This is a genomic window from Longimicrobium sp. (assembly GCF_036388275.1).
Taxonomy (GTDB): Bacteria; Gemmatimonadota; Gemmatimonadetes; order Longimicrobiales; family Longimicrobiaceae; genus Longimicrobium.
Window position 1 is genome coordinate 57,672 of the sequence record NZ_DASVSF010000011.1, and the last position, 174,028, is coordinate 231,699.

Annotated in this window: 127 protein-coding genes, 1 tRNA gene, 1 rRNA gene and 1 other RNA gene; 47 read left to right on the top strand and 83 right to left on the bottom strand. The window is 69.8% G+C overall.

Annotated elements, in window-relative coordinates; all coding sequences use genetic code 11:
* Positions 1-68 precede the first annotated feature (68 nt).
* The 3 genes from VF632_RS04125 to VF632_RS04135 all read right to left on the bottom strand — a co-directional run bounded on the left by VF632_RS04125 (position 69) and on the right by VF632_RS04135 (position 1,699).
* Positions 69-890 (bottom strand): hypothetical protein, encoded by an 822-nt coding sequence (locus tag VF632_RS04125; RefSeq protein ID WP_331021585.1) that lies wholly within the window; start codon positions 888-890, stop codon positions 69-71.
* 135 nt (positions 891-1,025) lie between these two features.
* Positions 1,026-1,466: a type II toxin-antitoxin system VapC family toxin gene (locus VF632_RS04130; RefSeq protein WP_331021586.1), complete on the bottom strand. Its 441-nt coding sequence runs from the start codon at positions 1,464-1,466 to the stop codon at positions 1,026-1,028.
* Positions 1,463-1,699 (bottom strand): AbrB/MazE/SpoVT family DNA-binding domain-containing protein, encoded by a 237-nt coding sequence (locus tag VF632_RS04135; protein ID WP_331021587.1) that lies wholly within the window; start codon positions 1,697-1,699, stop codon positions 1,463-1,465. Before VF632_RS04135 ends, VF632_RS04130 begins: the two co-directional genes overlap by 4 nt.
* A 149-nt stretch (positions 1,700-1,848) precedes the next feature.
* Here VF632_RS04135 and VF632_RS04140 point away from each other — a divergent pair, with 149 nt between their 5' ends.
* The 3 genes from VF632_RS04140 (at position 1,849) to VF632_RS04150 (ending at position 3,770) form a co-directional block, all read left to right on the top strand.
* Positions 1,849-3,075: a serine hydrolase domain-containing protein gene (locus VF632_RS04140; protein ID WP_414682883.1), complete on the top strand. Its 1,227-nt coding sequence runs from the start codon at positions 1,849-1,851 to the stop codon at positions 3,073-3,075.
* Between the two features lie 16 nt (positions 3,076-3,091).
* Positions 3,092-3,499 carry a thioesterase family protein gene (locus VF632_RS04145; RefSeq protein ID WP_331021589.1) on the top strand — a complete coding sequence of 136 codons (408 nt, stop codon included), beginning with the start codon at positions 3,092-3,094 and terminating at the stop codon, positions 3,497-3,499.
* A 124-nt stretch (positions 3,500-3,623) separates the two neighbouring features.
* On the top strand, positions 3,624-3,770 hold the full coding sequence (locus VF632_RS04150) for a hypothetical protein (protein ID WP_331021590.1): 147 nt from the start codon (positions 3,624-3,626) through the stop codon (positions 3,768-3,770).
* Here VF632_RS04150 and VF632_RS04155 read toward each other — a convergent pair.
* The 5 genes from VF632_RS04155 to VF632_RS04175 all read right to left on the bottom strand — a co-directional run bounded on the left by VF632_RS04155 (position 3,761) and on the right by VF632_RS04175 (position 8,830).
* Entirely contained in the window at positions 3,761-4,162 is a 402-nt protein-coding gene (locus VF632_RS04155; protein ID WP_331021591.1) for a DUF433 domain-containing protein, read from the bottom strand. The two genes, VF632_RS04150 and VF632_RS04155, sit on opposite strands and share 10 nt — an antisense overlap.
* A 108-nt stretch (positions 4,163-4,270) precedes the next feature.
* Complete coding sequence (locus tag VF632_RS04160; RefSeq protein ID WP_331021592.1) at positions 4,271-4,606, bottom strand: hypothetical protein; 336 nt, start codon at positions 4,604-4,606, stop codon at positions 4,271-4,273.
* 134 nt (positions 4,607-4,740) lie between these two features.
* Positions 4,741-6,291, bottom strand: coding sequence for an acyl-CoA carboxylase subunit beta (locus VF632_RS04165; RefSeq protein WP_331021593.1), 1,551 nt, complete (start codon positions 6,289-6,291; stop codon positions 4,741-4,743).
* A gap of 260 nt (positions 6,292-6,551) precedes the next feature.
* Positions 6,552-7,592, bottom strand: a complete 1,041-nt coding sequence (locus tag VF632_RS04170) for a S8 family peptidase (protein ID WP_331021594.1) — start codon at positions 7,590-7,592, stop codon at positions 6,552-6,554.
* Positions 7,593-8,236: 644 nt separating this feature from the next.
* Positions 8,237-8,830: a hypothetical protein gene (locus tag VF632_RS04175; protein ID WP_331021595.1), complete on the bottom strand. Its 594-nt coding sequence runs from the start codon at positions 8,828-8,830 to the stop codon at positions 8,237-8,239.
* Between the two features lie 178 nt (positions 8,831-9,008).
* Between VF632_RS04175 and VF632_RS04180 the strand changes: the two genes are divergently transcribed.
* The 4 genes from VF632_RS04180 (at position 9,009) to VF632_RS04195 (ending at position 13,238) form a co-directional block, all read left to right on the top strand.
* Positions 9,009-10,079 (top strand): carboxypeptidase-like regulatory domain-containing protein, encoded by a 1,071-nt coding sequence (locus VF632_RS04180; RefSeq protein ID WP_331021596.1) that lies wholly within the window; start codon positions 9,009-9,011, stop codon positions 10,077-10,079.
* Between the two features lie 100 nt (positions 10,080-10,179).
* The gene (locus tag VF632_RS04185) at positions 10,180-11,370 is read left to right on the top strand and encodes a P1 family peptidase (protein WP_349263965.1); all 1,191 of its coding nucleotides are present in this window, start codon (positions 10,180-10,182) and stop codon (positions 11,368-11,370) included.
* A 394-nt stretch (positions 11,371-11,764) separates the two neighbouring features.
* Entirely contained in the window at positions 11,765-12,400 is a 636-nt protein-coding gene (locus VF632_RS04190; RefSeq protein WP_331021598.1) for a DUF4337 domain-containing protein, read from the top strand.
* Between the two features lie 100 nt (positions 12,401-12,500).
* A complete protein-coding gene (locus VF632_RS04195) occupies positions 12,501-13,238 on the top strand; it encodes a hypothetical protein (RefSeq protein WP_331021599.1) in 738 nt (245 codons plus the stop codon).
* An 87-nt stretch (positions 13,239-13,325) separates the two neighbouring features.
* Here VF632_RS04195 and VF632_RS04200 read toward each other — a convergent pair whose 3' ends face one another.
* From VF632_RS04200 to VF632_RS04210, 3 genes are all read right to left on the bottom strand, one after another.
* On the bottom strand, positions 13,326-14,273 hold the full coding sequence (locus VF632_RS04200) for a phosphodiester glycosidase family protein (protein ID WP_331021600.1): 948 nt from the start codon (positions 14,271-14,273) through the stop codon (positions 13,326-13,328).
* On the bottom strand, positions 14,251-15,006 hold the full coding sequence (locus VF632_RS04205; RefSeq protein ID WP_331021601.1) for a hypothetical protein: 756 nt from the start codon (positions 15,004-15,006) through the stop codon (positions 14,251-14,253). The genes VF632_RS04200 and VF632_RS04205 overlap by 23 nt, the downstream gene beginning before the upstream one ends.
* 1,013 nt (positions 15,007-16,019) lie before the next feature.
* Positions 16,020-16,613, bottom strand: coding sequence for a fasciclin domain-containing protein (locus VF632_RS04210; RefSeq protein ID WP_331021602.1), 594 nt, complete (start codon positions 16,611-16,613; stop codon positions 16,020-16,022).
* 218 nt (positions 16,614-16,831) lie between these two features.
* Between VF632_RS04210 and VF632_RS04215 the strand changes: the two genes are divergently transcribed.
* From VF632_RS04215 to VF632_RS04235, 5 genes are all read left to right on the top strand, one after another.
* Positions 16,832-22,012 carry a PAS domain S-box protein gene (locus VF632_RS04215; protein WP_331021603.1) on the top strand — a complete coding sequence of 1,727 codons (5,181 nt, stop codon included), beginning with the start codon at positions 16,832-16,834 and terminating at the stop codon, positions 22,010-22,012.
* A complete protein-coding gene (locus VF632_RS04220; protein ID WP_331021604.1) occupies positions 22,009-23,172 on the top strand; it encodes a sensor histidine kinase in 1,164 nt (387 codons plus the stop codon). The genes VF632_RS04215 and VF632_RS04220 overlap by 4 nt, the downstream gene beginning before the upstream one ends.
* 8 nt (positions 23,173-23,180) lie before the next feature.
* Entirely contained in the window at positions 23,181-23,336 is a 156-nt protein-coding gene (locus VF632_RS04225; RefSeq protein ID WP_331021605.1) for a hypothetical protein, read from the top strand.
* Positions 23,337-23,992: 656 nt separating this feature from the next.
* A complete protein-coding gene (locus tag VF632_RS04230) occupies positions 23,993-24,625 on the top strand; it encodes a response regulator (RefSeq protein WP_331021606.1) in 633 nt (210 codons plus the stop codon).
* 2 nt (positions 24,626-24,627) lie between these two features.
* Positions 24,628-25,572 carry a HAMP domain-containing sensor histidine kinase gene (locus tag VF632_RS04235; protein ID WP_331021607.1) on the top strand — a complete coding sequence of 315 codons (945 nt, stop codon included), beginning with the start codon at positions 24,628-24,630 and terminating at the stop codon, positions 25,570-25,572.
* Positions 25,573-26,168: 596 nt separating this feature from the next.
* Here VF632_RS04235 and VF632_RS04240 read toward each other — a convergent pair.
* The gene (locus VF632_RS04240) at positions 26,169-26,561 is read right to left on the bottom strand and encodes a DUF3037 domain-containing protein (RefSeq protein ID WP_331021608.1); all 393 of its coding nucleotides are present in this window, start codon (positions 26,559-26,561) and stop codon (positions 26,169-26,171) included.
* Positions 26,558-27,394: a HipA family kinase gene (locus VF632_RS04245; protein ID WP_331021609.1), complete on the bottom strand. Its 837-nt coding sequence runs from the start codon at positions 27,392-27,394 to the stop codon at positions 26,558-26,560. The genes VF632_RS04240 and VF632_RS04245 overlap by 4 nt, the downstream gene beginning before the upstream one ends.
* A gap of 160 nt (positions 27,395-27,554) precedes the next feature.
* Here VF632_RS04245 and VF632_RS04250 point away from each other — a divergent pair, with 160 nt between their 5' ends.
* The gene (locus VF632_RS04250; protein WP_331021610.1) at positions 27,555-28,010 is read left to right on the top strand and encodes a hypothetical protein; all 456 of its coding nucleotides are present in this window, start codon (positions 27,555-27,557) and stop codon (positions 28,008-28,010) included.
* Positions 28,011-28,117: 107 nt separating this feature from the next.
* Here VF632_RS04250 and VF632_RS04255 read toward each other — a convergent pair whose 3' ends face one another.
* The 6 genes from VF632_RS04255 to VF632_RS04280 form a co-directional block, all read right to left on the bottom strand.
* Positions 28,118-28,939, bottom strand: a complete 822-nt coding sequence (locus tag VF632_RS04255) for a helix-turn-helix domain-containing protein (protein ID WP_331021611.1) — start codon at positions 28,937-28,939, stop codon at positions 28,118-28,120.
* Positions 28,940-29,034: 95 nt separating this feature from the next.
* Entirely contained in the window at positions 29,035-29,337 is a 303-nt protein-coding gene (locus VF632_RS04260) for a DUF3817 domain-containing protein (RefSeq protein WP_331021612.1), read from the bottom strand.
* A 204-nt stretch (positions 29,338-29,541) separates the two neighbouring features.
* Entirely contained in the window at positions 29,542-30,312 is a 771-nt protein-coding gene (locus VF632_RS04265; RefSeq protein ID WP_331021613.1) for an energy transducer TonB, read from the bottom strand.
* A 92-nt stretch (positions 30,313-30,404) separates the two neighbouring features.
* Complete coding sequence (locus VF632_RS04270) at positions 30,405-30,794, bottom strand: DUF2809 domain-containing protein (RefSeq protein ID WP_331021614.1); 390 nt, start codon at positions 30,792-30,794, stop codon at positions 30,405-30,407.
* A gap of 397 nt (positions 30,795-31,191) precedes the next feature.
* Positions 31,192-31,809 carry a hypothetical protein gene (locus tag VF632_RS04275; protein ID WP_331021615.1) on the bottom strand — a complete coding sequence of 206 codons (618 nt, stop codon included), beginning with the start codon at positions 31,807-31,809 and terminating at the stop codon, positions 31,192-31,194.
* 343 nt (positions 31,810-32,152) lie between these two features.
* Positions 32,153-34,441 (bottom strand): Tex family protein, encoded by a 2,289-nt coding sequence (locus VF632_RS04280; RefSeq protein WP_331021616.1) that lies wholly within the window; start codon positions 34,439-34,441, stop codon positions 32,153-32,155.
* A gap of 192 nt (positions 34,442-34,633) precedes the next feature.
* Between VF632_RS04280 and VF632_RS04285 the strand changes: the two genes are divergently transcribed.
* A complete protein-coding gene (locus VF632_RS04285; protein ID WP_331021617.1) occupies positions 34,634-35,617 on the top strand; it encodes a hypothetical protein in 984 nt (327 codons plus the stop codon).
* Positions 35,618-36,024: 407 nt separating this feature from the next.
* Here VF632_RS04285 and VF632_RS04290 read toward each other — a convergent pair whose 3' ends face one another.
* Genes VF632_RS04290 through VF632_RS04300 form a run of 3 tightly spaced genes read right to left on the bottom strand, consistent with a single transcriptional unit; the run spans position 36,025 to position 37,965 of the window.
* A complete protein-coding gene (locus tag VF632_RS04290) occupies positions 36,025-36,660 on the bottom strand; it encodes a hypothetical protein (RefSeq protein ID WP_331021618.1) in 636 nt (211 codons plus the stop codon).
* 13 nt (positions 36,661-36,673) lie between these two features.
* Entirely contained in the window at positions 36,674-37,096 is a 423-nt protein-coding gene (locus VF632_RS04295) for a hypothetical protein (RefSeq protein WP_331021619.1), read from the bottom strand.
* Entirely contained in the window at positions 37,096-37,965 is an 870-nt protein-coding gene (locus tag VF632_RS04300; protein WP_331021620.1) for a ribonuclease HII, read from the bottom strand. The genes VF632_RS04295 and VF632_RS04300 overlap by 1 nt, the downstream gene beginning before the upstream one ends.
* Positions 37,966-37,970: 5 nt before the next feature.
* Here VF632_RS04300 and VF632_RS04305 point away from each other — a divergent pair, with 5 nt between their 5' ends.
* Positions 37,971-38,465: a cation:proton antiporter regulatory subunit gene (locus VF632_RS04305; RefSeq protein WP_331021621.1), complete on the top strand. Its 495-nt coding sequence runs from the start codon at positions 37,971-37,973 to the stop codon at positions 38,463-38,465.
* A 3-nt stretch (positions 38,466-38,468) separates the two neighbouring features.
* Positions 38,469-39,692: a cation:proton antiporter gene (locus tag VF632_RS04310; protein ID WP_331021622.1), complete on the top strand. Its 1,224-nt coding sequence runs from the start codon at positions 38,469-38,471 to the stop codon at positions 39,690-39,692.
* Between the two features lie 87 nt (positions 39,693-39,779).
* On the opposite strand, the gene VF632_RS04315 is transcribed toward VF632_RS04310, so the two are convergent.
* From VF632_RS04315 to ffh, 6 genes are all read right to left on the bottom strand, one after another.
* On the bottom strand, positions 39,780-41,837 hold the full coding sequence (locus VF632_RS04315; protein WP_331021623.1) for a PKD domain-containing protein: 2,058 nt from the start codon (positions 41,835-41,837) through the stop codon (positions 39,780-39,782).
* Positions 41,838-42,050: 213 nt separating this feature from the next.
* Positions 42,051-42,401 (bottom strand): 50S ribosomal protein L19, encoded by a 351-nt coding sequence (gene rplS, locus VF632_RS04320; RefSeq protein WP_331021624.1) that lies wholly within the window; start codon positions 42,399-42,401, stop codon positions 42,051-42,053.
* A 73-nt stretch (positions 42,402-42,474) separates the two neighbouring features.
* The gene (gene trmD / locus VF632_RS04325) at positions 42,475-43,173 is read right to left on the bottom strand and encodes a tRNA (guanosine(37)-N1)-methyltransferase TrmD (protein WP_331021625.1); all 699 of its coding nucleotides are present in this window, start codon (positions 43,171-43,173) and stop codon (positions 42,475-42,477) included.
* Positions 43,173-43,712: a ribosome maturation factor RimM gene (rimM, locus tag VF632_RS04330; RefSeq protein WP_331021626.1), complete on the bottom strand. Its 540-nt coding sequence runs from the start codon at positions 43,710-43,712 to the stop codon at positions 43,173-43,175. The genes trmD and rimM overlap by 1 nt, the downstream gene beginning before the upstream one ends.
* Before the next feature lie 14 nt (positions 43,713-43,726).
* The gene (gene rpsP / locus VF632_RS04335; protein WP_331021627.1) at positions 43,727-44,416 is read right to left on the bottom strand and encodes a 30S ribosomal protein S16; all 690 of its coding nucleotides are present in this window, start codon (positions 44,414-44,416) and stop codon (positions 43,727-43,729) included.
* A gap of 142 nt (positions 44,417-44,558) precedes the next feature.
* Complete coding sequence (gene ffh, locus VF632_RS04340; protein ID WP_331021628.1) at positions 44,559-45,917, bottom strand: signal recognition particle protein; 1,359 nt, start codon at positions 45,915-45,917, stop codon at positions 44,559-44,561.
* 306 nt (positions 45,918-46,223) lie between these two features.
* Here ffh and VF632_RS04345 point away from each other — a divergent pair, with 306 nt between their 5' ends.
* The 3 genes from VF632_RS04345 to VF632_RS04355 all read left to right on the top strand — a co-directional run bounded on the left by VF632_RS04345 (position 46,224) and on the right by VF632_RS04355 (position 48,143).
* A complete protein-coding gene (locus VF632_RS04345) occupies positions 46,224-46,589 on the top strand; it encodes a type II toxin-antitoxin system RelE/ParE family toxin (RefSeq protein WP_331021629.1) in 366 nt (121 codons plus the stop codon).
* A complete protein-coding gene (locus VF632_RS04350; protein ID WP_331021630.1) occupies positions 46,586-46,990 on the top strand; it encodes a helix-turn-helix transcriptional regulator in 405 nt (134 codons plus the stop codon). The genes VF632_RS04345 and VF632_RS04350 overlap by 4 nt, the downstream gene beginning before the upstream one ends.
* A gap of 217 nt (positions 46,991-47,207) precedes the next feature.
* Complete coding sequence (locus VF632_RS04355; RefSeq protein ID WP_331021631.1) at positions 47,208-48,143, top strand: protein kinase domain-containing protein; 936 nt, start codon at positions 47,208-47,210, stop codon at positions 48,141-48,143.
* 136 nt (positions 48,144-48,279) lie between these two features.
* On the opposite strand, the gene ssrA is transcribed toward VF632_RS04355, so the two are convergent.
* Positions 48,280-48,653: a transfer-messenger RNA gene (gene ssrA / locus VF632_RS04360) on the bottom strand.
* A gap of 301 nt (positions 48,654-48,954) precedes the next feature.
* Between ssrA and VF632_RS04365 the strand changes: the two genes are divergently transcribed.
* Positions 48,955-49,530 carry an outer membrane beta-barrel protein gene (locus tag VF632_RS04365; RefSeq protein WP_331021632.1) on the top strand — a complete coding sequence of 192 codons (576 nt, stop codon included), beginning with the start codon at positions 48,955-48,957 and terminating at the stop codon, positions 49,528-49,530.
* Positions 49,531-49,588: 58 nt separating this feature from the next.
* On the opposite strand, the gene VF632_RS04370 is transcribed toward VF632_RS04365, so the two are convergent.
* Positions 49,589-53,482, bottom strand: a complete 3,894-nt coding sequence (locus VF632_RS04370) for a bifunctional RecB family nuclease/DEAD/DEAH box helicase (RefSeq protein ID WP_331021633.1) — start codon at positions 53,480-53,482, stop codon at positions 49,589-49,591.
* A 459-nt stretch (positions 53,483-53,941) separates the two neighbouring features.
* On the opposite strand from VF632_RS04370, the gene VF632_RS04375 reads away from it, so the two are divergent.
* From VF632_RS04375 to VF632_RS04390, 4 genes are read left to right on the top strand one after another with little or no spacing between them, the layout of a single operon-like run.
* Positions 53,942-54,256: a FeoA family protein gene (locus tag VF632_RS04375; protein WP_331021634.1), complete on the top strand. Its 315-nt coding sequence runs from the start codon at positions 53,942-53,944 to the stop codon at positions 54,254-54,256.
* Positions 54,257-54,260: 4 nt separating this feature from the next.
* Positions 54,261-54,482, top strand: a complete 222-nt coding sequence (locus tag VF632_RS04380) for a FeoA family protein (protein WP_331021635.1) — start codon at positions 54,261-54,263, stop codon at positions 54,480-54,482.
* 1 nt (position 54,483) lies between these two features.
* Entirely contained in the window at positions 54,484-56,664 is a 2,181-nt protein-coding gene (gene feoB / locus VF632_RS04385; protein WP_331021636.1) for a ferrous iron transport protein B, read from the top strand.
* Positions 56,665-56,679: 15 nt separating this feature from the next.
* Positions 56,680-56,826 (top strand): hypothetical protein, encoded by a 147-nt coding sequence (locus VF632_RS04390; RefSeq protein ID WP_331021637.1) that lies wholly within the window; start codon positions 56,680-56,682, stop codon positions 56,824-56,826.
* A gap of 105 nt (positions 56,827-56,931) precedes the next feature.
* Here the strand turns inward: VF632_RS04390 and VF632_RS04395 are convergent, their stop codons facing one another.
* Positions 56,932-58,047 carry an ABC transporter substrate-binding protein gene (locus VF632_RS04395; RefSeq protein WP_331021638.1) on the bottom strand — a complete coding sequence of 372 codons (1,116 nt, stop codon included), beginning with the start codon at positions 58,045-58,047 and terminating at the stop codon, positions 56,932-56,934.
* Positions 58,048-58,509: 462 nt separating this feature from the next.
* Here VF632_RS04395 and VF632_RS04400 point away from each other — a divergent pair, with 462 nt between their 5' ends.
* Together VF632_RS04400 and VF632_RS04405 are read left to right on the top strand one after the other, a co-directional pair.
* Positions 58,510-59,724, top strand: a complete 1,215-nt coding sequence (locus VF632_RS04400) for a hypothetical protein (protein WP_331021639.1) — start codon at positions 58,510-58,512, stop codon at positions 59,722-59,724.
* 98 nt (positions 59,725-59,822) lie between these two features.
* Complete coding sequence (locus VF632_RS04405; protein WP_331021640.1) at positions 59,823-60,236, top strand: hypothetical protein; 414 nt, start codon at positions 59,823-59,825, stop codon at positions 60,234-60,236.
* 77 nt (positions 60,237-60,313) lie between these two features.
* Here the strand turns inward: VF632_RS04405 and VF632_RS04410 are convergent, their stop codons facing one another.
* Positions 60,314-60,841: a hypothetical protein gene (locus VF632_RS04410; RefSeq protein ID WP_331021641.1), complete on the bottom strand. Its 528-nt coding sequence runs from the start codon at positions 60,839-60,841 to the stop codon at positions 60,314-60,316.
* Between the two features lie 153 nt (positions 60,842-60,994).
* Here VF632_RS04410 and VF632_RS04415 point away from each other — a divergent pair, with 153 nt between their 5' ends.
* The gene (locus VF632_RS04415; protein WP_331021642.1) at positions 60,995-61,276 is read left to right on the top strand and encodes a hypothetical protein; all 282 of its coding nucleotides are present in this window, start codon (positions 60,995-60,997) and stop codon (positions 61,274-61,276) included.
* A gap of 3 nt (positions 61,277-61,279) precedes the next feature.
* Here VF632_RS04415 and VF632_RS04420 read toward each other — a convergent pair whose 3' ends face one another.
* The 14 genes from VF632_RS04420 to VF632_RS04485 all read right to left on the bottom strand — a co-directional run bounded on the left by VF632_RS04420 (position 61,280) and on the right by VF632_RS04485 (position 73,034).
* On the bottom strand, positions 61,280-61,510 hold the full coding sequence (locus VF632_RS04420; RefSeq protein WP_331021643.1) for a hypothetical protein: 231 nt from the start codon (positions 61,508-61,510) through the stop codon (positions 61,280-61,282).
* Positions 61,511-61,706: 196 nt separating this feature from the next.
* Positions 61,707-62,027 carry a DUF2188 domain-containing protein gene (locus tag VF632_RS04425; protein ID WP_331021644.1) on the bottom strand — a complete coding sequence of 107 codons (321 nt, stop codon included), beginning with the start codon at positions 62,025-62,027 and terminating at the stop codon, positions 61,707-61,709.
* Positions 62,028-62,242: 215 nt separating this feature from the next.
* Positions 62,243-63,298: a Glu/Leu/Phe/Val dehydrogenase gene (locus VF632_RS04430; RefSeq protein WP_331021645.1), complete on the bottom strand. Its 1,056-nt coding sequence runs from the start codon at positions 63,296-63,298 to the stop codon at positions 62,243-62,245.
* 109 nt (positions 63,299-63,407) lie between these two features.
* Entirely contained in the window at positions 63,408-64,544 is a 1,137-nt protein-coding gene (locus VF632_RS04435; RefSeq protein ID WP_331021646.1) for an acyl-CoA dehydrogenase family protein, read from the bottom strand.
* A 77-nt stretch (positions 64,545-64,621) separates the two neighbouring features.
* Positions 64,622-64,867 (bottom strand): hypothetical protein, encoded by a 246-nt coding sequence (locus VF632_RS04440; protein WP_331021647.1) that lies wholly within the window; start codon positions 64,865-64,867, stop codon positions 64,622-64,624.
* A 76-nt stretch (positions 64,868-64,943) separates the two neighbouring features.
* On the bottom strand, positions 64,944-65,801 hold the full coding sequence (locus tag VF632_RS04445; RefSeq protein ID WP_331021648.1) for a 3-hydroxybutyryl-CoA dehydrogenase: 858 nt from the start codon (positions 65,799-65,801) through the stop codon (positions 64,944-64,946).
* Between the two features lie 64 nt (positions 65,802-65,865).
* A complete protein-coding gene (locus tag VF632_RS04450; RefSeq protein ID WP_331021649.1) occupies positions 65,866-66,240 on the bottom strand; it encodes a hypothetical protein in 375 nt (124 codons plus the stop codon).
* The gene (locus tag VF632_RS04455; RefSeq protein WP_331021650.1) at positions 66,237-67,166 is read right to left on the bottom strand and encodes a type II CAAX endopeptidase family protein; all 930 of its coding nucleotides are present in this window, start codon (positions 67,164-67,166) and stop codon (positions 66,237-66,239) included. The genes VF632_RS04450 and VF632_RS04455 overlap by 4 nt, the downstream gene beginning before the upstream one ends.
* 4 nt (positions 67,167-67,170) lie before the next feature.
* Positions 67,171-67,743, bottom strand: a complete 573-nt coding sequence (locus tag VF632_RS04460; RefSeq protein WP_331021651.1) for a biotin transporter BioY — start codon at positions 67,741-67,743, stop codon at positions 67,171-67,173.
* A gap of 201 nt (positions 67,744-67,944) precedes the next feature.
* The gene (locus tag VF632_RS04465; RefSeq protein ID WP_331021652.1) at positions 67,945-69,168 is read right to left on the bottom strand and encodes an acetyl-CoA C-acetyltransferase; all 1,224 of its coding nucleotides are present in this window, start codon (positions 69,166-69,168) and stop codon (positions 67,945-67,947) included.
* 67 nt (positions 69,169-69,235) lie between these two features.
* On the bottom strand, positions 69,236-70,132 hold the full coding sequence (locus VF632_RS04470; protein ID WP_331021653.1) for an MBL fold metallo-hydrolase: 897 nt from the start codon (positions 70,130-70,132) through the stop codon (positions 69,236-69,238).
* On the bottom strand, positions 70,129-71,010 hold the full coding sequence (locus VF632_RS04475; RefSeq protein ID WP_331021654.1) for a 3'-5' exonuclease: 882 nt from the start codon (positions 71,008-71,010) through the stop codon (positions 70,129-70,131). The genes VF632_RS04470 and VF632_RS04475 overlap by 4 nt, the downstream gene beginning before the upstream one ends.
* Positions 71,007-72,200 (bottom strand): arginine deiminase family protein, encoded by a 1,194-nt coding sequence (locus tag VF632_RS04480; protein ID WP_331021655.1) that lies wholly within the window; start codon positions 72,198-72,200, stop codon positions 71,007-71,009. The genes VF632_RS04475 and VF632_RS04480 overlap by 4 nt, the downstream gene beginning before the upstream one ends.
* A gap of 153 nt (positions 72,201-72,353) precedes the next feature.
* Positions 72,354-73,034 (bottom strand): redox-sensing transcriptional repressor Rex, encoded by a 681-nt coding sequence (locus tag VF632_RS04485; protein WP_331021711.1) that lies wholly within the window; start codon positions 73,032-73,034, stop codon positions 72,354-72,356.
* Positions 73,035-73,185: 151 nt separating this feature from the next.
* Here VF632_RS04485 and VF632_RS04490 point away from each other — a divergent pair, with 151 nt between their 5' ends.
* Positions 73,186-73,632 (top strand): type II toxin-antitoxin system VapC family toxin, encoded by a 447-nt coding sequence (locus tag VF632_RS04490; protein WP_331021656.1) that lies wholly within the window; start codon positions 73,186-73,188, stop codon positions 73,630-73,632.
* Positions 73,633-73,965: 333 nt separating this feature from the next.
* Here VF632_RS04490 and rsmA read toward each other — a convergent pair whose 3' ends face one another.
* The 9 genes from rsmA to VF632_RS04535 form a co-directional block, all read right to left on the bottom strand.
* Entirely contained in the window at positions 73,966-74,823 is an 858-nt protein-coding gene (rsmA, locus tag VF632_RS04495) for a 16S rRNA (adenine(1518)-N(6)/adenine(1519)-N(6))-dimethyltransferase RsmA (protein WP_331021657.1), read from the bottom strand.
* A gap of 5 nt (positions 74,824-74,828) precedes the next feature.
* Positions 74,829-76,388 (bottom strand): GAF domain-containing SpoIIE family protein phosphatase, encoded by a 1,560-nt coding sequence (locus tag VF632_RS04500; protein WP_331021658.1) that lies wholly within the window; start codon positions 76,386-76,388, stop codon positions 74,829-74,831.
* Positions 76,389-76,402: 14 nt separating this feature from the next.
* Positions 76,403-76,870, bottom strand: a complete 468-nt coding sequence (locus tag VF632_RS04505; RefSeq protein WP_331021659.1) for an ATP-binding protein — start codon at positions 76,868-76,870, stop codon at positions 76,403-76,405.
* A gap of 78 nt (positions 76,871-76,948) precedes the next feature.
* Entirely contained in the window at positions 76,949-77,281 is a 333-nt protein-coding gene (locus VF632_RS04510; RefSeq protein ID WP_331021660.1) for an STAS domain-containing protein, read from the bottom strand.
* Between the two features lie 151 nt (positions 77,282-77,432).
* On the bottom strand, positions 77,433-78,416 hold the full coding sequence (gene pta, locus VF632_RS04515) for a phosphate acetyltransferase (protein WP_331021661.1): 984 nt from the start codon (positions 78,414-78,416) through the stop codon (positions 77,433-77,435).
* Entirely contained in the window at positions 78,413-78,910 is a 498-nt protein-coding gene (gene coaD / locus VF632_RS04520) for a pantetheine-phosphate adenylyltransferase (protein WP_331021662.1), read from the bottom strand. The genes pta and coaD overlap by 4 nt, the downstream gene beginning before the upstream one ends.
* The gene (rsmD, locus tag VF632_RS04525; protein WP_414682881.1) at positions 78,907-79,434 is read right to left on the bottom strand and encodes a 16S rRNA (guanine(966)-N(2))-methyltransferase RsmD; all 528 of its coding nucleotides are present in this window, start codon (positions 79,432-79,434) and stop codon (positions 78,907-78,909) included. The genes coaD and rsmD overlap by 4 nt, the downstream gene beginning before the upstream one ends.
* Before the next feature lie 166 nt (positions 79,435-79,600).
* Positions 79,601-81,325 carry a single-stranded-DNA-specific exonuclease RecJ gene (gene recJ, locus VF632_RS04530; protein WP_331021664.1) on the bottom strand — a complete coding sequence of 575 codons (1,725 nt, stop codon included), beginning with the start codon at positions 81,323-81,325 and terminating at the stop codon, positions 79,601-79,603.
* A 68-nt stretch (positions 81,326-81,393) separates the two neighbouring features.
* Positions 81,394-81,597 (bottom strand): hypothetical protein, encoded by a 204-nt coding sequence (locus VF632_RS04535; protein ID WP_331021665.1) that lies wholly within the window; start codon positions 81,595-81,597, stop codon positions 81,394-81,396.
* 161 nt (positions 81,598-81,758) lie between these two features.
* On the opposite strand from VF632_RS04535, the gene VF632_RS04540 reads away from it, so the two are divergent.
* The gene (locus VF632_RS04540) at positions 81,759-82,328 is read left to right on the top strand and encodes a GNAT family N-acetyltransferase (RefSeq protein WP_331021666.1); all 570 of its coding nucleotides are present in this window, start codon (positions 81,759-81,761) and stop codon (positions 82,326-82,328) included.
* Between the two features lie 97 nt (positions 82,329-82,425).
* On the opposite strand, the gene VF632_RS04545 is transcribed toward VF632_RS04540, so the two are convergent.
* The gene (locus tag VF632_RS04545) at positions 82,426-83,385 is read right to left on the bottom strand and encodes a hypothetical protein (protein WP_331021667.1); all 960 of its coding nucleotides are present in this window, start codon (positions 83,383-83,385) and stop codon (positions 82,426-82,428) included.
* Between the two features lie 199 nt (positions 83,386-83,584).
* On the opposite strand from VF632_RS04545, the gene VF632_RS04550 reads away from it, so the two are divergent.
* On the top strand, positions 83,585-84,025 hold the full coding sequence (locus VF632_RS04550; RefSeq protein ID WP_331021668.1) for a transcriptional repressor: 441 nt from the start codon (positions 83,585-83,587) through the stop codon (positions 84,023-84,025).
* 148 nt (positions 84,026-84,173) lie between these two features.
* Here VF632_RS04550 and VF632_RS04555 read toward each other — a convergent pair whose 3' ends face one another.
* Positions 84,174-84,317 carry a hypothetical protein gene (locus VF632_RS04555; protein ID WP_331021669.1) on the bottom strand — a complete coding sequence of 48 codons (144 nt, stop codon included), beginning with the start codon at positions 84,315-84,317 and terminating at the stop codon, positions 84,174-84,176.
* A gap of 12 nt (positions 84,318-84,329) precedes the next feature.
* On the opposite strand from VF632_RS04555, the gene VF632_RS04560 reads away from it, so the two are divergent.
* Together VF632_RS04560 and VF632_RS04565 are read left to right on the top strand one after the other, a co-directional pair.
* A complete protein-coding gene (locus tag VF632_RS04560; protein ID WP_331021670.1) occupies positions 84,330-84,599 on the top strand; it encodes a CPCC family cysteine-rich protein in 270 nt (89 codons plus the stop codon).
* Positions 84,592-86,172: an FAD-binding oxidoreductase gene (locus VF632_RS04565; RefSeq protein ID WP_331021671.1), complete on the top strand. Its 1,581-nt coding sequence runs from the start codon at positions 84,592-84,594 to the stop codon at positions 86,170-86,172. Before VF632_RS04560 ends, VF632_RS04565 begins: the two co-directional genes overlap by 8 nt.
* Before the next feature lie 321 nt (positions 86,173-86,493).
* Here the strand turns inward: VF632_RS04565 and VF632_RS04570 are convergent, their stop codons facing one another.
* Entirely contained in the window at positions 86,494-87,009 is a 516-nt protein-coding gene (locus VF632_RS04570; protein ID WP_331021672.1) for a DinB family protein, read from the bottom strand.
* Between the two features lie 29 nt (positions 87,010-87,038).
* Positions 87,039-88,394 carry a CCA tRNA nucleotidyltransferase gene (locus VF632_RS04575; protein WP_331021673.1) on the bottom strand — a complete coding sequence of 452 codons (1,356 nt, stop codon included), beginning with the start codon at positions 88,392-88,394 and terminating at the stop codon, positions 87,039-87,041.
* A gap of 128 nt (positions 88,395-88,522) precedes the next feature.
* Between VF632_RS04575 and VF632_RS04580 the strand changes: the two genes are divergently transcribed.
* The 8 genes from VF632_RS04580 to VF632_RS04615 all read left to right on the top strand — a co-directional run bounded on the left by VF632_RS04580 (position 88,523) and on the right by VF632_RS04615 (position 96,087).
* Positions 88,523-88,996, top strand: a complete 474-nt coding sequence (locus tag VF632_RS04580; RefSeq protein WP_331021674.1) for a hypothetical protein — start codon at positions 88,523-88,525, stop codon at positions 88,994-88,996.
* A 516-nt stretch (positions 88,997-89,512) separates the two neighbouring features.
* Positions 89,513-90,628, top strand: a complete 1,116-nt coding sequence (locus VF632_RS04585; protein ID WP_331021675.1) for a 3-oxoacyl-ACP synthase III family protein — start codon at positions 89,513-89,515, stop codon at positions 90,626-90,628.
* Positions 90,629-90,666: 38 nt separating this feature from the next.
* Entirely contained in the window at positions 90,667-91,296 is a 630-nt protein-coding gene (locus VF632_RS04590; protein WP_331021676.1) for a hypothetical protein, read from the top strand.
* Positions 91,297-91,551: 255 nt separating this feature from the next.
* The gene (locus VF632_RS04595; RefSeq protein WP_331021677.1) at positions 91,552-91,941 is read left to right on the top strand and encodes a DUF2281 domain-containing protein; all 390 of its coding nucleotides are present in this window, start codon (positions 91,552-91,554) and stop codon (positions 91,939-91,941) included.
* Positions 91,938-92,324: a type II toxin-antitoxin system VapC family toxin gene (locus tag VF632_RS04600; protein ID WP_331021678.1), complete on the top strand. Its 387-nt coding sequence runs from the start codon at positions 91,938-91,940 to the stop codon at positions 92,322-92,324. Before VF632_RS04595 ends, VF632_RS04600 begins: the two co-directional genes overlap by 4 nt.
* Before the next feature lie 97 nt (positions 92,325-92,421).
* A complete protein-coding gene (locus VF632_RS04605; protein WP_331021679.1) occupies positions 92,422-93,246 on the top strand; it encodes a hypothetical protein in 825 nt (274 codons plus the stop codon).
* A 25-nt stretch (positions 93,247-93,271) separates the two neighbouring features.
* Positions 93,272-93,796 (top strand): hypothetical protein, encoded by a 525-nt coding sequence (locus VF632_RS04610; RefSeq protein ID WP_331021680.1) that lies wholly within the window; start codon positions 93,272-93,274, stop codon positions 93,794-93,796.
* 173 nt (positions 93,797-93,969) lie between these two features.
* Positions 93,970-96,087, top strand: coding sequence for a DegT/DnrJ/EryC1/StrS family aminotransferase (locus VF632_RS04615; RefSeq protein ID WP_331021681.1), 2,118 nt, complete (start codon positions 93,970-93,972; stop codon positions 96,085-96,087).
* 86 nt (positions 96,088-96,173) lie between these two features.
* Here the strand turns inward: VF632_RS04615 and VF632_RS04620 are convergent, their stop codons facing one another.
* The 7 genes from VF632_RS04620 to VF632_RS04650 all read right to left on the bottom strand — a co-directional run bounded on the left by VF632_RS04620 (position 96,174) and on the right by VF632_RS04650 (position 103,618).
* Positions 96,174-98,363 (bottom strand): glutamine synthetase III, encoded by a 2,190-nt coding sequence (locus tag VF632_RS04620; RefSeq protein WP_331021682.1) that lies wholly within the window; start codon positions 98,361-98,363, stop codon positions 96,174-96,176.
* Positions 98,364-98,433: 70 nt separating this feature from the next.
* Positions 98,434-98,922 carry an Lrp/AsnC family transcriptional regulator gene (locus tag VF632_RS04625; RefSeq protein ID WP_331021683.1) on the bottom strand — a complete coding sequence of 163 codons (489 nt, stop codon included), beginning with the start codon at positions 98,920-98,922 and terminating at the stop codon, positions 98,434-98,436.
* A gap of 497 nt (positions 98,923-99,419) precedes the next feature.
* Complete coding sequence (locus VF632_RS04630) at positions 99,420-100,424, bottom strand: alpha/beta hydrolase (protein WP_331021684.1); 1,005 nt, start codon at positions 100,422-100,424, stop codon at positions 99,420-99,422.
* A gap of 355 nt (positions 100,425-100,779) precedes the next feature.
* Complete coding sequence (locus tag VF632_RS04635; RefSeq protein WP_331021685.1) at positions 100,780-101,343, bottom strand: hypothetical protein; 564 nt, start codon at positions 101,341-101,343, stop codon at positions 100,780-100,782.
* A 133-nt stretch (positions 101,344-101,476) separates the two neighbouring features.
* Positions 101,477-102,472, bottom strand: a complete 996-nt coding sequence (locus VF632_RS04640) for an asparaginase (protein ID WP_331021686.1) — start codon at positions 102,470-102,472, stop codon at positions 101,477-101,479.
* Entirely contained in the window at positions 102,465-103,217 is a 753-nt protein-coding gene (locus tag VF632_RS04645; protein ID WP_331021687.1) for an SDR family NAD(P)-dependent oxidoreductase, read from the bottom strand. Before VF632_RS04645 ends, VF632_RS04640 begins: the two co-directional genes overlap by 8 nt.
* Positions 103,217-103,618, bottom strand: a complete 402-nt coding sequence (locus VF632_RS04650) for a ferritin-like domain-containing protein (RefSeq protein ID WP_331021688.1) — start codon at positions 103,616-103,618, stop codon at positions 103,217-103,219. The genes VF632_RS04645 and VF632_RS04650 overlap by 1 nt, the downstream gene beginning before the upstream one ends.
* A gap of 367 nt (positions 103,619-103,985) precedes the next feature.
* Here VF632_RS04650 and VF632_RS04655 point away from each other — a divergent pair, with 367 nt between their 5' ends.
* Positions 103,986-104,219, top strand: coding sequence for a hypothetical protein (locus VF632_RS04655; RefSeq protein ID WP_331021689.1), 234 nt, complete (start codon positions 103,986-103,988; stop codon positions 104,217-104,219).
* Positions 104,220-104,275: 56 nt separating this feature from the next.
* The gene (locus VF632_RS04660; protein ID WP_331021690.1) at positions 104,276-104,515 is read left to right on the top strand and encodes a hypothetical protein; all 240 of its coding nucleotides are present in this window, start codon (positions 104,276-104,278) and stop codon (positions 104,513-104,515) included.
* A 31-nt stretch (positions 104,516-104,546) separates the two neighbouring features.
* On the opposite strand, the gene VF632_RS04665 is transcribed toward VF632_RS04660, so the two are convergent.
* Positions 104,547-105,149: a hypothetical protein gene (locus VF632_RS04665; protein WP_331021691.1), complete on the bottom strand. Its 603-nt coding sequence runs from the start codon at positions 105,147-105,149 to the stop codon at positions 104,547-104,549.
* A gap of 213 nt (positions 105,150-105,362) precedes the next feature.
* On the opposite strand from VF632_RS04665, the gene VF632_RS04670 reads away from it, so the two are divergent.
* Positions 105,363-107,363, top strand: a complete 2,001-nt coding sequence (locus tag VF632_RS04670; RefSeq protein ID WP_331021692.1) for a hypothetical protein — start codon at positions 105,363-105,365, stop codon at positions 107,361-107,363.
* 199 nt (positions 107,364-107,562) lie between these two features.
* Here VF632_RS04670 and VF632_RS04675 read toward each other — a convergent pair whose 3' ends face one another.
* On the bottom strand, positions 107,563-107,871 hold the full coding sequence (locus VF632_RS04675; protein ID WP_331021693.1) for a hypothetical protein: 309 nt from the start codon (positions 107,869-107,871) through the stop codon (positions 107,563-107,565).
* On the bottom strand, positions 107,868-110,507 hold the full coding sequence (alaS, locus tag VF632_RS04680) for an alanine--tRNA ligase (RefSeq protein WP_331021694.1): 2,640 nt from the start codon (positions 110,505-110,507) through the stop codon (positions 107,868-107,870). The genes VF632_RS04675 and alaS overlap by 4 nt, the downstream gene beginning before the upstream one ends.
* A 194-nt stretch (positions 110,508-110,701) precedes the next feature.
* Here alaS and VF632_RS04685 point away from each other — a divergent pair, with 194 nt between their 5' ends.
* The 3 genes from VF632_RS04685 to VF632_RS04695 all read left to right on the top strand — a co-directional run bounded on the left by VF632_RS04685 (position 110,702) and on the right by VF632_RS04695 (position 116,408).
* On the top strand, positions 110,702-112,390 hold the full coding sequence (locus tag VF632_RS04685) for an amino acid carrier protein (protein ID WP_331021695.1): 1,689 nt from the start codon (positions 110,702-110,704) through the stop codon (positions 112,388-112,390).
* 100 nt (positions 112,391-112,490) lie between these two features.
* Positions 112,491-113,903 (top strand): dicarboxylate/amino acid:cation symporter, encoded by a 1,413-nt coding sequence (locus tag VF632_RS04690; protein ID WP_331021696.1) that lies wholly within the window; start codon positions 112,491-112,493, stop codon positions 113,901-113,903.
* 123 nt (positions 113,904-114,026) lie between these two features.
* A complete protein-coding gene (locus VF632_RS04695) occupies positions 114,027-116,408 on the top strand; it encodes a penicillin acylase family protein (protein ID WP_331021697.1) in 2,382 nt (793 codons plus the stop codon).
* A 512-nt stretch (positions 116,409-116,920) separates the two neighbouring features.
* Here VF632_RS04695 and VF632_RS04700 read toward each other — a convergent pair.
* From VF632_RS04700 to VF632_RS28210, 8 genes are all read right to left on the bottom strand, one after another.
* A complete protein-coding gene (locus VF632_RS04700; protein WP_331021698.1) occupies positions 116,921-119,704 on the bottom strand; it encodes a hypothetical protein in 2,784 nt (927 codons plus the stop codon).
* A complete protein-coding gene (locus tag VF632_RS04705; RefSeq protein ID WP_331021699.1) occupies positions 119,701-120,837 on the bottom strand; it encodes a hypothetical protein in 1,137 nt (378 codons plus the stop codon). The genes VF632_RS04700 and VF632_RS04705 overlap by 4 nt, the downstream gene beginning before the upstream one ends.
* 113 nt (positions 120,838-120,950) lie before the next feature.
* Positions 120,951-122,378, bottom strand: coding sequence for a hypothetical protein (locus tag VF632_RS04710; protein WP_331021700.1), 1,428 nt, complete (start codon positions 122,376-122,378; stop codon positions 120,951-120,953).
* A 207-nt stretch (positions 122,379-122,585) separates the two neighbouring features.
* On the bottom strand, positions 122,586-123,467 hold the full coding sequence (locus tag VF632_RS04715) for an ABC transporter permease (RefSeq protein WP_331021701.1): 882 nt from the start codon (positions 123,465-123,467) through the stop codon (positions 122,586-122,588).
* 32 nt (positions 123,468-123,499) lie between these two features.
* Positions 123,500-124,813, bottom strand: a complete 1,314-nt coding sequence (locus VF632_RS04720; protein ID WP_331021702.1) for an ABC transporter substrate-binding protein — start codon at positions 124,811-124,813, stop codon at positions 123,500-123,502.
* A gap of 11 nt (positions 124,814-124,824) precedes the next feature.
* Positions 124,825-125,607: an ABC transporter permease gene (locus VF632_RS04725; RefSeq protein WP_331021703.1), complete on the bottom strand. Its 783-nt coding sequence runs from the start codon at positions 125,605-125,607 to the stop codon at positions 124,825-124,827.
* Between the two features lie 17 nt (positions 125,608-125,624).
* Positions 125,625-126,392 (bottom strand): ABC transporter ATP-binding protein, encoded by a 768-nt coding sequence (locus tag VF632_RS04730; RefSeq protein ID WP_331021704.1) that lies wholly within the window; start codon positions 126,390-126,392, stop codon positions 125,625-125,627.
* Between the two features lie 92 nt (positions 126,393-126,484).
* On the bottom strand, positions 126,485-127,102 hold the full coding sequence (locus tag VF632_RS28210) for a TylF/MycF/NovP-related O-methyltransferase (RefSeq protein WP_414682882.1): 618 nt from the start codon (positions 127,100-127,102) through the stop codon (positions 126,485-126,487).
* A 398-nt stretch (positions 127,103-127,500) separates the two neighbouring features.
* On the opposite strand from VF632_RS28210, the gene VF632_RS04735 reads away from it, so the two are divergent.
* The gene (locus tag VF632_RS04735) at positions 127,501-127,833 is read left to right on the top strand and encodes a plasmid mobilization protein (RefSeq protein ID WP_331021705.1); all 333 of its coding nucleotides are present in this window, start codon (positions 127,501-127,503) and stop codon (positions 127,831-127,833) included.
* Between the two features lie 543 nt (positions 127,834-128,376).
* Here VF632_RS04735 and VF632_RS04740 read toward each other — a convergent pair.
* The 6 genes from VF632_RS04740 to VF632_RS04765 form a co-directional block, all read right to left on the bottom strand.
* Entirely contained in the window at positions 128,377-149,625 is a 21,249-nt protein-coding gene (locus VF632_RS04740) for a non-ribosomal peptide synthase/polyketide synthase (protein WP_331021706.1), read from the bottom strand.
* Between the two features lie 205 nt (positions 149,626-149,830).
* Positions 149,831-155,689, bottom strand: coding sequence for an amino acid adenylation domain-containing protein (locus tag VF632_RS04745; protein WP_331021707.1), 5,859 nt, complete (start codon positions 155,687-155,689; stop codon positions 149,831-149,833).
* Positions 155,690-155,881: 192 nt separating this feature from the next.
* Entirely contained in the window at positions 155,882-170,782 is a 14,901-nt protein-coding gene (locus VF632_RS04750) for a non-ribosomal peptide synthase/polyketide synthase (protein ID WP_331021708.1), read from the bottom strand.
* Positions 170,783-172,351: 1,569 nt separating this feature from the next.
* Entirely contained in the window at positions 172,352-173,371 is a 1,020-nt protein-coding gene (locus VF632_RS04755) for a hypothetical protein (RefSeq protein ID WP_331021709.1), read from the bottom strand.
* Positions 173,372-173,716: 345 nt separating this feature from the next.
* Positions 173,717-173,790: transfer RNA gene (locus VF632_RS04760), tRNA-Ile, on the bottom strand.
* Positions 173,791-173,886: 96 nt separating this feature from the next.
* Positions 173,887-174,028 (bottom strand): 16S ribosomal RNA (locus VF632_RS04765); the annotation flags it as partial.

Consider the following 174,028-nt stretch of genomic DNA (forward strand, 5'->3'; position numbering starts at 1 on the left):
GGCCACCAAACTACAACCGGCCCGCCAAGTTGGCGAGCCGGAGTGTCGGAGGAGATCTCCGTGTCGGATCACATCGGAAGATTTAGGAACTCATCTAGCAGTGAGTCGACCTTGCGCTTCTCGACCCGCTGTTTGACAGCCGCAAACAAATCATCGATGCTTGGCATCTTCGGAAAACTATACAGGGTACGTTCACCCGTATCGACAATCTCAAGACGTGTGTTGCCCGATCCTCCCGGTTTCACAAACGCCACAATCAGTGGCTCCGGACCGATGAGCACAAAGCTTTTGTCAGTGTACGTTGTCTTGAACCGCTCCTGTACACCCCCAAGAGCGGTTAGAGGCTCTATTCGCCTCCAGTCTAGACGCCCGTCTTGTGTCAGCTTGTTCAGCTTCAAGACGACTTCGTTAACCTTGGGATCAACGATTGGCATATCAGGCCTCCCAGCTTCTATCAGCCAAGATGTTACGGATCTCCACGCCGAGTGCGGAGAGGCGAGTATAGACGAGCCACACCCCTTCCCGCTCCATGGCGTTCGTTCCAAAGTTGCCCCTATGAGTACGCTTACCTCGTCCACTGAGGCCTGTTGCGACACAGGAAGCTTATCGCGCAAGCTCTTGAGGTTCGCTTGGCATTGTGTCAACTCGTTGGCGATCTCATCCCCTGACGTCGGCAAGTCTCCAAGCAACGCGCTGATCCGGGATGCGTGCGCGGCTACGGTTTTGAGTAGTTCGGGAACCCGGCCGAGGAAGATGTAGTGAGATTGAAGGCGTCGCGCATCCCTCAGTACTTTCAACGTGAGGATCAGGCCGACAACAGTGGCCAAAGTACCACCAAGATTAATCCAATCGAGCAAATCAAGGCGTTCGGCTGTCTGGAACATAAGCACCACTGACTCGATTCATTTGATTTCTTACGCTGCCTTGCTCCGCTCAATTCTATGTATCGCGGGTCGGGCGCGAAAGCTGAAGCTCCGAAGCATCCATCGCATGCTGGCCGAGCGGTGAGCGACCACCCTTATCTATTAGTCATCGAACAGCCGGATCTGTATCCCCTCCGCTGCCACGCGCCGAAGCTTCCGGTCATTCGTAACAAGCCAGCCGGCGCGCGCGTGCAAGGCGGTGGCAGCGTGCACCGCATCGGGAGTGTGCAATCCGTACAGCCCCCGCAAGCGGGCCGCTCGTTCCGCGATACGAGGTGAGACCGGCACGAACTCAAGGTCCCGCTGGCTCTGGAGCGTTGCCGAAATCACATTCGCCTTTGCTGTGTCCCCGCTCTTGTAGTACGGCACGAGGAGTTCCGCGAGCACCAGCGTTGACGCGATGGGCGTGATCTCGCCCGTTTTAGCCCGATCGAAGAGACTCCGGGCCGCGGGGAAGTACGCCGGATCTTTGTCGATCAGGTAGATGAAGGCCGGTGAGTCGATCAGGACGACCGCGCCGGTGGGGATATCCTCCAGCTTCAACGATCCCCCTCCTCCCGATCACGCAGGAGTTGCTCCGCATAGCCACGCAGCTCATTGCCACCGACCGCCACGAGCTGGTCGACCCACGAGGTATCCTGGGCTTTACGAAGAAGGTACGACCCGTCGAGATGCGGCTCGAACCGCACTCGGTCGCCGGGTTCGAGGCCCATATCCTTCCGCACGGATGCCGGGACGACGATCTGCGATTTGCTGCTCAGCTTGGACTCGCGCATGTTCCCTCCACGAAGACGCTTTACCTGAAAGTAAAACCCTCCTGTCCGAACGTAAAGCACCTCGCGGCTACTTGCCCTTGCCGGGGACGCGCGTGTATAGGAAGAAGCGAAACGTGTTGCAGCTAAATCCCGAGCAGGAACCAGCCGTGCTGCGTACGAAGATCAACTGCATCGCCATCGCGCTCCTCATCGCGTCCTCCGCGCAGGCGCAGCGCGGCGCCGTGTACTACCCCGGCCCGGGCGACGACTGGCAGCGGCGCACGCCTCAGCAGGTGGGGATGGACGCGGCGCTCCTCGACTCGGCCGTGGCGTTCGCGCGGGCCAACGAGAGCACCGCGCCGCGCGATCTGGAACTGGCGCACCACCAGACGTTCGGGCGCGAGCCGTTCGGTGAGCCCGTGGGCCCGTTCGCCGACCGCGGCGACCCGACGGGCATCATCATCAAGAACGGCTACATCGTCGCCGAGTGGGGCGATCCCCGGCGCGTGGACATGACGTTCAGCGTCACCAAGAGCTTCGTCTCCACCGTCGTCGGCCTAGCGGTGGACCGCGGGATGATCCGCTCGGTGAACGATCCCGTGGACCCGTACATGGCGCCCGTGTTCGTCATCCCGCCCGAGGGCGGCAACCGCCACGCCGGCGGCCTGGGCGAGGGCCGGGCGATGCGGCTGTTCGACACCGAGCGCGAGCGGCGCATCACCTGGGACCACCTGCTGCGCCAGGTGAGCGACTGGGAGGGCACGCTGTGGGGCAAGCCCGATTGGGCCGACCGCCCGCTGCAGAACCCGCAGGAGTGGCTGACCCGGCCCCGGAACGAGCCCGGCGCGGCGTACGAGTACAACGACGTGCGCGTGAACCTGCTGGCGCTCGCCGCCCTCAACGTGTGGCGCCGCCCGTTGCCGCAGGTGCTGCGCGAGCAGGTGATGGACCCCATCGGCGCGTCCAGCACCTGGCGGTGGACGGGCTACGACAACTCGTGGGTGCTGATGGACGGGCAGGCCGTGCAGTCCGTCAGCGGGGGCGGGCACTGGGGAGGCGGGATGTTCATCGACGCCCGCGACATGGCCCGCTTCGGCTACCTGACGCTGCGCCGCGGCCGGTGGGGCGACCGGCGGATCCTGTCGGAAGAGTGGGTGAGGATGGCGACGACGCCCACGCCCGCACAGCCCACGTACGGCTTCATGAACTGGTTCGTGAACACCGACCGCAAGTATCTTCCCAGCGCGCCCGCCACCGCGTTCGCGCACGTGGGCAACGGAACGAACGTCATCTACGTCGATCCCGACAACGACCTGGTCGTGGTCGCCCGGTGGATCGCCAACAACGCCGTGGACGGCTTGGTGCAGCGGGTGATCGCCGCCACCAGCCGCCGCTGAACGAGAGGGAAGACCCGTGATTTCGACGCTGGAGATCGAGGTGCGCTCCACCGAGCTGGACGCGCTGGGGCACGTGAACAACGCCAAGTACCTGGAATACCTGGAGTGGGGCCGCTTCGAGTGGGTGAAGGAGAACGGGATTCCCCTGGATTTCTTCGGGTCGTCGCGGCTGAGCACCGTGCTGGTGAACACCAACGTCAACTATCGGCGCGAGGCCCGGCTGGGCGACAAGCTGCGCATCCGAAGCTGGCTGGCGGAGATGGGCCGCAGCAGCTTTCGCGTGGGCCAGGAGATCGTCAACCACCGCGACGAGCGCGTGGCGGACGCCATGATCACGTCGGTGATGTACGACACCCACACGCGCACTAGCGTCTACATCCCCGACGACCTGCGGGCGAAGCTGGAGCCGCTGGTGCGGCCCTGAACAGAACCGGCGTGCTCACGGGTGAGCACGCCGGTTGCGGATGGGGTGCGGACACGAACGGAATTTTCCTCGTCACAGACTCAGGACCATGGCCGGATCCGCCCGTCCCTCGCCCAGAGACCCGATGTCGCCCACGAAGCGCTTCTGGGGGGCAATCTTCATCCTGCTGATCCTCGTGGGGTTCGGCGCCCTGGTCCTGACGCACCTCAAGAAGCGCGAGCCCGGCTCGGGCATGTTCGGCACGGTCAGCGTAGAGACGCGCTACGGCTGAGGCGGGTACCCACCCGCGCGATCGAACTCCAGGGCCGCGGCTATACCCGCACGGGTGAGCCGCGGGTGCCCTTCAATCAGTTCTTCGATTGTGCTGCCCGCCCGGAGTTCCTCCAGGATGTGCTCAACCGTGATGCGCGTGCCCGCGATGACCGGTTTTCCGAACATCACATCGGGATTTGAGACGATCATCGCGGTGTCCGCGATATCCGCCCGTCCTCCATACTGCTGCAGAAGTTCGCCAAAGACGTCCTCGTGGAGCCGGCCCAAGCCCGTATCCAACTCGGCTTCCGCCGCGAGCAAACCATCGATCAGTTCGGTTCGATGGCGGCCCTCATCGTAATCGGCCCAGTCGACGCGGCCTAGGCACTCACCGAACACGATCGATTCCATGCCGTCATCCGCGGGCGCGTCCGTGCCAGCAACGACTGCCCGGCCAGTCTTCCCATCCCGAGATACGCTCCGCTCGTTCATCTCCGCCTTTCGTCCACAGCGTCCGAGTCAAGCTACTGGCCGCTGCTCACAGTGTTCCCAGCACCCGTGCTGACACTTCCGCCGGTCCGTACCGAGCAGCGACAATTCGCTCGTACTCGATCCGGTACTCGGCGAGTTCAGTTCCTCCCCGGCAAGATCGCTGGCGAGGTAGAACGGTTCCTCGTGGAAGATCAGGTCAGCGTCGTATCCTGCCGGAGGCAACTGCTCCAGCGGCGGGTTCTCGATGCTCTCGCGGTATCCCGCAACCCTGAGCACGGCCTCATCCCGCTCAAAATCATGGAATGCCTGCAAGCAGTCCGTAACGATCGCCCAAAACGCGTGCTTCAGGGGCTCTGTTTGCATCCGGTTACGTAGAACGAGACGGCGGCGTCCCCTGTGTGGGAGCGCCGCCGTCGTGCATGCTCAGCCGTCCACAGCGTGCGAGTACAAGCTACCGCGCGCCGCTCCCACCGTCAAGGTTTACAGTGTAGCCATCGTCAGAGCGGGATGTTCGCGTGCTTCTTGGGCGGGTTGCTGTCGCGCTTGTTCTGCAGCATGTCGAGCGCGCTGATCACCCGCGCTCGCGTTTCGCGCGGATCGATCACGTCGTCCACGTAGCCGCGGGCGGCGGCGGCGAACGGGTTGGCGAAGCGCTCGGCGTAGTCCGCCTGCTTGGCCTCGGCCGCCTGCGCCGGGTCGTCGGCCGAGGCGATCTCGCGGCGGTACAGGATCTCCACCGCGCCCTTGGCCCCCATCACCGCGATCTCGGCCGTGGGCCAGGCGTAGTTGATGTCGCCGCGGATGTGCTTGCTGCTCATCACGTCGTACGCCCCGCCGTACGCCTTGCGCGTGATGATGGTGACCTTGGGAACCGTGGCCTCGCAGAACGCGAACAGCAGCTTGGCCCCGTGCCGGATGATGCCGCCGTGCTCCTGCGTGACGCCAGGCAGGAACCCGGGCACGTCCTCAAAAGTCAGCAGGGGGATGTTGAAGCAGTCGCAGAAGCGGACGAAGCGCGCCGCCTTCACCGACGCGTCGATGTCCAGCACTCCGGCCAGCACCGCGGGCTGATTAGCCACGATGCCCACCGAGTGGCCGCCCACGTGCGCGAAGCCCACCAGGATGTTGCCCGCGTAGTCGGCGTGCACCTCGTAGAACTCGCCGTCGTCCACCACGCGGCGGATGACGTCGTGCATGTCGTACGGCTTGTTGGGATGGTCGGGAACGATGTCCAGCAGCTCCTCGTCGGCCCGGTCGAACGGGTCGTCCGTGGCCCGCCGCGGCGCGTCCTCGGCGTTGTTGCGCGGGATGAACTCGAAAAGGTGGCGAATCTTGTGGAGGCATTCCACTTCGCTCTTCACGGCGAAGTGCGCCACGCCCGACTTGGCCGCGTGCGTGGCCGCGCCACCCAGCTCCTCCATCGTCACGTCTTCGTGCGTCACCGTCTTCACCACGTTGGGCCCGGTGACGAACATGTAGCTGGAGCCCTGCACCATGTAGATGAAGTCGGTGATCGCCGGGCTGTACACCGCGCCGCCGGCGCAGGGGCCCAGGATGGCCGAAATCTGCGGGATGACGCCCGACGCCAGGGTGTTGCGCAGGAAGATGTCGGCGTAGCCGCCCAGCGACACGACGCCTTCCTGGATTCGCGCGCCGCCGGAGTCGTTCAAGCCGATGACCGGCGCGCCATTCTTGAGCGCCAGGTCCATGATCTTGACGATCTTTTCCGCGTGGGCCTCGCTCAGCGAGCCGCCGAAGATCGTGAAGTCCTGCGAGAACACGTAGACCAGGCGGCCGTGCACCGTGCCGTAGCCGGTGACCACGCCGTCGCCCAGGTAGCGCTCGTTCTCCAGCCCGAAGCCGGTGGCGCGGTGCACCACGAAGCGGTCCAGCTCCACGAAGCTGCCCTCGTCCAGCAGCACGTCCAGCCGCTCGCGCGCGGTGAGCTTGCCGCGCTCGTGCTGCGCCTTGATCCGCTTTTCCCCGCCGCCCAGCTCCGCCTGCCTGCGCAGCTCATCGAGGTGCTCCAGCTTTTCCCGCATCGACATCGCGTGCCGCCCGTGCTCTCTCGTGGTAAGGATCCCGGAAAGGGCGGCAATCTACCACCTGCACGCGCCGCTCGCACGGGTGAGCGCAGAAACCAGGCGGGCGGGGCCGGCAGATCCCGGCCCCACCCGTTTTGTCCGCGTCGGTCGACGATGGGCTCTCAACGATTGCCGGAGCGAGCCTGGTTAGGCCGTGGCGCCCACGTTCCGCCCGCCATCTCACCTCCGGCGCTCGCAAGCCGCCGGTACACTCGCCGGGCTGATCAGCCCCAGCCGGAGTTGCACTGGACCGCTTCCCACTTGGTCGTCCCCGAGCCGCCGCTGTCCAGCACGGTGACGTACACATCGACCCAGGCGCCGCCGCCCCAGGGGGAGTAGGGGCATTGCACCATGGCGTAATCCCCCCATCCAGACCCGTTGATCCAGGTGAACTCGTACCCGCTGCCCGTTCCGCCTCCCGGATACGCGTAGCAATCCATGTAGCCCCAGAAGCCCGAGGGGTAGCAGTCGATGTCAGCGCTGACTGGCGTGGACGGCGGCGGGGGCCACGACTGCGGCGAGTACCCCGTCAGGGTCGAATTCACCAGGCGGTTGTTGGGCGCGCCCAAACCGGCGCCCGTCAGCCCGCTGGTGGACGCGGAGTTCACGATCGTCGCCACCACTGTGGCGGGCGCGGCGGTGGGATTGGTCTCCAGGTACAGCGCGGCCACGCCCGCCACGTGCGGCGACGCCATGGAGGTACCGTTGAGGGTGTTCGTCGCCGTGCTGCCGGTGTGCCAGGCCGAAAGGATGTTCGACCCCGGTGCGTACAGGTCTACGCAACGTCCGTAGTTGGAAAACCACGACCGCTCGTCCAACTGCGTGGAGGCGGCGACCGTCAGCGCCGCGGCAACGCGCGCGGGCGAGTAGTAGCAGGCATCTCCCCAATCGTTCGCCGCCGCGACGGCATACGTCACCCCCGCGTTGATGGAGTTGTCCATGGCGGCGTCGAGCGCGGTGTTGCCGCCCCCGCCCAGCGACATGTTGGCCACTGCCGGCTTCACGTGGTTCGCCGTCACCCAGTCCACCCCCGCGATGACGCCGCTCCACGTGCCGGAGCCGTTGCAGTCCAGCACGCGCACGGAGACTACGCTGGCGCTCTTGGCCACGCCGTAGGTGCTTCCGGCCGCGGTGCCGGCGACGTGCGTGCCGTGTCCGTGGCAGTCCGCCGCGCTGCCCCCGAACGCATCGTACCCGCCCGACGCACGGCCGCCGAAGTCCACGTGGTCGAAGCGGATCCCGGTGTCCAGCACGTAGATGCGCACGCCGGAACCGCGAAGCCGCGGAGGGCGCTCGTGTAGGTGTAGTGCAGCGCACCACCGTGAGCGGCCACCAGCTGCCGGGCCAGCTCCGGCGCGTCGGGCGTCCCGTCGCGGAACACGACGATGTAGCGGTCGCGGATACCCTGGCCGGGAGCCGCCGCCAGCAGTGGCGCAGCGGCTCCGCTGTTCGCCTGCGGAGTGGTGGGCGCATCGCTGCACCCGGCGGCCAGCACGCCCGCCAGGAGCACGGCGGGGAGAGAATGGATCGGGGGCCTCATGCCTGCCTTCCTTGTGTGTGATGGAAGAGAGAAGAGACGGTATCTTTATCTTTAGTGTCTGATATTAAATTTCGCAAGAGGGTTCAATGTGCGTTTCTGGGTGGGGAGAGGAGGTGCCGCGGAGCCCGGGAATGCGGCGACGCTGCTTCGAAATACCGGAACGGCGTGACAGATGGTGCACGGACAGAGGCATGGACCTGAATGCCGTTTCCTCGCTCGGCACGCTGCAAACGCGACGATGCAAGGGCTCAATGTGCTCTTTGGGGCCGGGATGGGCGCACACGAGAGAGGCGCAGCCCGTGATCCGGCTGCGCCCCTCCGACACCCCGGTTGAAATCGATGTCGTCCCGCCCGTTCGATCGCGGCGAATCAGCGGCGCGACTGGGCCAGGTCCGAGGCGGCGGGCTGGCACCACGGCCAGGGAGGGGTCGTCCGCGCGCGGGCGGCGGATGCGGTCCATCCGCGCATGCCGCCGTCTGTGCGCAGGCCCAGCGCGCGCGTCAGCCGCGCGGCCTTGCCACCCTCCCGTTCCAGCACGATCGTACGGGGGGCCGACGAGAGCGCACAGACGGACTGGCGCTGCTCGGGGGTCAGCACCTGCCGAACCGCTTCGGCGGCGCGACGGTTGTTCTCGGCGATGGCCGACAGCGCGGGCTTGGCCCCGGGGCGCAGCGCCAGCGCGAACGCCGGGGGGCGGTTTCCCCTGGCGACGCCCGCGCGCCGGTGCAGCTTGTCGTTCATCACGTCCCAGTCGCGGGCGATGGAATCCAGCGCAGCCACCTGCGCGGCCGAAAGCGACAGGCGCTCGCGCTCGCTCAACAGCGCCAGCACGGGCGGCACGTCGGCACGCGCGGGCGCGGCGCGGGGCGCGGGCTCGGGGGCGGGCGCCACCGCGGGAGCGGACGGCGCGCAGGCCGCGGCGGAGGCAGCGAGCAGAATCATCGACAACACAAGCGATTTCACGGGCTCCTCCTGTAGTCGAAGGGGTTCGGTGGACGTCGGCCGGGCTCCCCCGGCCCGCCGCGCGCGACTGCATCCGGCGGACCAGCAGTGTCGGCCAATTCGGCAGACTGGACGGGCACAGTTCTGCCGTGCCGGGTCCGGCGGCACGTCAACATCTACCTCCTCGCTCGTTACACCGATGCCGCGATTCCACGGCGTTCTGCTGCTCGCCCTGGCCCTGGCGGGGGCGCCGGCCTCGTCAGCCGCCCAGGCCGTCGCAGGCACCGTCGTGGACCGCTGGACGGGCGCGGCCGTCCCCGGGGCCGTCGTGGTGCTGCTGGACACGGCTGGCGGGCGCCACGACGCCACGGTCAGCGACGCGCAGGGGCGGTACACGGTTCGCGCATCGTCGGCGGGCGCGTTCCGGGTGCGGGCGGAGCGGGTGGGATACTCCACCGCGTCGTCGCCCGTGCTCGCGCTGAGCGCGGGGGAGCAGGCGACGCAGCCGCTCTCCATCGTGCCGTCGGTCGTCACACTGGACGCGGTCGTGGCGCGCGGCGTCCGTCGCCGGTGCACGGTGCGCCCGTCGAACGGAGTCCAGGCAGCCATCGTGTGGGACGAGGCGCGCAAGGCGCTGGAGGCCGCCGAGGTCGCGGCGCGGCGGCAGGCGTACCAATACCGCCTGCGCCGGTTCCGCCGCGTATTCAGCGCTCGGCGGCTCACGGTGCAGGACTCCTCGTCGGCCGTGGGAACGGACTTCAGCGGGCAGTCCTTCCGCTCGCCGCCGCAGGATCGTCTCGTTGCGTACGGCTACGTGGAGCCGGAGGGTGACTCCCTCGCCTTCCACGCGCCCGACGCGCCGACCCTGCTTTCGGATGCGTTTCTGGACCATCACTGCTTCAGCTTTCGCGAGGGCCGGCGAGAGAACGCGGGCCTGGTGGGGCTGGACTTCGCCCCCCTGCGAACCCGCCGCCTCCCGGAAGTGCGCGGGACGCTCTGGCTCGATGGGAAGACGGGGCACCTGCGCTTCGTGGAGTACACCTATGTCAACCTGCCGTACGAACGCACGGGGGCCCCGCTGGGCGGGCGCATCGAGTTCGCCCAGGTGGCCGGCGGGGGGTGGATCGTGAGCCGCTGGACGATGCGCATGCCTGGGATGGTGGTCCGGCCTCGTGGCCTGAAGCCGGTGGTGATCGGTCTGGTGGAAACGGGCGGCGAGGTGGTGGACGTCCGCACGGCCACCGGCGAACCGGTCAGCATCCAACCGTAGCAGACTTGATCGCGGCCATGCTTGCAGCGACGGCCGGGGCGGATGATCTTCCGCTCCGGCCGCCGTTCGCCCGTTTCCGCCCTGCCCCATCTCGCAGATGATGCTTCTCGCGCTCCGCCTCGCCGTTCCGCTGCTCGCGGCCGTCGTCACCGCCGCGGACGCCGTGGGCCAGTCCCCCGCCCCGCGGCCCCGGGCGCGCGACGCGGGCGTGGCCATCGGCATCCTGCCGCCGGGCCCGCTGAACGCCATCACCGACGTGGCCGGCGTGCGCGTGGGCCAAGTGACGGTGGTGGAAGGCGACTCCGTCCGCACCGGCGTTACCGCCATCCTGCCGCACGGGGGCAACCTGTTCCGCGAGCGGGTGCCCGCCGCCATCCACGTAGGCAACGGTTTCGGCAAGCTGCTGGGCGTGACGCAGGTGCGCGAGTTGGGGGAGATGGAAACGCCCATCCTGCTCACCTGCACCCTGTGCGTGTGGAACGCCGCGGACGCGATGGCGGGGTGGATGCTGCGGCAGCCGGGGATGGCGGAGGTGCGCTCCATCAACCCCGTCGTGGGCGAGACGAACGACGGGATGCTGAACGACATCCGCAGCCGTCCCGTCCACGCGGAGCACGTGGTCCGCGCGCTGGAGACGGCCTCGGACGGCCGGGTGCGCGAGGGGGCGGTAGGCGCGGGGACGGGAACGGTGGCGTTCGGGTGGAAGGGCGGCATCGGCACCAGCTCTCGCGCGCTGCCGTCGACCCTCGGTGGATACACCGTGGGCGTGCTGGTGCAGAGCAACTTCGGCGGCGTGCTGTCGATCAATGGCGCGCCGGTGGGACGCGAGCTGGGGCGATACGCCTTTCAGCGAGAGCTGGGCGCCGACGCGCGGGGGCCGCAGGACCGCGGGGACGGAAGCATCATGATCGTGGTGGCGACGGACGCGCCGCTGAGCGCGCGCAGCCTGGAGCGGCTGGCGTCGCGCGCCATCGTGGGGCTGGGGCGGACCGGCGCGTCGATGACCAACGGCTCGGGCGACTACGGGATCGCGTTCTCCACCGCGGCCGAGGTGCGCCGGCAGTTCGGGGCGCGCGCGCCGGCACCGATGGCGGATCTGCCGAACGACGCGATGTCACCGCTCTTCCAGGCCGTCGCCGAAGCCACGGAAGAGGCCATCATCAACTCCCTCTTCGCCGCCGAGACCACGACCGGGAGCGGAGCCACCGTGGAGGCGCTGCCGCTGGACCGGGTGATGGAGATCCTGCGGCGGTACAACGCGCTGGGTTGGGATCGGAGGCTGGGGCACTGAGGGGGAGTGCGGGTTCCCCGCTGCGGGCGCATGCCTTGGATGGGCCTGGGGGGTTGGGTGCGTTTCAATTTGGGCCGGCGCATGCCTCGGCTGCCCTCTCCCCCGGCCCCTCTCCCGCAAGCGGGAGAGGGGAGAATTCGCTCGCGCTTCGACGGGTGCGGCGTGCACGGCGGACCGGGCGCGCCACACCGCCCCAGGAATTCACAAAAGCCGCCAGTCCACGAAGGTGGACTTCGTGTGGTTGTTGCAGCGAATTCATTCGCCCTCGCAGCCTCGGGCCTTGGAAATGTCCCGGAGCGCACGAGAGACTTGCGGACCCGTATCCATCCGTTTCAATATCGGGAAGTCTGCTCCTGCTGCCGCCCAGCCCCCCCACTCCCGCACCAGCCGCCCGATGGACGCAAAGGACGCCTCCGAGCTGATCAGCGAACTCCGCGAAGACCGCGAGGAAGCCGAGCACGACGAGAAGTTCCGCTCCCGCGCCGCGCTCGTCATCGCCTTCATGGCCATGCTGCTGGCCATCGGCAGCCTGGGGGGCGGGAACGTGGCAGAAGACATGATCCACAGCAACATCAAGGCGAGCGACACCTGGGCCTTCTTTCAGGCCAAGAACGTCCGCCAGACGCAGTACAGGCTCACCGCCGATCAGCTCACCGCCCGCCTGGCAGACCCGTCCCTGGACGCCGCCGAACGGAGCGCGCTGGAATCGCAGGTGACGAAGTACAAGGAGACGATCGCGCGCTACGACGACGAGCCCGATCCCGCGGCACCTCAGGACACGCTTCGCGGCGAGGGAAAGAAGCAGCTTTCCGCGCAGGCCCGCAGCTACGAGCGGCTGCGCGAGCGGGCGAGCGCGCAGGACGCCAACTTCGACTTCTCCGAGGTCGCGTTCCAGCTGGCGCTGGTGCTGGGATCGGTCGCCATCCTGGCCGTCTCGCGCCCCGTCCTGGGCATCGCCATCGGCTTGGGCGTGCTGGGCACCCTCCTGATGATCAACGGCTTCATGCTGCTCTTTCCGCTGCCGCTCTAACCGCGTGCTAACTTCGGCACTCTCGCTCTTTCACGCATCTGCGTATATCATTCGGTTCCTGCCGGACCCCTCTCCTCGCGATTCAGACCCGGAGAAGCGCATGCGCACAATTCTCGTAAGCTTTGCCCTGCTGGCGGCCGTGCCCGCCTGCGCCCAGCACCAGCACGGCGGCGCCCAGCCTGCCCAGCCCGCCCAGCCTGCGCAGCCCGCAGCGGGCCAAGCGCAGGGGCACGGTGCCGGACACGCCCATGGCGCCGGGCATGCCCACGGCGGCGGGCACTCGCACGCGATACCGCAGGGCTGGACGGTGCGCCTGGACCGCGCCAACGCCGACGCGGCGCAGGTGATGTTCATGGAGATGGACGGTGGGCTGCACGCGGAGCTCGGGCCGGCGGGCATCTTCTACAACCCCGCGAACTCGCCCAGCGGCGCGTACCGCATGGCGGCCAGCTTCACGCAGAACAAGCTGTCGGCGCATCCCGAGGGCTACGGGCTGATGATCGGCGGGCGCAACCTGGCGGCCGACAACCTGGACTACGCCTACTTCCTGGTGCGCCAGGACGGCAAGTTCACCATCAAGCACCGCGCCGGCACCGAGGTGCACACCCTGACCGACTGGACGGAGCACGCCGCGGTCGCCCGCCCCGACGCACAGGGCCGCGCCACCAACGCGCTGGCTGTGGAGACGGGGAGCTTCGGGACGCGGTTCCTGATCAACGGCCAGGTGGTCGGCACCCTCGGCCCGCAGCTGAACACCGCCGGCGTCGCCGGCCTGCGGCTGAACCACAACATCGACGTGATGGTGCGCGGCTTCGGCGTGACGCCAGCCGCTCAGTAAGCACCCTCGGCAGCATGACGATCGGCCGCCCGGCACTCCGCCGGGCGGCCGATTCTCGTTTTTCGATGGAGCGCGACGTGCCGCCGTCTACCGCGCTGGCGGCGCGGTCCGAGGCGCCACCAGGATGCCGAGCGGAACGCGCCGCCAGCCAGGGTACCGCAACGCCCGCCCCCGCGCCGGCCGAACCAGCAGCTGGGCGCTGATGCCGCCGTCCAGCAGCACCGCGCGGCGGCATCCCAGCGCGCCCATCAATCCCGCCATCTCGGGGACGGTAAATCCCAGCGGCGCGGTAGACAGGGCGCCGCCCAGGCCGTCGAAGCGCGTCAGCGCCACCAGCACCCGCCCGTCGCGCAGCTCGCCGATGGCAAGCCGTCCGTCGCGGTGCCCCAGGTCGATATCCCGCGCGCCGGGGCGAAGCGCGGAGGGCACCTGGCCCTCGTTCACCAGGAGCGCGGGATACGACTGGATGGCCCACGCCACCCCGCCCGCGCGCCGCGCCGCGCCGATGCTGTCGGCGCCGACGAAGCGGATTCGCCCCGCCGCGTCGGCCACCACGGCCATGGAAAGCGGGCCGGTGCCGGGGGCGCGCACCTCGCGGCCGTCGCGCACCGTCCATCCCCACGGCGTTCCGCCACTGAACTGTCCAGCGTTGAAGGCCACCACCGCGCCGGACCCGGCGCTGTCCACCGTCCACGCGCCCGCCATCCCGTCCGCCACCCGCGCCTCGTCCAGCGCCAGCCGATGAAGCCGCGGGTCGATGCGAACCAGCACCACGCGCACCCGCCACGCTTCGCCGCTGCCCGCCACGCGGATCTCCCCGGTCTCCACCCCGGGCCGCACCGTGCGCCAGCGGACCTCGCGAGTGACGGAGGGGAGCGGGCCGGTCCAGCGCGCCGGGGCCGTGTCGCCGCGCCAGAAACCCCGCCATCCCGCCTCAGTGCCAATGGAGAGGCCCTGCGCCCCCGCGGGCGCGGCGGCGGCCGCCATGGCCACCGCCGCGCCCGCAATCAGGCTACGATTGAAGCTGTTCCGCATACCGGCGCAGCTCGTCCGCCCGGCGTGCCAGCACCTCGCCTTCGGAGGTGGTGAAGTTGCCCTGGCGCCCGCCGGAGAGCACCCAGGGGGCAATGCGCTCGCGCAGCACGGCGAGCTGGCGGATGGTAAAGCTGCCCGCGTCGGCGGCGATGCCCGCGATATGGTCCGAGTTGTCCAGGCGGCGCAGCGTTTCGTAGGCCTGCGCCGGCCGCTCGCCGCATTGCGACGGGCCGCCGCGCTGCACGGTCATCACCGAGTCCATCAGCCGGTAGTAGGTAACCGTGTCGCCGCGCATCATGGCCTGCGAGAGGCGCATGGCCAGCTCGGGGCCGGCGTTGGCGGCCAGGTCGGCGCCCCGGGCGTCGCGTGCTTCGTTCTCGCGCTGCTGGCAGCGCTCGTAGCGTTCCACCTGGGCGCGCAGCTCGCCGGCCCGGGAGCGCTCGCCGGCTACGCGGGTGCGCTCCGTGGATTCGGCGTTCAGGGAGGCGATGAAGCGCTCCAGCACGGGCGCGGTCACTTCCAGGGTATGCTCGTCGAACGTGGGCGCCCGGGTGGCCGGCGCCGGGGTTGCGGCCGGCGTGGCGGCCTGGGTGGCGGCACCGGCCGCCGCGGAGCCCACTACGCGGCCGGCTCCCCGGCGGATCATGCCGCCGAGCTGCGCCTGGGCGGGCACGTCGGCCAGCGCGCCGATGGCGGCCAGGGTCAATGCGGCGGCGCGAAGATATGAACGCATGGCTGTTTCGCCTCGTGTCGTGACGTGGATGGATCTCCCGGCCTTTCGCCGGACACGCACAAGTTGCGGTGGAACGCGAAACGGCGCGTGGGTCGATTGCCCTAGGCCTCACCCACCCGCACGCCGCACCAGCCGAAGCACGCCTGTCATCCCCTATGGAGCGACCCCAAACAACCTGCCCATCGACCCACTCCGCAGCCCTGGATGACGGCCGTGGCCCCGGCACGGGCGAATGAATTTGAATTCGCTGCAACAAATACACGAAGTCCGCCTTCGCGGACTGGCCTGTTCTCGTGTGGCGCAGAGTGTTTGGCGCGCCCTCAATGTGTGGCGGATCCCACCGTCGCTTGAGCCGGGCCGAGGTCCGGGCTTTCGTGTCGCTGCCGCGCCCAGGCGAGTTCGTGGTTCAGGCTGGATCCGTCAGTCGCGCCTGGCTGCGCTGACCGGGCCGGTGCGGCGGGTTGCTCCTTCAGGATGACAAACCAGGACGCGCCGAGGCTTGGAGGCGTGAGGCTTCCACATGCCCTGAGGGCCGGTTTCCTCATGGCGTCCCGGAGCGCGCCTGTCATCCCGATGGAGCGACCCCATAGAACCTGCCCATCAACCGTACTCCGCAGCGACTGAGGGATCCGCCGCACATTCCGGGGCGCGCCACACACCCTGCCCCACACGAGAACAGGCCAGTCCGCGAAGGCGGACTTCGTGTGGTCGTTGCAGCGAATTCATTCGCCCGAAGCAGCTGGAGCCTGATGGGGGGCGCGCCCCGAGAACCCGCGGCTTGAAAAGCGAAAAGCCCCGACACGGGCCGCTGACGCGTCCCGTTCGGGGCTTCACCTGCACGCACATCAAACCTGCCGGAGTGCGTTCGAATTCTCCCCTCTCCCGCTTGCGGGAGAGGGGCCGGGGGAGAGGGCAGCCGAGGCATGCGCCGGCGCACGTCGATACGCACCCAACCCCGCAAGGGCCGCGGAGCCCGCCGGCATCACCGGAGAGCTCCCCGCCAATACCCAGCCTTAGCGCGGCAGGAGCACCCGGTCCACCACGTGGATCACGCCGTTGGACTGCATCACGTTGGCGATGGTGACGGTCGCCGCGTTTCCGCCCGCGTCGCGGACGACCACGTTGCTTCCGCTCATCGACGCCGTCAGCGTTCCGCCGGCGGCGGTGTTCAGGGTGGCGCGACCGCCGCCCGCCTGGATCATGCGCATCAGGTCGGCGGCGGTGTGGCGGCCCGGAACCACGTGATAGGTCAGCACGCCCGTGAGCGCGGCCTTGTTCTCGGGGCGCAGCAGGGTGGCGACCGTGCCCGCGGGCAGGGCGTCGAACGCGGCGTTCACCGGCGCGAACACGGTGAAGGGGCCCGCGGACGCGAGGGTTTCCACCAGCCCAGCGGCCTTCACCGCCGCCACGAGCGTGGTGTGATCGGCGGAGTTCACCGCGTTCTCCACGATGTTGCGCGTCGGCAGCATCGCCGCGCCGCCCACCATCACCGACGCCTGGCTCCCCATGGCGCCGCCCTGCGCGTTCATCCCTATCTCGCCCGTACCTCCCGAGGCACACCCCTGGAGAACTGCCGCCGCGAGCACCACTGTGATCGTCTTGTTCATGTCCGTATCCCTGGTCATTTGGTCGCTGGATGACTGCTTGTGACACAGGGTACGGGCCGGGCACGCGAGCCGGATTCATTCACGACCCGGCGCGGTTTTACCGAAGTACAATCCGCCCTTGTAGATCCGGCGGTTTGTGCCTACTTTTCTCCCCTGGCGCCACGTCCGCGCCCACCTCCCCATTCGGTCCGCGTTTCCCAGCGTTCTCCCCGCGCACGATGCAGGTCACCTCGTCCGCCGCGCCCACGGGCGCCGCGCCGCCGCTCGACGCCGTTCTGCTCGGCCTCGCGCGCGCGCCCGTCACCCGCTTCGCCGACACGGCCCGCGACGCGCTCGCCGCGGCTGCCCGCGCGCTCGGCGCCCGCGAAGCCGCGCTGTGGATGCTCTCGCCCGACGGCCAGGCGCTCGTCTGCCACGGCCGGGCGCCCTCCGCCGGAGATGAGTCGGCGATCGGTGGAACCGTGGATGCCGCCGCCGTGTGGCCCGGCCCCGGCGCACTCGCCGCCGCACGCTGGTCGGTGGCCGTGCTCCCCGGCACGGAAGGCGGCGAGCTGGCGCTGGACGCGGGCGTGTGGAGCCAGGGCGCGCTGGCAGGCTTCATCCGCGTGCGCCGCGACGGCGCGCGGTCGTGGACGGAAGCGGAGGGCGCCTTCGCCGCGGCCCTCGCCGACCGGCTGGCCGCCGCGTGGGAGTGCGAGGCACGCGCGAGGGCCGAGGACGACCTGGCCAGCCGCAACCGGCACGTGGACGACCTCGAGGCCATCGCCCAGCTGGGAAGCTGGGACCAGGACCTGGCGACGGACGAGATCGTCTGGTCGGCCCAGCAGTGCCGCCTCCACGGGCTTGATCCCGCGGATGGGCCGCGGACCCTGGACGGGTTCATGAGCTTCGTCCACCCGGACGACCGCCAGCGCTTGTCCGACGCCTGCGCGACCGTCATCCGGGAGGCGACCCCCCTCGGCATCCGCTACCGCATCGTCAGGCCCGACGGCCAGACGCGCTGGCTCCATGCGCTCGGCAGGATGGTGCCCGGGGCGGACGGAACGCCCGCGCGGCTCGTCGGCACGTCGATGGACGTCACCGAGCGCGTAGAGGCCGAGGAGGCCATCCGTGCGTCCGAGGCGCGCTTCCGCGACCTCTTCGAGCAGTACCCCGATTTGGTGCAGACGCTGACGCCCGACGGCGCCACGCTGCAGGTGAACGCCGCCTACACCCGGCTGTGGGGCTACGGCACCGACGACCTGCGCGGCACCAGCCCGCTGGAGGTGCCGCAGCTCGCGTCGGTGCGCCCGCTGCTGGAGCGCGGGCTGGCCGGGGAGCGGGTGAGCATCCCCCCCGTGCTGTTCGACGACGCGGGGCGCGGCCCCCGCGCCTCGGCCGACGTGCAGTGGCCGCGGTGGATCCGCGCCTCGATGTACCCCGTGCGCGGCCCCGGCGGCGAGCTGCGCGAGGTGGTGCTCGTGCAGGAAGACGTCACCGAAGAGCAGCAGGCGCTGCAGGCGCTCAGCGTCTCCGAAGAGAACTACCGCACCATCTTCGAGAACTCCAACGACGCCATCATGGTGCTGGAGCCGGAGACGGGCCGGATGGTGGACGCCAACGCCATGGCGTGCACGCTGTGCGGAACCACGCTCGAGGAGCTGAAGGCCGACGCGGCGTCCATCATCTGGAACGGCCCGCCGCCGTTCACGCCCGAACTGGCGATGGAGCAGTCCAGGCTGGCACTGGAAGGGGTGGCCCAGACCTTCGAATGGCTCAGCATCAATCCCCGCACCGGCCAGGAGATCTGGGGCGAGGTGAGCCTCCAGCGGATGGACGTGCGCGGGACGCCCCACGTGCTGGCGCTGATCCGCGACATCGGCGAGCGCAAGGTGGCCGAACGGGCACTCCGCGACTCCGAGGAAAGCTACCGGACGATCTTCGAGCACTCGTCCGATGCCATCTTCGTCCACGAGCTGGACAGCGGCGAGTTCATCGACGTCAACCGCGCCGCGTGCGAGCTGTACGGCTACGATGAGGACGAGATGCGCGCGCTGGGCGTACAGGGGATCTCCTGGGGCGAGCACCCCTTCACCATCGACGTGGCGCGCGGCTACATCGAGCGCGCCATCGCCGGCGAGCCGCAGCGCTTCGAATGGCTGGGCCGCCACAAGGACGGCGGCGAGGTGTGGGCCGAGGTGCAGCTGCGCCGCGTGGCCATCGGCGGGATGGACCGGCTGCTGGCCACCTCGCGCGACATCCGCGACCGCCGCGCCGCCGAAGCGCAGCTCCGCCATGCCAACGAAGAGCTGGAGCTGGGCATCGCCGAGCGCACGGCGGAGCTGGCGCAGGCGAACGAGGCGCTGGAGGAAGAGGTGGCCGAGCACGAGGCCGCCCGCGAGGCGCTGATGGAGCGCACGCACGAGCTGGAGGGGATCTTCCGCGCCCTCCCCGACCTCTTCTTCCGGCTGGGCGCCGACGGCACCATCCTGGACTACCGCGCCGGGGCGCGCTCGGGGCTGGCCGTGCCTCCCGAGGTGTTCCTGTGGAAGCGCATCCGCGACGTGCTGCCGCCCATCGCCGAGCAGACCGAGGCGGCGATGGCCAGCGCGCAGGAAAGCGGCGAGATCGCCCACTTCGAGTACCAGCTTCCGGTCGAGTCGGGGATGGGCGACTTCGAGGCGCGCGTGGTGCCCATGGAGGATGGCACCTTCATGGCCGTCATCCGCGACGTCACCGAGCGCAAGTCGGCCGAACGCAAGCTGCGGCGGCGCGAGCTGCAGTTCCGCCGGCTGATCGAGAACGCCAGCGACATGGTGCAGCTGATCCACCGGGACGGCCGCATCGCGTACACCGGCCCCAGCGTGCAGCACCTGCTGGGGTACGATCCCGAGGAGCTGGCCGGCACCGACCCTCTCTCGTACCTGCACCCCGACGATCGCGAGCCGACGGCCGGGCGCCTGGGCGAGATGCTGGCGAACCCCGGCGTCGTGTACTCCATCCAGTACCGCGTGCGGCACAAGGACGGCGGCTACCGCACCTTCGAGGCGCACGCCAGCACCGACGTTTCCAGCGGGCAGGTGGTGGTGAACGCCCGCGACATCACCGACCGGCTGGCGGCCGAGCGGGCGCTGCGCGAGCAGGAGGCCCAGTTCCGCCGGATGGTGGCCAACACCTACGACATCATCACCATCCTGGGGCCCGACGGGCAGGTGGCGTACGAAAGCGACGCCATGCCGCGCCTGCTGGGGTGGACCCCCGAAGAGCGCGTGGGCCGCAGCGCGTGGGAAAACATCCACCCGGAAGACATCGACCGGGTGCGCGACACCTTCCGCCGCATCCTGGCCCAGCCCGGCACCGCGCATACGGTAGAGTACCGCTACCGCGCCAAGGACGGCGTCTGGCACTTCCTGGAATCGGTCGCCCGCACCCTGGCGGAGGACACGGCCGCGGATGGCGTCGTCGTCAACTCACGCGACATCACCGACCGCAACGCCGCCGAGCGCGCGCTTCGCGAGAGCGAGGAGCACTTCCGCGCGTTGATCGAAAACTCGTCGGACGTGGCCACCATCAACGACGCCGTCACCGGCGCCGTGCTGTACGCCAGCCCCGCCGCGGAGCGGATGCTGGGCTACACGCCGGACGAGATGCTGGGCAGCGTGGCCGCCGACTACGTGCATCCCGACGACCGCCGTGCCGTCGCCGAAGAGATGCAGATGCTGCTGCTGGAGCCGGAGAACCCCCGCATCATGCGCTACCGCTTCCACCGCAAGGACGGGCGGTGGATGGTGCTGGAGGCGACCACGCGGATGATGCCCGGCTCGCACGAGCCGCGCATCGTGGCCAACGCCCGCGACGTCACCGACCGCGTGACCGCCGAGGAAGCGGTGCGGAAGAGCGAGGAGCACTTCCGCGCGCTGACGGAAAACGCATCGGACCTGATCACCGTGCTGGACCAGACGGGCGTGTACCTGTACCAGAGCCCGTCCATCATGCGCGTGCTGGGCTACACCCCGGCGGAGCTGCTGGGCGAGACGCCCTTCCCGTACATGCACCCCCACGACGTGGAGGATGCGCGCACGGCGCTGACGCAGATGGTGGTGAACCCGGGAACCAGCCACACCGTGCAGTTCCGCTTCCGCCACGCCGACGGGCAGTGGAAGGTCCTGGAGAGCATCGGCCGCACGCTGCTCCCCGACTCGGCCGACGAGGGGATCGTCGTCATCTCGCGCGACGTCACCGAGCGGCGGCGGACCGAAGAGGCGCTACGGGCGGCGACGGAGGCTGCGGAGCGAGCCAACCGCGCCAAGAGCGAGTTCCTGTCGCGGATGAGCCACGAGCTGCGCACGCCCATGAACAGCATCCTGGGCTTCGCGCAGCTGCTGGCCCGTGCCAGCCTGGCCCAGGGCGAACAGAAGTCGGTGCAGCACATCCTGAAGGCCGGGCGGCACCTGCTGAACCTGATCAACGAGGTCCTGGAGATCGCCCGCATCGAGGCCGGACGGCACAACCTGTCGCTGGAGCCGGTGCGCGTCGCCCCGCTGCTGGACGAGGCGCTGGGACTTGTACGGCCGATGGCGGCGCAGTGGGGCGTCACCCTGCGCCCCGCGCTCTGCCCCCCCGACGCATTCGTCCGGGCCGACCGGCAGCGGCTCGCGCAGGTGATGCTGAACCTGCTGAGCAACGCCATCAAGTACAACCGCCCCGGCGGCTTCGTGCAGATCACCTGCACGCCCTCCGACGACGGGTACACGCTGCGGGTGCAGGACACCGGCAAGGGAATCCCGGAGGAGAAGGCAGACCAGCTCTTCACGCCGTTCGCCCGCCTGGGCGCCGAGGCGTCGGGGGTGGAAGGCACGGGGCTGGGGCTGGCCCTTTCGCAACGGCTGACGGAGGCCATGGGCGGCGTGCTGACGCTGGAAAGCACCGGGTCGGAGGGCAGCGTATTCCGCGCCGACCTGGCGGGCGCGGCCGACCCCGTGGACGCGCTGGAAGACGCGGGCGCGGCCCTGGCGCGCACGGCCGAGGGCGGCGCACGCGAGGCCACGCTGCTGTACGTGGAAGACAACCTGGCCAACCTGAGCCTGGTAGAAACCATCCTGCTCAGCCGCCCCGGCTGGCGGCTGCTTCCCGCGCTGCAGGGCGGCATTGGGGTGGAGCTGGCGCGCGAGCACCGGCCGGACCTGGTGCTGCTGGACCTGCACCTTCCCGACATCCAGGGCGACGAGGTGCTCCGCCGCCTGCGCGCCGACCCGCGCACGGCCGGAATTCCCGTCGTCGTCGTCAGCGCCGACGCCACGCGCGCCAGCAACGACCGCCTGCGCGCGCTGGGCGCCGACGCCTACCTGAGCAAGCCCATCGACGTCGAGGAATTCCTGGAGACGGTGGAGCGGTTCCTTTCCGAACGAGGTGACGCGTGAACGCGCCAGACCTTTCGTGCAGCACGCTGCTGCTGGTGGACGACGAAGAAGCCAACCTCGACCTGCTGGAAGGCATCCTGGCCGGGTCCGGACTCGGCAACCTGCTGCGGACGCAGAACCCGTTTCAGGCGGTGGAGCTGGCCCGCCAGCACCGGCCGGACCTGGTGCTGCTGGACCTGCACATGCCGGGGATGACGGGCTTCGACGTGCTGCGCGCCCTGCGCGAGATGGACGAGCCCGGCGACTACCGCCCCGTGCTGGTGCTGACGGCCGACGTGACGCCCGAGGCGCGCGACACGGCACTGGGCGAGGGCGCGCGCGACTTCCTGACCAAGCCGTTCGACATCGTCGAGGTGCTGCTGCGCGTGCGCAACCTGCTGGAAACGCGGCAGCTGTACCTGCAGGCCCGCCGCGCCACCGAGGCGCGCGAGCGCATCCTGGGCGTGGTCGCGCACGACCTGCGCAACCCGCTGGCGTCCATCACCATGCAGTCCGAGATGGTGCTGCAGACGCTTTCCCCCCGCTCGTCCCCGTACGTGCGCGACGCGCTGTCCAACATCCAGCAGACCTCCGGGCAGATGTACCGCCTCGTGGAGGACCTGCTGGACGTGGCGCAGCTGGAGGGAGCGGGCGGCCGGGCTTCCGTGGACCTGGCCGAAGTGGACGTGCACGAGCTGCTCTGCACGGCGCGGGGGATGCTGCAGCCCATCGCCGCCGGGCGCAAGCTGACACTGGACGTCGATGCCCCCGCCGGCCTGCGCGCCCTGGCGGACGGCGCGCGGGTGGTGCAGGTGCTCAGCAACCTGGTGGGCAACGCCATCAAGTTCACGCCAACGGGCGGACGGATCACCATCGGCGCGGCACCGGACGACGCGTGTGTCCGCATCTCCGTGGCCGACACGGGGCACGGCATTCCCGCGGAGCACCTGCCCCACGTCTTCGGCGCGTTCTGGCAGGGCGACACGGCCGACCGGCGCGGCGCGGGGCTGGGGCTTTCCATCGCCAGCGCGCTGGTGGCCGCGCACGGCGGGCGGATGTGGGTGGAGAGCGAGGTGGGCCGGGGGACGACGGTGCACTTCACCGTTCCCGCGGCCGACGTGCTGGTGGCCGTGCCCGCCGGACGCGGCGGGCAGATGGTAGAAGTGCTCACCTCCGCCTGAGGACTGCGATGGAAACGATCATGGGTGTGGTGGCGGCGGGGTGGTGTTTGGCGGCGGTCGTCGTCTCGTACCGCAACATCCGCGGGCTGCTGGACGAGCGCCGGGCCAGGCGCGACATGGCGGCGCACGATCCGTACGGCGAAGAGGACCGCGGGCGAGGCTGAGGAGGGCTGTCTCGAGGTTCGACTGGCTGCCTCGTATGCTGCGGCAGCCCCCTCCCCCCGGCCCCCTTCCCCCGCTGCGCAGGGGAGGGGGAGACCTGAATCGCACTTCGGCTGGCCTGGCGCACTCGATTGTGCGTGCAGTCCGCGCAGGCGGACTTCGTGATGTTCCAGCCGCGGTTTCAACCGCCCGGACGGGGTCGTGGGCGTGCGCTCGACCCGACAACGCACCACGCCTGAAGTGTACCCCCTCTCCCACGCTGTTTGTGGGAGAGGGTGGACGAGCCTAAGCGAGGACGGGTGAGGGCCCCACGGCAGCCGATGCCTCGGCTCCCTGACCGCTGCCGCGCCCGGGCTGAGAGGCATCCGCGGCCGATCCTTCGGCGCGCGGAGAGTGAGGACCGGGTTGGTGCGGTGCGCCTGCGCCTCAGGATGACAGACTGCGCCTGTGCTGGCTTGGTGCTCTCAATCAGCCGGTGCAGTCCGCGAAGGCGGACTTCGGGCCGTCGTTGCCGCGACTTCAGTCGCCCCAGCGGAACCGGGGCCGTAGGTCACCCGACCCATGCCCTGCGCCATAGCGCACCCGTACCTTCCCATCCGATTCGACCGCGCGTGCATCAGGCCCGCGCATCCAATCAACCGTACTGATCCCGGAACGAATGTCCCGCATCCTGCTCGTTGAGGACAGCCCCGACCTGGCCGAGGGGCTGCAGCGAAACCTGGAGATGGACGGCTACGAGGTGTCGCTGGCCATGAAGGGCGCCCATGCCCTGGCCCTGGCCACCAGCGACAAGCCCGACCTGATCGTTCTGGACCTGGGCCTCCCCGACCGCGACGGCTATAGCGTGCTCGAGGAGCTGCGCACCCGCGGCGCCACCTGCCCCGTCCTCATTCTTTCCGCCCGTAGCCTGGAAGCCGACAAGCTGCAGGGCTTTCGCCTGGGCGCCGACGACTACGTCACCAAGCCGTTCAGCGTGATGGAGCTGCTGGCGCGCATCTCGGCCCTGCTGCGCCGCGCACGCGCCGCCGCCGCCCCGGCCCCGGCGCCCGGCGCCGCCGAGGTGCCCAAGCCCGCCCCGCTCGCCGACGAGGCCCTGCGCGAGCGCTTCGGCCTGACGGCACGGCAGATCGCCGTCACCCGGCTTCTGGGCGAAGGCTACAGCAACGCCGAGATCGCCAAGCAGCTTTCGGTGAGCTACTTCACCGCGCGAAATCACGTGGAGCAGGTGCTGTCCAAGCTCGGCGTGTCCACGCGCGCCGCGGTGGGCTCCATCCTGTACGGGCAGGGCTGACGGTGGACCTGGGGCGGATGCGGCTGGCGCGGCGCCGGACGCTGGCGGGCGGACGGCTCGCCTCCGGCGCCCTGGCCGCGGCCTCGGCTCTGACCGCCGTCGCCGCGCTGGCGCTGGTGATGGGTGGCGGGGGGCTCCCCGGTTGGGTGGCTCCGTTCACGCTCGCGGCCGCGGCGATCGGTCTCGGAGGGGGCGCCTGGCTGCAGCGCCGCGCCGAGCGCGAGGAGCGCCGCGTGCGCCGCGCCGTCGCCGATGGGCTGGCCCACTCGGTCCGCACCCCGCTAGCCCAGGTGCAGATGCAGGCCGAGATGCTTCTCGCGGGCCGCACGCCCTCGCCCGAGGAGCAGGAGCGCGCGTTCATGAACATCGACGGCGCCGCCCGCCGCCTGTCGCGCGCGGTGGAAAACGCCGTCGCCTTCGCCAGCCTGTCCAACCCCGGCCTGCTCCTCGTTCCGACAACGGTGGATCTCGGCGCCCTGATCGAGGACGCCGCCGCTGATGCCGCCGGCGCCTTCCGCGCACGCGGCATCACGCTCGACGCCGATCCGCCCGCCGGCCTCATCGTCCACGCCGATCCCCAAGCGCTGCGGCTCGCGCTCGATAACCTTCTCGACAACGCGCTCCAGCACGGCTCTGCGGGCCAGCGCGTGGTGTTGGCCGTCGCAGTGGATCGCGGCGGGCGCGCCGTGATCAGCATCACCGACGAGGGTGCGGGCGTGTCCCGGCGCGACCGGCTGCGCATCTGGCACCCGTTCGCCCGCCTTTCCGCGCCGGGGCAGCCGGAGCGGAACGGAGGTTTGGGCCTGGCGATCGTTCGCGCGGTGGCGGAAGGCCATGGCGGGGACGCGTGGGTAGAAGCCGCGCCACGCGGCGGCGCCCGCTTCTGCATCAGCCTCCCCGCGAGCACCACACCCGCTACTTCCCTGCCCCTCGCCGCGGCGCTGTAGGATCGACTCCGCTGGAAAGATTCGGCGCATCAGGACAGAGGCGCCCCGCCGACCCTATCCCGGCGGTTGAAACCGCAGCTGGAACATCACGAAGTCCGCCTGCGCGGACTGCATCCGCCGGTCGCGTGCACCGGCCCAGCGGACGCGCAATCCGCCATCCTCATCCCCAACCCGCACCCCCACGCCTGACCCGCCTGACCCGCCTGACCCGCCTGACCCGCCTGACCTGCCTGACCTGCCTGACCTGCCTGACCCGCCTGACCTGCCTGACCCGCCTGACCCGACAGACCGGTCACACCCAAGGCACGCCCACACACCCGCCGTGCGCGCCCAACCCTGTCATCCTGAGCCCCAAGCGCACCGCACTCGCCCGCACTCCAAACCACGCGGGGCGAAGGATCTAGCCTGAGGCACGTACAAACCAGGGCGCGGCAGCGGTCACAAGACCGTGGGCCTCGGTGCGGGGCCCTGGAATGTGCACCATCCAGGACCCGCCCCGGCGGTTGAAACCGCGTCTGGAACGTCACGAAGTCCGCCTCCGCGGACTGCGCGGGCCGGTTGCCTGCGGACCCGAAGAGCCGAGCCACCCCTGGTCACTAGACCACGTGCGCGGCAAACAAGTCGGCGAGCGCGACCGCGGGGTCGCGGCAGAGGCCGCCGTGCACGGCGCCGCACTGCAGCACGTCCGATCGGGGCGCGGTGAGCCAGTGGAAGCGTTCCGACGGCGGAAGGAGGGCGACGGGCCCGCCGGCGCTTTCCCCGTTGCAGATGGCGGATAGGGTGTGCAGGTAGCGCGAGAGGAGTTCCACGTCCACGTCCCCCACACGTTCCGCCAACTCCGACGCATCCGTCACCACGCGGATGCCCAGGAACCCGGCCGTGCGCGCGTGAAGCAGCACGCCCACCGGCACGCAGGTGCCCAGGTGCGGGTGCGGAACCGCGCGCAGCACCGCGAAGCTGTACGCAATCCAGGGAGTCTGCTCGCTCATCGGCGGCTCTGGACGCGGCGGGGCGGCTCGCGCCTGAGCGTCTCGCGCGCCTCGATGGCCTGCGCCACGAACGCGCGCGGCGCCTGGATCCGCGTGCACAGATAATCGGCGTAGCGGGCGCGCGCCGCATCGGGATCCGCGAACTCCGATGCGATGGCGGGATCCTGAAGAAGCGCATCCGGCAGGCACGCGACGGCGGCGCGGATCACATGCTCCTCCAGCGCCGCCGCGATCTCCGCGTCCGCCGCCTCCAGGTCGCCGCTGATGGAGAGAAGTACGTGGTCCTTGATCAGCGGAAACGCCGTGCGGGTGCGCGCCTCGTCCACGCCGGGCCAGTTGTGCTGGGCGTACAGTGCGGCGCCGTGGTCGATCAGCCAGGGCTTGCGATCCCAGATCAGCAGGTTGGGATTGCGCGCGGTGCGGTCGGGGTTGGTGGTGAACGCGTCCAGCCACACGATGCGCGCCGCCAGCTCCGGAGTGATGAACTGCCCCGCGGCCGCCGCCTGGAAGTTGAACGCGCCATCCAGGTAGCGCAGGCCCATGTTGATGCCCACGCTGGCCTTCAGCAGGTCCTGGATCTCGGGATCGGGCTCGCTGCGGCCGAAATCCGGCAGCACCTCGATCAGCGCGATCTCGGGAACGGGCAGCTCCACCGCGCGGGCGATCAGCCCTACCAGCAGCTCGGCTACCAGCGCCTTGGCGCCTTGCCCCGCGCCCCGGAACTTGGCCACGAACATCCCGCCGCCGTCCGTGTCGACCACGGCGGGAAGGGTGCCCCCCTCGCGCAGCGGCTGCACGTATCGGGTGGCGGTGTACACCGGAAGCTCGGACATGCGTCGGGCGTGTGAAGGCGAACGATCGGGAGAGCCGGGGCCAAACTATGCGCATCCGCCGCAGGCGCCAGCCCAACCCAGCGACCGTGTCACGGTTTCATGAATCGCGCGTTGTCTTCGCGGCAGACAACCACCGCATCCCTTCGATAGGAAGCCCGCAATGACGCTCCGTCCTTCCTTCAGCACTATCACGATCACCCTCATGCTCGCCGCCGCCGCGGGATGCGCCGCGGACCCAGGCGTCGGCCCGACGCTCTCCGGCGACGAGAACCCGTTGGCGGTCACCTTCGTCGCGCAGGTGGATCAGACCACGTCGATGGAGGCGCTGTACCACGGCGTCGTCAGCCGCGACGCCAGCGGATGCCTGCGGGCCGAGGGCTTCGGACAGCGCACGGTGATCTGGCCCGAGGGGTGGAAGCTGGAGGCGCGCGGCGAAGCGCTGTTCGTGAGGGACGCCACCGGCAGCGAGGTGGGGCGCATCGGCGGGCAGTTCCGGCTGGGCGGCGGCGAGATCCCAGGCGTGGAGTACGCGTCTCTCTCCGCGTCCGATGCTCAACTCCTGCAGACCCGCTGCCCCGGCAGCTACTGGCTGGCGGGGAGCCGCGCAGACCGCTGACGTAAAGGCCCGTTACGCCCCGGGCACACGCCACGCCCCATCGAGAGCCGAAAGCCCCGTCCAGCAAACGCTGGACGGGGCTTCTTCGCGTCGGCCAGCGGCAGGATTCACTCTTTCAGGATATGACCCACCACCGGCCCACCGGCCTGCGCGCGGTACTCCTGCGGCGTAATTCCGGCGAACGAACGGAAGTCGCGGCAGAAGTGAGCCTGGTCGTAGTACCCGGCCGACAGCGCAACCTCGGCCAGAGTCCGTTGGGGCGATGCCATCCGGTGCAGCGAATCGATGAAGCGCGACAGCCGCACGTACTCCGCCGGGCCCACACCCACGTGCTGGTCCATCAGCCGCCGAAGGTGCCGCGGCGACACGGCCATCGCCTTGGCGGTCGCTCGCACGGCATCGTCCGCGCGCGAGCGACGGAGCAGCGAGCAGGCGTGCCGCACCAGGTCGGCGCCGCGGACGGGACGCAGCCGCCCCATCAGCCACCGCATGAGGAACGCGCACTGGTCGCCGAACGAATCGATGTCGTACAGCTGCTCGCTGATGGTGGCTAGCCCTGCGCCCGGCGAAAGGCCGTGCACCTCCAGGTTGAGGATCTCCCCTGGCGACAGCGGCAGCAGCCCCGCGCACGCATCGGCTCGCAGGCTGATGCCCACCAGGTCCATGGCGGCTTGTGGATGAACGCTGTACGGCCGCGTCTTCAATCCGCCGATCCAGGCGGAGCCTTGTGTGGCGATGTAGGGCTCGGCCTGCAGCCCCACGCCGTGGACGGGCTCACCCAGGTTGAAGAGGAGGTCTACGTTGCCCTTCGGCAGGATGGTCTCGTGCCGATACGGGGTTTGGGCACGACAGCGGAAGATGGAGAGCACCGACCCTGCAAGGGGATGCCCCGCGGGCGGCTGGTAGACGTCGATCTGGACAGGCTGCATCGGTACACCGGGGGGGCGACGCAGAACGCGGGGGACGCTCGCCGCGCGATTGGCGCGGCGAGGTGGGGATCAACCTACACGATGGCGCGCGGAGCTCAACCCTCCGCGGCGCGCTCCCGGCGGAGGTGCGCGTCGAACACGAAAGGCCCGAACGGGAGCACTGAAGCCGCCAGCGCCGCGACGATCCGCCGCAGCGGCCAGCGCAGTTCCACGCTCGCCTGGAACACGGCCGCGACGTACAGCATGAACAGGATGCCGTGCAGCATCCCCACTACGCGTACCATCTGGGGCATTCCGGCCAGGTACTTCAGCGGCATCGCAACGCCGAGCAGCAGCAGAAACGAAGCGCCTTCCATCATCCCGACGATGCGAAGGCGCTCCAGCGAAGTCTTCAGCACAGCGTACATCCTGAAACGGGAACGGGTCGATTCACAGCCGCAAAACTATGCAGTTCCGTGGATTACGCCAACCCGCCGAGGGCCCATGGATTTACGATGCGGAATCGCGTAGATCCGCACGGGCGATCCGACCACCGATCGGGCGGCGCATGGATCGAGGTGGCCTTACGTACCACGGGCGCACCTCGCTGGCGCCCGGCTCGATCACCGCGCGGTCCTCCACTGGATGGGCAGGCACAACCATACCGCCACCGGCTCTCCCTTTAGACGCGCCGGCGCGAAGCGGAGTCCACGGAGCACGTTCATCGATACCGCGTTGAATTGGGGATCCGAAGAACGCCTGATCGAAAAATCGCTGGCCTCGCCGCTCGGGCTCACCCTGAACCGCACCTCCACCTCGCCCCCTAGCCCCGCGTCGCGCAAGACGGCCGGATACTCCTGCTCCAGCCGCATCGTGAGCAGGCGCCGATTCAGCAGGCGGGGCGGTTCATCGACGTCCTCGACCTCGTACGTATGCCCCGGCGCCAGCGTCGGCGCCGACTCGGCAGTCGCGGCCGGCTCGGCAGTCGGCGGCGGAGGGGCGGGCGCCTCCCAGCTGACGGGAATCGCCGCCCACGTGGCCACGGGGCGCCCCTCCACTTCCGCCGGGGAGAAGCGCAGGGCCATCACGGCGGCGAGCGCGGGTGCCTGGAGCAGGCTATCGGTGCTGGCAAGGACGGCGGCATCGCGCGGAATGCCGTTGGCCCCGACAACGAACCTGACGTCGACCCTTCCGGATGCGCCAGCGTCCCGAAGCTGGGCCGGATACAGGCGGCCCAGCAGTTCGCCGAACTCGGCGACGTTCAGTGCCCGCGGCGGCACCGTCAGGGCCTCCGGCGCGTAGACGGTGTCACTCGGGGAGGCCATTTGGGCCCGCGCCGGCACGGCCGCGAGCGCAACGAGGAGGGCTGGTATGCAGTAGCGATGAATGGACATGGCGGGGCTACAAAGCGTCGAAGGGGACCGGCGCCGGGAAACAGGTGAAACCGCACGATTATACCGACTGGCGGATTGCGGTGGAAGGGGTTTCAGGACTGCGTGGGATGAACGGGGCGGAGGTACGCGTTGCCAGCCCGCCGACGGGTGATCCGCCAGTCGAGCACGACGGCCAGCGCGATCCCGACGGTATAGCACGCCAAGTCGCTCCACAGGAACCCGAACCCGAGCACCAGCCCACCGAGGCGGGTGCCGCGCACCGCATCGATCCACGGTGCGTGGTACAGCTGCCCTAACTCGATGGCGAGCGCGAACGCCGCCGTGCTGACCCCAAGCCGCCGAATGGATGCACGCGGCCAGATCACGGCGGCTAGCAGGTACACCATCGTCGCCCACAGCACGTCGCCCGCGTACAACCCGACCGCCGCTGGGAGCGCCCGTCGAAAACCCCGCGTCGCGAGCCCCAACACAATGGTGGCCATCGCCAGCAACAGGAACGCAAGCCGACTCCGAGTCGGCCGGCCCGACACTACTTCCCAATTGCCCATCAGATCGCCGGTCTATTCGGGGCGTTCACCTGAGTCATCTCCGTCCGGAAATTGGCCTATCTTCATGGCACCCTGATAGTTGGTAGACAGGGCCACGCAGAAGTGATAGCGTTAATTCTGGCCGCTTTGCTAACCATTCGGGGAGGACTCCACGATCAAACTCGCCCGCTTCGCACCAGCGGACGAACTCTCGATGAACCCAGTCGTGGCTGAAGCGATCTTGGAGTTCGGAACGGATCTGCGAAGTGCCTCAGTGACAGCGGCTAATCATGACGCTCCACTCTGATACGAAAAGGCGCTAGCCGCTAAGCGTCGACGACCGCCGTCGATTTCACCAGTCGTTCACTTTCAACCACTCAGCGACCACTGTTGTGTAGTCGTTGAAGATCAGGTCGTCGCGATCGAGCCGGAGCGTTTCGCACAGAAGAGGGAGGTCACGCTGGAACAGCTCATAGCGCGCGACCATCCGGGAACCACTGGGGATGACCACGTCAGAGTCCCGGGATGCATTCCGCAGCCAGTTGCGAACAACCTTTACGGTCGCCCCCGGATCCCGGTCATGCGTGCGGATGTCCTGTCCGGCGATGTCTGAGCAGAATTGCTGGTACCTGTACGGCAGCCGGTCGAGGATGAGGCAGAGCTTCTGGCCTTGGCGGCCACCGCCGAAGCGTTTCGCACCCAGGAACATTCCGAGTTCAAGGGGCATGTTGAAGCGGGGAAGGTCTGAACCTACATCGAGTTCAGTCCGAGAGATGTCGTGGATGCCAAGCCGGCACTCAGCGATGATGTCACCGATTTTGTCGATGCGGACCTGGCTGGCGTCGTCGGCCTCGAGCGCGCACCGTGCGACGAAACCACAATCATGAACAGCGAATACCAGTGCCTCGAACAGAGGCCGGTACTCGCTGTCGAATGGGCAGTTCACGAACACGTTGTCGTTGTACGCCACACCGCACCTCCCCCGGACCGACCCCCGACGCCAAAACGATCACGCGCGCTTGCTGCTGACCGCCTTCACCGCAGAGCGTGCGGCAGAACGTGATACGGTACCCGTCTTCACGGAATTCTTGATCGTACGGCTGTTCGAAGGTGCTTTCCGCGAGGAAGCACCTGCTGCTGCCGACTTCGATCCGTTCAATGCCTTCTCGCCTGCCGGTTTCAAATTCGCCATGGCTAGCCTCCCGGAAGAATCGTGTTGCTGCAATCTACCGACGTCCCCGCTCGACAGACAAGGCATAGCTGCGGACAGAAACCAACGCTGTAGACGACCGCCCGCGTATCCCAGAACCGCCTCAGCGTTTGGTAACGATCCGCATCCCGTTCGCCGCGATGCCGTTCTTTGGCGGCTCGGGTTTGGGAGGCGCGGGCTTGGCGGCGGGCTTCGCCTCCGGCTTGCGCGGTTCCGGCTTCCCTGCCCCGGCGGGACGCTGGCCGGCTCCCGGCTTCGCGGCGCCGGGCGACTTCATCGACAGGGCGATGCGGTTGCGGGGCACATCAACCGACATCACGCGCACGTTCACGCGGTCGCCCACGCGGACGATGTCGGCCGGGTCCTTCACGAAGCGGTCGGACAGCTCGGACACGTGCACGAGGCCGTCCTGGTGCACGCCCACGTCCACGAACGCGCCGAACGCCACGACGTTGGTCACCGTGCCCTGCAGCGTCATCCCCTCCTTGAGGTCCGCCACCGTCTGCACGTCGTCGCGGAACGAGGGCGCCTCGAACTGCTCGCGCGGGTCGCGCCCCGGCTTCTTGAGTTCAGCAACGATGTCCTCCAGCGTCGGCAGGCCCACGCCATCGCCCACGTACTTGGACAGGTCCACGCGCGAAACCGCGGCCTCGTTGCCCACCAGCGTCGTCATGTCCACCGACAGATCGCGCGCCATCCGCTCCACCAGCTTGTAGCGCTCGGGGTGCACGGCGGAGGCATCCAGCGGGTGCGCGCCGCCGCGGACGCGCAGGAAACCGGCGGCCTGCTCGAATGTCTTGGGCCCCAGCCCCGCCACCTTCTTCAGCTCGGCGCGGGAGCGGAACGGGCCCTCCTGCTCGCGCTGTGCAACGATCCGCTGCGCCACGGTGGGCCCGATTCCCGCCACGTACGACAGCAGCGCGGGCGAGGCCGTGTTCAGCTCCACGCCCACGCGGTTCACGGCCGATTCCACCGTCTCGTCCAGGCGCCGCTTCAGCCGCGTCTGCGAGACGTCGTGCTGGTACTGGCCGACGCCGATGGACTTGGGATCGATCTTCACCAGCTCCGCCAGCGGGTCCTGCAGCCGCCGCGCGATGGACACCGCCGACCGCAGCGTAAGGTCCAGCTCCGGAAGCTCCTCGCGCGCCAGGTCCGACGCGGAGTAGATGGATGCGCCCGCCTCGTTCACCATCACCACGGCCGGGCGCGGGTCCACCGACACCTCGCGGACGGCGTCCTTGCACAGCTTGTCACTCTCGCGGCTCGCGGTACCGTTCCCGACAGCGACGAGCTCTACGGAATGCTTGTCGATCAGCCGCGCCAGCTCGCGCCGCGCGCGGTCTTCCTGGTGCAGGTACACCACGCCGGTCTCCAGCAGCGCCCCCGTGCGGCTGACGACGGCCAGCTTGCACCCGGTGCGATAGCCGGGATCCACGCCCAGCACGGTGCGTCCACCCGCTGGCGGCTGAAGGAGCAGAGCCTCCAGGTTCTTGCCGAAGATGGCGATAGCCTCCTCGTCGGCCCGCGTCTTCAGCTCCATGCGGATTTCCACCTCCACCGAGGTCGAGATCAGCCGCCGGTACGCATCCTCCACGGCCAGCCCCATCTGCTCGGGCGCGCGGTGCCCATCCAGCCACTTCCGCCGCAGCGTGCCCACGATCGCCTCGTCCGGCGCCACGATGCGCGCCGTGAGGAACCCCTCCGTTTCCCCACGACGGACGGCGAGGATGCGGTGGCTGGGCAGGTCCTTCACCGGCCCGCTGAAGTCGTAGTAGTCCTGGAACTTGCTGACCTCCTTCTCCTTGCCGCGCGCCGCCTTACTCTCCAGCACGCCCTTGGCGCGCACCTGGTCGCGCACGTGCTGGCGGGTGGGGGCGTCCTCGGCGATGCGCTCCGCGACCACGTCGCGCGCGCCGGCCAGGGCGTCGTCCGCCGCGGCGACGCTCTTCTCCGCATCCACGAAGGACACTGCGCGAGCCGCCAGCTCGCGGTCGCTCGTCTGCCCTGCCCACAGCAGCTCCGCCAGCGGCCCCAACCCGCGCTCCAGGGCGATGGTGGCGCGCGTCCGCCGCTTGGGCTTGTACGGCAGATAGAGGTCTTCCAGCACCGACTTGGTTTCCGCGCGGTCGATGGCGGCTTTCAGCTGCGGCGTGAGCTTTCCCTGCTCGTCGATGGACTTGAGGATGGCGGCGCGGCGCTCGTTCATCTCGGCCAGGTACTCGTGGCGGTCGCGGATGTCGCGAAGCTGCACCTCGTCCAGCTCGCCCGTGGCTTCCTTGCGGTAGCGGGCGACGAACGGGATGGTGTTGCCGGCGAGCAGAAGCTCCAGCGCGGCGGAAACCTGCGGTGCGCGGAGCCCCAGCTCGGCGGCGATCTTTTCGGCGTACGGCACGGGAGTGCGAAAGTGCAAAGTGCGAGAGTGCGAACGTGGAGAGAAAGGTAAGGTCCGGGCGGTGAGCGGTCCACGATTGACAAACGCGGCGATGCCGTTGCCGGCGGGCGGCGCGAACCTCGCATGCGCATGCGGGTGGGCAGTGTGCACAAGCGCGCCGCCCGGCGAGATTTACGTGATTGGGAGCAACGGATGGCGGACGATACGGGGATCTACAAATTCGGCGCGCTGGTCTGCGGCACGTTCGTGCTCGTGGCGGCGGCGACCTTTTCGTTCGAGGCAGACAAGGGCGGGCCAAGCCGGCCCAAGCGGGCTGCGCCGGTGCAGGTGGAATCGGCGCTCACCTCGGTAAAGGCGGCGCGCACACCCCGCGGAACGCTGGTGTGCACCGTCCAGGGCAGCACGCGGCCGCTGGGCGACGAAGTGCACGAGAGCAGCGGCGTCGCAGTCAGCGGGGCGCACGCGGGAATCTTCTGGACGCACAACGACTCCGGCGACCCGCTGCTGTACGCCATCGACGCGCAGGGCCGTACGGCGGGCACCGTTCGCGTCACCGGCGCGCAGGTGCAGGACTGGGAAGACGTCTCGCGCGCCCCCTGCCCCGGCGGCAACTGCCTGTTCGTGGCCGACATCGGCGACAACCAGGCCGCGCGCCCGTTCGTCACCGTGTACCGCGTCCGCGAGCCCGCGCCGGGCGACACCGCGTCGGCCCCGGCGGAGGCCATCCGCCTGCGCTACCCCGACGGCGCGCAGGATGCCGAGGCAATGTTCGTCCTGAACGGCGCCGTCCACATCGTCACCAAGGGCGAAACGGGCCCCATCGCCCTCTACCGCGCCCCCGTCGGCGCGGGCCCGGGCGCGCCATCCACGCTGGAGCGCATCCGCAACGTGACGCCCGACAAGGTGAAGCGCTCCGAGCGCATCACCGGCGCCGACGCCAGCGCCGATGGCCGCTGGGTGGCCATGCGCACCCTGGACGACGTGGTGATCTACTCGGCCGCGGAGCTCACCGGATCGGCCCCGCTTTCACCCCGCCGCGTGAGCGTGAAGGGCCTCGGTGAGAAACAAGGCGAGGGGATCGGCTTCACGCCGGATGGATCGATGGTGCTCACCAGTGAGGGCGGCAAGAAGGAGGATCCCGCCACCTTCGCCCGCCTGGGCTGCACCCAGTCCTGACCCAACGCGCGAGCCCCGGAAAGCAGATCGGTGCGCATCCGCAGCCATGGATGCACACCGAGATCTTGAAGTGTATCCCCTCTCCCACGCTGTTTGTGGGAGAGGGTGGACGAGCATAAGCGAGAACGGGTGAGGGCCCCACGGCAGCCGAGGCCTTGGTTACGGAACCGCTGCCGCGCCCCAGCTACGATGCTTCCGCGGCTAGATCCCACGGCGCGCTAAGCTGTGGCGTACGGGCTGGCGCGGCGCGCTCGCGCCTCTGGATGACAGCTTGCCAGTTGGCTGGCCCCAAGCACCACACTGGCTCCCTTCCCCCGCGCAGTTTGCGGGGGAAGGGTTGGGGATGGGGGGCGCCGGCCCGAGCACCGGACCGGGTGTCGATGCGCCAAAGCTTTGAAGCCGTATACTTACCGCGGAATCCCCAGCGCCTGGAGCATTTCGTCGCGAGTCTGGTAGATGCGGTACTCGTGGCGCGGCGGGAAGGTGCAGCTGGCGGGATCGACAGGCTCGTAGTCCATATCCTCCAGCGAGTACTCCCGCGCCAGAAGCCCGCCGCCCGCGTCGAAGTACGAGATCGTACGTTCCCTTACGCGGCTGGGACATCCGTTGGAAAAGGTGGACAGTCGATCGAACGCCACGAGCCGCCCATCCCCGTCGAAGTAGTGGATGTACCGGTCGTCCGGCTCGTTCTTTTCGCGATGTGGGAACTCCGTAATCCCCACGATCCGGCCCGCGGAATCGGAAATCACGCTGTAGCTGACGGCTGTCTCTCCGGGCCACCCGCCGGACTCGGGCCAAACGGCGGTATCCGGAACGCTCACGACCCGCTGCGTTCCCGGCGCGCGGGCGTAGATGCGCAGTCCCCGGCCTGGGTGGGCGTACAGAGCGCGGGCGTAGGTATAGGCGCGGATCTCGTCTACACGGGCGCGGGCGGCGGAATCCGCTGGCGGCACCGCCGACTCGCGATCCTGTGCGCCCGCCGGATCGCCCGCCCAGACGACGACCGCGCACGCGAGGAGCAGTATCCGCACGATGGTTCTCATCAATGGCCTGCGCTCAGGATCTGCGCGGAAGCGCGGCCCGCCGCCCCCGCGAGCCGATGCGCGCGCCCACGGCCGCCGCGATCATCTGCACGAGTAGCCCGCCGGCGAACACGGCGGGCGGCACCTCGCTCCACGCCGCCGCGTCCAGCGCCTCGCCCACCAGGTTGGCCACCAGCCACACCACGATGGAAAACAGCCCCATCGCCACGCCGTGAAGGATGGGGGCCGCGCCCACCCGCGCGCCGGTAAAGAACCCGCCCAGCGTAAAGCCCACCAGCAGCGCGGCCACCGTCCACGGCCCGGTGGAGCGCGAACCCTCCACGATCAGCCCCAGCGCGTTCAGCGCCACCAGGACCAGCGAGGCCACGGCCACGCTCACGAACCATCCAAAGCCCACCCACGAGGGGCGAACGTTCTCCAGGTGCTCGGTGTGCATCAGGCGGTCACAAGCTCGTCGGCGAAGTCGAACTGGCAGGGCTGAAAGCTCCTGCGGTGATGCGGCGTGGGGCCCAGCCGGTCCAGCGCGTCCAGGTGCTCGGGCGTGCCGTACCCCATGTTCCGCTCCCACCCGTACTGCGGATACCGGGCCGCCAGCCGGGCCATCAGCCGGTCGCGCGTAACCTTGGCCACGATGGACGCCGCGCTGATGCAGTGCACGCACCCGTCGCCGCCCACGAACGCGGTATGCGTCTCCGTCCCCAGCTCCGGCACCGCCAGCCCGTCCACGAGAAGGTGGTCTGCCCCGCCCAGCCGCGCGATGGCCCGCTGCATGGCCAGCGCGGTCGCCCGGCGGATGTTGATGCGGTCGATCTCGCGGCACGACGCCGCGCCCACGCCGTAGACCAGCGCCGTCTGGATGATCTTCTGATACAGGTCCAGCCGCCGGTCGGCGTTCAGCTTCTTGCTGTCGGCCACGCCCTCGATCCAGCAGTCGCGCGGCAGGATGACAGCCGCGGCCACGACCGGGCCCGCCAGCGGCCCCCGCCCCACCTCGTCGATGCCGGCGACGCGGATCATCCCGCGGTCCCAGAAGCCCCATTCGGTCGCCAGCAGCTTGCGCAGCCGCTGCGGTGTCGGCTTGCGCTTGCGGGTGGTCTTGGCGGATTTCCGCGTGGCGGCTGGCATGCGGGAAAGTGCGTGAGTGCGGTAGTGCGTGAGTGCGGAACGACTTGCGCGGACGATAAAACAATTGGCGGATGTGCACAACGGCCGCGGCCGGGGTCTGGCCCGGAAGCTGAACCCGGGGCAGATTGGAAGCGACGGGCGCGCGCAAGCGAAGCCGCCCCATTCACCCCGGACCCGCACGAGCGATGGACGTCCGCGAGCACGATCTGCCCGGCGTGGGAAAGAAGTTCGCCGTCACCACCAACGACGGCGACCGGCTCACCATCATCATCCACAACTCGGGGCACCGCGAGATCTACTTCTTCGAGCGGGGCGAGGACTACCCGGCCTACGCCGTGCGCATGGAAGACTCCGAGGCCCGCAAGCTGGGGGCAATCCTGGGCGGCGCGTTCTTCCAGCCGGTGATGGCCGAGTCGATGGATGTCGTCTTCTCGCAGCTGTCCGTCGAGTGGATGAAGACGGGCTCCAACTCGCAGCTGATCGGCAAGAGCCTGCTGGAAGCCAGGGTCCGCGAGCGCACGGGAGCCAGCGTCATCGCCATCCTCCGCAACGGCCAGGCGATTCCCAACCCGCAGCCCGAAGAACGCATCGCCGCGGACGACACGCTGATGGTGGTGGGGGACCGCGAGCAGGTCGGGCGCTTCGGCGACCTGCTGCGCGAGCCCGGCCGCGACGGATAGTCGATGCACGGGGAGTTTCTCCTGGGCGCCGGGGCCGTCCTGGCGGCCCTAGCGCTGGCGGGCCTGCTTTTCGGCCGGCTGCGGCAGTCCGTCATCCCCGCGTTCATCCTGCTGGGAATGGCCATCCGCCCGCTGGACGTCGACGCGCACCTGGTGGAGGTGCTGGCGACGCTGGGCGTGGTGCTGCTGCTGTTCTTCATGGGGCTGGAGTTCTCCGTCGGCGCGCTGCTGCGCGACCGGCGGCGGATCGTCCGCAACGGCGGCATCGACCTGCTGGTGAGCTTTCCCGTGGGCTTCGCGGGCGGTTTGTGGATCGGCGGGGGATGGACGGGCGCGCTGCTGATGGGCGGCGCCTTCTACGTGTCGTCCAGCGCCATCATCGCCAAGAGCACCATCGAGATGCGCCGCTCGGCCAACCCCGAGACGGAGGTGGCGCTGGGCGTTCTCGTGTTCGAAGACCTGTTCATGGCGCTGTTCCTGGCCCTGCTCTCCGGCGCCGTGCTCTCCGCCGAGCCCAGCGCGCAGGCGGCGCTGTGGGGGATGGGCAAGGCCGTGGCCTTCTTCGCGGCCGTCGTGGGGCTGGCGCTCTACGGGCGGCGGCTCCTGGACCGCCTGTTCGATTTGGACAACGACGACCTGTTCCTGCTGTTCACGGGCGGCGTGGTGCTCCTCCTGTCCTGGGGCGCGCTGGCGGCGGGGCTGTCCGAGGCCATCGGGGCGTTCCTGGCGGGGCTGCTGCTGGCCGAGACCGAGCACAAGGAGCGAGCGGAGCGGTTGTTCGGCCCGCTGCAGGGGCTGTTCGCGGCGGTGTTCTTCCTGGGCTTCGGCCTGTCGCTGGATCCCGCTTCGTTCGCGGGCGTCTGGCCGTACGCGCTCGTCCTGGCCGTGGCGGGAACCGCGCTGAAGATCGCTTCGGGGATGTGGATCGGCCGCCGCGACGGCCTGCCGAAGCGCAACGCCCTCGCCCTGGGGCTGACGCTGGTGCCCCGCGGCGAGTTCTCCATCCTGCTGGCCGGCATCGCGGTCACCGCGAACCGGGAGGCGGTCGGCGCCACCATCGCGCTGCTCGTCCTGGCGCTGTCGCTGGTGGGCACGGTGGGGCTGCGGTTCGCGCCGGAGATCGCCCGCTGGGTGTATCCGCGCAAACCCGGGCGCTCGCTGGAGGAGCGGGGCTTCTCGCCCTCACTGGCCGGCTTCGACGAGCCGGGCGGCGGAAAGCCGGCGTAGACCTGGGCGCGTCTCCACCGCATCCAAATAGAACGGCCGGGGCGACGTCGTGCGTCGCCCCGGCCGCTCGCCCACCCACTCACCGCATCACTGCACGGTGATCGTAACCCGCGTAGACCCGTGCTGCGCCCCGTCCTTGTCTACCACCCACAGCCGGGCCGTGTACGTGCCCGGCGCCGCGTAGGCGTGGCCCTGGGCCGGAAGCGCGCCCTGCGCACTGGCGCCGGTCCAGGCGGTGACCGCGCCGTCACCCCAGGTGATTCGCCAGCTCCAGGGGCCGTCCAGCGTGCCGTAGTCGGTGAAGCTAGCGTCGAACGCCACGCTGCCGCCCGGCGCAATGGTCGTCGGGCTCGTCGCGGTGAGCTGGGCGACGGGCACCGCGTTGGAAACGGCGAGCTCGCCGCTGTACTCGCGGATGGCCCCGTCCTTGTCCTTCACGCGCGCCTTCACCGTCACGGTCCCCTGGTCGGGGCGCCCCTGACAGGTGCCCGTGAGCGACGACGAGTAGGCTCCGAAGCCGCTGCCGCAGTTGATGGCCACGGTCAGCGACGCGCGGTCGGTGATCCCCTGATCCGCCACCGAGCCGAAGCCGAGGGTGAACGGGCGTCCCTCGACCGCCGCGCCGGGCATGTAGAAGCCTCCCCAGGGGCGGGCGTTGCGAACTTCGGCCGTGGCCGTGGCCGTGTCCGCCAGCCCGCCGGGATCGCGAACGATCAGCCGGACCTCGTAGAGCCCGTTGTCGTCGTACCGCTTGCTCGGGGCAGGCACGTTCGAGGTGGTCCCGTCGCCGAAGGTCCACTCGTACGTCAGCTTGTCGCCGTCGACGTTGCTGATGGCGGGCGTAAACCGCACCGCCGCGCCTTCGTAGGCCAGGTAGGGGGAGATGGAGGTGATCTCCGGGGCTGTCTCCGTCCAGACGGGGGCCCACCGGATGGCCTGGTTGCGCCCCGTCCCGGCGACCTGGCGGCTGTTGTTGATGATCAGTCCGTGGTGGGCGGGAACGCCGTAGTAGTCAGCCGTGCCGGCCAGCTCGCGCATCCCGCCGCCCTGCGTCCAGATGAACGCGCGGGTGCTGGTCGAGGAGGTCCACGACCAGCCGGTCACGTCGCCGCCGTCGTTGATGTCCCTCGCCGCCGCCCGTGAGCCGCCCAGGGTTCCCAGGTCCTGCACGCCGCCGGCCGGAGTCCAGCGGACCGCGCGCTCCGCGCCGCCCATGTACAGCCATCCCGCGATCTCGCCGCGCGAGTTGATGGCGACGGGCCGGATGGCGTAGCCGCCGGGATGCGTGATCACACGCGGCGGGGCCCCGGGTGAGTGGATCACGGCCCCCAGCTGGCCGTCGCTTACCAGCACCTGCCCCGCGTCGTTGACGTCGACGGCCTCGCTCGCCACGCCCGGCGCCGAGCCCAGGTCCTGCAGGCCTCCGCCGGCGGTCCACCGGAACGCGCGCTTCACGCCGTCGGCGGCGTTCGCCCATCCCACTACCACTCCCGTGTTGTTGACCGCCACGGCGAAGCTCTCCCTCCCGCCGAAGGTGCCCAGGTTCACCATCGCGCCGCCGGGCGAGTGGATGAACGCGCGGCGCAGGTCCTCGCCGTCCTCGGTGCGCGGCAGCTCCGCCCAGCCCACCACCTGGCCCGCGTTGTTGATGTCGGTGCCGCCGCTGAAGAACCCGCCCAGGGTGCCCAGGTCTTCCATGCCCCCCGAAGGCCTCCAGCGGAACGCGTGGGAGGCGGCCCAGCCGAACTCCGTGAGCTCGGCCAGCTGCGAATGGCCGGTGACCAGCCCGGCGCGGTTGATGGCGCGCGCCTCGCTGGCGCGGCCCGGCGCGTTGCCGAACGTGCCCAGGTCCTGCATGCCGCCCGCGGGCGAGTGAAGGAACGCGTGGTTCCGGCCGCCGCCCACGTCCGAGGCGCCCACCACGTACCCGGCGTCGTTCATGTCGTACGGGTGGCTGGAGCCTCCGCCCAGGGTACCCAGGTAGCCGACGGTTCCCCCGCTCACGTACAAGCTGGGGCCAGTCGCGGGTTCCGGCGTGGCCGCCACGGGCGACTCGTCGCTGCACGAGGCAAGGAACAGCGTGGCAAAGGCCAGGAGCGGTACCGCGCGCTGCAGGCGCGGCGAACGCGGGAGGGCGGTCGGCATCGGGATGGTCTCCGGAAGCGGTGGAGCGGAGGAGGACTTCAAAACTAACGCAGGCTGCGAATTTCCGCAACTCGTTGCGCTGCTGCAAGATACCCGGAGAATGAACGGTCCGCCGCCGACGGTTTCGGGCCGTCGCGCCGGGCCCGAACGCGCCGCGGGGCGCATCCGGAAGTCCGGATGCGCCCCGCGGTGTCTGCAGCCCTGGGGTCCGCCTCAGCGGGCCACGCGGCGCTCGCGGATGCGGGCGGCCTTGCCGCGCAGGTTGCGCAGGTAGTACAGCTTGGCGCGGCGCACGCGTCCGAAGCGGACCACTTCCAGGCTGCCGATCATGGGCGAGTGCAGCGGGAACGTGCGCTCCACGCCGACGCCGCCCGAGATCTTGCGGACCTTGAAGGTCTCCTGGATGCCGCCGTGCTTGCGCGCGATGCAGACGCCCTCGAATGCCTGGATGCGCTCCTTTTCACCCTCGCGCACGCGCACGTTCACGCGCAGCGTGTCGCCCGGGCGGAACTGGGGCATGTCGGAGCGAAGATATTCCTTCTGGGTCTCGATGAACGGATGCATGGGTCCTCGGTCTTTCTCTGAATAAGTGGAGAGGTTGGGCCGTCCGGAACGGGTCCGGCCATCGTACCCAACATCAACTGTGATCCGGGGCCTCCCAGAGGTCCGGACGCCGCTCGCGCGTCAGGCTTTCGGCCTTCTCGCGCCGCCAGGCGGCGATTCTGGCATGGTCGCCCGAAAGAAGGATCTCGGGCACCTTCAGCCCGCGATATTCCGCGGGCCGCGTATACGAAGGCGCGCTGAGCGAGCCGTCGTAGTGGCTGTCGGTGGACGCCGACTCGTGGTCGGAGATGGCGCCCGGCAGCAGCCTCACCACCGCGTCGATCACGGCCAGGGCCGGGATCTCGCCGCCGGAAACGATGAAGTCTCCCAGCGACACCTCTTCCGTGGCCAGGTGCTCGGCCACGCGATGGTCCACGTCCTTGTAGTGCCCGCAGAGAAGGGTGATCTCGTCCGCGAGCGAAAGCCGAACCGCGTCCTCGTGGCCGAACCGCCTGCCCCGCGCCGACATCAGCAGGATGGGGCCTTGCGGCCTGTCCCGCCCCTCCGGCGCCAGCGACTCGATCGCCTCCCAGAACGGCTCGGGCTTCATCACCATCCCCGCGCCGCCGCCGTAGGGCAGGTCGTCCACCGTCTGGTGGCGGTCGTGGGTGAAATCCCGCAGCTGCACAAGGTTGTAGCTCACCAGCCCCGCCGCCGCCGCCCGGGCGGGAATGCTCAGCCCCAGCGGCCCCTGGAAGAAGTCGGGGAAGAGCGTGACCACGTTCACGCGCATCACAGCTCCAGCAGCCCCACGGGCAGGTCCAGCTCCAGCACGCCCTCGGCGGGATCGATCCGGCGGATCATCTCCCGCACGAAGGGGATCAGCAGCTCGTCGCGCCCCTCGCGGGCCACGCTCAGCAGCGGCCCCGAGGGCGCATCGTACAGCTCCCTCACCGTGCCCACCTCGCCCTCGGCCTCGGTGATCACCCTCAGGCCCAAGACCTGGTGATAGAACACCTCGCCATCCTCCGGCGGCGCGGCGTCGCCCCGGGCGATGAGCAGTGAGCGGCCGCGCAGCTCGTCCTGCGCGGGCGACCGGCCGCCGTGCTCCCGCGCCTTCACCAGCATGCCGCCCTTGAAGGGGCGGGCCCGCTCGATGGTCAGGCGGTCGTCGGAAGGCCTGCCGCGCGCGTCGCCCACGATCAGGACGCGCCCCGCCGCGAACGCCGCGTCGGGGCGGTCCGTCTCCAGCCGGACGAACAGCTCGCCCTTGATGCCGTGCGGCTTCTGAACCGACCCGACGATCAGGAACTCGGGCTCGTCGCCGGCCATGTGAGCGCCGGCGGTCAGCCCTGGTTCTCGTCCGCCGCGGGCTCGGTGGCCTCGGCGTCCGTGGCAACCGGCGTCTCGGCAGCCGAGGCGTCGGGCGTGCCCGGGTCGGTCGCGGTGGCGGTCGGCTCGGTGGCCTCGGCCTCCACGGCCACGGTGCCGGACTCATCGGCGGAGGCCGCCGGAGCGGCCGGGGCCGCGTCCTGGTTGTCATCGCCACCACCCGAAACACGGTCGCTCACCGCCGCGGCGGCGGACGCAGCCGCGTCCGACACCGCCGCGCCAGCCGAAGCCGCAGCGCCGGAAACCGCCGCGCCAGCCGAAGCCGCCGCGCCAGCCACCGCCGAGGCAGCCGAAGCCACCGCGCCCGCCACGGCCGAAGCCGCGCCCGAAACAGACTTGCCTGCCTTCTTGGCCGCGCCGGTCACCGCCTCGGCGGCCTGCTCGACCACGTTGGGGGCGGGCTCGAACACGCCGGCCTTCTTGAGCAGCGACTGCACGGTGTCGGTGGGCTGCGCGCCCTTGGCGATCCAGGCGAGCGCCTTTTCGCGGTCGACCACGAGGGTCGCGGGCTCGGTCGTCGGGTTGTAGTGGCCAACCCGGGCAACGAAACGGCCGTCACGGGCCGTGCTGCTCTCGGCGACGACGATGCGGTAGTGCGGGGCCTTCTTACGGCCCATGCGACGAAGACGGATCTTGAGCGCCATGGTTCTCCCTCGTGGGGTGGGTGGCGTCCAGGCGGGCGGCGTCTGCCCAGGCCGGACGATCAAAAACCAGTGCGTTAGTGCGTTAGTGCGTTAGTGCGGAACAGATTACTTCCGCACTAACGCACTCACGCACTTACGCACTCTACGCCCTCGGCATGCCGCCGAACGGCAGCCTGGGCATTCCTCCGCCCTTGGGCATCATGCCCTGCAGGCCCTTCATCTGCTTCATGAACTTCTGCATCTCCTTGAACTGCTCCAGGAGACGGTTGATCTCGCTCACGGGGCGGCCGCAGCCGCGCGAGATGCGGGCGCGGCGCGAGCCGGTCAGCATCTCGGGGCGCTTGCGCTCCTGCTTGGTCATCGAGGTGATGATGGCCTCGATGTGCTTCATCCGCTGCGGATCGACCTTGACGTTCTTCAGCATCTTGCTGTTCACGCCCGGCAGCAGCTTCAGGAAGTTCTCCAGCGGGCCCAGGTTCTGGAACTGCCGCAGCGCCATCAGGAAGTCGTCCAGGTCGAAGCGCCCGGCGCCCATCACCTTGCGCTCCAGCTTGGCCGCCTCGTCGGCGTCGAAGGCCTTCTGCGCCTTTTCCACCAGCGCGACCACGTCGCCCTGCTGAAGGATGCGCCCGGCCATCCGCTCGGGGTGGAACTCCTCCAGCCCGTCCAGCTTTTCGCCGACGCCCAGGAACTTGATGGGCTTGCCGGTGACGCCGAAGATGGAAAGGGCCGCGCCGCCGCGGGCGTCGCCGTCCATCTTGGTCAGCACCACGCCGGTCACGTCCAGCGCCTCGTCGAAGCCCTTGGCGACGTTCACCGACTCCTGGCCGATCATGCCATCGGCCACGAACAGGATCTCGGCGGGCTTCAGCTCGGCCTTCAGGCGGCGAAGCTCGTCCATCAGCTGCTCGTCGATCTGCAGCCGGCCCGCGGTGTCGAAGATCACCACGCGGTCGCGCTCGCTCCGGGCCAGCTCCAGCGCGCGGCGGGCGATCCCCACCACGTCCTGCGAGCCCGGCTCGGCGTACACGGGCACGCCCACCTGCTCGCCCAGCGTCTGCAGCTGCTCGACGGCGGCGGGGCGGTACACGTCGCACGCCACCAGCCGCGTCTGGCGCATCTCGCGCTTCATCTTGCGCGCGATCTTGCCGGCCGTGGTCGTTTTGCCGGAGCCCTGCAGCCCCACCATCATGATGACGGTGGGCGGAATGGGCGACATGGTCAGCGAGGCCTTCTTGTCGCCCAGCATGGACGTCAGCTCCTCGTGAACGATCTTCACGAGCTGCTGGCCGGGAGAAACGGACTTCAGAACCCGCTCACCGAGCGCCTTCACCTCCACGCGCTTCATGAAGTCGCGCGTGACTTGGAAGTTCACGTCGGCCTCCAGCAGCACGCGCCGGATCTCGCGAAGTCCCTCGCGGATCATGGGCTCGGTAAGAACCCCGCGCTGCCGCAGGCCCGACAGTACGCCTTCGAGCTTGTCGCTGAGCTGGTCGAACACGCTATCGCCGCCGTTCGGATAAGCCGAATTCCCGCCTGCGCCGGTGCCCCGGGCAGGCGGGAGGTACAGAGCCCACCAAGATACACCCGCCCGCCGTTTTTGCCAACCCTGCCCCGCTCCGCCGTTCGTCCGTGGAACAACCCTCCCTCCCCACCCGCCACCGCCCGCACGCCCCTGTCCACCTGTGGCGGCTTCAGTCCCGTAGCGCGAGCTAATAGCAGAGGATAGCGTCCCCCCATCCGTCCGGTTTCGCTCCCCGTGAGCCTTGACCGGCGATACGGTATAACGTATACTAGGGAGCGCGGCGTGAACGATGACGTGCGGGTGGTCCTAACGGAGTGGTTCGATGCCGACCTGCGGCGGCTCGACGAGGCTCAGCGTGGCCGCATTCGCGAGCGCATCCGCACTTTGGAGCGGAAGGGCTGGAGGGCTTCGGCTTCGAATCGCGATATAGCTGAGTTGGAGAATGACATCTGGGAGATCCGAGTCGTCGGCAGCGGACCGGCGTTCCGCTGCCTCTTCTTCGTTGTTCCCGGCGTACCGGGCCGTGCAGCCGTACTCACGGCGTGCGTTTCCAAAGCATCAATCAAGAGGCAGCGGGTGATGGCAGCGGAAATCAAGCGTGCCGAGGCACGGCGGGCACAGTGGCTTACACGGGAGGGGATACGATGAAAGGCGACCTTACGTGGGAAGAATACCTCGAACGCGAACTGCGCGATCCCGAAGTGGCTGCGAGTTGGGCGGAATCGCTGCCTAAGATCGACCTCGCGGTCAACGTCTGTCTGCTGCGCATGGAACGAGGGCTCTCGCAGAAGCAGCTTGCGGAGGCCGCCGGCCTGAGCCAGCCGCGCATCACGGACATCGAGCGGAGTGACGCGAATCCAACACTGCTCACCATCACACGCATCGCAAACGCGCTCGGGGTACGAGTCGAACGCTTGTTCGCGGACAAGGCTGTGAGCGAAGCAGAGGCTGCCGCGCTGCCGCAGGCCGAAGTCGTAGAGAAGGAGCAGACGACGGTCCCTCAGTCGCTTCGCAAGAGGAAGCGGAGAGCGGCGGCGCTCGTTGCGTGAGCCGCTGAAGACACTGCCGCGACGAACGTAACGGTTGTATATTGATCCCAAGGGGCGGCCCGCGAGGCCGCCCCTTCGCAATTCCCCACCCCATCAGCAGTCCACGGCAGAAACGCGGGCCAGATTGCCACGCTCCCACCCGCTGCGGGTACCGGAGCCTGGCCAAGCATCGAACGCCCCCGGATCGCGAGACGCACCACCGGGCAGGAGCCCTGAATTGACCGCACCTGGCACCCTGATCAACCTCGCCGCGCCCCTTATCCCGGGGTGGCGGATCGTGCGCCCGCTTTCCAGTGGGGCGCAGGCGCACACGTATGTCGTCGCGCCGGCGGACCGTCCCCACGACGAGTGCGGCGTGGCCAAGGTGATGCGGCTGACCGCGCTGGAGGGGCATCCCCTCTCGATCGAAGGGCAGCGCTGGCGGATGGAGCGCGAGGTAGCGGCCCTGGAGTCGCTGGCGCGGGCGGAGTGCCCGGGCGTGGTGCGGCTGCTGGACCACGGGTCGGCCACGGCGAACACGGAGCAGGGGTGGATGGTGATGCGGCGGCACGAGACGGCCGCGCGCTGGTTCGACGGCAGCACCTTCTGCTACGCCGAGCGCTTCCGTGGCCGCGTTTCGAGGGTGATGGGCTTCGCCGAGTCCCTGGCCCGCACCCTTTGCGTCATGCACGGGCGGCCGCAGCCCATCGTGCACCGCGACCTGCACTTGGGCAACCTGCTGATGGACTGCGTGGGCGGCCCGCCCGTGCTGGCCGACTTCGGGATCGCGCACGTGGCGGGGTTCGCGGACCGGCCTGAGGGCGACCCCGTGCGGTCCGGCGCCTGGCACTGGCGCCCGCCGGAGCTGGACGCGGGCGACCCAGGCTCCCCCGCGTCGGACGTGTTCATGCTGGGCGGGCTGGTGTTCGAGGCGCTGTCCGGCGGGTTCGTGCTCCCGCCGGCCGAAGAGTGGGCCGGACGCTCGCCGCACGACGCCCACGACCACCACCTGGGCCGCTGGACCACGGATTTCCGCATCCCAATGGTGCACCAGCTTTTGCACCGGCTGCTCACGTTGAACCCCGCCGAGCGCCTGTGCGCCACCGAGGTGGCCGAGCGCTGCCGCGAGATCCGCCTGGCCGGCACCCGACGCGCGATCCCGATCGCCGCGTAGGACAGTGGCGATCCGAAGCGAAAGAGGCCGGGCCCAGCACATCGCTGGACCCGGCCTTTCTCGTATCACCGTAACGGAACTTCCGGATACGCAAAACGCCGGACCAGGCGATTGCCCGGTCCAGCGTAGCGTACAACTATGGAGCTGGCGGGAGTCGAACCCGCGTCCGCCTACAGATCCCCCGCAGCGTCTACGTGCGTATCCCCCTGTTTCTTTCTCCTCGCTCGCTCATCGGCCAGAGAGAGGCCCATCGCGAACCAGCCGTGAAAGTCTCGCCTGCGCCGTCACGGCGCCAAACGCAGGCCAGCTAGCTTTTATCGACGCTCATCGGCCCGCCACTAGCGGGGCTGACCGACAAACGGGAGGTAAGGAGCCGTTAAGACTCTACTTACGCAGCCAGGGCGAAGTTATCGTTCGCGGTTACACGTTTCCCGGAGGTTTAACGAGTGCTCCGAGCACCTCGGCACGCAGCCACGGCTTCACCATACACGTCGAAACCATGACAGCCCCATGACCCATATTTTCAACCGACGCCACTAATCTAACGGCCCCTGCCCCGGCTGTCAATCCTCTTGCCGCGCAACGACTTACGCGCGGTGTCACCTCGCGTGGCGGCCATCCGTCCCTCTCGGCGGACACATCCGCGCCGGCCTGGATGTCCACATCCGGCCTCGGATTCCCGAAAACGCTGGTGAATCCTCGCAATTGGTTACCATCCAACGACTTCGGCCCATCGCTTGCCAAACTGGGCGGGCACATCCGCTCCGCCGAACGGTCGGCGGACGGGCATCAACCAGTAGTGGAAAGCACGATGAGAAAGAGCTTGTTCGCGGGCGTAGCGCTGGCCTTGGCGGTGGTTGCGAGTGACGCGGCGGCCCAGTCGCCGGTTCCGTTTTCGCTGGAGGGCCGCGTGGACTATGCGGCGCCCACCGGTGACTTCGGCGACGTGATGGAAGAGGGGCACAGCTTCAGCGGCGGCGTGTCCGTCGGCATTTCGCCGGGGCTGGGCGTGTACGGCAGCTTCAGCCAGACGCGCTTCGGCACCGACCTGGGCGAGGACGGCGACAACGCCGACGCCATCGACCAGGGATTCTCGGCCGGGCTGACGACCGCCCTGCCCCGCTTTGCGGGCGTCGCGCCGTGGGTGGGCGTTGGCGCGGTGTTCCACCAGCTGGAGATCGGCGGCAACGACGATGGCATCGACGAGGACATCGGCTTCGAGGTGGGCGGCGGCCTGGCGCTGAGCCTGGCCCGCAACGTCCGCCTTACGCCCGGCGTCGGCTACCGTCGCTACGCCACCGAGGTTTCCGGCCTGGGCGGCCTGGTGGAGAGTGAGCTGGACGTGGAGTACTTCACGGCCGGCATCGGGCTGAACATCGCTTTCTGAGCGACGGCACCGGTTCGTGAAGCGGCCCCGGGCATCCCTGCCCGGGGCCGCTTCTGCATCAAGAACAGGCAAGCGATCGCGTCCTCACCGTCATCTGTATGGGCGTGCCGTCGGGAGCGGGCATCTCCAGCTGCCGTACGCTCCGGAAGTGCGCGGGATAGCCCTTGATGGCCATCGAATCCGTCATCACCTGCTCGTCGCCCGGAAGGGTGCGCAGGATCTCGTCGCTCATGAACACGATCAGCTTGGCGCGTGGCCTGGTGATGGACACGTTGAAACGGTTGGGGTTCAACAGGAACTCCGCCTCACGCTCGACGTACTCGCGATCCGCCACCGAGTACGAAACCATGATCAGCTCGCGCTCGTTCCCCTGCATCCGCTCGACGGTGTCTACCACGGGCAGCTCGTCGCGCGGCCACCCGCCCGCGATCAGCTCGCCAAGGATCGCCGAGTTCTGCGCGCGGTGGGGGGCGATGACGGCCAGCGCGTGCGACCGGAAGCGCTCGGCCGTGTAGGCATCGCCCGTCCCCGGGTCCATCATCCCCGTGCGCGCCAGCCGAGCGATACGGGCGACGAGGCCCGCCTCGAACGGGTTGCGCACGGTGGCGCGAAATCCCTCGTACGAGCAGAAGACGACGGCGTCCTCGGGCCGCAGGAACACGTCCCACAGCAGCGCGTCCATCGGATCGGCCGGGGCCGCATCGGTCGAGAGGGAGAGTCGCCGGTCGGGGTCCATCGACACGAAGCCCGGATAGAACAGGCGCCGAGGCCAGCGGACCAGGGCGCGGTTCATCCGGCGGCTTTCGCGCAGCGCAATCCGCCCGAAGTGCCCCGCGAAGTGGGTGAACGCCGAGCCGAAGAGCGTCTCTTCGCGCGGATAGCTGCCGTGCAGGATGGGCGCGAGCTGCCGGTCGTCGCCGCACAGCACCACGCGCCCGCCGCGGCGGATGGACGACAGGGCGATGAGCGCGTCCGGCACCTTCATCTGCGACGCCTCGTCGATCACGATCACGTCGAACAGCGAGCGGATGGGGATCTCCGGGCCAGATTCCTTCTCCGTCTCCGCGCGGTTGATGTCGCGCATCTGCTTCCACAGCGACCACACGGTGGAGCCGACGACCACGGGCATGCCGTCTGCGGCCACGGCGTCCAGCTCCCTCGGTAGATGGTCGTCGCGGATGACGTCGACGTCGAGCCCCGCCAGGTCCTCGTCCGCCTCGCTCCCCCGTCCCGCCAGCTTGACCGCGCGCAGGGGCGATTCGATCCCGGCCGACTCGAGCTCCCGCGCCACCGTGGCCAGCACGTTGACGATGGCGCGGTGCGTGGCGGCGGTCACCAGCATCCGCAGCGGGCGCCCCGCCCGGCGCGCCGCCGCCGCCATGCCGATGAGCATCCACGCCAGCAGGTACGTCTTTCCCGTCCCCGGCGGACCCCATACGACACTGACCGCACGCTCGAAGACCGCTCGCCACGCCACCTCCTGCTCGGCGTTCAGCGCGTAGCCGCGGTTGGCTAGCGCCGGGGCGATCGCATCCGCCCAGCCCGCGTCCGCGTCCAGCGGAGCGACCCAGTCCGGCGGCACGATTCCGTGCAGCGCATCCAGCGCGAACTCGCTCTGCCCCGCGCCGTCGGCCAGGGCGCGAAGGCTGGCGACCACGCGGCGGGTGTTGAAGTCTACCGAGGCGCGGTCCAGGACGCAGACGCGGTCCAGGTCCAGCAGCGGGGCCCTGGCCAGCCGGTCCGTCTCCAACTTCTCCCACGTGAGGTCCGACGCCAGTGTCACGCGGGGCGGCGACGCGGCCAGGTCGTAGTCGATCAGCTCCACCATCAGCTTGCGGCGAAGCCAGGGCTTTACATCCGTTTCCGCCAGCGTGCGCCCATCGTCGTTCGTCAGCACCAGGGCAAAGTCGCCAGGGCGAAACTTGGCCTCGCGGCAGGCCTCGTCGAACTCGAAGACGGCGTGGCCGTTGGGCAGCACCTGCACCTTGTTGAGCCCCGCGATACACTCGAAGCGTCGCGCGCGGTCCGCCGTGGGCAGCGCGTGAAGCTGGCGGATGGACACGGATTCCTCCGCCGCCTCGGCCAGGGTGAACAGGCGAAGCTGCTCCAGTGTGGGGTTCTGGATGGGCCCCGCGCCGTCCGCCGCCGCGCCGAAGCCCGCGTCCAACCGCAGCATGGGGTCGCGCCGCTTGGCCGCATGGTCGCGGATGGCGCGGATCACCGAATCGACAGCGGCCAATTTTGATTCCACCGTGCGGACGATCTCGGCGCGCACCTCACCCGGCTCCTGGACCGCTCCCCCGGCGCGGTGCGGGCGCGCGTTCCACACGTTGTGGATGCGCTCGAACGCCACCTGGCTGCTGAGCGGCCAGCCGTAGTCGCCACGCGGAGCGTGCGTCCACGCGGCTTCCACGGGCGTCAGCGCACCGGAGACCCCCGCCAAGTCCCAGGCGTAGGGCACCGGCAGGGCGAAGAGCTCGGAGACCACGTCCAGCACCACCGTCCCCGGCGGGGCCGCGCCCGCGTCGCCCGGAAACAGGATGCGCGCGATGCCGGCCATCCCCGGCTGCGTCCCGGGGTCCCCCAGGTGCCGCTGAAGGCAGTCGCGCAGCAGCTCGGCCTCGCCGCGGTCCCACAAGTAGAAGTGCACCGGCCGCGGCGCCCGCCCCGGGAGGAATCCATCCTCCCGCTGCTCCGTCTCCGCCCGCGCGACCACCTCCCCGGCGCGCAGCAGGAAGCGGCCGAGCATCGCGCGTTCGGCGGCCTCGGTCCCCGCTGCGGAAACGAAGACTTCGGCAGCGCCGCGGAGCGAATCACCCTGCCCGGCGCGCAGGCCCAGTGCGAACACCGTCCCGCTGACCGGATCGCCCTCGGCGGAGAGCAGCACGCGGACGCGCTCGGCCACCGGCATGCGAAAGCTCTGCTTCTCCGCCGGAACCAGTTTCTGATAGTCCAGCGCCTGCACCCGCTTCTTCAGGGTGGTTTCGGCGGATTCCAGGGCGTGGCAGCCGGCGTAGACGCCCTTCCTGAACTCGGCCTTGCGCAGCTCGCGGACGGAGCGGATGCCGCGCGCCCTCAGCTCGCGCCCGGCGAGCGGCGTCAGGCCCACCACGCGGCTGAGCCGGTCGCCCCGGTCCGCCTCGGCGCGGCAGTGGTGGAAGAACGTGCACGACGTGCAGCGCGGACGCAGGTGCCAGTCGACCTCCGCCGGGGCGACGGCGGCCACGCGGGGCAGCTCGTCGCGGAGGAATTTCTCGACGTGGTGGCGGTACGCGGCCAGGGAGAACCGCTTGGGACCGCGCGAGCCGCGGGTCCACAGCCATCCCCAGCGCGTCTCCACCGCGGCATCGATCCCTTCCGCGCGGCAGATCTCCTCGAGCAGCACCGTGTAGAACGCCACCTGCGCGTAGTGCTGCAGGGTGCCCTCGCGGCTCCACTTGATGTCGGCCACGCCCAGCATCAGCCGCCCGCGCCGGTCCCGTCCGATGCGCACGAGGTCCGGCTGGGCGGGCGCGATCTCCACCTCGGCCGGGAAGCCGAAGCGCGCCGCGAACGCTGCCCGATCCACGATGCGAAGTTCCGGCTGAACGAGCCACAGGCAGTCGCCGGGATCGCGCAGCGCATCCACAAGCGCGTCGTACGGCAGCCGCGCGGCGGTGCCCCGCTCGTCGCGGCCCGCGAACCGTACGCGGCCGCCGTGGCGATCGATCAGCCGCTGCAGCGCGTGCCGCTCCCACCGGAGGCCCGCCTGCGTCAGCAGCCCCATCCCGGGACGCTGGCCGACGAGCGGGCCGCGCGTCGGATCGGCGTTGGGCGCGGGCACCTCGCCGCCGCGAAGGGCACGCGGCACCATCTCCCACCGCAGCTGGCGGTCGCAGCTGAAGCGGAAGTACTGGGAGACGAGGGTGCCGGTCAGCCGGAGGTCGGCGACAACGGGACGGGCGAGGGACAAGTGCGTTAGTGCGTGAGTGCGGAACTACAGAGAGTGCGAGAGTAGGTGTCTCGCGAGCCGCGGTTACAGTGTGCGCATCGTACACCGCAGGCGCGGCGAGGGTCAAGCGGCATTCTTGGGAGCTTCGGCCCTGCCGGGCGAATAAATTCGCTGCAACAAGAACACGAAGTCCGCCTGCGCGGACTGGCTGACTTTCGTGCTCCCGTTACCGGCTGGCGCGACCGTGTTCGAGTCCACACCCCACCACCCGCGTGGTGAAGCCCCGAATCGGACGGCGACGTCCCGTGTCGGGGCTTGCCGCTGTCCGAGCGGCGGGTTCACCCCGCACCGGGACCACCATCCTGCGCACCGGCTGGCGACGCCCCGCCGCACTCACGCACTCACGCACTCCCGCACTCCCGCACTCCCGCACTCACTGCCTTGCGTTTCCGCCCGGCCGTGCCTATCTTCGACAGCCGGTTGAAACTGATTCTCACCCGCAGCTACACACGCTGGCTGATGCTCTCGCGCTTGTTCCGGAAGAAGGCGGCCCCCGAGGCCCCGTGCGTCGAGTGCCCGCTGGCCGCCTGCGCCACCGGCTGCAAGGCGTCGGTGCTGCGGATGGAGTGCCCCATCGACGACGCGCACCGGCTGCGCGGCATGGGGCTGTTCGAGGGCACGTGCGTGCAGGTGATCGACTCGCGCAACGGCATGCTGCTGGAGGTAAAGGGCTCGCGGCTGGCGCTGGGAGAGGGCCTGGCGTCGTCCATCAAGGTCCTTCCGCTGGCCTCCTGAACGGGTGAAGAAGCTGTCGGACCTGTCTCCCGGCGACCGCGGGCGGGTGACGAAGATGGGCGGCGACCCCGAGGCGCTGCGCCGGCTGATGGAAATGGGGCTGATGCGCGGCACCGCCGTCGAGGTGGTGCGGCGCGCCCCGCTGGGAGACCCGCTGGAGGTGAAGGTGCGCGGGTTCATGCTGACGCTGCGCCGAAGCGAGGCGGAGCACATCGAAGTGGAGTAGGATGCAAGAGACCGCGGTCGGAGCCATTCCGGCGCCCCCCGCACCCTCGCCCGCGGAAGCACCGCGCGGCGGGGGTGTGCTGCATGTGGCGCTGATCGGCAATCCCAACACGGGCAAGAGCACGCTCTTCAACGCGCTGACCGGCATGCGGCAGCGCGTGGGCAACTATTCCGGCGTCACCGTGGAACGCGTCGAGGGCCGCTACCGCGACGACCAGGGCGCCGTCACCATCATCGACCTTCCCGGCACGTACTCCCTCTCGGCCAGCTCGCCGGACGAGGAGATCGCGCTCGCCGTGCTCACCGGCCACGCCCCGGGCATCGACCGCCCCGACGTGGCCGTCGTCGTGCTCGACGCCGCCAACCTGGAACGCAACCTGTTTCTGGCGTCGCAGGTGCTGGAGCTGGGCCTTCCCACCGTCGTCGCCCTCAACCAGGTAGACGCGGCCGAGGCGGCCGGGCTGCGCATCGACGCGGTGGAGCTCACGATGGAGCTGGGCGCGCCCGTGGTGCCCATCGTCGCCACGCGCGGCGAGGGGCTCGACGTGCTCAAGTCGGCCATCCGCAAGGCGCCCGGGCTGGATCGCCCCGAGCGCCGCTTCGAGCTTCCCGCCGAGGCCGCGGCCGCGCTGAAGCCCGTCGAGCAGGCGCTGGTGGACGCGGGCTTCAACGCCTCCGCCGCGTCCATGGAGGCGCTTCGCCTCCTCGCCGTGCAGCAGGTCGGCAAGCACCTGTCCGGCGTCCCCGGGCTGGAGTCCGCCGTCGCCGCGGCGCGCGCCGAGGTCGAAGCAGCCGGCATCATGCCCACCAGCCTGGAAGCCGAGTCGCGCTACGGGTGGATCGGTGGCGTCGTCGACAGCTGCGTCACCCGCGCCGGGCAGTCGGGCCGGACCATCACCGACCGCATCGACGCCGTCGCCCTCCACCGGGTGGGTGGGCCGCTGGTGTTCATCGCCCTGATGGCGCTGGTGTTCCAGTCCATCTTTACCTGGGCCGAGCCGATGATCGGCCTGGTAGAGGGGCTGTTCGGCGTGCTTTCCTCCGCCGTGGGTGGCGCGATTCCGGAAGGCGACCTGAACAGCCTGCTCGTGGAAGGCGTGATCGCCGGCGTGGGCTCGGTCCTCGTGTTCCTTCCGCAGATCGTCATCCTGTTCCTCTTCATCGGCATTCTCGAGGACACGGGATACATGGCGCGGGCGGCGTTCATCATGGACCGCTTCATGAGGAGCGTGGGGCTGCACGGTCGCAGCTTCATCCCCCTGCTGTCGGGCTATGCCTGCGCGGTGCCGGGGATCATGGCCACGCGCACGATCGAGAGCCGCAAGGACCGGCTGGCCACCATCATGGTGCTGCCGCTGATGAGCTGCTCGGCGCGCATTCCCATCTACGCGCTGCTGATCGGCACTTTCATCCCGCCGGTGGTGGTGGGAGGCATCTTCAACCTGCAGGGCGTCACCCTGCTCGCGATGTACCTGCTGGGCACGGTGACGGCACTCGTTGTGGCGTCGCTCTTCAAGCGCACGCTGCTGCGGGGCCAGGCGCGCCCCATGATCATGGAGCTGCCGCCCTACCGCCTTCCGCGGGTGAAGAGCCTGGCGCTGTCGGTGGGCCACCGCGCCAGCCTGTTCCTGAAGAAGGCCGGCACGGTCATCCTGTCGCTGACCATCATCCTCTGGGCGCTGGCAACGTATCCCCGCACCGAGCCGGCCCCGGGGATGACTGAGCAGCAGGCGCAGGAGGCGCAGCTCGCCAACAGCGCCCTGGGCCGCGTGGGCCACGCCATCGAACCGCTGGTGAGGCCGCTGGGGTACGACTGGAAGATTGGCGTGGGCATCGTCAGCTCGTTCGCGGCGCGCGAGGTGTTCGTCTCCACCATGGGCACCATCTACGGCGTGGGCAGCGAGGCGGACGAGGGATCGTCGTCCCTGCGGGAAAGGCTGCGCCGCGAACGCCACGGGTCCACCGGCGCCCTGGTCTACACGCCGCTGGTCGCGGTGGGGTTGATGGTGTTCTACGTGTATGCCATGATGTGCATGAGCACCATCGCCGTGGTGGTGCGCGAGACGGGAGGCGGATGGACGGGCGTGCGCTGGGCCGCCTTCCAGTTCGGGTGGATGCTCGCCCTGGCGTACGGAAGCGCGCTGCTGGTGTACCAGGGCGGGCGCCTGCTCGGCTGGGGCTGAACGCTGAACGGTGAGATGCAGACGCTGATCGTTGCGCTGATCGTGCTGGCCGCCGTGCTGTTCGTGGGCAATCGCTGGCGCCGCACGCTGATGTCCGCCCGCGTCCCGTCCGGCCGAGGCGGCGCGCCGAGGTGCGGGACGGACTGCGGCTGCGGAAAGTAGCCTCGGACGCCCGAGTCCCTGACGCGAAGAAGCCCTCTCCCGGTGCGTGGGAGAGGGCTTCTTTCGTTCAACGGACCCGAAGAACCGGTTGCCTGTTCCCCGCCCCTATTGCCTGCCGGCCGTCACCAGCTGCCCGCCCCGCACGACGCCCACCGAAACCTCCTTGCCGCGCACGTCGCCCATCTCGTCGAACTGGATGAGCCCCGAAACGCCCTGGTGCCCGTCGCGCCCGTTGCCGATGGACGCCACGTAGTCGCGGATGGCCTCGCGGTCGGTGCCGGCGTGCTCGATGGCCGCGCTCAGCAGGTACATGACGTCGTAGGTCATCGCCCCACGGTGATCCGGCAGCTTCTGCGTGCGCTGGCGATAGCTCGTCACGAACCGCTGCGCCTCCGCGGCAGGGCGGTCCGGGAGGAACGCCGAGCTGACGAACACCCCCTCGGCCACCGGCCCCGCGTCCTTGAGCCCCGTCAGGCCGTCGGACCCCAGGATGGGGCCCGTGTACCCCAGCCGCCGCGCCGCGGCCACGATCTTGGCGCCCGCCTCGGCCTGCCCGCCGATGACCAGCGCATCCGCGCCGCGCCGGATGGCCCGCGACAGGTACGGATCCAGCTCGTCGCCGCGGGCCAGCACGGCGGGCAGGTACGGGTCGGCCGTGACCACCGCGCCCCCGCCGGCCTGGAAGGCGCGCTCGAAGGTGGTGCGCACGCCCTGCCCGTAATCGTCGTTGGCATACAGCACCGCCGCGCGCCGGCGCCCCAGCCGCTGCGCCGCCCACTGGGCCAGGGCGGGCGAAAACTCCAGGTCGGTGGGCGTCACCCGGAACGTCCAGTCCCCCGCCTCGCGCAGCGCCGGGCTGCTGGACGCGGGGGAGATCTGCACCACCGGGTCGCCCTCGTGGTCCAACGCATTGTAGATGGGGGCAGCGGCGATGCTGGCCGACGACCCCACGTGGCCGATCACCGCCACGATGCTGTCGCTGTCACGAAGCGTCTTCGCCACCTGGATGGCCTTCTGCGGATCGCCCCCATCGTCCATGAACACCAGCTTCACGGGGCGGCGGCCGCCGATGCCGCCCTTCGCGTTGATCTCGGCGGCCGCCATTTCCGCCGCCGCCTTCATCGAGGCGCCGTTGGCCGCGCTCAGCGGCCCCGCCACGCCGATGTACACGGGTTCGCGCGACCCGCCACACGCGGCCAGGAGGAGAGCGAAAGTGGACATCAGGGCGAGGGTGCACTTTGGAGCCATTTCGAGTAACTTGAGCGGAGGTGAGAAGCAGTGCCGGAGCACGTTGGTGCAACTGCGGCCGGTGCAGCGTTTGGATCACCGCGGGCTCGCCGAAAGAGAACGAAGTGAGCCCTCCCGGAAGCCGCCGGGCCGAGCGGTTCCAGCCGATACGGTGGCGGTGTTGGCCTGATTTCGCCTGAAAAGTATTCGGAGTGAACGAAAGCCATTGACGAGCCGGACCGGGGCCTCTATCTTCTGGCTCGTCTACTCTGTCCACTATTTTAGTGGGGTCCCGCAGGGTACACTACCGGGCGGTTTGCGCCGTCGCAAGAGCGGTGCGGGCGCGCTGCTGCCGCCCCGGAACACCCGCGATAACCGGAGCAGGGAGGCTTGCCCTCCCCTCCACGTCGGAGCGTCGTGCCAGGGACCGGCAGGCGCGCCTGGGAGCCCCGGACCATGGCCGCACGAGCATCGAAGAACAGCACCCCCAGACCGCGCGGACGGCGCCGTAACGCGTCGCGGCGCTGGTGCATTCCCCCCGCCATCCTGCGGGAGCCCGACGAGACGCTGGAAGCGTCGCAGATCCTGGAGGAGTTCAAGGGCGACCTGGGGCTCCTGCTGTGGAACTCGCTTCGCGACGTAACCCTGTGGTCGGCCACCCCCGAGGAGCGGCGCGAGGGGCTGTTCGTCTCCGAGGCCGCCCACAAGCGCCTGGGCCTGCTGGCCACTTCGGGGGTGGAGCCCGCGCTGGAGGTGAGCCTCACCACCCTGGCGGCCGTCGTCGGCAGCCCGGGCACCGCCAGCCCCGAAATCGTTACCCTCGTCTGCCTGGAAGTGGGCAAGTGGGCGCTGGAGCAGGGCGCCTTCGGCACGGCGCTGGCCTATGCGCAGGCCGGGGCCCTCGCCTCGCCCGAGGACGCCGCACCGGCCTGCACCGTGGGCGGCATGGCGCTGCGGTGGGGGCGGCACGCCCGCGCCGAAACCTGGCTGCGCCGCTGCATCGGCCTTGCGCGTCGAGGCCGCGACTGGCAAAGCTACGCGCAGGCGTACGTGGACCTGGGAACCCTGTACACCCGGCGCGGGGTGCCGGGGGCGGCGCGCAGGTACTTTACCCAGGCCATGCGCGCGGGCCGCCGTCACGGGCTCCTTGCGATCCGCGGGGCCGCACTGCACGGCCTTTTCTTGCTCGCGCTGGACGCGGGAGACCTGGACGACGCCGAGCGCTACGCCCGGTCGGCCATGCGCGCCTACGGCCGGGGGCATCCGCGGCTGGCCGAGCTGCTTCACGACCTGGCGTACCTGTGGGTTACCCGCGAAAGCTATGGGCGGGCCATCCCCATGCTTCAGAAGCTGCTCGTGGCGCGCACGGAGCCCGCCGACCGCACCCTCACGCTGGCGGTGCTGGCGCGGGCGGCGGCGGGAACGGGCGAGCGGCGGCTGTACGAAGAGGCGTGGAGCGGGGCGTGGTCGCTGGTCAACCGTCCCGGCGCGCCCGAAGACCACTCGCGGGCGCTGCTGGAGCTGGCCCGGGCCGCGGCCAAGCTTCGCGACTGGGTGCGGATGGAGCAGGCCAGCCGCAAGCACGCCGCGACGCCGCAGCGCGCGGCCGACCGGCGCATCGCCGAGCAGCTGGCGCAGCTGGCCGCCTTCGCGCGGCAGCCGCACCCGTGATCACCCGACGGGGGCCGGGACGTCCGCGGGCCGTCCGCGCGCCGCGCCCGCCCCCGTCGTCGGTGGTTGAGCCGGTTCCGACTGTCGGTCGGGGCTCGGTGGCGGAGCCGCGGCTCCGGGCGGAGCAGACCGCGCACGAGCTGATCGAGGGCAGCCTGATGGTGGCGGAGACGGGTGCGGGAGTGGGGCTGCTGCTCTGGCGCGCGCTGCGCGACGTGCGGGCGTGGGCCGCCGCGCCCGAGCCGCTGCGGCCCTTCGTCTTTCCCCCTGCCGCGGGACCGGACCGGCGGCGGCTCCTGGCCCTCAGCGGGGCGGACGAGCGGCTGTGGGCGCCGCTGTGCATCTTCATCTGCCTGGTGGAGCAGCGCGAGCCGGCGGACCCGGCGCGCCTGCTGCACGCCTGCCGGCGCGTAAGCCAGTGGGCAGCCGACCATGGCGCCCGCGTCACAGGAGCCGCCTTCGACGCCTGCGCCGGCCTGGTCGCCGCCGCGGTCAGGGAGCACCCGTACTGATCGGCGCAGCCGCGCGGAGCCGGCGCCCGCGCCGAAAACAGGACCGCCCGGGCGTCGTCGCCCGGGCGGTTCTTCGTTCAGGCCTCTTCGCGGCAGTCCGCGATCAGCTCCCGGTCGGCGAGGGCCCACCGCCCCGCCTGCTTACGGAAGGTCAGCCGCCAGACGCGGTTGCAGAAGTCGGAGGGCCGCGTATTGCGCTTCGTCGAAGTGCTCCGGACGGTCCCCCGGATCTCGTTCGGCGTGCCGTGTGCCACGTTCCAGTTGACCCAGATTCCATACTTGCGCACCCAGCAGCCGCCGAAGCTCGACACCGTGTCGCATAGCAGCACCTGCTGCAGGATGGCCTGCGTGGGCTCGCCCAGGACCACGGAGATGCTGTCCAGGTCCAGGGGCGCGCCCGTGACGCCGTCCGAAGCATGGCGGAACGACTCCACGTTCACGTACAGCGGCCCGTCCGCGGCACGCCCGGGCTGGTTCTGGCGGGCGTCCTGCTCCATGAACCGCAGCACCTGCGGGGCGACGGCGTAAAAGTCTTCGGGCGTGGCGCGCTCTCCCGAGCAGGCGGCCAGCAGCAGAAGCAGGACAAAGAGGGCAGGTCGCTTCATCGTCACGTCGGTGGCGGATGGGAGTTGTAGAAGGGCAGATTACCACCCGTGCCGCCGCCGCGCAAAAATACGGCCCTCCCGCCCGCGCGGCACAGGCGGTAGGTTGCTGCCCGTGAACGACCGACGACCCCGACCCGTTTGCCCGGAGACGTGATGGCGATCTGGAGACTGTCGCCCAGGATCAACACGATGTGGTGGTGCGTGGAAGGCCGGGACCCGTGGCAGCCGCCCGACGAGCGCGCATTCGGGTTCATGGTGCGCGCCGCCGACGAGGAGCAGGCGCGATGGCTGGCGCACGAGGCGGCGGGCGAGGAGAACGGCACGCTGGACGGCGTTTCGCCCTGGCTGGATACCAACTATTCCAGCTGCGAGATGATCCGCGAGGAGGGGACGGGCGAGGTGCTGCTCGTGAACTTCCGCCACGGCAGCCGCTGACGTTCAGAAGATCTCGGCGGGCTCCACCACGCGCACGCCGCAGAACCGCCGGATCTTCTCGAAGTCGCCGCGGTTGTAGGTGACGACCGCGGCGTTCACCCGCCTGGCGCTCCGGGCGATCAGCACGTCCCTCACCAGCCGCTGCTGCTCGCCCTTTGCGATCCCCACCGGCTTCCCCGGACGGGCGGAGCGGGCGCCACGCAGGAGCGCATTGAGAATTCTGCCAGTCTCCACCCAATCTTCCGAGTCAGGTGTAAGCAACGCCCCATTCTCCTCCGCGTCCAGGCGGATCGACCGCAACTCGCGGACTCGCGCCGTGTCCGGTGCGCCTGCGGCAAGTTCCTGTAGTACGACGGCAGACCAAAGCTGCCGGCGAGGCAACTCCTTCGCGTCATGACGGAAGATCACGTTTGTGTCGAGCACCAGCGGTCTACTCGTCATCCTGATACCATGTCCTGAATCCCCCCGGGCCAAGCCTCGCCACAATTTCGAGCCACTCCGGACGCTGGTCCAGTTGCCAGACGAACCTGCCGGTTGAGCCTTCGACCAGGATCTCGGAGAACCGAACCTTGGAAATCTCGCGCGCGGCATCGATCGCGGTCGACTGGGAATCGTGCACGCCCACAAGCGCGCCCTCGGCGGACCGGAGTTCCCAGCCTACCCCGTTGCGGCTGATGTAGAGCCGCGGGGCATTCGGGTCCAGGTCCGCCTCGTCGAACAGGGGTTCGGGTGGAGCCTTTCGCTTGGCCATCGTTCCTCGTCGAACCGGGAAAAGCACCGTCGTCCAGAATGGAAGGTAACAGCCACAGGCGGTGCCAGTCCAGACACAAATGCGAGCGCGCTGGACGGGCCAGCGGTGGGCAGGAGTGCTACGTCTCTGGCGGGAAAAGACGAATCGTGGAGCATAGAAGAGCGGGCCGGCATCGCTGCCGGCCCGCCCTTTTTGTCGCCGTCCAGACCGAAGGATCAGACCCAGGTCTGCTGGATCTTGCCCACGGCGGCGATTCGCTCCTCGGCGATACGGTCGGCGGCCACGTAGGTGGGCAGCCCCGCGTTCGCCGACAGCTCGAAGATGCGCAGCAGGGTGGTGTAGATGTCGCCCGCCTTGCGCATGGAGCGCTCGGCCGTCCACCCGTTCAGCTCGCCGTACACGTTGATCAGCCCGCCGGCGTTGATCACGTAGTCGGGGGCGTACAGGATGCCGCGCGCGTGCAGGTCGTCGCCGTGGCGCGCCTCGCCCAGCACGTTGTTGGCGGCGCCCGCGACGATGTCCACCTTCAGCAGCGGGATGGTGTCGTCGTTCACGGTGGCGCCCAGCGCGCTGGGCGCGTAGATGTCGGCCTCGACGCCGTAGATGGCGTCGGGCGCCACCGCCTCGGCGCCGAACTCGTGCACGATGCGCTGCACCCGCTCCTGGTCGATGTCGGTCACCACCAGGCGGGCGCCCTCGGAGGCCAGGTTCTGGCACAGGTAGTAGCCCACGTGCCCCACGCCCTGTACCGTCACCCGCTTGCCGCTCAGGCTGTCGGAGCCGTACTTGGCCATCGCGGCCGCCTTGATGCCGCGGTACACGCCGTACGCGGTGACGGGAGACGGGTCACCCGACGTCTGCGCGCGGCCGGTGACGTGTTCCGTCTCCATGGCCACGAACTCCATGTCGTCGACCGACGTGCCCACGTCCTCGGCCGTGATGTAGCGGCCCTTGAGCGTCTCCACGAAGCGGCCGTGCGCGCGGAAGATCTCCTCGCGGTTGGTGCTGCGAGGGTCGCCCAGGATCACCGACTTGCCGCCGCCCAGGTTCAGCCCGGCCACGGAGGCCTTGTACGTCATGCCGCGCGACAGGCGCAGGGAGTCGACGAACGCTTCCTGGTCGTTGTTGTAGTTCCAGAACCGCGTGCCACCCAGCGCGGGGCCGAGCACCGTGTTGTGGATCGCGATGATCCCCTTGTAGCCGCACGAAGGCTCCTGGCAGAACACCACCTGCTCGTGGTCGTGCTCGCCCATCAGCGAAAAGAGTTCCATGCCCGTTTCGGTCCAGTGTAATGCGTGTGGGTGGGCGCGGCGGCGGGCGCCCTCGCCGGCGGGGCGGGGCCCCGGCGGCGGATCAGGTGTTCGGCCGGGTTCCGGCGGCCTACCGGTACAGCTCGCGAGCGATCACCGTCCGCTGAATTTCGCTCGTTCCCTCGTAGATCTCCGTCACCTTGGCGTCGCGGAACAGCCGCTCCACCGGATACTCCTTCACGTAGCCATATCCGCCGAACACCTGCACGGCCTCGGTGGTCACGTACATGGCGGCCTCGGAGGCGAACAGCTTGGCCATCGACGACAGCCGCGCCTCGGGCCGGCCCGCGTCCTTGGCAGCCGCGGCGCGCATCACCAGCGACCGGGCCGCTTCCACGCGCATGGCCATGTTCGCCAGCTTGAACTGCATCCCCTGGAAGGCCCGGATGGGGGTGCCGAACTGCTTGCGCTCGTCGGCGTAGCGTACGGCGTGCTCCAGCGCCGCCTGGGCGATCCCCGTCGCCACGGCGGCGATGCCCATCCGTCCCCCGTCCAGCCCCTGCAGCGCGTAGATGAACCCCAGCGACGGGTCGCCCAGCACCTGGTCGTCGGCCACGAACAGGTCGCGGAAGGCGATGCCCACCGTTTCCGAGGCGCGCTGCCCCATCTTGTCTTCCTTCTTCCCGACGATGTAGCCCTCCGCGTCGGTCGGGACGATGAAGGCGCCGATGCCCTTGGCCCCGCGGCGGTCGTCGGGCGTGTCGGTGCGGGCCATGGCCACCACCACGTCGCCAAAGCCGCCGTTGGTGACCCACGCCTTGGCGCCGTTCAGCACCCAGCCACCGTCCACGCGGCGCGCCTGCGCCGCCATCCGCGCGGCGTCGGAGCCCGCATCGGGCTCGGAGAGCGAGAACGCGCCCAGCCACTCGCCGCGCGCCATGGGCATGAGCCAGCGCTCCTTCTGCGCGTCGGTGCCGTGCGCCAGGATCATCTGCGTGGGGAGCGAGTTGTGCACGCTCATGGCCACGGCCACCGAGGCGTCGCCCCGGGCGATCTCCTCCAGGGCGATCAGGTACGTGGCCGTGTCCATCCCCAGCCCCTCGTACTGCTCCGGAAGCAGCATTCCCAGGAAGCCCAGCTCGCCCAGCTTCTGCACGACCTCGCGGGGAAAGTGCGCCTCGCGGTCCCACTCCTCGGCGTGCGGCCTCAGCTCGCCGTCGGCGAATTCGCGCGCAAGGTCCCTGATCTGCTGCTGCTCTTCGGTCATCAACCCCAGCGTGCGTAAGTGCGTGAGTGCGTACGTGCGCTGGTCCATACAGCGGACGGCCGCGCGGTGGATCTACGTCAGTTGCAGCGGTCCTCGGGACGTGCATACGAGCGCAGCAGTCCGCAGCGGCTGCAGCGCAGCGTGGTGACGTCGTAGCGCGGCCGGTCGCTCACCTTGAGCCCGGCCGTCATCCCCAGGAACTTCTGCATCGTGGGCTCTCCGCCCACCCAGTACTGCTGAGCCGCAACCGAGTAGTCGCCCCGGTCGACGACGAATCCGGGCTCCATCTCACCGCCGCACTCCGCGCAGTCAACCGCCGCCATGCCGCCCCTGTTCCCGGTGTTTACCTGTCGTGCGATGCGCGCGACTCTGCGCAACTTCCGCACTTACGAGCCAAGATCACGCACGGTAGTCGTAGAAGCCTTCACCCGTCTTGCGGCCCAGCTTGCCGGCGGCCACGTACTTTCGCAGCAAGGGGCACGGGCGGTACTTGTCGTCGCCCAGGCCGTCGTGCAGCACCTGCATGATGGCCAGGCAGGTGTCCAGCCCGATCAGGTCCGCCAGCGCCAGCGGCCCCATCGGGTGGTTCATCCCCAGCTTCATCACCGTGTCGATGGCTTCGCGGTCCGCCACGCCCTCCATCAGGCAGAAGACGGCCTCGTTGATCATGGGCATCAGGATGCGGTTGGACACGAAGCCCGGGTAATCCTGCGCCTCGGCCACGGTCTTCCCCAGCTTCTCCGACGTCGCCACGATGGTGCGCGTGGTCTCGTCCGACGTCGCCAGCCCGCGGATGATCTCCACCAGCTTCATCACGGGGACGGGATTCATGAAGTGCATCCCGATCACCCGGTCAGCCCGCTTCGTGCGCCCGGCGATCTCGGTGATGGAGATGGACGACGTGTTGCTGGCCAGGATGGCGTGCTCGGCCGCGACCGTGTCCAGCTCCTCGAAGATGCGGAACTTCAGGTCGCGGTTCTCGGTCGCGGCCTCGACGATCAGGTCCGCGTCCGCGGCGGCGGAAAGCTCCGTGGCGGTGCGGATGCGGCCCATCGCGGCAGCCTTGTCGTCTTCGGACAGGGCGCCCTTCTTGATCTGCCGGTCCATGTTGCCGCCGATGGTCTTCAGCGCGCCTTCCAGCGCCTCGGCGCGCACGTCGATCATCGTCACGTCATAGCCGCCATGGGCAAACACGTGCACGATGCCGTTGCCCATGGTTCCCGCCCCCACCACCGCGACCTTCCGGATCTCCGCCATTTCGCTCTATCTCTGTTCAAATTCGCACGGGGGTCGATGGCCCCCGCCGGGGTTCTCATTCGATTCAGCGCAGCGCCACCCAGAGGGCGACGTACGCCGCGAGAAGCATGGCGCCGGTGACCATGGTCCACACCGCCGCGTTGGATGTATAGGCGGCGCGGCGCTCCTCGCGCTCGGAGGCCCGGTCCAGCGCCTGCCGAACGCCGCCCGCGTCCACCACGTCCCGCACGCCGACTGAGCGCTTTCCGGCGATCAGCCCGCTGGCGCCGAACAGCACCATCATCACGCCGGCCGTGAACACCATCAGCAGCCACACGTGGTCCCGCTCCAGCGCCCGGTCCATCCCCAGCGCGCGGAAGGGGAACAGCACCGGCACGAGCGCGGGGAACACGATGGCGACGGCCGCCGCGCTCCCCCAGAAACGACGTGCGGGGCTCACCGCCACCCCTCGCCGATCCGCGCGTCCACCAGCGGCCGCAGTTCGCGCATCCGCGCGCTCTCGCCGATCCGCCGCGTCCGCGTCAGCCACACGGTGCCCAGCGCCAGCGTCAACGTCGCCGCCACGCCGGCCTCGGGACCGAAGGCGCCCCCCGTCCACCAGTCGGCGCCGGTCTCGTGCGCGTCGTAGTACGGCGCGTCGAAGGGGCGAAAGCCGCTGACGGGAAAGTCCAGCAGCCCCGACATCGCCCAGTTCCATCCCATGTGCACCGCGGTGGCGAACCACAGCGACCGCGTGCGCAGATAGGCGACGCCAAGCATGAACCCGGCCAGGAAGATGTTCGCCAGCCCCAAGGCCGTCACGTTCGGGTTGTGGCCGTGCACGTACGTGAACAGCGCCGACGTCACCAGCAGCGTGGGCCAGACACCGATTCCCTGCACCAGCACCTGGAACGGATAGCCCCGGAAGAGCACCTCTTCCAGGGCGGCCGCCACCCAGAAGAACAGCAGCGCCCGTCCCAGGGCGGCGACATATTCGGACACCGTGCCCGGTTCGGCAACCCACCGGGCCGTACCCGCCACCGCAAGCAAAACGACGGCGGCGCCCAACATGGCGCCGCCGGCCAGTGTTCCGAAAGCGGAATCCCTCAACCCGGCGGGCTCGGCGGCGAAGCCGAGCGCTCCCGCGGGCCGCTGGTCGACCGCGCGAATCATCACCCACCCCGCAACCAACGCGCCCAAAAGCGCGGCGGAGGTCGTGGCGAGCATGCTCTGCGACAGCCCCGCCGCGCCGACGGCGACGGTCAGGACGCGGGTCACGACCACGAAGAGCAGCGAGTACAGCACCAGCCGCCACCCCGCGCGCAGCCCGTACGAGCCCTGGAAGACGAACTCGGCCGTCGTGCGCGGGGCGGACGCCTCCGTCATCCGGTCAGGCGACCCGCGCGCGTGTCCGCCCGCCGATGCGCCGCGCGATCGCCAGCACCATCGCCACCTTCACCAGGTCCATCAGCACGAAGGGACGCAGTCCCAGCGCGACGGCCACGTTCACGTCGCCGACGATCGACAGCCAGGCGAGCCCGCCCGCGTAGATCGTGGCGAGGCCCAGCAGCAGCCCAGCCAGCGTCCGCAGTGCCGAGCAGTCGGCCCACATGCCGGCGAGGAACGCGGCCAGGGGATACGCCATCAGATAGCCGCCGGTCGGGCCCAACAGGTACGCGGCGCCGCCACCCGCCACGAACACCGGCAGCCCGGCGATGCCGGCCGCCAGGTACAGCGCCTGGCTGGCCGCGCCCAGGCGCGCGCCCAGGAGCACGCCGGCGAGGATCACGAACAGCGGCTGGAAGGTAAACGGCACCGGCGTTCCCGGGATCAGCACCGAGATGCGGGCGCCGACGGCCGTGGCCGCGGCGAGCGCCACGACGCCGATCACCCGGCGCGCGGTGCGGGAGGGAACGAGCCCGGCGGCGGCCGGCTGGGTCAGGGTGAAGCGGTTGGTCGTCATGCGTGTCGGCTCAGGTGTGGTTCGAGGTTCGGACCCTGCTGGGGCGAATGAATTCGCGGCAACGACCACACGAAGTCCACCTTCGTGGACTGCACGCGGTCGTGCGATCCGTGGGGTCGTGCTCGCTTCGAATTCGACGATCGCCCGGCTAGAAAGACACCTCGCCTCCAGCACCCTATGGGCCGGAGGCGAGGGAGGAGATTAGACGCGCTCGACGGAGAGCGCTACGGCGTCGCCGCCGCCCAGGCACAGAGTGGCCAGGCCGGTGGAGACGTCGCGATCGATCATGGCATGCAGCAGCGTCGTGAGAACGCGCGCGCCCGACGCGCCGATGGGGTGGCCCAGCGCCACCGCGCCGCCGTTCACGTTCACGCGGTCCCAGTCCCACCCCAGGCCAGCCCCATCCGCCAGCGCCTGCACGGCGAACGCCTCGTTGGCCTCGATCAGGTCGTAGTCGCTGATCTGGCTCCCCTGCTTCTTCATCAGCTTCTTCACGGCCTCGATCGGCGCGAAGAAGAGCTCCTTGGGCTCCACCGCGCCCGTCGAGTACGCGGCGATGCGGGCCAGGATGGTCAGCCCGTGGGCCCGCGCGTACTCCTCGCTGACCACCACCACGGCGGACGCGCCGTCGTTCATGGACGAGGCGTTGCCGGCGGTGACGACGGGGTCCGTGACGTCCTTGGGGGCGTGCTCCCGGAAGGCCGGCTTCAGCTTGCCGAGCGAATCGACCGAGCTGTCGGCGCGCGGGCCCTCATCCGCATCGACGGTCGTGGTGCCCTTGCGGCCGGCGATCTCTACCGGGACGATCTCTTCCTTGAACTTGCCGGCCTGCTGCGCGGCGACGGCCTTCTGGTGCGACTGCACCGAGAACTCGTCCGCCATCTGGCGGGAGATGGAGGCCTTCTTGGCGGTGTACTCGGCGTGCCCGCCCATGTGCACCTCGCAGAACGAGCACCACAGCCCGTCGCGCACCAGCCCGTCCACCATCGTCTGGTCGCCGAACTTCACGCCGTTCCGCATCCCGTAAACGTAGAACGGGGCGTTGCTCATGGACTCCTGCCCGCCCGCCAGGATCACCTGGCTGTCGCCGGCGCGGATGGACTGCGCGGCCAGCATCACCGCCTTGAGCCCCGAGCCGCACACCTTGTTGATGGTGAGCGCGGAGACCTGGTCCGGCAGGCCTGCCTTGATGGCGGCCTGGCGGGCGGGCGCCTGCCCCACCCCGCCCTGCACCACGTTGCCCATGATGACTTCGGCGATGTCCTGCGCATCGATCCCCGACCGCGCAACGGCCTCGCGCAGGGCGATGGCGCCCAGCTCGGGCGCGGACAGTGACGACAGCGCCCCCAGGAACTTGCCGATGGGCGTGCGCACCGCGCTGACGATCACGGGGGTCGTACGGGGATCACGTGCGATATCGATCATTTCGTCCCTCGAGCGTTTGATGATGGATCTGTCTGGGTTCCGCACTCACGCACTCACGCACTTCCCTTCACTCCTCCAGCCGAACGCCCTTCCCCTCCGCCACCGGATGGCCCCACGGCACGAACGGGTCGTGGGTCGACACCAGCAGCCACCGCTCGTCCACCGCGCGCGACAGCAGGGCGCGCTTGCTTTCCAGCGTCACCAGCGGCTCCACGTCGTAGCCCATGATCCAGGGCAGCGGCAGGTGCGCGAAGGTGGGGATCACGTCGGCCAGGAAACACGCCGTTTCCCCCTCCGACCGGATGAGCACCGACTGGTGGTGGGGGCAGTGGCCCGGCGTTCGGTACACCGATAGCCCCGGCGCGATCTGCACATCTCCGTCCACCAGGTTCAGCAGCCCCGCCGCCATCACCGGCTCGTAGTTGTCGGGCAGGTAGCTGGCCGAGGTTCGCTCGTTGGCCTGGTGCGCCCACTCCCACTCGCCGCGTTGCACGTGGTAGCGGGCGCGAGGAAATGAAACACACACCTGCCCCTCGCCGTCGCGGAAGGTGTTCCCTCCCGCGTGGTCGAAGTGCAGGTGCGTGTCGATCACGATGCCGACGTCGTCCGCGGCGAAGCCCAGCGACGCGAGCGCCTCGTGCAGCCGGTCCGGGTGCGCCGGACTCGACGCCGCGTTGTCGACGCCGTAGATGTCGCGGAACTTGTCGTTTTCCTTGTTGCCGAGCCCCGTCTCGATCAGCACCAGCTCGTCGGGCGTTTCGACGAGAAGGCAGCGCAGCCCCAGCGGAATGCGGTTGCGCTCGTCCGCCGGAATCCGGCGTTCCCAGAGCGGCTTGGGCACCACGCCGAACATGGCGCCGCCATCCAGCCGCTGCAGGCCGCTCTCGATGGCGTGTAGGGTGAACGCGCCCAGCTTGCGGCTCTGCACCAGCGGCAGCGCCGCCGACCGTTCCGGCGACGTCACGCCACCTCCATCGACTGCGGCATCCTCTTCTTCTTCCGCGGCGCGCGAGGCTTGCGCTTGCCGAGCACCGCCTGCAGCCCCTCCCAGTCCGCCACCCCCTGCTCGTCGAGCATGTCGATGAAGTGGATCAGCACGCGCGCCGTGGCCAGGGCGTCGTCCAACGCACGGTGGCGCGACTCGATCTCCAGCCCGAAGAACAGGGCCAGCCCGTCCAGCGAGCGCGAAGGAAGCTGGGGAAGGAGCTTTCGCGCCAGGCGCACGGTGCACAGCTGGCGGCCGGAGAGCGTCATCCCCGTGCACATGCTCAGCTCGTGGCAGATGAAGCGCCAGTCGAACGCGGCGTTGTGGGCCACGAACACGCACCCGTCCAGCGCCCGCGACACCTCCGGCGCCACCTGGGCGAACCGCGGCTGGCCGGCCACCATGGCGTTGGTGATGCCCGTCAGCGACGAGATCATTCCCGGGATCGGCCGCTCGGGGTTCACGAGCGTGCAGAAGGTGTCGCGGATCTGCCCGCCCGCCACGCGCACCGCGGCCACCTCCGTCACCCGGTGGCCCTGCTTGGGCGAGCCGCCGGTGGTTTCCACGTCCACCACCACGAACGGCTCGTCGCGCAGCCGCCGGGCGGGCGCCGCCGGGGGCTCCGACGCGGCGAGGGACCACACGCCCTGCGGGGAGACGCGAAAGCGGGGGTCGCTGCCCAGCAGGGCGAACACGGCCGCGGCGGCCGCGCCCGCGCCGCCGGTGATCCCCAGGACGCGCTGCGCCACGTCGGCGCTGGAAAGGGGCTCGGAGGCCAGGACGCGCAGGGCGCGCTGCGTCAGCGAACCGTCGCGCTCCAGGCGAACGCCGTCCAGCGGAATTGGGATGTCGATCACCAGATGTCGTCCCGGCAAACAGGCATGGTCATGCACCGGCCGCCGCCGCCGCCGCGGACCAGCTCGGAGCCTTCGAAGGCGATCACGGCCTTGTCGCCCTCGCGCACCAGCGCCTTGCCGGCAAGGAAGTCGGTCGCGTCCACGATGCGGTATCCCGCCTTGTCCTGCAGCTCGCGCATGGTGCCCTCGTTCCGCGCGTAGCCCACGACGATGCCGGGCCGAACCGCGACGAAGTTGCACCCGCTGCTCCACTGCTCGCGCTCCTGCAGGGTGGGGTGGGTTCCGCCGCACCAGACGGGCTCCAGTTCCACGCCCACCTGCTTGAGGGCGCTGAAGATGCCGTCGTGCGCCGTCACCCCTTGCCCGCCCGGCCGGTAGTGCAGCGCGGGAAGCCGCTGCGGCCCGAAGAAGTACGGGGGATACACCACGCAGTGCGTGCGGTCGATCATGGTGAAGATCATGTCCAGGTGGATGGCGGGGCTTTCGGCCGGCAGCACCACCACCACCACGTGATCGATCCCCGCCTTCTCCTTCAGCCCCTCCACCAGCCCCTCAATGGCGGCCGGGCTGCTGCGCTCCGAAAGGCCCACCATCGCCAGGTCGGGGCGAAGGATCAGCACGTCGCCGCCCTCGACGGTGTAGTCGCTGCGGCGCTCCTCGGTGCCGTCGTAGATGAAGCCGCCGTTGCCCAGCAGCGGGTGGTACAGGAAGAGTGCCTTCATCAGCAGCTCTTCCGTCCACCGCACCGCGTACCTCATCGCCCCGATGATCACCCCGTCGTTCACCACCATGGCGGCGTCGCGGGTGAAGAAGAGGTTGGGAAGGGGCGGCAGCTCGTAGCTCACCTTGTGAAGCAGCTGCGAGATGGGCCCGCGAGGCGCCTCCTTCCCCTCGATGAACCGGCGGATCAGCTGGTCGCCCGGAATTTCGTACAGCTCGCCCCCCAGCGGCTCAGAGGGAGCCACCTCCATCACCTGGTTGACCAGGAACCGGCGCACCTCTTCCCGGTCGACGATCTCGGCCAGCAGGTCGCGCACCTGCAGCACGTCGCAGAACCGCGCAAGAATGGCGCGGAACTGGGCGTGCTCCGACTGTGCCTGGCGGAGGTGGATGATGTCGTCGTGCAGGTACTGCGCGCGGTTGCTGGGCGTCACCGCGAGCAGTTCGGGGCCCGGCGTGTGGCAGATCACGGTGCGGAGCGCACCGATTTCCGACGTGACGCGTACTGTGGGCCTTCCAGATGTTTGGTCGGTCATATGACCGGAAAGTATAGCCGGGCGGCGGAGTGCGGGCAACGCACCGCGCCCCCGGGCAGGCACAATCGGGGCGGTCGTGCACGGAGGTCAGCGAGGGTTGAGGGCGAACGAGAGGCCTTCAAGCTCCAGCGTCACGTCCACGTTCTTCAGCACCACGCCCCGGGGCACCTTCAGCCGCACGGGGGCGAAGTTCAGGATGCCGCGCACTCCCGCCGCCACGATGCGGTCGGCCACCTGCTGCGCCGCGTCCGCCGGCACGGCCAGGATGGCCATCTCCACCTGCTCGCCGGCCAGCGTGCGCTCCATCTCCTCGTCGGCACACACCGTCAGCCCGCCCAAGGTGGTGCCCACCTTGCGCGGATCGGAATCGAACACGGCGCGGATGTGAAAGCCGCGCGCCTCGAAGTCGCGGTAGGAGAACAGGGCGGAGCCCAGCTTGCCCGCTCCCACCAGGGCCACGCGCCAGGTCTTCTGCAGCCCCAGGATCTCGCGGATGCGGCCCAGCAGCTCCTGCACCGAATAGCCCAGCCCCCGCTTGCCGAACGAGCCGAACAGCGACAGGTCCTTGCGCACCTGCGCGCTGGTGGTGCCGCCCCGTTCGGCCAGCTGGCCGCTGGAGATGGTTTCGGCGCCCGCGGCATCGGCTTCCTGCAGCAGGCGAAGGTACAGCGAAAGCCGGCGCACGGCCGACTCGGAAATCTTCTTCATGCGCGTGACGCAGCCCGCGACGGCAGGCGCCGATCCTTCCCGGCGCCCAGCTTGTGAAATCGTTCACAAGATAGGTGCGAGGCTGCGAAGCGTCAACGCGCGCGCCGAATGAGCCACAGGTGCGACCAGTTTCCCGCCCCACCTCCCGCCGCGCGGAGTGAACGGTTATGCTTTGCAAATGGACAAGCCGACGCTATACTTGGAGACGAGCGTGATCAGCTACCTGGCCGCGCTCCCCAGCCGCGACCCGACCACGGCACGCAACCAACGGATCACGCGCGAGTGGTGGGACACGCGGCGGAAGGACTTCGAACTCCATAGCTCGGGGTTCGTGATCGAAGAGGCGGAACAGGGGGACGAGGTCTATGCGAGAAGGCGGCTGGCATTGCTGAAGGGCATCAACCTGCTGCCCGCCCAGCCGATTGCCGAACGACTGGCCTCGGAACTGCTCCGCTCCATCCCGCTTCCTGCGAAGGCCGCGCAAGATGCCTCGCACATTGCGATCGCGGCTGTCGGCGGAATGGGTTATCTTCTGACGTGGAATTGCAAGCACATCGCGAATCCGCGTCTGCAACTGCGGATACGGCAAGCCGTTCGGAAGGCTGGCTTCGTCGAGCCGTTGCTCTGTACCCCGGCGGACCTGATGGCCGGGCGGTAGGGGCCGGCGGACGCGAATCGAGGAGGAAGCATGTGCTGCGAAGAGTTTGCTGACGATCAGGAGTGGGAAGACCCCATTGTGAAGGAGATTCACGAAACTCGCGAGCGCCTTGCGGCAAGGTTTGGCTACGACGTTCCCGCGCTGTTCGCTCACATCCGGGAGCGCGAGGCCGATTCCGGGAAGCGGGGCGTCGTCTTCGCGGATCCGTCGGGGCAACCTCGGCGGTCGCCGCGGGACAGCCGCGCTCCCGATGCCGCTTGATCGTAGATCCGACATTCGAATGGACGAAAGGCGCCTCTCGCGAGGCGCCTTTCGTGTTGCGTGCTCCGGCGATCAGCCGGGATCGCCGCCGGGCGCGGACTTCGCGGCGTGGCCCGCCGAACGCAGCGCGCGGGCGAGGTCGATGAAGCGCTCGGGGGCGAACGATTCCGGGCGCGCGGTCAGGTCCATCCCCGTCTCTCCCTCCAGGCCCTGCACCTGCTCGGGAGACAGGCTGTACGCGTCGCGGAGGATGCGCTGGAACTGCTTGCGCCGCTGGCCGAACGCCGCACGCGTGAGCACCCGCAGTGCGGCCTCGTCGTCCTCCGTCAGCGGCGGCGGGTTCAGCGGCACGATGCGGATGACCGTCGACATCACGTCGGGCGCCGGGCGAAACGCCTCGCGGCTGACGTTCAGCACGCGCTCCACCTTCGCCACGGCACGTACCCCCACGGCCAGCGCGCCGTACGTCTTGCCCCCCGGCGGCGCCAGGATGCGGTCCGCCACCTCGCGCTGGATCATCACCACGATCTCGGCGGGCCGTGGCCGCCGCTCCAGCAGCCCGAAGATGATGGGCGTGGTGATGTTGTACGGGATGTTGCCGATCACCTTCAGCCGCGAGGGGTCCGCCGAGATGCGCTCCAGCGGCACCTGCAGCACGTCCTCGTGCACGATCTCCACCGACGCGTCGCCGGCGAAGCGCTCCTCCAGCCGTGCCGCGAGCGTGTTGTCCAGCTCCACCAGCACCAGCCGGCCCACGCGCCCGGCCAGGTGCTGCGTCAGCGCCATCCGCCCCGGCCCGATCTCCATCACCTCGTCGTCCAGGGACGGGCGAAGGGAGTCTACGATCTTTCGCTGGATGTTGGGATCGACCAGGAAGTTCTGCCCCAGCGACCGCTTGGCGCGGTGGGGGGCGGCGGGATCGCGCGGCATGGCGCTCAGAAGCGGACGACGACGGCGGTGCGGTCGTCGGGCGGAACGTGCGTGGCCTCGCCGGCCCGGTCGAACAGGCGCGCGCAGATATCCTCGGGGGGCTCGCGGCGCATGTCGGTCGCCACCTCCAGCAGCACCCGCTCGCCCTCGATCTCGCCCGCGTCCAGCGCGTCGGAAAGTCCGTCGGTGAAGAGAAAGAGAAGGTCTTCGCCGCTCACCCACTCCACCGTGGTCTCGGCGTAGGTGTCGCGGTCGACGATGCCGAACGGCGGGTCAGTGGCGGCCAGCCGCTGGGCCTCGCCGCTGGCCAGGATGCGGAAGGCATGGCCGTGGCCCGCGTTTGAGTAGGTGAGCGTGCCGGCGGCGGGATCGATCACCGCGTATACCAGCGTCAGGTACATCTCGGTGTTTTCCAGCTCGTCGATCACCGCGCGGTGGGTACGGTGAAGCACCTCGGACGGGGCGTCGCCCTCGGAGGCGTGGATGGCCACGGCGCTGATGGTGAGCGCCATGATCAGCGCCGCGCCGAACCCATGGCTGCTGACGTCGCCGATCAGCACGCCCAGGCGGTTGTTGGGAAGCCGGAAGAGGTGGTAGAAGTCGCCGCCCACCGATTCGGCCGGCACGCATCGCGCGGCCACCTCGGCGTAGCCCCGGAACTGCTCCAGCGGGGGAAGCAGCTTCAACTGGAGGTCGTGCGCCAGCTCCAGTTCGCGCGCCAGCCGCTGCTGCCGCAAGGACTCGGCGATCAGCCGGTTGTTCTCGACCGCGGCGCCGATCTGGCTGGCGATGGCCGACAGCAGCTTCAGGTCGCCGGCCGAGAAGCCCTCGTTGGTTTCGCGCCCGATCAGGTTGATGACCCCCACCGCCCGGGTCTCACCCTCCGGCGGGGTGTAGCTGACGGGGACGGACAGGAACGAGCCCCGCTGCCGCGCGCCGCTCGTGCAGTCCTCGCGCTGGTACTCCTCGCCCGGCCCCAGGAGCACGTGGCGCCCCTCGCGGAACACGGCCGCGGTGATGGAGCATGGGTCGTCGACCGCCACCGGCTCGGAGTGCCCTTCGCCCCCCACCACTGCGGCCAGCCGGATCATCCCCGTGTCGCGGTCGTGCACCCACAGGGCGGCGCGCCGGGCGCTGAGGATGCTGGCCACCTCGCCCAGGATGGTGCGCGCCGCGTTCTCCAGCGAGATGATGGAGCCCAGGATCTCGCTGATGGAGTACAGCAGCGTGATCTCTTCGTAGCGCTCACCGATCTCGCGGCTGAAGGAGCGGATCTCGTCCTCGTGCTTGGCCGCGCGCGCCAGCATGGCGCCCAGGAACCGCGCCGCGGCCGCCGAGTCCTCGGCCGTGCCGTCGCGGATCTCCACGCGCAGCGCCGTCCCGGGCACCTCCGCGGCCGCGTCGGCCGAGCGGCCGTCCGCGGCGGGGTGAGCGCCCGCCGGGTCCCAACCGTCGCCCGTGCGCTGCCAGACGAGCGCGGCTTCGCCGAATGCCCGGCGAAAGTCGTCGAGCACGCCGCGCGCGGAGGCGGGAAGGCGGGGAGGGCTGGGGGCGGCCGTAGTCACCGGGATTGCGGGGGTTACTCGCCCGAGGCGCGGCGCCGCGACTCGTCGCGGCGCAGCACCAGGCGAACGCAGTTGCCCGCGTCGTTGTAGCGCACCTCGTCCATCAGCGTGCGGATCAGGAAGATTCCGCGCCCGCCGCAGAGGTCGAGGTTTTCGGGAAGGGTGGGATCTGGCACGTGGCCGGGGTCGAAGCCGGTGCCCTCGTCCTGCACCTGGACGGACACCGCGTCGCGCGACAGCTCCACCTCCACGCGCACGCGCTTGTCGGGGTCGCTGCCGTTGCCATAGATCATGGCATTGGCCAGCACCTCGGCCATCCCCACGCGAAAGTTGAGGGTCAGCCGCGCGCCGTCGAAGTCGTAGGCCCGCAGCCGGTCGGAGAGGTAGCCCACGGCTCCCTCGATGACCCGCGGGTCGCTGGGCAGCTCCAGCACGAACACGCTCTGCTCGGGGGGAGCGCCGCCGATGTCGGGTTTCGCCATGTGCCTAGCGCAAACGCGGCCGGCCGTGCCGGGCACCAGCCCCGGAACGGCCGCCGGACCGTTGCAGTGTGGGCCGGATCAGAAGCCCGTGAGGGCCGCTTCGCGAGTGTCTGCGATGTTGAACAGCGTGTCGAGCTTGGTGAGCTCGAACAGCGTCCGCAGGTCCTCGTTCAGGTTGGCCAGCCGCAGCTCGCCACCCTGCTCGCGGATCTTCTTCGACAGGCTCACGAGCACGCCCAGGCCGGACGAATCGATGTAGCCGGTGTTGGAGAAGTCGATGAGAAACTTGCGCTCCCCGCCTTCCAGCTCGTCGAGCACCTTCTGCTTCAGCTCCTGGCGGTTGCCCACGATGAGCTGCCCATCCACATCGACCACCACCACACCATTGTTCTTGCTCGTGTGGAAGCTCATGACTCCTCGGTATCCACGGTTCCGGGTAAAGCACCCTGGGCATGCCGGGGCAAGCGATGTGCCACCTCCGGCCCAAAACGCGGAGGCCGGCCCGGCCCTTCCGCTGTACGGAGCACACGGTAGGGCGCGGGGCGCGCTTGCGCAATAAGCGTCACCCCGCCAGCAGGCCGGTGATGCAGGCCACGTTGACGATGTCGGCGGGCGTGGCGCCGCGTGAAAGGTCGTTGCACGGCTTCGCCAGCCCCTGCACGATGGGACCGACCGCCTTCGCGTGGGCAAGCCGCTGCGTGAGCTTGTAGGCGATGTTGCCCGCGTCCAGGTCGGGAAAGATCAGCACGTTGGCCCTCCCCGCCACGGCGGACCCCGGCGACTTGCGTGCGCCGACGGACTCGATCAAGGCCGCGTCCGCCTGCAGCTCGCCATCCGCCGGGATGCCGGGCGCCTTTTCGCGAAAGATCTCCAGGGCCCGCCGCACCTTGTCGATGGACGGCCCCGCCGCGCTCCCCTTCGTGGAATACGAGAGAAAGGCTACGCGCGGCTCGTCGCCCACCACCTTTCGCCGCGCGTCCGCCGCGGCGACGGCGATGTCGGCCAGCTGCTCGGCCGTGGGGTCCGGAACGACGGCGGCGTCGGAGTAGCTAAGCACCTCTTCGCCCTGGCCGCGGAACGGGGGCACCACCATGTAGAAGGTGGACGACACCGTGCGGATCCCCGGCGCCGGGCCGATCGCCCAGATCGCGGCGCGCATGACGTCCGCCGTGGTGCTCACCGCCCCCGCGACGCATCCGTCCGCCTCGCCCGCCGCGACGAGCAGCGCGCCGAAGAGCAGGGGATCGGCGGCGAGGCGGTGAGCATCGTCCTCCGTCATCCCCTTCGCCCGGCGGCGTTCGAACAGGAGCGACGCCAGCAGGGGCCGGCGCGCGTCCGCCGCCGGGTCCAGCACCTTCACCTGCCCCGCCCCGAGCCGCCTCAGCTCGGCGGCGATCTCCGGCCCGCCCACGACGAGCGGGCGTGCGAGCCCGTCCGCGTGCAGGCGGGCGGCGGCCACCAGCGTGCGCTCGTCCGCGCCCTCGGGAAGCACGATGCGGCGGGGGTTGGCCCGGGCCCTCGCGTGAACGGAATCCAGGAAGCTCATCGCGCCCCGAAGCGCTCCGTCAGCCGGCGGAGCACGGCGGGGGAGACGAACGGGGTGACGTCGCCGCCCAGCGAGGCGATCTGCCGCACCAGCGAGGACGACAGGTACGAGTGCTCCAGGTCCGGCGCCAGGAACACGGTTTCCATCGCTTCCCACAGCTTGCGGTTCATCAGGGCCATCTGGAACTCGTATTCGAAGTCCGAGACGGCGCGCAGCCCGCGCACGATGATGGTGGCGCCCTGCGACTTGGCGAAATCCACCAGCAGCCCCTGGAAGGCCATGGGCTGCACGCGCGGCTCGTCGGCGAAGGTGTCGCGGATCATCTCCACGCGCTCCTCGACGCTGAACATCCCGCTCTTCACCTGCGTGGCGCTGTAGGCCACGGCCACGATCACCCGGTCCGCGAAGCGAAAGCTGCGGCGGATGATGTCTTCGTGGCCCAGGGTGACGGGATCGAACGATCCGGGACAGACCGCGATGCGCTCTGCGCTCATTCGGGCGCCGGGATGAAGGTGAGCTGGGTGTCGCCGTAGCGGCGGGTGCGTGCGCCGGGAAGTTCGGGCAACTCGTCGCCGCGGCCGTGCTCCACGCACAGCAGCGCGGCGAACGGCGTGGCAGCGAAGGCCCGCACGATGGCCTCCGCGAATCCCTGGCCGTACGGCGGATCGGCAAAGGCCACGTCGAAGCCGCCGGCATCGAGCCCCGCAACGTACTTCACCGCGTCGGCCTTTACGATCTCGATTCGGCCAGCGGCGTCCAGGGCGGCGACGTTGTCGCGCAGCACCTTGAGCGCGGGCGCGGCCTGTTCGACGAAGACGGCGTGCTCGGCACCGCGGGAGAGCGCTTCCAGCCCCAGCGCACCGGAGCCGGCGAACAGGTCCAGCACGCGGGCGCCGGGAAGGTACGGCGCCACGACGGACATCCACGCCTCGCGCACGCGGTCCGTCGTGGGCCGCGTCGCCCGCCCCGGCGGCGCGGCGATGCGCCGTCCGCCCCACTCCCCCGCGACGATTCTCACCGGCACCCGCTGGTTGTGGTTCCCCCTCCCCCTCCCCCGCAAACGGCGCGGGAGAGGGGGGAACTTCGATTGCGTCTCGACTGGGGTCGGCGCATTCCGCTGGAGGCCCCTCCCCCAGCCCCTCCCCCGGCAAACTGCGCCGGGAGAGGGGGGAACTTCGACCGCGCTATTCAGACGGGCGGAGGTCCACGAGCTTGGCCTGCACGCGCGTCTGGCCGTTGTAGTGGTTCTCCTCCAGCTTGAACGCCACGTCAAGCAGCGACGCCCCGAAGCCGGGCTCCTCGCAGCGGTCGGCCATGTTGAAGCCGATGGCATCCAGCTTTGCCCCGTACGCGCCCAGCGTGAGCTTCAGATGCCCCTTGCCGACCACCTTCTGGTCCACGACCGCCACGCCGCGCGCCGCGAACACCGGCGTGGCGTTCCCCGCGCCGAAGGGGCCCGCGTGCTTGAGCATGCGGACGAGGTCCAGGTCCGCGTGGCGCAGCTCCATCTCCAGGTCGATGCGCACCTCGGGCACCAGGTCGTCTTCCGTGAGCGCCGCGCGCGCGGCGTCGTTGAAGGCTTCGCGGAAAGCGTCGACGTTCTCGCGGCGGATGGTGCACCCGGCCGCCACGCGGTGTCCCCCGAAGCGCTCCAGGTGGTGGCCGCAGGCGCGCATGGCGTCGTACAGGTGAAAGCGCGAGATGGACCGCGCGCTCCCCTTCCCTTCGCCGTGCTCGTCGAGCGCGATCATCACCACCGGGCGATGGAGGCGCTCCACCAGCCGCGACGCCACGATGCCGATCACGCCCGGGTGCCAGCCGTCGTGCGCCAGCACCACGCCGTACTGGCGATCCGGGTCGTACCCGAACTCCAGGGCCGCCATCGCCTGCTTGAGCGTTTCGCCTTCCACCGTCTGCCGCCAGCGGTTGTCGGACTCCAGCGACTGGGCGATCTCGTCGGCCTCGCGCGGATCGTCCGTCAGCAGCAGCTTTACGCCTCGCTGCGCCTCGCCCATCCGCCCCACGGCGTTGATGCGTGGCGCGAGCTGGAAGGCCACCTGGGTGGAGGTGATCTCGCCCTTGTCCATCAGCCCCGTCACCCGCAGCAGGGCGCGCAGGCCGGGGTTGGGTGTTTCGCGCAGCACCTTGAGGCCCCAGCGCACCAGCGCGCGGTTCTCTCCCGCCAGCGGCGCCACGTCGGCGATGGTGGCGATGGCCACCAGGTCCAGAAAGCTGAACAGCTTCTCGACGGGGTAGCCGATCTCGTCCGCCAGCGCGCAGCACACCTTCCACGCCACGCCCACGCCGGCCAGCCCCTTGTCGGGATAGCCGCAGTCCACCCGGTTGGGGTTCACCGCGGCGACCGCGGCGGGAAGGGTGGGACCCGGAGTGTGATGGTCGGTGACGATGACGTCGATTCCCGCGGCCCGGGCGCGGTCGATGGACGCGTGCGCCACGATCCCGCAGTCACCGGTGAGGATGAGCGTGGCGCCCATCTCGGCGGCGGCGCGGATGCCGGCGTCGGAAAGGTCGTAGCCGTCCTGGATGCGGTGCGGGACGAACGGAAGCGCCACGGCACCCATCATCCGCAGGGCGCGGACGTAGAGCGCCGTGGCGCAGATGCCGTCGACGTCGTAGTCGCCGTGGACCAGGATGATCTCGCGCCCGTCGATGGCCTTCTTCAGCCGCGCGACGGCGTCGCCGATGCCGGCCAGGGCCGTAGGGGCGTGGATGTGCCCGGGACTGGGCCGCAGAAACCCGCGCGCCGCGTCCACCTCGGCATGCCCGCGAAGCACGAGCAGGCGGCAGAGCGGCGCCGGAAGGCGAAGCTCGCGGCAGAGACGGTCGACGGCGGCCGGGTCGGGCGAGGGAGAAAAGACCCAGCGGCGCGCGGCAAGGACGGCTGACATTGTAAAAAGCTAGCCGCGTGCACGCCGAACACGCAACCCGATCCACGGTCCGCCACCGCGCGTGCGGGCTAGTGCGCGAAGAAGTAGAGCACGGAGGCGGCCACCACCAGCACGGAGACGATGAGCGTGGCCACCTGGGCTACGCTGCGCCCCGGGCCGGGCACGGGGTCCTTCTGCTGCGGGACGGGCTGCGACCCTCCCTGGAACGGCGGTTCCTTGCGGTCTTCGGCCACGTTGGTCTGCTCCGGCGCGGTGGTTGGGGTTGGGTGCACGCTGCGGCCCGGCCCTGCGCAACGGGCATGCCGGGGAGGTCGCGGAACCGGAACCGGCGACGTGGAACCGGGTGGACGACACTCTCCGGTGCTGGCGCGGACTCCGATCTCGCCTACTTTCGTACGTCGCCATTCACGCAATCAGGCACTCCCGACCTTCCATGACGCTCGATCCGCCCAACCTCACCACCGAACGCGTCATCGTGCGCATGGCGCAGCCGGACGACGTTCCCGCGATCGCCCGCTACTTCGTCGAGAACCGGGAGCACCTGGCGCCCTCGCGCCCGCTGATGGCGCCCGAGTTCTACACCGAGGCGTTCTGGGCCGTGCAGGTGCGCGCCAATGCCACGGAGTTCCGCGAGGGGAAGAGCGTGCGCACGTTCCTGTTCGACCGTGCCCACCCGGAGCGAGTGATCGGCAACGCCAACTTCACGCAGATCTTTCGCGCGCCGGCGCACTACTGCGTGCTCGGCTACGGGCTGGACCGGGCGTACGAGGGCCGCGGGATGATGCGCGAAGGGCTGGAGGCGGCGCTGGGGTACATGTTCCGCGAGCAGAACCTGCATCGCATCGAGGCCAACTACGTGCCCCGCAACGAACGAAGCGGCGGCCTGCTGCGGCGCCTGGGCTTCGTGGTGGAGGGCTTCGCGCGCGACTACCTGCTGCTGAACGGAAAGTGGGAGGACCACGTGCGGACGAGCTTGACGAACCCGGATTGGCGGCCGTGGTGAGGGGAGTGCGTGAGTGCGTGAGTGCGTGAGTGCGGAAGTGAAAAAACTCACCCCCGAGCGGATGGCCGTTCGAGGGTGAGTGCGTTTGCGATCGCCCTCAGCGGGGCGGCGCGGGGAAGCGGATGGTGTCGCGCGGCGCGTTGGGGCGCGGCAGCGGTGCCGGCGGCGGCGTTTCGGGGCGCGGCTCCGGGACCGTTTCCCGCGGCGTGGGCGCGGGTGGCGGCCGCTGGGCCGGGGGCCGCTGCGCCGGCGGGCGCTGCTGAACCGGCTGCCGGGGCTGGGCCGCGGGCGGGCGCGGCTGAGTGGCCGCCGGACGCTGCGGTTGAGCCACCGGTGGACGCTGCGGTTGAGTCACCGGCGGACGCTGCGGCTGGGCGGCCGGCGGCACCCCGGGCTGCATCACAGGCGGCACCGCGCCCGGCATCGGCTGCCCGGGTGCGGGCTGCGTTCCGGCCGGGGGCACCACCACGCCGGCGCGGCGGAGCGAATCCATGCGCAGGCTGTCCACGCGCGTCGAGTCTACCGGCACGTAAATGGGCGCGCCGCCCAGCAGCCGGCGGAACGGCGGCCCGCTCACCCGGCGCACCAGCGCGGCGCGCGTTCCCCGCGGCCAGCTTTCCACCGCGCTCTGGAAGGTGGTCAGTTCCACCCACAGGGTGTCGCGCCGAACGTGGCCTGCCACGAACTGCCCCGTCCCGCCGCTGAACAGCACCAGCGAGATCGCGCTGTCGCGGCGCACCTCGCCTACGATGGGGAAAGCCACGCCGGCGCGCAGGTACTGCCCGGCGATGGAATCCAGCCGCTGCGTCGCGATCTGGAAGTCGCCCGGGGGCGTCAGGGCATACACCTTCTCGCGCACCAGCGTGGTGTCGGAGGCCGGGATTTCGAACCCCGCGAACCGCCACAGCCCGCGCACCTCCGGCAGCCCCGCGCGCGCCTCCGGCGACGGCCGCTGCAGCGGCGGAAGCGGCTGAACCTCCACCGACTGCGCCTCCTCGCACGCGCCCGCGGCCATTGCCGCGCAGCAGACCAGCATCGCTCCCCGCCGTGCTCGCACCTTGTTTCCTCTTCCCCGTGATTGAACCGCCGCCGTTCCGCGCGCGAACCTCGCATCCTCCGTGCCCGGCACGCAAGTTTCACGGCCTTGGAACGGTTGACATCATCTCCCGCCATCCCTAGCTTGGATAGAGGGAAATCCTTGCCCTTGCGGCGCTTCTGTTCACCTCCTCCGCTTTCGTCCTTTCGCAGCGAACCCGATGCCCATCACCGCACGCATGTCGCCGGACCAGTTGGACGCGGTTCTTCGCGAGGCGCTCGAGGCCAACGGCCAGCGCTTCACGGATCAGCGCGCCGCCGTGTACCGCTTCCTGCGCAGCACCACGGACCATCCCTCCGCGGACGAGGTGTTCACGGCGGTGCGCGGAGACATCAGCGACATCTCGCTGGCGACGGTCTACAAGGCGCTCGAAACGTTGGTGAGCTGCAGCCTTGCCGTGAAGCTGACGTACGGCGACGGCTCCGCCCGCTACGACGCGCGCACCGACGACCACTACCACTCCCGCTGTCTGGTCTGCGGGCAGGTGCGCGACGTACCCGGCGAGCCCCACGAAGTGCTGCCCCACATAGACGCGGGAGCGGGGTTCCAAGTGCGCGGCTACCGGGTGGAGGTCGTGGGCCTGTGCCCAGCCTGTGTCTGATGACGCCCTCCGCCGGCCAGATCTACGCTCCCCGCCCGGGGAGCGTTTTTCGTTTCGGGCGCGGATGACGGCCGCTGCGCGGTTTTCGGTCGGTGGCGCGTTCTCCATCCCCGAGCGTGGATGCGTGATCGTGCACGGCTCGATCGCTTCAGGCCATCTCGCCCCCGGTATGATCGTCACTGCCGGCCCTCCCCGCGGCGCGCGCTTCCAGGAGCCCATCCACGCCGTCGGGAGTGTTCGCCCCCGCGCGGACGACCCCGAAGAAGTCGCGCTCGTCTTCCGGTGCCTGCATCCACACTTCGGCGTGTGGTGGCCGCCCCTCTTCGCCCCCGGGCAGGTGCTCCTCATTCCCGTCGATCCCGTCCTTCACCCCTGCCACTGCTGCGGATTCCATACGCTCTCAGAGGCAGAGCGCGGCACCTACGAGATCTGCCGCGCCTGTGGTTGGGAAGACGACGGCGCGCAGTCCGATGACCCCGACCACCGGGGCGGGGCCAACACCGAGAGCCTGAACGAGGCCCGCGCCGCGTTCCGAGCCGCGCATCCACACCTGTTCCCATCGCCCGATGCGTGATCCGTTCGCGGCCGCCGGCGTGTCTCTCCCCGATGGTCCTCCGTCCGCGTTCCGTGGCGAGTTCTGCGTGGAAGGAGCGCGGCGCACCGCGTTCTCCGAGCACTCCGGAATCCTGCTCTCCGTCCCTGCCGCCGTCGCCGTGCCCCAGGACGCGGACGACGTCTCGGCCCTGCTGCGCTGGGCGTGGGACCACCGCGTGCCCGTGGTACCGCGCGGGGCGGGAACGGGGATGCCGGGCGGAAACATCGGGCCGGGAGTGGTGGTGGACCTCGCGACGCACTTCCGGCGCGTCGGGACCGTGGATCCCGACCGACGGACGGTCGACGTGCAGCCCGGCGCCACACTCGCGGAGGTGAACGCCGCCGCGAGCCGCCACGGGCTGCACTTTCCCGTGGACCCGTCCAGCGCCGAGCGCGCTACGATGGGTGGGTTGATCGCGAACAACTCCGGCGGCGCTCACACCGTCCGCCACGGCTCCACGCGGCGCTGGGTGCAGTCCGTGGACGTAGTCTGGGACGACGGCACCCGGTCCACGCTGACGCGCGGTATCCCCGCGCACGACGAGCACGCCCGCGCTCGCCTGGCCCGCGTGGACGAGGCCATCGGGACACACCGCGACGGGATCGAGCGCGCGTGGCCGCGGGTGCGCAAGAACTCGTCAGGCTATGCCCTGCGCGAGTACCTGCAGACCGGCGATGCGGTGGACCTGCTCGTCGGCAGTGAGGGGACGATGGGGCTCGTGGTGGGCGCCACGGTCCGGCTGGAGCTCGTCGCCGCGCACCGCGGGCTGGCGCTCGTGGAGTTCACGGACCTGGAAGCGGCGGGGGCGGCCGTGCTGCGCATCCTGGAGCTGGGCCCCGCCACGTGCGAGATGATCGACCGCACGTTCATCGACCTGGTGCGCGACTCGGGCGAGGACCCCGGCTACCCGCTCGGTGAAGGGCTGGAGGCCATCCTGTTCGTGGAGATGGAGGGCGAATCGGTGGAGGCCGTCGCGGATGCGCTGGAGCGGGTGCGCGATGCGATGGCGGGCGCGGCGCACCGCGTCTCCCTGGCGGTCGACCCACACCAGCAGGAGCGGTTCTGGCACGTGAGGCACGCCGCCAGTCCTTTGATCGCCAGGATGGCCGGCGGGCGCGTGTCGATGCAGTTCATCGAAGACGGCGTGGTGCCGGTAAATCGCCTTCCCGACTACATCCGCCTGCTGAGGAGCATGCTCGAACGGCACGCGCTGCCGGCCGTCATTTTCGGCCACGCGGGCGACGGTAACCTGCACGTAAACCCGCTGGTGGACATCGCGAAGCCAGGGTGGCGGGAAGAGGCGGAGGCGATCGTGTACGAGGTGGCGGAGGGCGTAGAACGGCTGGGGGGCACCATGTCCGGCGAACACGGGGATGGCCGTCTACGTGCGCCCGTGCTGGAGACCATCTGGGGGGCTGAGATGGTGAGCCTTTTCCGTGCGGTGAAGGACGCGTTCGATCCGCGCGGCATCCTGAACCCCGGCGTCATCCTTCCGCTCCCCGGCCAGCGCCCATTGGACGCCATCAAGTACGCGCCGGTGCTGGCGGACTGAAGGGGCCCCTCCCCGCACGGTACTGCTGTGCGGAGAGGGGAGACATCTTCGATCGAGGTTCGACGGGCTGCGTCGCATACCGCGGGAGCCCCTCTCCCCGGCCCTCTCCCCCGCAAACAGCGCGGGAGAGAGGGAGAACTGCACGATCCTTCCGGGCGTGCCACACACTCCAACTCACTCCACGGCAAGCCAGTCCACGAAGGTGGACTTCGTGTGGTCGTTGCAGCGAATTCATTCGCCCGTGCAGGGCCGAGGCCTCGGTACCATGACCGCTGCCGCGCCCCCACTGCGGTTCATCAGCCAGGTGCGGGCTGGCAGCGGTCAGCACCCTGCCAGCCGGCGGACGATCTTGCTCGTCGTGATCACCTGGCCGGTGTGGCGCTGGGTGTGCTCCGCCGCGTGGAATAGCAGACCCAGCACGTTGCTCGGAAGCTGCTGCCGGCCCACGCCCCGGAACTCCAGCAGCGTGTCGGGCGACGTGGCGCGGATCTGCGCCAGGGCCCGGTCAACCGTGGCGTGCACCGCACCGACCAGGTCCGCGTCCGTACGGGGCGGATCGCCCGGTTCCTGCTCGGCGCGCAGATACGCGAACTGCTCCTCACTCAGCGCCTCGCCACGCGCGTAGGTGAGCAGCCGGTCCAGGCTGCCCGCCGCGTGCGCCAGGTGAAAGCCCACGGACGCAGCCCCTCCCGGCTTCGCCCACAGTTCCTCGTTCGACAGGCCGTTCGCGGCCGCCTCCATGTCCTCGGCCGCGCCGATGAGCGCATGGGCAGCCGGCATCAGCAGCGGATGCACGCCCTGCACGGGTCCCCGCATCCAGGCTTCAGGATTGGTCATCGCGTTTCTCTCCACAAATCGTCCACGCGTCACCTCTCGGGCGACGAGATGCGCTCGCGGACCATCCGCGTCAGCGTGTCGCGGTCGTTGAGCGATGGGTCGTCGGTGACGCGCTCCAGCAGGTCGCGCAGGATCTCGCCGTAGAGCGGACCCGGCGGCAGCCCCAACCCGCGCAGCTCCCCGCCGCCGATCGCCAGGTCGCCGATCTCCAGCGGGGCCTGCTGCCGAAGTTCGCGGCGAGCACGCCTCCACAGGCGGCTGGTCTCGTTTAGACGCGGATCGTCGTCCCCACGCGCCCGCAGGTCGGCAATGCGCAGGCGGAAGAGGTCGTGCAGGTACTCCTGCCCGATGCGCCGCAGCCAGCGCCGCAGCTCCGGTGCGGAAGCGTCGGGTGCCGGAAACCCGGAGTGCTGCGCCACCAGGTGCACTGCCCGATCGACCTCGGCGTTGGAGAACTTCAGGCGCCGCATCAGCACGTGCGCCGTCGCCGCGGCGGCCGCGGCGTGGTCGGGAAAGCCGGCACCCGACTGCGTCCGCGGCTTTCCCGCATCGTGCAGCAGCGCGGCGACGCGGAGGGAGGTGCGGTGCGCGGGCACCCGGTCGACAGTCCGGAGCAGGTGCGTCCACACGTCACTGTCCCCATCCGCCACGCCGACGCACGCTTCCAGTTCGGGGTACAGGTGCCGCAGCGCGCCGCACTGCTGGTACAGCGCCAGCGAGACGGACGGGGGCCGCACCTGCCGCAGCACCTTGAGCAGCTCTTCGCGAACGCGCTCGGCCGAGAGGTGCACCAGCTCCGGCGCGGCGGCCCGGGCGGCGGCCCAGGTGCCGTCCTCGATCGCCAGCCCGAAGCGGCCGGCGAAGCGCAGCGCGCGAAGGACGCGCAGCCGGTCTTCGCGAAAGCGCTCCTCGGCCTCGCCGACGGTGCGCAGCAGGCCGGCGCGAAGGTCGGGCACGCCGCCGTGCGGGTCGCGCACCTCGCGCGTGAGCGGGTGCCAGGCGACGGCGTTGATGGTGAAGTCGCGCCGCCGCAGGTCTTCGTCCACCGTCTGCGCGAAGATCACTCGCGCGTGCCGCCCGTCGGTTTCGACGTCGCGGCGAAAGGTGGTCACCTCGTACAGCCGTCCGTCGCGCCCCAGCACGCCCACGGTGCCGTGCGCGACGCCCACGGGAACGGTGCGCCGGAAGAGGCGCTGCACGTCGCCCGGGCGCGCGGCGGTGGTGAGGTCCCAGTCTCCCGGGTGGCCGCCGGACAGGGCGTCGCGCACGGCACCGCCCACGGCCCAGGTCTCGAACCCGGCATCCTGCAGCCGGCGCGTGATACGGACCACGTCGTCCGGCGCGTGCAGGTCCGGGCGGGGCGAATCGTGATCGGATACGGTCACGCGGACACTCGCGGACAGCGTGCGGAACGGAGCACGCAAATGGGTATGCGGGAACGACTTGGCGAAATGGGCACGATGCGTTAGATTCTGCGGTCCGCGAAAAGTTCCCTCCACACCCGGTGCTGCCTGTGACCCTCCCCGACCTGCTGGACCGCTCCTCCGCGGCCTCTCCCTTTCGTGAAGCCCTCCTTCGCTTCATCAACGACGGCCGCTCCAGCGAGCGAATCAGGTTCGGCTACGGCTGCCCACCGGTAAAGGTTCAGCGGACGCTGCACAAGGCGCTGGTAGAATACCCGGCTCTCCCCATCGAATCAATCGAGCTCCGCGCCTCGTCGGGCTGCGAGTACTTCCGCGGCACGCTGATCGTGCGCACGCTCACCGAAGAACGCCACATCGCCTTCCACTGGGATTGCAAGTGGCGCGCGGAGAGCGAGGGCTGGCGCGACTGGTTCGGCTTTCCCGACCAGACCCGCGCCGCGCGCGAGTTCGACTGGGACTGCTTCCGCGCGTGGAAAGAGGATGAGGTCATCCAGGTGGCCCCGCTGCTCGTGATGGAGCAGGACGCCGCGCGGCCCGTGATGGTGGACGCCATCCTCGCCTGACGCACCCGGCTTCCAACGGTCTCCGGCCGCCCTCGCCATGAGGGCGGCCGGATTCGTTCTCCTCGGCCATCCACCGGCGGCACGTCGCTACGGGATGCCCGCGGAACAGCGCGTGGAGCGTACCGCTCAAAAAAGGCCGTCCCGTTTTGTGATTCGCTATCCTCCTGATGGGCTGGTACGCGCAAAGTTTTCTGCGTACTGAACCATATTTCGGTTGCAGATGAGTGGTTTAGTGCTCGGAGTGGCACGTGCAATCAGGATGTGCCGCAGAACGGGGACGCCGAGCCAGAGCGCGCTACTTACCTGGCCCATAAGCACTTGCGCTCAGTCGTACCGGTTGGGACGCGGTCGTGGTATACGGTATTCAGGACGAGATCGGGGGGCTTGCGCGAAAGGGCGATGTTAAGGCATTATGTGTGCGGATGCTATCCGACGCATTTCCCTGCGAGACAAATTTTCTCTCCCTGGCCCACCACCCCGCCAAGCCGCGGTCCTTATCCATCCCCCGGAGCTACCATGATTCAGCTGTCGAACGCGTTCGGCACGCGAGGCGTTCGCGTGGTCGGTGCGGGAGCCTACGTGCCGCCCCGCGCAGTGAGCAACGAACACATCACACAGGCCATCCCCGGCTGGTCGGCCGAGTGGGTCGCCGAGAAGACGCAAATCCAGGAACGCCGGTTCCTGTGGGACCTGAACCCCGAATCGGGCGTCACCACGGCTCCCACCGCCGTGGCGGGACAGCCCGTGAACAACACCGACATGTGCGAGGCCGCCCTGCGTCGCGCCATGGAGATGGCCGGCATCGAGGGGCATGAGCTCGACGCCGTGTTCGTGGTCACCTGCACCCCCGACCGGGTGAACTTCAGCCACGACGCCATGGAGGTGCACCGCCGCGTGGGGTGCCGACCCGACTGCTTCGGCCTGCAGATCGACGATGGCTGCGGCGGCACCCCGTACGTGACCGACATGGTGTACAAGATGATCCGCAGCGGCGCCATCCGCACCGCGGCGGTCATCGGCAGCGCGTTCACCTCGGCGCTCGTGGACCGCGACGTGTGGAGGGGCGACGTGGCGTCGACGCCGGGCCGCAAGCGGCTGCCTGCAGCGTTTGGCGCGTACGTGTTCGGCGACGGCGCGGGGGCCATCATCCTGCGCGGCGACGGGCGCCCGGGCGAGGGCATCATCTCGTCCATGTCGGGCAACGACTACCTGCAGCTGGTCATCCGCCGCGCCGGCGGGCTGGAAAGCCGCATGGCGCTCGTCGCCAACCGCGCCGACGAGGCGTTCGTGGTAGACGGGCACCTGGTGGCCCGGTCGTATCCCACCTACATGAACGCCTGCATCGACGGCGTGCTGGCCGAGCAGCCGGAGCTCGCTCCGCTGGTGCAGCGGTACTACTTCCACCAGCCCAACAAGCGGCTGATGGACACCTTCGTCAGGCAGTCGGGGCTTCGCGCCGACCGCGTGGCGTGCAACGTCGACCGCTACGGCAACACCTCCGCCGCTGGAATGCTGATCCTGCTGGCCGAGGACCTGGAACAGGGCGTCGTGCAGCTGGGCCGGGGCGACCTGGTGCTGATCGCGGCCGTCGGCGCCAACGTTCACTACGGCGCCCAGCTCATCCGCCTGTAGCCGATCTCCCATCACTCTTCATCGCAAGGATTCTGCACATGTACTCCCGCTCTGTTGCTGCCCTCGCGCTCGGCATGCTCCTCGCCGCCTGCGGTGATGCCCCCGCGGGCACCGACCGCCACGCCGCCCCTGGCGACGCTGCCCTGTACGGCGGCAGCGCCGAGGTGATCAACTCGTCGCCCCAGACCGGCGCGCGCCCCACGGTGCTGCGCTTCCGGTCGGTGGAAGACCCCGACTTTCCGGCGGACCGCGCCGTCTGCGCGCAGGCGCCCTTCCAGGCGAACGTGTTCCTGGGCGCCTCGCTGTGGTCGGAGGCGGGCACCGCCTCGTCGGGCCGCATCGTGAACAACGGCGTCCGCCGGGTGGGCAGCGCCACGGCCTGCCTCCGCATCACCGATCCGCGCTTTCCGCCGGGGCTGCCGCAGCAGTTCTACGCGCGGTTCGACACTCCCGAGGGCGTGTTCACGGCGTCGGGTGCGTGCACGCTGATCAGCAACGACGTGCCCCGCCCCGGGCTGGTGATGGGCGGCTGCCACCTGGGCGTGGTGGACGGGCCGTCGTGGATGGCAGGCGGCGCGGTGACCAGCCTGAGCATCTTCAACCCCGCGAAGCTGGCCGGCTTCGCCACGGGCTCGGAGTGGACCGTGCAGTTCTATCCCGAGTCCTGACCGGCGGGTGGCGCCACCGGAGCGAAATCCCGGGCCGGTTCTCCACCTTTCGAGATGAATTGCAGGCCGTCCCTCCAGGGGCGGCCTGCTTCTTTTCATTCGCGTCCGCGCGGTGGCGGGTGGCGGTTTGGAAATCCGGCATCCACGGCACCATATTTCACTCTGTCCACTTGCGGCACCGCAATCCTCACGCGGGGCGGGTTCCCCAGGGTACGCGTTGTGCCGCGTCATCCATTCCGATGATCCGGAGATCCCATGCGCCGTACGGCAGTGATGGACGAGAAACCCGTTTTCGACGTGATCCTCGACTGGCACGTGATCCCCACGCGCCGGAGCTGGCTCGTCTATGATGGCGGTGAGCTGATCCGCGATGTCGAGTTCACGCGGGAGGAGGACGCGATCGCGTTCGCAAGGGAGAAGGCCGCCCAGAGCAACGCCTCGGAACCCGATCCCAGCAAGCATCGCAAGGTGGTGATCTCGACACGCGAGATGTTCAAGACGGTGGTCGAGAACGGCGTCGAACGGTTCGTCACGTTGCCTGGCGAGCCGCCGCCACAGCGGCGATTCGGAAGCATGCGTGGCATGGTCTGGATGTCTCCGGACTTCGACGACCCGCTCCCGGAGTTCGAGGAGGACGACGAATGAGGTTCCTTCTCGACACCCACGCGTTCATCTGGCTCCTGAGTGGCGGGCCGGAACTCTCGGGGAATGCGCGTGCGATGACTCTCGATCCTAGCAACGAGCTTCTGGTCAGCACGGCCAGCCTCTGGGAGATGGGCATCAAGTCGAACCAGGGGAAGCTATCCCTAGCCAAGCCATTCCCTGAGTTCATCAACGGCGGACTCCGGGAACACAACATTGCTCTGCTTCGGATCGAGCTTCAGCACATCCTTGAGTTCGAGCAGTTGCCGCGGCATCACAAGGACCCGTTCGACCGCATGATCGTGGCACAAGCGCTGGAGGAGAACGTACCGGTGATCGGGCGGGACCGGATGCTGGACGAGTACGGCGTGGACCGGCGCTGGTGAGAGTCGGACCGTGGGCTCGGGCGCGGACGAGGTGCCGCGTCTTGCCCCCTGAAGCTGGCGGGGCCACTTTTCACCCGTCCCGCCACCCGCCCGTTCGATGATGAACTACCCGCGCCTGCTCCTGGCCGCCGCTCTCACGTTCGCGTCCGTGCCCGCCGCGGGCCAGGGCTCCCCGTTCCGCGTGGACCGCTGCCCGGTAGCGGAGGACGTCCGGGGCTATCCCGTGTGGGTGAAGGCCGGGGATGGAACCGCACTGGATTCGGCGTACGCGCACGCCCTGGCCGACGCCGTTGCGCGCCGCTGGGAGCCGCCCAGCCGGCGCCGGGGGAGCATCCCGGGGCTGAGCCGCCTGCGGAGCCGCATTCTGCCGCCGGAGCCGCGCTGGCCGGAAGACTGGTCGCCTGAGGCGCGCCACGTGGCCCGGGCCGAAGTAACGCTCCGGCGCACCGGACGGCCTGCCCTGCTGCGCGTCGTGCAGCCGTCGGGCGACCGCGCCTTCGACCGGTCGCTGGAGCCGATCTTTCGCGACGGGGCACCGGCCAGCCCCGACCTGCCCGCGCTACTCGCCGGGCTCGCGGGCGATTCGCTACGGGTGACGATCGGGTTCGGCGGGGCGCCGGAAGCCGGCGCACCCGTGGTGCGGTTCGCCGTGCACCAGGAGCCCGTCCGCGTGGTCCCGGGCAGCCTGAACGTGTCACGCCCGGCGCAGTCCGGCGGAGACCGCCCGCCCGCCGCCACCGTCAAGTACGACGTCGATCCCGCCGGGCGAGTGATCCCCGGCTCGGTGGAAGTGCTCGACAGCTCCGACCGTGCCTTCGCCGCGGCCGTTCGCGACGGCCTGATGCGCGCCCGGTTCACCCCGGCACAGTCCAACTGCCGCCCCGTATCCCTCAGCGTGGTCCAGACCTTCGGCGGCCGCTGAATCCCTCTCGCCCAACAGCTACCACGTGAACCACCCGACGAACCTTCCGCCCGACGAGCTGGCCCGCATGATCGTGCAGGCCGCGGAGCAGGCGGAGCAGCAGGGCTACTGGCACGGCGAAGGCCCCGTCACGGAAGACGCGGCCCGGCACCTGTCGCACTTCCTGGGGCTGCTGATGGCCGGCGACGACGACCTTCACCGCCGCGAGCTGGACGTGTACGGGCGCGTGTTCCACGCCGCGGGCAAGGGCGAGCACTCGCACGACGACCTGCGCACGGCGGCGATGGAAAGCATGGAGATGGCCAACGACCCCGACGCGCTCCACGCCTTTCTGACCGAGACGCCGGCCTACCTGCGCGCCATCCTGGAGATGGACCGCGAGCGCGGCACCCGCAACGCCGACCAGGTGGTGACCGCGTTGAGCGGCTTGGGCTTGGCGCTCCTGACGGCGGATGGCCGTGAGACGGTGGAAGAAGACAGCCTGTTCACCACGCACCTGAACCACCTGCGCGGCGAGCTGGACGCGTACGGCGTCGCCGCCGGGGGCTGACCCGGCACTCCCGCAGACGGGCCGGCGCACGCCGAGCGGGGCTTCCCCGATCTGCGGTTCCTTCCGCTCGTCCCGTCTGCCCGGTCGTTTCTTCCTCCTGCAACTCGGAAATGCAATCTCAGCATACCGCCTGCAATCGGCCACAAAATGAACAGTTTGAGCGCGCGAGCCCCATGCGTGTGCTGGTTACGGGCGGACTCGGCTTCGTCGGCGGGTACGTCTGTGCCGAGCTTGCGCGGTGCGGCATAGAGGCCGTCGCGGTAGACAACGGCTGGTTCAACGGCGAGCCGCTGGAGCCCGCGGCCGTTCTCGAGGTGGATCGACGCCGCGCCCGGCTGGCCGCGCTGGACGGGGTTTCGTTCCGCGAGGTGGATTTGCGCGACCGCGAGGCGGTGCACGCCGTGGTGGCCGACTGCCGGCCCACGCACGTGCTGCATCTCGCCGGACTTTCGCGGGCCGACGTGGCGTCCCGTGCGCCGCAGCTCGCATTCGAGGCGAACCTGGCTGCTACCAACGCGCTGCTGCTGGCGTGCGAAGCGGCGGGTGGGGCACAGCGGGTGGTTTTCGCCTCGTCGTCACTGGTCTATGGGTCGTTCGAAAGCGACAGCGCGGCAGAGACGCACCCGACGCGGCCGGAAGAGCCCTACGGCGCCAGCAAGCTCGCCGCCGAGGTGCTGGTCACCGCGTGGGGCCGTCGCACGGGGGTGGAAGCCGTGATCGTACGCGCCAGCGCCGTGTACGGGCCGGGAGACTTCAACGGCCGCGTAGTGCAGCGGTTCGTGGACGCGGCGCTCGCCGGGCGCGAGCTGGAGCTCTTCGACAACGGCGACGAGAAGCTCGACTTCACCTGGGTCGAGGACGCGGCGCGCGCGCTGGTGCTCGCCCTTGACGCACCGGACGCCGCGGGCGAGGTGCTGAATGTATCGGCCGGCGACGCGCGGCCGCTGCGCACGCTCGCGGAAGTGGTACGGACGTACATCCCCGAAGCACGGCTGGTGCCCCGTCCGGAGCGGCCGCGGCGGCCGCGGCGTGGCACGCTGGACTCCGCGAAGACGCGGCGGGTTCTCGGTTTCGAGCCCCGCGTCCCCCTGGAAGAAGGGGTGCGCCTCCTGGTCGCGCACGCCGGGCGTGCGGTTCCGGACCGCGCCGTGCCGCGCGTGGACGCGCCCGCGCCCGTGCCGCTGGGTGCTCCCTCCATCGGCGAGGCCGAGCTGGCGGCGGTTGCGCGCTCGCTGCGCAGCGGCTGGCTGACCCACTCTCCCGAGAACGAGGCCTTCGAGGCGGAGTTCGCACGACACGTGGGGGTGTCGCACGGGCTCGGGCTGAACTCGTGCGCCAGCGCGCTGCAGCTGGCGCTGGAGGCCTCGGGCGTTCGCGGCGAGGTGATCGTCCCCGCCTTCACCTACGTCGCGACGGCCAATGCGGTGGTGCGCGCGGGGGCCACGCCGATCTTCGCCGACGTGGAGCCGCTCACGCTCGGGCTGGACGTAGACGCGGTGCGCGCGGCGATCGGCCCGCACACCGAGGCCATTCTGGCGGTGCACATCGCGGGCGCTCCCTGCGACATCGGGGCGCTGGCCGAACTCGCCCGCTCGCATGGACTGCTGCTGGTGGAAGACGCGGCCCAGGCCGCGGGCGCGCAGGTGGACGGCCGCCGCGTGGGCTCGTTCGGCGGCGCCGGCTGCTTCAGCTTCTTTCCGACCAAGAACATGACCACCGGCGAAGGCGGCATGCTGGTGTCCGGCGACGAGCGGCTCGTCGCCCGGGCACGCGCGCTCGCCTCGCACGGGGTGGACCGGAGCCCCCGCGCCCGGCCCGCCGTCCCGTGGGCGCGCCGCATCACCGAGCCGGGCGCCAACTTTCGCCTGAGCGCCCCGCAGGCGGCCCTCGGCCGCGTGCAGCTTGCCCGGGTGGACGCCATGAACGAGGCGCGCGCACAGCTCGCCGCACGGCTGTCCGCCGGGCTTGCGGACACCGGGCTGGCACTGCCGTACCGGCGGGGCGGGACCACCCACGTCTACCAGATGTACGTAGCACGGGCCGCCCCACCGCTGCGGCGCGACGAGCTCGTTCACGCCATCCGCGCGTCGGGCGTGGAGGCCTCGGTGCACTACGACCTGCCTGTTCCCCGCGAGCGTCCGTACGCCCCGCACGCGAAAGGCCCCTTTCCCGTCGCCGAGCAAGCGGCGCGCGAGGTGCTGACGCTGCCGCTTTTCCCCGACCTCGCCCCGTCGTCGGTGGACCGCATCGTCTCCGCCGTCCACCACGCCCTCCGCGCGCAGCGGGGCTAGCGCGGGGACGAGCCCTTCGCGATGTACAACGGGCCGCTCCCGGAAAGGGGAGCGGCCCGTTGTACATCCGGCGATCGGCGTCCGCCTTACTTCACGAACAGCATGTCGCGGTACGTCGGCAATGGCCAGTAGTCGTCGGGCACCACCTTCTCCAGGCGGTCGGCGGCGGCGCGCACGGCGCCCATCGCCGGGACCACGTTGTCGCGCACGTGGTACGCCTTGCTGTGCACGGTCTCGCCGCCCAGCTCGGCGTTCTGCTCCACCAGCGCGTCCAGCGCGTCGCGAAGCTCATCCACGAGTTCGTTCACGATCTTCACCGTGCGGGTGAGCCCGCGCGTTTCCACGCCCAGCGTGCGGGTGCGGTCGGCGGCGGCCACCAGGTCGTTCAGGTAGCGCACCGCGGCCGGCAGGATCATGGTGCTGGCGATGTCGGCCGTGGTTTCGCCCTCGATGTTCACCGTCTTGAAGTACTGGTCCAGCGCCACCTCGTGCCGGCTTTCCAGCTCGCGGTGCGAAAGAACACCGTACTTCTCGAACAGCGCCCGGTTCTTCTCGCCAGGGAGCATCTCCAGCGCGTCGAGCGTGTTGGGCAGGTTCAGCAGCCCGCGGCGGGCGGCCTCGTCCTTCCAATCGTCGCTGTAGCCGTCGCCGTTGAAGATGATGCGCTTGACCTTACGGATCTCCGACGCGATCAGCGTGCGCAGCGCGTCCTCGAACGACGTTCCCTTCTCCAGCTCCGCATCCAGCAGCGTGTTCAGCTCGTCGAGCGACTCGGCCATGATGGTGTTGAGCACCGTGGCCGCGAACGACACCGACTGCGACGAGCCCGGCGCGCGGAACTCGAACTTGTTGCCCGTGAAGGCGAAGGGGGACGTGCGGTTGCGGTCCCCCGCGTGCTGCGGAAGGTTCGGCAGCACCGGCGAGCCCAGCCCCAGCAGGCCGCCCTGCTTGCTTTCCGTGGCCGTGCCGGCGCGCTCGATCTGCTCGAACACGTCCGCCAGCTGGTCGCCCAGGAACACCGAGATGATGGCCGGCGGCGCCTCGTTTGCGCCCAGGCGGTGGTCGTTGCCGGCGTGCGCCACGGTCGCGCGGATCAGGTCCTGGTGCCGGTCCACCGCGCGCAGCACGGCCGTGCAGAAGAACAGGAACTGCATGTTGTCGTGCGGTGTTTCGCCCGGCTCCAGCAGGTTGGCGCTCTCCGTTCCCAGCGACCAGTTCAGGTGCTTGCCGCTGCCGTTGACGCCCGCGAAGGGCTTCTCGTGCAGCAGGCAGGCGAGGCCGAAGTTCCGCGCCGCCTTGCGCAGCGTGATCATCATCAGCTGCTGGTGGTCGGCCGCCAGGTTGGCGTTCTCGTAGATGGGCGCCATCTCGAACTGCCCGGGCGCCACCTCGTTGTGCCGCGTCTTCACGGGCACGCCCAGCCGGTACAGCTCGCGCTCCACCTCCATCATGAACGCCAGGACGCGGTCGGGAATGCTGCCGAAGTAGTGGTCTTCCAGCTCCTGCCCGCGCGGCGGCTTGGCGCCGAACAGCGTACGCCCCGTGGTCACCAGGTCCGGCCGGCGGTAGAAGAACTCCTGGTCGATCAGGAAGAACTCCTGCTCCGGCCCGCAGGTGGCCGTCACTTTCTCCGACGTGGCGCCGAACAGGGCCAGCGAGCGCTTGGCCTGCACCGCCAGCGCCGACATCGACCGCAGCAGCGGGATCTTGGTGTCGAGCGCGTCGCCCGTCCACGACAGGAAGGCCGTGGGGATGCTGAGATAGCACCCGGCCGGCGTCGACACGATGAACGCGGGCGAGGTGGGGTCCCACGCGGTGTAGCCGCGGGCCTCGAAGGTGGCGCGCAGGCCGCCCGAGGGGAACGACGACGCGTCGGGCTCGCCCTGGATCAGCTCCTTGCCGTTGAACTCGGCGACGGCGCCGCCACCCTCGTTGGGGGTGATGAAGCTGTCGTGCTTTTCGGCGGTGCTGCCGGTCAGCGGCTGAAACCAGTGGGTGAAGTGCGAGGCGCCCTTTTCCAGCGCCCACTCCTTCATGGCCAGCGCTACCGCGTCGGCCACGGACGGGTCCAGCGGCTCGCCGTGGTCCACGGTGCGGCAGAGCGCCTTGTAGATCTGCTTCGGCAGCCGCGCGCGCATCTCCGCCAACCCGAAGGTGTTGCTGCCGAAGAGGCTTTCGATGTCCATCGGCTCGGAGGTGCCGTTGCCGTGGCGGCTGTCGGCGCCCCACCCCGTGGCGGCGGCCAGGGTGTCGAACCGGGCGGTGGTCCTGGGCATGGGCTTCTGTTCCTTGCAAGGGTTTGAGTGCTGTGTCGCGTCCATCGGGGCCGCTGCCCCGCCCTGGAATTCAGCCTGCGTCGCCCGTGGGGCGCGGGCCCAGCCGCAGGTCGCTGGTTTCCTTGATCGTCGAAAGCACGATGCTGGTGGTGGTCCACTGCACGCCGGGCCACGCCTGGATCTCGGCCAGCAGCCCCTCGAGCGTCGAGGTGCTGTCGGTGCGGATCTTCAGCAGGTGCGATCCCTGGCCGGTGATGCTGTGGCACTCCAGCACTTCGCCGTGGGCCATCACTCGCTCCCGGAACTCCGGGTAGTGGGGCGAGCCGGCCATCCCTACGGCGATGAAGGCGGTCACGTCGCGCCCCAGCCGCTTGGGATCCACCACGACGGTGAACCGGCGGATGATCCCGCGTTCCTCGAGCTTCCGCACCCGCTCGCCCACCGCCGGCGACGAAAGCCCCACCGCCTGCGCCAGGTCGTGCTGCGAGGTGCGCCCGTTCTCCTGCAGCATCTCCAGCAGCCGCAGATCGATGTCATCCAGCCGAGTGGGCCCGTGCACTTTACTTTCTTAGGTTGATCTGCCATCCAGGATAATTTTCGCAACGATAGTCTGCCACGGCAGCTTACGCAAGAGGTGTGACACTGAGATTTTGATCGGGGGGATCGGGTCGCCGTTGATGGGCCGCACACACTTGTCCAAGGAGCGGCGAGGCCTCGGCGCCGCTGGGGCGAATGAATTCGCGGCAACCACGGCCCGAAGTCCGCCTGCGCGGACTGCACGCGCAGCCGAGTGCGCGACGCCAACCGGAGCGCGATTCAGGTCTCCCCCTCCCCTGCGCAGCGGGGGACGGGGGCGGGGGAGGGGGCTCCCGCGGCATGCGAGGCACCCGATCGAACCCGACCGAAGTTCTCCCCTCTCCGCACGTTGTTTGTGCGGGGAGGGGCCGGGGGAGGGGCCCCCACGCGAAAGAATCCCCCGCGCCGATGCTCCGGCGCGGGGGATTTCGTCCTCAGGTACGCGATCGCCAGCCCCGTCGCTCGGGGCCGATCACCCGCTCAGTGGGCCACGTCCTGGCGGCGCAGGAAGTTGTTCACCTGCGTAAAGAACGCCGTGGGCTGCTCCAGCCAGGGGAAGTGCCCCGCCTGCTGGATCACGCTGAAGCGGGCGCCGGGGATCTCGTCGGCATAGGTCTTCGTGCTCTGGAAGGGGATGGGGTCGGCGGCGCCGTGGATGACGAGCACGGGTGCCTGCACCGTCCGCAGCATCGGCCGCAGGTCGAAGTCCGGGCCCAGCGATGCACGGCCCACCACCATCGTAAAGAGCAGCGCGTTGGCCGCGGGGGCCGGGACGTCGCACCAGCTGCCCTTCAGGTTCGCCATATTGCCGGCGTCATGGAAGTAGGCGGGGAACCAGATGCTGAGCAGCTCCTCGCACGCCGCGGCGGGGTCCGGCGACTGCCCGCCCGCCAGCTCGCCGAACAGCTCACCCTGGCGCTGCAGCGCGGCGGCGGAGGTGCGGGCGATGCGCTCCGCCTCGAACTGCGCGTCGTAGTGCGCCTGCACGGGGCCGGGCGTCACCATCACCAGCCGGTTCACGTTCGCCGGGTACTGCGCCGCGTACATCGGCGCGACCATGGCGCCCCACGAGTGGCCGACCAGGGACAGCTTTCCGATGCCGAAGTGCTGGCGAACGGCTTCCACATCCGCCACGTGCTGCTGGATGCCCATCTGCGCCGGATCGAAGAGCAGTGTGGACCGGCCCGCGCCGCGCGAGTCGTAGAAGATGACCGTGCGGCCGTGCGCGAGCGGCGCCAGGTCACGGTCCAGGTAGCCCAGCGACAGCCCGGGGCCGCCGGAGATCACCACCGCCGTGTCGGGGCCGCTGCCGTACACGCGATAGAACAGCTGGACGCCGCCCGCGCCGGGCAGGTATCCCTCGCCGGTCTTGGGCGCATCGTACGAGGTCGCCAGCGGGGCGGACGTACCCGCGGAGATGGTGGGAGCGTCGTCGCAGGCAGCGGCGGCGAGGGGAAGCAGCAGGGCAAGAGTGCGGATCTTCATGGCGATCACCCGGTGGTCGGGAGGTTTTTGGATGTTTTGCGTGCCCGGCACTCTGCCGCGGCACGTCCCCCATCCAAGGCACGGACGAGGCCGGAGGCGGCACGGCGCACCGCCAGCGGCCTAAGTGATTGCCGAAAAACAGCTTGCCTTGCGGATGGGGTTGCCCGGAGGGAGCGCGTGCCCGTGGCATCTCCGACCCAGCGGGGAAAGCCTGCCGCACCACCACTTATGTACCGTTCCTCCAAGGAGTTGGCTCAATGGGTCAGGTGACCCGGATGCCGCGGGTGCAGAACACGAAAAAAGCGCCCCTCCAGAGACACGGAGGGGCGCTGATGGATCGACCGCGGAGAGAGGCCTACCGCAGTCCGGCCTGCATGCTGGACGCGAGCTTCCCGTCCTGGAAGGTAACCAGCAGCATGGATCCCAGCGACTCGCCCGGCCAGGACACCGAGAACGTGACGGTGTTCATCAGCCTGGTCATGCTCATGGGAATGCCGGGCCCGAGGACGTCCATCGCCTGCTCCAGCGTCATCCCCGGGCGAAGCTGGGCGTGCGTGGCCAGCGTCGCCGGGCGCACGGGGTACGGCGGCTTCAACGACATCTGCGTGACGTTGATCACCGCATCGTTCTGCAGCGTCACCATGATCGCGCTCATGTCATCGGCCATCCACTGGTACGAAACCGTGGTGTAGCCCCCGGCCTGGGCCCGGCTCAGCTCGCGGCCGGGGCGGCCGATCACCCGCGCCACGTCGTCCGCCGTCATCCCGGGCTTGAGTGCCACGAAGGCGTTGAAGGTCACGCCCAAGGACGCGGGCTGCTGCGCCGCGGCCGGGGCCGACGGCGCGGCCTGCTGGGCGGCGGCCGGGGCGGCGAGGGCGGCGGAAAGCGAAAGGACGGCAACACGAAGGAGAGTGCGCATCAGGAGGTCTACGGTGCGAGAGGATGGGAGCATCGTGCGGCTGCCCCGCGGCGCGAGGTGGCGCGGACGGGGCAGATGCTGGGGCAAGTATCTGAATCTACAAAGACTTACGAGAAATTTCCAGCCTTCCCCCTCAGTGCTCGTAGCGCCCGGCTTCGATCACCTCGCGGATGGCGCCGAGGTCCCGGCCGTGCACGCCGATCGCCAGCATCAGCTCGATGCGCGCCTGCTGCCCCGTCATGTGGTCGGCGAAGATGGCGCCCATCTCCCGCAGCATGTGGCCTCCGCCGGGATAGGCGTAAGTATCCAGCACCCGCCCGCGCAGCGACCGCGAGGTAATGACCATCGGCTGGCCCGCGTCTGCCCAGCGCTGCATGCCGGGCATCACCTCCGGCGGCACGTTTCCCCGCCCCAGCGCCTCCAGCACGATGCCCTGCGCCCCGGTTTGCAGGCTGGCCTCCAGCAGCCGCGAGTCCGCCCCCGCCACGATCTTCACCAGGTCCACCGGCGTGGCGGGAACGGTGGGCGTGAGCGGCGGCTTGCGGCGCGACTCGCGGTAGAACAGCACGCGGCCCTTGTCGGTGACGCCCAGCGGACCCCAGTTGGGCGAGCGGAAGGTGCCCGCCGCCTCGGTGTGGGTCTTCACCACCTCCGCGCCCTGCACGATTTCGTCGTCCATCACCACCATCGTGCCTCGGCCACCGGCTTCCGGCGCCGCCGCCACCTCGATGGCGGCCATCAGGTTGGCGGGCCCGTCCCACGACAGCTCCGAGGAGTTGCGCATGGCCCCGGTGATGACGACGGGGTGGCCGGACGCGATGGACCGGTCCAGCAGGTACGCCGTCTCTTCGATGGTGTCGGTGCCGTGGGTGACCACCACGCCGTCGTAGCCCTCGTCGAGCGCGGCGAGTACGGCAGCCCTCATCTCCCACATGCGCTCGATAGTCACGTGCGGACCCGGCAGGCGCCCGAACTCGCGCACCTCCACCCGTGCGACCGCTTCCACACCGGGGAGCGAGTCCAGGATCTCGCGCCCGCTCAGCCGCGGGACGGCGCCGCCGCGCTCGGCGTCCACCTGCATGGAGATGGTGCCGCCCGTGGCCAGCAGCAGCACGCGCGGCTTAGCCACAGAGCACGCTCCCGCCGTTGACGTTCAGCACCTCACCCGTCACGTGGCGCGCCAGGGTGGAGCAGAGGAAGACGATGGGGCCGGCCACGTCGTCGGCGCTGGCGACGCGGCCCAGGGGAATGCCCGCCTCGATCGGGCCGCGCCGCTCCGCCAGCGGCCGCTCGATCATCTCGGTGTCGATCCACCCCGGTGCAACGCAGTTCACCGTCACGTCGCGCTCGGCCAGCTCCACCGCCACGGACTTGGTGAACGAGATCAGCGCCCCCTTGCTGGCGGCGTAGTCGGCGTGGAACGCCTCGCCGCGCTGCCCGGCCGTGGACGAGACGATGACGATGCGGCCGCCGTCGGTCACGAAGCGGGCGGCGAGCCGCACGGTCTGGAAGACGGAGGTGAGGTTGGCGGTGATGGTGCGCTCCCACTGCGCGTCGGCCATGCCGGCCAGAGGCACGTCGTCGGGCACCCAGATCCCCGCGTTGGCCACGAACACGTCCACGCCCCCCAACTCCACCAGGCAGCGCTCGAACAGCATCTCGGCGCCCCAGGGCGTGCTCACGTCGGCGGCCTGCGCAAAGGCGCGCACGCCCAGGTCGCGCGCCAGGCCCACGACCTCGTTGGCCTCGGCCTCGCGCGTGGCGTAGCCCACGCCCACGTCGGCGCCGGCGCGCGCCAGCATCAGCGCCGTGGCGCGCCCCACCCCTCGCGACGCGCCCGACACCAGCGCACGGCGCCCTCTGAGTCCAAGCATCAGGCGGTTGTCCACTTTCCCCCCAGCTCCTCGGCGTGGTGCCGCTCGGTGTCCAGGATTTCGCCGAGCAGCGCGCGGGTCGCGTCGTCCATCCCACTCTTCAGCAGCTGCTCGTAGCGAAGCACCTCGGCCTCTTCGCGCGTGCGGGCCGCGGCTTCCCACGCCTCCATCCCCACCGCCTCTGAGGAGACGTGGTCGAGGTCGGGGAGGGTGGCGCCCAGTTCCAGCAGGCGTGCCGTCAGGCGGGAAAGGTGGTGCTGCTCGTCGGCGTGCAGCTCGTTGCAGCGCTCGCTGAGCTCGGCGTCGCCGCGGTCTTCGGCCTGCGCGGCCAGCCCGCGGTAGAAAAGCGCCTGCTCCTTCTCGGCCGCGCGCGCCTCGTGGAGGGCTTGGATGAGGTTCAAAACTGGTCCGGGCTGTGGCGGGTAAAGATGCACGTTCTGGACGGTTTCGGTGCTAGATTTCAGGGGCCTGTTCGACCGGCGCCTGACCCCCGCACCAAACTCGCAGATCGGCCGGGATTATGCAATTTGGAGAGGACTTCGAGATCGTCGGACCCATCCGCGACGTGATGACCAACGCCCGAGGCCACGGCATCCGGCACCTGGCGTGGCTCCGGCAGATGTATGGCCCGGGGCAGTGGCGCAAGTGCAAGGGACACGCTACCGTTCTGTATGTCCAGACCGGAGAGGCCATCACGGAGGAAGTTCACTGATACGAGGCACACGGAATCGGGAAGCGCGGGATGAAGATCAAACATGGAGGACTGCGATGACTGAGCAGCCGGCGAACGCACAGTTCGTCCTGTGCGTGCAGAACATTGGCTATGAGGTAGACCTCCGGGTCGGCCGCGTTTACCACAGGCTTCCCGACCCTGTCGGTGAGCGACGGGGGTTCCTGCGCGTGATCGATGAAACCGGGGATGACTTCATGTTCCCGAAACGTTGCTTTGTTCCTGTAGAAGCGGGGCATGCTGAAGAGAGTACAATCCGCCAAGCCTCCTGATGAGCGATCGGTCGGTGAGCGCCGCGAAGGACCAACGCGAGTACCGGGATGGAGCCATGAACAACCTGCAGAGTTCCGGAGGGAGGTTCGTTGAATGCGTTAGGAACGAAGGGTACGAGGTGGACCTCGAACTCAACAAGCGATACGAGATGATCCCAGACCCACGGTGGGAGGCCAGGGGGTTCGTGCGTGTGATCGACGGGTCCGGCGAAGACTACGTGTACCATCCGCGGTACTTCGCGATTCATGATCCTGCCGAGCAGGCGGACGGGAACGCGGTCCCGCGGGATCCCTGATCGCGTTCCCCTGCCCCGGTGGAAGACTGCTTTACGAGCAGCCCTCCACGTAGCCCACCTGCGGGTGCTGGCCGGCGCGGAAGCGGAGCACCCGACTGCCGTCCGTCTCAAAGATCAACTGGCGCGTCGTATCCCCGTCCGCCGGGCGCACGATGAGGTAGTGGCCGTCTGTGTACTTGTGCGGCTGCACCTCCACGCGACCCTGATACGTCTGCTGGATCCGCGTCTCCGAGTCCCCGATCCGCCCGCCTTCCACCGTGGCGACATTCCCCGAATCCACCTCCACGCGCACCACGCGCGCTCCCTCCAACATTACCATCATCCCCTCGGGCAGCCGGCCTGAGCGGGCGTACTGGCAGCCCTGCGGACCGTCTACCGTGCCCACGGCTTGGCCATCGGGCTGAAAGTCGCCTCCGAGCGCCGCGCGGGCCTCGTCCACCGTCATTCCGATGCGCAGCGGGCCGGCGCCGTCGAACCGAAGGGCCCACGTGGTATCCGCGGCGGGCTGTGGCGCGCCGACAGTAGCGGGCGCAGAGCCGCCCGGCGCGGCGGTGTACGCGGGACGGTCCTCGCCCGGGCCACAGGCGGCGAGAATGGAAAGGGCGAATAGCGACAGCAGGCGGTGCATCGGCATCCAGGCAAGTTCTGGCGAACGAAGGGTCCGCACATCGGCGAGTCCGGGATGCGGGCCCTGAGGTACCCTGCCACTGGCGATTGGTTACAGCAGACCCATCAGGAAGCCGACGATCGCGGGTTGCAGGATGATGACTGTGGGTGTATCAATGGCTTCCCGCTCGCAGGCCCGTCGCTCATGCATCGACCAAATCGCGGCTTTCTTCCCATACGCATGCCGTATTCGACCACAACCAGCGGCAGGCTCGCCGACGTGAACGGGGAGCCGCGCGGCTGGGTGCGCGGAAAGCTCGCCGCTGTACCGCGTTTGGGCCGGAGGGCGTGGCTCCCGCTCTGGGCAGCGCTGGCGTGCCTGCCGGTGCTCGCCGCGCCGTGGATCAGCCGCGCGCTCCATCCGCGTCCGAAGGACTTCAACTCCGACCTGGCCATTCCCGTGCTGATGATCCGCGCGCGGGAATGGAGCCTGTTCGACGTCTACTACTGGGGGCAGGACCGGCTGGGCACGTGGCACCTGCTGCTGCTGCGGGCGGCCAGCCGCGTCTCGGGGCACGCGTTCGACTACGCGGACCTGCACCTGGTGGGCACCGCATGGGTGCTGATGGCGACTGTGGTGATGGCGCGCCTCGCCGGCGTCTGGGGGTGGGCGGCGGGCGGACTGCTGGCCGCCGTGCTCGTGGGCAACTCCGATTCCCGCGTCCCTCTCTTCGACGCGGCGCACCCCTACGCCTGGCAGATCACCGCCCTTCTGCTCGCCTGGTGGGGGCTCCGACGGCTTGGCGATCGGCCGAACCCCGACGGGCGCGGCTTTTGGTGGGTGCGCGGCTCAACCGCCTGCGCCGTGTTCCTGGCCCAGTGGACGTCGCCGCTGAGCGGCCAGATGCTCCTGATGGTAGCGGGGGTCGAGGCCGTCCGGGCGCACGCGCTGGATGCGGAGCCGGGCCGCTCCCTGCGGCGGAGGCTGGCGGAGAGCGGGCTGATCGTGATGGCGGGGATGCTCGCCGGGCGGCTGCTCCGCGCCGCCTTCGACCTCTACTGCCACGCCCGGTTCGGCGGGTACTTCCGGACGGGGCTGGTCATCGACCACGGGCACCTGGCGGACAACGCGCGGCGTGTCTGGTCGAGGCTGGCTGCATCCGCCTCCATGCCCCTGCTGGTGGTGGCGACCGCCGGCGCACTCGCCGCCGTGGTCGTGCTCTGGAGAGCGCGAGGCGGGCGGTCGCCCTCCTGGCGGGTGGAGGGCGCGGCGCTGGTGCTCGCCTGCTGGATGATGGCCGCGGTCCAGCTACCGGTGTTCTTTCTCGTGCGCCACGTGCGCATGAACGAGTTCCACGTGCGCTATTTCTCGCTCGTCTTCGTCTTCGGGACGCTGGCGGGGCTGATTACGCTGGTGTGCTTGGCCGCGAGCCTTCCCCGCGTGTCGCGCCGGTGGCGGGGGGTGCTGGCGCTGGCGGGGATCGCGGGGCTGGCGGCGAGCGTGCTGCGGGTCCCCGCATCGGCCCCGGCGTACCCGCAGGGGCTGGCGAACGTCGCCGCCCGTCTCGAGCAGCGGGCCCCCGGGGCGACGCTCCTGGGCGGCTACTGGAGCACGTACGTGTTTGCGGCGCTGCAGCGGCCCGGGACCATGCTCCACCCGGTTCCGTGCGAAGGACGGCAGGTCCGCACTCCCTGGTGGGCCGACGAGCTGCCCCGGCGCCGCTGGGTGATCGTGGTGGGAAACACTTGGGAGTGCCCCGACGCCGGCTCGCGCGCCGACCCCGCGCCGTGGGTCTACCAGCACGGGGCGCTGCTGCGGCTGGTCGGCAGGAACCTGGAGCGCGGCGCCGACGTCAGCTTCGCCCTCTACGAGAACGCCACCGCGCGCGCGGTAGCCCACTCCGCGCAGCCCGCGGCCGCCACCTGGCGCTACTGCGAGGCGGGCGCGACGCTGCGGATGAGCTTTCCCGCGCGTGGGGAGGCGTTGGTGATGGTCGCGCGCGTGGCGCGCTCGCCGGCCGCAACCCTGCTAGCCGCGCCCATCTTCGCGGACGGCAGGGTGGGACGGCCAGTGCCCATGGCCATGACGGGGCGCCTGCACCGCGCGGAACTGCACGCCGGCGGTGCGCCGCTGGTGGGCGCGCGCATCACCGTGCAGCGGGTCGCGCCGCTGAAGGCGCGGCAGACGTGCATTGCGGCGAACACCCTCCTTGTAATCCCGGATCCCCCAAAAAAGCGTTGACTTCCCGCGGGAGGCGCCGCGCGGAACGTTGCTTCTCCTGGAAGTCCAGGCGCCAGCCGAAATCTCACTCGACGAAATCTCGCCGGACGAAACGAAGGGGCCGGCTCCGTGGCGTGGAGCCGGCCCCGTCTGTCCGCATGCGAAATTCTCCGGCCCTACGGCATCGCCAGTGATCGTAGCAGTAGCGCCACGCCCACCGTCATGCGGGCATCATCCAGCCGAGCGCCCCCGCGGCACCCATGCGGTCCGCCAGCGCGGAAAGCCCGTCCGGGTCCACCTCGGCCTGGGCTTCCAGGGCGTGGGTGAACAGCGCGTCCGCCGCCAGCAATGGAAGCGCTTCTTCGCGGCTTTCCCCGCGCAACCGGGCGTAGAGCGCCAGCGCGGCGGCGGCCAGCGCGTCCGGCACGGGGAGCGCCGGGTCCGCGGGAAGCACGGCGACCATGGTGTCGAGCAGCGCGGGCGGCGCGCCCCGCAGCCGCCCGCGGATCCACTCTTCCGCCGGGTTCACGCGGGGGCGCCGGCCAGCAGGCCCTCGACGATTTCGCGCACCTTCTCCATGGCGCCGGGCACGCGCGAGGGATCGCCTACGCCGGCCTGCGCCATGTGCGGCTTGCCGCCGCCCTTCCCTCCGGCCAGCGCCGCCACCTCACGAACGACTGCATCGGCCCGAATGCCGCGCCGAATCAGGTCGTCCGTGACCACCACGACAATCATCGGCTTTCCGCCCTCGGTTTCGGCCAGCACGGCGACACCGCTCCCCAGCCGCTCGCGAAGAACGTCGCCCAGCGCCTTCATTTCGTCGACGCTGCCGAATGCTCCGCTGGACGTCACGACCCGCACGCCGTCCAGGGACGCCGCGGATGCCAGGAGCGTGGACACTACGTCGCCGCCGCCGGAGGTGCGCGCCTTTTCCAGCTGCTTCTGCAGGTCACGGCCCTGCTCCAGCACCTGCTGAATGCGCGGCAGCAGGTTCTCCTCGCGCGTCCTCAGCAGGCTGGCGGCCTCGCGCAGGGTACGCTCGTCGCGGCGCACCCGCTCGAACGCCTCGCGCCCCGTCACCGCCTCGATGCGCCGCACCCCCGCCGCCACGCCGCTTTCCGAGAGGATGCGGAACAACCCGATCTGCCCTGTCGTCCGCACGTGGGTGCCGCCGCACAGCTCCATCGACACGCCGGGGATCTCCACCACGCGCACCACGTCGCCGTACTTTTCGCTGAACAGGGCCATGGCGCCCCGGGCGATGGCGTCGGGGTACGCCATCTGGTTGGAGCACACGTCGTAGTTGGCCCACACCGCCTCGTTCACCATCCCCTCGACGGTGGAGACCTGGTCGGGCGTCATGGGTCCGCCGTGCGTGAAGTCGAAGCGCAGGCGGTCGGGCGCCACCAGCGATCCCCGCTGGTGCACGTGCTCGCCCAGCACGCGGCGCAGCGCGGCATGCAGCAGGTGCGTGGCGGTGTGGTTGCGCTCGGTGTCGCGCCGCGGCGGCTCGTCCACCTCCGCCGTTACGGGACCAGGGATGAAGTCGCCCTCCACCGCGCCGACGACAGCCACGCGGCCCGCCACCTTGCGCACCTCGTTCACCGTCATCGACCAGCCGTCGCCACGCACGTGGCCGCGATCGCTCACCTGGCCGCCGCTCTCGGCGTAGAACGGGTTTTCGCGCAGCTGCAGCGCCATCCGCCCGTCCTCCATCCGCCGGAACGTCAGGATGTCGGTCTGCGCGGCCGTGGCGCGATACGCGGCGAAATCCTGGTCGGCCGTGTCGCCCGGCACCTCTTCCCAGCCCATGGCGAACGCGTCCGCCTCCACCCCGATCCCCGCTGCCTTGCGGTCTTCACGGCTGCGCTGGCGCTGGGCGTCCAGCTCGCGCTCGAAACCCTCCCAATCGACCGCGTAGCCCCGCTCCTGCGCCATCAGCTCCGTCAGGTCTACCGGAAAGCCGAAGGTGTCGTACAGCTTGAAGACCTGCGCGCCGGCGATCGTCCCGCTGCCTCCCACGGGGGCCAGCTGGTCGAACAGCTTGATCCCCGCGTCGATCGTGGCCAGGAAGCGCTCCTCCTCCGCCCGCGTGTTGCTGACGATGTACTCACGGCGGCCCAGCAGCTCGGGAAACGTCACCCCCATGCGGTCGATGACGGCCTCGACCACTTCCACCAGCGTCGGCGCGCGGCGGCCCAGCAGGTACGCGTGGCGAACCGCGCGGCGCAGGATGCGGCGCAGCACGTACCCGCGGCCCTCGTTGGACGGGAATACGCCATCCGCCAGCAGGAACGCCGTGGCGCGCCCGTGGTCCGCCAGCACGCGGTACGATACGCCCTGTGGCGTGTCGTACTCGTAGGGCACGCCCACGACCTCCACCGCCCGGGCGATCACGTTGGTGAACAGGTCAGTCTTGTAGTTGGCGTCCACGCCCTGCAGCACGGACGCAAGGCGCTCCAGCCCCATCCCCGTGTCCACGCACGGCGCCGGAAGCGGGTGAAGTTCGCCATCCGCGTCGCGGTCGAACTGCATGAAGACCAGGTTCCAGATCTCCAGGAACTCGCCCTTCTCGCCCAGCTCCTCGAACTCCTCGCGCGACACCTCGGTCCCGCGCCGCCCCTCGGGGCGCAGGTCGAAGTGGATCTCCGAGCAGGGGCCGCAGGGCCCGGTATCGGCCATCTGCCAGAAGTTGTCCTTGTCGCCCAGCCCAAAGACGCGCTCGGGGCTGATGTCGGCGATCTCCAGCCACAGCTGCCGCGCCTCGTCGTCGGTGTGGTGCACCGTCACCCACAGCCGCTCCCGGGGAATGCCGAACTCCTCGGTCAGCAGCTCCCAGGCGAACCGGATGGCGTCGCGCTTGAAGTAGTCGCCGAACGAAAAGTTGCCCAGCATCTCGAAGAAGGTGTGGTGGCGCGCCGTGACGCCCACCGCCTCCAGGTCGTTGTGCTTGCCGCCGGCGCGCACGCACTTCTGGCTGGTGGCGGCGCGGGTGAACGGCGCCTCCTCCATCCCCAGGAACACCTTCTTGAACTGCACCATCCCCGCGTTCGTGAACAGCAGCGTGGGATCGTCGCCCGGAACGAGCGACGACGACGGACGCACGGCGTGCCCCTGGTGGGCGAAGTAGTCCAGAAAGCGGGAGCGGATTTCGTCGGCGCGCATGGATCCGTCGGGCGAGGGCTTGGCTTCGGCTCAGAAAGTCGTAAGATAACGCGCCCGTCGTGCCCCTCTCAAGGTGCGGACGCGGGCCGTGTGAATCCAGCAGCAGCTACTCTGGACGGAACTTGCGTCACCCCGACGCGAGTATGAGCCCTGCTCACCCGCGCACGCCCACGTTCCCCCGAACTCCACCGCCGATGAAGCCCAGATCCGCAGTCCTGCGCTGGATGGCGATCGCCATGCTTGCGACGCCGCTGTGCACCGCCGCGCCCGTGCTGGCGCAGGCCCCCGCCGCGGAGTCGGCGCAGCCCGCCGGCCCCGCGCCGGGGCTGGACGCCGCGCAGGCCCCCGGCGGCGCCGAACAGGCCCCGGTGGCCACCTCCGAAGAGGCGCAGCCGGCCGAAGAGGCCCAGCCCGGCCTGATGGGTGGCATCGACCGGGCGATGGGGACGGTGAACCAGCTGATCTCCGCCGTCTTCTTCTTCGACGTGCTGTTCTTCACCGACGCGGCCGTGCTGCCGCTGGTGGTGCTCTGGCTGGTGCTGGGCGCCATCTTCTTCACGGTGAAGATGAACTTCATCAACTTCCGCGGGTTCGGCCACGCCATCCAGGTGGTCCGCGGCAAGTACAGCGATCCCACCGACGTGGGCGAGGTCAGCCACTTCCAGGCGCTCAGCGCGGCGCTTTCGGCCACGGTGGGGCTGGGCAACATCGCGGGCGTGGCCATCGCCGTGAGCGTGGGCGGCCCGGGCGCCACCTTCTGGATGATCATCGCCGGCCTGCTGGGAATGAGCAGCAAGTTCGCCGAGTGCACGCTGGGCCAGCAGTACCGCGAGGTACGCCCCGACGGCCGCATCATGGGCGGTGCCATGGAGTACCTGTCGAAGGGGCTCAAGGAGAAGGGCTGGCCGCGGCTGGGGATGTTCCTGGCCGTGATGTTCAGCATTTTGTGCATCGGCGGCTCGCTGGGAGGCGGCAACAGCTTCCAGGTGAACCAGTCGCTGAACGCCATGCAGGAGACGCTGCCGTTCCTGGCCGAGCAGCCGTGGATCTATGGCCTGTTCATGACGGTAATCACGGGCATCGTCATCGTCGGCGGGATCAAGCGCATTGCGAACGTGGCGGAGAAGATCGTCCCGCTGATGTGCGGCGTGTACGTGCTGGCCGCGCTCGCCATCCTGCTGATGAACTTCAGCGCCATTCCCGGGGCCATCGGCGCCATCGTGTCGCAGGCGTTCACCCCCGCGGCGGGGTACGGCGGGTTCATCGGCGTGCTGGTGACGGGCTTCCGGCGCGCGGCGTTCAGCAACGAGGCGGGCGCCGGCTCGGCGGCCATCGCGCACTCGGCCGCCAAGACGCCATATCCCGTTCGCGAAGGGATCGTGGCGCTGCTGGAGCCCTTCATCGACACCGTCGTCGTGTGCACCATGACGGCGCTGGTGATCGTGATCACGGGCGCGTACAACAACCCCGAGTACGCCGACCTGGTGTCGCAGAGCAAGGGCGCGGCGCTGACGTCCCGGGCCATGGGCGAATACATCTCGTTCTTCCCCTACGTGCTCTCGTTCGCCGTGTTCCTGTTCGCGTACTCGACCATGATCTCGTGGTCGTACTACGGCGAGCGGTGCTGGGCCTGGCTGTTCGGCGACGGCAGCACGCGCATCTACCAGGGACTGTTCCTGCTCTTCGTGTTCCTGGGCTCCATCATCACCTCGGTGAACGTGCTGGAGTTCGGCGACCTGATGATTTTGGGGATGGCGTTCCCCAACATCCTGGGCGTGGTGATGCTGAGCGGAAACGTCAAGCGCGAGCTGACGGCCTACTGGGCCAAGCTCAAGAGCGGCGAAATCCGCCGGTACGACGCACACGCGGTGGCGGGCGATTGATCTTTCGGCGCGCGCCGTGCACAGTCGGCGCGCGGGCAGTTGTGGGCCGGCCCGGGAACACCGGGCCGGTCTCGTTTACCAGGCCAGCGACCCGTAATCCATGACTGACAGGAACGACCCCGCGGTGCCGGCGCCGGACGCGTTCGAGCGCGAACTGTCGACCGACCTCGACGACCGCACGCCCGACAAGCCGCGCGGCATGCCGCTTCACACGAAGATCCTGCTGGGGCTGGTGATCGGCGCCGCGGCGGGGCTGGGCGCCAACGCCCTGCTGGGCGCGGACCATCCGGGGCTGGCGTGGACGGTGAACAACGTGGCCTCGCCCATCGGCGCGCTCTTCCTGCGGCTGCTGCTGATGGTGGTGATGCCGCTCGTCTTTTCCGCCCTGGTGGTGGGCGTGGCGGGCATCGGCGACATCCGCAGGCTGGGCCGCGTGGGCGCGAAGGCTTTCGGCTACACCCTGGTGGTGTCGGCCATCTCCGTCGTGATCGGCATTACGCTGGCCAACACCATCCGCCCCGGCGAGCGCATCGATGCCACCACCGCCGCGGGGCTGGAGGCGCGCTACGGGCAGGACGCCGCCAAGCGGGTGGAGGCAGCGACGGAAAACGACGCGGCGAAAAAGCCGGTGCTGACCCAGGTGGTGGAAACCATCGTTCCCGCCAACCCGGTGGCCGCGGCGGCGGGAGAGACGCCCAACCTGCTGCACGTGATGTTCTTCGCCCTGGCGCTGGGCGTGGCCTCCACGCTGGTGCGGCCCACCGTGGCGGCGCCCTTCATCAAGGTGATGGAGGCGCTGTTCGACATCTCGGTGAAGCTGATCGAGCTGATCATGAAGATGGCGCCCTACGCCGTGGCGGCCCTGCTCTTCGCCAACACCGCCGGGTTCGGGCTGGACCTGCTGGGCACGCTGGCGTGGTTCATGGCCACGGTGCTGCTGGGGCTGGCGCTGCAGATGTTCGGCGTGTACTCGCTGTCGGTGTGGCTGCTCTCGCGCATTCCGCCGCTGGAGTTCTTCCGGCGGATCAAGACGGTGATGATGACGGCGTTCTCCACGTCCTCGTCCAACGCGACGCTCCCCACCGCGCTGCGGGTGACGGAAAAGAACCTGGGCGTGCCGCCGGAGATCAACTCGTTCGTGCTGACGGTGGGCGCCACGGCCAACCAGAACGGAACGGCGCTGTACGAGGGGGTGACGGTGCTCTTCCTGGCGCAGATCGCCGGGGTAGACCTGTCGCTGGGCGCGCAGATCACCATCGCCTACATGGCCATCCTGGGCGGCATCGGCACCGCGGGGGTGCCCTCGGGCTCCATTCCCTTCATCATCGTCATGCTGGCGTCCATCGGCGTGAACCCCGCGCTGATCGGCATCATCCTGGGCGTGGACCGCATCCTGGACATGTGCCGGACGACGCTGAACGTGGCGGGAGACATCACCGCCGCTACGTACGTCGCCCGCTCCGAGGGCTACACGCTCCTCGGAGGCCGCGGCAGCCCGCCCGCACCGATCTGATCGGCGTCGAGCGGCCCGTCCCATCGCTCGATGGGCGGGCCGCTTGACCGTGCGCCGCCGCCGTCGCATTCTCTCCCGTCCTCCGCCGTCTCCCCCGTCCCGTCCAGCGTCCGAAATTCCTCCATGCTGAAGAAGCTCGCCTACGTGGTCCTGGGGCTGGTGGTGGTCGTCGTGTGCGTGGCGGCGGGAGGCCGCTGGTGGCTGGGGCGTTCGGCGTCCCCTGGCGGAGACGCCCGGCTGGCCGGGCTGGAGCAGCCGGTGGAGGTGTGGCGCGACTCGCTGGGCGTGCCCCACGTGTGGGCGAAGACGGACGCGGACCTGTTCCGCGCGATGGGCTACGTGCACGCGCAGGACCGGCTGTTCCAGATGGAGATGTTCCGCCGCGTGGCCGACGGGCGCCTGGCCGAGATCCTCGGTGAGCAGCTGTTGGATACCGACAAGTTCCTGCGCACCGTGGGGATGGGGCACTCGGCGGAGGAGAGCGTGCGGCGGCTGACGCCGGAGCAGCGCCGGCTGATGCAGGCCTACGCGGACGGGGTGAACGCGTGGATCGGCAACCATCCCGGCCCCCTGCCGCCGGAGTTCGTAACGCTGCGATTCGACCCAGAGCCGTGGACCGTCCGCAACAGCATGTCGATCGCCAAGATCATGGCGTGGGACCTGGCGGACTGGGAGGTGGGGCTTTCCGTGCAGCAGGCGATCGACCGCGTGGGCGAGGCGCTGGGGCGCGAGCTGATGCCCTTCTACCCCGACTCGGGGCTCACCATTGTGGGCGCGGACGCGCAGTGGCGGGGCAAGGGCGGCGCGGTCCCCGCGGCGGCTCCCGCCCCCGCCCCGCGCGTCTCCGGACCCGTTCCCCGCGTCGAAGCCCCGCCGCTCGCCCTTCACCTGCTGGAAGGCGTGGCCGCGGCGCACGCCTCCAACTCCTGGGTGATCGGCGGCTCGCGCACGCGCTCGGGCAAGCCCATCCTGGCCAACGACATGCACCTGACGCTGCGGGCGCCCGCCATCTGGTACCTGGCGGCCCTGCACGGCGGCGGCTTCAACGTCACCGGGATGACGCTTCCCGGCGTTCCCGTCGTGATCGCCGGCCACAACGACCGCGTGGCGTGGGGCTACACCAACGCCATGGTGGACGACGTGGACTTCTACGTCGAGCAGGTGGATTCCGCCGATGCCACCCGCTACCGCACGCCGGAGGGGTGGGCGCGGTTCACCGTCCGCCGCGAGGTGATCCGCGTGAAGGGCGGCGACTCGGTGGTGCACCAGGTCCGCGGCACCCGCCACGGCCCCGTGCTCTCCGACGTGGACGAGCGTGGCGGGAACCGCGTGATGTCCATGCGGTGGACCGCGTACGAGCCCTCCACCGAGATCACCGCCCTGCTGGGGATGAACCGCGCGCGCTCGGCGGACGAGTTCGTCCAGGCGTTGCGGGGGTTCAACAACCCGCACCAGAACGTGGTCTTCGCCGACGTGGAGGGGCGGATCGGCTACTGGATGGGCGGGCGCGTCCCGGTGCGCCGCGGCGGCGACGGCGTGCTTCCCGTGCCCGCGTGGACGGACGAGGGCGAGTGGGTGCGCTTTTTGGAGTTCGACGAGCACCCCCACGTGCTGGACCCGGCGGACGGGTTCGTGGTCACCGCCAACAACCGGCAGGCCGGCGCGAACTACCCGTTCCACATCACCACCCACTGGGCGGAGCCGTACCGGGCGATGCGGATCCGCCAGATGGTGGAAGCCGGGCGCGGGCTAACCGCGGCGGACGTGCTCCGCCAGCAGATGGACGTTACCGATGCCTTCGCCCTGCGCCACCTGCCCCGCGCCGTCCAGGCGGCGGAGCGCGCCGGCCTCGCCGAGGCCGCGCGCGAGCTGCGGGCGTGGAACGGCGAGGCACGAGTGGACTCACGCGCCGCGGCGCTATTCTACACCTGGTTCGAGGAGCTGCGCACCCGCGTGGGGCACGACGAGTTCCGGGGGCGCAGCATGTACTTTCCCCGCGCCACGATGGAGCGGATCCTGGAGCGCGGCACGAGCCCGTGGGTAGACGACGTGACGACGCCGGCGACGGAGACGCTCGACGAGCTCTCCGCCACGGCGATGAGAACGGCGGTGCAGCGGGTGGGCGAGCAGCGCTGGGGCGACCTTCACCAGACGTCGATCGACCACCCGCTGGGTATCGTCGACGTGCTGGACCGCGCGTTGAACCTCAACATCGGCCCGTTCCCCAACCGCGGCTCGTTCCACACGGTGAACGTCAGCGGATACGGCAGCCGCCAGCCGCCGTTCCGGAACGCGTACGGCGCCAGCCAGCGCCACGTGGTCGACATGGCCGACGTGGACGGGTCCGGCGGATTCGTGATCCCCACCGGGCAGAGCGGCAACCCCCTCTCGGACCACTACCGCGACCAGAACCCGCTCTGGCGCGAAGGGCGCCTCTGGCTCATTCCCCTGGACCGCGCCAGGGCCGAGGCGCGGGTGGTCAGCCACATCCGCCTAACGCCGTAAATGTCGCGGGTGGCAAGATGTCGAAGCGGGCACCCCGGTCCTGCCAGGCACCCGCTTGCTCGTTGTTGTCCGGTCCCAAGGCTTCAGAGGCGGCAGTGTGCGTAGGCGAGAAACATCGGTGGGCGATGCGCGACGGCGCGGTGGTCAGCACGTCCACGTGCGCGGGCGATGAGCCCGGAGGCATCACCTGAACCCTTGGCGCTGACCCGGATCCGACACTGGGATGGTCGCTGTCCGCCGCAAACGAGAAAGCCGCCGCAAGCTAAGTGCTTGCAGCGGCATCTCTGTCCTATGGGCCTGGGCCGATTCGAACGGCCGACCTCACGCTATCAGGCGGCTCCCGGGGGGACTGGAACACCGCAGGCTGTCACAAAAACCCAGACAGGACGCGCGATCTGCCAACGTTCCCTTCCCCCGCTGCGGGGCCGTGCCCGGCAGTTTGGACACCTATTCGGACACCTGCTGCAGGATGAGTCGACCAGATGGCTGGCATCACTGTGTCCCCCACACGCCTACAACAGATGGTTCACTGCCTCGGCTAGCAAACGGTGAGCGTCGAAGAAATTGAAGATCCGATAGTGCCGCCAAGCACGTTCCCGCAGTTCATTGATCGTTTGTAGAACCGCACCGGTTCTTGCGGCCCCTCCCGAAGACGCAAGGTGATCAAGTTTTTTGTGTAGAGCATGAAATGCACAGCGAAGTTCGAGCAGTTCACGATAGACCATCGCTGCGAAGCCCGCATCTCCGTTGTCATTTTCCCGATAATAGGACAAAGAACTAGTATCATAATACCTCGCCCCATGCTCCTCGAAGTGCTCGAGGGAGTACGAAGCAGTCGCTGCGTTACGGATAGATACGCGATCGAGCGGCAACGCGCCCAACCTCGCGCCAAGTCGCCGCGAGCCGAGGACCCGCTGATGAGCAAACGAGACAAATTCTTCATAGGACTCACGTACATACTGTGTGGTGAAATAAGCAACGGAAGCTAGTCGCAAGACGCGTGAACGCTGGTTTCCAGTTAATCCATTCGGAAGATGTGCTTGCCATGTATTGTGCATGAAGAGCGTCGCAAGCGCCTTCTGCCAAGCAACTGCCACTTCGGGATCATCCTTATAGCGCTCATTGATCAATACGCGGAGGTCTCGAGCATCGAGTAACACCGGGTAACCGCCACGAAACGCGAGCGCCCGAGTTGGCGCCGGCCCAATCACGAAGTCTGCCATGCCTGCGGTGAGACGTTCATACATGACATCTCTTGCGCGGTTCCTTACGTCCGGCGGGTGTACCTCAAGTGTCGTATCTTGAGGAAAACATGTCTTGGGATCATAGGTACCATCTACAAGCGCGCTGACTAACCGGAGAAATTTCACACTGACTTCCTCATAGGCATCAACCCGTGCGCAGTGGAGTTGGTTTACAATCCGCTGTAATTGCGACCACTGCTGCACCAGGGGGAACGACCGAACAGGCGCAAGGTTACGATCCCTTCCGATGATCGCATAACCGTCGTAGAGGTTCCAGATTACGAATGCTTGCCAGCCATCTTCACGGGCTAACTCGCGCGGCAGCGACGCGGCTTTGATCCGACTAGGCTCATGTGTCAAACGCACTAATCTCTGAATGCGTTCCGCGAGTGTGTACTCGTTCGCTGCATCGTCCAAGCCGGCCGGCTCTGCCAATAGCTTAATGTCAAAACCGAGACGGTTAAGGAAGCCCATGTGGTCAGCAAAGAAGGGGAGTTGGTGATCCCACATGAAATCATCAAAGGAATCCACTTGCGTCCAATTAGGAGTATCTGTCTTGGAGAACAAATCGTTGAGTGTATACGCAGCTGCACGCAAGACATGGCTCCCATCACGGACGTGCCTTTCAGCAGTAAGGGCGCTTTGCTCCGCATTCCAACGGATGAGGGAAAGGCCAATAGAGTCGTGACCGAGCGCCCACGACCCTGCGCTGTTGCGCAAAGGCGCTGTTGGTGAATGGTCGACGCGTAGGACGGACCACTCCGGTTTCGATAGAGATCTACGGACTGTATCTACTCTTGTACATCCAACCTCGGCTGCTCGACGCTTGAACTGTGCATTCGACCATCGTGCGCTCGTGACTCGGCCGTCATCTTCCGTCGCTACCATTTCGTGCAGCAAAGAGCGCCAACAATCCATTTGACTTCCGAGCTGACTCGCCGGGAGGCGAGCTTCGGTAGCCGCAGTACGCAACGCGTCTTCAATCTGGCCGTCCAATAACGAGTGGGTGCCCCCAAGATCCCGATAATCTGCCTCGTTAATGATCCATGTGCGATCCTCTTTGTAGAGATCACGAGTGTATCGAAGCAGTCGCTGGCAGAGCACCTGGAGAGACGGCAGCAAACCACCGGGTCCCGGGTTTTCGTGAAGTTCGGCGGCGATCGTTTCAACGAGACCGGCACTGTACTGGAACCCGTATTGTTCGAAAGGAGTCCCGAGCTTTCGAAGGTGCGGGGCATGCAAACGCGACTTCAATGTGGGTCGCCGGATAGCTTCGATAACCCCTCGTCGGGTTAGTGGCGCTAGGAAGTAGCCTGGAATTTTCGTGCTGTCTACATGAGATCGCGTGAGTTCATCGTCAAAAACGCCCTTGTACTCCGTTCGCATGGAGATGCATAGCCGTGCGTCCATCCGAGTTCTGGTGAACCGGTGCAGGAATGCGAAATACTCCGCCGCACCCTCCTGATTGGCGAAACGGTCACCAGAAGTGAACAACTCCTCACTTTGGTCAACTGCTAGGAACAGCGGATAGGGGATCACTGCTAACACCCGATTCAATGAGCGAACGAATCGGTCAGGATCACGACCCGCCCCATTTCGAAAGTCTTCAGGTCCCCGCGCCTCAAGGACGACGTCTGGATTCGGAGCTCCGCCAGGGTGGTTCGCCCAATCCCGCTGGATTTGGCGGACGAAACTATAGAGTGCGTCAGCCAATGCGGAGAGTGGGCGCGCTCCTGCACGGACGATGAGGGAATCCTCTTGCGGATGTACTTCGGCCTTGATTCCGGGTTGGGGTGTGATCGCAGGAACTCTGGTGCCGAACCCCACCCGTTCTAACATCGGGAAAAGTGCCGCGCGCAAAAACGACGATTTCCCAACTCCTGATGAACCATGCAAGACAAACACACGAACTCTGTCATTGTCCAAGATGTCGATACAGGCGCGCGTGTCACGCTCACGCCCAGCGAAGATCGGCTCATCAGCGCGCCGATACGACGCCAGGCCCCGATATGGGACGGCCGGCCACGCAGTGAGTTCTCGGTGTCGCATCATAGTAGCTCAACGCCGACTGGAAGTTTAGAGAAGTTCCCTTCCGGGAAATCAGGAAAGATGTCAGTCGTGGAGCTCTGCAGGCGAAGCTCGGGGTAACAATAAAGGCTGTAGAGAAGGCTCAGTGGCCAGTGTGCCCGGCGAAGTTCTAGCATGGCTTCGTCCAATGGAACGCCCCGGAGAAGCTGTCGAAGAAGAGCAAGACCGAACCGCCAAGCGAACAGGTTCGGAACGCCCGTCTCAGTACCGATGAATCCGCGTAGCGGCTCTTGTGCTGTGACATGAAGCCAGGATGCCTCATCCTCAAGACCTCCCGCGTTAGAGTCGTGAGAAGTGGCAGTTGAGCATCCATTGAGAATCGTGTACACTTTTGCCTTACGACCTCGCGATTCCGCAAATACCTGCGCTCTGAAGCGGTCTGCGGATAAGTTATAATCTGTGGTGTTCGCTTTTAAAGAAAGCGTATTGCCGCTAGCGTGACAGTAGAAGTAGAGGATTCTTGTGCAGCCGTTGGTGATCTTCAACGCGGTGCTGAATTCATCCGGTGACGTGTAGAACGGTAACGAGGCGATCCACTGGAGGCCAGTTTCGTACTCGGCATTTGTGCGCTCTTGGTCGTGAAATACGGCAAAGAGCTTTGTCTTCGCACGAGAAAGGGTAAGGTCGTTGAAAAAGGGTTTGCTATGCGCATACGTGGTATACGCCAAAAACTTGATGCACCAAAAATCTTGTAACTCGTCGAAAGTGAATGCGCCGCTCACGGGAATTTTTGAAAGTCTACCCACCGAATACATCAACCCAAAAGGCACCGTTAGTGCGGTTGGAACGCGGAAATGCACACGCACCTGCCCTCCTCTTTCCCTGTCTACTTCAGTGCGGAACCACTCTTCAGCAGCCCGAGCATTCCCGCCTCCGGGGTCTTGATTAGTTGAGATATCGAGCGGCTCAGGTGTAAAAAATGCTGTGTAGAGGCTCTGCCCGGCATCCACTAGCTTCCCAAGTAATTTACCAAGCTCCCGTTCGTCACTGAAGGGAGTCAATCCGTTCTTTGACGCATCTAATGCATTCTGAACGAGGGCACCTAAAGCATCCCGAACAGCAGTTCCCGCCTTCAGTAAGCTGGCTTGGGAGACCACGTAGTATTGCTCCTCCGGCCAAGTGTCGAACCCCCACGTGACTTTTAGGTGATCCGGGTGATCCGCCCACCCGTGAGCGAGTCGAAACCATACAGGTTTCCGTAGCCGCCGCCTCATTGGTCACCTCCGCCCTCAGCATAAACACGCATCTCCATGGCTGCCTTCGGGCAAAGTCCTATCCTCGCGAACAACAATCGAAATGGATAACGCCAATACGGCATTTCGAGATCTCTCCAAGTAAAGTTTGTGAACTCGTCCAACCGTAAATAGCGAATCCAGCACCCCGTGTTTGCATAGGCAATCTCATGGGAGGGTGTAACCCACTCGTGTGTATGCCCCATCAGAACGCACTCGACTCCCGGTGTCTGCAGTGCCTCGCGAGCAGCACGAATCAGCGTCTCAGATTCACTCCTCACGATTCGCTTACCAATCCCAAGCGTCCCTGGCTTATCCTCCAGTTGAGGTTGTCGCTTTTGGATGCTGTTCGGATGATACTGAGCACGTCCGATCCCGAAGGAATCGTCGAACTCGGACGGGTGCTCGGCTATCGCATTCAGAGCGACGATCGCGTTCGCATCTTGAGCTAGGAAGACAGTGACCGAACTCCGCAGGTTGATCCCGGCCCTTATAAGAGCGGCACCGAAATCATCCATGGCATCAGGAGGAAGCTGCCCGATCCGCCGCCGTAAAGCATCGGCCGCTTCTCGATCTAGCCAACCGTACGACTCCCCAGCAGCCAGTAGATCGGACGGGTGGTCCAGCGCCGTTGCATAGACATACCGTCTGAATCTCCAAACCTCTGCTATCAGACGGATGGGTCCAGCGTACCAGTTATACGGAGACATTGCGAGCGCCTGCACAAAGCTCCTGAACGGCTTCACGTTGTCAACGAAGTGAAAACGATGATCTAATCCATTCAGATACCGAATGAGGAAGCGCGTTCCGGCACATTCGAGCAGGCGCGGCGTGCCTGTAACGTCGAGTAGTATGGGAGGCCGCTCCACAGACCAGTGGGGAGATCCATCTACGAAGAAGCAATTTAGCTCGTCGTGCTGATGTCCATGCTCAATCCAAGCAGAAGGCGCGGAAGTGGGACGATATACTTGACCGAGATGGAACCGCACCCGGGCAGCAGCAGTGGGAGTGCCGAGGCATGCATCCCGCACTCGATCTTGAATACTAGGCCAGAACAAGTCCGGGTCGTGGTTACCCGGAAGAATTGTTAACTGGTTCCGCGGATTAGAATCGACGAATTCCTGAAGTGCCACAAACGCCTTCTTGTGCTCGTTGAGGACCGCAGAAAGCTTTTCGTTCGATTGCACCTCGGTGAAACAAAGAGGTATCCCCCTATCGGTTTCCGCTTCAAGCTCGTGTCCTTCGGAGGGTGGTGCTTGTACAAAATCGATGAAATCTCCGTTGATAACCAGTTCAGTCGGTTGGTCAGACGAAGAAAGCTCACTCAAGAATGTACAGAAATGCTCCTCAATTACCGCATCAAAATCGTCAAGCGGCCCAGCCCCGAGATGAAGATCGCTCAGCACGATTACAGTCGGCGGTGAAGTAGTCATCGTACGCCTGGGTATCATGTGGAAGCACAATCCTAAACTAGCACACGCGACAACTTTTCGTTCTCTGGCCTGCCCTGTGCCTCCGCCCGCCTTTCGCGCACCGTTTGGAGTCTCGCCATTTTTAGTATCCTGGTGGTCTTCAGGTGCTCCCGCCGTCTGCTCGTCGGCTGGCTCGGTGCGTCAGGTCGCTCTTGTTCGGAATAGGGTCGTTCCTGTCGTGAGTAGCCACGGCGAACGACGGGTTGTCCAGCGAAGAAGGCGCGCAGTGAGAAGCACTAAGATCGTGTCCGTCGTGAGTGCGAGCAGGATCGTCCAGACGATCCCGACAACGATCAGGCTCACACTAGAGTATGAAAGCGCGTATTTCATCACGCGTCCGATCCCTTCTGGTGCAGCAAGATACTCCGCAACAACGGAGATTCCAATTCCCAGCGCTGCCGCTACTCGCACCCCCCCGACTAATTCAGGAACGATGGCCGGAAGCTGCACCTTTAGCGCATTCGATGTAGGGCTTGCACCCAATAAAGATCCGAGCTGTAGGTACGTTTCAGGTACATTTCGCAACGCGCTGAGTCCATAGACGAGCAAGATCATGCCAGTGTATCCCGCGACGACCAAGACTGGCATTTGAGAGGGATTCCTCACCAGCACAAGGGTGACGGGAATCAACAGGAGCGGCGGGAGAATGCGAGCAAACTCCAAGATCGGTTCGACAAGCTTGCGCAACCGAGGGAAGACGGTCAATGCCACTATGCCGCTGAGTCCGGTGACGCAGCCCACAAATAAGCCGACACCTATCGTTCTGGTCGTAGCTAACACATGCGGGACAAAACCACGCGACGTTCCTTCTTGGGCAGAGATAAGCGGATCCACGAATGCACTCTCCACGAGCAATGCTATCGTCCCATGAAGATTCGGCAGTCGATCAGTGCCAAGAACGAACGACGCAAATTGCCAAAGGCAGAATAATAGTACAACAGGCACCCCCTGCTTGATGAGCCAGAGCAGCTTCTCGGGTTTGTGGCTGGAATTCCGCAAATGGATCTGCGCACCAGTTCTCATCTCGCTCCCCTTAGCATGTACAAACGAGTCAGTTAGGGTCGGGTCCCGCGGGACGCCAATACTTGCCGCGCTAACCGCTCCGCATCGAAGTAGTTGTAGAACCCGTATTGACGACGCGCTTCGCTGATCAGCCTGCGGCTCGAATTGGTGGTGCCGCGGTTGAGAACTCGGAAGATACTGTCAGCGCTGCCTTTCAGTCGCTCTAGTTCACGGTACACATCATCTGCGTAAATGACAGTTTCAACGGCAGGGGCAGGGTTACGAAAGATTCCTTGCGCGATGAAACTATTGAGAATGCTCCCGTTGAGATTGGCGTAGTATAACGGATTGCGTGGGTTGTGGAACCACTCACGTTGGTTTTCAAAAGTGACGAATGGGTCTAAATCCTGGTAGATGATACGGCCCTCCTCAGGACCGAACTGTTGCCCCGATACCTCACTCAGGTAAGGCATGTGCAGAGCGATCGCGCTGTCCGGGTAGTCGTTGATGAACTTCATAATTCGGTAGTTTACCGAAGCCAAGCGCAGAATAGTTACTCGATTCCGATCGTAATAGTTCTTCGAAGCTGCCCATCCATTCTGGAGAATACTGGTCAGTTCAGGAGAATTGGGGGTAGGAGCAGCCCCGCGGGCAAGATCGACCGATGATAGAATGGGCCTGAATCCCTCCCGCTGGAGCACAAGCCGCGATGGAACCCCACCTACTTGGAAATCAGCCCGCCTCTTTCGCATTTCGTTCACCGTGAGCGGGTCGTCCAATACCGCAGCACGAATATCCGTGCGAGAGAGCCCGCCTTTCTCAAGTACCAAATCAATAAAAGGCTGAATCGCGGCCTCAGTTGGATACGCAAAGCGCTTTCCTCTCATCTGCTGAACAGTGGCCCGGATAGCTGCATCGGGAGCCATCCCTTCAGCGACAAAGTCAGAATAGCTCCGCACGTTGTCATTTGGTTGCGCCATGATTGCGTAACCTTGAAACAGATCCCCAAAGACAAAGCTAACTAGGTTCGGCGCATTATCGTGCGCCGCGAAAAGAATACCTGGCGGGGTTGACACAACATCAAGTGTGCCTTGTCGAAGGGACGGTATGATCTCCTCGACCTTGATCAAACGGTGATCCAGCGCAATGCCCACATCTTCAAACCATCCTAGCTTCGCACCGATTATCGCGTATGTGTGATCGCCGTAGGGTAGCATTCCAAACCGTACTGGCGTCGGCGGCGACTGCAAAATCACCCCGGTAGAATCCGCCCCCCTTGCGTCGCCCGGTTTAGTTTCACACGCCGCCGCTGGTAGGAGCGATCCGATAACCAACAACACCTTTACCGGCAGTCGAAACATTCTCATGCGATCCTCCTCTAGTAGGTGGGTTGCCAGCGCGTCACCCTACGGATGGTCGTATCTACGGCTTTGATCGACAGCAGACCCATAATTCCATATACCATTCCAAAGAGGACTAGCTTCCCCATGTCTGAGTAGAGGTACGACTGGTAAACCAAGAAGCCGATTCCGGACTGGCTAGAGAGGTATTCAGCACCGAGCGCGAACGCCCACACCAGCCCCGATACGGCTCGCATACTACCTCTGAGTTCCGGCAGCACAGCTGGTGCATGGACCTTGCGCAGGATAGTCAGCCGACCTGCACCGAGGAGAGTTGCGGACTCCCGGAATGATGGTGGAATGTTGTTCACGGCCTCATAGCAGTTCGTTGCGACCACCAGAAGCACGGCTAGCGTGATGTAGATGAAGATTCCCACTTCGCGGTTGGGGAACCAAAAAACAAACAGAGGAATCAAAGCGAATAAAGGTACACTGCGAAGGAGGGTCAACACGAATGCATTGCCGCTTGCTGCAGCAGAAAAACAGTGGAGACTCAAGCCCAGTAGAAATCCTGCGACTGAGCCCACACCTAAGCTGATAACAACTCGGATGATCGTTATGGTGAGATTCAGCCCTAGGACTGCGAACGCACCTGCAGGATTCGGATCAGACGCACCACCAAACAAGGCGAGTTCTGGAAACGAATGCAAGAGGACATGCAGGGGGGAGGGTAAGACTCCCGGATCTGCACGAAATGCGGCCGCCATCTGCCATATTGTGATAACGAGAACAAAAGGGGCCAAGCGTTCCAGCCAAGTCACGTGGCGCGAGTACCCTCTCACTTTTCCCCCTGCTCGGCTAACTGAAAACGCGCTAGAACCTCCGCTCGACAACGCGCGAACTCGGCACTACTCGTTAGTTGATCTGTGCGAGGATGGGGTAGATTCACCGGAATCGTGTCAAGTACTCTCCCACGCCAAAGTAGCAGGATGCGCGTTCCAAACAACACTGCTTCGGAAATATCATGCGTGACCAAAACCACAGTGAGTTTCTGCGATTGGGAAACGTCGTAGATAACCCCTTGAAGCTTCTGTTTTGTAAACTCATCTAGCTGCGACGTCGGTTCGTCCAGAAGAAGTAGTTCTGAATCATTAACTAAAGCCATTCCAATCCCAACCCGTCGCGACTCGCCTCCAGAGAGTTCCTTGGGGTACTTTAGCAAGAAACGCTCGGGGTCTAGTTGCACCAGTTGACAAATTTCTCTCGCCCGGTCCTTGCGCTGTTTGAGCGGCACACGGCGGAGTTCCAGCGGAAACGTCAGATTCCCTTGAACTGTGCGCCATGGGAAAACAGTGTTGCTCTGAAACACGAATCCGACGCGGAGCACGCCGGAGTGACCGGGCGTCCTAACACTCCCAGATGTAGGCTCCTCAAGTCCGGCAAGTAAGCGAAGCAGCGTCGATTTCCCAGACCCTGAGGGTCCAACGATAGTCAAAATTTCTCGAGTCCCGACACTTAAATTAATATCCGAAAGCGCTTCTGTTACACCGCCCCAAACTGCGGTGTAACTCTTCCGAATGCCCGAGAGTTCCAACAGGGGTTTCACCAATGCACAGTCAGTGGAGAGGGTTCACGTTCATGTGATGTTTGATGAGTCACAGTTGCAAGCACAGAAGATTTACACCTTGGATGGTGGAGTCATACTCGAATGAAGCAAGACCAACAAGTCTCGTCCTCTTGCATATACACCTCAGTCACCTGGGCTGTCGCAAACATTTCTCTGACAGCCGCCGTCGCGCCTGGACAGTGCTCGTGTCCGTAGTCATCGAAATAGATAATACCGCCTCGCTGGATCCGGGAAGGCAACTCTCGTGCACAGTAGAGCACGGGCGAATACAAATCGCAGTCAACGTGCACAAACGAAAGAGGGCGAATAGAATCAGGATCAAGAACGTGTTCGACACGCCCTCGAATCAATTTTATCCATCGATCAAGCCCACGTGCCGTGAGGCTCCTTATCAGCGTATCTACCTCGATGTCTGCGTATTTGCCGATTGGATGAATGGGGTGTCCGTCGGTATAAGGGTGACCTGTAAAAGTATCGACTCCAAACACACAGTGTTCAGGAGAGACACGGCTTACCACATCCGCGAGACACACAAGCGATCCGCCACGATATACGCCCACTTCAAGGACATTCCCGGGCACTTGCCGGAGCGTCTCCTCACATAAACTCACCAAGTAGTTGAGTCGGTTACGAGGGATGACCGACGCGAGATACCCCACAGAATCGACAGGATCGTTAGTACGCCGCATCTGAGACGTCTGTTTTCAGGACCAAGCGTCACTCGGGAGCTCACCTGACCTAGTGGCGGCCCAAACGACACCCGTTACGTAGCCATGGCCGAGCGACGGTCTGGCTGAGAGATACCGACAACTCTGGTAGCCGATGTACTCGGACGTACGCAGCAGCCATCAACATAAGGACGCGGCAGACACTTTACAAGCGAATTCTTTCGATCACCGGCTCTATCGTTCCGAGTACAACCCAATCGCCCTCGTTGGGCGTGGCCGTGACGAGAACCCTTCGGCGGAGGTCACGGTACCTGCCTTCGGGCCGAAATTGCAGCGCCCGAAACTTCCGGGGCCAGCAACGCGGGGAAGGCGCCTAACTTCGCTCGCTGCGCTCGAGGACACCGACGACATCCCGCATCATGCCGTCCCGTCGTACCATCGGGAAGCCGACCGTCTGGGCGCCCAAAGAGTGGCGCCACATCGAGCAGGCCGCGCGCGCCCGCGGCGTCCTGCCGCTGCGCTACGTGCGCGAAGCCGCGCTCGCGGCCAAGCGGCCGCCCGTTACCCAGCGCCGGGGTGCCCACGCGCTGCTCCACGAACTCAAGCGCGTGCTCAACAACCTTCACCAGCTCCTCCGCCTCGCGGAGGCCCACGGCGCCCGCGCAATTGCCGTCGCTCTCGAAAGCACCATCCGCATCACCCACAGGCGGCCGAGGCCGCCGCCGCGCGGCGCGGCAGCGCGGAGCCGCTGATCGTTGCTGTGCGTGGGGCGGGACGCGTCCTCAACACGCATCAAGCATACGCTGCTGAAGAGCTTCCCGCGGACGAGGAGCTGGGCGCGGCGCTCGCGAACATCCAGTTCGGCGCGATAGCCGTTCCGCGGTGACCGGAGCGATCCAGCCGCTGGGCTGCAGCTTCAAAGGCCCGGTGTTGTACCTGAAGTTCGGGAGAGGGGGCGGCCAGCAGGACCGCGTTGCGTGGGCCGAGTGCTGCAACCTTCCCACCCGCGACCTGGAGCTCGCCGCCTGCTTCATGGCGGCGACGGCGAACGGCTCCGTCAGCGGTGCCGTGTCTACTCCTGCACCCGCATGCGACGGTTCGCATGCATACTCATCCCCACGTTTTCCGCATCCGCGACACGCTCTCGTTCTTCAACCGCGTTCTCCTCGCAGGCACGCTTCTCCGACGCCTGCCACGCCGAAGCGCTCGCCGCGAGCGGCCCAGCAGGGCACTCGGCTCTTCGACTACAAAGCCGCCGGTCGGCCTCGGGGAACCGCGCACGGGAGCACGACAGGTCATAACGGATCCGGGAATACAGCTGATGCGTCCGCACGTAACCTGCCTGACGTCGTCCTGAGGCCGGCAGCCGCGCGACCGATTTCACGCGACAGCGCTCGACCGAGAACTTCGACGTTGGGTGCCTCCATCATGGACAGATGGGTTCCCGGCACCGGGGTCGCACTGATCGACACGTCGTCCAGGAGAGTCTGCCAGCCGCGCCAGAGATCTACGCCGGCGTCATCCTGGGCGAAAAACAGATGGACCGGAAGCGAAACCTGCCGAGGACTGTAGCCGCGCAGACTGAGGAGTGAACTGCGCAGATGGTCCTGGACCTCCTGCGCTTCTTCTGCCGTGAGGTGCCCCGGGAGCAGCCCCTGCTCCCGCCAACGGGTGGCGAACGCCGCCAGGTCCGCCGCCGAAGCAGCAGATGCCCCGTCCTCCGGCCCCGTGTCATCGCTCTCTGCGGTGCCTTCTCCGCGGAGGACGTGGAGTGGCAGGTATACGCCCCGCCCCGTGTCCCCGGCCCCGGTGCCCCCGAACGATGGATGGTAGGTGTCGATCATCCCCAGGAACTCGACGGCTTGGCCCTGGCCGATGAGCTGCGCGGCCATCTCGTAGGCGAGAATCCCCCCGAAGGACCAGCCGGCCAGGCGGTAAGGGCCCTCGGGCTGAACATCACGGACCATCCGCACCAGCCGGGCCGCCATGCCTTCGACGGTACGAAGGGGGAGCTCCTCCCGGGACACCGGCGGCAATGCGTAGACGGGAAGTTCCTCGTCGAAGTGGTGATGCAGCCCATGCGCGTACGCGACCGACCCCCATCCGTCATGGACCAGGAACAACGGCCGCTCCGATCCGGCCGGCCGGACCGGTATCGCCTGCCGAAGCCGGCCTGGCCGCTCGCCCTGGTTCTCACCTGCGTCGCCCATCGACGCCGATGCCGCGGCACCCGAAAGGTGGCGCGCCAGGTCGGCCACGGTGACGTGCTCGAAGAAGTCCAGCACCCGCACGCTCCGTCCCAGCGCCGACTCCAGCAGCCGCGCCACCCGGACCACCAGGAGCGAGTTTCCACCCAGCTCGAAGAAGCTCGTGCGGGCCCCGATCGCTGGAACGCCGAGCACCTGCGCCCATACCGCGGCGATGGCGCGCTCCAGCTCCGTCTGCGGCTCCTCGTCGGCCGGCGCGGCGGCGAGCTCCGGCTCTGGGAGCGCCCGCCGGTCCACCTTTCCGTTGGGGGTGAGCGGGAGCGCGTCCAGCACCACGAACGTGGCGGGAACCATGTAGGCAGGGAGGGAGGCGCGCGCGTGCTCCCGCACCTCGGCTATGGAGATGCCCGCGTCCGCTTCCAGGTAGGCGACGATCCGGACGTCGTCCGGGCCTGAGGAGCCGCCGCGCACCACCGCGGCCACGCCGCGAACTCCGGGGTGGCGCCCCACCACCGACTCCACCTCGCCGAGCTCGATGCGGAAGCCGCGCACCTTCACCTGGAAGTCCGTCCGCCCGAAGTACTCCAGCTCGCCGTCGGGCCGGCGCCGGACCCGGTCTCCCACACGGTACATCCGCGACCCCGGGGGCCCGAACGGATCGGGGAGGAAGCGCTCCGCGGTGAGGCCCGGGCGGCTGGCGTAGCCGCGGGCCAGGCCGTCCCCAGCCAGATACAGCTCGCCGACGAGCCAGGCGGGCACCGGCTGCAGCTCCCCGTCGAGCACCAGCGCACGCGTGTTCGCCACCGGCCGGCCGATCGGGACCCGGTCCGCGCCCGGGGGGACGACCGCGAAGGTGGAGTAGGTGGTGTCCTCCGTCGGGCCATACGCGTTGCCGATCCGCTCCAGCGTGCCGAGCGCATGGAGCGCCCGCGCCAACTCCACCGGGAGCGGCTCCCCGCCCAGGACGAGCGTCCGCAGGCTCGCCGGGATGCCGCCCGCGCGCAGCAGCTCGGCGGCGGCGGTGGGGACCATGCTCGCGTACGACACCGGCTCGCGCACGTTCGCCAGCTCCAGCGCGTTCTCCACCAGGACCAGCGTCCCGCCCCAGCAGAGGGTGCCGAAGACCTCGGCGACGGAGACGTCGAAGTTGACCGAGGTGGAGAAGAGGACGCTGGCCCGCTCCTCGTCGGTGACCGTTTCGCGGAGCCAGTGCAGCAGGACGACGGTCGAGGAGTGGCGGACCATCACCCCCTTGGGCCTTCCCGTGGAGCCCGAGGTGAAGATCACGTGCGACAGGTTCTCGGGCCCCACGCCGCTCTCCGGCACCACCTCCGGCCCGGCGTCGATCGTGGCCCGGGCGGCGTCAAGCGCGAGCAGGGGCGTCCCCTCCGGGAGCGCGCCGGCGAGGGGGCCGGAGGTGAGGACCAGGGCGACGCCCGCATCCTCCTGCATGTACGCCAGGCGCTCGCGGGGGTACGCGGGGTCCAGCGGGACGTACGCCCCACCCGCCTTGAGGATGGCGAGCATGGCGACCACCAGCCCCGGGCCGCGCTCCAGGCAGATGCCCACCCGGGTCTCCGGACCGACGCCGAGGCGGCGGAGGTGATTGGCGAGCCGGTTGGCGGCGCGCTCCAGCCCCGCGTAGTCGAGGACCTCGCCCGCGTGCACCAGCGCGGGTGCATGGGGAGTGCGCGCCGCCTGCGCCGCGAACAGGTCGTGCACGCGCAGCGCCGCCGGGCAGTCGCAGACCGCGCCGCTGGACTCCGCCAACAGGCTTGCCCGCTCCGCTTCCGACACGAGCGGAAGGCCGAGCACCGGGCGCCCGGGGTCCGCGGCCGCCGTTTCCAGCAGCAGGGCGTACGCCCCGGCGACGCGCTCCACCGTGGACGCGTCCCACAGTTCTTTCCGGTAGGTGAGCTCGACCCCCAGCCCGCCCTGCCGCTCCATCACCATCACGTCCAGGTCGAACTTCGCCGCGCCACCCCCCGCCGCGTACGGCTCCACCGCCAGCCCTCCCCACGGCCGCTGACCGCCGGTGGCGTCGTTGAGCGCGAACATCACCTGGAAAAGCGGCGTGTGGCTCAACGAGCGCTCCACCCGCAGCTCGTCGACCAGTCGCTCGAACGGCACCTCCTGGTGCTGGTACGCCCCCAGCGTCGTCTCGCGCACCCGTCCGAGCAGCGCCTGGAACGAGGGGTTGCCCGATACGTCGGCCCGCAGCGCGAGCGTGTTGACGAAGAAGCCGATCAGCCCCTCGGTTTCCCGCCGCGTCCGGTTGGCGATGGGCGTGCCGACGACGACGTCCTCCTGCCCCGACCAGCGCGCCAGCAGCAGGTCCAGCGAGGCGAGCAGCACCATGTACAGCGTGGCTCCCTCGCGCCTGGCCAGCGCCCGTACCCCCTCGGCCGTCTCGGGCGGAAGCGCCCGGAACACGTGTCCGGCGCGGGTGTCCGGCGCCGCGGCGCGGGGATGGTCCGTGGGGAGCTCCAGGAGCGGGGGCGCGCCGCGCAGGCGCTCGCGCCACCAGGCGATCTGCCCCTCCAGGACGTCGCCGCTGAGCCAGGCGCGCTGCCAGACGGCGAAGTCGGCGTACTGCACCGGCAGCTCCGGCAGCGGCGAGGGCTCGCCGCGCGCGAACGCCTCGTAAAGCGCGCTCAGCTCACCGAAGAGCACTCCCATGCTCCAGCCGTCGCTGACAACGTGGTGCATGGCGAGCACCAGGACGTGGTCGTCCTCCCCCAGCCGCAGCAGGCGGGTGCGCAGCAGCGGCCCGCGGTGCAGGTCGAAGGGACGCTGCGCCTCTTCCCGGGCGAGCCGGCGGGCCTCGGCCTCGCGCTCCGCGGGAGCCAGGCGCGACAGGTCGGTCAGCTCCAGCCGCGCCGCGCCCGCGGGATGCACCACCTGGAAGGGCACTCCCTCGGTCTCGCCGAAGGTGGTGCGCAGCGCCTCGTGCCTGCGCACCACCTCGCTCAGCGCGCGCTCCAGCACGCCCGCATCCAGCGGCCCGCGCAGCCGCAGCGCGGAGGGCATGTGGTAGGCGGTGCTCCCCGGCTCCAGCTGCTCGATGAACCACAGCCGCTGCTGCGCGAAGGACAGCGGCAGCGGCGAGCCGTCGCGCGGCACCGGCACCAGCGGCGGGGCTCCGGCGTCGCCGGGCGCCTCCGCCCGCAGCGCCTCCACCCGGCCCGCCAGCTCGGCCAGCGTCGGCGCCTCGAACACGGCCCGCAGCGGCAGCTCGGTCCGGAACGCCTCCCGCACCCGCGACACCAGCTGCGTGGCGAGCAGAGAGTGGCCGCCCAGCTCGAAGAAGCTGTCTTCCCCGCCGACGCGCTCCACACCCAGCACCTCCGCCCAGATCCCCGCCATCCGCTCTTCGGCCGGGGTGCGCGGGGCCACGTACGTCCCCGCGCCCGAGCCGAGCGTGTCGGGCGCGGGGAGCGCGGCGCGGTCCACCTTGCCGTTGGCGGTGACGGGGAATGCCTCCAGCACCACGAAGGCGCCCGGCACCATGTACTCCGGCAGCCGGGCGCGGGCGGCCTCGCGAAGCGCGGGGACGAGCGAGCGCATGCGGCGGCCCCACTGCGGGTCGTTGGCGTACGCCTCCCACGGCTGCTCCGCATCCACCGCCACGGGGAAGCGCACGACATCGGCGGCTGGATGGAGGAGCACGTCCAGCGTCCCCGCCGCACCCGGGCGCACCTCCACGGCACGGCCCATCGCCTCGCCCAGCGCGAACAGCGCCTCGGGGACGATCCCACCCGCGTCCTCGGCCGCGAGCACGCGCACGGCCGCCGCGTCGGCCGCTTCACCGCCGGCCGCTACCAGCTCGTACGCGCAAACGTGCTCGCGGACCCGCGCGTCGGGCACGCCACGGACGAGCAGCGCCGACGCGCTCCCCTCCGCCAGCGCCCGCAGCCCGGCCGCGTCCTCCCCGCTCCATTCCCGGACGATGGGTGCCGAATCGGCGGCGACCACGTCCAGGTGGAGGACGACATCGTAGCGGAAGCGTGAGACCTCGTTGTCGTACTCACCCCGCTTCACCTGCACTTCCACGCGGCCCAGCCGCGGCATCCGCGCCCGCACCGCCTCGAACAGCGCCGGATCGACCAGCAGCTCCTGCTCCTCGGCCATCCCCCGCCGCACCCGCGCCTGCAGGCGCCCGGCGGGGAGGTCGTCGGATGCTCGGGCGAGCTCCACCGAGGCGTGGAAGGCACCCGCCAGCGGCAGGCTACGCACGTCGCCCACGAAGATCCGCCCGCCCGGCCGCAGCGCCGCGGCCGCACCCTCCAGCACGCGCAGCAGGTAGTCCACGTCCGGGAAGTACTGCGCGACCGAGTTGACGACCACCAGGTCGAACCCCGCCCCCGCCTGGTCGTCCAGCCGGTCGGCCTCGCGCTCCGACAGGGTCACCTGCGGGAGTCCGGCGGCATGCCGGCGGACGTGCGCCAGCGCCACCCCCGAGAAGTCGGTCCCGTGGTAGGCCCGCGTGTGCGGCGCCACGCGGAACAGCAGCAGGCCCGTCCCGCACCCGACCTCCAGCACCCGCTCCGGGCGCAGCGCCAGGATGCGCTCCGCCGTGTGCTCCACCCACGCGCGCATCTCCTCGCGCGGGATCGGCTCGCCGGTGTAGCTGCTGTTCCACCCCTTCAGCGCCAGGGTGGGGTCTTCTTCCGCCTCGTCCTGCGCGTAGGTGTCGTCGAAGAGCGTTTCCCACTCGGACACCTGCTCCTCGCCGCCGCCGGCGATCTCCACGCCGTCCGCGCCCGGGACGACGTAGGCCACCAGGCGCCGGTCCCCGGGAGCGTCCTCCCGTGCCACCACGACGGCCTCTCGCACGCCAGGCTGCCCGCGCAGCACGGCCTCGATCTCGCCGGGCTCGATGCGGAAGCCGCGCACCTTCACCTGCTCGTCGGCGCGCCCCAGGAACTCCAGGACGCCGTCCGCGCGCCAGCGGGCGCGGTCACCCGTACGGTAGGCCCGCTCCGCCCCGGCGCCCACGAACTTCTCGGCGTTCAGCTCCGGCCGGCCCAGGTAGCCCCGTGCCACCCCTCCACCCGAGATCCACACCTCGCCGGGCACCCCGGCCGGCGCCAGCTCGCCGCGCGGGCCGCGCACAGCCAGGCGCACCCCCGGCAGCGGCCGACCGAGCGGGTGCCCGGCGACCGCGCCCTCGGCGGGGACGGCATACGTCGCGCAGATGATCGTCCCTTCGGTGGGACCGTAGAGGACGCGCGTCTGCGCCGCCGGGAGTAGCTCGCGCATGTCCTCCAGCAGGCCGGGCGGTACCGAGTCGCCGCCCACCAGCAGGAGCCGCAGCGAGGGAAGCGTCGCCCCGCCCCGCACCACCTCCACCACCTGCCGCATCAGCGCGGGGACCGCGTGCAGCACGCTCACGTCCGCCACGGCTTCCAGCAGCGTCTCCGGGTCCCGCGCGACCTCGTGCGGGACGATCCTCACCGCGCCCCCGGCCAGGAGCGGCGTGAGCAGCTCCAGCAGCGAGATGTCGAACGTGGTCGAAGCGAGCGCCGCCACCACGTCATCGGGGGCGAAGCCGAGCGTTTCGAGGCTGGCACGCAGGGTGTGGGTGAGCTGCGCGTGCTCCACCATCACCGCCTTGGGGGTCCCCGTGGATCCCGACGTGTAGATCAGGTAGGCCAGGTCCCCCGGCAGGACTTCCGCCGTCGCACCGCTCTCGTCCGCTCCCCGATCCTGGGATGTGGAGATCCCATCCAGCAGCACCACCTCCACCTCCCGCTCCGGCAGCACCCCGGCAAGCGCCGCCTCGGTGACCACCAGTGCCGCGCCCGAGTCGCCGAGCAGGAAGGACAGCCGCTCCGCCGGATGGCGGGGATCGAGCGGCAGGTAGATACCGCCCGCCTTCCAGACGGCCAGCATCGCCACGAGCACGCCCGGGCCGCGCTCCAGGCACACGGCGATCGTGCCCCCCGGCACGGCTCGGCCACGCAGGCGCCGGGCGAGGCGCTCGGCGCGCGCGTCCACCTCCGCGTAGGTGAGCGACTCCCCCGCAAACAGGAGGGCGGGGGCCTCCGGCGTGCGTGCGGCCTGCGCCGCGAAGAGGCGGTGCACCGGGACGCCGCCCACGTCCTCGCGGGCGGGACCGCTCCCGTACGCGAGGAGCGTCCGCGCCTCCTCGTCCGGAAGGATGGACAGGCGCGACAGGCGCTCCTCCGGCGAGGCGGCGGCCGCGGCGAGCACCGCCCGGTACTGCGCCGCGAAGCGCTCCATGGTGGCGTCGTCGAACAGGTCGGTCCGGAAGCGCAGGCTCCCGGCCAGCTCCTCGCCCATCTCCCTGAGGTCCAGCTCCAGGTCGAAGCGCACCGTCCGGATCTCGCTCCCGAACGGCTCCAGCCGCAGCCCGGCGATGGCGGACCTCGCGCCGGCGTCCACGTTCTGGAGCGCGAACATCACCTGGAAGAGCGGCGTGTGCGACAGGCCCCGGTCCGGAGCGACCTCCTCCACCAGCCGCTCGAACGGCAGCTCCTGGTGGGCGTATGCCCCCAGCGCCGTCTCGCGCACGCGGCGCACGAGCTCCTGGAACGCCGGGTCGCCGGAAAGATCGATGCGCAGGGCGAGCGTGTTGACGAAGAAGCCGATCAGCCCCTCCGTTCCCACCTGCGTGCGTCCCGCGATCGGCGAGCCGACGACCACGTCCTCCTGCCCCGACCAGCGCGAGAGCAGCAGGTCGAGGGCGGCGTGCGTCACCATGTAGAGCGTCGCCCCTTCCCGCCGCGCGAGAGCGCGGAGCCCGCGTGCGACCTCCGCGGGGATGCGGAACACGTGTGAAGCGCCGTGCGAGCTCGCCACCGCGGGGCGCGGCCGGTCGGTCGGGAGCTCCAGCGCGGGGGACGCGCCGCCCAGCCGCTCCCGCCACCAGTCGAGTTGCCGCTGGAGTACTTCGCCCCGCAGCCAGGCGCGCTGCCACACGGCGAAGTCCGCGTACTGCACCGCCAGCGGCGGCAGCGGCGATCCCGCACCGGAGGGCCGCGAGAACCATTCGTAGAGGGTGAACAGCTCGCGGAAGAGCACGCCCATGCTCCAGCCGTCGCTGACGATGTGGTGCATCGAGAGCAGCAGCACGTGCTCCTCGCCGGAGAGGCGCAGCAGCGTCGCGCGGAGCAGCGGACCGTGCTCCAGGTCGAAGGGGCGCTCCGCGTCCTCCCGCGCCATGCGGCGCGCCTCGTCCTCGCGCGCGTCCGGCGCGAGGACGGTGAGGTCCACCACCGGCAGGCGCGCGGCCGCGGCCGGGTGAACGACCTGCACGGCGCCCTGCTCCACCGGGCGGAACGTGGTGCGCAGCGCCTCGTGGCGGCGCACCAGCTCGCCCAGCGCCTGCTCCAGCGCGGAGGCGTCGAGGCACCCCCGCAGCCGGCCCGACCAGTGCATGTTGTAGCCTGCACCCTCCGGCTCCATCTGGTGCAGGAACCACAGCCGCTCCTGCGCGAAGGAGAGCGGCAGCGGCGCCTCCCTGGCGACGGGCACGAGCGGCGGGAGGGCGGCACCCTCGCCCGCGCGCCGCATCTCCTCCACGCGCCCGGCCAGCTCCGCGACCGTCGGCGCCTCGAAGAGCGCGCGCAGGGGGATCTCGACGCCGAGCACGGCTCCTGCCCGGGCCACCACCCGCGTCGCAAGCAGCGAGTGCCCGCCCAGGTCGAAGAAGCTGTCGTGCACCCCCACCTGCTCCAGGCGCAGCACCTCCCCCCAGATCCCCGCCAGCACCTCTTCCACCGGCGTCCGCGGCGCCTCGTACTCCGCCTCCCCCGTCCCGTGCTCCGGCGCCGGGAGCACCTTGCGGTCCAGCTTTCCGCTCGGAGTCAGCGGAAGCCGCTTCAGCGAGACGAACGCCGCCGGCACCATGTACGCAGGGAGTTCCCGGCGCAGGTGCTCGCGCAGCACCCCCGCCTCCACGTCGCCCACCACGTACGCCACCAGCCGCTTCTCCCCGAGCACGTCCTCGCGCGCCACGACCGCACAGTCGGCGACTTCCCCGCTCCGCCGCAGCGTGCCCTCGATCTCCCCCAGCTCGATGCGGAAGCCGCGCACCTTGACCTGCCGATCCACCCGCCCCAGGAACTCCATCTCGCCCGAGGCCAGCCAGCGCACCTGGTCGCCCGTGCGGTACATCCGCGCGCCCGGCCCGCGGAACGGGTCCGGCACGAAGTTCTCCGCCGTCAGCCCGGCGCGCCCCAGGTACCCGCGCGCCACCTGCGCCCCGCCCACGCACAGCTCCCCCGGCACCCCCACCGGCACCGGCTCCAGCCGCCGGTCCAGCACGTACGCCCGCACGTTGTGGATGGGCCGGCCGATCCCCGGCGCGCGTCCGTTCCCCTGCCCCGCGCCCACCACGCCGGACGTGGCTACGACCGTGTTCTCCGTTGGCCCGTAGTTGTTGACCAGCTCGAACGGCAGCCCCGCGCGGGGACGCCCGAGCAGCGCGTCGCCGCCCGTGAGCAGAAGGCGCAGCGGCGCCTCGGCCGGCCACTCCAGCGCGAGCAGCGCCTCCGCCAGCGGCGTCGGCGCGAACGCGACGGTGACCCGCCTGCCGAGCATGAACGACTGCAGCGCGGCGGGCGAGGTGCGCGTCTCTTCGTCGGCGACCAGGTGCACGGTCGCGCCGGAGGCGAGGTACGGCCACAACTCCCAGACCGACGCGTCGAAGCCCAGCCCGGCGAGCTGCGTCGCCCGGTCCGCCTGGGTGACCGCGAAGGCTTCGCGGTGCCAATGGACGAGGTTGAGCAGCGCCCCGTGCGTTACCTCTACGCCCTTGGGCGTGCCGGTGGAGCCGGAGGTGTAGATCACGTACGCCACGTGCTCCTTGCCGGCCTCCGTGCCCGGCGCCCCGTCCGGCTCCGCGGCAATCATCGCCGCGTCCGCATCCACCCGCACGGTCCGCACGCCCTCCGCCGGGAGCAGGCCGCGCAGCGAGTCCACCGTCACCAGGGCACGCACGCCGGAGTCGGCCAGCATGTAGGCCAGCCGGTCGGCCGGATAGGCGGGGTCCAGGGGGAGGTACGCGGCGCCCGCCTTGAGCACGGCCAGCATCGCCACCACCATCCCCGCCGAGCGCTCCAGGCAGATGCCGACGCGGACCTCCGGCCCGGCCCCCAGCCCCGCGAGGCGGCGCGCCAGCCGGTTGGCGCGCGCGTTCAGCTCGTGGAAGGTGAGCGCGTCGTCCCCGCAGACCACGGCCAAGGCCTCCGGCGTGCGCTCCGCCTGTGCCGCCACCAGGTCGTGGATGCAGGCACCTGTGGGGAACGTCACGGGGAACTCCACGGGCGTCCGGTTCCACTCCTCCACCACCTGCCGGCGCTCCGCCTCGTTCAGCAGCGTCACCCGCGAGAGGCGCGCGTCCGGGTCGGCGGCCGCCTGCTCCACCAGGCGCGTGAAGTGGCCCACGAGCCGCTGCATGGTCGCGGCCTCCCACAGGTCCGTGCTGTAGGTCAGCCCCCCGCGCGCCCCCTCGGAGCCCACGGCGAGCCCCAGCGACAGGTCGAACTTGGCGGCCTCGAGCCCCGTTCCGACTCCCTGCACGCGCAGCCCCGCGAGCTCGTCCCCCGTGTCCTGGGCGTTGTCGAGTGTGAACGCAACCTGGAAGAGCGGCGAGTGGCTCATCGACCGCTCCGGCTGCAGCTCGGCCACCAGACGCTCGAACGGCACCTCCTGGTGCTCGTACGCGCCCAGCGTCGCCTCCCGAACCCGCCGCAGCACCTCGCGGAAGGACGGGTCGCCCGAAAGGTCGGTGCGCAGCACCAGCGTGTTGACGAAGAACCCGATCAGCCCCTCCAGCTCGCCGTGCGTGCGCCCCGCGATGGGGCTCCCCACGACGACGTCCTCGCTCCCGCTGTACTTCGACAGCAGCGCCTGGAAGGCAGAAAGCACCACCATGTACAGCGTCGCTCCCTCGCTCCGCCCCACCATCCGAAGCCGCTCCAGCAGCTCCGCCGGGAGCTGGACGCGCTCGCTCGCCCCCCGGAACGTCTGCATGGCGGGGCGCGGATGGTCGGTGGGGAGCTCCAGCAGTGCGGGTGCGTCCGCGAGCTGCTCCCTCCAGTACGCCAGTTCCCCCTCCAGGACACCGTCCCGAAGGTGCTCGCGCTGCCAGGCGGCATAGTCGGCGTACTGCACCGCCAACTCCGGCAGCGGCGACTCCCGCCCCTCGCGGTACGCCGCGTACAGCGCCGACAACTCGCGGAAGAGCACCCCCATGCTCCACCCGTCGCTGACGACGTGGTGCATCGAGAGCAGCAGCACGTGGTCTTCCTCGCCCAGCCGCAGCAGCGCCGCACGGAAGAGGGGGCCCGCGGAAAGATCGAACGCGCGCCGCGCTTCCTCGCCCGCGCGCCGCCTGAGCGCCGCCTCGCGATCTGCCTCCCCCAGCCCCGACAGGTCCTCCACCGGCAGGGCGAAGCCGCCGAAAGGCGCGATCACCTGCACCGGCGAGCCGCCCACCTCTCCGAAGGTGGTGCGCAGCGCCTCGTGCCGCCGGACGATCTCGCCCAGGCTCCGCTCCAGCGCCGCCTGGTCCAGCGCTCCGGTCAGGCGCCGCGCCACGGGCATGTTGTAGACGGCGCTTCCCGGGTCCAGCCGGTCGATGAACCAGAGCCGCTCCTGCGCGAACGAGGGCGGCAGCGCCCTCGTGCGCTCCACCGGCACCAACGGCGGCAGCACCGGCAGCTCCGCGCGGCGCATCTCCTCCACGCGGCCGGCCAGCTCCCCCACCGTGGGGCTCTCGAAGAGCGCACGCAGCGGCAGCTCGATGGCGAACACCGCGCGAACCCGCGAGACCACCCGGAAAGCCATCAGCGAGTGCCCGCCCGCCGCGAAGAAGTTCTCCTCCACCCCCATCCGCTCCAGCCCCAGCACCTCCGCCCAGATCCCCGCCAGCACCTCTTCCACCGGCGTCCGCGGCGCTACGTACCGGTCGGCGCCGGCCGCGTACTCCGGCACCGGCAGCGCCTTCCGGTCCAGCTTCCCGTTCGGCGTCAGCGGCAGCGCCTCCAGCACCACGTACGCCGACGGGAGCATGTACTCCGGCAGGCTCCGCCGCAGGTGCTCCCGCAGCTCATCCGCCTCGGCCGCACCCACGACGTACGCCACCAGCCGCTTCTCGCCCGGCGCATCCTCCCACACGATCACCCGCGTCTCGCGCACCTCCGCGTGCGCCGCCAGCACCGCCTCGACCTCCCCCGGCTCGATCCGGAAGCCCCGGATCTTCACCTGTTCGTCCAGGCGGGCCAGGTACTCCAGCGTCCCGTCCGTCCGCCAGCGCGCCCGGTCGCCCGTGCGGTACAGCCGTGCGCCGCCTTCGGTCGAGAACGGATCGGGGACGAAGCGCTCCGCGGTCATCGAGGAGCGCCCCAGGTAACCGCGCGCCACCCCCGCCCCGCCGATCAGGAGCTCGCCCGGAACGCCCACCGGCTGCGCGCTGCCGAACGCGTCGCAGACGTACAGACGCACGTTCCCCAAGGGACGGCCGATCGGGTGCCCCGCCACCATCCCATCCACGGGGACGGGATGCACGGAGGCCAGGATGGTCCCTTCGGTGGGGCCGTAAAGGACGTGCGTCTCCGCCCCGGGGAGCGCCTCGCGCATCTCCGCCAGCAGGTCGGCCGGCACCCGGTCACCGCCCACGAAGGCCCGCCGCAGCCGGCCAAGCAGCGGCGTCCCGCGCTCCGCCTGCACCACCTGCCGCATCAGCGCGGGGACCGCGTGGAGGAGCGTGGCGTCGGCGATCTCCTCCACCAGCGCGGGGACGTCCAGCACCCGCTCGCGCGCCACCAGGCGCACCGCCGCGCCGGAGGTGAGCGGCAGCAGCGCCTCGAACAGCCAGATGTCGAAGGCGTACGAGGCCAGCGCCGGCATCACGTCGCCCTCGCCGACCCCGAACGCCTCGCGCGTGGCAGCCAGCAGGTTGGTCAGGGAGCGGTGCTGCACCAGCACCCCCTTGGGGCGGCCGGTAGAGCCGGAGGTATAGATGACGTACGCCAGGTTCTCGGGGAGCACGCCGGCGTCGGGTGCCTGCGCGCTCTCGGCCTTGATGCGCTCGTGGTCGGCATGGAGGCAGACGACCCCGGAAGCAGGGGGCGAAAGCCCCTCTGGCAGGGGCAGGCGGGTGAGCAGGAGCGGGGCGCCCGAATCGGCGAGCATGAAGGCCAGCCGCTCGGCCGGGTAGGCGGGGTCCAGCGGCACGTATGCGCCGCCGGCCTTGAGCACGGCCAGGACGGCGGCGACCAGCTCCGTGCCGCGCTCCAGGCAGATCCCCACCCGCACCTCCGGCTCCACTCCACGCCGCCGAAGGAAGCGGGCGAGCTGGTTCGCGCGCTCGTTCAGCTCCGCGTACGTGAGCGCCTCCTCCTCGAAGCGCGCGGCTACCGCCCCCGGCGTGCGCGCCGCCTGCTCCTCGAACAGCTCGTGGATGCACCGTCCCGCCGGAGACTCGGCCGCCGGCTGCGGGTTCCACGCCTCCAGCACGAGCGCGCGCTCCGCCTCGCCGAGCAGCTCCAGCCGCGAAATCCGCACGTCCGCATCGGCGGCGACCTGCTCCAGCGCCCGCTCCAGGTGGCCAAGCATCCGCTCGGCCGTGTCGCGCTCGAAAACGTCCGTGCTGTAGTTCAGTGCGCCGTGCAGCCCGTGAGCGCTCACCCCCGCCGTCAGGGAGAGGTCGAACTTGGCGATCTCCATCGCCCTGCCGACGCCCCCCACCTTCAGCCCCGGAAGCGCGGCTGCTCCGCCCCCGGCGTCCTGGAGCGTGAACATCACCTGGAAGAGCGGCGTGTGGCTCATCGACCGCTCCGGCTGCAGCTCGGCCACCAGGCGCTCGAACGGCACCTCCTGGTGCTCATAGGCGCCCAGTGTCGCCTCCCGTACCCGCCGCAGCACCTCGCGGAAGGACGGGTCGCCCGAGAGGTCGGTGCGCAGCACCAGCGTGTTGACGAAGAAGCCGATCAGCTCCTCCACCTCCCGGCGGGTGCGTCCGGCAATGGGGCTGCCGACGACGATGTCCTCGCCCCCGCCGTACTTGCTCAGCAGCACCTGGAAGGCACCCAGCAGCGTCATGTAGAGCGTTGTGCCCTCGCTCCGTCCCAGCGCCTGCAACCGCTCCAGCAGCTCCAGGGAAAGCTCGAACGGAACCGTCGCGCCCCGGAACGTCTGCACCGCCGGGCGGGGATGGTCCGTCGGCAGTTCCAGCAGCTCCGGCGCGCCCGCCAGGCGCTCCCGCCAGTAGGAGAGCTGCCGATCCAGGCCCTCGCCCGCCAGCTGCTCGCGCTGCCACACGGCGTAGTCGGCGTACTGCACCGCCAGCTCCGCCAGCGGCGACTCCCTGCCCTCGTGGTACGCCGCGTACAGCGCCGACAGCTCCCGGAAGAGCACCCCCGTGCTCCAGCCATCGCTGACGATGTGGTGCATCGAGAGCAGCAGCACGTGCTCTTCCTCGCCCAGCCGCAGCAGCCCGGCGCGGACGAGCGGTCCCGCAGCGAGGTCGAAGGGCCGTGCCGCCTCCTCCCCGGCCCGGCGCCTGACGGCCGCCTCGCGATCCGCCTCGCTCAGCCCCGACAGGTCCTCCACCGGCAGGGCGAACCCGCCGAAAGGCGCGATCACCTGCACGGGCGAGCCGTCCACCTCCGCGAAGACGGTCCGCAGCGCCTCGTGCCTGCGGACGACCTCGCCCAGGCCCCGCTCCAGCGCCGCCGCGTGCAGGCTCCCCCCCAGGCGCCATGCCCCGACCATGTTGTAGGCGGTGCTCCCCGGATCCAGGCGATCCAGGAACCAGAGCCGCTCCTGCGCGAACGAGAGCGGCAGCGCCCCCGTGCGCTCCACCGGAAACACCGGCGGCAGCACCGGCAGCCCGGCGCGGCGCATTTCCTCCACCCGGCCGGCCAGCTCCGCCACCGTGGGGCTCTCGAAGAGCGCCCGCAGCGGCAGCTCGATGGCGAATACGTCCCGGACGCGAGAGACCACGCGAGTGGCCAGGAGCGAGTGCCCGCCCAGCTCGAAGAAGCCTTCCTCCACCCCCACCCGCTCCAGCCGCAGCACCTCCCCCCAGATCCCCGCCAGCACTTCTTCCACCGGCGTCCGCGGCGCTACGTACCGGTCCGCGCCGGCCGCGTACTCCGGCGCCGGCAGCGCCTTGCGGTCCAGCTTGCCGTTTGGAGTCAGCGGCAGCTGGTCGAGCACCACGAACGCCGCCGGGAGCATGTACTCCGGCAGGCTCCGCCGCAGGTGCTCCCGCAGCTCATCCGCCTCGGCGCGACCGGCGACGTACGCCACCAGCCGCGGGTCGCCCGGCACGTCCTCGCGCGCCACCACCACGCAGTCGGTGACGCTCTCGTGGCCCCGCAGCACGGCCTCGATCTCCCCCGGCTCGATCCGGAAGCCGCGGATCTTCACCTGCGCGTCCACCCGCCCCAGGAACTCCAGCGTCCCGTCCGCCCGCCAGCGCGCACGGTCACCCGTCCGGTACAGCCGTGCGCCGCCCTCCGCCGAGAACGGATCGGGAACGAAGCGCCCCGCCGTCAACCCCGGGCGCCGCAGGTAGCCGCGCGCCACCCCCGCCCCGCCGATCAGGAGCTCGCCCTGCACGCCCGCCGGCTGCGGGCTGCCGAGCGCGTCGCAGACGTACAGGCGCACGTTCCCCAGGGGACGGCCGATCGGGTGCCCCGCCACGATTCCGTCCGCCGGGACGGGGTGCGTGGAGGACAGGATGGTCCCCTCCGTAGGGCCGTACAGGACGTGCGTCTCCGTTCCGGGGAGCGCTTCGCGCATGTCCGCCAGCAGGTCGGCCGGCACCCGGTCGCCGCCCACGAAGGTGCCCCGCAGCCGGGCGAGCCGGGGCTTCTCGCGCTCCGCTTGCACCAGCTGCCGCATCAGCGCGGGAACCGCGTGCACGAGCGTGGCGTCCGCGATCTCCTCCGCCAGCGCGGGCACGTCCAGCACCCGCTCGCGCGCCACCAGGCGCACCGTGGCCCCGGAGGTGAGGGGGAGGAGCGCCTCGAAGAGCCAGATGTCGAAGGCGTACGACGCCAGCGCCGGCATCACGTCGCCCTCGCCGACGCCGAACGCCTCGCGCCCAGAGGCCAGCAGGTTCGACAGGGAACGGTGCTGCACCAGCACGCCCTTGGGGCGGCCGGTAGAGCCGGAGGTGTAGATGACGTACGCCAGGTTCTCGGGGAGCACGCCGGCAGACGGCGCCTGCGCGCTCTCTGCCTCGATGCGCTCGCGGTCGGCATGGAGGCAGACGACCCCGGAGGCGTGGGGCGGCAGCCCCTCCGGCAGGGGACTACGGGTGAGCAGGAGCGGGGCGCCCGAGTCGGCGAGCATGAAGGCCAGCCGCTCGGCCGGGTACGCCGGGTCCAGCGGCACGTAGGCGCCGCCGGCCTTGAGCACGGCCAGGACGGCGACGACCAGCTCCGTGCCGCGCTCCAGGCAGATGCCCACACGGGTTTCCGGGCCCACCCCGCGGCGCCGCAGGTGGTTCGCCAGCCGGTTGGCGGCGTGGTCCAGCTCGCGGTAGGTGAGCGCCGCGCCGGCGAAGCGGACCGCGGCCGCGTTCGGCGTGCGCCGCGCCTGTTCCTCGAAGAGCCGGTGGATGGGGACGTACGCGGGGTACTCCGCGTCCGTGCGGTTCCACTCCTCCACCACCTGCTGGCGATCCGCCTCGGGCAGCACATCGATGCTCCCGGCCGGCCGCCCGGGCGAAACCTCCAGCGCCTCGACCAGCCGCTCCAGCGCCGTGTGCATCAGCCGGCACACCTGCTCCGCCTGGGCCGGCAACGCCACCTGCGCCACCATCGAGAACCCTTCGCCCCGGTCGTCCACGGCGAGCGCCACGGGGTAGTTCGTCCGCTCCTGCGCGCGAATGCCCTGCACCCCCTTCTTCGCCTCCCCCGCAGCCCTCCCGCCGCTGTAGCGATAGTTCAGCAGCGAGGTGAACAGCGGCGCCGGTGCCTTCACGCCGCTGCAGCGCTGCGCCAGCACCAGCGAGGCGTGCTCGTGCCGCAGCAGCTCCGCAAGCAGCGCGTGCGTGCGCCGCACCGCCGCCTCCACCCCCTCCTCTCCCACCCCGATCCGCACCGGCAGCGTGTTGATGAAGGGGCCCATCACCCGGTCCACGCCCTCCCCGCCCTGCATGCGGCCGAAGAGCAGCGTCCCGAAGACCACGTCCTGCCGCCCGGTCAGCCGCGCCAGCACCTGCGCCCACGCCAGGTGGCACAGGCTGGCCGCGCTCACCCCCAGCGCCCGCGCCCGGCGGCGCAGCCGTGCGCTCAGGTCGTCCGTGAACGGAAGCCGCGCCTCGCCGGTTCCATGTCCGTCCCGCCACACGTCCAGCATCCCGTACGGCGCCGTCGGCTCCTCCACGTCCTTCAGCATTTCGCCGAAGAACCGCTCCTGCTCCTTGCGGTTGGCGCCCAGGCGCGCCTGCGCCACGTAGTTGCGGAACGGCAGCGGCGCCGGCAGCTCCGACTCCAGGCCCCGCAGGTACGCCGAGATCTCCTCCTGCAGCACCTCCACCGACTCGTGGTCACCCGTCACGTGGTGCTTCTGCAGCAGCAGCAGCCACCGGCCACGCGCGTGGTCCTCGGCGATGCACACCCGCAGCAGCGGTGCGCGCCCCAGGTTCATCCGGAACCGCCGGGGGTCGAAGCGCCGCCACAGCTCCCCGGCCGCATCCCCTGCCGCTGCCTCCAGCTCCACCTCCTCCACGGGCAGCGGCGCGTGCCGCCAGACCACCTGCACCGGCTCGCGCAGCCCCTCCCAGGCCACGGCGGTGCGCAGGATGTCGTGGCGGCCGATCACCGCCTGCAGGGCCGCCAGGTACCGGTCCAGGCGCGCGCGGGTGTCGAACTCGGTCAGGCCCGACACCAGGTACGGGTCCCCCTCCTCCGACAGCAGGTGGTGGAAGAGGAACCCTTCCTGCAGCGGGGCCAGCGGGTAGATGTCCTGCACGTTCGCGGCTCCGCCCGGCACCCCCGCCACCACCCGGTCGATCTCCGCCTGGCTCAGCTCCACCAGCGGCAGCATCTCGGGCGCGATGGACCCCGACCCCTCCGGGATCCGGTTCGCGGGGATCTCCACCTCCGTAGACGCGCCGCCGAGGGCCAGGGCCAGCTCGGCCAGCACCGGCGTGGTGAACAGGGCCCGCACGTCCGTGTGCAGCCCCGCACGCCGCATCCGCCCGATCAGCTGGATGGCCAGGAGCGAGTGCCCGCCCAGCTTGAAGAAGTTGTCCCGGCGGCCCACCCGGTCCACGCGCAGCACCTCCGCCCAGATCTCGGCCAGCGCCCGCTCGGTCTCGTTCGCCGGCGCCTCGTACTCCCGCGAGGCATAGGCGTCGCTTCCCGGCGCGGGGAGCGCCCTGCGGTCCAGCTTGCCGTTGGGCGTCAGCGGGATCCGGTCGACCGGCATGAAGGCCTGCGGCACCATGTACTCCGGCAGGCCCTGCCGCAGGTGCTCGCGCAGCGCGTCCGTCTCCACCTCGCCCACCACGTACGCCACCAGCCGCTTGTCGCCGGGCTGGTCCTCGCGCATCATCACCCGGGCCTCGCGCACCCCCGGATACGCCGCCATCGCCGCCTCCACCTCGCCCGGCTCGATGCGGAAGCCGCGGATCTTCACCTGGTCGTCCAGGCGGCCCATGAACTCCAGCTTCCCATCGGCCTTCCACCGCGCCCGGTCGCCGGTGCGGTACATCCGCCCGCCCGGCTCCACGGAGAAGGGATCGGGGACGAAGCGCTCCGCCGTCAGCCCCGGGCGGCCCAGGTAGCCGCGCACCACGCCGTCCCCCCCGATGCACAGCTCGCCGGGAACGCCCACCGGGAGCGGCTCGCCCGCCGGGTCCAGCACGTAGGCGCGCGCGTTGGGGATGGGGCGCCCAATCGGCACCGTGGCCGCGCCCTCCTCCACCTCGCCCACTTCCTCCAGCGTGCACCACACCGTCGCCTCGGTGGGCCCGTACTCGTGCAGCACGCGGGCAGGCTTCCCGGAGCGCAGCATGGCCCGCACGCCCTCCGTTCCCACGGCCTCGGCCCCGAAGACGAGCTGGCGCAGGCTGGCGTAGACGTCGACCTGCTCCCGCACGTGCTGGTTGAAGAGCGCGGCCGTCTGGTACAGGTGCGTGATCCCCTGCTCGCGCAGCGCCTGCCCCAGCAGCGGCGCGGAGAAAAGGACGTCGCGGTCGATGCCCACCAGCGTGGCCCCGTTCAGCAGCGCGCCCCAGATCTCGAACACCGCCGCGTCGAAGCTCGCGTTCGACGCCTGCGCCACGCGGTCGCCGGGGCCGATGGGCATCGTCCCGGGGAGGCAAGCCGCGTACTGCACCACCTCGCGGTGCCCCATCATCACGCCCTTGGGACGCCCCGTGCTCCCGCTGGTGTAGAAGACGTAGGCGAGGTTCCCCCCCGACGCGTTCGCCGGCGGAGCGTGATCCGGCCCGGCGGCGAGCACCTCCGCCACCTGGTCCAGGCGGATGACGTGAAGACCCGCGGCGTCGAGCTCGGCGTCGCTCAGCAGGACGCGGACGGCGGAGTCCGCGAGCATGAGCGCCATCCGCTCGGCCGGGTAGGTCGTGTCGACGGGGACGCAGCAGCCGCCGGCCTTGAGCACGGCCAGGGTGGCGACCACGTTCGCCACGCTCCGCTCCACCCGCACCCCCACGCGGCTTTCCGGCCCCACGCCCAGCCCGCACAGGTGGTGCGCCAGCCGGTTGGCGCGCGCGTCCAGCTCCCGGTACGTCAGCTCCTCCGTGCCCCAGACCAGGGCCACCGCGCCGGGCGTGCGCGCCGCCTGCGCCGCGAAGAGCGCATGGATCCCCGCGTTTCGCGGATACTCCGCCTCCGTCCGGTTCCACTCCACGACGACCCGGGCACGCTCCTCCGGTCCGGCGAGCGCCAGGCGCGAGAGGCGCACGTCCACATCCGCGGCGACCCGCTCCAGCACCCGCGCCAGGTGGCGGAGCATCCGCTGGACCGTGCCGCGGTCGAAAAGGTCGGTTCTGTAGTTCAGTCCGACACGCAGGCCCCGGGCGGTTGCCTTGGCGGTCAGGAGGAGGTCGAACTTGGCGCTCTCGAGCTCCACTCCGGCTTCGCTCACCTCCAGCCCCGCCAGGGCGACTCCCCGCTCCACGGCGTTCTGCTGCGCGAACATCACCTGGAAGAGCGGCGTGTGACTCAGGGACCGCTCGGGCTCCAGTTCGGCCACCAGCTTCTCGAAGGGCACCTCCTGGTGCTCGTACGCGCCCAGCGTCGCCTCCCGCGCCCGCCGCATCACCTCGCGGAAGCTCGGGTCGCCGGAAAGGTCGGTCCGCAGCACCAGGGTGTTGACGAAGAAGCCGATCGTCTCCTCGATCTCCTTTCTCGTCCGCCCCGCCGCCGGGCTCCCCACGACGATGTCCTCGCTCCCGGTGTACTTGCCCAGCAGCACCTGGAAGGCCCCCAGCAGCGTCATGTACAGCGTCGCGCCCTCGCTGCGTCCCAGCGCCTGCAGCCGCTCCAGCAGCTCCACGGACAGCTCGATCCGCTCGTGCGCCCCCCGGAACGTCTGCACCGCCGGGCGGGGATGGTCCGTGGGCACCTCCAGCAGCTCCGGCGCGCCCGCCAGGCGCTCCTTCCAGTACGCGAGCTGCCGGTCCAGCACCTCGCCCCGCAGGTGCTCGCGCTGCCAGGCCGCGTAGTCGGCGTACTGCAGCCGCAGCTCCGGCAGCGGCGACGCCCGCCCCTCGCGGTACGCCTCGTACAGCACCGACAGCTCCCGGTAAAGCACCCCCATGCTCCACCCATCGCTGACGATGTGGTGCACCACGAGCAGCAGCACGTGGTCCTCGGCGCCCAGCCGCAGCAGCGTCGCCCGGAAGAGCGGGCCCGCCGCAAGGTCGAAGGGCCGTGCGGCCTCTTCGCCGGCGCGCCGCCCGACCGCCGCCTCGCGATCCGCCCCGCCCAACCCCGACAGGTCCTCCACGGGCAGCGCGAACCCGCCGAAGGGCGCGACTACCTGCACCGGCGACCCGTCCACCTCGGCGAAGACCGTCCGCAGCGACTCGTGCCGCCGCACGATCTCGCCCAGGCTCCGCTCGAGCGACGCCTGGTCCAGCGCACCCGCCAGGCGCCATGCCACGGAGATGTTGTAGACGGCGCTTCCCGGCTCCAGGCGGTCGATGATCCAGAGCCGCTCCTGCGCGAACGACAGCGGCAGCCGGCCGTCCCGGGCGGCGCGCTCGACCGGCGGGAGCTCCGACCGGTCGCGCACCAGGTCGCGGGCGCGCGCCAGCTTCAGGAGCTCCAGGCGCTGGGCCGGGGTCAGTTCGGTGAGTGTCGCGACGGAGTTCATGACCTGGAAACGCCTGTGGATCGGATGCGTGGAACGCGTACGGATCCCCTCGCGCCCGCCGAAGCGGCCGGACGAGGGAAGATGTCGATGCCGCGGGTGGATTCCGCGCGGCGGAGGCGGCCGGGCGCGCCGGTTCGCCGGCCGTTCGCCCGCACGGCCGGCGAAGCGCCCCGCCCGGTGCGGAGCGCGTGAGGAACGTAGGAAGTCATGGGACGGTGGAGCCGCCGAGGAGCTCGAGCAGCATCGCCATCTGCTCCGGGTCCACCTGGGCGAGCTCGGCGTCCATCTCCTCCTGGACGGCGTCCACGCGCCTGGCCATCTCCGCGATCGTGGGTCCCTCGAAGAGCGCCCGCAGCGGCAGCTCCACACCGGACAACTCGCGGACCCGCGACATCACCCGCATCGCCAGGAGCGAGTGCCCGCCCAGCTCGAAGAAGCTTTCCTCCACGCCCACCCGCTCCAGGCGCAGCACCTCCGCCCAGATCCCCGCCAGCACCTCCTCGGTCGGCGTCCGCGGCGCTACGTACAGCTCCGCGTCGGCCGCGTACTCGGGCACCGGCAGCGCCTTGCGGTCCACCTTTCCGTTCGGGGTCAGCGGCAGCCGGTCCAGCGCCACGATGGCCCGCGGCACCATGTACTCGGGAAGCCCCTGGCGCAGGTGCGCGCGCAGCCCGTCCACCTCCGCGCTCCCCACCACGTACGCCACCAAGCGCTTGTCGCCCGGCTGGTCTTCGCGCATCATCACCCGGGCCTCGCGCACCCCCGGGTACGCCGCGATCGCCGCCTCCACCTCGCCCGGCTCGATGCGGAAGCCGCGGATCTTCACCTGGTCGTCCAGGCGGCCCATGAACTCCAGCTTTCCCTCGTTCCGCCACCGCGCCCGGTCGCCGGTGCGGTACATCCGCCCACCGGGCTCGGCGGCGAAGGGATCGGGGACGAAGCGCTCGGCCGTCAGCCCCGGGCGGCCCAGGTAGCCGCGCACCACGCCGTCACCGCCGATGCACAGCTCGCCGGGGATTCCCACCGGGAGCGGTTCGCCGGCGGCGTCCAGCACGTAGGCGCGCGCATTCGGGATCGGCCCGCCGATCAGCACCGTGGGCGCATCCTCCGCCACCTCGTCCACCTCTTCCAGCGTGCACCAGACGGTGGCCTCGGTGGGCCCGTACTCGTGCAGCAGGCGGGCAGGCTTCCCCTCGCGCAGCATCGCCCGCACGCTCTCGGTTCCCACGGCCTCGGCCCCGAAGACCAGCTGGCGCAGGCCGGCGTAGACATCCACCTGCTCGCGCACGTGCTGGTTGAAGAGCGCCGCCGTCTGGTAGAGGTGCGTGATCCCCTGCCCGCGCAGCGCCTGCCCCAGCAGCGGGGCGGAAATGAGGACGTCGCGGTCGATGCCCACCAGCGTAGCCCCGTTCAGCAGCGCACCCCAGATCTCGAAGACGGCCGCATCGAAGCTCACGTTCGACGCCTGCGCCACCCGGTCTCCGGGGCCGATCGGCATGGTCCCGGGGAGGCCCGATGCGTACTGCACCACCTCGCGGTGCCCCATCATCACGCCCTTGGGACGCCCCGTGCTCCCGCTGGTGTAGAAGACGTAGGCGAGGTTCCCCCCCGACGCGTTCGCCGGCGGAGGGTGATCCGGCTCGGCGGCGAGCACCTCCGCCACCTGGTCGAGACGGACGACGTGGAGACTCGATCCGGCCAGCTGGATGTCCAGATTTCCCTCGCTCAGCAGCACGCGCGCGCCGCTGTCGGCGAGCATCAGCTCCATCCGCTCGGCCGGGTAGCTGGTGTCGACAGGAACGCAGCACCCGCCGGCCTTGAGCACGGCCAGGGTGGCCACCACGTTGTCCACGCTGCGATCCAGGCGCAGGCCGACGCGGCTCTCCGGGCCCACGCCCAGCCCGGCCAGGTGGTGCGCCAGCCGGTTGGCGCGCGCGTCCAGCTCCCGGTACGTCACTTCCTCCGTGCCCCAGACCAGGGCCGCCACGTCGGGGGTGCGCTCCGCCTGCGCCGCGAAGAGCTGGTGGATGCAGGCGTTCCGCGGATACTCCGCCTCGGTGCGGTTCCACTCCACGACGACCCGGTCGCGCTCCTCCGGCCCGGCGAGCGCCAAGCGCGAGAGGCGCACGTCGGCATCGGCGGCCACCTGCTCCAGCACCCGCTCCAGGTGGCCGAGCATCCGGTCGATCGTGCCGCGATCGAAGAGGTCCGTGCTGTAGGTCAGCCCACCCCGCAGTCCGCGCGAGGTGGCCGTGAGCACGAGGGACAGGTCGAACTTGGCGCTCGCGCGCTCCGCCTCCACGCCGCTGACGACCACGCCCGGCAGCGCGGCGCCCGCGCCCCCGGCGTTCTGCAGCGTCAGCAGGACCTGGAAGAGGGGCGCGTGGCTCAGGGTGCGCTCCGGCTGTAGCTCGGCCACCAGGCGCTCGAAGGGCACCTCCTGGTTCTCGTACGCGCCGAGGGTCACCTCCCGCGCCCGCCGCAGGGTCTCGCGGAAGCTGGGGTCGCCGGAAAGGTTGGTCCGCAGCACCAGGGTGTTGACGAAGAAGCCGATCAGCGCCTCGGTTTCCTTCCGCGTCCGCCCCGCGATGGGGCTGCCCACGACCACGTCGTCGCTCCCGGCGTACTTGCCCAGCAGCACCTGGAAGGCGGACAGCAGCGTCATGTACAGCGTGGCGCCCTCGCTCCGTCCCAGTGCCTGCAGCCGCTCCGTCAGCTCGGGGGAGAACTGCACGGGGACCGTCGCGCCCCGGTACGTCTGCACCGCCGGGCGCTGACGGTCCGTCGGCAGTTCCAGCAGCTCCGGCGCACCCGCCAGCCGCTCGCGCCAGTACGCGAGCTGCCGCTCCAGGACCGCGCCCTCCAGCTGCTCGCGCTGCCACACCGCGAAGTCGGCGTACTGCACCGACAGCTCCGGAAGCGGCGACTCACGCCCGTCGCGATACGCCTCGTACAGCGACGACAGCTCGCGGTAGAGCACGCCCATGCTCCACCCGTCGCTGACGACGTGGTGCATGGAAAGCAGAAGCACGTGCTCCTCGGCACCCAGGCGCAGCAGGCTCACCCGGAAGAGCGGGCCCGCCGACAGGTCGAACGGCCGCTCCGCGGTTTCTGCCACGAGCTCGCGCTGCACCTCGGCCTCGCGCGCCTCTTCGGAGAGGTGGGAAAGGTCCTGCACCGTCACCCCGAAGCCGGCGAAGGGCACAATCACCTGCCGGACGGTGCCCCCCTGCTCGCGGAACACCGTCCGCAGCGCCTGATGGCGCCGCACGATCTCGCCCAGGCTCCGCTCCAGCGCGTCCACGTCCAGGGGGCCGCGCAGGCGCAGGGCGAAGGGAAGGTTGTAGAAGGCGCTCCCCGGCTCCAGCTGGTCCAGGAACCACAGCCGTTCCTGCGCGAACGACAGCGGCGGCGGCTCCGCGCGCTCCACCGGCACCACGGGCGGCAGCACCGCCAGCCCCGCGCGCCGCATCTCCTCCACGCGCGCCGCCATCTCGGCCACGGTGGGCCCCTCGAAGAGCGCCCGCAGCGGCAGCTCCACGCCGAACACCTCGCGCACCCACGACACCACCCGCGTGGCCAGCAGCGAGTGCCCGCCCAGCTCAAAGAACGCGTCGTGCACCCCCACCCGCTCCACGCCCAGCACCTCGGCCCAGGCCCCCGCCAGCACCTCCTCGACCGGGGTGCGCGGCGCGACGTACGTCTCCTCGTCCGGCGCGAACTCCGGCTCCGGCAGCGCCTTGCGGTCCAGCTTGCCGTTGGGGTTCACCGGCAGCGCGTCCATGTGGACGAACGCGGCCGGCACCATGTACTCCGGCAGCCGCTCGGCAAGGTGGGCGCGCAGCGCCCCGGCGCCCGCCGGGTCGCCCGTGTAGTAGGCCACCAGCCGCGGGTCGCCCATCTCCCCGTCGCGCGCCCGCGCCACCACCACCGTCTCGTGCACGGCCGCGTGCTCGGCCAGCCGCGCCTCGATCTCGCCCAGCTCGATGCGGAACCCGCGCACCTTCACCTGCGAGTCGCCGCGGCCCATGAACTCGATGGTCCCGTCCGGCAGCCACCGCCCCAGGTCGCCCGTGCGGTACAGCCGCGCGCCGGGCGCCCGGCCGCAGGGGTCGGGGAGATAGCGCTCGGCCGTCTGCCCCGGCAGTCCCCGGTACCCGCGCGTGACCCCGGCGCCGCCCAGGTACAGCTCCCCCGTCACCCCCACCGGCACCGGCTCGCCGGCCGCGTCCAGCACGTAGATGGTGGCGTTGGCGATGGGGCGGCCCGGCGGCATGGAGCGGCTGGAGTAGCTCGACAGGTCTGCCCGCGCGAAGTGGTGGGCCGTGATCCCGGTGGCCTCCGTGGAACCGTACGGGTTCAGGAACACCGGACGGGGCTCCGGCACCCGCGCCAGCTGCCGCGGGTACAGCGGCTCCCCGCCGAAGACCACGATCCGCAGCCCGCCGATCGCCTTCCCCCCGTCCGCCTCGACCAGCGCCTGGAAGCCGGTCGGCGTCAGGTTCATCATGGTGATGCCCGACGAGAAGATCTGCGCGGCGATCCTCTGCGGCTCGAACGGCTCGCGCGCCAAGTGCACCCGCCCGCCCACGAACAGCGGCGCCATCAGGTTCCGCTGCGTCAGGTGAAAGCTGAAGGAGGTGACGACCAGGACCACGTCCCGCTCCGTAATCCCGGTGGAGCCCAGGTACCAGTGCAGCAGGTTGGAAGCGCCCCCGTGCGTCATCATCACCCCCTTGGGCCGCCCCGTGGAGCCCGAGGTGTAGATGACGTACGTCAGGTGCTCCGGCGACAGCGCCGCGCGCTCCGGGTTCGTCTCCGGCTGGCCCGCCCACCACGCCGCGTCCTCGTCCAGCACGAGCAGGGGCACGTCCAGCCCCGCCAGCCGCGGGGCCAGCGCACCCTGCGTCAGCATCACCACCGGGGCGCTGTCCTGCACCATGTCCAGCAGCCGTTCCCGCGGATAGCCCGGGTCCAGCGGCAGGTACGCGCCCCCCGCCTTCAGCACGCCGAACACGGCCACCACCAACTCGGGCTCGCGCTCCACGCAGATCCCCACGCGCACGTCGGGGCCGACGCCGAGGTCCCGAAGGTGGTGCGCCAGCCGGTTGGCCCGGGCGTTCAGCTCCGCGTACGTCAGATGCCGGTTCTCGAAGACCACCGCCACCGCGTCGGGCGTGCAACGGGCCTGCGCCTCGAACCGCTCGTGGATGAACGAATCGGCGGGATATGGCGTCTCCGTGCGGTTCCACTCCTCGGTGACCAGGCGGCGCTCCTCGTCCGACAGCAGCGGCAGCCGATCCACTGGCCGGGTCTCGTCCGCCGCCATCCCCGCCAGCATCCGGCGCAGGTACCCCGCGTAGCGCTCCACCGTCTCCCGGTCGAACAGCGCCGTCGCGAACACCACCTCGCCCGCGATCCCGCCGTTTTCCTCCCGCAGTTCGAGCGACAGGTCGAGCCCGCCCGTCGTACGCGGCTCCTCCGCCGCCGCGCCAGTCCGCAGGCCGCTCGCGCGTGCGTCCCGCCAGGCGAACCCCGCGCGGAACAGCGGCGTGGCGGAAGCGGCACCGTCCGCTGGAACGAGCTCCACCACCCGATGGAAGGGAAGCTCCTGGTTCCGCAGCGCCCCACGCACCCGCGCCTCGACCTGGCCCAGCAGCTCCGCGGCCGTGGGCGAGCCCGACAGGTCCACCCGCACCGGCAGGGCGCTCGCGAAGGAGCCGGTCAGCCCTTCCGCCTCGCGGCTCCCCATGGAGGTGCCGACCACCAGGTCCGTCTGCCCCGACAGCCGGCCCAGCACCGCGGCCCACCCCGCCAGCAGGGTCGTGGGCAGCGCTACGCCGCGGCGCGATGCGAGCGCCCTCAACCCCGCGGCCACCCCCTCGTCCACCCTTAGCCGGACAATAGCCCCGGCGGGATCCGGCTGAGCGGGGCGCGGGCGGTCCGCCGGCAGTTCCAGCGGCTCCGGGGCGCCCGCCAGCATGTTCCGCCAGTACTCCGCCTGCTCCCGCGGCAGCCCGTCGTCCATCGCCGGCGGCTCCGCCCGGACCGCGCTCACCGCCACCGGCAGTGAAGCGGAGGATGTCCGACCAGCAAGCACGTCCATAGCCTGTATCCCCGCAGAAAATCTCGCCTGAGACGCAACACTGTAGGGCCTATGTGCCCCGCAGGATCCCTTGTCTTTTCAGCTCACGTGACTCCCGGCACGCCCGCGCGCGTCGTCTCCGACCTGGGCGACGTGCCGCGCCGCCGGGCCTCAGCCCCCGCCCGCGGCGGACGCGCGGATCGCGTGGGAGATGGCCGCCCCCACCACCTCCACGTTCCCCTTCTTCCACATCGTGTGGTGCGTACCCGGAACGGGCACCAGCCGGACCGGAGCGCCCCCCGGGATGTCTCCCCAGCCCCGGTACGGGTCGTCGTCCTTCTCATCTTCGGTGCTGAAGAGGTAGGCGGGGACCGGGAGCGGACCGGGGACGAACTCCGCGTGGGTGCGCTTGAGAAGGGCGATCCGGCTATCCACCTGCTCGGCCCGGGCCATGGTGACCGTTTCGGGCAGGAGCCCCCGCGCCTTGCACTCGGCGATGAAGGCCGGCAGATCCGAGCCCTCGGTAGCTTCCTTCAGCGCCTGGAGCGCCTCGGGCGTCGCCGGCGTCACGCCGTTGTCCCGGGCCAGTAGATCGAGCACCGTGAACTGCCGCGACCGCGCCAACGCCTGACTCGGAACGCCGGGCGGCTTGGGGGCGTCCAGCAGCCCGACGAACTCCACCGCCCCTCCCGTCGCGAGCAGCCGTTCCGCCACCGCGTACGCGAAGATCCCGCCCGCCGACCACCCCGCCAGGCGATACGGCCCCTCCGGCTGCACCTCCGCCATCATCCGCACCAGCCGGGTCACCAGGTCGTCCAGGGAGTCGAGCTCGTCCGTGGCATTGAGCGGACCCGGCAGGGCGTAGACGGGGATCTCCGCGTCCAGGTGCGGGCGGAGGATCTGCGCGTAGAAGACGATCCCGGCCGCGTCGTGCACCACGAACAGGGGGCGTTCGGAGCCGGTCTCCCGGATGGGAATGGCGTGGTCGGTGCCGAACCACGCGCCGCCCCCGGCCAGCCGCGCCGCGAGTTCGTGGAGCGTCGCGTGCGCGAACACCTCCTCCACCGTGGCCGCGGGGTTCAGCGCGGCGCGCACCCGGGTCACCAGCCGGGCGGCGAGCAGGGAGTGGCCGCCCAGGTCGAAGAAGTGGTCGCGCCGGCCCACACGCTCCACCCCCAGCAGCTCGGTCCAGATCTCCGCCAGCACCTGCTCCGTCATGGTGCGCGGCGGCTCGTGGCCGCCGCGCGCGTACGCCGCGGCGTCCGGCGCCGGAAGCGCCCCGCGGTCGAGCTTGCCGTTGCTCGTGAGCGGAAACGCCTCCAGCCGCACGTACGCCGCGGGCACCATGTACGCCGGGAGCGAGGCGGCGAGGTGCGCCCTCAGCGTCTCGGCATCTGCGTCGCCGACGACGTAGGCGACCAGCCGCTTGTCTCCCGGGGCGTCTTCGCGCACCAGCACCACCGCCTCGCGCACCGCCGGGTGCTCGCGCAGCCGCGCCTCGATCTCGCCCGGCTCGATCCGGAAGCCGCGGAGCTTCGCCTGGAAGTCGGTGCGCCCCAGGAACTCCAGGTTCCCCGCCGCGCTCCAGCGCACGCGGTCGCCGGTGCGGTACAGCCGTGCGCCGGCCCCGGGCGAGAACGGATCGGGGACGAAGCGCTCCGCCGTCAGGCCCGGCCGGCCGAGGTAGCCGCGCGCCACCTGCGCCCCGCCCACGTACAGCTCGCCGGGGACGCCGATCGGCGCGGGGTGGAGCGCGGAATCCAGCACGTACGCGCGGGTGTTCGCCACCGGGCGGCCGATGGGGACGCGGACATCCGCCGCACCGGCCTCGCAACGGTGGGCGGTGCTCCAGACGGTCGCCTCGGTGGGCCCGTACTCGTTCACCAGCGCCACGCCGGGGAGGCGGTCGTGGTGGCGCGCGACGAGCGGCGGCGCGCACTCCTCCCCCGCGACGATCACCGTCCGCAGCGTCCCTCCCCACGGCTCCGCGTCGTCGAGGAGATGGGCGTGGAGCGACGGCACCGCCAGGAGGTGGGTGACCCCGGTCCGCTCCACCAGCGCGCGGATGCGTTCCGCGTCGGCGCCCTCGTCCGCGCCGGGGAGGACCAGGGCGCCCCCGCCGCACAGGGTCCAGAACACCCCCGCCACCGAGCTGTCGAAGGCGATGGAGGAAAGGAGAAGGTAGGCGCCGACGGGCTCGGGGTAGAAGCGCCCGCGGGCGGCGGTCGAGTTCGCCAGGCTGCGGTGGGCGACCATCACCCCCTTGGGCGTCCCCGTGGAGCCGGAGGTGTAGATGACGTACGCCAGGTGGCCGGGCGTGAGCCCCGCGCACGCGGGGTTCGTCTCCGGCCCCTGCGCCCACGCCGGGGCGGGGGCGTCGAGCTCCACCACCGGCACGTCCAGTCCCGTGAACGTGCCGGCCAGGGACGACTGCGTAACGAGCACCGCCGGCGCGCTGTCCTCCAGCATGTAGCGCAGCCGGTCGGCGGGGTACGCCGGGTCCAGCGGCACGTAGGCGCCGCCCGCCTTGAGAATGGCCAGCAGGCCGGCGATCATCTCCGGGCCGCGCTTCACGCAGATCGCCACGCGCGCGTCCGGCCCCACGCCCCGTGCGCGGAGGTGGTGCGCCAGCCGGTTGGCACGCGCGTTCAGCTCGCGGTAGGTGAGCGGCTCCTCCTCGAAGACCACCGCCACCGCTCCCGGCGTGCGCTCCGCCTGCGCTTCGAACAGCTCGTGGATGCACGCGCCGGCGGGGAACGCGGCGTCGGTGGCGTTCCACTCCTCCACCAGCCTGCGCCGCTCGGCCGCGGAGAGCAGGCCCAGCTCGTCGACCGGCTTCGCGTCGTCCGCGGCCATCCCCTCCAGCACGCGGCGCAGGTAGCCGGCGTACCGCTCCACCGTTTCCCGCTCGAACAGGGCGGTGGCGTACTCCACCACCCCCTCGATCCGCCCCCCATCCTCCCGGAGCGTCAGCGAGAGGTCGAACTTCGCGCGCACCTGCCACGGCGAGTCCCCGGACCGCGCCCCGTCCGGCGGGTACAGCGGGGCCAGTGCCAGCCCCGGCAGCTCCAGGCTTCCGTCCGGCGCGTTCTGCCAGGCGAACATCACCTGGAACAGCGGGGGGTGCGACAGGCTGCGCGCCGGCTGCACCCGTTCCACCACCTGCTCGAACGGGATGTCCTGGTTCTGCTGCGCCTCGAGCGCGCGCGCTTTCACGCGCCTCAGCGCGTCGGCCACCGACGGCGCGCCGGAGAGGTCCACCCGCACCGGCAGCATGTTGACGAAGAAGCCGATCAGACCCTCGATCTCGCTCCGGCCGCGGTTGGCGCTCGGGGTGCCGACCACCACCTCGTCCTGCCCCGAGAGGCGGGCAAGCACGGTAGCCCATCCGGCGAGCAGCGTCATGAAGAGCGTGGTGCCGCGCCGCTGCGACATCGTCCTGAGCGCCGCGGTCAGCGCGGCGTCGAGCTCCACGTTCACCGACGCGCCTGTGAAGTCCTGCTTCGCCGGGCGCGGGTGGTCGGTGGGCAGTTCCACCAGTTCGGGGGCGCCGGCCAGCGTCGCGAGCCAGTACTCCGCCTGCGCCTTCAGGACGGGCCCTTCCACCCAGCGCCGGTGCCAGACGGCGTAGTCGGCGTACTGCACCGGCAGCGGCGGGAGCGGATCGGGCTCGCCGTGCACGAAGGCGGTGTACAGCGCGCCCAGTTCGCGATGCAGCACGCCCATCGACCAGCCGTCGGAGACGATGTGGTGCAGGGTCAGCAGCAGCACGTGGTCGTCCGCCGCCATGCGCACCAGGCGCCCGCGAACCAGCGGGCCGTGCTCCAGGTCGAAAGGCGCGCTCGCCTCGTCCTGCACCAGGCGCCGCAGCCCATCCTCGGGGTCCGGCGCGGCGTGGAGATCGTGCTCCACCAGCCCGAACGTGCTCTCCTCGACCGGGGCGATGCGCTGGACCGGCTCACCATCCACCGTCGGGAAGGAGGTGCGCAGCGCCTCGTGGCGCGCGACGATGCGGTCCAGCGACCGCACCAGCGCGCCACGGTCCAGGTGGCCCCGCAGCCGCAGGCCCATGGGGATGTGGTAGGTGCTGCCCAGGTTCCCGAGCTGCTCCAGGAACCACAGCCGCTGCTGCGCGAACGACAGCGGGATCGCGGCGGTCCGGTCCACGGGCGCGATCGCCATCGTCTCGGCCTGCGCGGCCGCCTGCAGCGCCCGCGCGAGGTCCGCCAGCACGGGCCGCTCGAACACGTCGCGCGGCGAAGCCGCCAGGCCCAGCGCCTCCCGCACCCGAGAGACGACGCGCACCGCGAGCAGCGAGTGCCCGCCCAGCTCGAAGAAGTGGTCGCGCCGGCCCACGCGCTCCACGCCCAGCAACTCCGCCCAGATCGCCGCGACCGCTTCCTCCACCGTGCCGGACGGCGCCTCGTACCCACGCGCGGGGAACGCATCGCCCTCGGGCGCGGGAAGCGCCCTGCGATCGACCTTGCCGTTCGGCGTCAGCGGCAGCGCGTCCAGGCGCACGTACGCCGCTGGCACCATGTATTCGGGGAGGCGGTCCGAGAGATGCGCCCGCAGCACCTCCGCTCCGGCCGTCCCGTCGCCCGCCACGTAGGCCACCAGCCGCTTCTCGCCCCGCGTGTCCTCGCGAACGAGCACCACCGCCTCGCGCACCCCCGGGTGCTCCGCGAGCCGCGCCTCGATCTCGCCCGGCTCGATGCGGAAGCCGCGCACCTTCACCTGGAAGTCGGTGCGCCCCAGGAACTCCACGGACCCGTCCGCCAGCCACCGCACCCGGTCGCCCGTCCGATAGAGCCGCGCCCCCGGCTGGGACGAGAAGGGATCGGGGACGAAGCGCTCCGCCGTCAGCCCCGGCCGCCCCAGGTAGTCGCGCGCCACGCTGGCGCCGCCCAGGCACAGCTCCCCCGGCGCGCCCACGGCGGCGACGTCCCCGCCCGGCTCCACCACGTAGAGCGCGGCGTTCCCCAGCGGCCGCCCCACCATCTGCCGCGCCGCCGCTTCGCCGCCCAGCCGGTGCGACGCGCAGATGATCGCCCCCTCGGTGGGGCCGTAGAGCACGTGGATCTCCGCCGCCGGGAACGCCGCCCGCATCTCTTCCAGCAGGTCGGGGGCGACCGCGTCGCCACCCACGAAGGCGTGGCGCAGGGTGCGCAGCACCCCCTCGGGCGCGGCGCGCACCTCCTCCACGATGCGGCGCATCAGCGCCGGCACCGCGTGCACCACGGTGCACCGCGCGAGGTCCTCCACCAGCCGCGGCACGTCCGGCACCCGCTCGCGCGGGACCAGCCGCACGGTTGCGCCCCCAAGGAGGGGGAGGAGCGTCTCGAACAGCCAGATGTCGAAGGCGAAGGAGGCGAGCGAGGGCACCCGGTCGCCGGCACCGAATCCGAACGCCTCACCCGCCACGGCCAGCGTGGCCCCGACGCTCCCGTGCGGCACGCGCACACCCTTGGGACGGCCGGTGGAGCCCGAGGTGTAGATCACGTAGGCCAGGTGCTCCGGCCTGAGCCCGCCCCGCCCCGGGTCCGTCGCGGGGAGGGCAGCCCACGCCGGCGCAGAGGCGTCCAGCTCGACCACCGGGACGTCCGCGCCCGCGACACGATCACGCAGGTGCGTCTGCACGAGCACCGCCGCCGGCGCGCTGTCGGCCAGCGTGTACGCCAGGCGCTCGGCTGGATAGCCCGGGTCCAGCGGCACGTATGCGCCGCCCGCCTTGAGCACCCCCAGCACCCCCACCATCATCTCCAGGCCACGCTCCACGCAGACCCCTACCCGCGCGTCCGGTCCCACGCCCAGGGCGCGGAGGTGGTGCGCCAGACGGTTGGACCGCGCGCTCAGCTCCGCGTAGCTCAGCGTCTCGTCTTCAAAAACGAGCGCGGCCGCGCCGGGCGTGCGCTCCGCTTGGGCTTCGAAGAGCTCGTGGACGCATGCGCCGGCGGGGAACGCGGGGGCGGTGGCGTTCCATTCCTCCACCACCCGGCGCCGCTCGGCCGCGGAAAGCAGTTCCAGCCGGTCCACCGGCGCCCGGTCGTCGGCGGCCATCGCCTGAAGCACCCGGCGGAGGTAGCCCACGTACCGCTCCACCGTCGCCCGGTCGAAGAGCGCGGTGGCGTAGGTCACGTCGCCCGTGATCCGCCCGCCGCTCGGCGCCATGCTCAGCACCAGGTCGAACGCGGCCGCCTCCTCCTCCACCCCGTCGAGCGGCGCCGCGGCGATGCCCGGCAGTTCCAGCTCGCCGCCGGTCATCTCCTGCCACGCCAGCCCCACCTGGAAGAGGGGCGTGTGCGACAGGCTGCGCGCCGGCCGCACCCGCTCGACCACCTGCTCGAAGGGAAAGTCCTGGTTCTGCTGCGCCTCCAGCGCCCGCTCGCGTACGCGCCGCAGCAGCTCCGCCACCGTGGGCGCGCCCGACAGCTCCACCCGCAGCGCCAGCGTATTGACGAAGAACCCGATCAGCCCCTCGATCTCGCGGGTCCCGCGGCCCGCCGACGGCGTGCCCACCACCACGTCGTTCTGGCCGGACAGCCGGGCGAGCACCACCGCCCACCCCGCCAGCAGCGTCATGAACGGCGTGGCCCCGTGCCGCTGCGCCAGCGTCCTGAGCGCCGCGGTCAACGCCTCGTCCAGCTCTACCTTCACCAACGCACCGGCGAAGTCCTGCCGCGCCGGGCGCGGGCGGTCCGTCGGCAGCTCCAGCAGTTCCGGCGCGCCGGCCAGCGTCTCGGTCCAGTACTCCGCCTGCGCCTCCACGGCGGGACTGCTCACCCACCGCCGGTGCCACACGGCGTAGTCCGCGTACTGAACCGGCAGCGGCGGCAGCGGGTCCGCCTCGCCACGCGAGAACGCGGTGTAGAGCACCTCCAGCTCCCGCGCCAGCACCCCGACCGACCACCCGTCGCTCACCACGTGGTGCATCGTCAGGAGCAGCGCGTGGTCGTCCGGACCCATCCGCACCAGACGGCCACGCACCAGCGGCCCCACCGCCAGGGCGAACGGCGCCGCAATCTCCTCCGACGCCAGGCGCCGCAGCTCACCCTCGCCGTCCGCGCACCCGGTGAGGTCGTGGTCCCGCAGGGTGAAGCCGTGCTCGTCCGCCGGCGCGATGCGCTGCTCCCACTCGCCCTGCCCCGCGGGGAAGGTCGTACGCAGCGACTCGTGGCGCTCCACGATCCGCTCCAGCGCCCGCGCCAGGGCGGTGCGGTCCAACTCGCCGCGCAGCCGCACCTGCCACGCCACGTGGTACGCCGCGCCCGCGCCTTCCAGCTGGTCGATGAACCACTGCCGCTGCTGCGCGAACGACAGCGGCAGCGGCGAGCCGTCGCGCGGCACCGGCACCAGCGGCGGGGCTCCGGCGTCGCCGGGCGCCTCCGCCCGGAGCGCCTCCACCCGGCCCGCCAACGCCGCCAGCGTGGGCGCCTCGAACACGGCCCGCAGCGGCAGCTCGGTCCGGAACGCCTCCCGCACCCGCGACACCAGCTGCGTGGCGAGCAGGGAGTGGCCGCCCAGCTCGAAGAAGTTGTCCTCCCCGCCGACGCGCTCCACACCCAGCACCTCCGCCCAGATCCCCGCCATCCGCTCTTCGGCCGGGGTGCGCGGGGCCACGTACGTCCCCCCGCCCGAGCCGAGCGTGTCGGGCGCGGGGAGCGCGGCGCGGTCCACCTTGCCGTTGGGGGTGACGGGGAACGCCTCCAGCACCACGAAGGCGCCCGGCACCATGTACTCCGGCAGCCGGGCGCGGGCGGCCTCGCGAAGCGCGGGGACGAGCGCGCGCATGCGGCGCCCCCACTGCGGGTCGTTGGCATAGCTCTCCCACGGCCGCTCCGCATCCATCGCCGCGGGGAAGGGCGCAACGTCGGCGGCCGGATGGAGGAGCACGTCCAGCGTCCCCGCCGCACCCGGGCGCACCTCCACGGCACGGCCCGTCTCCTCACCGAGCGCGAAGAGCGCCTCGGGGGCGATCCCACCCGCGTCCTCGGCCGCGAGCGCGCGCACGGCCGCCGCGTCGGCCGCTTCACCGCCGGCCAGTACCAGCTCGTACGCGCGGGCGTGCTCGCGGACCCGCGCGTCGGGCACGCCACGGACGAGCAGCGCCGACGCGGTCTCAGCCGCCAGCGCCCGCAAGCGGTCCACGTCCTCCCCGCCCCACTCGCGGACGACCAGGTCCGCCGCGTCGGCCATGTCGGCATCGAGGTGCAGCACGACGTCGTAGCGGAAGCGTGAGACCTCGTTGTCGTACTCGCCCCGCTTCACCTGCACTTCCACGCGGCCCAGCCGCGGCATCCGCGCCCGCACCGCCTCGAACAGCGCCGGATCGACCAGCAGCTCCTGCTCCTCGGCCATCCCCCGCCGCACCCGCACCTGCAGGCGCCCGGCGGGGAGGTCGTCGGATGCTCGGGCGAGCTCCACCGAGGCGTGGAACGCCCCCGCCAGCGGCAGGCTGCGTACGTCGCCCACGAAGATCCGCCCGCCCGGCCGCAGCGCCGCCGCCGCGCCCTCCAGCACGCGCAGCAGGTAGTCCAGGTCCGGGAAGTACTGCGCGACCGAGTTGACGACCACCACGTCGAACTCGGCCCCCGCGTAGTCGTCCAGCCGGTCGGCCTCGCGCACGGCGAGCGAAACCTGCGGCAGCCCCGCGGCGTGCCGGCGGACGTGCGCCAGCGCCACCCCCGAGAAGTCGGTCCCGTGGTAGGCCCGCGTGTGCGGCGCCACGCGGAACAGCAGCAGCCCCGTCCCGCACCCCACCTCCAGCACCCGCTCCGGGCGCAGCGCCAGGATGCGCTCCGCCGTGTGCTCCACCCACGCGCGCATCTCCTCGCGCGGAATCGGCTCGCCCGTGTAGCTGCTGTTCCACCCCGTCAGCGCCAGGGTGGGGTCTTCTTCCGCCTCGTCCTGCGCGTAGGTGTCGTCGAAGAGCGTTTCCCACTCGGACACCTGCGCCCTGCCGCCGGCGATCTCCACGCCGTCCGCGCCCGGGACGACGTAGGCGACCAGGCGCCGGTCCCCGGGAGCGTCCTCCCGCGCCAGCACGACGGCCTCGCGCACGCCGGGCTGCCCACGCAGCACGGCCTCGATCTCGCCGGGCTCGATACGGAAGCCGCGCACCTTCACCTGCTCGTCGGCGCGCCCCAGGAACTCCAGGACGCCGTCCGCGCGCCAGCGGGCACGGTCTCCCGTGCGGTAGGCCCGCTCCGCCCCGGCGCCCACGAACTTCTCGGCGTTCAGCTCCGGCCGGCCCAGGTAGCCCCGTGCCACCCCTCCGCCCGAGATCCACACCTCGCCCGGCACCCCGGCCGGCGCCAGCTCGCCGCGCGGGCCGCGCACGGCCAGGCGCACCCCCGGCAGCGGCCGCCCGAGCGGATGCCCGGCGACCGCACCTTCCGCGGGCACGGCGTACGTCGCGCAGATGATCGTCCCTTCGGTGGGCCCGTAGAGAACGCGCGTCTGCGCCGCCGGGAGCAGCTCGCGCATGTCCTCCAGCAGGCCGGGCGGCACCGAGTCGCCGCCCACCAGCAGGAGCCGCAGCGAGGGAAGCATCCCCCCGCCCCGCACCACCTCGACGACCTGCCGCATCAGCGCGGGAACGGCGTGCAGCACCGTCACGTCGGCCACGGCGGCGACCAGCTCCTCGGGGTCCCGCGCGACCTCGTGCGGGACGATCCGCACCGCGCCCCCGGCCAGGAGCGGCGTGAGCAGCTCCAGCAGCGAAATGTCGAACGTGGTCGAAGCGAGCGCCGCCACCACGTCGCCGGGGACGAAGCCGAGCGTTTCGAGGCTGGCACGCAGCGTGTGGGTGAGCTGCGCGTGCTCCACCATCACCGCCTTGGGGGTCCCCGTGGATCCCGACGTGTAGATCAGGTAGGCCAGGTCGCCCGGACCACCGCCGCCGTGGGGCTCCAGTTCTCCGCCGGGCAGATCGCCCTGCGCGGAGGGGTCGAGCAGCAGGACGTCCGCCTCGCGGGCCACGAGCGCCCCGGCCAGCGGGAGGTCGGAGACGACGAGCTTCGCCCCGGAGTCGCGCAGGAAGAAGGCAAGGCGCTCCACCGGGTGGCTCGGGTCCAGCGGGAGGTAGACGCCGCCCGCCTTCCACACGGCCAGCAGTGCGGCGACGGTCCCCGCACCGCGCGCCAGGCAGACGGCGACCGCCGTCCCGGTCCCCACGCCGAGGCCGCGCAGGCGCCGGGCGAGGCGCTCGGCGCGCGCGTCCAGCTCCGCGTAGGTGAGCGACTCGCCCGCGAACAGGAGCGCCGGGGCGTCCGGCGTGCGTGCGGCCTGCGCCGCGAAGAGCAGGTGCGCCGGGGCGTCACCCGTGCCGTCGCGCGCGGACCCGCCGCCGAACGCCAGGATCTGCCGCACCTCCTCGTCCGGAAGGATGGACAGGCGTGACAGGCGCTCCTCCGGCGCGGCGACGGCCGAGGCGAGCACCGCCCGGTACTGCGCCGCGAAGCGCTCCATGGTGGCGGCGTCGAACAGGTCGGTCCGGAAGCGCAGGCTCCCGGCCAGCTCCTCGCCCGCCTCCGTGATGTCCAGCTCCAGGTCGAAGCGCACCGTCCCGCTCTCGCTCCCGAACGTCCGGACCTCGCTCCCGAACGGCTCCAGCCGAAGCCCGGCGATGGCCGGACCCTCGCCGTAACCCAGGTTCTGGAGCGCGAACATCACCTGGAAAAGCGGCGTATGCGACAGCCCGCGGTCCGGAGCGACCTCCTCCACCAGCCGCTCGAACGGCAGCTCCTGGTGGGCGTACGCCCCCAGCGCCGTCTCCCGCACGCGGCCCATGAGCTCCTGGAACGTGGGGTCGCCGGAAAGATCGATGCGCAGCGCGAGCGTGTTGACGAAGAAGCCGATCAGCCCCTCCGTCCCTCCCTGCGTGCGTCCCGCGATCGGCGAGCCGACGACCAGGTCCTCCTGCCCCGACCAGCGCGAGAGCAGCAGGTCGAAGGCGGCGTGCGTCACCATGTAGAGCGTCGCCCCTTCCCGCCGGGCGAGAGCGCGGAGCCCACGTGCGATCTCCGCGGGGATGCGGAACACGTGGGCAGCGCCGCGCGAGCTCGCCACCGCCCGACGCGGGCGGTCGGTCGGGAGCTCCAGCGAGGCGGGTGCGCCGCCCAGCCGCTCCCGCCACCAGTCGAGCTGCCGCTGGAGCACCTCGCCCCGCAGCCAGGCGCGCTGCCACACTGCGAAGTCCGCGTACTGCACCGCCAGCGGCGGCAGCGGCGATGCCGCCCCTGCCGCATCGGAGGGCCGCGAGAACCATTCGTAGAGGGTGAACAGCTCGCGGAAGAGCACGTCCATGCTCCATCCGTCGCTGACGATGTGGTGCATCGTCAGCAGCAGCACGTGCTCCTCGCCGGAGAGGCGCACCAGCGTCGCGCGGAGCAGCGGACCGCGCTCCAGGTCGAACAGGCGCTCCGCGTCCTCCCGCGCCAGGCGGCGCGCCTCGTCCTCGCGGTCCTGCGGCGCGAGCCCGGTGATGTCCAGCACGGGGAGGTGGGCGGGCGCGGCTGGATGGACGATCTGGACAGCGCCCTGCTCCACCGGGCGGAACGTGGTGCGCAGCGCCTCGTGGCGGCGCACCAATTCGTTCAGCGCACGCTCCAGGGCGCTCGCGTCGAGGTGCCCCCGCAGCCGGCTGGGCCATGGCCCGTTGTAGCGGGTGCCCTCCGGCTCCATCTGGTGCAGGAACCAGAGCCGCTCCTGCGCAAAGGAGAGCGGCAGCGGCCCCGTGCGCTCGATCGGCACCACGGCCGGCACCATCGGCAGCTCCGCCTGGCGCACCTCCTCCACGCGCCCGGCCAGCTCCGCCACCGTGGGGCCCTCGAAGAGCGCGCTCAGCGGCAGCTCCACCCCGAACAGCTCGCGAACCCGCGACACCACCTGCGTGGCCAGCAGCGAGTGCCCGCCCAGGTCCAGGAAATCGTCGTGCCGGCCCACCCGCCCGGCGCCGAGCACCTCGGCCCAGATCGCGGCCACCGCCTGCTCCGTCTCGCCCACGGGAGCCTCGTACTCCCGGGCCGCATACGCATCGTCCCTGGGGGCAGGGAGCGCGTTGCGGTCCAGCTTCCCGTTCGGCGTGAGCGGATACGTCTCCATCCACACGTACGCCGCCGGCACCATGTACTCCGGGAGCCGCTCGGCGAGATGCGACTTCAGCGCGTCTACGGCGACCGGCTCGTCCGCCAGGTAGTACGCGACCAGCCGCCGGTCGCCCGGCGCGTCCTCGCGAGCCAGGACGACGGGAGCCCGCACGCCCGGGTGCTCCGCGAGCCGCGCCTCGATTTCGCCCGGCTCGATGCGGAAGCCGCGCACCTTCACCTGGAAGTCGGTCCGCCCCAGGAACTCCACCGACCCGTCCGCCAGCCACCGCGCCCGGTCGCCAGTGCGGTAGAGCCGCGCCCCCGGCCCGGTGGCGAAGGGATCGGGGACGAAGCGCTCCGCCGTCAGCCCCGGCCGCCCCAGGTAGTCGCGCGCCAGGCTGGCGCCGCCCAGGCACAGCTCTCCGGCGACGCCGACCGGCGCCACCCCGCCCCCGGGCTCCACCACGTAGAGCGCCGCGTTCCCCAGCGGCCGCCCCACCATCTGCCGCGCCGCGGCTTCGCCGCCCAGCCGGTGCGCGGCGCAGATGATTGCCGCCTCGGTGGGGCCGTAGAGGACGTGGACCTCCGCCGCCGGGAACGCCGCCCGCATCTCCTCCAGCAGGTCGGGCGCGACCGCGTCGCCGCCCACGAAGGCGTGGCGCAGGGCACCCAGCACCCCCTCGGGCGTCGCGCGCACCTCCTCCACGATGCGGCGCATCAGCGCCGGCACGGCGTGCAGCACGGTGCACCGCGCGAGGTCCTCCACCAGCCGCGGCACGTCCGGCACCCGCTCGCGCGGGACCAGCCGCACGGTTCCGCCTCCGAGGAGGGGGAGCAGCGTCTCGAACAGCCAGATGTCGAAGGCGAAGGAGGCGAGCGAGGGAACGCGGTCGCCGGCGCCGAATCCGAACGCCTCACCCGCAGCGGCCAGCGTGGCGCCGAGGCTCCCGTGCGGCACGCGCACACCCTTGGGTCGGCCGGTGGAGCCGGAGGTGTAGATCACGTACGCCAGGTGGTCCGGCGTGAGCCCGCCGCGCCCCGGGTCCGTCGCGGGGAGCGAAGCCCACGCAGGCGCCGCGGCGTCCAGCGCGACCACCGGGACGTCCGCGCCCGCGACACGATCACGCAGACGCGTCTGCACGAGCACCGCCGCCGGGGCGCTGTCGGCCAGCATGTACGCGAGGCGATCCGCCGGGTAGCCAGGGTCCAGCGGCACGTACACCCCGCCCGCTTTGAGCACCCCCAGCACCCCCACCACCATCTCCAGGCTCCGCTCCGCGCAAATCCCCACCCGCGCATCCGGTCCCACGCCCAGGGCGCGGAGGTGGTGCGCCAGCCGGTTGGACCGCGCGCTCAGCTCCGCGTAGCTCAGCGTCTCGTCTTCGAAGACGAGCGCGGCCGCGCCGGGCGTGCGCGCCGCCTGCGCCTCGAACCCCTCGTGCACGAACGCTTCGCGCGGGTGCTCCGCGCGCCTGGCGTTGAACTCTTCCACCACCGTGCGGCGCTCGGCATCGGAGAGCAGCTCCAGCCGGTCCACCGGCGCCCGGTCGTCGTCGGCCATCGCCTGAAGCACCCGGCGGAGGTAGCCCACGTACCGCTCCACCGTCGCCCGGTCGAAGAGCGCGGTGGCGTAGGTCGCCTCGCCCGTGATCCGCCCGCCATCCTCCCGGAGCGCCAGCGAAAGGTCGAACTTCGCGCTCACCTGCGGCGACGAGCCCCAGGAGCCCGCCGTGTCCAGCGGGCATAGTTCCATCCCCGGCAGCTCCAGGCTTCCCCCCGGCGCGTTCTGCCAGTCGAACAGCACCTGGAAGAGGGGCGTGTGCGCCGGGCTGCGGACCGGCTGCACCCGCTCCACCACCTGCTCGAAGGGGATGTCGCGGTTCCCCTGGGCCTCCAGGGCGAGCGCGCTCACGCGGTCGAGCAACTCGGCCACCGTGGGCGCGCCGGCAAGGTCCACGCGCAGCGCAAGGGGGTTGGCGAAGAAGCCGATCAGGCCCTCGATCTCGCTCCGCCCGCGGTTGGCGCTCGGGGTGCCGACCACCACGTCGTCCTGCCCCGAGAGGCGGGCAAGCACGGCGGCCCATCCGGCGAGCAGCGTCGTGAACAGCGTGACACCGTGCCGCTGAGACAGGGCCTTGAGCGCCGCGGTCAGTGCCTCGTCCAGTTCCACATTCACCGACGCGCCGTCGAAATCCTGCTTGGCCGGGCGCGGGCGGTCGGTGGGCAGTTCCAGCCGTTCGGGCGCGCCGGCGAGGGCTCGCGTCCAGTACTCCGCCTGCGCCTGCAGGACGGGGCCTTCCACCTGGCGGCGGTGCCACGCGGCGTAGTCGGCGTACTGCACCGGCAGCGGCGGGAGCGGATCGGGCTCGCCGCGCGCGAAGGCGGCGTACAGCGCACCCAGCTCGCGGAAGAGCACGCCGGTGGACCCGCCGTCGGCGACGATGTGATGCATCGTCAGCAGCAGCACGTGGTCGTCGGCCGCCATGCGCACCAGGCGCCCGCGGATCAGCGGGCCGTGCTCCAGGTCGAACGGCGCGCTCGCCTCGTCCTGCACCAGGCGGCGCAGCCCATCCTCCGGGTCCGGCGCGGCATGGAGATCGTGCTCCACCAGCCGGAACGCGCTCTCCTCGACAGGGGCCATGCGCTGGACCGGCTCGCCCTCCACCGCGGGAAAGGTCGTCCGCAGCGCCTCGTGGCGCGCGACGATGCGGTCCAGCGCGCGGACCAGCGCGCCGCGGTCCAGGGCTCCGCGCAGCCGCAGGCGCATGGGGATGTGGTACGCCGCGCCGGTGCCGCCCCGCTGCTCCAGGAACCACAGCCGCTGCTGCGCGAACGACAGCGGGATCGCGGCGGTCCGGTCCACGGGCGCGATCGCCGTGGTCTCGGCCTGCGCGGCGATCTCCAGCCCGCGTGCAAAGTCAGCCGGAAGCGCCCTCTTCGCTTCGGGAGAGAGATTCCGCGTGTGTGCGAGATCGATCGTCATCAACCGGTTCTTTTCGGGACCGCTGCTACGGGAGCGGAGCGGCTTCGTCCTGAGGATGGCCTTCCACCGGAAACGCGTGAATACGACCGGTCCTTACGGGGCGTCCCGGCCGCCGCCGGACGGCCGGGGTTGCCGGCTAGGCCGGGCTCACGGGTACGGCGCGCGCTCCCGCATCGTCCGTCGATGCGCGAGCTTGGGGCCCGCCACACGTTCGGTTGTGCTTGGATTACCCGCGAAACGCCGGTGAACGAGGTGCTCGCGGCATGCGCGTCGCGCGACTTGGACGCCCTTGCCGCTCGCTCACCTCGCCCGTCTCGACGGGGAGCGCCAGCGCTCCAAGGCAATGGAGAGACGCCCCCCTCACGTGATCCGCCAAGATCCGTGGTTACGATACTCTACTAAATCACTTCCCCTCGCGTCAAGCTCACCCCCCGCTCGCCCCCGTTACCGGGCACGAACAGCGGCTGGACTGAACGGTCCCGGGATCTCGTTGCCACCGGTATTTTTGAGGTTTGTAAATTCAATTGGCCGAAAGCGGCCGGTCAGGAACGCTGGGAGGAAGCCTGGAGCCGCCGGGTGGGAACTACGCCCCTGGGACACGGCGGGCTCCGAGGGCTCGTCGTTGCGGGGGGAGTTGTGGACTTCCGCCGCATACGAGCTGAAGTCGCTGATTCGGCTTGGTTTCGGCCTGCTTTGATCTCGTACAGGCCGTATTTGGCCTCTACGAGCACACTTCACCTCAGCCGGGGCCGTGCAACACGGCGCCAGGCGAGCCAGGCGCAGCAGGTTGTACGCGACCCGACTACCAGCGCCTGCTGCCCCGATCTTCCACTGCCCAACGCGTTCACGGAGCCCACTCCCGTCAGTCCACCAACCAGATGGACACGGTGTGAGTTCCCGAAACTCTGCCGCCGATCCTCTCTAGACTCGGCACGATCCAGGATCACTGACGCCATCTTTCCGCCCTTGCGTGCAGGGCTGCTGCCCACCACCGGCAGGCGAGGGAGGATGATCCGATGATGGGCAGGCACACCGTACAGGCCGTGGTGTAGTCGGGGGCCTCTCCACGAACGCCATCGCAGCAAAGATGGGCATCTCTCCGTACGTTCCGTGCAGCGGATCGCGAAGGAGCCGCCCATCGAGCAGTCCGACGGCAAGCGAGCGCGGAGTGCCCGCCGCTGGGCGTCCGTCGCTACCCACCGCGAAAAGTTCCGAAAACAGCAAAGCCCCCGTCAACGTGATCCGTTGCGGGGACTCTACTTAGGGCAGTGGGCTTGGGCCGATTCGAACGGCCGACCTCACGCTTACCAAGCGGCTCCCGGGGGGACTGGAACACCGCAGCCTGTCACAAAACCTAGACAGGACGCGCGATCTGCCGACGTTCCGCTTCCCCGCTGCGGGACCGTGCCCGGCAGTTTGGACACCCATTTGGACACCCCGGCGGCGCACCGGCCAGACGCCTATTCGCCCGGAAGGGACGGCGGGTCTGGGCGCCGGCGCTGCAGCATCCCTCTTTCGCGCCCAGTGCCGCCAAGCAGAAGATGCAGTCTGCGGTACATCGCCCCTCCGTCAGCTGGCGGCGTCCAGCCGCGGCGGCTCAGGTGGGGAGTCGTCCGGCAGCCAGTCGGCGATGCCGGCGATCTCCTCCGCCTGGCGCCACGCCGCCTCCAGCGCGGCCAGTTCGCCACGCAGCGCTTCGCGCTCCAGTTCGTCGTGCACAGCCATTTCCAGCGCCAGCCTGCGGGTGTCCCGCACCCAGCGGTCCGTGGAGCGGTCACTAATCGGCATCCGGTCTGCGGCGCCACGGCGCAGGTACATTTCCGCCGATCCGCTGGCCGCGAGCAGGTTCACCGCCGCCTGCACCCCGTCCCGGCCGGCGCCGGCGGCGTTCAGTTCCAGCATTCCCCGGCGCAGCACGGTGCGCGCGTTTTCCGCGTTCAGCACCAGCGCGCCGTCGCGCCAGCTGCCCAGCCCGGGCAGGACCTCGTCCTCCGGGACCCCCAGTTCCAGCCCCACCTGCCCGTCGAAGGTGAAGGCGAGCCGGGCCGCTCGAAAGTCGAAGACGTCCACGTCTAACCCCGAGTACGGCAGGAGCGATCCGGACTCCAGCCGGGGGCGCCACTGGCCCGCGAGCCGCGGGCCCTGGATCAGCAGGAAGAAAACCGAAGCGACCGCCCCTGCAAAGCCCCCCATCAACGTCATCGTGGCCGCCGGCGCGATTACCGTCACACCCACCACCGCTGCAGCCGCCGCGCGCCGGCGCTGCATGATCGTCCCGTAGCGCCACACCGCCAGCTCGCCCGGCAGCGCGCGGCCGATGCGGATCAGCCGGGTTCCGTCGCGGAGCTTCGTCAGCCCCACGTTTTCGCTCTGCACCCGCACGCGCGTGTCGCGGAACCGGCGCTCCGCCTCCTCTACGGCCTCCCATCGCTCGTGGAGTGGCGCCAGGTTCCACCGCGCGCACCTGGGGCAGACAGCCCACAGGCGCCCCTTCGCCGCGTCGAACGCCAGGCTGCGCCCGACGGGAAAGTGCTCGATCGACTCGTTGGCTCCCAGCGCCGACCAGCAGAAGATGCATGCGCGGTACATCGTCAGTACGCCACCGGGACGAGTGGGGAACGGGGAAAGGGCGACCACGACGTCAAATGGGAAATATCGGAATTACCCATACGGATCGCAAGGCGATGGCCGGGAGATCGCGGCGGGCAAGAACCGTGACGCACCCTGACGGGTAAACCACACTGCCAGACCGCACTGCCTGGGCGGAGTGCTACAGCCTTCCTACCCGGGACCTGGAACTCGCCGCCTGCTTCATCGGCGACGGCGAACGGCTCCTTCAGTGGTACCCGCACGCCGGTCTCCTTCCGAAAATATCCGAAAAACAGCAAAGCCCCCGTCAACGTAAACACGTTGCGGGGGCTCTACTTAGGGCAGTGGGCCTGGGCCGATTCGAACGGCCGACCTCACGCTTATCAGGCGTGCGCTCTAACCAACTGAGCTACAGGCCCTTCAACCAGGGACGTTCGGGGTGTCTGTGCGGTTCGACCTGTGAGATGCTTTCTGCTCGACTCCCCGAGGGAAGAAGAGCCTACTCGCGTCTCCAGAAAGGAGGTGATCCAGCCGCAGGTTCCCCTACGGCTACCTTGTTACGACTTCGCCCCAGTCATCGAGCTCGCCTTCGGCCGCTCCCTCCCTTAAAGGGTTGGGTCACGGACTTCGGGCGCTCCCGACTCCCATGGCGTGACG

Bases quoted from the DNA above. Each gene is read 5' to 3' on its own strand.
- VF632_RS04135 (WP_331021587.1), bottom strand. From the start codon at position 1,699: ATGCGCGAGTCCAAGCTGAGCAGCAAATCGCAGATCGTCGTCCCGGCA.
- VF632_RS04150 (WP_331021590.1), top strand. From the start codon at position 3,624: ATGTCGCCCACGAAGCGCTTCTGGGGGGCAATCTTCATCCTGCTGATC.
- VF632_RS04155 (WP_331021591.1), bottom strand. From the start codon at position 4,162: ATGGAATCGATCGTGTTCGGTGAGTGCCTAGGCCGCGTCGACTGGGCC.
- VF632_RS04160 (WP_331021592.1), bottom strand. From the start codon at position 4,606: ATGCAAACAGAGCCCCTGAAGCACGCGTTTTGGGCGATCGTTACGGAC.
- VF632_RS04165 (WP_331021593.1), bottom strand. From the start codon at position 6,291: ATGTCGATGCGGGAAAAGCTGGAGCACCTCGATGAGCTGCGCAGGCAG.
- VF632_RS04180 (WP_331021596.1), top strand. From the start codon at position 9,009: ATGCCGCGATTCCACGGCGTTCTGCTGCTCGCCCTGGCCCTGGCGGGG.
- VF632_RS04185 (WP_349263965.1), top strand. From the start codon at position 10,180: ATGCTTCTCGCGCTCCGCCTCGCCGTTCCGCTGCTCGCGGCCGTCGTC.
- VF632_RS04190 (WP_331021598.1), top strand. From the start codon at position 11,765: ATGGACGCAAAGGACGCCTCCGAGCTGATCAGCGAACTCCGCGAAGAC.
- VF632_RS04195 (WP_331021599.1), top strand. From the start codon at position 12,501: ATGCGCACAATTCTCGTAAGCTTTGCCCTGCTGGCGGCCGTGCCCGCC.
- VF632_RS04200 (WP_331021600.1), bottom strand. From the start codon at position 14,273: ATGCGGAACAGCTTCAATCGTAGCCTGATTGCGGGCGCGGCGGTGGCC.
- VF632_RS04205 (WP_331021601.1), bottom strand. From the start codon at position 15,006: ATGCGTTCATATCTTCGCGCCGCCGCATTGACCCTGGCCGCCATCGGC.
- VF632_RS04210 (WP_331021602.1), bottom strand. From the start codon at position 16,613: ATGAACAAGACGATCACAGTGGTGCTCGCGGCGGCAGTTCTCCAGGGG.
- VF632_RS04215 (WP_331021603.1), top strand. From the start codon at position 16,832: ATGCAGGTCACCTCGTCCGCCGCGCCCACGGGCGCCGCGCCGCCGCTC.
- VF632_RS04225 (WP_331021605.1), top strand. From the start codon at position 23,181: ATGGAAACGATCATGGGTGTGGTGGCGGCGGGGTGGTGTTTGGCGGCG.
- VF632_RS04230 (WP_331021606.1), top strand. From the start codon at position 23,993: ATGTCCCGCATCCTGCTCGTTGAGGACAGCCCCGACCTGGCCGAGGGG.
- VF632_RS04240 (WP_331021608.1), bottom strand. From the start codon at position 26,561: ATGAGCGAGCAGACTCCCTGGATTGCGTACAGCTTCGCGGTGCTGCGC.
- VF632_RS04245 (WP_331021609.1), bottom strand. From the start codon at position 27,394: ATGTCCGAGCTTCCGGTGTACACCGCCACCCGATACGTGCAGCCGCTG.
- VF632_RS04250 (WP_331021610.1), top strand. From the start codon at position 27,555: ATGACGCTCCGTCCTTCCTTCAGCACTATCACGATCACCCTCATGCTC.
- VF632_RS04255 (WP_331021611.1), bottom strand. From the start codon at position 28,939: ATGCAGCCTGTCCAGATCGACGTCTACCAGCCGCCCGCGGGGCATCCC.
- VF632_RS04265 (WP_331021613.1), bottom strand. From the start codon at position 30,312: ATGTCCATTCATCGCTACTGCATACCAGCCCTCCTCGTTGCGCTCGCG.
- VF632_RS04270 (WP_331021614.1), bottom strand. From the start codon at position 30,794: ATGGCCACCATTGTGTTGGGGCTCGCGACGCGGGGTTTTCGACGGGCG.
- VF632_RS04285 (WP_331021617.1), top strand. From the start codon at position 34,634: ATGGCGGACGATACGGGGATCTACAAATTCGGCGCGCTGGTCTGCGGC.
- VF632_RS04290 (WP_331021618.1), bottom strand. From the start codon at position 36,660: ATGAGAACCATCGTGCGGATACTGCTCCTCGCGTGCGCGGTCGTCGTC.
- VF632_RS04295 (WP_331021619.1), bottom strand. From the start codon at position 37,096: ATGCACACCGAGCACCTGGAGAACGTTCGCCCCTCGTGGGTGGGCTTT.
- VF632_RS04305 (WP_331021621.1), top strand. From the start codon at position 37,971: ATGGACGTCCGCGAGCACGATCTGCCCGGCGTGGGAAAGAAGTTCGCC.
- VF632_RS04310 (WP_331021622.1), top strand. From the start codon at position 38,469: ATGCACGGGGAGTTTCTCCTGGGCGCCGGGGCCGTCCTGGCGGCCCTA.
- VF632_RS04315 (WP_331021623.1), bottom strand. From the start codon at position 41,837: ATGCCGACCGCCCTCCCGCGTTCGCCGCGCCTGCAGCGCGCGGTACCG.
- rplS (WP_331021624.1), bottom strand. From the start codon at position 42,401: ATGCATCCGTTCATCGAGACCCAGAAGGAATATCTTCGCTCCGACATG.
- trmD (WP_331021625.1), bottom strand. From the start codon at position 43,173: ATGCGCGTGAACGTGGTCACGCTCTTCCCCGACTTCTTCCAGGGGCCG.
- rimM (WP_331021626.1), bottom strand. From the start codon at position 43,712: ATGGCCGGCGACGAGCCCGAGTTCCTGATCGTCGGGTCGGTTCAGAAG.
- rpsP (WP_331021627.1), bottom strand. From the start codon at position 44,416: ATGGCGCTCAAGATCCGTCTTCGTCGCATGGGCCGTAAGAAGGCCCCG.
- VF632_RS04350 (WP_331021630.1), top strand. From the start codon at position 46,586: ATGAAAGGCGACCTTACGTGGGAAGAATACCTCGAACGCGAACTGCGC.
- VF632_RS04365 (WP_331021632.1), top strand. From the start codon at position 48,955: ATGAGAAAGAGCTTGTTCGCGGGCGTAGCGCTGGCCTTGGCGGTGGTT.
- feoB (WP_331021636.1), top strand. From the start codon at position 54,484: ATGCAAGAGACCGCGGTCGGAGCCATTCCGGCGCCCCCCGCACCCTCG.
- VF632_RS04390 (WP_331021637.1), top strand. From the start codon at position 56,680: ATGCAGACGCTGATCGTTGCGCTGATCGTGCTGGCCGCCGTGCTGTTC.
- VF632_RS04395 (WP_331021638.1), bottom strand. From the start codon at position 58,047: ATGTCCACTTTCGCTCTCCTCCTGGCCGCGTGTGGCGGGTCGCGCGAA.
- VF632_RS04400 (WP_331021639.1), top strand. From the start codon at position 58,510: ATGGCCGCACGAGCATCGAAGAACAGCACCCCCAGACCGCGCGGACGG.
- VF632_RS04410 (WP_331021641.1), bottom strand. From the start codon at position 60,841: ATGAAGCGACCTGCCCTCTTTGTCCTGCTTCTGCTGCTGGCCGCCTGC.
- VF632_RS04415 (WP_331021642.1), top strand. From the start codon at position 60,995: ATGGCGATCTGGAGACTGTCGCCCAGGATCAACACGATGTGGTGGTGC.
- VF632_RS04425 (WP_331021644.1), bottom strand. From the start codon at position 62,027: ATGGCCAAGCGAAAGGCTCCACCCGAACCCCTGTTCGACGAGGCGGAC.
- VF632_RS04430 (WP_331021645.1), bottom strand. From the start codon at position 63,298: ATGGAACTCTTTTCGCTGATGGGCGAGCACGACCACGAGCAGGTGGTG.
- VF632_RS04435 (WP_331021646.1), bottom strand. From the start codon at position 64,544: ATGACCGAAGAGCAGCAGCAGATCAGGGACCTTGCGCGCGAATTCGCC.
- VF632_RS04440 (WP_331021647.1), bottom strand. From the start codon at position 64,867: ATGGCGGCGGTTGACTGCGCGGAGTGCGGCGGTGAGATGGAGCCCGGA.
- VF632_RS04445 (WP_331021648.1), bottom strand. From the start codon at position 65,801: ATGGCGGAGATCCGGAAGGTCGCGGTGGTGGGGGCGGGAACCATGGGC.
- VF632_RS04455 (WP_331021650.1), bottom strand. From the start codon at position 67,166: ATGACGGAGGCGTCCGCCCCGCGCACGACGGCCGAGTTCGTCTTCCAG.
- VF632_RS04460 (WP_331021651.1), bottom strand. From the start codon at position 67,743: ATGACGACCAACCGCTTCACCCTGACCCAGCCGGCCGCCGCCGGGCTC.
- VF632_RS04465 (WP_331021652.1), bottom strand. From the start codon at position 69,168: ATGATCGATATCGCACGTGATCCCCGTACGACCCCCGTGATCGTCAGC.
- rsmA (WP_331021657.1), bottom strand. From the start codon at position 74,823: ATGCCGCGCGATCCCGCCGCCCCCCACCGCGCCAAGCGGTCGCTGGGG.
- VF632_RS04505 (WP_331021659.1), bottom strand. From the start codon at position 76,870: ATGGCGAAACCCGACATCGGCGGCGCTCCCCCCGAGCAGAGCGTGTTC.
- VF632_RS04510 (WP_331021660.1), bottom strand. From the start codon at position 77,281: ATGAGCTTCCACACGAGCAAGAACAATGGTGTGGTGGTGGTCGATGTG.
- pta (WP_331021661.1), bottom strand. From the start codon at position 78,416: ATGAGCTTCCTGGATTCCGTTCACGCGAGGGCCCGGGCCAACCCCCGC.
- coaD (WP_331021662.1), bottom strand. From the start codon at position 78,910: ATGAGCGCAGAGCGCATCGCGGTCTGTCCCGGATCGTTCGATCCCGTC.
- recJ (WP_331021664.1), bottom strand. From the start codon at position 81,325: ATGTCAGCCGTCCTTGCCGCGCGCCGCTGGGTCTTTTCTCCCTCGCCC.
- VF632_RS04540 (WP_331021666.1), top strand. From the start codon at position 81,759: ATGACGCTCGATCCGCCCAACCTCACCACCGAACGCGTCATCGTGCGC.
- VF632_RS04550 (WP_331021668.1), top strand. From the start codon at position 83,585: ATGCCCATCACCGCACGCATGTCGCCGGACCAGTTGGACGCGGTTCTT.
- VF632_RS04555 (WP_331021669.1), bottom strand. From the start codon at position 84,317: ATGCAGGCACCGGAAGACGAGCGCGACTTCTTCGGGGTCGTCCGCGCG.
- VF632_RS04565 (WP_331021671.1), top strand. From the start codon at position 84,592: ATGCGTGATCCGTTCGCGGCCGCCGGCGTGTCTCTCCCCGATGGTCCT.
- VF632_RS04570 (WP_331021672.1), bottom strand. From the start codon at position 87,009: ATGACCAATCCTGAAGCCTGGATGCGGGGACCCGTGCAGGGCGTGCAT.
- VF632_RS04585 (WP_331021675.1), top strand. From the start codon at position 89,513: ATGATTCAGCTGTCGAACGCGTTCGGCACGCGAGGCGTTCGCGTGGTC.
- VF632_RS04590 (WP_331021676.1), top strand. From the start codon at position 90,667: ATGTACTCCCGCTCTGTTGCTGCCCTCGCGCTCGGCATGCTCCTCGCC.
- VF632_RS04595 (WP_331021677.1), top strand. From the start codon at position 91,552: ATGCGCCGTACGGCAGTGATGGACGAGAAACCCGTTTTCGACGTGATC.
- VF632_RS04600 (WP_331021678.1), top strand. From the start codon at position 91,938: ATGAGGTTCCTTCTCGACACCCACGCGTTCATCTGGCTCCTGAGTGGC.
- VF632_RS04605 (WP_331021679.1), top strand. From the start codon at position 92,422: ATGATGAACTACCCGCGCCTGCTCCTGGCCGCCGCTCTCACGTTCGCG.
- VF632_RS04615 (WP_331021681.1), top strand. From the start codon at position 93,970: ATGCGTGTGCTGGTTACGGGCGGACTCGGCTTCGTCGGCGGGTACGTC.
- VF632_RS04620 (WP_331021682.1), bottom strand. From the start codon at position 98,363: ATGCCCAGGACCACCGCCCGGTTCGACACCCTGGCCGCCGCCACGGGG.
- VF632_RS04630 (WP_331021684.1), bottom strand. From the start codon at position 100,424: ATGAAGATCCGCACTCTTGCCCTGCTGCTTCCCCTCGCCGCCGCTGCC.
- VF632_RS04635 (WP_331021685.1), bottom strand. From the start codon at position 101,343: ATGCGCACTCTCCTTCGTGTTGCCGTCCTTTCGCTTTCCGCCGCCCTC.
- VF632_RS04645 (WP_331021687.1), bottom strand. From the start codon at position 103,217: ATGCTTGGACTCAGAGGGCGCCGTGCGCTGGTGTCGGGCGCGTCGCGA.
- VF632_RS04655 (WP_331021689.1), top strand. From the start codon at position 103,986: ATGACTGAGCAGCCGGCGAACGCACAGTTCGTCCTGTGCGTGCAGAAC.
- VF632_RS04660 (WP_331021690.1), top strand. From the start codon at position 104,276: ATGAACAACCTGCAGAGTTCCGGAGGGAGGTTCGTTGAATGCGTTAGG.
- VF632_RS04665 (WP_331021691.1), bottom strand. From the start codon at position 105,149: ATGCCGATGCACCGCCTGCTGTCGCTATTCGCCCTTTCCATTCTCGCC.
- VF632_RS04670 (WP_331021692.1), top strand. From the start codon at position 105,363: ATGCCGTATTCGACCACAACCAGCGGCAGGCTCGCCGACGTGAACGGG.
- alaS (WP_331021694.1), bottom strand. From the start codon at position 110,507: ATGCGCGCCGACGAAATCCGCTCCCGCTTTCTGGACTACTTCGCCCAC.
- VF632_RS04685 (WP_331021695.1), top strand. From the start codon at position 110,702: ATGAAGCCCAGATCCGCAGTCCTGCGCTGGATGGCGATCGCCATGCTT.
- VF632_RS04690 (WP_331021696.1), top strand. From the start codon at position 112,491: ATGACTGACAGGAACGACCCCGCGGTGCCGGCGCCGGACGCGTTCGAG.
- VF632_RS04695 (WP_331021697.1), top strand. From the start codon at position 114,027: ATGCTGAAGAAGCTCGCCTACGTGGTCCTGGGGCTGGTGGTGGTCGTC.
- VF632_RS04700 (WP_331021698.1), bottom strand. From the start codon at position 119,704: ATGATGCGACACCGAGAACTCACTGCGTGGCCGGCCGTCCCATATCGG.
- VF632_RS04715 (WP_331021701.1), bottom strand. From the start codon at position 123,467: ATGAGAACTGGTGCGCAGATCCATTTGCGGAATTCCAGCCACAAACCC.
- VF632_RS04720 (WP_331021702.1), bottom strand. From the start codon at position 124,813: ATGAGAATGTTTCGACTGCCGGTAAAGGTGTTGTTGGTTATCGGATCG.
- VF632_RS28210 (WP_414682882.1), bottom strand. From the start codon at position 127,102: ATGCGGCGTACTAACGATCCTGTCGATTCTGTGGGGTATCTCGCGTCG.
- VF632_RS04735 (WP_331021705.1), top strand. From the start codon at position 127,501: ATGCCGTCCCGTCGTACCATCGGGAAGCCGACCGTCTGGGCGCCCAAA.
- VF632_RS04740 (WP_331021706.1), bottom strand. From the start codon at position 149,625: ATGAACTCCGTCGCGACACTCACCGAACTGACCCCGGCCCAGCGCCTG.
- VF632_RS04750 (WP_331021708.1), bottom strand. From the start codon at position 170,782: ATGACGATCGATCTCGCACACACGCGGAATCTCTCTCCCGAAGCGAAG.
- VF632_RS04755 (WP_331021709.1), bottom strand. From the start codon at position 173,371: ATGTACCGCGCATGCATCTTCTGCTGGTCGGCGCTGGGAGCCAACGAG.